The 172,254-nt window shown below is 69.6% G+C and carries 163 protein-coding genes, 1 tRNA gene, 1 other RNA gene and 1 pseudogene (1 of these 166 only partly in view); 73 read left to right on the plus strand and 93 right to left on the minus strand.

Annotated features, from left to right (window positions below; translation table 11 throughout):
* Positions 1-1,071: the 5' portion of a hypothetical protein gene (locus ELQ92_RS10700; RefSeq protein ID WP_128498941.1), read on the minus strand. 510 nt of this gene lie to the left of the window's left edge; the window shows 1,071 of its 1,581 coding nt (coding positions 1-1,071); it begins with the start codon at positions 1,069-1,071; its stop codon lies off the left edge, out of view.
* 139 nt (positions 1,072-1,210) lie between these two features.
* Between ELQ92_RS10700 and ELQ92_RS10705 the strand changes: the two genes are divergently transcribed.
* Positions 1,211-1,918: a DUF4191 domain-containing protein gene (locus tag ELQ92_RS10705; RefSeq protein ID WP_128498942.1), complete on the plus strand. Its 708-nt coding sequence runs from the start codon at positions 1,211-1,213 to the stop codon at positions 1,916-1,918.
* Positions 1,919-2,030: 112 nt separating this feature from the next.
* Here the strand turns inward: ELQ92_RS10705 and ELQ92_RS10710 are convergent, their stop codons facing one another.
* Positions 2,031-2,465, minus strand: a complete 435-nt coding sequence (locus ELQ92_RS10710) for an RDD family protein (RefSeq protein WP_128498943.1) — start codon at positions 2,463-2,465, stop codon at positions 2,031-2,033.
* A gap of 137 nt (positions 2,466-2,602) precedes the next feature.
* On the opposite strand from ELQ92_RS10710, the gene glnA reads away from it, so the two are divergent.
* Both glnA and ELQ92_RS10720 read left to right on the plus strand, forming a co-directional pair.
* A complete protein-coding gene (gene glnA, locus ELQ92_RS10715; RefSeq protein WP_128498944.1) occupies positions 2,603-4,027 on the plus strand; it encodes a type I glutamate--ammonia ligase in 1,425 nt (474 codons plus the stop codon).
* A 270-nt stretch (positions 4,028-4,297) separates the two neighbouring features.
* Positions 4,298-5,401, plus strand: a complete 1,104-nt coding sequence (locus ELQ92_RS10720; protein ID WP_166426769.1) for an acyltransferase family protein — start codon at positions 4,298-4,300, stop codon at positions 5,399-5,401.
* Here the strand turns inward: ELQ92_RS10720 and ELQ92_RS10725 are convergent.
* From ELQ92_RS10725 to ELQ92_RS10735, 3 genes are all read right to left on the minus strand, one after another.
* A complete protein-coding gene (locus tag ELQ92_RS10725; RefSeq protein ID WP_128498946.1) occupies positions 5,377-8,370 on the minus strand; it encodes a bifunctional [glutamine synthetase] adenylyltransferase/[glutamine synthetase]-adenylyl-L-tyrosine phosphorylase in 2,994 nt (997 codons plus the stop codon). The genes ELQ92_RS10720 and ELQ92_RS10725 overlap by 25 nt on opposite strands.
* Positions 8,371-8,373: 3 nt before the next feature.
* A complete protein-coding gene (locus ELQ92_RS10730) occupies positions 8,374-9,729 on the minus strand; it encodes a glutamine synthetase family protein (RefSeq protein WP_128498947.1) in 1,356 nt (451 codons plus the stop codon).
* A 98-nt stretch (positions 9,730-9,827) separates the two neighbouring features.
* Positions 9,828-10,016, minus strand: a complete 189-nt coding sequence (locus ELQ92_RS10735) for an SPOR domain-containing protein (protein WP_128498948.1) — start codon at positions 10,014-10,016, stop codon at positions 9,828-9,830.
* A gap of 75 nt (positions 10,017-10,091) precedes the next feature.
* On the opposite strand from ELQ92_RS10735, the gene ppgK reads away from it, so the two are divergent.
* Entirely contained in the window at positions 10,092-10,892 is an 801-nt protein-coding gene (gene ppgK, locus ELQ92_RS10740; protein ID WP_128498949.1) for a polyphosphate--glucose phosphotransferase, read from the plus strand.
* A gap of 51 nt (positions 10,893-10,943) precedes the next feature.
* Here the strand turns inward: ppgK and rnpB are convergent.
* From rnpB to ELQ92_RS10755, 3 genes are all read right to left on the minus strand, one after another.
* An RNA gene (rnpB, locus tag ELQ92_RS10745) (RNase P RNA component class A) lies at positions 10,944-11,320 on the minus strand.
* Positions 11,321-11,377: 57 nt separating this feature from the next.
* Positions 11,378-12,112 (minus strand): zinc ribbon domain-containing protein, encoded by a 735-nt coding sequence (locus tag ELQ92_RS10750; protein ID WP_128498950.1) that lies wholly within the window; start codon positions 12,110-12,112, stop codon positions 11,378-11,380.
* Between the two features lie 30 nt (positions 12,113-12,142).
* Positions 12,143-12,961: a Nif3-like dinuclear metal center hexameric protein gene (locus tag ELQ92_RS10755; protein ID WP_128498951.1), complete on the minus strand. Its 819-nt coding sequence runs from the start codon at positions 12,959-12,961 to the stop codon at positions 12,143-12,145.
* Positions 12,962-13,041: 80 nt separating this feature from the next.
* On the opposite strand from ELQ92_RS10755, the gene ELQ92_RS10760 reads away from it, so the two are divergent.
* From ELQ92_RS10760 to ELQ92_RS10790, 7 genes are all read left to right on the plus strand, one after another.
* Positions 13,042-13,854 carry a thymidylate synthase gene (locus ELQ92_RS10760; RefSeq protein ID WP_128498952.1) on the plus strand — a complete coding sequence of 271 codons (813 nt, stop codon included), beginning with the start codon at positions 13,042-13,044 and terminating at the stop codon, positions 13,852-13,854.
* Positions 13,854-14,357, plus strand: coding sequence for a dihydrofolate reductase (locus ELQ92_RS10765; protein ID WP_128499127.1), 504 nt, complete (start codon positions 13,854-13,856; stop codon positions 14,355-14,357). The genes ELQ92_RS10760 and ELQ92_RS10765 overlap by 1 nt, the downstream gene beginning before the upstream one ends.
* A gap of 90 nt (positions 14,358-14,447) precedes the next feature.
* Positions 14,448-15,185 (plus strand): MBL fold metallo-hydrolase, encoded by a 738-nt coding sequence (locus ELQ92_RS10770; protein WP_128498953.1) that lies wholly within the window; start codon positions 14,448-14,450, stop codon positions 15,183-15,185.
* 64 nt (positions 15,186-15,249) lie between these two features.
* Entirely contained in the window at positions 15,250-16,581 is a 1,332-nt protein-coding gene (locus tag ELQ92_RS10775; RefSeq protein WP_208004313.1) for an MFS transporter, read from the plus strand.
* Positions 16,582-16,633: 52 nt separating this feature from the next.
* Complete coding sequence (locus ELQ92_RS10780; protein ID WP_128498954.1) at positions 16,634-18,055, plus strand: lipase maturation factor family protein; 1,422 nt, start codon at positions 16,634-16,636, stop codon at positions 18,053-18,055.
* A gap of 279 nt (positions 18,056-18,334) precedes the next feature.
* A complete protein-coding gene (locus tag ELQ92_RS16605; protein ID WP_243694977.1) occupies positions 18,335-18,670 on the plus strand; it encodes a GIY-YIG nuclease family protein in 336 nt (111 codons plus the stop codon).
* An 81-nt stretch (positions 18,671-18,751) separates the two neighbouring features.
* Positions 18,752-18,952, plus strand: coding sequence for a hypothetical protein (locus tag ELQ92_RS10790; RefSeq protein ID WP_128498955.1), 201 nt, complete (start codon positions 18,752-18,754; stop codon positions 18,950-18,952).
* Positions 18,953-19,012: 60 nt separating this feature from the next.
* Here the strand turns inward: ELQ92_RS10790 and ELQ92_RS10795 are convergent.
* Positions 19,013-19,085: transfer RNA gene (locus ELQ92_RS10795), tRNA-Val, on the minus strand.
* Positions 19,086-19,168: 83 nt separating this feature from the next.
* Between ELQ92_RS10795 and ELQ92_RS10800 the strand changes: the two genes are divergently transcribed.
* A complete protein-coding gene (locus tag ELQ92_RS10800) occupies positions 19,169-20,074 on the plus strand; it encodes an EamA family transporter (protein ID WP_128498956.1) in 906 nt (301 codons plus the stop codon).
* Between the two features lies 1 nt (position 20,075).
* Here ELQ92_RS10800 and ELQ92_RS10805 read toward each other — a convergent pair whose 3' ends face one another.
* On the minus strand, positions 20,076-20,549 hold the full coding sequence (locus ELQ92_RS10805) for a peroxiredoxin (protein WP_128498957.1): 474 nt from the start codon (positions 20,547-20,549) through the stop codon (positions 20,076-20,078).
* Positions 20,550-20,766: 217 nt separating this feature from the next.
* Between ELQ92_RS10805 and aceE the strand changes: the two genes are divergently transcribed.
* From aceE to ELQ92_RS10835, 6 genes are all read left to right on the plus strand, one after another.
* Complete coding sequence (gene aceE, locus ELQ92_RS10810) at positions 20,767-23,493, plus strand: pyruvate dehydrogenase (acetyl-transferring), homodimeric type (RefSeq protein ID WP_128498958.1); 2,727 nt, start codon at positions 20,767-20,769, stop codon at positions 23,491-23,493.
* Positions 23,494-23,507: 14 nt separating this feature from the next.
* Positions 23,508-24,710: a PucR family transcriptional regulator gene (locus ELQ92_RS10815; protein WP_128498959.1), complete on the plus strand. Its 1,203-nt coding sequence runs from the start codon at positions 23,508-23,510 to the stop codon at positions 24,708-24,710.
* A 91-nt stretch (positions 24,711-24,801) separates the two neighbouring features.
* Positions 24,802-25,716, plus strand: coding sequence for an ACP S-malonyltransferase (locus ELQ92_RS10820; RefSeq protein WP_128498960.1), 915 nt, complete (start codon positions 24,802-24,804; stop codon positions 25,714-25,716).
* A gap of 14 nt (positions 25,717-25,730) precedes the next feature.
* Complete coding sequence (locus ELQ92_RS10825) at positions 25,731-26,735, plus strand: beta-ketoacyl-ACP synthase III (RefSeq protein ID WP_128498961.1); 1,005 nt, start codon at positions 25,731-25,733, stop codon at positions 26,733-26,735.
* Between the two features lie 81 nt (positions 26,736-26,816).
* The gene (locus ELQ92_RS10830; protein ID WP_108391126.1) at positions 26,817-27,065 is read left to right on the plus strand and encodes an acyl carrier protein; all 249 of its coding nucleotides are present in this window, start codon (positions 26,817-26,819) and stop codon (positions 27,063-27,065) included.
* Between the two features lie 160 nt (positions 27,066-27,225).
* Positions 27,226-28,470, plus strand: a complete 1,245-nt coding sequence (locus ELQ92_RS10835) for a beta-ketoacyl-[acyl-carrier-protein] synthase family protein (protein ID WP_128498962.1) — start codon at positions 27,226-27,228, stop codon at positions 28,468-28,470.
* A 142-nt stretch (positions 28,471-28,612) separates the two neighbouring features.
* Here the strand turns inward: ELQ92_RS10835 and ELQ92_RS10840 are convergent, their stop codons facing one another.
* A complete protein-coding gene (locus ELQ92_RS10840; RefSeq protein ID WP_128498963.1) occupies positions 28,613-29,116 on the minus strand; it encodes a DUF3145 domain-containing protein in 504 nt (167 codons plus the stop codon).
* Between the two features lie 335 nt (positions 29,117-29,451).
* Here ELQ92_RS10840 and ELQ92_RS10845 point away from each other — a divergent pair, with 335 nt between their 5' ends.
* The 6 genes from ELQ92_RS10845 (at position 29,452) to ELQ92_RS10870 (ending at position 33,853) form a co-directional block, all read left to right on the plus strand.
* Positions 29,452-30,294, plus strand: a complete 843-nt coding sequence (locus ELQ92_RS10845; protein ID WP_128498964.1) for an amino acid ABC transporter substrate-binding protein — start codon at positions 29,452-29,454, stop codon at positions 30,292-30,294.
* Between the two features lie 30 nt (positions 30,295-30,324).
* A complete protein-coding gene (locus ELQ92_RS10850) occupies positions 30,325-30,981 on the plus strand; it encodes an amino acid ABC transporter permease (protein WP_128498965.1) in 657 nt (218 codons plus the stop codon).
* Positions 30,971-31,765: an amino acid ABC transporter ATP-binding protein gene (locus ELQ92_RS10855; protein WP_128498966.1), complete on the plus strand. Its 795-nt coding sequence runs from the start codon at positions 30,971-30,973 to the stop codon at positions 31,763-31,765. Before ELQ92_RS10850 ends, ELQ92_RS10855 begins: the two co-directional genes overlap by 11 nt.
* Positions 31,766-31,935: 170 nt before the next feature.
* Positions 31,936-32,784: a hypothetical protein gene (locus tag ELQ92_RS10860; protein ID WP_128498967.1), complete on the plus strand. Its 849-nt coding sequence runs from the start codon at positions 31,936-31,938 to the stop codon at positions 32,782-32,784.
* A gap of 2 nt (positions 32,785-32,786) precedes the next feature.
* A complete protein-coding gene (locus ELQ92_RS10865; RefSeq protein ID WP_128498968.1) occupies positions 32,787-33,206 on the plus strand; it encodes a phage holin family protein in 420 nt (139 codons plus the stop codon).
* Complete coding sequence (locus tag ELQ92_RS10870; RefSeq protein ID WP_128498969.1) at positions 33,203-33,853, plus strand: DUF3618 domain-containing protein; 651 nt, start codon at positions 33,203-33,205, stop codon at positions 33,851-33,853. Before ELQ92_RS10865 ends, ELQ92_RS10870 begins: the two co-directional genes overlap by 4 nt.
* A 103-nt stretch (positions 33,854-33,956) precedes the next feature.
* On the opposite strand, the gene dnaE is transcribed toward ELQ92_RS10870, so the two are convergent.
* From dnaE to ELQ92_RS10970, 20 genes are all read right to left on the minus strand, one after another.
* Positions 33,957-37,424: a DNA polymerase III subunit alpha gene (dnaE, locus tag ELQ92_RS10875; RefSeq protein ID WP_128499130.1), complete on the minus strand. Its 3,468-nt coding sequence runs from the start codon at positions 37,422-37,424 to the stop codon at positions 33,957-33,959.
* 89 nt (positions 37,425-37,513) lie between these two features.
* Positions 37,514-38,437, minus strand: a complete 924-nt coding sequence (locus ELQ92_RS10880) for an RluA family pseudouridine synthase (protein WP_166426747.1) — start codon at positions 38,435-38,437, stop codon at positions 37,514-37,516.
* A gap of 1 nt (position 38,438) precedes the next feature.
* Entirely contained in the window at positions 38,439-39,101 is a 663-nt protein-coding gene (gene lspA, locus ELQ92_RS10885) for a signal peptidase II (protein WP_208004315.1), read from the minus strand.
* Between the two features lie 11 nt (positions 39,102-39,112).
* The gene (locus ELQ92_RS10890) at positions 39,113-39,736 is read right to left on the minus strand and encodes a DivIVA domain-containing protein (RefSeq protein ID WP_128498972.1); all 624 of its coding nucleotides are present in this window, start codon (positions 39,734-39,736) and stop codon (positions 39,113-39,115) included.
* Positions 39,737-39,858: 122 nt separating this feature from the next.
* On the minus strand, positions 39,859-40,158 hold the full coding sequence (locus ELQ92_RS10895; protein WP_243694978.1) for a YggT family protein: 300 nt from the start codon (positions 40,156-40,158) through the stop codon (positions 39,859-39,861).
* 8 nt (positions 40,159-40,166) lie between these two features.
* Entirely contained in the window at positions 40,167-40,649 is a 483-nt protein-coding gene (locus ELQ92_RS10900; RefSeq protein WP_128498973.1) for a cell division protein SepF, read from the minus strand.
* A gap of 36 nt (positions 40,650-40,685) precedes the next feature.
* On the minus strand, positions 40,686-41,360 hold the full coding sequence (locus ELQ92_RS10905; protein WP_128498974.1) for a YggS family pyridoxal phosphate-dependent enzyme: 675 nt from the start codon (positions 41,358-41,360) through the stop codon (positions 40,686-40,688).
* A 3-nt stretch (positions 41,361-41,363) separates the two neighbouring features.
* The gene (ftsZ, locus tag ELQ92_RS10910; protein WP_128498975.1) at positions 41,364-42,578 is read right to left on the minus strand and encodes a cell division protein FtsZ; all 1,215 of its coding nucleotides are present in this window, start codon (positions 42,576-42,578) and stop codon (positions 41,364-41,366) included.
* Between the two features lie 209 nt (positions 42,579-42,787).
* Positions 42,788-43,546, minus strand: a complete 759-nt coding sequence (locus ELQ92_RS10915; RefSeq protein ID WP_128498976.1) for a cell division protein FtsQ/DivIB — start codon at positions 43,544-43,546, stop codon at positions 42,788-42,790.
* Positions 43,547-43,818: 272 nt separating this feature from the next.
* On the minus strand, positions 43,819-45,228 hold the full coding sequence (gene murC / locus ELQ92_RS10920; protein WP_128498977.1) for a UDP-N-acetylmuramate--L-alanine ligase: 1,410 nt from the start codon (positions 45,226-45,228) through the stop codon (positions 43,819-43,821).
* Positions 45,229-45,262: 34 nt separating this feature from the next.
* Entirely contained in the window at positions 45,263-46,354 is a 1,092-nt protein-coding gene (locus ELQ92_RS10925; protein ID WP_128498978.1) for a UDP-N-acetylglucosamine--N-acetylmuramyl-(pentapeptide) pyrophosphoryl-undecaprenol N-acetylglucosamine transferase, read from the minus strand.
* Positions 46,351-47,613 carry a putative lipid II flippase FtsW gene (gene ftsW / locus ELQ92_RS10930; RefSeq protein ID WP_128498979.1) on the minus strand — a complete coding sequence of 421 codons (1,263 nt, stop codon included), beginning with the start codon at positions 47,611-47,613 and terminating at the stop codon, positions 46,351-46,353. The genes ELQ92_RS10925 and ftsW overlap by 4 nt, the downstream gene beginning before the upstream one ends.
* Positions 47,579-49,117 carry a UDP-N-acetylmuramoyl-L-alanine--D-glutamate ligase gene (gene murD / locus ELQ92_RS10935; RefSeq protein ID WP_128498980.1) on the minus strand — a complete coding sequence of 513 codons (1,539 nt, stop codon included), beginning with the start codon at positions 49,115-49,117 and terminating at the stop codon, positions 47,579-47,581. Before murD ends, ftsW begins: the two co-directional genes overlap by 35 nt.
* Positions 49,114-50,205, minus strand: a complete 1,092-nt coding sequence (gene mraY / locus ELQ92_RS10940) for a phospho-N-acetylmuramoyl-pentapeptide-transferase (RefSeq protein ID WP_128498981.1) — start codon at positions 50,203-50,205, stop codon at positions 49,114-49,116. Before mraY ends, murD begins: the two co-directional genes overlap by 4 nt.
* Entirely contained in the window at positions 50,199-51,611 is a 1,413-nt protein-coding gene (locus ELQ92_RS10945) for a UDP-N-acetylmuramoyl-tripeptide--D-alanyl-D-alanine ligase (protein ID WP_128498982.1), read from the minus strand. The genes mraY and ELQ92_RS10945 overlap by 7 nt, the downstream gene beginning before the upstream one ends.
* A gap of 46 nt (positions 51,612-51,657) precedes the next feature.
* The gene (locus tag ELQ92_RS10950) at positions 51,658-53,436 is read right to left on the minus strand and encodes a peptidoglycan D,D-transpeptidase FtsI family protein (protein ID WP_243694979.1); all 1,779 of its coding nucleotides are present in this window, start codon (positions 53,434-53,436) and stop codon (positions 51,658-51,660) included.
* 29 nt (positions 53,437-53,465) lie between these two features.
* A complete protein-coding gene (gene ftsL, locus ELQ92_RS10955; RefSeq protein WP_128498983.1) occupies positions 53,466-54,035 on the minus strand; it encodes a cell division protein FtsL in 570 nt (189 codons plus the stop codon).
* Positions 54,032-54,985 (minus strand): 16S rRNA (cytosine(1402)-N(4))-methyltransferase RsmH, encoded by a 954-nt coding sequence (rsmH, locus tag ELQ92_RS10960; RefSeq protein WP_128498984.1) that lies wholly within the window; start codon positions 54,983-54,985, stop codon positions 54,032-54,034. The genes ftsL and rsmH overlap by 4 nt, the downstream gene beginning before the upstream one ends.
* Positions 54,986-55,083: 98 nt before the next feature.
* Positions 55,084-55,515, minus strand: coding sequence for a division/cell wall cluster transcriptional repressor MraZ (gene mraZ / locus ELQ92_RS10965; RefSeq protein WP_128498985.1), 432 nt, complete (start codon positions 55,513-55,515; stop codon positions 55,084-55,086).
* 295 nt (positions 55,516-55,810) lie between these two features.
* A complete protein-coding gene (locus tag ELQ92_RS10970; RefSeq protein ID WP_128498986.1) occupies positions 55,811-56,209 on the minus strand; it encodes a DUF3040 domain-containing protein in 399 nt (132 codons plus the stop codon).
* 78 nt (positions 56,210-56,287) lie between these two features.
* On the opposite strand from ELQ92_RS10970, the gene ELQ92_RS10975 reads away from it, so the two are divergent.
* On the plus strand, positions 56,288-57,385 hold the full coding sequence (locus tag ELQ92_RS10975; RefSeq protein ID WP_128498987.1) for a polyprenyl synthetase family protein: 1,098 nt from the start codon (positions 56,288-56,290) through the stop codon (positions 57,383-57,385).
* A gap of 63 nt (positions 57,386-57,448) precedes the next feature.
* Here the strand turns inward: ELQ92_RS10975 and ELQ92_RS10980 are convergent, their stop codons facing one another.
* A complete protein-coding gene (locus ELQ92_RS10980) occupies positions 57,449-57,790 on the minus strand; it encodes an Rv2175c family DNA-binding protein (protein WP_128498988.1) in 342 nt (113 codons plus the stop codon).
* A gap of 176 nt (positions 57,791-57,966) precedes the next feature.
* On the opposite strand from ELQ92_RS10980, the gene ELQ92_RS10985 reads away from it, so the two are divergent.
* Positions 57,967-58,974 carry a LysM peptidoglycan-binding domain-containing protein gene (locus ELQ92_RS10985; RefSeq protein WP_128498989.1) on the plus strand — a complete coding sequence of 336 codons (1,008 nt, stop codon included), beginning with the start codon at positions 57,967-57,969 and terminating at the stop codon, positions 58,972-58,974.
* Positions 58,975-59,104: 130 nt separating this feature from the next.
* Entirely contained in the window at positions 59,105-61,033 is a 1,929-nt protein-coding gene (gene pknB / locus ELQ92_RS10990) for a Stk1 family PASTA domain-containing Ser/Thr kinase (protein ID WP_208004317.1), read from the plus strand.
* Positions 61,034-61,124: 91 nt separating this feature from the next.
* Here the strand turns inward: pknB and ELQ92_RS10995 are convergent, their stop codons facing one another.
* From ELQ92_RS10995 to ELQ92_RS11005, 3 genes are all read right to left on the minus strand, one after another.
* Positions 61,125-62,453, minus strand: coding sequence for a class II 3-deoxy-7-phosphoheptulonate synthase (locus tag ELQ92_RS10995; RefSeq protein ID WP_128499134.1), 1,329 nt, complete (start codon positions 62,451-62,453; stop codon positions 61,125-61,127).
* 111 nt (positions 62,454-62,564) lie between these two features.
* Entirely contained in the window at positions 62,565-63,254 is a 690-nt protein-coding gene (locus ELQ92_RS11000; protein ID WP_128498990.1) for a lysophospholipid acyltransferase family protein, read from the minus strand.
* A 26-nt stretch (positions 63,255-63,280) separates the two neighbouring features.
* Positions 63,281-64,243 carry an ROK family glucokinase gene (locus ELQ92_RS11005; protein ID WP_128498991.1) on the minus strand — a complete coding sequence of 321 codons (963 nt, stop codon included), beginning with the start codon at positions 64,241-64,243 and terminating at the stop codon, positions 63,281-63,283.
* A gap of 175 nt (positions 64,244-64,418) precedes the next feature.
* Between ELQ92_RS11005 and ELQ92_RS11010 the strand changes: the two genes are divergently transcribed.
* Complete coding sequence (locus ELQ92_RS11010) at positions 64,419-66,245, plus strand: AMP-dependent synthetase/ligase (RefSeq protein ID WP_128498992.1); 1,827 nt, start codon at positions 64,419-64,421, stop codon at positions 66,243-66,245.
* A 36-nt stretch (positions 66,246-66,281) separates the two neighbouring features.
* Here the strand turns inward: ELQ92_RS11010 and def are convergent, their stop codons facing one another.
* From def to ELQ92_RS11025, 3 genes are all read right to left on the minus strand, one after another.
* Positions 66,282-66,773, minus strand: a complete 492-nt coding sequence (gene def / locus ELQ92_RS11015) for a peptide deformylase (RefSeq protein WP_128498993.1) — start codon at positions 66,771-66,773, stop codon at positions 66,282-66,284.
* Positions 66,766-68,661: a MinD/ParA family ATP-binding protein gene (locus tag ELQ92_RS11020; protein WP_243694980.1), complete on the minus strand. Its 1,896-nt coding sequence runs from the start codon at positions 68,659-68,661 to the stop codon at positions 66,766-66,768. Before ELQ92_RS11020 ends, def begins: the two co-directional genes overlap by 8 nt.
* 106 nt (positions 68,662-68,767) lie before the next feature.
* Entirely contained in the window at positions 68,768-72,175 is a 3,408-nt protein-coding gene (locus ELQ92_RS11025; RefSeq protein ID WP_128498994.1) for a pyruvate carboxylase, read from the minus strand.
* Between the two features lie 78 nt (positions 72,176-72,253).
* Between ELQ92_RS11025 and ELQ92_RS11030 the strand changes: the two genes are divergently transcribed.
* Positions 72,254-73,075, plus strand: coding sequence for a ParA family protein (locus ELQ92_RS11030; protein ID WP_128494311.1), 822 nt, complete (start codon positions 72,254-72,256; stop codon positions 73,073-73,075).
* 129 nt (positions 73,076-73,204) lie between these two features.
* Here the strand turns inward: ELQ92_RS11030 and ELQ92_RS11035 are convergent, their stop codons facing one another.
* From ELQ92_RS11035 to ELQ92_RS11050, 4 genes are all read right to left on the minus strand, one after another.
* Positions 73,205-73,792 carry a MerR family transcriptional regulator gene (locus ELQ92_RS11035; protein ID WP_243694981.1) on the minus strand — a complete coding sequence of 196 codons (588 nt, stop codon included), beginning with the start codon at positions 73,790-73,792 and terminating at the stop codon, positions 73,205-73,207.
* Positions 73,793-74,029: 237 nt separating this feature from the next.
* On the minus strand, positions 74,030-74,737 hold the full coding sequence (gene ftsR / locus ELQ92_RS11040; RefSeq protein WP_128498995.1) for a transcriptional regulator FtsR: 708 nt from the start codon (positions 74,735-74,737) through the stop codon (positions 74,030-74,032).
* Between the two features lie 3 nt (positions 74,738-74,740).
* Complete coding sequence (locus ELQ92_RS11045; RefSeq protein WP_128499136.1) at positions 74,741-75,235, minus strand: FHA domain-containing protein; 495 nt, start codon at positions 75,233-75,235, stop codon at positions 74,741-74,743.
* A 16-nt stretch (positions 75,236-75,251) separates the two neighbouring features.
* On the minus strand, positions 75,252-75,869 hold the full coding sequence (locus ELQ92_RS11050; RefSeq protein ID WP_128498996.1) for a CDP-alcohol phosphatidyltransferase family protein: 618 nt from the start codon (positions 75,867-75,869) through the stop codon (positions 75,252-75,254).
* Positions 75,870-76,010: 141 nt separating this feature from the next.
* On the opposite strand from ELQ92_RS11050, the gene ELQ92_RS11055 reads away from it, so the two are divergent.
* A complete protein-coding gene (locus ELQ92_RS11055; RefSeq protein WP_128498997.1) occupies positions 76,011-77,000 on the plus strand; it encodes an SGNH/GDSL hydrolase family protein in 990 nt (329 codons plus the stop codon).
* Between the two features lie 44 nt (positions 77,001-77,044).
* Here ELQ92_RS11055 and ELQ92_RS11060 read toward each other — a convergent pair whose 3' ends face one another.
* Positions 77,045-77,617 carry a TetR/AcrR family transcriptional regulator gene (locus ELQ92_RS11060; protein ID WP_128498998.1) on the minus strand — a complete coding sequence of 191 codons (573 nt, stop codon included), beginning with the start codon at positions 77,615-77,617 and terminating at the stop codon, positions 77,045-77,047.
* Between the two features lie 123 nt (positions 77,618-77,740).
* Between ELQ92_RS11060 and ELQ92_RS11065 the strand changes: the two genes are divergently transcribed.
* The 4 genes from ELQ92_RS11065 (at position 77,741) to ELQ92_RS11080 (ending at position 81,223) form a co-directional block, all read left to right on the plus strand.
* A complete protein-coding gene (locus ELQ92_RS11065) occupies positions 77,741-78,166 on the plus strand; it encodes an organic hydroperoxide resistance protein (protein WP_128498999.1) in 426 nt (141 codons plus the stop codon).
* Positions 78,167-78,168: 2 nt separating this feature from the next.
* Positions 78,169-78,639 (plus strand): peroxiredoxin, encoded by a 471-nt coding sequence (locus ELQ92_RS11070; protein ID WP_128499000.1) that lies wholly within the window; start codon positions 78,169-78,171, stop codon positions 78,637-78,639.
* Positions 78,640-78,680: 41 nt separating this feature from the next.
* The gene (locus tag ELQ92_RS11075; protein ID WP_128499001.1) at positions 78,681-79,733 is read left to right on the plus strand and encodes a hydroxymethylglutaryl-CoA reductase; all 1,053 of its coding nucleotides are present in this window, start codon (positions 78,681-78,683) and stop codon (positions 79,731-79,733) included.
* A gap of 245 nt (positions 79,734-79,978) precedes the next feature.
* Positions 79,979-81,223: a hydroxymethylglutaryl-CoA synthase gene (locus tag ELQ92_RS11080; protein WP_128499002.1), complete on the plus strand. Its 1,245-nt coding sequence runs from the start codon at positions 79,979-79,981 to the stop codon at positions 81,221-81,223.
* Positions 81,224-81,244: 21 nt separating this feature from the next.
* Here ELQ92_RS11080 and ELQ92_RS11085 read toward each other — a convergent pair whose 3' ends face one another.
* Both ELQ92_RS11085 and ELQ92_RS11090 read right to left on the minus strand, forming a co-directional pair.
* A complete protein-coding gene (locus ELQ92_RS11085) occupies positions 81,245-82,348 on the minus strand; it encodes a DNA alkylation repair protein (protein ID WP_166426770.1) in 1,104 nt (367 codons plus the stop codon).
* 21 nt (positions 82,349-82,369) lie between these two features.
* Positions 82,370-83,263 carry a putative RNA methyltransferase gene (locus tag ELQ92_RS11090; RefSeq protein ID WP_208004319.1) on the minus strand — a complete coding sequence of 298 codons (894 nt, stop codon included), beginning with the start codon at positions 83,261-83,263 and terminating at the stop codon, positions 82,370-82,372.
* Positions 83,264-83,352: 89 nt separating this feature from the next.
* Here ELQ92_RS11090 and ELQ92_RS11095 point away from each other — a divergent pair, with 89 nt between their 5' ends.
* Positions 83,353-83,604, plus strand: a complete 252-nt coding sequence (locus tag ELQ92_RS11095; protein WP_128499004.1) for a hypothetical protein — start codon at positions 83,353-83,355, stop codon at positions 83,602-83,604.
* A 21-nt stretch (positions 83,605-83,625) separates the two neighbouring features.
* Here the strand turns inward: ELQ92_RS11095 and ELQ92_RS11100 are convergent, their stop codons facing one another.
* From ELQ92_RS11100 to ELQ92_RS11110, 3 genes are read right to left on the minus strand one after another with little or no spacing between them, the layout of a single operon-like run.
* Positions 83,626-84,297 carry a GntR family transcriptional regulator gene (locus ELQ92_RS11100; protein WP_166426771.1) on the minus strand — a complete coding sequence of 224 codons (672 nt, stop codon included), beginning with the start codon at positions 84,295-84,297 and terminating at the stop codon, positions 83,626-83,628.
* Positions 84,294-85,214 (minus strand): DMT family transporter, encoded by a 921-nt coding sequence (locus ELQ92_RS11105; protein WP_128499006.1) that lies wholly within the window; start codon positions 85,212-85,214, stop codon positions 84,294-84,296. The genes ELQ92_RS11100 and ELQ92_RS11105 overlap by 4 nt, the downstream gene beginning before the upstream one ends.
* Before the next feature lie 17 nt (positions 85,215-85,231).
* On the minus strand, positions 85,232-85,852 hold the full coding sequence (locus ELQ92_RS11110; protein WP_128499007.1) for a LysE/ArgO family amino acid transporter: 621 nt from the start codon (positions 85,850-85,852) through the stop codon (positions 85,232-85,234).
* 61 nt (positions 85,853-85,913) lie between these two features.
* On the opposite strand from ELQ92_RS11110, the gene ELQ92_RS11115 reads away from it, so the two are divergent.
* Positions 85,914-86,804, plus strand: a complete 891-nt coding sequence (locus ELQ92_RS11115) for a LysR family transcriptional regulator ArgP (RefSeq protein ID WP_128499008.1) — start codon at positions 85,914-85,916, stop codon at positions 86,802-86,804.
* A 12-nt stretch (positions 86,805-86,816) separates the two neighbouring features.
* Here the strand turns inward: ELQ92_RS11115 and ELQ92_RS11120 are convergent, their stop codons facing one another.
* Entirely contained in the window at positions 86,817-88,505 is a 1,689-nt protein-coding gene (locus ELQ92_RS11120) for a long-chain-fatty-acid--CoA ligase (protein ID WP_128499009.1), read from the minus strand.
* 51 nt (positions 88,506-88,556) lie between these two features.
* On the opposite strand from ELQ92_RS11120, the gene ELQ92_RS11125 reads away from it, so the two are divergent.
* Positions 88,557-89,345: an alpha/beta fold hydrolase gene (locus tag ELQ92_RS11125; protein WP_243694982.1), complete on the plus strand. Its 789-nt coding sequence runs from the start codon at positions 88,557-88,559 to the stop codon at positions 89,343-89,345.
* A 3-nt stretch (positions 89,346-89,348) separates the two neighbouring features.
* Here ELQ92_RS11125 and ELQ92_RS11130 read toward each other — a convergent pair whose 3' ends face one another.
* Positions 89,349-90,536 (minus strand): mechanosensitive ion channel family protein, encoded by a 1,188-nt coding sequence (locus ELQ92_RS11130; RefSeq protein WP_128499010.1) that lies wholly within the window; start codon positions 90,534-90,536, stop codon positions 89,349-89,351.
* Positions 90,537-90,788: 252 nt separating this feature from the next.
* On the opposite strand from ELQ92_RS11130, the gene ELQ92_RS11135 reads away from it, so the two are divergent.
* The 4 genes from ELQ92_RS11135 to ELQ92_RS11150 all read left to right on the plus strand — a co-directional run bounded on the left by ELQ92_RS11135 (position 90,789) and on the right by ELQ92_RS11150 (position 95,789).
* On the plus strand, positions 90,789-93,122 hold the full coding sequence (locus ELQ92_RS11135; RefSeq protein ID WP_128499011.1) for an Ig-like domain-containing protein: 2,334 nt from the start codon (positions 90,789-90,791) through the stop codon (positions 93,120-93,122).
* Between the two features lie 138 nt (positions 93,123-93,260).
* The gene (locus ELQ92_RS11140; RefSeq protein ID WP_128499012.1) at positions 93,261-93,929 is read left to right on the plus strand and encodes a DedA family protein; all 669 of its coding nucleotides are present in this window, start codon (positions 93,261-93,263) and stop codon (positions 93,927-93,929) included.
* An 8-nt stretch (positions 93,930-93,937) separates the two neighbouring features.
* Entirely contained in the window at positions 93,938-95,023 is a 1,086-nt protein-coding gene (locus ELQ92_RS11145; RefSeq protein ID WP_128499013.1) for a carboxylate-amine ligase, read from the plus strand.
* A 94-nt stretch (positions 95,024-95,117) separates the two neighbouring features.
* Positions 95,118-95,789, plus strand: coding sequence for an AIM24 family protein (locus ELQ92_RS11150; RefSeq protein WP_128499014.1), 672 nt, complete (start codon positions 95,118-95,120; stop codon positions 95,787-95,789).
* Positions 95,790-95,878: 89 nt separating this feature from the next.
* Here ELQ92_RS11150 and ELQ92_RS11155 read toward each other — a convergent pair whose 3' ends face one another.
* The 3 genes from ELQ92_RS11155 to ELQ92_RS11165 form a co-directional block, all read right to left on the minus strand.
* Complete coding sequence (locus ELQ92_RS11155; protein ID WP_128499015.1) at positions 95,879-98,110, minus strand: HelD family protein; 2,232 nt, start codon at positions 98,108-98,110, stop codon at positions 95,879-95,881.
* Positions 98,111-98,210: 100 nt separating this feature from the next.
* On the minus strand, positions 98,211-98,903 hold the full coding sequence (locus ELQ92_RS11160) for an HAD family hydrolase (protein ID WP_128499016.1): 693 nt from the start codon (positions 98,901-98,903) through the stop codon (positions 98,211-98,213).
* A 73-nt stretch (positions 98,904-98,976) separates the two neighbouring features.
* Positions 98,977-100,170: a MarP family serine protease gene (locus ELQ92_RS11165; protein WP_128499017.1), complete on the minus strand. Its 1,194-nt coding sequence runs from the start codon at positions 100,168-100,170 to the stop codon at positions 98,977-98,979.
* Positions 100,171-100,335: 165 nt separating this feature from the next.
* Here ELQ92_RS11165 and ELQ92_RS11170 point away from each other — a divergent pair, with 165 nt between their 5' ends.
* The gene (locus tag ELQ92_RS11170) at positions 100,336-101,007 is read left to right on the plus strand and encodes an endonuclease/exonuclease/phosphatase family protein (RefSeq protein ID WP_128499018.1); all 672 of its coding nucleotides are present in this window, start codon (positions 100,336-100,338) and stop codon (positions 101,005-101,007) included.
* Positions 101,008-101,032: 25 nt separating this feature from the next.
* Here ELQ92_RS11170 and ELQ92_RS11175 read toward each other — a convergent pair whose 3' ends face one another.
* Positions 101,033-101,542 carry a mycothiol transferase gene (locus ELQ92_RS11175; protein WP_128499019.1) on the minus strand — a complete coding sequence of 170 codons (510 nt, stop codon included), beginning with the start codon at positions 101,540-101,542 and terminating at the stop codon, positions 101,033-101,035.
* An 83-nt stretch (positions 101,543-101,625) separates the two neighbouring features.
* Entirely contained in the window at positions 101,626-102,822 is a 1,197-nt protein-coding gene (locus ELQ92_RS11180; RefSeq protein WP_128499020.1) for an MFS transporter, read from the minus strand.
* Between the two features lie 151 nt (positions 102,823-102,973).
* Here ELQ92_RS11180 and ELQ92_RS11185 point away from each other — a divergent pair, with 151 nt between their 5' ends.
* On the plus strand, positions 102,974-103,765 hold the full coding sequence (locus ELQ92_RS11185) for an alpha/beta hydrolase (protein ID WP_128499021.1): 792 nt from the start codon (positions 102,974-102,976) through the stop codon (positions 103,763-103,765).
* A 36-nt stretch (positions 103,766-103,801) separates the two neighbouring features.
* Here ELQ92_RS11185 and ELQ92_RS11190 read toward each other — a convergent pair whose 3' ends face one another.
* The 4 genes from ELQ92_RS11190 to ELQ92_RS11205 all read right to left on the minus strand — a co-directional run bounded on the left by ELQ92_RS11190 (position 103,802) and on the right by ELQ92_RS11205 (position 108,087).
* Complete coding sequence (locus ELQ92_RS11190; protein WP_208004323.1) at positions 103,802-104,818, minus strand: LacI family DNA-binding transcriptional regulator; 1,017 nt, start codon at positions 104,816-104,818, stop codon at positions 103,802-103,804.
* Positions 104,819-104,891: 73 nt separating this feature from the next.
* On the minus strand, positions 104,892-105,752 hold the full coding sequence (locus ELQ92_RS11195; protein WP_424980092.1) for a carbohydrate ABC transporter permease: 861 nt from the start codon (positions 105,750-105,752) through the stop codon (positions 104,892-104,894).
* Between the two features lie 26 nt (positions 105,753-105,778).
* Complete coding sequence (locus tag ELQ92_RS11200; RefSeq protein ID WP_128499023.1) at positions 105,779-106,798, minus strand: carbohydrate ABC transporter permease; 1,020 nt, start codon at positions 106,796-106,798, stop codon at positions 105,779-105,781.
* A complete protein-coding gene (locus tag ELQ92_RS11205) occupies positions 106,795-108,087 on the minus strand; it encodes an ABC transporter substrate-binding protein (protein WP_128499024.1) in 1,293 nt (430 codons plus the stop codon). The genes ELQ92_RS11200 and ELQ92_RS11205 overlap by 4 nt, the downstream gene beginning before the upstream one ends.
* 174 nt (positions 108,088-108,261) lie before the next feature.
* Here ELQ92_RS11205 and ELQ92_RS11210 point away from each other — a divergent pair, with 174 nt between their 5' ends.
* Positions 108,262-110,352, plus strand: coding sequence for a beta-galactosidase (locus ELQ92_RS11210; protein WP_128499025.1), 2,091 nt, complete (start codon positions 108,262-108,264; stop codon positions 110,350-110,352).
* Positions 110,353-110,407: 55 nt separating this feature from the next.
* On the plus strand, positions 110,408-112,855 hold the full coding sequence (locus ELQ92_RS11215; RefSeq protein ID WP_208004325.1) for a glycoside hydrolase family 53 protein: 2,448 nt from the start codon (positions 110,408-110,410) through the stop codon (positions 112,853-112,855).
* Between the two features lie 69 nt (positions 112,856-112,924).
* On the opposite strand, the gene ELQ92_RS11220 is transcribed toward ELQ92_RS11215, so the two are convergent.
* Together ELQ92_RS11220 and ELQ92_RS11225 are read right to left on the minus strand one after the other, a co-directional pair.
* Positions 112,925-113,338, minus strand: a complete 414-nt coding sequence (locus tag ELQ92_RS11220; RefSeq protein WP_128499026.1) for a VOC family protein — start codon at positions 113,336-113,338, stop codon at positions 112,925-112,927.
* Positions 113,339-113,417: 79 nt separating this feature from the next.
* Entirely contained in the window at positions 113,418-114,128 is a 711-nt protein-coding gene (locus ELQ92_RS11225; RefSeq protein WP_128499027.1) for an endonuclease/exonuclease/phosphatase family protein, read from the minus strand.
* A gap of 260 nt (positions 114,129-114,388) precedes the next feature.
* Here ELQ92_RS11225 and ELQ92_RS11230 point away from each other — a divergent pair, with 260 nt between their 5' ends.
* Positions 114,389-115,435: a glutathione S-transferase family protein gene (locus tag ELQ92_RS11230; RefSeq protein WP_128499028.1), complete on the plus strand. Its 1,047-nt coding sequence runs from the start codon at positions 114,389-114,391 to the stop codon at positions 115,433-115,435.
* Positions 115,436-115,447: 12 nt separating this feature from the next.
* Here ELQ92_RS11230 and ELQ92_RS11235 read toward each other — a convergent pair whose 3' ends face one another.
* From ELQ92_RS11235 to ELQ92_RS11245, 3 genes are all read right to left on the minus strand, one after another.
* Positions 115,448-116,383, minus strand: a complete 936-nt coding sequence (locus ELQ92_RS11235; RefSeq protein WP_128499029.1) for an NADP-dependent oxidoreductase — start codon at positions 116,381-116,383, stop codon at positions 115,448-115,450.
* Positions 116,384-116,405: 22 nt separating this feature from the next.
* Complete coding sequence (locus tag ELQ92_RS11240) at positions 116,406-117,629, minus strand: alcohol dehydrogenase catalytic domain-containing protein (RefSeq protein WP_128499030.1); 1,224 nt, start codon at positions 117,627-117,629, stop codon at positions 116,406-116,408.
* A 172-nt stretch (positions 117,630-117,801) separates the two neighbouring features.
* On the minus strand, positions 117,802-119,115 hold the full coding sequence (locus tag ELQ92_RS11245) for an alpha/beta hydrolase (RefSeq protein WP_128499031.1): 1,314 nt from the start codon (positions 119,113-119,115) through the stop codon (positions 117,802-117,804).
* 125 nt (positions 119,116-119,240) lie between these two features.
* Here ELQ92_RS11245 and ELQ92_RS11250 point away from each other — a divergent pair, with 125 nt between their 5' ends.
* Positions 119,241-120,296, plus strand: coding sequence for an ATP-dependent DNA ligase (locus ELQ92_RS11250; RefSeq protein WP_208004326.1), 1,056 nt, complete (start codon positions 119,241-119,243; stop codon positions 120,294-120,296).
* A 100-nt stretch (positions 120,297-120,396) separates the two neighbouring features.
* On the opposite strand, the gene ligD is transcribed toward ELQ92_RS11250, so the two are convergent.
* The gene (gene ligD / locus ELQ92_RS11255; RefSeq protein ID WP_128499032.1) at positions 120,397-121,419 is read right to left on the minus strand and encodes a non-homologous end-joining DNA ligase; all 1,023 of its coding nucleotides are present in this window, start codon (positions 121,417-121,419) and stop codon (positions 120,397-120,399) included.
* A gap of 97 nt (positions 121,420-121,516) precedes the next feature.
* Entirely contained in the window at positions 121,517-121,933 is a 417-nt protein-coding gene (locus ELQ92_RS11260) for a CBS domain-containing protein (RefSeq protein WP_128499033.1), read from the minus strand.
* Between the two features lie 251 nt (positions 121,934-122,184).
* Here ELQ92_RS11260 and ELQ92_RS11265 point away from each other — a divergent pair, with 251 nt between their 5' ends.
* Positions 122,185-123,861, plus strand: a complete 1,677-nt coding sequence (locus ELQ92_RS11265; RefSeq protein ID WP_166426772.1) for a RecQ family ATP-dependent DNA helicase — start codon at positions 122,185-122,187, stop codon at positions 123,859-123,861.
* Positions 123,862-123,994: 133 nt separating this feature from the next.
* Here ELQ92_RS11265 and ELQ92_RS11270 read toward each other — a convergent pair whose 3' ends face one another.
* From ELQ92_RS11270 to ELQ92_RS11315, 9 genes are all read right to left on the minus strand, one after another.
* Positions 123,995-124,387, minus strand: a complete 393-nt coding sequence (locus ELQ92_RS11270; RefSeq protein ID WP_128499035.1) for a ChaB family protein — start codon at positions 124,385-124,387, stop codon at positions 123,995-123,997.
* The gene (locus ELQ92_RS11275) at positions 124,377-124,592 is read right to left on the minus strand and encodes a DUF2188 domain-containing protein (protein WP_128499036.1); all 216 of its coding nucleotides are present in this window, start codon (positions 124,590-124,592) and stop codon (positions 124,377-124,379) included. The genes ELQ92_RS11270 and ELQ92_RS11275 overlap by 11 nt, the downstream gene beginning before the upstream one ends.
* 113 nt (positions 124,593-124,705) lie before the next feature.
* Positions 124,706-126,340: a dipeptide ABC transporter ATP-binding protein gene (locus ELQ92_RS11280; RefSeq protein WP_128499037.1), complete on the minus strand. Its 1,635-nt coding sequence runs from the start codon at positions 126,338-126,340 to the stop codon at positions 124,706-124,708.
* Complete coding sequence (locus tag ELQ92_RS11285) at positions 126,337-126,864, minus strand: GbsR/MarR family transcriptional regulator (protein ID WP_128499038.1); 528 nt, start codon at positions 126,862-126,864, stop codon at positions 126,337-126,339. Before ELQ92_RS11285 ends, ELQ92_RS11280 begins: the two co-directional genes overlap by 4 nt.
* A gap of 14 nt (positions 126,865-126,878) precedes the next feature.
* The gene (locus tag ELQ92_RS11295; protein ID WP_128499039.1) at positions 126,879-128,309 is read right to left on the minus strand and encodes a serine hydrolase domain-containing protein; all 1,431 of its coding nucleotides are present in this window, start codon (positions 128,307-128,309) and stop codon (positions 126,879-126,881) included.
* Positions 128,306-129,199: an ABC transporter permease gene (locus ELQ92_RS11300; protein WP_128499040.1), complete on the minus strand. Its 894-nt coding sequence runs from the start codon at positions 129,197-129,199 to the stop codon at positions 128,306-128,308. Before ELQ92_RS11300 ends, ELQ92_RS11295 begins: the two co-directional genes overlap by 4 nt.
* The gene (locus tag ELQ92_RS11305) at positions 129,192-130,118 is read right to left on the minus strand and encodes an ABC transporter permease (protein WP_128499041.1); all 927 of its coding nucleotides are present in this window, start codon (positions 130,116-130,118) and stop codon (positions 129,192-129,194) included. The genes ELQ92_RS11300 and ELQ92_RS11305 overlap by 8 nt, the downstream gene beginning before the upstream one ends.
* The gene (locus ELQ92_RS11310) at positions 130,115-131,542 is read right to left on the minus strand and encodes a M14 family zinc carboxypeptidase (RefSeq protein ID WP_128499042.1); all 1,428 of its coding nucleotides are present in this window, start codon (positions 131,540-131,542) and stop codon (positions 130,115-130,117) included. Before ELQ92_RS11310 ends, ELQ92_RS11305 begins: the two co-directional genes overlap by 4 nt.
* A 112-nt stretch (positions 131,543-131,654) precedes the next feature.
* Positions 131,655-133,244, minus strand: coding sequence for a peptide ABC transporter substrate-binding protein (locus ELQ92_RS11315; RefSeq protein WP_128499043.1), 1,590 nt, complete (start codon positions 133,242-133,244; stop codon positions 131,655-131,657).
* Positions 133,245-133,553: 309 nt separating this feature from the next.
* Here ELQ92_RS11315 and ELQ92_RS11320 point away from each other — a divergent pair, with 309 nt between their 5' ends.
* Positions 133,554-134,147, plus strand: a complete 594-nt coding sequence (locus ELQ92_RS11320; protein WP_128499044.1) for a dihydrofolate reductase family protein — start codon at positions 133,554-133,556, stop codon at positions 134,145-134,147.
* A 34-nt stretch (positions 134,148-134,181) separates the two neighbouring features.
* Here ELQ92_RS11320 and ELQ92_RS11325 read toward each other — a convergent pair.
* Positions 134,182-134,687 (minus strand): annotated as a pseudogene (locus ELQ92_RS11325) (DUF427 domain-containing protein).
* A 76-nt stretch (positions 134,688-134,763) separates the two neighbouring features.
* Between ELQ92_RS11325 and ELQ92_RS11330 the strand changes: the two are divergent.
* Entirely contained in the window at positions 134,764-135,159 is a 396-nt protein-coding gene (locus ELQ92_RS11330; RefSeq protein WP_128499045.1) for a PLD nuclease N-terminal domain-containing protein, read from the plus strand.
* A gap of 202 nt (positions 135,160-135,361) precedes the next feature.
* Here ELQ92_RS11330 and ELQ92_RS11335 read toward each other — a convergent pair whose 3' ends face one another.
* Positions 135,362-136,270, minus strand: coding sequence for a TolB family protein (locus ELQ92_RS11335; RefSeq protein ID WP_128499046.1), 909 nt, complete (start codon positions 136,268-136,270; stop codon positions 135,362-135,364).
* A 78-nt stretch (positions 136,271-136,348) separates the two neighbouring features.
* Here ELQ92_RS11335 and ELQ92_RS11340 point away from each other — a divergent pair, with 78 nt between their 5' ends.
* Complete coding sequence (locus ELQ92_RS11340) at positions 136,349-136,648, plus strand: putative quinol monooxygenase (RefSeq protein ID WP_128499047.1); 300 nt, start codon at positions 136,349-136,351, stop codon at positions 136,646-136,648.
* Between the two features lie 18 nt (positions 136,649-136,666).
* On the opposite strand, the gene ELQ92_RS11345 is transcribed toward ELQ92_RS11340, so the two are convergent.
* From ELQ92_RS11345 to ELQ92_RS11355, 3 genes are all read right to left on the minus strand, one after another.
* Positions 136,667-137,458, minus strand: a complete 792-nt coding sequence (locus ELQ92_RS11345) for a nitroreductase family protein (protein ID WP_128499048.1) — start codon at positions 137,456-137,458, stop codon at positions 136,667-136,669.
* Positions 137,459-137,460: 2 nt separating this feature from the next.
* Positions 137,461-137,799 (minus strand): hypothetical protein, encoded by a 339-nt coding sequence (locus ELQ92_RS11350; RefSeq protein ID WP_128499049.1) that lies wholly within the window; start codon positions 137,797-137,799, stop codon positions 137,461-137,463.
* 83 nt (positions 137,800-137,882) lie between these two features.
* Positions 137,883-139,184, minus strand: coding sequence for a cation:proton antiporter (locus tag ELQ92_RS11355; protein WP_128499050.1), 1,302 nt, complete (start codon positions 139,182-139,184; stop codon positions 137,883-137,885).
* Positions 139,185-139,401: 217 nt separating this feature from the next.
* Between ELQ92_RS11355 and ELQ92_RS16470 the strand changes: the two genes are divergently transcribed.
* The 3 genes from ELQ92_RS16470 (at position 139,402) to ELQ92_RS16475 (ending at position 142,116) form a co-directional block, all read left to right on the plus strand.
* Positions 139,402-140,436, plus strand: coding sequence for an NYN domain-containing protein (locus ELQ92_RS16470; RefSeq protein ID WP_208004328.1), 1,035 nt, complete (start codon positions 139,402-139,404; stop codon positions 140,434-140,436).
* Between the two features lie 308 nt (positions 140,437-140,744).
* Complete coding sequence (locus tag ELQ92_RS11365) at positions 140,745-141,398, plus strand: YrzE family protein (RefSeq protein WP_128499051.1); 654 nt, start codon at positions 140,745-140,747, stop codon at positions 141,396-141,398.
* A gap of 22 nt (positions 141,399-141,420) precedes the next feature.
* Positions 141,421-142,116 (plus strand): PRC-barrel domain-containing protein, encoded by a 696-nt coding sequence (locus ELQ92_RS16475; protein WP_128499052.1) that lies wholly within the window; start codon positions 141,421-141,423, stop codon positions 142,114-142,116.
* Between the two features lie 67 nt (positions 142,117-142,183).
* Here the strand turns inward: ELQ92_RS16475 and ELQ92_RS11375 are convergent, their stop codons facing one another.
* Together ELQ92_RS11375 and ELQ92_RS11380 are read right to left on the minus strand one after the other, a co-directional pair.
* A complete protein-coding gene (locus ELQ92_RS11375; RefSeq protein ID WP_128499053.1) occupies positions 142,184-142,759 on the minus strand; it encodes a hypothetical protein in 576 nt (191 codons plus the stop codon).
* 16 nt (positions 142,760-142,775) lie between these two features.
* Positions 142,776-143,924 carry a zinc-dependent alcohol dehydrogenase gene (locus tag ELQ92_RS11380; protein WP_128499054.1) on the minus strand — a complete coding sequence of 383 codons (1,149 nt, stop codon included), beginning with the start codon at positions 143,922-143,924 and terminating at the stop codon, positions 142,776-142,778.
* 188 nt (positions 143,925-144,112) lie between these two features.
* Here ELQ92_RS11380 and ELQ92_RS11385 point away from each other — a divergent pair, with 188 nt between their 5' ends.
* The 3 genes from ELQ92_RS11385 to ELQ92_RS11395 all read left to right on the plus strand — a co-directional run bounded on the left by ELQ92_RS11385 (position 144,113) and on the right by ELQ92_RS11395 (position 147,748).
* Complete coding sequence (locus tag ELQ92_RS11385; RefSeq protein WP_128499055.1) at positions 144,113-145,297, plus strand: thiolase family protein; 1,185 nt, start codon at positions 144,113-144,115, stop codon at positions 145,295-145,297.
* Positions 145,298-145,372: 75 nt separating this feature from the next.
* The gene (locus ELQ92_RS11390; RefSeq protein WP_128499056.1) at positions 145,373-146,785 is read left to right on the plus strand and encodes a glucose-6-phosphate dehydrogenase; all 1,413 of its coding nucleotides are present in this window, start codon (positions 145,373-145,375) and stop codon (positions 146,783-146,785) included.
* Positions 146,786-146,920: 135 nt separating this feature from the next.
* On the plus strand, positions 146,921-147,748 hold the full coding sequence (locus tag ELQ92_RS11395; protein WP_166426773.1) for a sigma-70 family RNA polymerase sigma factor: 828 nt from the start codon (positions 146,921-146,923) through the stop codon (positions 147,746-147,748).
* 39 nt (positions 147,749-147,787) lie between these two features.
* Here the strand turns inward: ELQ92_RS11395 and ELQ92_RS11400 are convergent, their stop codons facing one another.
* Positions 147,788-148,738 carry a glycosyltransferase family 9 protein gene (locus tag ELQ92_RS11400; RefSeq protein WP_128499058.1) on the minus strand — a complete coding sequence of 317 codons (951 nt, stop codon included), beginning with the start codon at positions 148,736-148,738 and terminating at the stop codon, positions 147,788-147,790.
* Between the two features lie 73 nt (positions 148,739-148,811).
* On the opposite strand from ELQ92_RS11400, the gene ELQ92_RS11405 reads away from it, so the two are divergent.
* From ELQ92_RS11405 to ELQ92_RS11435, 7 genes are all read left to right on the plus strand, one after another.
* The gene (locus ELQ92_RS11405; protein ID WP_208004330.1) at positions 148,812-149,402 is read left to right on the plus strand and encodes a D-glycero-alpha-D-manno-heptose-1,7-bisphosphate 7-phosphatase; all 591 of its coding nucleotides are present in this window, start codon (positions 148,812-148,814) and stop codon (positions 149,400-149,402) included.
* Positions 149,399-150,481: a glycosyltransferase family 9 protein gene (locus ELQ92_RS11410; protein ID WP_128499060.1), complete on the plus strand. Its 1,083-nt coding sequence runs from the start codon at positions 149,399-149,401 to the stop codon at positions 150,479-150,481. Before ELQ92_RS11405 ends, ELQ92_RS11410 begins: the two co-directional genes overlap by 4 nt.
* Positions 150,478-151,497 carry a glycosyltransferase gene (locus ELQ92_RS11415; protein WP_128499061.1) on the plus strand — a complete coding sequence of 340 codons (1,020 nt, stop codon included), beginning with the start codon at positions 150,478-150,480 and terminating at the stop codon, positions 151,495-151,497. Before ELQ92_RS11410 ends, ELQ92_RS11415 begins: the two co-directional genes overlap by 4 nt.
* Positions 151,494-152,783, plus strand: a complete 1,290-nt coding sequence (locus tag ELQ92_RS11420) for a glycosyltransferase (RefSeq protein WP_128499062.1) — start codon at positions 151,494-151,496, stop codon at positions 152,781-152,783. Before ELQ92_RS11415 ends, ELQ92_RS11420 begins: the two co-directional genes overlap by 4 nt.
* Positions 152,780-153,460, plus strand: a complete 681-nt coding sequence (locus tag ELQ92_RS11425) for a D-sedoheptulose-7-phosphate isomerase (protein WP_243694984.1) — start codon at positions 152,780-152,782, stop codon at positions 153,458-153,460. The genes ELQ92_RS11420 and ELQ92_RS11425 overlap by 4 nt, the downstream gene beginning before the upstream one ends.
* Positions 153,457-154,818: a PfkB family carbohydrate kinase gene (locus ELQ92_RS11430; protein ID WP_128499063.1), complete on the plus strand. Its 1,362-nt coding sequence runs from the start codon at positions 153,457-153,459 to the stop codon at positions 154,816-154,818. Before ELQ92_RS11425 ends, ELQ92_RS11430 begins: the two co-directional genes overlap by 4 nt.
* 87 nt (positions 154,819-154,905) lie before the next feature.
* Positions 154,906-155,607: an SDR family oxidoreductase gene (locus ELQ92_RS11435; protein ID WP_128499064.1), complete on the plus strand. Its 702-nt coding sequence runs from the start codon at positions 154,906-154,908 to the stop codon at positions 155,605-155,607.
* On the opposite strand, the gene ELQ92_RS11440 is transcribed toward ELQ92_RS11435, so the two are convergent.
* Positions 155,573-156,706, minus strand: coding sequence for a glycosyltransferase family 9 protein (locus ELQ92_RS11440; RefSeq protein ID WP_243694985.1), 1,134 nt, complete (start codon positions 156,704-156,706; stop codon positions 155,573-155,575). The two genes, ELQ92_RS11435 and ELQ92_RS11440, sit on opposite strands and share 35 nt — an antisense overlap.
* A gap of 137 nt (positions 156,707-156,843) precedes the next feature.
* Between ELQ92_RS11440 and ELQ92_RS11445 the strand changes: the two genes are divergently transcribed.
* From ELQ92_RS11445 to ELQ92_RS11480, 8 genes are all read left to right on the plus strand, one after another.
* Complete coding sequence (locus ELQ92_RS11445) at positions 156,844-158,268, plus strand: aldehyde dehydrogenase family protein (protein WP_128499065.1); 1,425 nt, start codon at positions 156,844-156,846, stop codon at positions 158,266-158,268.
* 104 nt (positions 158,269-158,372) lie between these two features.
* Positions 158,373-159,791, plus strand: a complete 1,419-nt coding sequence (rfaE2, locus tag ELQ92_RS11450) for a D-glycero-beta-D-manno-heptose 1-phosphate adenylyltransferase (RefSeq protein ID WP_424980094.1) — start codon at positions 158,373-158,375, stop codon at positions 159,789-159,791.
* Positions 159,788-160,753 carry a glycosyltransferase family 2 protein gene (locus tag ELQ92_RS11455; protein ID WP_128499067.1) on the plus strand — a complete coding sequence of 322 codons (966 nt, stop codon included), beginning with the start codon at positions 159,788-159,790 and terminating at the stop codon, positions 160,751-160,753. Before rfaE2 ends, ELQ92_RS11455 begins: the two co-directional genes overlap by 4 nt.
* Positions 160,754-160,821: 68 nt before the next feature.
* A complete protein-coding gene (locus ELQ92_RS11460; protein WP_128499068.1) occupies positions 160,822-161,097 on the plus strand; it encodes a hypothetical protein in 276 nt (91 codons plus the stop codon).
* Between the two features lie 29 nt (positions 161,098-161,126).
* Positions 161,127-162,953, plus strand: coding sequence for a thiamine pyrophosphate-requiring protein (locus tag ELQ92_RS11465; RefSeq protein ID WP_128499147.1), 1,827 nt, complete (start codon positions 161,127-161,129; stop codon positions 162,951-162,953).
* Between the two features lie 72 nt (positions 162,954-163,025).
* Positions 163,026-163,220, plus strand: coding sequence for a DUF2795 domain-containing protein (locus ELQ92_RS11470; RefSeq protein ID WP_128499069.1), 195 nt, complete (start codon positions 163,026-163,028; stop codon positions 163,218-163,220).
* Positions 163,221-163,372: 152 nt separating this feature from the next.
* Positions 163,373-164,290, plus strand: a complete 918-nt coding sequence (locus ELQ92_RS11475) for an oxygenase MpaB family protein (protein WP_128499070.1) — start codon at positions 163,373-163,375, stop codon at positions 164,288-164,290.
* Between the two features lie 258 nt (positions 164,291-164,548).
* Positions 164,549-165,076: a GNAT family N-acetyltransferase gene (locus tag ELQ92_RS11480; RefSeq protein WP_128499071.1), complete on the plus strand. Its 528-nt coding sequence runs from the start codon at positions 164,549-164,551 to the stop codon at positions 165,074-165,076.
* Between the two features lie 10 nt (positions 165,077-165,086).
* Here the strand turns inward: ELQ92_RS11480 and ELQ92_RS11485 are convergent, their stop codons facing one another.
* From ELQ92_RS11485 to ELQ92_RS11500, 4 genes are all read right to left on the minus strand, one after another.
* A complete protein-coding gene (locus tag ELQ92_RS11485; RefSeq protein ID WP_128499072.1) occupies positions 165,087-166,049 on the minus strand; it encodes a cation diffusion facilitator family transporter in 963 nt (320 codons plus the stop codon).
* Between the two features lie 186 nt (positions 166,050-166,235).
* Entirely contained in the window at positions 166,236-167,807 is a 1,572-nt protein-coding gene (locus tag ELQ92_RS11490) for a bifunctional phosphatase PAP2/diacylglycerol kinase family protein (RefSeq protein WP_128499073.1), read from the minus strand.
* Positions 167,808-167,837: 30 nt separating this feature from the next.
* On the minus strand, positions 167,838-168,020 hold the full coding sequence (locus tag ELQ92_RS11495; RefSeq protein ID WP_128499074.1) for a hypothetical protein: 183 nt from the start codon (positions 168,018-168,020) through the stop codon (positions 167,838-167,840).
* Positions 168,021-168,103: 83 nt separating this feature from the next.
* Entirely contained in the window at positions 168,104-168,661 is a 558-nt protein-coding gene (locus ELQ92_RS11500; RefSeq protein ID WP_243694986.1) for a hypothetical protein, read from the minus strand.
* A 138-nt stretch (positions 168,662-168,799) separates the two neighbouring features.
* Between ELQ92_RS11500 and ELQ92_RS11505 the strand changes: the two genes are divergently transcribed.
* Positions 168,800-169,555: an RNase H family protein gene (locus ELQ92_RS11505; RefSeq protein WP_128499076.1), complete on the plus strand. Its 756-nt coding sequence runs from the start codon at positions 168,800-168,802 to the stop codon at positions 169,553-169,555.
* Here the strand turns inward: ELQ92_RS11505 and ELQ92_RS11510 are convergent.
* The 5 genes from ELQ92_RS11510 to ELQ92_RS11530 all read right to left on the minus strand — a co-directional run bounded on the left by ELQ92_RS11510 (position 169,548) and on the right by ELQ92_RS11530 (position 171,899).
* On the minus strand, positions 169,548-169,850 hold the full coding sequence (locus ELQ92_RS11510) for a hypothetical protein (protein ID WP_128499077.1): 303 nt from the start codon (positions 169,848-169,850) through the stop codon (positions 169,548-169,550). The genes ELQ92_RS11505 and ELQ92_RS11510 overlap by 8 nt on opposite strands.
* On the minus strand, positions 169,847-170,599 hold the full coding sequence (locus ELQ92_RS11515) for a class I SAM-dependent methyltransferase (protein WP_128499078.1): 753 nt from the start codon (positions 170,597-170,599) through the stop codon (positions 169,847-169,849). The genes ELQ92_RS11510 and ELQ92_RS11515 overlap by 4 nt, the downstream gene beginning before the upstream one ends.
* A gap of 43 nt (positions 170,600-170,642) precedes the next feature.
* A complete protein-coding gene (locus ELQ92_RS16610) occupies positions 170,643-170,816 on the minus strand; it encodes a DUF3072 domain-containing protein (RefSeq protein WP_243695001.1) in 174 nt (57 codons plus the stop codon).
* A 333-nt stretch (positions 170,817-171,149) separates the two neighbouring features.
* Entirely contained in the window at positions 171,150-171,674 is a 525-nt protein-coding gene (locus tag ELQ92_RS11525; RefSeq protein WP_128499079.1) for a YflT domain-containing protein, read from the minus strand.
* Between the two features lie 45 nt (positions 171,675-171,719).
* Positions 171,720-171,899 (minus strand): PspC domain-containing protein, encoded by a 180-nt coding sequence (locus tag ELQ92_RS11530; protein WP_128499080.1) that lies wholly within the window; start codon positions 171,897-171,899, stop codon positions 171,720-171,722.
* Positions 171,900-172,254: the final 355 nt, after the last annotated feature.

Consider the following 172,254-nt stretch of genomic DNA (forward strand, 5'->3'; position numbering starts at 1 on the left):
GAGCGCGAGGACCGTGCCGACCACGATCACCAGGCCCACGACGAGCGGACCGCGGCGGCGTGGGGCAGCGGAACCGAGGCCGAACCAGACCCTGATCGCCCCGAGGCGGTCGCGAGCCGCCGCAGCCAGCCGCACGACGGTGACGACGACGCCCTGACCGGGCTCGTCGACGCGAGCACGCCGTCGTCGCTCCTCGCGCACCACGGGGGGCGACGGCCGTTCACCGCTGCGGACGTCGTGGTCGTGCGCCGACGAGAGCACGAGCGGACTCGGCTCGGCGATCTCGAACAATCGCACCTCGGCCGTTGCTCGAAACGCCGAGGAGAAGGGCGCTCCGGCCCCCGATCGGATCGCCTCGGCCACCTCGTCGACCCGCCGCCGGCGGCTCGGGTCGCGCACGGCGGGCGCGAGATCGGCGAGGACGTCGGCGATACGCCGGATGTCGTCAGCCGCCGAGCGTTCCCGGTCTCGGCCGGCGCCGACGAGCTCGACCGCACGCTCGACGCCGAGAAGGAGTGGTCGACCACCTGCACCGATCGCGATGCTCGCGACTGAGAGATCGCCGTGCGCGAATCCGCGGTCATGGAGCGACAGCACCGCCGACAGGATAGGGACGACGAGGGTCACCACCTCGCCCGCGGTGATCTCGGTGCCGGCGGCGAGGAGGGATGCGACCGACTCTCCGCAGAACTCCAGCACGACGACGGGCCCGTCCGACTCGTCGTCCGCAACGTCGATGATCCGCGGAATGGCCGGACCCGCCAGCATGTCCAACATCTCGATGAGCCGCATCGCGTTCTCGTCCGCGACGTGCTCATCGAATGTCACGAGGGACACGGCCGTCGGGGCGGCCTCCCGGTCGCTTCCGGGCGCACCTTCCCCGGTCGGGCCGCTCTCGCTCGGTGAGCCAGCACTCCGCCCCGTGCGGACGCGGCCGCCGTGGCGGTCGGCGGCGCGGCGGATCGTGCGGTATCCGGCGACGAGGCCGTCGCCTCGTGGCTGCGTCGCGGAGCCCGACGCCGCTCGGCGGACCGGGGCGACGTGCGGCGGCGGCGAGGTGCGCGTACTCATCCCGCCAGTGTGGTCGCGCGCCCCGTCGAGACATGTGCCCCGGACGCCGCCGGTGGATCGATCGGTCCTCCACAGGCGGCTCCTCCCGCGGACGATCATCCGCGCCGGATCGCCTCCCGCGGAGGGTATTCTTGGTGGCATGGCACGCAAGGAACGCGCAGCGAAGGCGCCGAAGGAACCCGGTCGCATCCGGCAGATGGTCCAGGTCTTCCACATGACACGCCGGTACGACCCCTCGGTCGTATGGTGGATGATCCTCGGATTCGTCGGGTCCGTGGCGGTCTTCGTGCTCGCCGCCATCTTCTTCTCCGGCGGCAGCATCGTCGGGATCGTGCTGTGGAGCGTGGCCGGTCTCCTCGCCGGAGTGCTCGTCACGATGATCATCCTCGGGCGTCGTGCCGAGCGAGCGGCGTACGGCCAGATCGCCGGTCAACCGGGTGCCGTCGGCGCCGTGTTCAAGGGATCGCTCCCCCGCGGCTGGGCCGGCAGCGAGATGCCCGTCGCCGTCAACGGCAAAACGCAGGACGCGGTCTACCGAGCGATCGGCCGTGGCGGTATCGCTCTCGTGGGCGAAGGACCGCAGTCGCGCACGCGCCGGATGGTCGAGGACGAGAAGCGCAAGGTGTCGCGCGTCCTCCCAAACGTCCCCGTCACCATGCTCTTCGTCGGACCCGACGATTCCGCAGTGCCGCTCCACCGCGTCCCGCGAGAGCTCCGCCGGGTCAAGCCACAGCTGACGAAGCCGGAGGTGCTCGCCGTCACGAACCGGCTGAGTTCCCTCGGCACGTCGCTTCCGATCCCGAAGGGCGTCGACCCCTACAAGGTCCGCCCGCAGCGCGCCCGCTGATCGGCGTTCCGTCGCGTCGACCCCGCCCCTCTCCCCCGCCGGGACGAGGGGCGGGGTCGTACCGGAGCGCTCACGGTGCCGGTCGTCGGCCGGGGTTCATGAGCGGCCGGCGTCAGTAGCGCACGAGAGCGGTCCCGGCGATCTTGTCGTGCATCCCCCGCTGGTCGGCGTCCCAGATGAGCGCGGGGATCACCAGGACGAGAAGCAGCGTCCTGACGATCGGCCGCCACACGCCGACCCATCCCCCGCCGATCGCGATCACCCGCATCCCGAGCACGCGATGCCCGATGCTGCCCCCGATCGTCGGGATGAACAGGATCTGCAGCGCCGCGAACAGGAGAGTGAGGGCGAGCCCGTCGATGAAACCGTCGGGCGAGCGGAAGAACGCGTACGCGAGGAGGTAGGCCGGCGCCTGATCGATCACGAGCGCCGCGATGCGGCGACCGGGGCGCGCGATGCTGAGCGACCCCGTCTGCGGGAGCCCGATACGCCGTCCCGGCCAGTCGGATGCGCCGTTCGAGGCGGGATTCCGGGGTTCTGACGGCACCGTCCGATCCTATCCGCCTCCCACGTAACATGCCGGAAACATGGGTGTCATGGTCGGGAAACCCTCACTGCATACGCTTGGGCGAGGTTGCGCCATGCAGCCGGATCCGACGCAACCAACGATGGAGAGATCGTCACATGTTCAGTGATTCTTCCGAAGTTCTCAAGTTCATCAAAGAGACGGATGTCAAGTTCCTCGACATCCGCTTCACCGATCTCCCCGGTGTCCAGCAGCACTTCAACATCCCGGCCTCGACCGTCGACGAGGAGTTCTTCACCGTCGGCCAGCTGTTCGACGGCTCCTCGATCCGTGGCTTCGCCAACATCCACGAGTCGGACATGCAGCTCATCCCCGACGTGACGACCGCGTACATCGATCCGTTCCGCGTCGAGCGGACCCTCATCGTCGTCTTCGACATCTACAACCCGCGCAACGGCGAGATCTACGCGAAGGACCCGCGCCAGGTCGCCAAGAAGGCCGAGAAGTACCTCGCCTCCACCGGCATCGCCGACACCGCCTTCTTCGCTCCCGAGGCGGAATTCTACATCTTCGACGACGTGCGTTACTCCGTCACGCAGAACCAGGCCTTCTACTCGGTCGACTCGGAAGAGGGCGCCTGGAACACCGGCCGCGAGGAAGAGGGCGGGAACCTCGGCAACAAGACGCCGTACAAGGGCGGCTACTTCCCCGTGAGCCCCGTCGACAAGCAGGCCGACCTCCGCGACGACATCAGCCTCAAGCTCATCGACGCCGGCCTCATCCTCGAGCGTGCGCACCACGAGGTGGGCACCGGCGGCCAGGCGGAGATCAACTACCGCTTCGACACGATGGTCCACGCCGCCGACGACATCCTCAAGTTCAAGTACATCGTGAAGAACACGGCCGAGCAGTGGGGTAAGACGGCGACGTTCATGCCGAAGCCGCTCTTCGGCGACAACGGCTCGGGAATGCACACGCACCAGTCGCTGTGGAACGACGGCACGCCGCTCTTCTACGACGAGAACGGCTACGGCGGCCTGTCCGACGTCGCTCGCTGGTACATCGGCGGTCTGCTCAAGCACGCCCCCGCCGTCCTCGCCTTCACGAACCCGACGGTGAACTCCTACCACCGCCTCGTCCCGGGCTTCGAGGCCCCCGTGAACCTCGTCTACTCGGCCGGTAACCGCTCCGCCTCGATCCGTATCCCGATCACGGGCACGAACCCGAAGGCCAAGCGCATCGAGTTCCGCGCGCCCGACGCCTCCGGCAACCCGTACCTCGCCTTCGCCGCGCAGCTCATGGCGGGCCTCGACGGCATCAAGAACCGCATCGAGCCGCACGAGCCGGTCGACAAGGACCTCTACGAGCTCCCGCCCGAGGAGGCCAAGCTCATCCCGCAGGTGCCCGCATCCCTCGGCGAGGCCCTCGACGCTCTCGAGGCCGACCACGACTTCCTGCTCGCGGGCGGCGTGTTCACGCCCGAGCTCATCGAGACGTGGATCGACTACAAGCGCGAGAAGGAGATCAAGCCCCTCGCGCAGCGTCCGCACCCGTTCGAGTTCGAGCTCTACTACGGGGTGTAGCAGACCAGCACCGTACGAAGCCCCGGTGCCGTACCGTCTCCTCGGAGACGACACGGCACCGGGGCTTCGTCGTGTACGAACCGAGGGAATTCGGCCCGCACGAGTCACCCCGGGCGAGTCGCGCAACACCCCTACCCCGATCAGGGGGATGTGAGCAGCCCTCATGTCTTCTAGACTTCTCAGGAGGGATGCACGACGAACGGACATGAGCCGACGTCGACGGGTGAGAGGCCCGCGTCCGTGCTGGATGCCATGAGGAGGGAAGAGCCGATGACGGCGAGTGTCGAGGCGTCACCACCGAAGAAGAGATTCAAGGGACTGCAAGGGCTGCGGTTCCTTGCAGCCGTCAGCGTCGTGGCCCACCACTCGATGTTCTACGCGCACGAGCGTCTCGACGACGGTTTCCCCGTCTGGGGTATCGGTGCGGTCGAGCTCTTCTTCGCCATCAGCGGATTCGTCGCCGTGGTGTCGGCGCGCTCCGTCCGCGCCCGCTCGGACGGCTGGAAGTACTACGTCGTCCGGCGCGGAATCCGCATCCTCCCCGTGTACTGGATGGCGACGACCGTCAAGCTCCTCACGCTCGTCGCGGTGCCGGCCGCCGTGCTCCACGCCGAACTCAACTGGGGGAACGTCGGGCTGTCCTACCTGCTCCTCCCGTCCGAGAACGTCGACGGGACGGTCGCGCCGCTGCTCGGGGTCGCATGGACGCTGCTCTACGAGGCCTTCTTCACGATCGTGTTCATGCTGGCCCTCCTGATCCGAGTCAATCCGTTCTGGTTCACGGGCATCGTGCTCTCGCTCTTCGCGCTCGGCTCACTTCTCCGCCCCGATGACCACGGACCGTTCGCCGTCTACTTCGACCCGATCCTGCTCTACTTCGTCGTCGGCATGGTCATCGGCGCATTCTCGAAGTCGCGGAAGGTCCTCCACCTCCTCCTCGGTCTCGCCGCCGTGATCGGCCTGCACATCATCACCGATCTGCCCGGTGGCATCAACGGGCTGCAGCTCGTCCGCATCGTCGTGATCGCCGGTCTGCTCATCGGCGTCATGTTCGCCGAACCCTGGCTGGACAAGCACGCGCCGAACGCGCTCGTCCACCTCGGCAACGCGTCGTACTCCCTCTACCTCATCCACCCACTCGTCTCGCCCATCGTGCCCGAGGTCCTCGACGTGCTCGGCCTCGAGTTGCCGATCCTGTCGACGGTTCTCTCGGTGGTGGGAGCGCTCGCCGCGGCTCTGCTCCTCTTCCGCTTCGTCGAGCAGCCCGTGACGACCTTCCTGCAGCGGAAGCTCCGTTACGGGACCATCCCGCGGGAGACGCGGTCGGTGACCGCGTCTCCGTCAGCCGATCATCCTGTGTCGGTCGCGCCGTAGAAGAGCCGCTCGAAAACAGCCCGCGCTCGCCGGGTCACGGCGAGGTACTCCTCTTCGAGCTCGCTCGCCGAGCCCGGTGGATAGGACAGGATACGAGCGATGCCATCGAGCTGACGGCGGTCGGACGGGAGGACGTCGGTCGTCTTGTTGAGCCACAGCGTCATCGCGGAACGCACGCGTGACGCGAACACCCACGCCGCGTCGAGCGTGTGCGCGTCGTCGTCCGTGATGAGACCCTCAAGCCGGGCGACGTCGAGAGCCTCGCGCGTCGACGTGGTGCGAAGTCTCGGGATCCGCGCGGCGTGCTCGAGTTGGAGCAGTTGGACGAGCCACTCGACATCGCTCAACGAACCACGTCCGAGCTTGACGTGCCGGGCGGGATCGGCGCCCTTGGGAAGGCGCTCGCTCTCGACGCGCGCCTTGATGCGCTTGACCTCGCGGACGTCCGCCTCGCTCACATCGTCGCGGTACCTCACCGAATCGGCGAGCCGTGCGAAGTCCTCGAGGAGCGCGGCGTCACCGACGACGGGCCGTGCGCGCAGCAGGGCTTGAGCCTCCCACGTGAGCGACCACCGCTCGTAGTAAGCGCGGTACGAGTCGAGGGACCGCGTGACGGGGCCGTTTTTCCCCTCGGGCCGCAGGCCGATGTCGAGATCGAGCGGCAAGCGCGGGTCGTCGGTCAGTCGGGCGAGTTCGTGGACGATGCGGGTGGCGGCCTTCGGAACCTCGTCGGCTCGCTCTCCCGTCGCCCGATAGACGTAGATGACGTCGGTGTCGGATCCGAAGCCCAATTCGCTGCCGCCGTAACGGCCCATGCCGATGACGGCGAACTCGAAGGGCGGGTCGCTCGCGGCGGCATCCCGCAGCGCCCCCACCATACCCGCGAGGGTCGCCGTCGTGACGTCGGACAGCGCGTCGGAGATGTCGCGCAGCGAGTTGACGCCGAGCACGGACGACATCGCGAGGCGGAGGATCTCCCGCCGACGGACACGACGGATCGATGCGGCGGCGCGCTCGAGGTCCTCGTGCCGCGAGAGGATCGCGTGCATCTCCTCATCGAGCGTTGCGCGCGGCTTCGCACGCAGCTCGTCGTCATCGGCGAGCCACGCGGCCGCCTCCGGGAAACGGTCCATGAGCTCGCCGATGTATCGCGATCCCGACAGCACGCGGGTGAGACGCTCGGCCGCTCCCGACGAGTCCCGTAGCATGCGCAGGAACCAGTGCGACTCCCCCAGGGATTCGCTCACGCGACGGAACGTCAGGAGCCCGTAGTCGGGATCGGCACCCTCGGCGAACCACCGGAGCATCACGGGCAGCAGCAGGCGCTGGATGGTCGCGGAGCGCGACACCCCGGCCGTCAGCGCGGCGATGTGAGTGAACGCTCCGGCGGGGTCACGGAAGCCGATGGCGGCGAGACGCGCCGCCGCCTGCTCGGGGGTCAAAGCGAACTCGTCGTCCGGCAGGGCGGCGACGGCGCTGAGCAGCGGGCGGTAGAAGAGCCGCTCATGGAGCGAGCGCACGCTGTGCTTCGTGCGCTCCCACACCTCGACGAGTTGGGGGGCCGTGGACGCGAGACGGGACCCCCGGGCGAGCGCCCGGAGAGCGTCGTCCTCGCGCGGCATCAGGTGGGTACGGCGCAACCGGGTGAGTTGCAAGCGGTGCTCGAGGACCCGCAGCAAGCGATAGTCGGCTGAGAAGTCCGCGGCCTCGGCCCGACCGATGTATCCGCGGTCCGCGAGGGCGCCGAGGGCCGCGAGGGTTCCGCGCTGGTGAACGGCGTCGTCGGTCGAGCCGTGAACAAGCTGCAGGAGCTGGACGGTGAATTCGATGTCACGCAGCCCCCCGGGGCCGAGCTTCAACTGGTGGTGCACATCGTCGGCGGGGATGTGTTCGGTCACCCGCTCCCGCATCCGCTGGACGCTCTCCACGAAGCCCTCGCGCGACGAACTCGACCACACGCGCGGCGCGACGGCGGCGACGTACCGGTCCCCGAGCTCCCGGTCCCCCGCGAAGGAGCGGGCCTTGAGGAGCGCTTGGAACTCCCAGCTCTTCGCCCACCGGTCGTAGTAGGCGAGGTGGGACTCGAGGGTGCGGACGAGCGCGCCCGCCTTGCCCTCGGGACGGAGGTTCGCGTCGACCTCCCACAGCGGGGGCTCCATGCCGTGCTCGGCGATCCCGCGCATGGTCAGCATTGCGAGTCTCGTGGAGATGTCGACGGCGCGAGCGGACGAGACGGACTCGTGCGGCTCCGTCACGAAGATGACGTCGACGTCGCTCACGTAGTTGAGCTCGGAGGCCCCGGCCTTCCCCATGCCGATGATCGCGAAGGGTGTGGCGGCGACCTCGGCTCTCGGGAACCGGCCGGGAGCGGCGATCTCCGAAGACACCATGCTGCGTGCGACCGCGAGGGACGCGTCGAGGGCCGCCGCGGCGAGGTCGGCGAGGCACTCCGAGATCCGGGCCACGACATCGATGGGCGACCTCGATGTGAGGTCGAATGCGGCGATCGCGGTGAGCCACCGCCGGTAGCAGATACGCAGCGCCGTCCACTCCGCCTCGGTCCCCTCCCGGGAGGCGCCGTCCACGGCGCCGACGGACGCGAGTAGCGACGCACGCAGTTCCTCAGCCGATGGCACGGATGTGAGCGGCGCGTCGAACACCTCGAGGCAGTCGGGGTGGCGCTCGAGGAACTCCGCCAGCCCGGTCGAGGCACCGAGCACGGCGAGCATCGTTCGGCGCGACGACGCCGGAACGCATGCTTGCCGGACTTCGTCCGGATGGCTGCGCGCGAGCGCGAGCAGCGAGCCGAGAGCGGCATCGGGATCGGCCACGTCCGTGAAGTCGCCGACGATCTCGACGTCCCCGACGACGGCGAGCCCGTCGAGCTCATCGAGCCGTGTCCTGGCCTCCGAGAGCGACGTGAATCCCATCCGGGCGAGCCCGCTCAGGGTCGCCAGCTCACGTCTCATGGATCAGAGGATCTGGAGGTTCGTCTCGAGCTCGAACGGCGTCACCTGGGCGCGATACTGCTGCCACTCCTGACGCTTGTTGAGGAGGACGTAGTTGAACACCTGCTCGCCGAGCGTCTCGGCGACGAGCTCCGAGCGCTCCATGATGCTCGTGGCACGGTCGAGACTCGCGGGAAGGCTGTCATAGCCGAGCGCTCGCCGCTCCGTGTCGGTGAGGCTCCAGACGTCGTCCTCCGCCTCTGGCGGGAGTTCGTAGCCCTCCTCGATTCCCTTGAGACCGGCCGCGAGCATGAGCGAGAACGCGAGGTACGGGTTCGCCGCCGAATCGATCGCGCGGTACTCCACGCGCGCGGACTGCCCCTTGTTCGGCTTGTAGAGCGGAACGCGCACGAGCGCCGAGCGGTTGTTGTGACCCCAGGAGACGAAGCTCGGAGCCTCCGACACCATTCCCGAGCCGACGCCGCCCCAGAGTCGCTTGTAGGAGTTCACGAACTGGTTGGTCACGGCCGTGATCTCGGGAGCGTGCATGAGGAGACCGGCGATGAACTGGCGTCCGGTCTTCGAGAGCTGGTACTGCGCGCCGGCCTCGTAGAAGGCGTTGGAGTCGCCCTCGAAGAGCGACATGTGCGTGTGCATCCCGCTTCCCGGCTGCTGCGCGAGGGGCTTCGGCATGAACGTCGCATGCACGCCCTGTTCGATCGCGACCTCTTTGATGACCGTGCGGAAGGTCATGATGTTGTCGGCCGTGGTGAGGGCGTCGGCGTAGCGGAGGTCGATCTCGTTCTGTCCGGGGCCGGCCTCGTGGTGACTGAACTCGACCGAGATCCCGAGGTCCTCGAGCATTCGCACGGATCGGCGACGGAAATCGTGCGCGGTTCCGCCGGGAACGTTGTCGAAGTACCCGGCGTTGTCGACCGGGACGGGTCCGTCCGGGCCGTACTGCGCCGACTTCAGGAGGTAGAACTCGATCTCCGGGTGCGTGTAGAACGTGAAGCCCGCCTCGGCGGCCTTGGCGAGCGTGCGCTTGAGCACGTTGCGGGGATCGGCGACCGCGGGCTGGCCGTCGGGCGTCGTGATGTCACAGAACATCCGGGCGGTGGGGTCGATCTCACCACGCCAGGGGAGGATCTGGAAGGTCGACGGGTCGGGAAGGGCCAGCAGATCCGACTCGTAGGAACGGGAGAGACCCTCGATCGCGGAACCGTCGAAGCCGAGTCCCTCGGCGAAAGCGCCCTCGACCTCTGCCGGTGCGATGGCGACCGACTTGAGCGTCCCGACGACGTCCGTGAACCACAGTCGGACGAACTTGACACCGCGCTCCTCGATCGTCCGAAGCACGAAGTCACGCTGCTTGTCCATCCACTCCTCTTTCAGTCGACCCGGTGAATCTCCGTCGGCACGGCGAACTCCAGGCTACAGTCTCAGCGCCGAGCGCGAGCGGTGAGCGGTCGGGCGCGTCACGCGTCCTCCGCCGCTTCTTCCTCGGCCCACCGCCGACTGTTCTCACGCAGCTTCTCCGGCGCCTTCGCTGCCTCCTGCTCGGTGTCGAAGGGGCCGGCCCTGTCGACGGACGGGGACAGGAAGCCGTGCTCGACCGCCCCCGTGCGCAGGTTGTACCAGTACTTCTTGTCGTCGTCGCTCGACATGGTGACTCCTCGCTCGCGTTGCCCCGATCCTATCCCCGGGCGCAGCGCCGGATCGGCTCTCGCTACGCTGGGACGATGACGAAACACACTTCCCCGGTCGCGATCGGCATCGACATCGGAGGCACCGGCATCAAGGGAGCCACCGTCGACCTCGAGAAGGGGGTCTTCCTCAGCGATCGCATCAAGATCGCGACGCCCGCGGGCGGCCTGCCGGACGACATCGTCGCGGTCGTCGCCGACATCGTCTCGCAACTGCCGTCGTCGGACGACGAATCCATCGCCCTCGGCGTCGCGTTCCCCGCCATCGTGAAGCACGGCCGCACCCTCAGCGCCGCCAACGTCTCGGACGAGTGGATCGGTCTCAAGGCCGAGAAGAAGTTCGAGAAGGCCATCGGACGCGACATCACCTTCGTCAACGACGCCGACGCGGCCGGTTTCGCCGAGGCGCGTTTCGGCGCCGCGAAGGACGTCGAGGGCGTCACGCTCGTCACGACACTCGGCACCGGCATCGGGACGGCGCTCCTGTTCGACGGCGTCCTCGTGCCGAACGCCGAACTCGGCCACCTCGAGATCGACGGCCGGGACATCGAGACGGTCGCCTCCTACGGAGCGAAGGAGCGGGACGACCTCGGCTGGGAGGAGTGGGCGGCCCTCCTCACGACGTTCTACCGGCGACTCGAGCGGCTCATCGCACCCGACCTGTTCATCGTCGGCGGCGGCGTCTCGAAGCACCACGAGCAGTTCCTGCCGCTCATCGACATCGACACCCCGATCATCGCCGCGACGCACCGCAACAAGGCGGGCATCCTCGGCGCAGCCGCGATGGCCGACCGGGGGCACGCCGCCGTGCCCGAGAGGTCGACCACGGGAGCATGACCCACGGTCGGCGCTCGAGGTGATCGGGCGCCGACGCCGCGGCGATCGAGGTGAACGGGCCAGCTGATACGCCGGGTTCTGTCGCGGCACGGATGCCGCTGACGGCCATCTCTCTCGGGGTTGCGTCACCACAACCCTCTAGCGGTCTACCCGGGGACGGGACGAGCAGCCCCATGGTCCCCTGTCTGACCTTGCTCCGGGCGAGGTTTACCGAGCCGACCGGGTCACCCCGGTCGCTGGTGGTCTCTTACACCACCGTTTCACCCTTACCCCCGGCGCGGACGCCGGTGGCGGTCTGTTCTCTGTTGCACTGTCTCGCGGGTTACCCCGGGTGGGTGTTACCCACCGCCCTGCTCTGAGGAGCCCGGACGTTCCTCGGCGGTCGACGGGCGGACCCGTGCGACCGACGCGACCGTCTTGCCGACCCGTTCACGACCTCGATCCTACCGGTCGGGCTCGCTCCGCCGTCACCGGCAGGGGTGGTGTCAGAGCCCGGACTCCTCGGTGCGGACGAGGACGGCACCGCACTCCGGGCAGAGGACGACGTCATCGGGGGCAGCGGCCCTCACAGCGGCGAAGTCGTTGCCGGTGAGGGTCATCGTGCAGGCGCCGCACGTACCGGCGCGGAAGAGCGCCGCGCCGAAGCCGCTGCGCGACCGAGACCGCTCGTAGACGGCGAGAAGAGACTCCTCGACCGTCGCGATGACGCTTGCGCGGGAAGCCCGCAGCGCCTCGAGCTCCTTCTCGAGCCCGGCACGGCTCTCGTCGCGCGCCGCCTCGAGTTCCGCGATCCGGTCACGGAGGGCGGCGTCCGAGGCCGCGGTCTCGTTATAGGCGGCCTCGGCCGCCTCGAGCCGCTCCATCACGTCGAGCTCGGCATCCTCGAGATTCTCCTTCCGACGGCGCAGGGAGACCAGTTCCGACTCCAGCGCCGTGGCGTCCTTCGCGGACGACGAGCCCGCGAGTCGCTCGGTGTCGCGCGCGATGCGGGTGTCGACGACGGCGACATCCGACTCGATGCGGGAGAGCTCCGTCCGCGCGTCCTCGACGACGCCGAGCTCGCTCGCGAGTCGACCACGGAGGGCGTCGCGCTCGGCGACGACCGCGGCGATCGCGGCGATCTCCGGGAGGTGCGAGACGCGGTGCGTGACCCGCGTGACGTTCGTATCGACGGTCTGCAGGTCGAGGAGCGAGCGCTGGGCCGCAGCTGTGGCTTTCATGGGGTTCTCACTTCAGTGGTGGGGAGGACGTCATTGCGTGACGACGAAGTCCCAGGGGTCGGTGCGGAGGTCGCTCACGCGGACATCGAGGTCGGGGAGCTCCCGTCGCAGGCTCGCGGCCGCGGCCTCGAGCCACAGCCACTCGCTCGCCCAATGCGAGGTGTCGAGCAGGACGGGTCCGGTCCCGAGAGCGGCGCGTTCACGGGCGTCGGACGCGGGGTGATGCCGGAGGTCGCTCGTGATGTAGACGTCGGCGGCGAGGACCGCCGGGTGCTCGAGGAGCGAGTCCCCGGCCCCGGCGCACAGGGCGACCTCGGCGACGGGGGTCTCGTAGGGCCCGGCGGCGCGGACTCCGCCGGCCGTCGCGGGCAGCACGTGCGCGAGCGCTCCGGCGAGAGCACCGAGGGTCGTCGGCTCGGCCAGGCGACCGATCCGCCCGATGCCGTGCCTGCCGGAGACGTCGGGCTCGAGGGGACGGACGTCCTCGAGGCCGAGAAGAGTCGCGAGTACACCCGAGGTGCCCTCGGTCACGACGTCGGCGTTCGTGTGCGCCGACACGAGGGCGCAGCCGCCGCGGACGAGCCGCGTGACGAGCGCTCCCTTGACGGTGTCGCCGGCGAGCGAGGTGACGCCGCGGAGGAGGAGCGGGTGGTGCGCGATCAGGAGGTCGCTGTCCGCGTCGAGCGCCTCGTCCACGGTGTCGCCGACGACGTCGACGGCGAGAGTGACGCGCGAGACGACGTCGTCGGGGTGGCCGCAGACGAGCCCGGTCACGTCCCACGAAGAGGCACCCGCGGCCGGCCACAGCCGTTCCGTCGCCTCGAGGACTTCCGCTAGCGCATACGACACGACCAACACCCTACGGGATGGCCCGTCGCGAGGGTGTGGCAGCGCACCGATCGGAGGCGCGGCGGCGTACGATCGGGGGGATGAACGAGACGCCGATCGCCACGCCGTACGAAGACCTCCTCCGGGACGTACTCGAGAACGGGAGCCCCAAGTCTGACCGCACCGGCACCGGGACGCGGAGCGTCTTCGGTCGTCAGATCCGGTTCGACCTCTCGGAGGGCTTCCCCCTCATCACGACGAAGCGCGTGCACTTCCGCTCGGTCGCATACGAGCTCCTGTGGTTCCTGCGAGGCGACGGCAACATCCGTTGGCTCACCGACCACGGCGTCACCATCTGGGACGAGTGGGCCGACGCCGACGGAGATCTCGGGCCCGTCTACGGCGTGCAGTGGCGCTCGTGGCCGACGCCCGATGGTCGGCACATCGACCAGCTCGCGCAGATCATCGAGACGATCCGACGAGACCCGGACTCCCGGCGGCTCGTCGTCTCGGCCTGGAACGTCGCGGACATCCCGAACATGGCGCTCGCCCCGTGTCACGCGCTGTTCCAGTTCTACGTCTCGGACGGCAAGCTCTCCTGCCAGCTCTACCAGCGCAGCGCCGACATGTTCCTCGGTGTCCCCTTCAACATCGCGAGCTACGCGCTGCTGACGCACCTCGTCGCGGCGCAGACCGGCCTCGAGGTGGGGGACTTCATCTGGACCGGCGGCGATTGCCACATCTACGACAACCACGTGGAGCAGGTCGAGGAGCAGCTCTCGCGCTCGCCCTACCCGGCTCCGCGGCTCCGCATCGCGGGCGAGCACGCCGACATCTCCGAGTACACCTTCGAGGACCTCGTCGTCGAGGACTACCAGCACCACCCCGCCATCCGCGCGGCCGTCGCCGTCTGATCGTCGTGCTCGGTCTCATCTGGGCACAGGCGCGCGGCGGCGTCATCGGGCGCGACGGGGGCATGCCGTGGCACGTGCCGGAGGACATGGCGCACTTCAAAGACGTCACGGTCGGCTCGACCGTCGTGATGGGGCGTCGGACGTGGGAGTCGTTCCCGGAACGCTTCCGGCCACTGCCTGATCGTCGCAACATCGTGCTCACCCGCGACGCCGGTTGGTCGGCCGCGGGGGCCGAGCGCGCCGCTTCCCTCGACGCCGCCCTCGCGCTCGTCGGGATGAGCGACGTCTGGATCATCGGCGGCGGCACGCTCTACGCCGAAGCGATCGACCGCGCCGACGTCATCGAACTGACGGAACTCGACATCCCCGTCGACGGCGACACCCTCGCTCCCGTGGTCGGTGGGGAGTGGGCGCCCGTCTCGATCGAGCCCGCCTCCGAGTGGTCGGTCTCGCGCACCGGCGTGCCGTACCGCTTCCTCCGCCTCGAACGAACCGGGCTCTGACACGGCCGCTGCGGCGTGGCAAGCCCTTCCCGCTCGAGCGTCCATCCGCGTTACGGTCGACCGTCACCAGCCGTTCGACGAGGGGAAGGCATGTTCCAGCGGAACGTCGCACCCGGCGTGCATCGCCTCTGCATCGCCCACACCAACATGTACATCGTGGAGCACGGCGACCGTGTGCTCCTCGTCGATGCCGGCCTGCCGTCGTTCTGGCGGCCACTGATCGACGCGCTGACGGAGATCGGTCGACGCCCGAGTGACGTCGACGGCGTCGCCCTCACCCACGCGCACTTCGACCACGTCGGGATCGCGAAGCGCATCCGCGCCGAGTGGGGCGTACCGGTGTGGGTGCACATCAACGACCTCGCGCTCGCTGCGCACCCGTACTCCTACCGCCCGGAGACGGCACGGCTGCTCTATCCGCTCCGCCATCCCGGCGGGCTGCGTCCGCTCGCCGCGATGGCTGCGGCCGGGGCCCTCGCCGTCCCCGGAGTTCGCGATGCGACCATCCTGTCGCCCGGTCTCCCGCTCCCCGGTTCCCCCGTGATCGTGCCGACACCCGGCCACACGGCCGGCCACGTCGCGCTCCACTTTCCGGACCGCGACGCCCTCCTCGTCGGCGACGCCGTCGTGACTCTCGACCCGTACACGGGTGGGACGGGTCCGCAGATCGTCGCCCGCGCCGCCACCGCGGACAGCCCGGGGGCGCTCCGTTCCCTCGACGCCCTCGTCGCCACGGGGGCCTCGATCGTGCTCCCCGGCCACGGCGAACCGTGGACCGGCGGGATCGGCCCCGCCGTCCGGGCCGCTCGTGCCCGGGGAGCCCATTGACGCCCTCCTGAGCCACTCGGCGACGGGCCGCGGCGAGCGCCCGTCCGGCACATAGACTCCTCGGGTGCCATCCGCAGTCCCTCCGACCGCCCCGTCGACACGGCGCGGGCACCTCATCGATCTCTCCCCCCTCCGCCAGAGCCCCGCATTCGCGCGACTCTGGATCGGGAGCGCGATCGCCGGAATCGGCGGCCAGATGACGATCGTCGCCGTCGGTCTCCACATCTACGCGATCACCGGATCGACGTTCGCGGTCGCGATGGTGGGGACGATCGCGCTCATCCCCATGATCATCGCGGGGCTCTACGGCGGGATGCTCGCGGACGCGTTCGACCGCCGCACCGTCGCCCTCGCGTCCGCGAGTGTCGCATGGCTCGCGACAATTGGGCTCGCCGCGGTCGCGTGGACCGACGTGGACTCACTCTGGCCCTTCTATGTCCTCACGACCCTCACGTCCGTCGCGGCGACGATCACGGGGACGGCCCGGCAGGCCATCACTCCGCGACTCGTGCCGCGCGAGCTCCTCCCCGCGGCGTCCGCCCTCGGCGGGGTGAGTATGGGCGTCATGGTGACCGTCGGCCCGGCGATCGCGGGCGTCCTCGTGGCGTCCGTGGGTTTCGGCTGGACCTACACGGCGGACGTCATCCTCTTCACGGCGGCATTCCTCGGAATCGTGACCCTTCCCCCGATCCGGCCGGAGGGCGAGACGCATCGACCGGGACTCGAGTCCGTCCGAACGGGACTGCGGTTCCTCCGCGGTGCTCCGAACGTCCGGATGTCGTTCATCGTCGACATCATCGCGATGACGTTCGGGCGTCCACACGCCCTGTTCCCGGCCGTCGGCGCCCTCGTCATCGGCGGCGGCGCCGTGACCGTGGGCGTCCTCACCGCTGCAGGTGCCGTCGGCACACTCCTGTGCAGTCTCTTCTCCGGCCGCATCGGGCTCGTGCGGCGCCACGGCGTCGCGATCGGGTGGGCCATCGGCGTCTACGGGGCGTTCGTCGCCGGGTTCGGCACCGTGCTCGCCGTGCTCGTCCTGACGGGGAGCACGCGACCGGGGACGTCGATCAAGGAGGCGGACGTCGTCGCCCTCACGATCGCGGCGATCATGCTCGCGGGCACCGGCGCCGCCGACAACGTGAGTTCGATCTTCCGCAACACGATGCTCCAGACCGCCGTGCCCGACAACATGCGCGGTCGGCTGCAGGGGATCTTCACCGTGGTCGTCACGGGTGGGCCGCGCATCGGCGACCTCTACGTCGGTACCGCAGCCCTCCTCGTGAGCGTGTGGGTGCCGCCCCTCCTCGGTGGCCTGCTCATCATCGCCCTCATCGCGCTGTGCCTCCGCCTCACACCGAGTTTCCGCACCTATGACGCGGACCATCCCACCGCGTGAGCTCTGAGGCAATCCCGTGCGCCCGCGATTCGCACCGACGTAGCGTCGAGGAATGGACTGGTTCTCGGCCGGCGACTACGAGCTCGCTCGTGAGGTGCTGCAACGCGGGATCGCGGCGATCTACCTCGTCGCATTCCTGTCGACCGCCGCCCAGTTCCGGGTGCTCCTCGGCGAGCGCGGCTTCCTGCCCGTCGCCGATTTCATCCGGCGCACGTCGTGGCGCCAGGCTCCGAGTCTCTTCCGTTTCGGCTACTCGGATCGGCTGCTCCTCGTCGTCACGGTCGTGGGCGCCGTCGTGGCCGCGATGCTCGTCCTCGGGTTGCCGCAATCGGGGCCGCCGTGGCTTCCTCTCGTCGCCTTCGTCGTCATCTGGGCGCTCTACCTCTCGATCGTCAACGTCGGGCAGACGTTCTACGGCTTCGGATGGGAGACGCTTCTCCTCGAGGCCGGCTTCCTCGCGGCCTTCCTCGGTTCGCGCGATGGCCCTCCCCCGTTGCCCGTGATGATCCTCTTCTGGTGGCTGGTGTTCCGCCTGGAGTTCGGGGCGGGGATGATCAAGATGCGCGGCGACCGCTCGTGGCGTGATCTGACGGCGCTCTTCTACCACCACGAGACGCAGCCGATGCCGAATCCGCTGAGTCGTTCTGCGCACCTGCTCCCCCGGTGGTTCCACCGTCTCGAGGTGCTCGGCAACCACGTCGCGCAACTCGTCGTCCCGTTCCTGCTGTTCGTCCCGGGTCCCGTCGGGACCGTCGCCGGGATCGTCGTCGTGCTGACTCAGGGCTGGCTCGTCCTGACGGGGAACTTCGCCTGGCTCAACGTCCTCACCATGGTGCTCGGGTTCAGTGCGATCGCCGATCCCCCGTGGCTCGATCCCGTGTCGACGGGCGAATCCTCGCCGCTGTGGTTCGTCGTCGTGGTCCTCGCCGCGAGTGCCGTCCTGATCGTCCTCGGCTGGAGGCCGCTGCGGAACCTGTTCTCGCGTCACCAGCTCATGAACGCGAGCTTCGACCCGCTGCACCTCGTCAACGCCTACGGTGCGTTCGGCAGCGTCACGACGGAGCGACTCGAGGTCATCGTGGAGGGCACGGAGGATCCGGACGCCGACACGGGCTGGCGGGAGTACGAATTCCGCGGCAAACCCGGCGATCCGACGAGGCGCCCCCGCCAGTTCGCGCCGTATCATCTGCGGCTCGACTGGCTCATGTGGTTCGTCGCGCTCGGTCGACTGGAACGGTGGTTCATGGTGCTCCTCACGCGTCTCCTCGAGGCCGACCGTGCGACACTCCGACTCCTCCGCGTCGACCCGTTCGACGGCCGGGCGCCGACCCGCGTCCGGGCCCGGCTCTTCCATTACCGGTTCGCCACACGCGCGGAGCGGCGACAGACGGGGCTCTACTGGATCCGGCAACCGCTCGGCGAGCTCATCGCCCCTGTAGGCCTCGACCGGGCAGGCGGGACACGCCGCTCCTGATGCTTGCGCCGGGACGGCCGGAGGGGCACCATCGAACATATGTTCGAATCGACGACGACCGGAGGGTGCCCCGCACGCGATGCGAGGGGCGACCTGTGTGGGCGTCCTCCCGGCGGCGCCCCCGTGGGGCTGTGCCACGCTCACGCCGCCGCCGTGCTCGAGTGGGGTGAAACGGAGTTCGGTCGAGAGGACCTGCTGCCCACACCGTGCGTCGTATGCGGTTCCCGCACCGGGGTGAAACGTCCCTCAGGGTGGGCGTGTGCGGTGTGCGAGTGGCGCGTGGGCGACATCGTCGACGGAGAGCTCCCCCGGCCGCGCGTGGACGTCGTCTACTACATCCGCTTCGACGACCGCATCAAGATCGGCACCACCGTGAACCCGAGGCAACGCCTGCAGCGGCTCTGGCACGAGGGGGTCCTCGCGTTCGAGCGCGGTGACCGCCTCGTCGAGCGCCGCCGTCACGCGCAGTTCGCTGCCGACCGGCTCGGCCGATCGGAGTGGTTCTCCCCCTCGAAGGCCCTCGAGACCCACATCGCCGCCCTCTCCGCCGGGGTCGAGGACCCGTGGCTCCGCCACGCGCGCTGGGTGAGCGAGGCGATCGCACTCCGTGGGTGAGCGAGCGCGGTCTCGCTAGATCGTCGCCACCGATTCCGCCATCCCTAGACCTGCCGACGGCGGTTTTGAGACCGTGGACGAATGTCCTACATCCGATTGATCCTGCCCGACGAGAACGACGTGAACTTCGAGGGGGTGACGCCTCCCGAGACCTACACCACGAACAACGGCCAGTACGTACTTGTCCGTGTGGGCGAGGGCGTCGACGTCACCGACGACGCCGCCGGCCACCACGAGGTGCCGGTGACGCACGCCTGGTACGAACGCGCAGCAACGGTCTGACCTCTTCTGCCGCGGCGTGACGATGCACAAGAACCTCGAGCGAAGGGGGTTCTTGATTTGTGGGCCCTACCGGGCTCGAACCGATGACATCCACGGTGTAAACGTGGCGCTCTACCAACTGAGCTAAAGGCCCTCACGCGCGCGGCGCTTCACCATGGTAGCGCGTCCAGGTCGGTCGTTTTGTCCCGCGCGCTCCGCTGCTGCCAGGGTGGACCCATGACGCTCCGCCACACGCTGCTCGCCCTCCTCGTCGTGGTGTTGTGGGGCATGAACTTCGTCGTCATCGACGAAGGGCTCGAGGGAGTCCCTCCGCTGCTGTTCCTCGCGATGCGCTTCGTGGTCGTCGCACTTCCGGCGGTCTTCTTCGTGAAGCCACCGAAGGCGCCGATCCGGATCGTCGTCACGATCGGCGCCTTCATGAGCCTCGGCCAGTTCTCGCTCCTCTACATCGCCCTGCACCTCGGTATGCCGTCGGGGCTCGCCTCGCTACTCCTCCAGGTTCAGGTGATCTTCACGGTGCTGATCGCGGCGTTCGCGTTGAAGGAGCGGCCGACACGGCGCCAGATCGTCGGTGTCGTGATCGGCACGACGGGGCTTGGCGTCATCATCGCCGGTCAGGCCGGGAGCGTGGCGTGGCTGCCTGCGTTCGTCCTCCTCGGGGCCGCTTTCTCCTGGGCCGTCGGAAACGTCGTCACGCGGCACGCCCGCGTCTCGTCGGGACTCTCGATCGTGGTGTGGTCGGCTCTCGTCGTGCCGCTGCCGAGCTTCCTGCTCGCTCTCGCGGTCGAGAGCCCGCCGGTCGTGTTCGACGCGCTCGCGAACCTGTCGCTCCTGGCGATCCTGTCGACGCTGTACACGGCCGTCGCCGCCTCACTCATCGGCTACGGCATCTGGAACTCGCTCATGGCGATCTATCCGGCGAGCCGCGTCGCTCCGTTCACCCTGCTCGTCCCGATCATCGGGCTGCTCGCGGCGTGGCTCGTCCAGGGAGAGGTGCCGACGGTGCTCGAGCTCGTGGGCGGAGCCGTCATGCTCGCCGGCATCGCAGCCGCGGTGCTCGCGCCCCGCCGCCGTACCCGGAGCGAACCGGCACCCGTGGTGCGCCCCGAGACGTCGGGCTAGATCACGCGGGGACGCGCTGCATCTCGCGGAGCGCCGTCCGGTACGCCGCGATGTCGCGCGGCTCGCCGGGGGCGGTGATGAAGCTCGCCCGGATGATGCCGTCGATGTCGATGAGGAACGTCGCGCGATTCGCCTGGCCCCGCTCCGGCAGGAAGACCCCGTACTCCTTCGCGACCTGCCCATGGGGCCAGAAGTCCGCCAACAGACTGAACGGGAACTTCTCCCGCTCGGCCCAGGCGCGCAACGCGAACGTCGAGTCGACCGAGATGGCGAGGAGCTCGATGCCCGCGTCGGCGAACATCTCGAGGTTCTCACTCAGGGCACACATCTCACTCGTGCAGGTACCCGAGAAGGCCACGGGGACGAAGACGACCGCAACGGCTCGTTTCCCCCGGAACGAGGAGAGGCGGATCGACTCCCCGTACTGATCGAGGAGTTCGAAGTCGGGAGCCCTCGTGTCGTTCTCGAGTGCCATTGTCCTCGCCTTTCGCACACACCGCGTTCCCGTCGCGGACGCTGGCGGGCTCGGTCAGCCATCCTAACCCCGTGTGAGGCCGCCGGTGCGTGACGCGCAGCGGCGTGCGACTGGGTAGGCTGGAAGCGAAGGGCGCGCCCCCATGATGCGGGCGGCGCCGTACGGCGGGTCAGCCCGCTCAACCCGGCACGATCTGCCCCACACAGAAAGGTCGACGGTGACTGTTCACGATCAGGACCCGTACTCGGTAGGCCACAGCGATTCCGATCCGGAAGAGACGGCCGAATGGCAGGAGTCGCTTTCAGCGCTCGTCGAAGCACGCGGCAGCGGCCGCGCTCGCGAGATCATGCTGAGCCTGCTGAAGCAGTCGAAGGAACTCCACCTCGGCGTGCCGATGGTCCCCACCACGGACTACATCAACACGATCGCCCCGGAGAACGAGCCGGAATTCCCGGGCGACGAGGAGCTCGAGCGCAAGTACCGCGCGTGGATCCGCTGGAACGCGGCGATCACCGTGCACCGCGCGCAGCGGCCCGGGATCGGTGTCGGCGGCCACATCTCGACCTACGCGTCCTCCGCGGCACTCTACGAGGTGGGCTTCAATCACTTCTTCCGCGGGCAGGACCACTCCGGCGGCGGCGACCAGATCTTCATCCAGGGCCACGCCTCCCCCGGAACCTATGCGCGCGCGTATCTCGAGGGTCGCCTGTCGACGGACCAGCTCGACGGCTTCCGCCAGGAGAAGTCGCACCCGGCGGGCGGGCTCTCGTCCTACCCGCACCCGCGCCTCATGCCGTCGTTCTGGCAGTTCCCCACCGTGTCGATGGGCCTCGGTCCGATCAACGCGATCTACCAGGCGCACGCCAACAAATACCTCACCAACCGCGGCATCAAGGACGCGTCTGACCAGCAGGTCTGGGCATTCCTCGGGGACGGCGAGATGGACGAGGTCGAGAGCCGTGGTCAGCTCCAGGTCGCGGCGAACGAGGGGCTCGACAACCTCAACTTCGTCATCAACTGCAACCTGCAGCGCCTCGATGGCCCGGTCCGTGGAAACGGCAAGATCATTCAGGAGCTCGAGAGCTTCTTCCGCGGCGCGGGCTGGAACGTCATCAAGGTCGTCTGGGGCCGCGAATGGGACGACCTGCTCTCCCGCGACACCGAGGGCGCCCTCCTCAACATCATGAACGAGACTCCGGACGGCGACTACCAGACGTACAAGGCGGAGAGCGGCGCGTTCATCCGCGAGAACTTCTTCGGCAAGGACCCCCGTGCCCTGAAGCTCGTCGAGGACTACTCGGACGACCAGATCTGGAACCTCAAGCGCGGTGGCCACGACTACCGCAAGGTGTACGCGGCCTTCAAGGCGGCATCGGAGCACAAGGGACAGCCGACGGTCATCCTCGCGAAGACGGTCAAGGGCTACGGCCTCGGCCCGAGCTTCGAGGGTCGCAACGCGACCCACCAGATGAAGAAGATGACGCTCGACAACCTCAAGACCTTCCGCGACGCGATGCACATCCCGATCACGGACGCGCAGCTCGAGGAGAACCCGTACCTCCCGCCGTACTTCCACCCCGGCGAGAACGACGAGGCGATCCAGTACCTGCACGAGCGTCGCCGGGATCTCGGCGGCTACCTGCCGGAGCGTCGCAGCAAGTACACGGACGTGTCCCTCCCGGACGACTCCGCGTACGCGATCAGCAAGAAGGGCTCCGGAACGCAGGAAGTCGCCACGACGATGGCCTTCGTGCGTCTCCTCAAGGACCTGCTCCGCTCGAAGGACTTCGGCCACCGCATCGTGCCGATCATCCCGGACGAGGCGCGTACCTTCGGCATCGACGCGTTCTTCCCGTCCGCGAAGATCTACAACCCGAACGGTCAGCACTACATGTCTGTCGACCGTGAGCTGCTCCTCGCCTACAAGGAGAGCCCGCAGGGCCAGATCGTGCACGTCGGCATCAACGAGGCGGGCGCTCTCGCGGCGTTCACGAACATCGGAACGACCTACTCGACGCAGGGTGAAGTCCTCATCCCCGTGTACGTCTTCTACTCGATGTTCGGCTTCCAGCGCACGGGAGACGCCATGTGGGCGGCGGGCGACCAGATGGCGCGTGGCTTCATGATCGGTGCCACCGCCGGCCGGACGACCCTCACGGGCGAAGGCCTGCAGCACGCCGATGGTCACTCGCCGCTGCTCGCCTCGACGAACCCCGCCGTGATCTCGTACGACCCGGCCTACGGCTACGAGATCGGCCACATCGTGCGCGCGGGACTCGAGCGCATGTACGGCGGATCGCACGAGGACCCGAACGTCATGTACTACCTCACGGTCTACAACGAGCCCATCGTGCAGCCCGCCGAGCCCGAGAACGTGGACGTCGACGGCATCCTCAAGGGCATCCACCTGCTCAAGCGCGCAGAGAACGACGGACCGAAGGCACAGATCTTCGCGTCCGGCGTCTCCGTGCCGTGGGCGATCGAGGCGCAGAACCTGCTGGCGTCGGACTGGGGCGTCTCTGCAGACGTCTGGTCGGTGACCTCCTGGTCGGAGCTCCGTCGCGACGGCCTCGCGGCCGACGAGCACAACTTCCTCTACCCCGAGTCGGAGCAGCGGGTCCCCTACCTGCAGTCGAAGCTCGACGGTGCGGAAGGCCCGGTGGTCGCGGTTACGGACTACATGCACGCGGTCGCCGACCAGGTCCGTCAGTTCGTCCCGAACGACTTCGCGACGCTCGGGGCCGACGGCTTCGGTTTCTCGGACACGCGCGCTGCGGCTCGTCGCTTCTTCAAGATCGACGGTCCGTCCGTCGTCGTGAAGGTGCTCGAGCGGCTCGCCGCCCAGGGGGCCGTGGACCCGTCGCTCGCGTCGCAAGCGATCGACACGTACAACCTGCACGACGTCACGGCGGGAACCACCGGCAACGCCGGCGGCGAGTCCTGACGCCGCCTGCCTCCGTGCCCAGGACCAAGGCCGAGACCCTCGCGTGGCTGCGCAGGATCTCGGGCGAACTCGCGACGGTGACCCTCGGTCGCCTCGAGGACACCTTGCCCTGGTATGCGGACATGCCCCCTGGGCGACGATCGGCCGTCGGCCTCGTCGCCCAGGCGGGTATCAGTTCCTTCATCGCGTGGTACGACGACCCACGGGCGACACCGTGGATCGCAGCCGACGTCTTCGGCGCGGCGCCGCGTGAGCTCCTGCGTTCGGTCAGCCTCACGCAGACGCTGCAACTCATCCGCGTGACCGTCGAGGTCGTCGAGGAGCGTGTCGCAGGTCGCAGCGAGGATCTCCGCGAGGCGATCCTGCTGTACTCGCGCGAGATCGCGTTCGCCGCCGCGGACGTCTACGCGCGCGCCGCTGAGGCGCGTGGCCTCTGGGACGCGCGCCTCGAGGCCCTCGTCGTCGACTCGATCCTCACGGGCGAGACCGACGACGAACTCCCGAGCCGGATCGCCGCGCTCGGCTGGCACGGCCACGGCGAGGTCGCCGTCCTCGTCGGCACGACCCCCGCCATGCTCGACGTCGATCAGCTCCGTCGCACGGCACGTCACATGGCAGCAGACGTGCTCATCGGGGTGCAGGGGAAGCGGCTCGTCCTCGTCATCGGCAGAGCCGAACCCCGCATCGAGGATCCCGAGGACGGGACGACGGCACCACCCGTCCTGTCGTTCCTCGAGATCGCCGGCGGACTCGAGCCCGGCTTCGGCCCCGGGCACCTCGTGCTCGGACACGAGGTCACGAGCCTCGTCGACGCGTCCCGGAGCGCCCGCGCCGCTCTCGCCGGATTCGCGGTCGCGCGCTCGTGGCGGCACGCGCCCCGGCCCGTCGCAGCGGACGATCTCCTGCCGGAACGAGCACTCGCGGGTGACCCGCTCGCGCGCGCGACACTCGTTGAGCGCATCTACCGCCCCCTCATGGCGCACTCCCCGGAGCTCGCGACGACGCTGTGGAGCTACCTCGACAGCGGACGCTCCCTCGAGGCCACGGCCCGCGAACTCTTCGTCCACCCGAACACGGTCCGCTATCGCTTGAAGCGCATTTCGGAAGTGATCGGCTGGGACGCCACGGGAGCACGGGAGTCGCTCATCCTGCAGTCCGCGCTCATCCTCGGCTCGATCGCCGACCAGGACGGCCGGTCGTCGCGTCGGAGCGGCTGACGGGCGGCTTGTGCGACACCACCAACGAGTGAACCGAATGTTCGTGGCATGTCGACAGCGTGAAGCCCCATCGGGTTGGCAGACTGTTCACGTGATCATCCTCGCGTGCCCTGGACAGGGTTCACAGACCCCCGGTTTCCTGAGCCCCTGGCTCGACCTCGACGGGGTCCCGGAACTCCTCGCCGGGTTCTCGGACGCCGCGGGCATCGACATCGTGCGACACGGGACCGAATCGGACGCCGACGTGATCCGCGACACGGCGATCGCCCAGCCACTCATCGTCGCCGCCGGCCTCGTGACGGCGCACGCGCTCGCCGCGCGCGGAGCGCTCGCGGGTATCGGCGGAGTGGCCGGGCACTCGGTGGGCGAGTTCACCGCCGCCGCGATCTCCGGGGTCGTCGACGATGCAACCGCGCTCCACCTCGTGCGGACCCGCGCCGTCGCCATGGCACGGGCCGCGGGAGAGGAGTCCACCGGGATGAGCGCCGTGCTCGGAGGCGAAACAGCCGACGTGGAGGCAGCGGCCGAGGCGGCCGGCCTCTCCCCCGCCAACTACAACGGCGGCGGCCAGATCGTCATGGCCGGACCTGTCGACGCCCTCTCGGCGTTCGCCGCCGAGCCCCCGGCCGGAACGAGGGTCATCCCGCTCCAGGTCGCCGGCGCTTTCCACACCCGTTTCATGGAGAGCGCCCGCGCCGATCTCGCCGCGGCGGTCGCCGACGTGTCCGCCGCGGACCCGACGGTCCCGCTCTGGACCAACAACGACGGATCCCGCGTCGAGAGCGGTAGCCGTTTCCTCGATCTGCTCGTCACGCAGGTGTCGTCGCCGGTACGGTGGGACGCTTGTATGGCGGCGTTCGCCGCGGCCGGGGCCACCGGCCTCGTCGAGGTCGCACCGGCCGGGGCGCTCACCGGGCTCGCGCGGCGCGGGCTCAAGGGACTTCCCACCGTCGCCGTCAAGACTCCGGACGACCTGCAGGCCGCCGCGGACCTCATCGCAGCCTGAGACCGAAGGACACCATGACTCGCCCAGCTCTCCGTCAGTCGACGGGCGCCCAGTTCACCCGAATCCTCGCCCTGGGCGCCGCCCGCGGCGACCGGGTCGTTCCGAACGACGACCTCGTCGGACCGATCAACTCCTCCGACGAGTGGATCCGGCAGCGCACCGGCATCATCACCCGTACGCGCGCGTCGGCGGACATCAGCGCCGTCGACCTCGCGACCGAGGCCTCGCGCGAGGCCATCGAGCGCTCCGGCATCGACCCCGCGCAGATCGACCTCGTCCTCGTCGCGACGATCAGCAACATCATGCAGTCGCCGTCCATCTCGGCCGTCGTCGCCGACCGTGTCGGAGCCAACCCCGCCGCCGCTTACGACCTCAATGCGGCGTGCGCGGGCTACGCGTACGCCGTGGCGCAAGCGGACGCGCTCATCCGCGCGGGGAGTGCGCACTATGCGCTCGTGATCGGCGCGGAGAAGCTCTCCGACATCGTCGACCCGACCGACCGCAGCATCTCCTTCCTGCTCGGTGACGGCGCCGGCGCCGCGGTGATCGGCCCGAGCGACTTCCCCGGCATCTCCGGGACCGTGTGGGGCTCCGACGGCTCGAAGGCGGACGCCGTCAGCATGAGCGGCACCCTCGTCGACTACCGCGACGGCAAGGCCGTGTGGCCGACCCTCCGCCAGGAGGGCCCCACGGTGTTCCGCTGGGCCGTGTGGGAGATGGCCAAGGTCGCGCAGGAGGCCATCGACACGGCCGGCATCACGGTCGAGGACCTCGCCGCGTTCATCCCTCACCAGGCCAACATGCGCATCATCGACGAGTTCGCCAAGCAGCTGAAGCTGCCGGAGCACGTCGAGATCGCACGGGACATCGCGACGACCGGCAACACGTCGGCCGCGTCGATCCCGCTCGCGACCCACCGTCTGCTCGAGGAGCACCCCGAGTTGAGCGGCGGCCTCGCCCTGCAGATCGGCTTCGGCGCGGGACTCGTGTTCGGCGCCCAGGTCGTCGTCCTCCCCTGAACCCCGCGCCGCCGCGCGACGACGGCGCATCACCCCCATAGACTGTTTCGCGGTCATACGACACTCAAGGAGAAACCCACCATGGCACTGTCCACCGAAGAAGTCCTCGCCGGCCTCGCCGAGCTCGTCAACGACGAAACCGGAATCGCCGCCGACACCGTCGAGCTGGACAAGTCGTTCACCGACGACCTGGACATCGACTCCATCTCGATGATGACGATCGTCGTCAACGCCGAGGAGAAGTTCGACGTGAAGATCCCGGACGAAGAGGTCAAGAACCTCAAGACGGTCGGCGACGCCGTCGACTTCATCGTCAAGGCTCAGGGCTGAGCGGGACCATCGTCCCCTCCCCCCGGTAGTACCCGGCGGAGCGTCAGGGGTGCGTCGGACGGCAGAGCCTGCCGACGCACCGCTGGCCGTCCGGCGGCCGCCCGGGCACCACCCGCCGCGAAACCGCGGACGGACCGTGACCGAAGAAAGAGTTCTCGTCATGACCACCAAGAGAATCGTCATCACCGGGATCGGCGCCACGTCGCCGATCGGAGGCACCGCCACGGAGTCGTGGGCGAACCTCCTCGCCGGCGCATCAGGTGCCCGCCGGCTCGAGCAGCCCTGGGTCGAAGAGCTCTCGATCCCCATCACCTTCGCGGCTCAGGCCGCTGTGCCCGCCGTCGATATCCTGACGCGGCAAGAGACCAAGCGTCTCGACCCCTCGAGCCAGTTCGCGCTCATCGCGGCCCGCGAGGCGTGGGCCGACGCCGGCACCCCCGACGTCGACCCCGAGCGTCTGCTCGTCGACTGGGCGACGGGCATCGGCGGCGTGTGGACGCTCATCGACGCCTGGGACACTCTTCGTGAGAAGGGACCGCGCCGTGTCCTGCCCATGACCGTGCCCATGCTCATGCCCAATGGACCCGCCGCTGCCGTGGGAATGGATCTCGGCGCCCGCGGGGGCGAGCGCACCGTCGTATCCGCGTGTGCGTCGAGCACCGAGTCGATCGCCAACGCGTACGACCACCTCCAGGCCGGTCTCGCCGATATCGTCGTGGCCGGCGGCTCCGAAGCCGCCATCCACCCGCTCCCCATCGCGTCGTTCGCCGCGATGCAGGCCCTGTCGAAGCGCAACGATGATCCCGCCGCCGCGTCCCGGCCGTACGACGTGGATCGAGACGGCTTCGTACTCGGCGAAGGTGCCGCCGCCCTCGTCGTCGAGACGCTCGAACATGCCCAGGCGCGAGGAGCTCGCATCTACGCGGAACTGGTCGGCGGAGCGGTCACGAGCGACGCCTACCACATCACGGCTCCCGACCCGGAGGGCTCGGCCGCGGCTCGGGCCATGCGCGCCGCCGTCGAGACGAGTGGTGCGAGCCTCGAGGAGGTGTCGCATATCAACGCGCACGCGACGTCGACGCCCGTCGGCGACATCGCCGAGTACAACGCGCTGCGTCGCGTCTTCGGCGATCGCCTGGACGGTATCCCCGTCACGGCGACGAAGGCCTCTACGGGTCATCTCCTCGGCGGCGCCGGGGCGATCGAGGCGCTCTTCGTCGTCAAGACGCTTCACGAGCGCATGATCCCGCCGACGATCAATCTCGACAACCCCGACCCGGAGATCCCGCTCGACGTCGTGACGTCGCCCCGGGAACTCGGCGAAGGCGACCACATCGCCATCAGCAACTCGTTCGGATTCGGCGGTCACAACGCGGTCGCCGCGTTCCGGACCTTCTCGGACTGACTCCGGCGCGGAGAACCCCCGGCGGGAAGCCTTCCGCCGGGGGTTCTCTCGTTTCTCGATCGTCGCCGTTTCGCCACTCGTGCCGCCGGGAAGCCCTCCGACGGTCACGGTCCACGCCAGGGCGACGACCGGGTCTGTGGGGTCAGCCGACCTTGTGAAGCCAGATGACGGAGGAGTCGTCGCTCGCGTGCCGGAACGCCTCGAGCTCGTCGTCCCAGGCCTGCCCGAGGGCGACCCGCAACTCCCGCTGGAGCTCGACGGGGTCCGAACCGGCGACGTCCATCGCGTAACGGATGCGGTCCTCGGGCACGACGACGTTCCCGGCGCTGTCCGTCTGCGCGTAGAAGATGCCGAGGTCGGGCGTGTGCAGCCACCGACCGCCGTCGGATCCGGGGCTCGGATCCTCGGTCACTTCGAAGCGGAGGTGTTCCCACCCGCGCAATGACGATGCGATCGCCGCGCCCATACCCTGCCGACCGTCCCAGTAGAACTCGGCGCGCTGGGAGCCGGCGAGGACGGGCTGCTCGGTCCACGAGAAGTTCACGGCACGCCCGAGGGCGCGTCCCGCTGCCCACTCGACGTGTGGGCAGAGCGCGCGTGGTGACGAGTGGACGAAGATCATCCCTCGTGCAGCAGGTGCCACCATTTCATCCTCCATCATCCTGATACGTCTTCCCCTACGACCAGGTGCGGATGAGCGGTGCTATTCGATTGACCGCCGGGGGCGATACAGCAGACCACCGACAGTGTTGATTATGCCGCACGATCCTGGCGAATACCAGCCATGTCATTCGCTGTTCACGAGAGTGCGATCCTCGAAGGACAACCCCGGTCGTTCGCGTCACGATCGGTCACACGATGCCGCCGTCGGCGCCCCGGTGACCTACGATTCATCAGTCCTGGGTCACCCCCGACAGCTCACGCCGGGATGCACCGGTGGAACCGCCGCCGCGTCCCCGCCACGATCACCGAAGGAACGACATGCCCACCACCTCGCCGTCCGCCCGCCGCCGCGCCGTCATCACCTCGGCAGCCCTGCTCACCATCGCTGCGCTCACCGGCTGCTCGTCCGAGGGTTCGGGCGCCGGCTCGTCGTCTCCCGCCGCCGAAGAGGGACTGACTCTCGCGGACGTGCAGGACGCCGGCGTGCTCGTCGTCGGGACCGAGGGCACCTACCGGCCGTTCTCCTTCCACGAGGGCGGCTCGGGCGAACTGACCGGTTACGACGTGGAGGTCGCCACCGCCGTCGCGGAGAAGCTCGACGTCGACGTCGAGTTCGAGGAGACCCAGTGGGACGGGATCTTCGGGGGGCTCGACGCCGGCCGCTTCGATGTGATCGCCAACCAGGTGTCGATCAACGAGGAGCGCCTCGAGGACTACGATTTCAGCACGCCGTACACCGTCTCCCCCGGTGTCCTCATCGTGGCAGAGGGCACGACCGACATCACGTCGCTCGAAGACCTCGCAGGACGCACGTCGGCGCAGTCCCTCACGAGCAACTGGTACGAGGTCGCGGAGAGCTTCGGCGCCTCGGTGGAGGCCGTGGAGGGCTGGGCGCAGGCCGCCGAGCTGCTCCGCCAGGGGCGAGTCGACGCGACCGTGAACGACGAGCTCACATTCCTCGACTACGAGCAGACCGAGGGCGGCGACACGGGCCTCATGATCGTCGACGAGACCGACGAGGCCTCGCAGAACGCCTTCGCGTTCCGCCAGGGCAGCGACGACCTCGTCGCCGCCGTCGACGCGGCTCTCGAGGACCTCCGCGCCGAGGGTACGCTGGCGGAGATCTCGGAGAAATACTTCGGAGAGGACGTCAGCGAGTAACGCGGCGTCCAACCGGGAGGGAGACGACTGATGGACTGGGACCTCGTCCTCTCCTCGATCTGGCCGCTCCTCGACGGGGCCGTCCGGGGGACCATCCCGCTCGCCCTGGTGTCGTTCGCCCTCGGGCTCGTGCTCGCGCTTCTCGCCGCTCTCGCACGGCTCTCACCGCGTTGGTGGCTGTCGGGGATCGCCCGGTTCTACATCTCGGTCATTCGAGGCACGCCGCTCATCGTGCAGCTCTACGTCGTCTTCTTCGGTCTCCCGTCCATCGACGTCGTCATCCCGCCGTGGCCGAGCGCGATCCTCGTCCTCTCGCTCAACGTCGGCGGCTACGCCGCCGAGATCATCCGCGCGGCGATCCTCTCGATCCCGCGGGGGCAGTGGGAAGCCGCCTACACGATCGGCATGCCGCGGTGGCTCGCGCTCCGCCGCATCATCCTGCCACAAGCCGTCCGCGTCTCCGTGCCACCGCTGTCGAACACCTTCATCAGCCTCGTCAAGGACACGGCACTGACCTCGCTCATCCTCGTGACCGAGATGTTCCGGCGCGCGCAGCAGATCGCCGCGTTCTCGAACGAGTTCCTCGTGCTCTACATCGAGGCCGCCGTGCTGTACTGGGTCATCTGCCTCGTGCTCTCGACGGGGCAGGGCACGCTCGAACGGAGGCTCGAACGCCATGTCGCCTGATTCGATCGCTCCTCCGCAGCCGACGGGCGAGAACGTCTTGGAGGTCAGCGGCCTCGCGAAATCCTTCGGGGGAACTCGCGTGCTCCGCGCGGTCGACCTGACGCTGCGTCCGGGGCGCGTCGTCTGCCTGATCGGCCCGTCGGGCTCGGGCAAGACCACGGTGCTCCGGTCCCTCAACGGGCTCGAGACGCCCGACGGCGGGATGCTCCAGGCTCCCGCCGCCGATCTCGACATCGACTTCTCGCGCCCCCTCGCCGATGCGACCAGAAACCGGCTTCGCGATCTCTCCGCGATGGTGTTCCAGCAGCACAACCTCTTCCCCCATTTGACGGTCCTCCAGAATGTCATCGAGGGGCCCGTGCGCGTGCAGCGACGACCACGCGCCGAGGTGATCGATGAAGCGCGGGCACTCCTCGCGCGGGTCGGACTCGAGGCGCGCAGCGACGCCTACCCGGCGCAATTGTCCGGCGGGCAGCAGCAGCGCGTCGGAATCGTCCGCGCTCTCGCGCTGAAGCCCACACTCCTGCTGTTCGACGAGCCCACGTCGGCGCTCGACCCGGAGCTCGTCGGAGATGTGCTCTCGGTCATGAAGGACCTCGCGGACGAGGGCTGGACGATGGTCGTCGTGACGCATGAACTGGCGTTCGCTCGCGACGTCGCCGATGAGGTGCTGTTCCTCGACGATGGAGTCGTCCTCGAACGGGGGGCGCCGGACCGGATCTTCACGGCTCCGCGCGAAGAGCGCACTCGGCGGTTCCTCGAGCGATTGATGCGCCCCTTTTAGCACGCGAGACCTGTCTTCGCGCCATCGACTAAACGCGGGTGCGCGAATATAGCCCCAAACGGGTGACTTTGCGAGTGCTTGTCGCAGCTATGGACTACGGCGAAAACTCGATACAGGTCGCTCGCCTCGTCGAGCGGACCTACTCATCGGAATATCGAGAGGGATTCGCCATGACTGACAACTATCCGTCCGAGCCGTACCCCGTGGGCGGCGCGGGAACGACGGGTGTCCCGTCGACGCCGGTTCCGCCCGTCGTGGGAGCTGCGCCCGTCGGTGCCGGGGAGACCCCGAGCACGGGACATGACTCCTCGTCCTCCGGGGGAACGGCCGACGCCGCCAAGGAACAGGCCAAGAACGTCGGAAGCACCGCAGCCGACTCGGCGAAGAACGTCGGCAGCACCGCAGCCGACTCCGCGAAGAACGTCGCCTCGACCGCGAAGGAGGAGGCCGGCCACGTCGCATCCACCGCAAAGCGCCAGGCCAAGGATCTCGTGCACGAGACTCGCAGCCAGCTCACGGAGCAGGCCGGTGCGCAGCAGCAGAAGGTCGCGACGGGCTTGCATTCGCTGAGCGACGAGCTCCGCGGAATGGCCGACTCGTCGAGCGAACCGGGCATCGCCGCCGACCTCGTGTCGCAGGCCGCTTCGCGTGCGAGCGGCGTCGCCACGTGGCTCGAGGACCGCGACCCGGGCTCGCTCCTCGAGGAGGTCAAGAACTACGCCCGGCGGAAGCCCGGGACCTTCATCGCTGTGGCTGCGGTCGCTGGCGTCCTCGCCGGCCGACTCACGCGCAGTCTCGTGAGCGAGGCGAAGGATTCGGCAGCTGAAGAGGCCGGCACCGGCTCCTCCACGTCGGGCTCCGCGACGGGCGCCGATGCGGCGACCTCGACGACGCACGCCGCTCCGACGTCCTACACGCCGCCGTCGTCGACCGGTGCGGTCGGTGGCGCTGTCTCCGGAGCCCCCGTGTACGGCAGCCCGGGCACCGCGGCGGGCAATCCGTCCACTGGAGCGTACTGATCATGAGCGATCCGTCAGCCACCCCCTCAGAGCAGAAGGCGGCGAACACCTCGCTCGGCGACCTTCTCTCGGAGGTCTCACGCGACATCTCGACTCTCTTTCGTCAGGAGGTCGAGCTCGCGAAAGCCGAGTTGAAGCAATCCGCGTCACGTGCGGGTAAGGGAGCCGGCCTCATGGGAGCCGCCGGCTACGCCGGCCTCATGGCCGTGTTCTTCCTGTCCATAGCACTCTGGTGGGGCCTCGGCCACCTCATCGACAACGGCTGGTCGGCGGTCGTCGTGGCCGTCATCTGGGCCATCATCGGCGCGATCCTGTTCGCGTCCGGCCGCAAGTCGCTCAAAGAGGTGCAGGGCATGCCCCGCACCGTCGACTCCGTCAAGAAGATTCCAGACACACTCAAGAAGAACGAGGAAAACCGATGACTGACACCTCCTCCCAGGATCCCCAGGCCATCCGTGCCGACATCGAGCGCACACGCAACTCGCTCGGAAGCGATGTCGACGCCCTCGCCGACAAGGTGACCCCGTCGAAGATCGTCGACCGAGAGAAGGCCAAGGCGCGTGACGCGATCGGCTCGGTGAAGGATCGCGTGTTCGGCGTCGCTTCCGACGTCAAGGGCTCCGTCACCGACGCCAAGGACTCGGTCGTGGGCCACGCGTCCTCGGCCGGCGGCTCCGCCTCCGAGCTCCCTCAGCGCGCGGTGTCGTCCGCCCAGGGCAACCCGCTCGCCGTCGGGCTCATCGCTTTCGGCGTCGGGTTGCTCGTCTCCTCCCTGCTCCCGGCGAGCGAGAAGGAGAAGGAGCTCGCCTCGGGGGTCAAGGACGCGGCGCAGCCGCTCGTCGACGAAGCGCAGTCTCTCGGCAAGGAGGTCGCCTCGAATCTCAAGGAGCCCGCGACGGACGCCGTCAACGCCGTGAAGGACGACGCCACGGACGCGGCTCAGACGGTGAAGGGTGAGGCGACGGACGCGGCCCAGGGCGTGCGGGACGAAGCGACGGGCGCCGCGTCGGACGTCAAGGACGAGGCGCAGAGCGCTCGGCACGCCGTGCAGGACGACGCAACGAGCTGATCGACGCACGAGACGACGTACGGGGCCGCGGCGGCATGATCGCCGCGGCCCCGTTCGTCGTGTCAGGCGCCCGCCCGCGGTTCGGCCGAGATCCGTCCGTTCGTCAGCTCAGGCAGTTGGGGCCGAGTAGTGACTTGAGTTCGCCGTAGAGGTCCGCGGTCACCGCGACGGGATACGGCACCTCGAAGACCCGCGCGGCGTCGCCCTTGATGAGCTTCAGCCGCACCTCGGTGTCGCCCCGATGGCGTTCGAGGATGACGCCGAGCTCCGTGATCGTGTCCGTCGTCGCACGGAAGTCCGGCACGCTGAGATGCAGGGGGCCGGACGAGTCGGCCTGCCCGAGATCCGGCGCCATGAGGCTGTAGGCATGCAGGTTCATGCCGTCGTCGCGCATACTCACACGGCCCCGCACGACCACGATGGAGTCGCCGACGAGCGACGGCGAGAACTCCTGGTACGCCTTGCCCATGAACATCACCGAGATCTCGCCGCTGAAGTCCTCCACGGTGATGATGCCGTACTGGTTGCCCGAGGCCTTCGCGACGCGGTGCTGGACGCTCGTGACGAGCCCCGCGATGGTGACTTGATCGCCGTCCTGCGTGTGTTCGGACGACGTGAGTTCGGTGATCGTCGTGGAGTAATGCTTGGCGAGCTGGGTCTCGAGGCCGGCGAGCGGATGATCGGAGACGTAGAGTCCGAGCATCTCGCGCTCGAAGGCGAGCTTGTCGCGTTTCGACCACTCCGGCCGTGACGGGACGTGGGATTCGGGGGCGACGCCGACCTCTTCGAACAAGGAGTCGAAGTCGAAGCCGACGTTGCCGTTCTCCTCGTCGCGCTTGATCTTGACCGCCGATTCGACGGCCGACTCGTGCACTTCGACGAGCGCTCGCCTCGTGGCCCCCAGGGTGTCGAATGCTCCGGCCTTGATGAGCGACTCGATGGTCCTCTTGTTCGCGACGGGCAGCGGCACTTTGCGGAGGAAGTCATGGAAGGACTCGAAGCGACCCTTCGCCTCGCGAGCCTGCCGGATGCCGTCGACGACGTTACCGCCGACGTTGCGCACCGCTCCGAGCCCGAACCGGATGTCCTCACCCACCGCGGTGAAGAAGCCGATCGACTCGTTGACGTCCGGCGGCAGCACGTTGATGCCCATGCGGCGGCACTCGTTGAGGTACATCGCCATCTTGTCCTTCGAGTCCCCGACGGACGTGAGCAGCGCGGCCATGTACTCGGCCCGGTAGTGGGCCTTCAGGTACGCCGTCCAATAGCTGAGGACGCCGTAGGCCGCGGAGTGCGCCTTGTTGAACGCGTAGTCGGAGAACGGCAGGAGGATGTCCCACAGCATCTTCACGGCGTCGTCGGAGTAGCCGTTGGCACGCATACCACCGGAGAAGCCCTCGAACTGCTTGTCCAGTTCGGATTTCTTCTTCTTGCCCATGGCACGGCGAAGGATGTCCGCTTGTCCGAGCGAGAACCCGGCGACCTTCTGGGCGATCGCCATCACCTGCTCCTGGTAGATGATGAGGCCATACGACGTGGACAGGATCTCTTCGAGCGGCTCGGCGAGCTGTGGATGGATCGGCGTGATCGGCTGCTGGCCGTTCTTGCGGAGGGCATAGTTGATGTGGGAGTTCGCACCCATGGGCCCCGGCCGGTACAGCGCGATGACGGCCGAGATGTCCTCGAAGTTGTCCGGCTTCATGAGCCGCAGCAGGGACCGCATGGGACCGCCGTCGAGCTGGAACACCCCGAGGGTGTCTCCGCGGGAGAGGAGGGCGTACGCCTCGGGATCGTCGAGTTCGAGGTCTTCGAGAACCGGTCGGAATCCGCGGTTGGCCTCGATGTTGTCAAGCGCGTCGTCGATGATCGTGAGGTTGCGCAGCCCGAGGAAGTCCATCTTGATGAGGCCGAGCGACTCGCACGCGGGGTAGTCGAACTGCGTGACGATCTGACCGTCTTGCTCGCGCTTCATGATGGGGATGATGTCGATGAGCGGGTCCGACGACATGATCACGCCGGCCGCGTGCACACCCCACTGGCGCTTGAGGTTCTCGAGCCCGAGAGCCGTGTCGAAGACGGTCTTCGCCTCCGGGTCGCTCTCGACCACCGCGCGGATGTCGGCGGCCTCCTTGAAACGGGGGTGGTCGCGATCGAAGATCCCCGTGAGCGGGATGTCCTTCCCCATGACGGCCGGCGGCATAGCCTTCGTGAGCTTCTCACCCATGCCGAACGGGAAGCCGAGGACACGGGACGAGTCCTTGAGTGCCTGCTTCGCCTTGATGGTTCCGTACGTCACGATCTGGGCGACACGTTCGTCGCCGTACTTGTCCGTGACGTACTTGATGACCTCGCCACGGCGACGCTCGTCGAAGTCGACGTCGAAGTCGGGCATCGACACGCGATCGGGATTGAGGAAGCGCTCGAAGATGAGGCCGTGCCGGAGGGGATCGAGGTCCGTGATACGCATCGCGTACGCGGCCATCGAGCCGGCACCGGACCCACGGCCCGGGCCCACGCGGATGCCGTTGTTCTTCGACCAGTTGATGAAGTCGGCGACGACCAGGAAGTAGCCGGGGAAACCCATCTGCGTGATGACGCCGACCTCGTACGTGGCCTGAGCTCGGACCTCGGAGGGCACGCCGTCGGGATAGCGGACGTCGAGGCCGCGGTCGACCTCCTTCACGAACCAGGACTCCTCGGTCTCGCCCTCGGGAACCGGGAAGCGGGGCATGTAGTTGGCGCTCGTGTTGAACTTCACGTCGCAACGCTCGGCGATCGCGAGTGTGTTGTCGCACGCCTCCGGGTGGTCTCGGAAGATCTGACGCATCTCGGCGGCGGACTTGAGGTAGAACTCGTCCGCGTCGAACTTGAAGCGGTTGGGGTCGTCGAGGGTCGAGCCAGACTGGACGCACAACAGCGCCGCGTGCGACGTGGCGTCGTGCGCGTGGGTGTAGTGGAGGTCGTTCGTGGCGACGAGCGGCAGCGAGAGCTCCTTGGCGAGTCGAAGGAGGTCGGTCATGATGCGTCGCTCGATGCCGAGGCCGTGGTCCATGATCTCGCAGAAGAAGTTCTCCGCCCCGAAGATGTCGCGGAAGTCCGCCGCGGCCTGACGAGCGGCCTCGTACTGGCCGAGCCGCAACCGCGTCTGCACCTCGCCGCTCGGGCAACCGGTGGTCGCGATGAGGCCGGACGAGTACGTCGACAGCAGCTCCCGGTCCATTCGGGGCTTGAAGTAGTAGCCCTCGATGGAGGCCTTCGACGACAACCGGAAGAGATTGTGCATCCCCTCGGTGTTCTCGGCGAGGAGCGTCATGTGGGTGTACGCGCCCGAGCCCGAGACATCGTCCCCTCCCCCGTCGCCCCAGCGGACACGGGTGCGGTCCGTGCGGTGCGTGCCGGGCGTGAGGTACGCCTCCGTGCCGATGATCGGCTTGATGCCCGCGTCGGTCGCAGTCTTCCAGAAGTCGAAGGCCCCGAAGACGTTGCCGTGGTCGGTGATGGCGACGGCCGGCATCCCCTCGGTCACGGCGGCCTCGATGAGCGGCTTGACGCGAGCGGCGCCGTCGAGCATCGAGTACTCGCTGTGGACGTGCAGGTGGACGAAGGAGTCAGAGGTTCGAGTCACGGGTTCTCCGAACTAAGTGCGTGAGGGATGCCAGGCTAATCGGAACCCACGACATCGAGGGCGTTCTGCAGATCCGGCGGGTAGGGCGAGGCGAACTCGACGGGTTCGCCGGACCCCGGGTGCACGAACCCGAGGCGGACGGCGTGCAGCCATTGCCGTGTGAGCCCGAGACGCTCCGACAACGAGGGATCGGCGCCGTAGAGGGGATCGCCGACGCACGGATGCCGCTGCGCCGACATGTGCACACGGATCTGGTGTGTCCTCCCGGTCTCGAGGTGGATCTCGAGGAGCGTCGCACTCCGGAACGCCTCGAGCGTCTCGTAATGCGTCACCGACGGCTTACCCGCCGCCGTGATCGCGAACTTCCAGTCGGATTTGGGGTGCCGACCGATGGGGGCGTCGATGGTGCCCGCGAACGGGTCCGGGTGGCCCTGGACGAGGGCGTGGTAGATCTTGTCGACCTCGCGGTCATGGAACGCACGCTTCAACTCGGTGTACGCCCGCTCAGACTTGGCGACGACCATGAGTCCGCTCGTCCCGACGTCGAGACGGTGGACGACGCCGGCGCGTTCCGCCGCTCCGGACGTCGAGATGCGGAAGCCCGCGGCGGCGAGGGCGCCGAGGACCGTCGGACCGTTCCATCCGACGGACGGATGCGCGGCGACGCCGGCTGGCTTGTCGACCACGACGATGTCGTCGTCGTCGTGCACGATGCCGAGGTCGTCGACGGCGATCGGCACGATCGTCGCCTCGGCACGCGGCTGCCACACCACCTCGATCCACGCGCCCCCGGAGAGACGGTCCGACTTGCCGACGACGCGGCCATCGACGGTGACTCCGCCTGCCTCGATGATCTCGGCCGCGAAGCTCCGGGAGAAACCGAGCATCTTCGCCAGAGCGGCGTCGACGCGGGAGCCCTCGAGACCGTCGGGGACGAAGAGCGAACGGGATTCGCTCACGTCAGGCCTTCGGCTCGCCGCGATCGACGGTCGACGCCGAGTCCGGTCCCGCGGAGGGCCCGCTCGCTCGCTCCGGGTCCCGGGGATCCGTCCCCTCTGCGTCGAGTCGGTCCAGCGACTCGTCTGCGGTCGGAGGAGCCACGTCATCCGAACGAGTCCGGGTTCCGTCGATGCCCACGCCGAGCAGCGTAAGCAGGATGAAGACGCCCATGCTCACGACGATCGCGATGTCCGCGACGTTGTAGATGGCCGGAAGCATCCACGGCGTCGAGATGAAGTCGACGACGTGTCCGAGTCCGAACGACGGCTCTCGGAAGATCCGGTCGGTCAGATTGCCGAGCACACCCCCGAGGAGCAGACCGAAGACGAGGGCCCAGAGCTTCGACCGGATGCGGCGCGCGAGGACGATGATCGTCACGCTGACCGCTGCTGCGAGCAGGGAGAAGATCCACGTCGCCCCTTCGGCGAACGAGAAGGCCGCGCCCGGGTTACGGACGTAGAAGAGAACGAGGAACTCCCCGAGGACGGGGACGCGCTCGCCCTCCGTCATCGAGGAGACGACGAGGTACTTCGTGAGCTGATCGAGCGCCAACGCCGACACAGCCACGACGGCGAGGACGAGGAGCGTCCGCCGCGTGGCTGTGTCGGTCGATCGAGTGGTCAAGTCCCGGAACGTCAGTGGTTGTCGCCGACGGTGGCGGCGATTCCGCCCGTCGACGCAGCAGCACCGCTGTCGAGGTCGCGGAGCTGGCCCTCGATGTAGCTCCTGAGCTGTTCGCGGTACTCACGCTCGAAGGTCCGGAGCTCTTCGATCTCACGCTCGAGGACGGAACGCTGCTCGTTGAGCTTCGCGAGCTCCTCCTGCTGCTTGGCCTCTGCCTCGGCCACCACACGAGCGGCCGTCGCGTTGCCCTCGGCGATGAGCTGGTCGCGCTTCTCGGCACCCTCGCGAACGTGCTCGTCGTGGAGACGACGGGCGAGGACGAGGAGGCTGTTGGAGCTCTCCGACTCGTCCGGGACGGGCGTGGCCTGGACCGGAGCCGGCACGGGCTCGGCCGCAGGTGCCGGTGCGGCGGCAGCGGGCTCGGGGCTCGACGCGGACTCGGCCGGAGCGGAGGACGAGGCGCCCGACTCGGCCTGCGAGAGCCGCTCCTGCAGGTCCTGATTCTCCTGGATCAGGCGGCGCAACTCGACGACGACCTCGTCGAGGAAGTCGTCGACCTCGTCCTGGTCGTAGCCCTCGCGGAACTTTGTCTGCTGGAACTGCTTGTTGACGACGTCTTCGGGCGTGAGCGCCATGGCGTACCACCTTCACTTGTTTCGATCGGAATGACCTTGCAACGGTAGCAAACCCTGACACGGCTCGACGCCGCCCAGGGCCGCGTGGCGTGCGGCCTCCCCCAGAATACAGGGGGGCGAGCTCAGCGGATGAAACCGACCAGAATCATCGCGACGAGCACGCAGAGCATGGTGAGGGTCCACCCGAAGTCCAACGCCGCTCGACCCACCCGGACCGGCGGAAGCACCCGGCGGAAGAATCGGATCGGAGGATCTGTGAGGAAATAGACGGCCTCGGCCGCGACGAGCCCGACACCGGACGGTCGCCAGGAACGGTTGAACGTCCTCACGAGGTCGAGGATGAACCTCGCCCACATGACCAGCAGGTAGATGAGCAGGGCGGCGTAGAGGATGTTCCCGATGAGGGGGATGATCGTGCCCACCCCCGTCGTCAGCGCTGAGCGAAGAAGGTGGCGTCGGTCTCCGCCGGCTGCGCGTCCTGGTCGCCCGAGATGGAGACGTGGGACGGAGACAGGAGGAACACCTTGTTGGTGACGCGCTCGATCTTGCCGTAGAGCCCTTGCGACAGCCCGCTCGCGAAATCGATGAGGCGGCGCGCGTCGGCGTCGCTCATCTGCGAGAGGTTGATGATGACGGGGACGCCGTCGCGGAAGCTCTCGGCGATGACCTGTGCGTCGCGGTACTGCTTCGGGTGCACGGTCAGGATCTCGTTGAGCTCGCTCGGAGCCGGCTGACGCACGGGTGCCGGCGCCTTACGCAGAGGAGTCACGGGAGCCTTGACCTCCGAGGCCTGGTGCTGCTGGGGGCGAGGGTTCTCGTTCGCGGGCTTCTGCTCGGCGGAGGGCTCGTCGTAGTCGAGCTCCTCGTCGGCGAGTCCGAGGTAGACCATCGTCTTCTTGAGCGGGTTGGACATCAGTACCTCCGTCGTGCGGTTGCTTCCTCTTCGAGGTTAGGGTGTCGGCGGTCGATTGCCCGTGATTGCCGTTCCGACTCGCAGGTGTGTCGCGCCTTCGAGAATCGCCTCGGCGAAGTCGCCACTCATCCCCGCGGAGATGGAGGACGCGGAAGGCTCGATCGCCTGGACGCGTTCGGAGATCGCCCGCAGTCGCGCGAAAGCCGAACGCGGCTCCTCTCCGAGCGGAGCGACGGCCATCACGCCGACAAGGGAGAGATTCCGCGAGGCCACGACGCGTTCCGCGAGTCGCTCCACGTCGCCCGGAGCCACACCGCCACGATGCTCGTCGTCGCTCAGCGCGACCTGGATGAAGCACCCGACGGGCGTCTCCGCTCCGTCGAGGGCGTCGACGACGGAGTCCCGGTCGACGGAGTGGACGACGCGCGCGTATCGGGCGACCCTGCGGGCCTTCTTCGACTGGAGCTGCCCGACGAAATGCCACGTGAGGTCGTGGAGTGTCTCGAGGGCTGCCGCCTTCGCCTCCGCCTCCTGGTGCCGGTTCTCCCCGACGTCGCGTATGCCGGCCGCATACAACTGCGCGACGAGTTCGGCAGGGTGGAACTTGGTGACGGCGATCACGGTGATCTCGTCCATCGCGCGTCCCGCGCGATCGGCCGCCCGGGACACCTGCTCCCGGACGGCCGTGACGCGCTCGTCGATCTGCGACATCGCCTACTTCAAGAAGTCGGGGATGTCGAGCTCGTCCTCGTCGGCGAAGGCCGCGTCGTGACCCGGGGTCGAGACGGGCACGCGCTCGTAGGAGCCGGTACTCGGCCGCTCCGGCTCACGCCGGGGCTCGGGAGTCGACGCCACGGGAACGGAGTGTGTCGCGGGAGCGGAGGACGGCGCGGCCGGTGCCTCCGGCTCGGCCGCCGTCATGACGCCGCCCGTCGTGAGGATCCCCGACGCGGCAGCGCCCTCGAGCGCACGGGTCGGAGGCTCTCCCCCGTCGAACCCGGCCGCGATGACGGTGACTCGGACCTCGTCACCGAGCGTGTCGTCGATGACGGCACCGAAGATGATGTTCGCCTCCGGGTGCACCGCCTCTTGAACGAGACGCGCCGCGTCGTTGATCTCGAAGATACCGAGGTTCGATCCGCCCTGGATGGACAACAGGACACCATGAGCGCCCTCGATGCTCGCCTCGAGCAACGGTGACGCGACTGCCAACTCCGCGGCCTTGATGGCGCGATCCGCCCCCCGGGAGGAACCGATCCCCATGAGGGCGGAGCCGGCGCCCTGCATCACCGACTTGACGTCCGCGAAGTCGAGGTTGATGAGGCCGGGGGTCGTGATGAGATCCGTGATGCCCTGGACACCGGCGAGGAGGACCTGATCGGCGGTGGCGAAGGCCTCGAGCATACTGATACCGCGGTCGCTGATCTCGAGGAGGCGGTCGTTCGGCACCACGATGAGGGTGTCGACCTCTTCCTTCAGGCGCGCGACACCGGCCTCGGCCTGACCCTGGCGACGGCGGCCCTCGAAGCCGAAGGGCTTCGTGACGACGCCGATCGTGAGAGCACCGATCGACTTCGCGATGCGCGCGACGACGGGCGCGCCTCCCGTTCCCGTTCCGCCGCCCTCACCCGCCGTGACGAAGACCATGTCGGCGCCCGCGAGGGCCTCCTCGATCTCCTCGGCGTGGTCCTCCGCGGCACGGCGACCCACCTCCGGGTCCGCCCCGGCGCCGAGTCCGCGCGTGAGATCACGACCGACGTCGAGCTTCACGTCGGCGTCGCTCATGAGCAGCGCCTGCGCGTCGGTATTGATCGCGATGAACTCGACTCCGCGGAGCCCGATCTCGATCATGCGGTTGACGGCGTTCACGCCGCCACCGCCGATGCCGACGACCTTGATCACTGCAAGGTAGTTCTGGTTTGTCGTCACGTCCGCCTCCGGTGAGAACTTTCAACCTCAGGTTCAGGGTTAAAGTTATGCTCAGTATGCATTTCCTGATTCAGACGTTATGCGCGGATGGGCGCGCCCGTCGGACGCGCCACAGCGTGTCGCGAGATGAGTCGTGCAATCGGCGCCGGGCGGGGTCCGACGACCCGGGCGCGTCGTGACACGGGTTCCGATGGGGACGCGACGGTCGATCAGCGCGGGTCGATGACGACGGAGTCGGGGCTCGAGACGTCGTACCGGGCGACCGACTCAGCGGGGTAGCGCGCCATGAGTGTCTGCAGGGCGATGGCCTTCGCCGCGGAGTCCTCCGCACTCCCCCAGGTCACGACGGCACCGTTGCCCGCGAGCGTCAGCGTGACATCGTCGACCGTCGTCGCCGTCACCTCGTCGACCGTCGGGAGGACGTCCGCCGGAAGCGAGCGGAGGACGGCAGCGGCCGCCGCGAAGCCCGAGGAGTCCGGATCGCCGTCGAACACGATGAGTGGGTATCCCTCGGGCCGGTCAGGGCTCGAGGACAAGACCACGCCGGCGGTGTCGACGAGGTCGAACGACTCACCATCGGTGATGAGGCCGACCGGCTGCCGCTCGACGATGCGGATCACGAGGGTGCTCGGCGGTCGCGACTCGACCGAGTAGCTCTGGATGAGCGGATAGGCGACGAGGGCCGCCTTGATCGCGCTCTGGTCGACGAGCGGAAGCGGAGTGCCCTGCTGCCCCTCGAGGTCGCGCACGATGAGATCCGAGCTCACGAGCCGCGCACCCTCGACCTGGATCTCGCGGACGGCCATGAGCGGGGTGTACGCGGCGCCCACGCACGCCGCGGCAAGCGCGAGCACGCCGCCCACGGACGCCGTCCAGACCACACGCCGCCGTCGCGATCCCGCCGTGAATCGACGGACCTCCTCGCGCTCCCGGCGCCGGCGCGCGCGCGCCGCTCGCCACACGCTCACCCTGGCGTCATTCGCTCCCCCGCCCGCGCGTTCGTCGCGACCGCGTGGGTACTCGTCGTCCTCCGCCGCTGTCAGGGGAAGGACGACCGGGCCCGTGACATCGTCACCAGGCGACGTCGCCGAGCCGAAACGGGCGAGCAGTCGGCGGGCGGGCCGATCCTCGCGGCGCTCGCGCTCCCGCGCGTCCGCCGCAGACTCCGAAGGGGACTCCGGCTCGGCCGGCGGACGCGGGGGCCGCGATGAGGATGGCCGCGGAACCCCGGAGGGCCGTTTCACCGGGACGTCCCCGTGTGCACCTTCTCGAGAGAGCCGAGCAGCTGAGGGACGATCCGGTAGACGTCACCGCACCCGAGTGTCACGACGTAGTCGCCCGGCCGTGCGATCTCGGCGACCCTGTCCGCGGCGGCCTGCCAATCGGCGATGAAGTCCACGCTCGCGGCGTCCGAGAAGCGTTCGGAGACGAGCGCACCGGTCACTCCCGGCTCGGGGTCCTCTCGCGCGCCGTAGACGTCCAAGACGATCGTGTGGTCGGCGCGCGACTCGAGGACTTCGGCGAACTCCCGCGCGAACATCCTGGTCCGGCTGTAGAGGTGGGGCTGGTGGACGGCGATGATCCGCCCCTCGCCGACGACCGTGCGCGCCGCGGAGAGCGCGGCGTCGACCTCGGTCGGGTGATGGGCGTAGTCGTCGAAGACGCTCACGCCGTCCACCGTGCCGTGCAGCTCGAAGCGCCGCTTCGTGCCGCCGAACCCCGCGATGGCGTCGAGGACGGCTTGCGGCTCGAAGCCGAGACCCGTGAGCACCGCGAATGCGCCGGCGGCGTTGATCGCGTTGTGCCGCCCGGGAACGGAGAGCGAGCCGCTGTAGCTGGACCCCCCTGCCTCGACAGTGAAGCGCACGGGGCCGTCGGTGATGATGTCGTGCACCCGCACGTCCGCGTCCTCCGCCTCGCCGAACGTCACGACGCGGGAGTGGGACAGCCTCCGCGTGACCGCGACCGCGCCGGGATCATCGGAGGACACGACCACGAGCTCGGTCGCCGCATCGGCGAAGTCCACGAAGGCCTGCTGGAACGCCTCGAGCGAACCGTAGTGGTCGAGGTGGTCGGGATCGACATTCGTGATGAGGGCGACCGCCGTGTCGTACAGGAGGAACGACCCATCCGACTCGTCGGCCTCGACGACGAACAGCTCGTCGGAGCCCCACGCGGAACTCGTGCCCAGCGTCTCGATGACCCCGCCGTTGACGTAGCTCGGGTCGGCCCCGAGACCGAGGAGAGCAGTGACGATCATGCCGGTCGAGGTCGTCTTGCCGTGCGCTCCCGCAACCGACACGAGTCGCCGGGAGCGGATGAGCCACGCGAGCGCCTGCGAGCGGTGGAGGACGGGGATCCCACGTTCCTTCGCGAGCAGGTATTCGGGGTTGTCGGACCACAACGCACCCGTCACGACGAGTGTGTCGGCGTCACCCACGTTGGCGGCGTCGTGTCCGATGGTGACGACGGCGCCGAGGGAACGCAGCGACTCCGTCGCGGCCGACTCCCGGGAGTCGGACCCGGAGACGGTCGCGCCGGACTCGATGAAGAGCTTCGCGATTCCGCTCATCCCCGAGCCGCCGATGCCGACGAAGTGGACGGACCCGAGCTCGTCGGGGATCTCGATGGAGAAGTCTGGCTTGATCACGACGTTCTTCTTTCTGGTGACGGGCTCTTGATGACTACCGGCGCCGACCGCGGACGGCGCCGGAGGCCTCGTCGATGAGGTCGAGCATGCGGGCGTTCCCGTCGAGGGTGCCGGCGTGGCGCGACTGCACGGCCATGTCGTGCACGCGGACGTCGTCCTCGAGGAGGGGAAGCAGCACAGAGCTTACCCACGTCGGCTGGAAGTCCGCGTCGGCGACGAGGACCGCACCGCCGGCGTGAACGGAGTCGCTCGCGTTGTAGCGCTGTTCGCCATTCCCGACCGGATACGGGACGTAGACGGCGGGGATGCCGAGGGCACTCAACTCGCTGACGGTCGCCGCGCCGGCGCGCGAGACGGCGAAGTCGGCGACCGCGAGTGCGAGTTCCATCCGGTCGCAGTACTCGACCACGTGGTAGTGCTCGAGGCCCGGGTCGGTGAACTCGCTCGACCGCCCGACGATGTGGACGATCTGCCATCCCCTCGCGATGAAGTCCGTCGCCGACTCCGAGATCGTCGTGTTGAGACGACGGGCCCCGAGGGAGCCTCCCGTCACGAGCAGCGTCTTCCGCGCGGGGTCGAGACCGAAGAACTCGATGCCCTCGGCGCGTGCGGCATCGCGCTCGATCGACTCGATCTCCCGTCGGAGCGGCATGCCGACGAAGCGGGAGTGCCGGAGCTTCGTGCCGTGGAAGGCGACGCCGACGTGACGGGTGTAGAGCACTCCGAGCCGGTTGGCGAGGCCGGGCTTCGCGTTGGCCTCGTGGATGATGAGCGGGAGCTTGGCGCGTCGCGCGGCGACGTAGGCCGGAGCCGCAGCGTAGCCGCCGAAGCCCACGACGACGTCGACGCCGCGTCGGCGGATGATCTCCCCGGTCGTGGCGACCGCACGACGGAAGCGACCACCGAACGAGAGGCTCGCGCCGTTGAGGCGGCGAGGGAACGGCAGCTTCGGGATCGTCTCGAGCTCGTAACCGCGCGCGGGCACCAGCCGCGCCTCGAGGCCTTCCGCGGTGCCGAGCACGATCACCGTCGCGTCGGGGTCGCGCGCCGTGAGTGCGTCCGCGACCGCGAGGAGCGGATTGACGTGACCGGCGGTGCCGCCGCCGGCGAAGAGATACGTGGTCATCGGAGAGTTCCTCTTCCTTGCTGGGCGAGCGACGCCCGCCCAGCCTCGTGGCGCGCGAACGACAAGACGATGCCGACGGCCATGAGTGATGTGATCAGTGCCGTGCCACCGGCGGAGATGAAGGGCAGGGGCACACCGAGGACGGGGAAGACCCGCAGAACGACGCCGATGTTGACGAAGGCCTGGCCGATGAGCCACATGAGGACCGCGCCCGTGGCGATGCGCACGAACGGGTCGGTGGACGCGCGGATGACGCGCAGGAGCGCGACCGCGAGAAGCACGAACATGAGCAGGAGCACGACGGCCCCGACGAGTCCGAGCTCCTCCCCCACGATCGCGAAGATGTAGTCGTTCGAGGCGGCGGGCAGCCAATCCCACTTCTCGACGGAGTTGCCGAGGCCGACTCCGAAGAGACCGCCGTTCGCGAGCGCCCACGTGCCGTGGAGCGGCTGCCAGCAGACGCCCTCGTAGTCCGCGCATTCCGTGTCGATGAAGCTCAGCAGTCGGTTCATGCGGTTGGCGCTCGTCGCGACGGACGCGGCGGCGCCGATCCCCGCGAGAATCATGACCGGAAGCAGGATGCGCCACCGGACGCCGGCGAAATAGAGAGCCGCGAAGACGATCGACGCGAGGATCAACACGGTTCCGAGATCCCGACCCAGGAGGACGAGTCCGACCGCGAGGCCGCCGATCGGCACGACCGGGATGAGCGCGTGCTTCCAGTCGGACAACAGCTCCTGCTTCCGCGCGAGGACGAAAGCGAGCCACACCACGAGCGCGAGCTTCACGAACTCCGACGGCTGCCCGCTGATCGATCCGACCGCGATCCAGTTCCTGTTGCCGTACTCGTCGATGCCGAGGGGAGTGAAGACGAGCGACTGCAGTCCGATCGCGAGGAAGATCGCCGGCCAGGCGACGCGCTTCCAGAACACGAGCGGCATGCGCGACATCACGAGCATGAGTGGGACACCGACGAGCGCGTACGTCGCCTGCTTCCAGAAGCCCCCGAAGAAGCCGTTGTTGTCCGTCCACGACTCGATCGATGAGGACGACAGGACCATCACGAGCCCGAAGACGACGAGGAAGAGCGTCGTGCCGAGCAGCAGCAGGTAGTTGGAGGAATCGGCGAGAGCGAGTCGGCCGAGCGAGATCCGGGCGGAGGCCGGGCGGTCCTGGTCCCCCGCGGGACCACCCGCCGATCGAACGGAGGCCGGTCGCTCCGCGTCAGTCCGTCGTCGGTGGTGTGGTGGGGCGCTCATCGGCCTCTCCTCCCACGAGATCGTCGACGGCGGCGGCGAAGAGTCGTCCGCGCTCCGCATAGTCGGTGAACTGGTCCATCGAAGCCGCTGCCGGGGCGAGGAGAACGGTGTCTCCGGCGGCCGCGACGCCACTCGCCGCCTCGACGGCGCGCAGCATCACGTCTCCAGTCTCGGCGGGCGAGACCTCGATGACGGGGACGTGTGACGCGTGTCGCTCGAACGCGGCGAGCACCGCCGTCCGGTCCTCCCCGATCACGACCGCTGCGCGGACGCGAGCTGCGTGCTTCTCGACGAGCCCCGCGATGTCGATCCCCTTCAGCAGACCGCCCACGATCCACACGACCGACCGGTACGCCGACAGGGAGGCGTCGGCGGCGTGCGCGTTGGTCGCCTTCGAGTCGTCGACCCAGGTGATCCCGTCGACGACGGCGACGGTCTCGATCCGGTGGTGGTCGAGCGAAAAGACCTCGAGGGTGTCGCGGATCTGCTCGGGGGTGACCCCGACCGCCCGGACGAGAGCGCTCGCGGCGAGGATGTTCGCGACGACGTGCGGCGCGGCCAGGCCACGAGCAGCCAATGCATCGATCGTCGTGAGCTCGAGGGCGCTGCTGGCGCGATCCTCGAGGAACGCGCGGTCGCACAGGATGCCGTCGACGATGCCGAGGTCGCTCGGACCGGGGACGTCGAGGCCGAAACCGATGGCGCGAGCACCCTCGACGACCTCGGCCTCCTCGACCATGCGTCGCGTCGCGAGGTCCGCACGGTTGTAGACGCACGCGACCCGGGTATTGGTGTAGACGCCGGCCTTCGCATCGCGATACGCCTCGGCGGACCCGTGCCACTCGAGGTGGTCGTCCGAGAGATTGAGGCACACGCTCGCGAGCGGCATCACGGGCTCGGGAGTCGACTGCCGCGCGAGATAGTGCAACTGATGACTCGAGAGCTCCACGACGAACACGTCGAATCCGCCGGGGTCGCGGACGGCGTCGAGGACGGGAACGCCGATGTTCCCGCACGGCGCCGCCCGCAGGCCCGCTGTGACGAGCATCGAGGCCGTGAGCTGCACCGTGGTCGTCTTGCCGTTCGTCCCCGTGACGAGCAGCCATTCGGCCGGCGTGCCCACCTTGTCACGTACGCGCCAGGCGAGTTCGATGTCACCCCATACCGGCAGGGCCGCGTCCTCCGCCCATCGGACGAGGGGGTGGTGCGGAGGGTAGCCCGGCGAGACCACGACGAGATCAGCTCCGAACTCCTCGAGCTCGGCGGGGGCGCCGTCCGCTCCTCCCACGACGAGGCGGGCACCGATGACCTCGAGCAACCGCGTCCGGTCGGGATCCGCCTGCTCGGTGACGACGAGGACCTCGGCTCCGAGTTCCACGAGCGTGTCCGCGACGGAGAATCCGGTCGAGCCGAGCCCGAGGACGGCGACCCGCAGGCCCGTCCACTCGGCGTGCCAGCTCGTGAGCGATGCGAGCCGCGCTTCGCGGCCGACGGCATCCCTCATCGCAGGATCCATTCGAGGTAGAACGTCCCGACGCCGGCTGCGACGAGCAGGCCGCCGATGATCCAGAACCGCGCGACGACCGTCACCTCCGCCCAGCCCTTGAGTTCGAAGTGGTGGTGGATCGGTGACATCAGGAAGATGCGCTTGCCGTGCGTGATCTTGAAGTACGCGCGCTGCACGATGACCGAACCCGTCTCGATGACGAAGAGACCACCGATGAAGACGAGGAGGAGTTCCGTGTGGGTGAGGATCGCGAGGGCCGCGATGGCACCGCCGAGCGCGAGCGAGCCCGTGTCGCCGAGGAAGATCTGCGCCGGGGTCGTGTTCCACCAGAGGAAGCCGATGAGCGCGCCGACGATGGCGGCCGCGACGATCGCGAGCCCGAGCGGGTCGACGACGTCGTAGCACTTGTATGCGACGTCCTCGTTGACGATGCCGAAGCACGACTGGTTGGACTGCCAGAAGCCGATGACGACGTAGGAACCGATCGCGAAGATCGACGCCCCCGTCGCGAGGCCGTCGAGGCCGTCGGTGACGTTGACGCCGTTCGACGCCGCCGTGACGATGAGGGCGGTCCAGAGGAGGTAGAGCGCGACCCCGATCACGGAACCGAACACGAGGAAGTCGAGCGGCAGATCCCGCACGAAGGAGACGGCGGTCGACGCGGGCGTGATGCCCTCGGGGTTCGGGAAGCTGATCGCGAGCACACCGAAGGCGGCGGCGACGATGAGCTGCCCGGCGACTTTCGCCCAGCCCCGGAGACCGAGCGATCGCTGCTTCCGCGTCTTGAGGAAGTCGTCGACGAATCCGACGGCGCCGAGACCGACCATCATCACGAGCACCAGGAGCGCCGCGGTGCTGATGCGGTCTCCCGTGATGAGCATCGCCGTGAAGTACCCGAACAGCACGCCCAGAATGATGATGATCCCGCCCATCGTGGCGGTGCCCTTCTTCGCGTGGTGCGATTGGGGGCCGTCGTCGCGGATGAACTGACCCCAGCCGAGCCGTTTGAAGAGCCGGATGAAGAGGGGCGTGAGGAAGAGCGAGAATGCGAGCGCGAGGGCGCCGGCGGTGAGGAGTGCTACCACGAGAACAATTCTCCCAGTCGATCGCCGAGATGACGGAGACCCGCCGAGTTGGAGGACTTCACGAGCACCGTGTCACCCGAGCGCAATTCACCTTCGAGGTAGGCGAACGCCTCGTCGGCCGTCTCCACGAAGACCGATTCACCGTCCCAGGATCCCTCGTTGATCGCCGAGATGTGCAGCCGCCGCGCATCGCGGCCCACGACGACGAGACGGTCGACGCGCAACCGCACCGCGAGGAGCCCGATGCGGTCGTGCTCGTCACCCGCCAACTCGCCGAGCTCCGCCATGGTTCCGAGCACGGCGACCCGACGGCCGTCCGGTGGAGTCACGAGGGCGAGCGTCTTGAGCGCCGCGGCCATGGAGTCGGGACTCGCGTTGTAGGCGTCGTTGATGATCGTGACGTCGTCTCGGCCCCCGAGGACCTCCATGCGCCAGCGCTCCGCCCGAGTGACGGTCTCGAGCCGCTCGACGATCTCGTCGATCGGTACGCCGAGCTCGGTCGCGACCGCGACGGCCGCGAGAGCGTTCGAGACGTGGTGCTCCCCGAGGACCTTGAAGTGGACCGGGCGGCTCTCGCCCGATGGCAGCGTCACGGTGAAGCGCGTTCCCGTCCGGTCCGCCTCGACGTCGGTCGCCCGCACGTCAGCGGTGCCGTCGAGTCCGAACCAGACCACTCGAGCCGCCGTGAGGTCGGCCATCGCCGCGACGCGCTCGTCGTCGCGGTTGAGGACGGCGACGGCCGTCGACGGGAGCGTCGTGACCATCGCCGACTTCTCGGCGAAGGTGGACTCGATGCCGCCGAAGCCGCCGGCGTGGGCGAGCCCCACCTTGAGCACGACGCCGATGTCGGGCGTCGCCATGGCCACGAGGCGGGCGATCTGCCCGCGGCCGGAAGCGCCCATCTCGGAAACGAGGAACTCCGTTCGCGCGGTGACGCGCAGCATGGTCGTCGGCGCTCCGACGGCGTTGTTGAACGAGTTCTTCGGGGCGACCGTCTCGCCCCGGGGAGCCAGGATCGCCGCGAGGAGGTTCTTCGTCGTCGTCTTCCCGTTGGAGCCCGTGATGCCGACGACACGGAGAGCGCCGCGGTCGCGCACCGCTGCGACCACGTGGGCCGCGAGTGCGCCGAGCGCCGTGACGGCATCGGCGACGACCACCTGGCTGATCTCCTCGTCGACCTCGTGCTCGACGATCGCGAGCCGGGCGCCGCGCTCGGCCGCGACACCGACGAAGTTGTGGCCGTCGGTCGTCTCACCGGGCTTCGCGACGAAGATCCCGCCGGCTTCGATCTCACGGGAATCGGTCTCCACGTAGCCGTCGACGACGTCGGTCGCCGCGGCGTCTCCTCGGAGCGCGAGCCGCCCCGACAGGACGCTCGCGATCTCCTCGAGAGTCATGCTGATCACCGGTCGGTCCTCCTCGATCGGCTCGGCGCGGACCTCGCGCGGAGCATCAGTAGGTCGTCGGCAGGTCGGGCGACGGTTCGGTCGACGGTTCGATCCGGTACGTCTTGAGCACCTGGGTCATGATCTGTTGGAACGTCGGAGCCGCGGCTGCCGAAGATCTGATCTTAGTCGGGTTCGAGATGTGCACCGAGACGACGTACTCGGGGTCCTCCGCCGGGGCCATGCCCGTCATCGACACCACGTACGTGTCTTTGAGGCCTCCCGAGCCGTCGCCCTGCTCGGCCGTTCCCGACTTCGCGGCGACGCGGTAGCCCGGAATCTGCAGGGTGTCGCCGAAGTGTCCATCCGTCACGACGCTCTCGAGCATCTGCACGACCTCGTCGGCGGCCTGCTCCGAGACGACGCGCTTCTCACTCGCGCTCGGCACGTCGGTGATGCTGCCGTCGTCGTGCTCGCATCCCTCGATGAGGGACGGTGCCACCTGGACGCCTCCGTTCGCGAGCGCCTGGTACGCGCTCGCGATCTGGATGGGCGTGGCCGAGAGGCCCTGACCGAACATCGTCGCGTAGTAGGTCTGGTTGTCCCAGACATCCGGCTGGGACAGGATGCCGCCGGACTCGGCGTCGAACCCCACCGCCGTGACGTCTCCGATCCCGAACTTCTTCAAGTAGTCGTACCGCTGCTGCGGGGTGAGGGCCTCGCCCATCTGGGAGATCCCGGTGTTGGAAGACTCCGCGAGGACTCCCGTGAGGGTGAGCTTCATCGGTCCGTGCGGGATCGAGTCCTTGATGCGCGCCCCGTTGTCGGGGTAGAACCAGCCATCGGCCACGACCTTCGACTCCGGCGTCGCGAGCCCCGCGTCGATGAGCATCGCCGCCGTCAGCGCCTTGAACGTCGAGCCCGGCTCGAACGGTGCCGTGAACGAGAGCGCCTGCCGGTAGTACTCGTCGATGCCACCGACGTTGCCGGGGTCGACCGACGGGTACTGAGCCACCGCACGGATCTTTCCGGTCTTCGCGTCCATGATCGTGACGGTGCCCGAGTCGCCACCCGTCGCAATGACCTGCTCAGCGATCCGCTGCTGCGCGAACCACTGGAGGTCCCGGTCGATCGTGAGCTTCAGGGTGCCGCCGTTCTTCGCGTCGACGATCGTCTGGGTCGTGCCCGGGAGGATGACACCGTCCTTGCCCTTCTTGAAGGTCTGCGTCCCGTTGATCGAGGCGAGGCAGTCGTTCTGCGCTTGTTCGAGCCCCTGGAGCGGAGTGCCGTCGGAGCCGACGAAGCCGATCACGTTGCCGCCGACCGCGCCGTTGGGGTAGATGCGGCCGGGGTGCTTCTGCGAGCCCACCCACGGGATCTTGAGCGCCCTCACGGCTTGGAAGTCGTCGACGTCGAGGGTCTTCGCGGCGACGGCGTAACGGGACTCGGGGTTCACCGCGAGGGCGTCGGCGATGAGGGCCTGGATCTCCGCTCCCGTGCTCCCCGTGATGGCTCCGATCTCCGCGGCGGCTTGCTCGACGCTCACCGTCACGGAGGCCCCGCCGTCATCCGTGCGGGTGAATGGCTTCGCGTTGAGCGGGTCGAGCACGATGTCGTAGCGTGTCACGCTCCCGGCGAGGACATTGCCGTTGGTGTCGACGATCTCGCCGCGCGCGCCATAGACGGTGGACTGGTCGGCCGTCTTCGAGGCCGCGACCGCGCGGAGTTGATCGGCCTGGACGACCTGGATGTCGACGAGTCTCACGATGAACGCTCCGACGACGGCGAGCACGCACACGATGGCGAGGGCCATGCGCCGCCGACTCGACCGGTTGTGGTGGGGCACTGGAGATCCTTCCCGTTCCGTCTCGCGGCTCAGTGGGTCTTGGGCGAGGGCAGTCCGTCGTCGAAGGTTACGGGCGTCGGTGCGACATCCTCGGCAGGCGCGCCCTCCTCCTCGAGTGCCGGTGCATTCGAGGCCGCGAGGGCGTCGGCTGCGGAGTTCCCGACGACGTCCGAGGGTCCGAGCGGGATGGACGATGCCGCTCCTGCTTCACCGGGCTGTCCGAGGACGGCCCCGTCGGAGAGGCGCAGGTATGCGGGCGACGAATTGATGACCATCCCGAGGTCGTGGGCGGCCGACGCGACGTACTGGGGTGAGGAGAGCGTCTCGAGCTGCTCACCGAGGGACTCCTTCTGCCAGCCCAACTCGGTGATCTGCGTCCGGAGGCTCGACACCTCGTACGCTCCGTGACTCAACGCCACGCTCATGAGCAATTGCGCGATGAGGATGGCTCCGACTCCGCCGACTGTCCACAGGGCGTACGACAGTTTCGGGCGGCTCTTGCGTGCTTCGCGTGCGGGGACGGCGGTGAGCGGAGGCCGCGTGGGCGTACGGCGCCGATCAGGAGCGGTCGTCGGTCGTGCAATCGCCGGTGAGCTCATGATCTCCCCCTCGTTCGTTCGGCGGCCCGCAGACGGACCGGTGTGGCGCGCGGATTGCGCGCGCGTTCCTCATCACTCGCGATCTCGGCGCCCCGGGTGAGGAGCCGGAACTCCGGTCGATGCTCGGGAAGCTCGACGGGCAGCCCGGGAGGCGCTGTCGACGTCGTGACCGCCTGGAGTGCGCGCTTGACGATCCGGTCCTCGAGCGACTGGTACGACATCACGACGATGCGACCGCCCACCGCGACGGCGTCGAGGGCGTCGGGGATCGCGTTCTCGAGCACGCTCAACTCGCTGTTCACCTCGATGCGGAGGGCTTGGAAGACGCGCTTCGCGGGATGTCCCGCCCGTGACAGAGCGGCGGGTGTCGCGTCCTGGAGGATCGCGACGAGCCGTTCCGACGTCTCGATGGGAGCCAGCGCGCGCTCGCGGACGATGCGCTGCGCGTAGCGCGCGGCGAGCCGTTCCTCGCCGTACACGTGGAAGATCCGACGCAACTGAGCCTCGTCGTAGGTCGCGATGACGTCGGCCGCTGTGCGCCCGACGGTCTGGTCCATCCGCATGTCGAGCGGAGCGTTCCGCGAATACGCGAAGCCGCGCTCCGACCGGTCGAGCTGCACCGAGGAGACGCCGAGGTCGAACAGGATCCCGTCGACGGAGTCGAGGCCGAGGGAGTCGACGGCCTCGCCGATGCCGTCGTACACGGTGTGGACGAGGTCGAGCCGATCCGAGAACCGCGCCAAGCGGTCGCGGGCGATCGTGAGCGCGTCGGTGTCGCGATCGAGACCGATGAGGTGCAGTTCCGGGAAGCGCTCGAGCATCGCCTCGGCGTGCCCGCCCATCCCGAGAGTCGCATCGACGACGACGCGACGCCCTGTCCCGATGGCGGGGGCGAGGAGCTCGATGCAGCGCTCGAGGAGCACGGGGGTGTGGAGGTCGCGGGGTTCCATGATGTCGGGCCGGGCTCCTGTGGTCTGATCCCCATCCGTTTGACCTGGCTCCGGGGAAGTGGAGTCAGGGCCGACGGCTGGGAGTCGGACCACAGGTGCTAGAAGAGTCCCGGGATCACCTCCTCCGCCGTTTCGGAGAACGCCGCTTCCTGCTCGGCGAGATAGGTCTCCCATGCCGCGGCGTCCCAGATCTCGGCCCGGGTACCGGCGCCGATGACGACGAGATCGCGGTCGAGCGACGCGTAGGAGCGAAGAGAGCCGGGGATGGTGACGCGGTGCTGCTTGTCCGGCGTCTCCGCGGATGCCCCCGAGAGGAAGACACGCAGGTAGTCGCGCGCTTGCTTGCTCGTCACGGGAGCCTGGCGGATCTTCTCGTGGAGCGCCTCGAACTCGCGTGTGCTGAACACGTAGATGCAGTTCTCCTGCCCTCGCGTCATGACCACACCCCCTGCGAGCTCGTCCCGGAACTTGGCCGGCAGGATGATGCGCCCTTTGTCGTCGAGCTTGGGGGCGTAGGTGCCGAGGAACATGGCGCACCCCCTGTCAGATCCGGCCGATCTCTGAATGCCTCCACTTTACTCCACATCCATCCACAAACCTACGAAATACTCGTCGGTTGCCCCGATATGGGGGTGAGGTCCCGCGTGATTACAGGCCACGACGCGGTGGAGGACTGTGGAGGGATCTGGCTCAGCATCGACCGGCCCGGGCGCGCCTCGACCGGGATGGAGCGCTTCACCGTCGCGAGATGGGCACAAAAAAAGGGGCCGATCCGAAGATCGACCCCGACGGGGAGGAAAGTGGAGGCAGCCGGGCCTCCCGGGACTATCCGTTACCGTCGTCCTGACGGCGCTCCCACCGCGAGTTCAGCTTGTCCATGAAACCGGCCGATGAGGGCTTGCCCGTCGAGCGGCTCGGAGCGGAATAGATGTCGCGAGCGTCTCGCGGTGCGCTCTTCGAGCCGCCCTTCGACGGCGAGATCGCGATCATGACGCCCGCGAGCATGACGGCGAAGCCGATGATACCGACGAGGGGGACGCGCAGGATGACCCCCAGGACGAGGCCGGCGACGCCGAGGAGAGCGACGAGGACCCCGATCGCGATGCCCCGGTAGCTCGGCTTGCCTGATCGACCACCGACCGTCGACACGAAGTCCGCGTCGTTCCGGTAGAGGTTTCGCTCCATCTCGTCGAGGAGTCGTTGCTCCTGTTCAGACAGCGGCATGATGTTCCCCTTTTGAGCTACGGCGTCGCCGAGGTGTTCCTCAGATTCTATCCGTCGAGCGGTGGCTAGGCTAGGTGGGTGATCGAGAGTGGACGACTGCCCGAACGTGTGCAAGAGCGGATCGACCGTTTCCTCGATTCCCGTATGTCGATTCTCGCTCCGCTCGGGTCGGACGCTCGCGATTTTGCCGCGATTTCCCGGGACTTTCTCAGGGGTGGCAAGCGATTCCGTGCTCTGTTCTGCTGGTGGGGATGGCGGGCGTTCCGGCCTGACGGATCCACCTCCACGAGCGACCTCGAGGCCATCGTCTCCGCTGCCGCGGCGCTCGAGATCTTCCATGCGGCAGCCCTCGTGCACGACGACATCATCGACAACTCGGACACCCGCCGTGGCGCTCCTGCCGCGCACATCCGGTTCCACTCTCGCCACGAGGCGTCGTCCTGGCGCGGTGACCCCGACGCATTCGGTCGTTCGGCCGCTGTGCTCCTCGGCGACCTCCTGCTCGGGTGGAGCGACGAGTTGCTCGACGAGGCGCTCATGTCGCTCGACGACCCGCGAGCGGCTCGTGCGGCGCGCCTCGAGTTCAACCGCATGCGCAGTGAGGTCACCGCGGGTCAGTTCCTCGACATCCTCGAGGAACAGGCATGGGCGAACCGGACGGACGCGGAGCAGCTCGAGGCCGCGTGGCGCGTGATCCGCTTCAAGTCCGCCGGGTACAGCATCGAGTCGCCCCTCGTCCTCGGCGCCTCGTTCGCGGGTGCGGGCGAACGCGAGGTGCGGTCGATGCGCGATTTCGGGTTGCCGCTCGGCATCGCGTTCCAGTTGCGCGACGACGTCCTGGGGGTCTTCGGCGACACCGCGGTCACGGGCAAACCCTCGGGCGACGATCTCCGCGAGGGCAAGCGGACGGTGCTCATCGCGCTCACTCGGGCCGCCCTCCCCGCGCCCCACGTCCGCCTCCTCGACGAACTGCTCGGCGACCCCGAACTCGATGCGGCCTCGGTCGCCTCGCTCCAGGCCACGATCCGCGACTGCGGCGCGCTCGACCGGGTGGAGGCGTTGATCGGCTCTCACACCACTGAAGCGCTTTCGGCACTCGAGGCGTTGCCCATCGACGACGACGCACGGCGGTCACTGCGCACACTCGCGAGCGCCGTGACGGTGCGGACTTCCTGAGGGCGTCCTCCCGCGACGGGCACCCCGACCGGGGCGCTCGTCAGGCGATAGCCGGAACGCTCGTCAGGCCAGCGACTGCGCCACCCGACGGACCTCCGCCTTCCGGCCGGCCAGGAGAGCATCGATGGGTGCCATCCCGATCGCGTCCTCGGTCTCGAGCAGCCATTGCATGGCCTCGTCGTCGGTGAAGCCGTTGTCGCTCAAGACCGTCAGTGTGCCACGCAGCTCGCCGAGGGGCTCACCATCGGCGAGGAACACGCTCGGGATCTGAAGGACGCCGTCCCGACGAACGGCAACGAGATGACGGTCCTCGAGAAGTCGGCGGACGCGACTCGGAGTGAGCCCGAGACGCTCGGCGACGTCGGGAACGGTCAGCCATTCGCGAGCGGAGTAGACATCGTTCACGGCACGAGTCTGCCACGACGCCGAGCGCGGTCCAACTCCGTTCGAGCGCCTCCTCGACGTTGCCGTCGTCGTGGTACCTCCAGCCAGTCACAGGGATCACAGCAGTCACATCTGTTGACTCCCCCCTCTTTGTGTGACAGCGTGGCGACGTTCTTGACCTACTTTTGGGGGACACGATGGCCGTCATCCGCAAGACCAGCATGGGGATCCCCCTCGCTCTCGTCGCCGCACTCGCCACGGCCTTCCAACCGGGCTCGGCGGCGACGGCCGACGTGCGCACCTCCCCCGAGCCCCTCGACGGTCACCGGTCCCTACCGGCGCAACCCCCTGCCGCGCCGCAGCCGGCGTCGGTTCCCGCGGCCGCGACCGTTCCGACGACGTACACCGTCGCATCGGGCGACACCGTCTCGGGCATCGCAGCCCGTTTCGGCCTCGACGTGAAAGCCGTCCTCGCCGCCAACGGACTCGGCTGGTCTTCGGTCATCTATCCGGGTCAGTCGCTCGTGCTGTCGACGGGGAGCGATGCCGCGCCGTCACTCGCCCCTGCTCCGGCCCCGGCGCCGAATGCGGCGGAGCGCTCCTACACCGTCGTCGCCGGTGACACCCTCATCGGCATCGCGAAGGCGCACGGTACGACCGTCAGCTCGATCCTCGCGGCAAACGGGCTCACGCGATCGAGCATCATCTACCCCGGGCAGATCATCGCCATCCCGGGTGGTGAGGCGGCAGCGCCGGCACCGACACCGGCACCGGCACGCGCTCCGGCTCCAGCCGGGAGCGACGCGACGACCCCGCTCACCGCCGAGATGCATGCGAACGCCGCCCTCATCGTCGCGATCGGGCGATCCCTCGGGGTGAGCGATCAGGGCCTCGTCATCGCCCTCGCCGCCGCGATGCAGGAATCGGGCCTCCGGAATCTCGACCACGGCCACGCGGACTCCGTCGGGATCTTCCAGCAGCGACCGAGCCAGGGCTGGGGATCACCGGAGCAGATCCAGGATGCAACCTACTCGTCGACGGCGTTCTTCGTCGGTGTGACGGGGAAGACGCGAGGCCTTCTCGACATCTCCGGCTGGCAGGACATGTCGGTAACGGATGCGGCCCAGGCCGTCCAGATCTCCGCATACCCCGACGCCTACGCCCGGTGGGAGCAGTCGGCGCGCGTCTGGCTCTCCGAGCTCTGAGCTCGCCGACCGGCGCGGAGGTCCTCCCCGGCGGAGCGGGCACCTCACGATCGGATGACGTTCGTCACGGATGCGCCGTTTCGCCGTGTTCATTCCGCGAGGCGGCGGCGCCCTTCTCTAGAATCTCACTGTGACGACTGGCCAGCAGACCGACCCGATGATCGGCCGTCTCATCGACGGCCGATACCTCGTACGGTCGCGCATCGCCCGAGGCGGTATGGCCACCGTTTACCTCGCGACGGACCAGCGGCTCGAGCGTCGCGTGGCCATCAAGATCATGCACGGCCACCTCTCGGACGACTCGACCTTCAAGAACCGGTTCGTCCAAGAGGCCCGCTCAGCCGCGCGGCTCGCCAATCCCCACGTCGTGAGCGTGTTCGACCAGGGCCAGGACAGCGATATGGCCTATCTGGTCATGGAGTACCTCCCCGGGATCACGCTGCGTGAACTTCTCGCGGAGCGCGGGACCCTCTCGGCGCAGCAGGTCGTCGACATCATGGACGCGGTCCTCACCGGACTCGCCGCGGCGCACCGAGCGGGCATCGTGCACCGCGACGTCAAGCCGGAGAACGTCCTCCTCGCGGACGACGGGCGCATCAAGATCAGCGACTTCGGCCTGGCTCGCGCGGCCAGCGCGAACACCGCGACGGGACAAGCGCTCCTCGGCACGATCGCCTACCTCTCCCCCGAACTCGTCACGCGCGGCATAGCGGACACACGAAGCGACATCTACGCGCTCGGCATCATGATGTACGAGATGCTCACCGGCGAGCAGCCCTACAAGGGCGAACAACCGATGCAGATCGCCTATCAGCACGCCAACGACTCCGTTCCGCGCCCGAGCGCGCGCAATCCGGAGGTTCCCGACGAACTCGACGACCTCGTGCTCTGGGCGACCGAACGCGATCCCGAGCAGCGTCCGACGAACGCCGGCGAACTCCTCGATCGGCTCCACGAGATCGAGGGCCAGCTGGGGTTCAGTGTCTCGACGAGCACGCAATCGACCATGTTCCTCCCCCCTCTTCCCCTCCCGGGCGGATCCGACCTCACGAGCGTGCTCGCGAGCCCCGGCCCCGCAGGGACGGCGGTGACGACGGCGCCCGACGACGACGCGAGTCGGCTCACGGTCCGGACGGCTCGCCGCCGCCGGAAGGGTTTCGCGCTCTTCCTGGTCGTCCTCCTGCTCGCCGGCCTCGCGGGGGGCACAGGCTGGTACTTCGGCTCCGGACCCGGCTCCCGGGTTCAGGTCCCGAACCTCGCGGGAGCGGAACCCGAAGCCGCCTCGGCTCGCCTCGCCGAGCTCGGCTTCGAGGTCGCTGACGTGCAGGAGTACAGCTTCGAGGTACCCGAGGGGCTCGTCACGCGCACAGACCCCGAGCCCGGCACCTTCATCGACAAGAACGGCACCGTCACCCTCTATGTCTCGCAGGGCCGGCAGCCCGTCTCGATCGGCATGCTGGAGGGCAAGACGCTCGCCGAGGTGCGGGAGTTCGCCGAGGCGAACCGCCTCACGGTGAACGAACCGACAGAGCAGTACTCGGGAGACGTCCCCCGCGACGTCGTGCTGAGCGTCACGGACGCGGAGGGCAAGGACTTCGTGAAGGAAGCGGGGAGCGTCCTCCAGGGCGCCTCCCTCGACGTGATCGTCTCCGTCGGCGGCATTCCCGACGTCGTGGGACAGGGCCAGAGCACGGCCCGGAACGACCTCGAGTCCGTCGGTCTCGACGTCGCCGACGACAACCAGCAGGAGTTCAGCGACGACTTCGAGAAGGGCCAGGTCATCCGGGTCGTCTTCCCGGAAGGCCCTCTGCGGCCGGGTGCCGCCGTCACGCTCGTCGTGTCGAAGGGGCAGGACCTCGTCGAGGTCCCCGATGTCGTCGACATGACGATCGCGGACGCGAAGGCCGCTCTCGAGGAGCGCGGCTTCGTCGTGGATCTCCAGACCGTCGTCCCGGAGAACCTCTGGGGCGAGGACGTCTTCTCGATCGTGTCGCAGGACATCGAGGGCGGGACGTCGGTCAAGCGGGGTTCGACCGTCACGATCGCGGCGAACCTCTAGAGTCCATCATCGGCCCACCGACTGCTCGCATACCGCTCGACCACGACGCCCCCGCGAGGTGGTCGCGGGGGCGTCATGGAGCGGTCGTCGGTCAGACCCGGGCGAGTTCCTCGGCGACGAGGAAGGCGAGCTCGAGCGACTGCATGTGGTTGAGGCGCGGGTCGCACAGGGACTCGTAGCGTGTCGAGAGAGTCGCCTCGTCGATGTGCTCGGACCCGCCGAGGCACTCCGTCACGTCGTCTCCGGTCAACTCGACGTGGATGCCGCCGGGGTGCGTCCCCGCCGCGCGATGCGCCTCGAAGAAGCCCTTGACCTCGTCGACGACGTCGTCGAAACGCCGCGTCTTGTAGCCGGTCGGCGTCGTGAGTCCGTTGCCGTGCATCGGGTCGGTGACCCAGAGCGGAGTCGCGTCCGAGGCCTTGATCGCCTCGAGCAACGGTGGGAGCGCATCGCGGATCTTACCGGCGCCCATGCGCGTGATGAACGTCAGACGCCCGGGCTCGCGGTCCGGATCGAGCTTGTCGACGAGAGCGAGCATGTCGTCGGGGGTCGTCGACGGCCCGAGCTTGACGCCGATGGGGTTCCGCACGCGCGAGAGGAAGTCGACGTGGGCTCCGTCGAGGTCACGCGTACGCTCCCCGATCCACACGAAGTGAGCCGACGTGTTGTACGGCGTGCCCGTCCGCGAATCGATGCGCGTCATCGGTCGCTCGTAGTCCATGAGCAGGCCCTCATGCGCGGTGTAGAACTCGACGCGTTTGAGTTCGTCGAAGTCCGCCCCGGCCGCCTCCATGAAGCGGATGGCCTTGTCGATGTCCTTCGCGAGCTGCTCGTAGCGCTGGTTCGCCGGGTTGGCGGCGAAGCCCTTGTTCCACGAGTGGACCTCTCGGAGGTCGGCGAAGCCACCCTGGGTGAACGCACGGATGAGGTTCAAGGTGGACGCGGCCGTGTGGTAGCCCTTCACGAGCCGGGACGGATCAGCGCGGCGCGATTCCGGCGTGAAGTCGTACCCGTTCACGATGTCGCCGCGGTACGCCGGAAGGGTCACTCCCCCGCGGGTCTCGGTGTCGCTCGAGCGCGGCTTCGCGAACTGCCCGGCCATCCGGCCCATCTTGACGATCGGCATGGACGCACCGTACGTCAGGACGACGGCCATCTGGAGGATCGTCTTGACCCTGTTGCGGATCTGCTCGGCCGTCGCCCCCGCGAATGTCTCGGCACAGTCTCCGCCCTGCAGGAGGAAGGCCTCGCCGCGGGCGGCCCGCGCGAGGCGCTCCCGCAGGATGTCGACCTCGCCGGCGAACACGAGAGGAGGAAGCGTCGCGATCTCGGCCGAGACCGCTGCGGCCTCGGTCGTCGAGTCCCACTGCGGCTGCTGCTTGATCGGGAGCTGACGCCAATAGTCGAGACCGGCGATCACAGAATCGTCAGGCGTCACGACTGGTTCCGTCAGCTGGGTCACGAGGATGGTTTCCTGATCGTCGAGCGGGCACGGCAGTGCCCACGAGTGGATGGGTTTAGGCCCCCAACACTATCTCGAAACCGAGGGGGCCTTGCTCTTCATGGTCGTCGCGTAGACGTCGACGTACTCCTGGCCGCTCAGACGGTTGAGTTCGTACATGAGCTCGTCGGTCACGGAGCGCAACACGAAGCGGTCGCCCTCGAGCCCGTCGAAGCGCGAGAAGTCGAGAGGCTCACCGATGATGATGCCGGGACGCCGGATCTTCGGCAGCCGCGTGCCGATGGGCATGACCTTCTCGGTGTCGATCATGGCGACGGGCACGATCGGCACTCCCGCTTCGAGGACCATGCGTGCGACGCCCGTCCTCCCCCGATACATGCGCGCGTCCGGGCTCCGTGTGCCTTCCGGATAGATCCCCAGCAGTTCGCCGCGGCCGAGTACACCGAGCCCCGTGTTGAGGGAGGCCTCCGACGCCTTGCCTCCCGAGCGGTCGATGGGGAGCTGCCCCGTGGCGCGCATGAACATGCGCGTGGCCCAGCCCTTCAGGCCGGTGCCGGTGAAGTACTCGCTCTTCGCGAGGAAGGAGATCGGGCGGTCGAGGTACAGCGGGAGGAAGATCGAGTCGATGACCGAGAGATGGTTGCTCGCGAGGATCACGCCCCCTGTCTTCGGGACGTTCTCGGCGCCGATGACCCATGGCCGGAAGAGCGCCTTGAGCACCGGTCCCGCGACGATGTGCTTCATGAACCAGTAGAACACTCTCGTCCTCTCTACTTCCCGCCGGGTCAGCCGCGAACGCCGCGGAGGCGGCGTTCCGCGCTGATGCGCGCGAGGTCGGCCGCGCCGACGACGCCAGCATCGTTGACGAGCTCGGCGATCGTGAACTCCGGCACCGGGTGGTATCCACGAGCGGGGATGTGCTCGATGTAGGCCTGTCGGATCGGATCGAGCAGGAGCTCTCCCGATTGCGCGACGCCCCCGCCGATCACGAAGATCTGCGGATCGAGGATCGCACCGAGGCTCGCGCTCGCCTGCCCGATCCAGCCGCCGAGCTGCCGGAGCGCCGCCAGAGCGCCGCCGTCCTCCGCCATGATGAGTTCGGAGAGCACCGCGCCATCGAGCGGCGCCGCGGCACGCCTCTCGGCGAGCGTCTGCCCGATCCCGCCGGCGTCGGCCAGCTCGTTCGCGTACCGCAGGAGCGCCCGACCCGACGCGTACTGCTCGATGCAGCCGCGCTGACCGCATCCGCACGGAAGACCCCCGGGCACGACGCGCATGTGGCCGATCTCGGCACCGACTCCGAAGCCGCCGCGGAAGAGCGCGTCTCCCGTCACGATGGCTCCCCCGACGCCCGTTCCGATGGTCAGGACCACCATGTCGCTCACGAGTCTCCCCGCGCCGAATCGGAACTCGGCCCACCCGGCCGCGTTGGCGTCGTTCTCGATTACGACCGGGAGCCCGAGACGAGCGGTGAGCTTCGCCTCGAACGGCTCGTTCCGCCAGCTCAGGTTCGGAGCGTAGTAGACCGTCGACTGCGCGGCGTCGATGAACCCCGCTGCGGCGACACCCACCCCGGCGACCTCGTGACCCGCCGCGAGTTGCTGCACCATCGCGACGACGGAGTCCTCGATGAGGGTCGCGGACGAGGCCGGCGACGGAACGCGCGTCTCGGCGAGGATCGCGCCGTCCTCGTCGACGAGGGCTCCGGCGATCTTCGTTCCACCGATGTCGATTCCGATCGCGAGCACGCGCGTGTACCTCCTGGAGTGCCGAGGTCTGCACGCCTCTCTCGGGCGAACGACCTCAACGAGTGTATGCCGGGCGAGGCACGGACGCGAGAAGCGCGGCTCGGTGCGACGCGGGGTGTCTCCGCACGGCTTAGAGTGGAGACACATTCTTTCTCGCGCCATCAAAGGAGTTGACGTGGAACAGTTCGTGGTACCGGCCGTCGTGCCGGCCGATCCCGACGCGAACGCGACGGACCTGCTCATCGACCGCGTGCGCGCCACGCCGGACGCACCCCTCTTCGCCCTCCCGCGTGACGGCGGCTGGGTCGACGTGTCCGCGCGCGAGTTCCATCGCCAGGTCGTCGCCCTCGCGAAGGGGCTCGTCGCCGCCGGCATCGAGCCCGGCGACAAGATCGGCTTCATGTGCAAAACGCGGTACGAGTGGACGCTCGTCGACTTCGCCACGTGGTTCGCCGGTGCCGTGCTCGTGCCCGTCTACGAGACGAGCGCCCCCAGTCAGATCCACTGGAACCTGTCCGACTCCGAGGCGATCGCGATGATCGTCGAGACGCCCGAGCACTTCGCACGCTTCGACGAGGTGCACGGCGACCTCCCCCTCGTCCGCTCCGTGTGGCAGGTCGACCTCGGCGACCTCGACAAACTCGCGGCATCGGGCACGAGCATCCCGGACGAGGAGATCGAGCGACGGCGGTCGATCGCCGGCGGCTCGGATCTCGCCACGCTCATCTACACCTCCGGTTCGACGGGCCGGCCCAAGGGCTGCGTCCTGACGCACTCGAACTTCGTCGAACTGTCACGCAACGCAGCGGTCGCGATGAAGGAGGTCGTGCACACGGGCGCCTCGACGCTCCTGTTCATCACGACGGCGCACGTCTTCGCCCGCTTCATCTCGATCCTCGCGGTCCACGGCGGCGTCAAGACCGGTCACCAGCCCGACACGAGGCAGCTGCTGCCATCACTCGGTTCGTTCCAGCCGACCTTCCTGCTCGCCGTGCCGCGAGTGTTCGAGAAGGTCTACAACTCCGCGGAGCAGAAGGCCGAGGCCGGCGGCCGCGGCAAGATCTTCCGGGCGGCCGCCGAGGTCGCCGTCGAGCACAGCAAGGCCGCGGAGACCGGCTCGGTGCCGCTCGCGCTGCGACTCAAGTTCGCGCTCTTCGACCGCCTCGTCTACGGGAAGCTGCGAGCCGCCATGGGCGGACGCGTCGAATACGCCGTCTCGGGCTCCGCTCCCCTCGGTTCGCGGCTCGGCCACTTCTTCCACAGCCTCGGCATCGTCATCCTCGAGGGATACGGGCTCACGGAGACGACGGCGCCCGCGAGCGTCAACCTCGCGAACCGGTCGAAGATCGGCTCCGTCGGGCCCGCACTTCCCGGCGTCGGCATCCGGGTCATGGATGACGGTGAGGTCGAAGTCTCCGGCATCAACGTGTTCCGCGGGTACTGGAAGAACTCCGAGGCGACGAGCGCCGCGTTCGACGGCGAGTGGTTCAAGACCGGCGACCTCGGCTCCTTCGACTCCGAGGGATTCCTCACGATCACTGGACGCAAGAAGGAGATCATCGTGACGGCCGGCGGGAAGAACGTCGCCCCCGCGGCCCTCGAGGACCCGATCCGCTCGAACCCCGTCGTCGGCCAGGTCGTCGTGGTCGGGGATCAGAAGCCCTTCATCTCCGCGCTCGTGACGCTCGACTCGGAGATGCTGCCGACCTGGCTCGAGAACAACGGCCAGGACCGCGATCTGTCCCTCGCCGACGCCGCGCGGAACCCCGCCGTCCTCGCCGAGATCCAGCGCGCGATCGATGCCGCCAACGCGAAGGTGTCCCGAGCAGAGTCCGTGCGGAAGTTCGTCATCCTGCCCATCGAGTTCACAGAAGCCTCCGGGCATCTGACGCCGAAGCTCAGCATCAAGCGGAACATCATCCTGTCGGACTTCGCCGACGAGATCGAGGGCATCTACGCGGTCAACCCGCCACCGACGCAGGGTCTCACGACGGTCGGCTGAGACGACGGGGCGGCGCGGAAGGCGCCACCCGTCGTCTCAGAACCAGGACGACTCGCGGACCTCTTTCATCGCCGCGCGCCGGTTCTCCTTGTCGAGCCGGTCCAGGTAGAGGGTCCCGTCGAGGTGGTCGGTCTCGTGCTGGAGCGCCTGCGCGAGGACACCCGTACCCGACACCTCGATCTCATGACCGTCGAGGTCGATGCCGGTCACGCGAGCGAACGGATAACGCAGGGTCGGGTACCAGAGCCCCGGCACCGAGAGGCACCCCTCGTCCACGGGCTCCGGTTCACCGCTCGTCTCGACGAGCACGGGATTGATCACGTAACCGATCTCACCGTCGACGTTATAGCTGAACGCGCGGAGGCCCACTCCGATCTGATTCGCCGCGACTCCCGCTCGTCCCGGGAGTGCGACCGAATCGAGCAGGTCCTCCACGAGGCCCCGGACCTTGTCCGTAATCTCGCCGATCGGCTCGCACGCCGTCTTGAGGACGGGGTCCCCGAAGATCCTGATCTCCCGCTCAGCCATCGGCGGACTCTCGGACGCGTCGGCGGGCCGGAAGCCCCTCGACGACGAGAGCGGAGAGCTCCCGCGCGGCTTGTCGTGTCTCGGATCGCAAGTCGGCGAACGAGATCGCCGCTCCCGTCGCCAGTTGTGGGTCGAAAGGGATGCGCACGATGCTCCTCACGCGGGATTCGAAGTGCTTCTCGATCTCGTCGAGACGCACGGCCGGGGTACCCGGGGCCGTCGAGTTGATGATGACGACGGCGCTCGCAGCGAGATCCGGGTAGCCGTTGGCCTCGAGCCAGGAGATCGTCTCGGCGGCCGAGCGCGCCTCGTCGACACTCGTCCCCGAGACGACGACGATCGCGTCAGCGTGGCGGAGCGTCGCACCCATCACGGAGTGCACGATCCCCGTGCCGCAGTCCGTCAGCACGATCGAGTAGTACTGCGAAGCCAACCGGGCCACGACGTCGTAGTCGCCCTCGTCGAAGGCCTGGGAGAGGTGGGGGTCGGTGTCGGACGCGAGGACGTCGAGACGCGTCTCGTCACGCGAGACGAGTCGCGAGAACTCCGTGTACCCCGTGACGGCGTCCGCCCCGCGCACGAGATCCCTGACCGTGTGGTCGCTGCGCCGAGCGATGCGTTCGGCGAGGGTTCCGCGATCGGGGTTCGCGTCGATCGCGATCACGCGGTCGTCACGGGCATCCGCGAGAGCCATTCCGAGGAGCGTGGTGACCGTGGTCTTGCCCACCCCGCCCTTGCGTGTGAGGACGGGGACGAAGCGCGCGCTCCCGACGAGGGGCTTCGCGATTCGGGCGGTCAGCGCTCGGCGATCGCGAGCGGCACGCGAGTCCGAGACGCGGATGCGGCGCCCGGACAGGTCGTAGAGGAGCTTCTGCCAGAAGCCCTCCGGCACGCGGCGGGTGTCACGACGGTCCTCGAGGAGTCGCTCGGCCGTGAGCATCGCCGACGACTCGGGCGCCCCCGCGAGGGCACGAGCGGCGCTCATCCCGGTGAAGGCCGCGGCACTCGGCGGTTCCTCGAGAGCCTCGTCGCGATCCGCTGCACGCTCGGGCTCCGCGACCACCGCGACGGAGTTCGTCCGAGGCTCCAGCCCCTCCGGTGTGACGGGGGCGTCCTCGATCGCCACGGCGAGCTCCTCCGCCGGGACGTCCTGCTGCTCGGCGGGGGGAAGAGCCACGGCGATGGTCGCGCTCGCGATGGTGAGCCGCGGCTCCGGCGCCTCCTTCGGCGTGGTCGGCACGAGGACGGAAGGATCGGTCGCTCGTGCCGGTGTCTTCCGCGCAGGTGTCTTCCGCGCAGGTGCCTTCCGCGCAGGTGTCTTTCGCGCAGGTGTCTTCCGCGCAGGGGAGTTCGCAGCAGGAGCATCCGGAGCAGGAGCAGCCGAAGCAGGGGGCTTCCGAGCCGGTGCCTTCGAAGCGGGGGTCCTCGGCGTCCGCTCCTTCGGAGCAGGGGCCTTCCGAGCCGGAGCCTTCTCCCGCGACGGTCTCTGTTCCGCCCCCGTGGGTTTGGCATCCTCGGCGGGCGAAGCCGCCGCCCCGAGGGGTCCCGAGGACGGGTCCACGGTCGCGACCACGATCGGCGCCTCCTGACCGGGATCGGTGACCGGCGCGCGCACCTCGTCGAGAGCGGCCGACGGAGTGTCCTCGGGTCTCACCTCCGCTGCGACGACCTCGTCGTCCTCGACGAGGTCCTCGTCGATCCGGGCCGAGGTCGTCTGCGGCACGATCGAGAAGGTCGACATCGGGAGGGAGGCGGTATCGACCGAGGACTCCTCCAGGAGGCCCGGGAACTCGCGGGTGTCGTGATCGGCGATGTGGTCGAGGGCACTTCGTCGTGCCTTCACGGATGACGGACGGCCGGGCGGGCGGGCCGGAGGTGTGTCGGACACGGTCGTGCCCCCTTTCGATGCTCTTTCGGGCGCGATCCAGTGTAGTGACCCCCCGAACCGGTGGGTCACGGAGCGGCTCCTGGCTGCGCGGATCGCTCCGCCCGACTCAGGCGTCCGACCTCACGACGACGATCAGGTCGCCGGCCTCGACCTGTTGAGTCGCGGCGATCGCGATGCGGTCGACGACACCGGAGACGGACGCGGTGATCGCCGCCTCCATCTTCATCGCCTCGATGGAGGCGACGGCCTGCCCGGCGGTCACCGGCTGGCCCTCCTCCACCTTGACGGTCACGACCCCGGAGAACGGCGCCGCGACGTGTCCGGGCCGGGCCGAGTCCGCCTTCTCGGCCGCCTTCGTCTCGACCTTCACCGATCGGTCGCGGACCGACAGCGGCCGCAACTGCCCGTTGAGGGTCGTCATGACCGTGCGCATGCCCTTGTCGTCCGCTTCGCCGATCGCCTCGAGCCCGAGGTACAGACGAACACCCTTGCTGATCTCGACGACGTGCTCCCGCCCGCTCTCAAGTCCGTAGAGGTAGTCGGCCGTGTCGAGGACCGAGAGGTCGCCGTATTGCTCGCGCGTCTCGAGGAACTGCGCCGTGGGAGCCGGGAACAGGAGGCGGTTGAGCGTGGCACGACGAGCAGCACCCTGCTGACGAAGCGTGTCCAGGTCGTCATCCCCCACGGGAGTGACCGAGATGTCGACGTTGCGCCCCTCGAGCACCTTCGAGCGGAACGGCTCCGGCCAGCCGCCCGGTAGATCTCCGAGTTCTCCCGCCATGAACCCGACGACCGAGTCCGGGATGTCGTACTTCTGCGGGTTCTCGGCGAAGTCGGCGGGGTCCGCCTTGACCGCCGCGAGGTGCAGGGCGAGGTCGCCCACGACCTTGGAGGACGGTGTCACCTTCGGGACCCGTCCGAGGATGGCGTTCGCGGCCGCGTACATGTCCTCGATGAGCTCGAAGTCGTTCGCGAGCCCCAACGCGATCGCCTGCTGACGCAGGTTGGAGAGCTGTCCTCCGGGGATCTCGTGCGTGTAGACGCGGCCGGTCGGTCCCGGGAGACCCGACTCGAACGGGCGGTAGAGGGCGCGGACGGCCTCCCAGTAAGGCTCCAGGTCACTGACGGCCGCGAGTGACAGCCCCGTGTCGCGCTCCGTGTGCGCGAGCGCCGCGACGAGGGCGGACTCGGACGGTTGGCTCGTCGTGCCCGACATGGCGGCGGACGCCACGTCGACCGCGTCGGCCCCCGCTTGGCTCGCGGCGAGGAGGGTCGCGAGCTGGCCGCCGGCGGTGTCGTGCGTGTGCACGTGCACGGGCAGGTCGAACCGGCTGCGGAGGGCGGAGACGAGCGTGGCGGCCGCAGCCGGGCGCAAAAGCCCGGCCATGTCCTTGATCGCGAGGACGTGCGCCCCCGCTGAGACGATCTGGTCGGCGAGCCGGAGGTAGTAGTCGAGCGTGTAGAGGTCTTCGGCCGGGTCGAGGAGATCACCGGTGTAGCAGACCGCGACCTCGGCGACGGCCGAGCCCGTCTCGAGAACGGCATCGATCGCTGGCCGCATCTGCTCGACGTCGTTGAGCGCGTCGAAGATCCGGAAGATGTCGATGCCCGATCGCGCCGCCTCGTCGACGAACGCCGACGTCACCTCCGTCGGGTAGGGCGTGTAACCGACGGTGTTCCGTCCCCGCAGGAGCATCTGGATCGCGACGTTGGGGAGGGCCGCCCGGAGGGAATCGAGCCGCTCCCACGGGTCCTCGCCGAGGAAGCGGAGCGCGACGTCGTAGGTCGCGCCGCCCCACGCCTCGACCGACAGGAGCTGCGGGGTCATGCGCGCGATGTAGGGCGCGGCGGCGAGGAGTTCCGTCGTCCGCACCCGGGTCGCGAGGAGCGACTGGTGGGCGTCGCGGAACGTCGTGTCGGTGACCGCGAGCGCCGTCTGCGCGCGCAGCGCCGCGGCGAACCCGACGGGGCCGAGCTCTTGCAGGCGCTGGCGCGAGCCGGCGGGGGCCTCGGTCGTGAGGTCGAACTTCGGGAGCTTCGTCCGCGGGTCGGAGACCGACGGACGCTCGCCGTTCGGCTTGTTGACGGTGACGTCGGCGAGCCACGACATGATCTTCGTACCGCGGTCCTTCGAGACCCGGCCCTTCAGGAGTTGCGGCCGCTCCTCGATGAACGAGGTCGACAGGTCGCCCACGACGAACGACGGATCGTCGAGCACGGCCTGCAGGAAGGGGATGTTCGTGGAGACGCCGCGGATCCGGAACTCCGCGAGAGCGCGGCGGGCACGGTTCACAGCCGACGGGAAGTCCCGTCCGCGGCATGTGAGCTTCGCGAGCATCGAATCGAAGTGTGGACTGATCTGCGCGCCCGACGCGACCGTTCCGCCGTCGAGACGGATCCCCCCGCCACCCGGCGAACGATAGGTCGAGATCTTGCCGGTGTCGGGGCGGAACCCCTGCGTCGGGTCCTCGGTCGTGATCCGGCACTGCAGCGCGGCGCCCCGCAAGTGGATGTCCTCCTGGTGGAGCCCGAGGTCGGCGAGCGTCTCTCCTGCGGCGATCCGCATCTGGGACTGTACGAGGTCGACGTCCGTCACCTCCTCCGTGACGGTGTGCTCGACCTGGATACGCGGATTCATCTCGATGAAGACGTGCTCCCCCGCGCGCTCCCCCACCGTGTCGACGAGGAACTCCACCGTTCCCGCGTTCACGTACCCGATGGAGCGGGCGAAGGCCACGGCGTCGCGGTGGAGCGCCGCGCGGAGCTCGTCCGAGATGTTGGGCGCCGGGGCGATCTCCACGACCTTCTGGTTCCGGCGCTGCACCGAGCAATCGCGCTCGAAGAGGTGCACGGTCTCGCCCGACGCGTCCGCGAGGATCTGAACCTCGATGTGCCGGGGGCGCAGCACCGCCTGCTCGAGGAACATGCGGGGGTCACCGAACGCGCTGTCGGCCTCGCGCATCGCCTCGGCGAGAGCGTCGGCGAGGTCCTCGAGTCGCTCGACCCGCCGCATGCCACGCCCGCCGCCACCGGCGACGGCTTTCGCGAAGAGGGGGAACCCGACGGATTCCGCACCGGCGATGAGCTCGTCGACGTCGGCGGACGCCGGGGTCGACCGGAGGACGGGGACGCCGGCCGCGATGGCGTGTTCCTTCGCCGTGACCTTGTTACCGGCCATCTCGAGCACGCGCGACGGCGGTCCGATGAAGGTGATGCCGGCCGCCGCAGCCTGCTCGGCCAGTTCCGGGTTCTCGGACAGGAAGCCGTAGCCCGGGTAAATGGCGTCGGCGCCGCTCTCCTTGGCCACACGGATGATCTCGTCGACGGAGAGGTACGCCCTGACCGGGTGCCCCTCCTCGCCGATCTGGTACGCCTCATCGGCCTTCAGGCGGTGGAACGAGTTGCGGTCCTCGTACGGGAACACGGCCACGGTCTGGGCCCCGAGCTCGTAAGCGGCACGGAACGCCCTGATGGCGATCTCCCCGCGGTTGGCGACCAGGATCTTCGTGAACATGCAGGGCCTTTCGGGAGGAGAGGAGCGCACAGGCAACGGTTAGGTTCCTCAACCGTTGTAAAGGTAACGTATCTGATTGTGCATGTACTCAGCGTGAGCAGCCTCAAGGGAGGCGTGGGCAAGACGACCGTCAGCCTCGGTCTCGCCTCCGCCGCGTTCGCGAAGGGCATCCGCACGCTCGTCGTCGACCTCGACCCCCAGTCGGACGTCTCCACGGGGATGGACATCTCGTTGTCGGGTCGGCTGAGCGTGGCCGACGTCCTCGCGTCTCCGAAGGAGAAGACGGTCCGTCAGGCGATCACCCCCTCGGGCTGGACCAAGACCCACGCGGGCACCGTCGACGTCATGATCGGCAGCCCCTCGGCCATCAACTTCGACGGCCCGCACCCGTCGATCCGTGACATCTGGAAGCTCGAGGAGGCCCTCGCCCACGTCGAGTCGGAGTACGACCTCGTCCTGATCGACTGCGCTCCCTCGCTCAACGCCCTCACCCGGACGGCATGGGCAGCGAGCGATCGCGTGAGCGTCGTCACGGAACCGGGACTCTTCTCCGTCGCCGCCGCCGACCGGGCGCTGCGAGCGATCGAGGAGATCCGACGCGGGCTGTCGCCGCGACTCCAGCCCCTCGGCATCATCGTGAACCGCGTTCGGGCGCAATCGCTCGAGCACCAGTTCCGCATCAAGGAGCTGCGCGACATGTTCGGCCCCCTCGTCCTGTCCCCGCAACTGCCGGAACGCACCGCGCTCCAGCAGGCGCAAGGCGCCGCGAAGCCCGTGCACATCTGGCCGGGTGAGAGCGCTCAGGAGATGGCGAAGAACTTCGATCTCCTTCTCGACCGTGTGCTGCGCACAGGACGCGTCGGCGAGTACGCCGAGCTCACGGCGCCGAAGAACGCCTGACCCGGATCCCGCGCGGATCGTCGGTCCACCACGATCGGCGCAGAGAGCTGATCGATCCGATAACACCGACAAGACGGTGAACGACCAGTCAGGTCGCGTCCAGGTCAGGCCCGATCGAAACGGCTCGGATCAGGCGGAGCGAGCGGCACGGCGAGCGGCGAGCTCGTCGACCGCCTCGAGCGCTTGAGGCTCAAAATCGACGAGAGTCGTCTCGACCTCGCGCAGCACCTTGCCGACGGCGATCCCGAACACGCCCTGTCCCCGGCTCACGAGGTCGATGACCTCATCGTTCGAGGTACAGAGGTAGACGCTCGCTCCGTCCGACATGAGCGTCGTCTGGGCGAGGTCGTTCACTCCTGACTCGCGGAGCTGGTTCACCGCCGTACGGATCTGCTGAAGCGAGATGCCGGTGTCGAGCAATCGCTTGACGAGCTTGAGGACGAGGATGTCCCGGAATCCGTAGAGCCGCTGCGAACCTGAACCGGCCGCGCCGCGGACGGTGGGCTCGACGAGCCCGGTGCGGGCCCAATAATCGAGTTGCCGGTAGCTGATCCCGGCCGCACGAGCAGCGATCGCTCCGCGGTACCCCGCTTCGTCGTCGAGGTCGGGAAGGCCGTCCGTGAAGAGGAGTTCGTACCGGGGGTCGTGCGACCGACCCGGGGTCGCAGCCGTCGCGCCCGACTCTCCCGTGAGACCGGTGTCACCGGGTCCGCTCATCTCATTGCCCTTCTCCGTCAGGTCGCGCATCGCGCCGTCCCGATCACCGATCGATCCGAACGCGACGTGTTCCTCGCGTGTTCCTCTACGCTATCGAGCGCGGAGAGCTTCCCGTCCGACATTCGCCCGATGGCGTCGGCGTGTCGGACAGCCGAGCCCGGGGAGACTCCATCGCCCAGTCTACGACCGCGCCGCCCGACGCGCACTCCCGTGTTCGGTGCGACGCCGCGACCCCGGTCAGTTGGAGAAGCGCCCGAGCGCCTGTCGGATGAGGCTTCCTCGCACCGTCTCGAAGTGACCGGCGATCTCGCCGGAGAGCTCCTGCGCCTTCGCGCGGCTGGCCGCGTCCCCGCGCTTCGAGATGGGCATGAGCGCACTCTCGATGAGAGCGAGTTCACGTTCCGCCGCCGCACGGAAGCCCCGCAAGTGACGGGGCTCGATGCCGGACCGCTGCAGTTCGACGAGCGCGCGGAGAACATGCACGGTGTCGTCGGTGTACGACTCCGCGGGCACGATGAGCGAGGCCGACACGGCATCGCTGAAGAGATGCCCCGTCGCCCCCGCCTCGGCGATGACGTCGTCGCGCCCCAATCGACGACCCACCGGGATGATGCTCTGCACGGACTCCCCCGCGCCAGAGCCGGGGACGGCCGGATCCTTCCCAGCGTCGAGGTCGGCGAGATACGTGCGGATGACCTTGAGGGGAAGGTAGTGATCGCGCTGCATCGAGAGAACGACGCGCACTCGCTCGACGTCCGCGGAGGAGAACTTGCGGTAGCCCGAGCGCGTGCGCGACGGACGGACGAGACCTTGCTCCTCGAGGAAACGGAGCTTCGAGTTCGTCAGTTCCGGGAACTCGTTCGCGAGGCGGGCGAGCACCTGTCCGATGCTGAGAAGCGGTTCCGACGACGATGCCGACGGACTCCGCGCGGCACGTGCCGACACCCTCTAGCGCCCCGCGCCCGTGGCCAGGTCGGCGCGGGAGGCGAAGAACGTCAACCGGAATTTTCCGATCTGGACCTCTGCTCCGTCGCGCAACTGGGCGGAGTCGATGCGCGTGCCGTCGAAATAGGTGCCGTTGAGCGAGTTGAGATCGCGGATCTCGAACGTCGAACCCGTCCGCACGAATTCCGCGTGTCGCCGCGAGACCGTGACGTCGTCGAGGAAGATGTCGGCGTCCGGGTGTCGGCCGGCCGTCGTCACACCCGTGTCGAGAAGGAAGCGCGCGCCGGAGTTGGGACCACGGCGGACGATGAGAAGGGCTGAGCCGGAGGGCAGTGCCGCGACCGCATCCTGCTCCTCGGCCGAGACGTGCGAATCGAGGGCTCCGAGGGCCTGGCTGAACTCCTCGCCGTAGCCCACCGTGGTCTCGGCCCTGTCGGGCCGGCCCGGCGCGGGGGCTCGCGTGAAAGCACCCGTCGGCGGGTTGTTGTCGTCGGGAATCGTCACCGTGTACCTCCTAATGGTCCAGCGTATCGGAAGTCGGGCCGCCGCCCGAGCGGCTCTCGCGACGGATGCGGACGGTGTCTCGGAGATACACGAGCCCGGCGACCCAGTACAGCACGGCACCGAGGACGGCGATCCCGTTTCCGACGGGCTGCACGACGGCGGAGATGTCGGGAATGGCGGCCGCCAGCATCAGGATCGGGAGCCCGACGAACAGGCATGCTGTCGCCATCTTTCCCACCTTGTTCACCGGCAGTGCGCCATGACCGGCTTGGGCGAGCACGAGGGCGACGACGAGGAGGAGGACGTCCCGAGCGAGGATCGCGACGACGAACCACAGCGGGATGAGCTCGCGCGCGACGAGTCCGAGCACCGCCGCGATGATGTAGAGCCGATCGGCCGCGGGGTCGAGCAGCTGCCCGAGGCGCGTCACCTGGCCGAGCCGTCGGGCGAGGAACCCGTCGAGGAAGTCGGTGAAGCCCGAGACGGCCAACGTGACGAGCGCGGCGATGTCTTGACCGTCGAGGAGGAAGAGGAGGAACACCGGAACGAGCGCAAGACGCAGGAAGCTCAGGATGTTCGGAATCGTCAGGATTCGGTCGCTCGGGAGTTGCGACTCGGGAGGCGCCATCACGACATCCTAGCCACATCGCGCCGTCCCGTCAGTGCGCCAGACCCGGCCGGCGTCGCAGAATGGCGAGCCGCGCTCGTCCCCCGAAATGGTGCGAGACGAGCCGGTCGCAACCGGCCGCATCCGACATACTGTTGACGCATGAACCCGGTCTCTCCCGAGCCCGGTGACGTCTCGTCGCCGGAGCCGCGACGATCAGCGTGCCGCGCACGCCCGCGCATGGTGCTCAGTTTCGCCTCTCTGGCCGCGGTCATCGGCGTCACGCTCGGCGCCGTCGCCGTGCGCGGACACACCCCCGCGGACGAGGCGACGATCGCGAGCGGCGGCGACGTGCTCGTCGACGGCGAGAGCATCGACACAGACCTCCTCCCCTTCGCGGACGCCTGGACGCGCATCAGCGACCCCGCCCGCGAATTCGTGGTCGTCGTGCTCGGCGACTCGACGGGCAACGAGCGCGGCGAATGGGTGGATCGCGCCTTCCGGACGCTCGCCGAGGAACTCGACCGGCCGCTCATCGAGCACCCGTGGAACGTTCAGAGCGCGCGGTACGCCGATCCATTGACCGTCAATCGTGACGCTGACGGCGCCCCGATCGTGGTCTGGAACGGATCGGCGAGCGGCAAGACCGCCGCGTACTCGCTCGACAACTACGACAGCCTCGTTCCGCAGCAGCCCGACGTGCTGTTCCTCAATCACGGTCTCAACAACGTCCGGCGCCCCGAAACGGTCGGCGCCGAGTTCAGCGATGTCCTGACGCGGACGGAACGCACGTGGCCGCGATCCGTCGGCTACTCAGCGCTCCTCGAGAACCCCCGCTTCGACGACTGGGCGACGGCGCACGACGCCGTCCTCGGCGGCGTCCGCTCCTGGCTCGAGGAGCGCCCGTTCGTCCTCGGCATCGACGTGCACGGCGCCTACCTCGCTCACGACGACGTCGCGACCCTCTTGACCGTCGATCTGCTGCATCCCAGCCCGGCTGGGTCCCGGGTCACGGCCGAGACGGTTCTCCTCGCCATCGCGAACGCCGTCGTCCCCTCTTCCCGACCGACCGGCGATCGGGAGGACCTGTCGATCGTGGATACGACGGACGACATCGAGACCGGCTCCTCCTCACGAGCCGACACGCACTGAGGTGTGGATGACGCGAGACGGGGCCGGTCGGGCGAGATGAACCGTCAGGCTCGGAGGAGCCGTCGACCCGCGTCGTCGAGAACCGAGCCGATCCGGTCCGTTCGTCCGTCGAGCGCGGCGAGGACGAGCGCGCCGTCGCGGAGCATCTGGATCTCCTCGGCCACACGACGGGGTTCGCTCGAGCCGTGCCTCTCGGCGAGTTCCGTGAGCCGGTCCTGCACCCATCCTCGGTGACGGGCGACCGCGACCCGGACGTCGTGGGCGGCGTCGGAGTACTCGGCCGCCGCGTTGATGAACGGGCAGCCCCGGAACCCCGGCACGCAGCCGACCTCGATGATGCTCTCCACGTACCACCGCCAGAGCGCGTCGTCGTCGAGCCGCTCTCGGGCCTCGATGAAGGCGAGACGCTCGCGCGAGGCCACCTCCTCGAGGTAGGCGACGACGAGGTCGTCCTTGCTCGGGAAGTGGCGGTAGAAGGTCACCTTGGAGACGCCGGAGTCCGCGATGACCCGGTCGGCGCTCACCGCTCGGACGCCGAGGGTGTAGAACAGTGACGAGGCGGAGTCGAGGATGCGACGGCGCGCCGAGGACTCCGGCTTGTCGAGCATCGGCGGCATGGGGGTCCCCTCGGTGGAGCGGTCGACGCGGCGGCGGCGGGCGTCCCGACACCGTTTGCATCCCCGCACGATGAGTGATCTACTGATGTAGACGTACTAGTAACCCTACATGAGGAGAAGCGCATGGCGCAGGCCGTCTACACCGCATCCGCGACCAGCACGGGGGATGGCCGGAACGGGCACGTCCGCTCGAGTGACGGCATCCTCGAGGCCGATCTGGCGACACCCGCCGAGATGGGCGGCCGCGGCGGCGCGACGAACCCCGAACAGCTCTTCGCCGCCGGTTTCTCCGCGTGCTTCCACTCGGCTCTCAAGACCGCCGCGGGACAGCACGGCGTCTCGACGAAGGACTCCGCGGTGACGGCGGACGTCGGCATCGGGCCGCGCGAGGACGGCGGATTCGGCCTGTCCGTCACGCTCCACGTCGAGCTCACGGGCGTGACGGAGGAACAGGCGAAGGCGGTCGTCGACGCGGCCGACGCCGTCTGCCCCTACACGCATGCCACACGCGGCAATATCCCCGTGACCATCGAGATCGACATCGTCTGACCATGGGCCTCCACGAAGGCGTCGTCGCGCCCGACTTCACGCTCCCCGGCGTCCAGGTGAAGGACGGGTATGCGCGGAGGAAGACCTACACGCTGTCCGAGCAGCGCGGCCACCCCGTCGTCCTCGCCTTCTACCCGGCGGACGAATCGGCGACCTGCACGGCCCAGCTCTGCTCGTACAGTGAGAAGCTCGCCGACTTCGCACAGCTCGGCGCCGAGGTCTGGGGCATCGGCCTCCAGGACCTCGCGAGCCACGAGACCTTCGCCATCAAGGAGGACGTCACGCTGCCGCTCCTCTCGGACGCCGACGGACGCGTCGTCGACGCCTACGGGATCAGACTGCCGGGACTCGGTCTCCGGCGCTCGGTCTTCCTCATCGGCGCAGACGGCCTCATCAAGTGGAAGCACGTCGCGCTCGTCGGTGCGACGTTCCGCAGCGCCACCTCCATCCGCGAGCAGCTCGCGAAGCTCTGACGCGGCGGGCCCGGCCCACCCGTTCCTAGACTGGACCCACCATGAGCACACGCGAAACGTCCACAGCCCCCGTCCCGATGCAGTGGGTCGGGCCCCTGAAGGTCTCCGGCAACGTCATGACCGGAAGCCAGGAGATCCCCCTCGCCACGTACGAGTCGCCGCTCTGGCCGTCCGTCGGCCGCGGTGCGAAGATCTCCACCCTCGTGGAATCGGGCATCGTCGCGACCCTCGTCGACGAGCGCATGGCGCGATCGATCCTGCTCGAGGCCGACGACGCCCTCGCCGCCGTGAATGCGATGGCCTACCTGCGCAGTCACGAGCACGAGCTTCGCGACGTCGTCGCGGAGACCAGCCGTTTCGCCCGACTCATCGACATGCACCACCAGATCGCCGGGAACCTGCTCTTCGTCCGTTTCGAGTTCTCGACGGGTGACGCCTCCGGCCACAATATGGTGACGCACGCGTCCGACCGGCTGATGGACTACGTCCTCGCCCATGTCTCCGGCGTGCGCTACGGATCGATCTCGGGCAACTACTGCTCCGACAAGAAGGCGACGGCCGTCAACGGCATCCTCGGTCGGGGTAAGAACGTCGTGACGGAGATCCTGATCCCCCGCGCCATCGTCAGCCGATGGCTCCGCACGACGCCCGAAGCCGTCGTCGACCTCAACGTCCGCAAGAACCTCATCGGCACGATGCTCGCCGGCGGACTGCGAAGCGGCAACGCGCATTACGCGAACATGCTGCTCGGCTTCTATCTCGCGACGGGACAGGACGCGGCGAACATCGTCGAGGGGTCCCAAGGGATTACCCACGCGGAGGTGCGCGACGGCGACCTCTACTTCTCCTGCACCTTGCCGAACCTGATCGTCGGGTCGGTCGGCAACGGCAAGGGCCTCGACTTCGTCGAGGAGAACCTGACGCGCCTGGGCTGCCGTGAGGAGCGGGAGCCCGGCGAGAACGCGCGGCGGCTCGCCGTGCTCTGCGCGGCGACCGTCCTGTGCGGCGAGTTGTCGCTCATGGCGGCCCAGACCAACCCCGGGGAGCTCATGCAGTCGCACCTGCAGATGGAGCGGTCGAAGCAATCCGCTTGACCCGTCCCGACGAACCATCATCGGGGCGAGCGAGTTGGAGGGATCCACCCTGCGCTCAGCCTCCGCGGATAAACTGGCAGGCGGGCGGCGACGACTGGCAGGCGGGCGGCGACGATGAGAGCACCACGATCACTCCGCGACAGCCCCACGCGATTCCGCACAAGCGATCGGCAGCGACGCCGGCATCCACGTCGTTCGACGGCCCGATCGGTCGTCGACATCCTGAGAGAAACCGGACGCCTCACATGCAGCTCGGCATCGAGAACATCTCCTTCGCCACCTCCGAATACGTTCTGCCGCTCGCGACGCTCGCGGCCGCGACGGGCGTCGAGGTCGGCAAGTTCCACGTCGGAATCGGCCAAGAGCACATGAGCGTCCCCGCCGCCGACGAGGACATCGTCACGATGGCGGCCACGGCGGCCCAACCCGTCCTCGAGGGCCAGGACCTCTCCGCCATCCGCACGGTCCTGTTCGCGACCGAGAGCGGGATCGACCAGTCGAAGGCGGCCGGCGTCTACGTCCACCACCTCCTCGGACTCGACGCGCGCTGCCGCGTGATCGAACTGAAGCAGGCCTGCTACAGCGCGACCGCGGCGCTGCAGATGGCCGTCGCCCTCGTCGCTCGACGCCCCGAGCAGAAGGTGCTCGTGATCGCCTCCGATGTCGCTCGTTACGATCGCGACTCGTCGGGGGAAGCGACACAGGGTGCCGGCGCCGTCGCCATGCTCGTGAGCGCGACCCCCGCCGTCCTCGCGATCGAACCCGTCTCGGGACTGCACACCGCCGACGTCATGGACTTCTGGCGCCCCAATTACCGCAGCACGGCCCTCGTCGACGGCAAGTACTCCGTGTCCGTCTACATGGAGGCGCTCCGAGCCGCGTGGGACGACTACCGCGAGCAGGGCGGCCACGAGCTCACCGCGTTCGATCGGTTCTGCTACCACCAGCCCTTCACCCGGCTCGCCGTCAAGGCGCACCGGACTCTCGCGAAGCACTCCGGCGAGCTGTCCAACGACGAGGCCGACGCGCAGATCGCGAACACCCTCGACTACAACCGGCAGATCGGCAACACCTATACCGCGTCCGTCTACATCGGCCTGCTCTCGCTCCTCGAGAACGCCGCGGAGGACCTGAGCGGCTCCCGCGTCGGCTTCTTCAGCTACGGTTCCGGTTCGGTCGCGGAGCTGTTCGCGGGTGTCGTCCAGCCCGGGTACCGCGAGATGCTGCGGACGTCGCGGCACCGCGAGCAGATCCAGCGCCGCCGCGAGATCGACCACGACACGTACGTCCGGCTACACGACCACCCGGAGGGCCTCGTCGACGGTGACCACGAGATCCCGTCGGAGACCACGGGTCCGTTCCGTCTAGCCGGGATCCGCGAGCACAAGCGCATCTACGAGACGGTCGCGCAAGTGACCGCGCCCGTCGACGCCTCAGAGGTCGGAGCGTCTCCGAGCGTCACGACCGACTCCGCGACCTCGTCGCTCTGATCCCGACGGTCGGCGGGGACCTCAGAGCTCGAGCTCGAAGGCCGTGGCCTCGGAACGGACGCCGTTCACCTGCGCCTCGACCCAGTGCGTCCCGGCGTGATGGACACGGGTGGAGAGCGGCCGGAAGTCGTGCACGGCCCTGACCGAACGCGTCTCCCCCGGGGCGAGGCTCACCGTCGTGAGCTTGAAGACCTTCGGTGAGATCGAGCCGTTGGACTTGCGGTAGCCGACGACGTAGTCGACGACGAGCCGGGCGTCGGCATCACCGTCGTTGCGCACGTCGATCGTGATCGACAACCGGTCCGGGACGGTGAGGGTCTCCGCCGACAGGACGGGAGGAGACACGGTGACCGATTGCGCTCGGAAGCCGAGGATCGCGAGCGCACCCTGATCCCCCTTCTTGACGAGCGAGCGGAGTGCATGCCTCACGACCCACGAACGCGTCGGTGGCGCGTCGGCATCGTTCGCCCAGTCGTCGAGCGTCTCGACGACGAGCGCCGGGTCGTGACGAGCGATGTCGTTGAGGTGGTTCGCGACGGATCGGCGTACGTAGTCGCTCCCGTCGTCACGGAGGCTCTCGAGGACCGGCACGAGGTCGCGTGAGCGGGTGAGGAGCCCGGGCACGCGGACAGCCCACGGGAGATAGGGGCGCGTGCCTTCGCTCGCGAGGCGGCGGACATGCTCGTCGGGGCTCGAGGTCCACGCGCGGACGGCGACGAGCGCACGGTCGAGGTCTGCGGCGAGCAGGCGCCGGATCGCGAACTCGGAGGTGAGCCGGTGCGTCAGCTCGGAGAGGAGCTCGAGCGCGTCGTCGAACGCGGTCGTCGACCCCTCGGCGAGGGCGAGCGTGACGGCGCTCTCCGTGACGGGCCAGAGGGGCCAGCCGCGGAAGTCGGGATCGGAAAGGGCTCGTCGGAAGACGTCGGCCGCGCTTCGATAGTCTCCGTCGAGATCGGTGGCGAGGGCCGCCGCGACGAGATCACTGCGCGCCTTCAGGGCATTCCCCGGCAGCGACTCATGGACCGTGTCGAGCGTGGCCCAGTCGCGTTCGGGTCGCGCGCGCACCAGGACAGCACGGAGTCCCGCGACCGACTCCCGGCCGATGAACTCGTCGAATGCTCCCACGCCGTCCTCCCACTCCCCAATCTACGCCGGGCCACCGACATCGGCGGCGGGAGCATCAGGGCCGCCCGTCGGCGTCGGCCGGAAGACCGACACCGTGACGGAGACGGTCGTCGACAGGGGATCGGGCAACGACTCCAGTGCCGCCGCGATCGCGGCGGCGTCGGCGTGATGCCCGGAGGGGCCCATGAGGACGTCGTCGACGGCGGCCCGGCGATCGAGGGTGATCGGGTACTCGAGGTCGATCGACCCCTCGAGGTCGAAGCGGGCGAGCTGGCGGGCCAGACGCTCCTCCTTGCGATCGTCGACCGAGACGAGACCCACCGCGCTGACGAGTTCGGCCAGATGCCGTGGGGTCGGCGTCACGACGACGAGCACGCCGTCCTCGCGGAGCACCCGCAGGGTCTCAGCGGGATTCCGCGGAGCGAAGACGCTGAGGACGACGGCTGCGACGCCGGTCCGGAGCGGCAGGCCGGCCCACGCATCCGCGACGACGGCCCCGAGGCGCGGATGCGCCCGCGCGGCGCGGCGGACCGCGGGCTTCGACGTGTCGAGGACGATCCCGTCGAGACCACCCCGTGCAGTGAGGACTCGCGCGAGGTGATACCCGGTGCCGCCACCGACGTCCACGGCGAGCCCGGCCGCGGACGACGGAACGGCGTCGACGACGGCGTCGACGATGGGGTCGTAGTGGCCGGCGCCGAGGAAGCGGTCACGGGCCTCGATCATCTCCGCGGTGTCGCCCGCCGTCGCCCGCCCGGTCGTGAGCGACACGTAGCCCTGGCGAGCGATGTCGAACGCGTGGCCGTTCTCGCAGACCACGGCCGACGTGGTCGTCACGACGACGGAGCGGCAGAGGGGACACGCGAGGGCGTCGACGACGAGGTCGAGTCCTCTCCTCCGGTGTTCCATGGTCATCCGATCGTACGGCGGAACGGGGATCGACACCGCGACGCTCCCGTGGCAAGGGGGTGCTGCGGTCGTCCGCGCGCTCGTAGTCTCGCGTCATGACGACAGAATCGAACATCCCGAGCGGACTGGACGACGAGAGCCAGACGGCGAAGGACATGAGCTACAGCCCGGCGAGCGACACGGAGACGCACGAGAAGCAGGTCGACCCGGTACCCGACACGCTCGACGACGACATCTCCCGCGAGGACATCACCGTCGTCCCCGGTACGGGAGGACCCGACGACGTCGGGGACGTCGACGTCGACCCCGAGGAGCTGAACCTCCCCCACGACACCGGCACGCACTGAGCGACCGCGCGGCCCGGCGCGTCAGCTCTGTGAGCGCGACCCGTGGGATGCACTGAGCAGTGCCGTCGAGCGCGCGAGGTGACTCCTCACTGCGGCGGCCCCGGTCGCGCGCAGATCGTCGACGAAGTCGCGGTGATCGGCCGCGAGGCTCGAGGCGTCGAGTTCCGGTCGCAGATGCAGCAGGAACACCTGCATCTCGACGTCGAGCGATCGGTACGCCTCCGAGATGCGGTCGCTTCCGGCCGCGTCGACGATGGAGCGGTGCACGCGAGAGTGCGCCCGCTCGACGGCGAGCCAGTCCTCGGGGAGGCGGCATGCCTCGTCGAGGGCGTCGAGCGCCGAGCCGATCACCGTGAGGGTGCCGCTCGGCCATCGTGACCCGTGGCGCTCCCGCAGCAGTCGCACCGCTTCGCTCTCGAGGGCGCAACGGAGCTCTTGCAGGGCGACGACGCCCTCGAGGTCGAGCTCCACCACGGTGACGCCACTGTACGAGCGGGACGTCGCGAGCCTCTCCGCGACGAGGGCGGAGAGCGCACGACGGATCGTGTGCCGCGACACTCCGTAGTGCTCCTCGAGCTCGACCTCGCGCAAAGGCGCCCCGGGAGCAAGCGCTCCCGCGAGGATGCGATCACGCAGATCCGACGCGACGCGATCGGCACGCGTCGGTCGCGCCGACCGGCCACCCGTCGTCACGGCGCCCCCCTCTCGGCACGACGCGACGGGAGGCCGCCCCACGGCACGACGAGGACGAGGATCGCCACGGCGACCACCGAGACGCCTACCGCCGCCGCCGCCCCGAGGGTCTCCCCCAGCAGGAACACCCCGAGGAGCGCTGCCGTGAGCGGTTCCGCGAGAGTGAGCGTCGAGGCCGTCGATGCCCGCAGGCCGACGAGCCCGCGACCGAAGAGGACGTAGGCCACGGCCGTCGTGACGACGCCGAGCCAGGCGGCCGCGATGAGGCCTTCGGGCGCTCCCAGCCAGGAGAGGTCCGTCGCGAGCGCCAGCGGGACGCTCAGCACTGCCGCGGAGCCGAAGAGCACGCCCATCGTCCAGGTGGAGTCGGCACCGCGGGTGATGAGGAGTTTCGCCACGAGGGCGTAGACGGCGTACGAGGCTCCGGCAGTGAGGGCTCCGGCGATCCCGAGACCCGCGACTGCCCCCGACCCTCCGTCGAATGCTCCGCCGAGGAGCGCGACACCGAGACTCGCGAGGAGGGTCGCGACGGTCCAGATACGCCCGGGGAAACGACGTGTGACGATCCACTCGAGGGCCCCGGTGAAGACCGGGGCGCTCCCGAGCGCCACGATCGTGCCGACGGCGACGCCCGCATTGGTCGTCCCGAGGAAGAAGGTGGGCTGGTAGGCGACGATCGCCACCGCCCCCACGAGCACCAGGACGGCGGTGGGCGCCCCCCGTCCCCGGGCCGACGCCCTCGGCGCGCCGCCGCGCGACGACCGACGCGCGAAGACGATGGCCGCGAGGAGGAGACCTCCGACGAGGATGCGGACAGCTCCGGCTGAGGCGGGAGACGCCGTCTCCGGCGCGATCGAGAGCGCCGTTCCCGTCGTCCCGAAGCACACGGCGGCGAGGATGACGAGCACGGCGGGCATGCCCGATTGTTACACAATCACGAGAAGAGTTCCCACAAGAGACGACCGGCGATCACGACCATCACGACGGCCACTCCCCCGTCCACCCACCGCCATGCGCCCGGACGGGCGAAGACGGGCGCGAGCGCGCGAGCCCCGAAGCCGAGCGCACTGAACCAGACGACGCTCGCGACGACGGCACCCGCACCGAACCACCAGCGGTCGATCCCGTTCGTCGCGGCGATCGATCCGAGCAGGACGACGGTGTCGAGGTAGACGTGCGGGTTGAGCCACGTGATCGCGACGGCTCCCGCCAACACCGACGTCCAGGGGACCCGCTGTCCCCGGACGTCGGATCGGAGGACACCGGGGCGCAGTGCCCGCCGCGCGGCGAGGGCGGCGTACCCGATGAGGAACGCCGCGCCGCCGATCGTCGCGACGGGCACGAGCCACGGCACTCGCTGGATGAGTCCACCGACACCGGCGACCCCCACCGCGATGAGCAGCGCATCGGACAGCATGCACGTGAGAACCACCAGGGTGACGTGCTCACGCCGGATCCCCTGACGCAGCACGAAGACGTTCTGAGCGCCGATCGCGACGATGAGCGACAGGCCGAAGGCGAAGCCCGAGACGGCCGCGAGGAGAGAGGGGGACACACGTCGACGCTAGGAGTACCACGTGGTGAAGTCCAACTGTTCTTTCTACAGGCGCATTAGCATGGCTCATGTGGACCTCGATCTCGCCCAACTGTCGGCGCTTGCGGCCGTCGTGGACACGGGATCGTTCGACGGAGCCGCGCGCGATCTCCACGTCACGCCCTCGGCCGTGAGCCAACGCATCAAGTCGCTCGAACGCTCCGCCGGCGCCGTGCTCGTCCGGCGCTCCCGCCCGGTCACCGCGACCGAAGCCGGCCACGCCTACGTCCGGCTCGCCCGGCAGATCGTGGCCCTCGCGCGGGAGACCGACGCCGCCGTCGCTCCCGAACGATCGTCCACTCCGACCGTTTCGCTGGCCGTCAACGGCGACTCGCTCGCGACGTGGGTCCTCCCGGCGCTCGCAGCCCTCGGCCGCCGGGTCGCCTTCGACCTCCACCGCGAGGACCAGGACCACTCCGCCGCACTCCTGCGCGACGGACGCGTCATGGCGGCGATCACGACCGACGCGACCGCCGTCCAGGGCTGCTCGGTCTCGCGGCTCGGCCTCATGCGCTACCGCGCGATGGCGTCACCCGGGTTCGCCGCGACGTACTTCCCCCGCGGAGCCACGCCGACGGCTCTCGACACCGCCCCGATGATCGTCTTCGATCGTCGAGACGACCTCCAGGACCGCTATCTGCGTCGCGTCGCACCCGGCGCCGCTCCCCCGCGGCACTCCGTCCCATCGTCCGCCGATCTCGCGACGGCTGTGCTCCTCGGCATGGGATGGGCGATGCTGCCCGACGGTCAGAGCGCGACGAGCGAGTCGTCGGGGTCGCTCGTCGACCTCGATCCCGCGCGGTCGATCGACGTCGTCCTCCACTGGCAGCAGTGGGAGATCTTCACGGCGGCGCTCGACGACACGGCACGAGCGATCACCGCCGCCGCGCGCACAGAACTCAGGCAGGACTGAGCGGCCGCGTCCTCACTCGCCGGCGACGAGGCTGTCGCGCACGAGGCGCCGCTGCACCTTGCCGATGAGCGACTTCGGAAGCTCGTCGACGACGACGATGCGACGCGGCACCTTGTACGGCGTGAGGGAGCCACGCAGCACGGTCCTCGCGGACTCGGGCGAGAAGTCGGCACCGGGCTCGAGCACCACGGCGGCGACGACGTCCTCACCCGAATGGGCGCTCGGCAGCCCCACCACCGCTGCGTCCGCGACGCCGGCGAGTCCCCGCAGCGCCTCTTCGACTTCACTCGGAGCCACGTTGAAGCCCCCCGTGATGATGAGCTCCTTGATCCGGTCGACGATCCGGACGAAACCGTCGGAGTCGAGCGTCGCGATGTCGCCGGTCCGGAACCAACCGTCGACGAAGACGGCGGCGCTCTCGTCCGGCTTCCGCCAGTAGCCGGAGAACACCTGTGGTCCGCGGACGAGCAGTTCACCCTCCTCGCCGATGGCGCGCTCCGTCGCAGGGTCCTCAGCATCGACGATACGCACATCGGTTCCCGGGAGCGGGAGTCCGACCGTCCCGGCCTTGCGGTTGTCCGCCACCGGATTCGCCATGAGCACGGGAGAGCACTCGCTCAATCCGTAGCCCTCGACGAGGAACCCTCCGCTGCGCTCCTCCCATGGCCGCACGATCGCCTCGTCGAGCGGCATCGCACCGGAGATGGCGACCTCGACGCCCGCGAGGGAGATCCCCTCATCATCCGCCGCCCGCATGAGGCGATCGGCGATGGGCGGGACGGCCGGGAGGAACGTCGGCGGCCTCTTCTTCATGACGGCGAGGACGAGATCCGGCTCGAACTTGGGGAACAGCACGAGCCGGGCACCCATGCTCATCGCGAACGTCAGGCACAGCGTGAGCCCGTACGCATGGAACATCGGGAGGACCGCGTAGACGACGCAGCCGTCGCCACGCCGGATCGTCGGTACCCACGCGCGGGATTGCGCCGCGTTCGCCCCGAGGTTCCGGTGCGTCAGGACGGCACCCTTCGGCGTCCCGGTGGTCCCGCTCGTGTACTGGATGACCGCGATGTCGTCTGCGCCGGGGTGGGCGACGTCGTCGCCGATCCGCGCGCGACCGAGCAACCGCGACCAGGGCACGGTTCCCCGCACGGGGGTCGTCAGGGTCGCGCGCGTGCGTCGCAGGGCCGGTACCGGAAGGCGCAGTGCCGTCCGCTTCACGAAGGGCATGCCGTGCGTGATGTCCACCGAGACGACGTGCTCGACCGCAACGTCACGCGGGAACTCCTGGATCGAGGCGACGACCTTGTCCCACGCGATCGCGACGCGGGCGCCGTGGTCCTCGAACTGGTGTCTGAGCTCTCGAGGCGTGTAGAGCGGGTTGTGCTCGACGACGATCGCACCGACGCGAAGGATCGCGTAAAAGGCGACGATGTGCTCCGGGCAGTTGGGGAGGACGATCGCAACCGGCTCGCCCCGCTTCACCCCGAGACCGACGAGCCCGGCGGCGGCGCGGTCGATGCGGTCGGCGAGCTCCCGGTACGTCACGGTCGCTCCGAAGAACTCGAGCGCCACCGCCTCCGGGAACTCGCGCGCCGACTCCTCGATGATGTCGACGAGCGACCCGTCGGGGACGTCGAGGATGGTGGGGACCCCGGGTGCGTAGCTCGCGAGCCACGGCCGGTCGTTGTCGATCGTCACGAGACACCACTCTAGAGACTCCGGGTGACGGGAGCGCCATAGGGTGGGAGGGTGGTCACCATCGTTCCGCCCGCCCCTGAGCCGGTCGTCGTGATGAGCGACGACGGTGTGCGCCTCGCCGTCTACGACGTCGGGGACCCGGATGCGCCCGTCGTCATGGCCGTGCACGGCTTCGCGTCGAGCGGCGTGCTCAACTGGTTCCATTCCGGATGGACGCGGGACCTGACGCGCGCCGGATACCGAGTGCTCGCTCTCGACCAGCGCGGTCACGGTCGCAGCGGAAAGCCGCACGACCCGCTTCAGTTCACGACGGAACGACTCGCGGCCGACGTCCTCGGCGTGCTCGATGCGCACCTCGTCGACGAGGCGGTCCTGCTCGGTTACTCGCTGGGGGCACGCGTCGGATGGCACCTCGCCCGCACGGACGCCCATCGCTTCCCGCGCGTGGTCCTCGGCGGCCTCCCGTCGGGTGACCCGCTCCAGGGTTTCGACCTCCGAGCCGCCCGGGCTTTCGCGCGCTCCCGCACCCCCGTCGAGGACCGTCTGACCCGCACCTACATCGAGATGGCCGCGGGCATCCGCGACAACGACCTCCTGTCGCTCATCGCACTCGTGGAGGGCATGCGCGGCGGCGTGCAGCCGGACGCGGCTGATCCGCCCCGCCAGCCGGTCCTGATCGCCGCGGGAGACCGTGACCCGGTGAGACACGACTCCGACGCCCTCGCCGCGGCGACGCCGCTCGGCGTCTTCCTCGAGATCCCCGACCGGGACCACTTCTCCGCCCCCACCTCTCGGGTGTTCCGGGAGAAGGCGATCGGCTTCCTCGGCGCGTCGGCCTGACCGTCAGCGCGGGAGATCCCGGTCGTCGGGGTCGACGACGGGGATCGACTGCGTGTACTCCATCCCGCGCTGCTGCCCATCAGCACTGCCGCTGAAGAGCCCGCGGTGGGGACCGGTCGTGGGCTCCGGCTCCGACCGGCGGCGGGGCGGCGCCTTGTCCTCGCCGACCGCGACGCGGGTCCGCGGAAGCGCTTCGGAGCCGTGGCGGTGCACCCAGTCGACGAGTTCCTCGCGCACCGCGCACCGGAGATCGAAGAGCGTCCCCGCATCGCCCGCCGACACGAGCACACGCACGCGCACGAAGCCCCCGACGGCATCCGTCACTTGCAGGACCTTGGTGCGATGGTCCCACAACTCGCTCTGCTCGAGCACGGCGTCGAGGTGCTCGCGCATCGCACGCGGATCGACGCGCCAATCGAGGTCGAGTTCGACCGAGCCGAGAAGGGCGCTCGTCCGTCGCGTCCAGTTCTGGAACGGCGTGGTCGTGAAGTAGGTGGAAGGGACGACGAGTCGCCGGTCGTCCCACACCTTCACGACCACGTAGGTCAGGGTGATCTCCTCGATGACGCCCCACTCGCCCTCGACGATCACGACGTCGTCGACACGGATCGCGTCGCTGAAGGCGATCTGCACGCCGGCGAACACGTTTCCGAGCGTCGATTGGGCGGCGAGTCCGGCGATGATCGAGACCACACCCGCTGACGCGAGCAGGCTCGCTCCCACCGTGCGGACCTCGGGGAAGGTCATGAGAACGGCGGAGGCACCCACGATCGTGATGGCCACGAGGACCAGACGCCGCACGATCTGCAGTTGCGTGCGCACCCGGCGAGCGACCCTGTTGTCGGGCACGTCGATCCGGTAGCGGCTGACCGCTTGCGTGAGCCCGAACGACGCGACCGATCCGATGAGCCAGGACGCCAGCACGATGACCACGATGAGGAAGCCGTGGGACACCATCGCCCACCATCCGAGGGTCGCCGCGATCGAGGCCGCGGCCGCGATCCAGACGAACACCGTGAGGACGAGCAAGCGGAACGGGAGCCGCGCGCTCGTGAGCAGACCGAGCGCCGCGGGCCTGCGTCGCGAGACGACCCGCACGGCGAGTGCGGTGAGCGCGATCACGGCGATGGCGGCGACGACCGCGACGATCGCGGCGACGGCGAACTGCAGCCAGGGGTTCCACTCGGACATGAGCCTCCTCGGGGTCGGACCGTACCCAGTCTAGGAAGGCGCTACCTGCGCCACTGAGTGGAGCCTGGGCGTCGGCGCGCCTCGCAGCGACACCCCTCCTCCCCTGTTCCGGGGGGAGTACCTCCGGGACGAAATATCGCGACCGCCGGGACCGTCCTGCCTACGGTTGCACCGCACTCCCCCGGCCACGGCCGTCCTTCGCTGCTCGCGAGCGATCACCGCGCCGGACCGCCCACCAGAAACGAGGAATCCGTGCATCACTCCCCTCCCGACCGAATCACGCGACGCGCGAGGGCCGTCGCGCTCACGGCCGTCACCGCCGCAGCGCTTCTCCTCGCCGGCGTCGCCGCACCGGCCGCGAACGCGGCGGAGCTCTCCGACGTCATTCAGGACGTGACGGTGACCCCGACCAATCCGCGCCTCGGCACGCAGGTCGAGACCAACATCGACTGGTGCGTCCCCGACGGGACGCAGGCCGGGGACACGTTCACGCTCACGCTCAGCGAGTACCTGCGTGCCTTGCCCCCGGGATTCTCGTTGACGGACGGCGACGACGGTCCCGTCGTGGCCACGGCGGCCATCTCGACGACGGATCCGGCGGTCGTGACCTTCACGATGACCGACTATGCGCAGACGCACTCCAACGTCTGCGGGTCCGCCTTCATCCGGTCGGGCTTCGACAACGGTCTGACCCCGGGCGAGACGGTGCCCTTCACCTCGGAGGACAACGACGGCAACACGTGGTCGACCGACATCACGCCGGAAGGCGGAGACGGACCTCCCGAGGGCGACACCGACGAGGCGTTCAAGTTCGGTCGGCTCTCGCCGGACCAAGGTCACACCGACCCGAACGACGCGGTGCAGTGGTACGTGGTCTCCCCTGTCGGCCCGCTCGACCGCGTCACTCTCTCGGACACCCCGGGCGGCGGTATGAACGTCGACTGCGCGAGCGTCGACCTCCTGCAGGGCGATCGCACGGAGACCAACATCGCGGAGCCGTACACCCGCCCGACCCGGATCGGAGCACTGACGTGCTCCGCCGACAGTGTCTCGGTCACGCTCGGCCCCATCCCGGCGGGGAAGGCCGTCCGCTTGGGCTTCAAGGTGGACCTCGACGAGGCGACCGGCCCCGACGCGCACACCTTCACGAACACCGCGAACGTGGTCTCGACGAGTCCCGACGGTTCCGTGCGCACCGACAACCCCACGCGCAGCATCACGAGCTCGACGGGTGGCGGCGGGGGCGAGGGTGACAACGACCCCTCCGTCGACATCGAGAAGTACGCGACGGAGGACGGCCTGACCGCCGGAGACTTCGACGAGGACCCGGGCAAGCGCGTCGAGGTGGGCACTCCCATCCCTGTCACCATGACGATCACCAACGACGGCGAGGAGCCGCTCGTCGACGTGGTCGTGTCGGATACGACGGACGAGGGCCCGGCCATGACCGGTCTCACGTGCGACTTCTCCGCGCTCGGCGGACCGGCCTCCGGGACGACCTGGGACGGACCCTTCGCCGTCGGTGACGCGTTCGAGTGCACCGGCACGGTCCCGGCGATGGAGGCGGCGACCCTGCACGCCAACACCGCCGATGTCGCCGGCACCGGCCAGGGCAGCGGGACCGGCGTGACCGATGAGGACCCGTTCTTCTCCGTCACGCCCCCCATCCCCTCGATCGACATCGAGAAGTGGTCGACGGCCGACGGCTACCCCGGCGGCGATTTCGACGATCTCCCCGGCAAGGCCGTCGCGGCGGGCGCCCCGGTGCCCGTGACGATGACGATCACGAACGACGGCGAGGAGGACCTCATCGACGTGTCCGTCCGGGACACGACCGATGCGGGACCCGACCTCACCGATCTGTCGTGCGACTTCTCGCCCCTCGGCGGGCCGGAGTCGGGAACCGACTGGGAGGGGCCGTTCCTCGTCGGCGACAGCTTCGACTGCACCGGTACGGTGCCCGGGATGCCCGTCGGCGGTGTGCACTCCGACACGGCCGACGTCATCGGAACGGGCGTCGAGACCGGCCGCGACGTCGACGACGAGGACCCGTTCCACGTCACGACGCCCAGCCCCGAGCCCGAGATCGGCATCGTGAAGGGTGACACGGAGGGCAACACCGCCGACACGCTCGGCGACGCCGTCACGCTCCCCGGCGGCGCGACGGACCTGGCCTTCACCGTCACGAACCCCGGCAACGAGGCCCTCGCCGACGTGGTCGTGTCCGACAGGGTCGTCGAGGGCGGGACGGTCAGGGATCTGACCTGCACCTTCCCCGACGGCTCGACCGGCACGACGTGGGACGGCCCCTTCGAACCGGCCGACTCCTTCGACTGCACCGCGACCCTCTCGGGCGTCGCGGCGGGAAGCGCACACCACGACGTCGCGAGCGTCACGGGTACCGGCGTCGTCAGCGGCATCACCGTGACGGACGACGACCCCTACTTCGCACAGCGCCCCGCAGCGAGCGCACTGGCGATCACGGGAACGGACGGCGCCGCGGCTCTCGGTGGTCTCGCGGGGGGTCTGCTCCTCGTCGGCGCCGCGGTCTACCTCGTCGGTCGCCGCCGGTCGATCCGCGGCTGATCGACACCTCACGGCTCCGCCGTCGCCCCGTCGAGGGTGACGGCGGAGCCGTTCGGCGTCCGGTCCGATCGGATCCCCAGTCGACGCCCGTAGGCTTCTCGTAGCCGCCGACCACCAGCGACCATCGGAGCCGACCGCATGCCCCTTCTCTCCTCCACCGGATCGGACGGATCGGGGTCGCTGCTCTCGGGCTTCTCCGATTGGGTCGTCGGCCTCATGGAGACGATCGGTGCCCCGGGTGCGGGGATCGCCGTCGCCCTCGAGAACCTCTTCCCTCCGCTGCCGAGCGAACTCATCCTGCCCCTCGCCGGTTTCACGGCGAGCCGCGGGAGCTTCACGATCGTCGAGGCCATCTTCTGGACGACACTCGGCTCGGTCGTCGGCGCCCTGGCGCTCTACGGCATCGGAGCGGCTCTCGGCCGCGAACGCATGCGTCGCATCGCCGCGAAGCTGCCGCTCGTTCAGGTCGAGGACGTCGACCGCACCGAGGCGTGGTTCGAGCGACACGGAAGCAAGGCGGTGTTCTTCGGCCGCATGGTCCCGATCTTCCGGAGTCTCATCTCGATCCCGGCGGGAATCGAACGCATGCACCTCGGGCTCTTCATGCTCCTGACGCTCGCGGGCAGCCTCCTCTGGAACTCCCTCTTCATCGGGGCCGGCTTCCTCCTCGGCGAGAACTGGCACGTCGTCGAGGAGTACGCGGGCATCTTCCAGTGGATCGTCATCGTCGTGGTCGTCCTCGCGATCGCATGGTGGGTCACGAAGCGCGTGCGCACCCTTCGCCACCGCGACTCCGACGGGGCATAATCGCACTCGTGCGGAAGATCGGCGTCGAGGAGGAGATGCTCTTCGTGGACCCGTCCGACGGGCGTCCACTCGCCCTCTCGGCGACGGCTCTCGCGACGCGTCACGAACACCTCCAGGCGGAGCTGCAGCAGGAGATGATCGAGATCGCGAGCGATCCGTTCACGAGCCTCGACGACGTCCGCGCCTCGTTGACCGCGTGTCGTCGAGAGGCCGACGAGCTCGCCCGCGCGGTGGGAGCACGCACCGCAGCCATTGCCTCCTCCGCCGTCCCCGCCCTCCCTCACCTGACCGCCGATCGGCGCTACGACTGGATGGCCGATCACTTCGGCGTCACCGCGCGACGGACGATGGTGTGCGGCTGTCACGTCCACGTCGACATCTCCTCGCGGCAGGAGGGTGTCGGGGTACTCGACCGGATCAGGGCCTGGCTCCCCCTGCTGACCGCGCTGAGCGCCAATTCGCCCTTCCACGGCGGACTCGACACGGGTTACGCGAGCTACCGCTCGCAAGTGTGGAGCCGTTGGCCGTCGGCCGGTCCCCTGCCCATCTTCGGCGACGTCGACGCGCTGACGGCGTTCGAGGACGAGCTCCTCGCGACCGGCGTGCTGCTCGACCGCGGCATGCTCTACTTCGACGCGCGCCTGTCGAGCCGGTATCCCACGGTGGAGGTGCGGGTGGCCGACGTGTGCATGGAACTCGAGCACGCCGTGACGATCGCAGGCCTCGCTCGGGCGCTCGTGACGACGGCAGCGCACGAGTGGGCAGACGGCCTCGAGCCGATCGCCGTCACTCCCGCCGCGTTGCGGCTCGCCGCATGGCGGGCGTCGGCGGAGGGCGTCGGTGGCGAGCTCGTGCACCCGGCGACGGGTCGCCCTGTTCCGGCCCGGGACGCCATGGACGCGCTGCTCGATCACATCGACGCGGCCCTCGACGGGGCCCGTGACCGTGAACGCATCGGAGACGGTGTCGCGGCCATCCTCCGCGACGGTACCGGCGCGGATCGCCAGCGCGCCGTCTTCGCCCGCTCCGGTTCCCTCGCCGCGGTGATGCTCGACGCCGTCGAGACGACGGCCGGCAACCGATCCGCTTCCTGACGGATCCGTTCGATCGCTCAAAGCCACTGGTACAGTCGCTCTCGACATCGCGGTCGGTCATTCGCGCCGCCCCGCCATCGGCGATCGGGAGCCCATGAAATCGAGTCTGTTCGAGCCCAGCAACAACGAGATCACCACCAACGAGTGGTTGTCGCTGCAGAACGAGTACATGCTGAAGGCGCGCATCTACCCGCAGTACGATCTCATCGCCCAGAAGGGCGCCATGGTCGCGTACCAGGGGGACGTCACGTTCGCGCACGAGGGGTCGCGCGACGTCGGCCAGTTCCTCAAGAAGATGATGTCGTCGGACGATCAACCGCTCATGCGGCTCTCGGGCGACGGCGAGGTCTTCCTCGCGAGCTACAAGGCGAACGTGCACCTCATCCAGCTCGAGAACGACGCGATCACGATCAACGGGCGGAACCTGCTCGCCTTCCAGTCGAGCCTGCAGTACGACCTCAATCGCGTCCAGGGCGCGGGGATGCTCACCGGCGGCATGTGGAATACGACCATCCACGGGGTCGGAACGGCCGCCGTCGTCACCCAGGGTCCTCCCGTCATCCTCGACTGTTCGCAGCAGCCCACGTTCACGGACATGCAGGCGACGATCGCGTGGTCGGCGAACCTCCGTCCAGCCGTGAAGTCGTCCATGAGCGCCGGTGCCCTCATCGGCCGTGGCAGTGGCGAGGCGTTCCAGTACGCGTTCCACGGTCCGGGCTGGGTCATCGTCCAGCCGTCCGAGCTGTCCTTCCCGGTCACCGCGTGACCCCTGCTTCGCACCCACCCACCCGCTCCACCCCCTGAACACTTCCGATGTACATGAAAATTCGTGTACATCGGAAGTGTTCAGGGGGGTCAGGGGGTGAGTTCGGGCGGGAGCGGTGTCGAGTGCAGGATCGAGAGGCGCTGCGTCGCGCGGGTGAGGGCGACGTAGAGCTCGCGCGACTCGGCCACCCCGCGCTCTGAGCGCCACCCGGGCTCGACGAGCACGACGACATCGAACTCGAGTCCCTTCGCCGCGCGCGGCGAACCGAACCACATCCGCTCACTCTGCCCGGGCGGGAGCCCGTCGACGGCCGACCGCAGTCGCGGGAGCAGCTCGGCGTCGGCGATCACCGCGACGGTCCCCTCCGACCGGGAGAGGTACGCCTCGGCGCGCTCCGCGATCGCCGCCGCCATGGCGTCGTACGGGACGCGAACGATCTCCGGTGCCTCTCCCGTCGAGCGGATCGAGGTCGGCGCCGTCTGAGTCGGGTCAATGTGCGCGAGCACTCGCGCCGCGAGGTCCATGACCTCCGACGGGGTGCGGTAATTGACCGTCAGCTCCTCCCGTGTGTAGCCGCGGAGCTGGGGGCGCAGCAGCGTGTCCCAGTCGGAACCGTGGGCCGCCGAGCTCTGATTGATGTCCCCCACGAGCGTGAGGGACCGTGACGGGCACCGTCGCAGCACCGCTCGCAACGCGAGGGGGGTGAGTTCTTGCGCCTCGTCGACGATGACGTGCCCGTAGGTCCAGCCGACTTCACCCTCGGCGCGCTCGGCGACCGTGCCCCGGTCGTCCTGACGCTGCCGCGCCGCGAGTTGCTCCGCCGTGACCGACGATGCGCGGGTGCCGTCGTCGTCCGTCGTCGTGTCCGAATAGAGGTCGAGGACACCCTGCGCGTACTCGAGCTCGCGTTCCTGCTCGGCGCGCTCTCGTGCCCGGGCGCGCATGCCCGGGCGCGGATCCTCCCCGAGGAGCGCGGCGGCTTCGTCGAGGAGGGGGATGTCCGACGCCGTCCACGCGGCGGCGGCGGGACGGAGAATGAGCGCCCGATCGTCGTCCGACAGCATGGGAGCACACGCGGCGAGCACCTTCTCATCCGAGAGGAGCCCGCGCACGAGCTCCTCGGGGCTGACGATCGGCCAGAGCTCGTCGATCGCCGCCGCGATCCGGTCGTCGAGCTGGAGTTCCTCGGCGAAGTCCTCGACGTCCTCCTGGTCGACCTCGACCTCGACGGAACGCCCCGCGGTCGACAGCAGCATCCGGGCGACGAGCTCACGGAAGAGCCGCTCGAAGACGGGCCGTGCTTCGTTGTGGGAGCGACGACTGCGGCGCATTCGTGTGCGGAGCGCCGCGAGGTCGCGGCTCTCGATGCGCACCGTCTGCTCCGATTCGAGCGTCACGACGTACGGCGCCCGGACGGCGATCTCGTGCCGGCGCACGGCGTTCTCGATCGCCTTCGCGAGGTCGAGCCGCCCCTTCACCTCGGCGACGTCACGATCGTCCTCCCCCTCGGCGATCACCCCGGGAAGCAGGGTGTGGAGGGAGGTGAGCACGACGCTGTCCTCGCCGAGAGACGGCAGCACCTCGCTGATGTAGCTCAGGAAGTCCGGATTCGGTCCGACGATGAGGACGCCCTCGCGAGCGAGTCGGTCGCGGTGCTCGTACAGCACGTACGCGGCGCGGTGCAGCGCGACGGCCGTCTTGCCGGTTCCGGGTCCGCCCTGGACCACGAGCGCCCCGCGCAGGCCGGCCCGGATGATGCGGTCCTGCTCGCCCTGGATGGTCGCGACGATGTCGGACATCCTGTCGGTGCGGTGATGCGACACCGCGGCCATGAGCGCGGACGGCCCCGTCGTCGACCCCTCGCCGCCGGCTGCGAGGTCCTCCGTCACGACGCTCGACACCCGCCAGCCGCGGGTTCCGATCGTCGAGCGCACGGACACGTTCTCGGGGTGCAACGGCGTCGCCGTGTAGAAGGCCCGCGAGAGCGGAGCGCGCCAGTCGACGAGCAGCGGATCCCGCGTCTCGGGGTCGAAGAGGCCCATGCGGCCGATGTACCACTCCGCATCGTCGCGCATCCCGAGGTGCCCGAACAGGAGGCCGCCTCCGGCGTTCTCGAACCGGCTCAACTGCTTGCGGTGGTGGTCCGCGCGGGCGTCACGATCCCACAGCTCGACCGCGTCGCCGCTCTCTCGGAGTACCGTCGCGAGGCGGGCGCTCTCGGAAGCGACGAGATCGGCGACGGTCGAGCGGATGGTGTCGAGCCGCGACTGGGCGGCGTGTCTATCGAGAATCGTGGCGGTCCTTCGTCCGGGCGGGTGCACGGCCCACGCGATGCGGATCGGGCCGAAGAATCAGGATAATTCCTCTCCGCGTCCCCCGGTGCACACGAGGAGGCTGTTCGGGCTCTCGTGCGTCGCTCCTTCAGTCGCCGGAGCCGAGGAGAGCCGCGAGCGGGCTCTCCTCGAGGTTCGCGAGCAACTCGTCCACGCTCGCGTAGACGGCGACGGCGCCGGCGTCCCGCAGTTCCGCCTCCGAGATGCCCCCCGTGAGGACGCCCACGAACCGGATGCCCGCGCGTTCGGCCGCGACGCCGTCCCAGCGGGCGTCGCCGACCATCACGGCACGGTCGGGCGCCACCCCGGCCTCGTCGAGCGCGACCCGGATCACGTCCGGTTCGGGCTTCGCCGTCTCGACGTCGGCCGACGAGGTGACGGCGTGGAGGCTCGACTCGGCGTCGAGGACACGTCTCAACTCGACGAGTTCCTCCTCGGGAGCCGAGGTGGCGAGCACGACCCGGGTCCCCCTCCGTGCGAGAGTGGCGAGGAGTTCGGTGCTGCGGTGGAAGGGCCGCAACCTGTCTCCCATGGCCGAGTAGCGCTCGGTGTGCAACTCCTTCGCACGGTCGCCGAGTTCCTCGAGACGGTCGCCGAGGAGCTCCTCGAGGAGCTTCGCGGAGTCGAGTCCGATCCCGCGGTGGATCCGCCACGTGTCGATCTCGACCCCGAGGTCGGCGAAGGCATTCGCCCAGCTCTCCACATGGAGGTAGTTGGAGTCGACGAGGGTTCCGTCGATATCGAAGAGGACGGCGGTCGCGGTGCTCGAGGTCTCGGTCATCCTCCGATTCTGGCCCGATCCGGCGCTGCACCCCAGGGGCTGGCGGCGGGTGGGACGACCCCGTACAAGGCGGTCAGGAGACGCAATCCCCCGAGGGGACCTCCTCGGTCGCGGCGACCCGATCGAGGACGGGGGCCAGCTCGTCGAGTGTCAGCGCGTAGCCCGTGTCCGCATCGGTGGTGGAGCGAGCGAAGACCACCCCGACGACGTCGCCCGCCGGGTCGAGGAGCGGCCCGCCCGAGTTCCCCGGGCGCACCAGGCCCCGCAGCGAATAGATCTCCCGCGTCACGGTGTCGCGCTCGTAGATGTCGAGACCAGTCGCCTGCAGGATCTGCCGGACGCGCGCCGGTTCGACGTCGTACGGGCCGTTCTCGGGATAGCCCGCGACGTACGCCGACGCGGTGGCCGCGAGTTCGTCGCCGAGCGGCAGCGGGGTGACGTCGAGGTCGGGGACGGCGAGCACGGCCAGGTCCCGCTCGGGATCGAAGACGACGAGTGTCGCCGGGAGCGGCCGCCCCTCGCCGCCGAGCTGGACGAACAGGTCCTCGGACCCGCCGACGACGTGGGCGTTCGTCACGACCCGCTCCGGGCCGACGACCCAGCCGCTCCCCGTCGCATCGGACCCGCACGAGGGGGCGGAGGACAGCACGCGGAGGACGCCCGCTGCCGCTCCGTCCACGTCCGCCGAGACGGTCGGGTCGGGTTCGGTGACACCGATGATGCTCTCTACCCCGCCCGCGAACACCCGCGGGAAACCCGAGTTGCCGATCGCCCGGTCGAGGGCTCCGAGCGCCGTGCTCGACGGTACGGGCGCGAGTGCGTCGAGCGTCGCGACGACGCGCGAGGACGCGGCGATCTGAGTGAGGGGCGGCAGTCCTGTCGATGCGAGGAAGCCCGCGACCAGCCACACCGACGCCGCCCAGGTCAGGAGCCCGAGACCCGCTCCACCCAGTGTGTCGAGGCCGCGCCCGAGAGAGATCTTCGACACGACGCGCCGGAGCAGCCGGGCGAGGACCGAGAGCACCGTCACGACGAGGGCGATCGAGCCGACGAGGACGACGACGGCGACGATGGTGCGCTGGAGCGAGGTCGCCCAGCCGAAGGTCGCCGCCCACTCGACGACGAGCGGCGACACCGCCGTGGAGAGGAGGAGCCCACCGACGAGGCCGACGAGCGACGCGGCCGTCACGAGGGCCCCCCGACGCCAGCCCCCGATGAGGGCGGCGATCGCGAGCAGGAGAAGGACGGTGTCCACGACGGCGTTCATCTCGCCACATGTTACGGGGGACGCCGCCCTCGAAACCCTCCGTCAGCCGTGAAGAGCCCGAACGCGCCCGTGCAACCGGTCGAGCGTCGGACAGGAGCGGGGTAACGTTGCCGTCGTCGTGGTCGCCATCACCGCTTCGTCTGGCCGTTCGAGAAGGGCACGCTCCTGAAGGTCGTCAGCTATAACCTCCGCAAGCACGCCGCCGTCGGTGAACTCACCGATCTCGTCGAGACCCACGGGATCGACGTCCTCTGCATCCAGGAAGGCGACACGGCGGCGCTCGCGCCCACCGTCGGCGGCCTCCGGCTCATCGGCGCCACCGAGAACAACCGGCTCGGGCTCGCGATGTACGCAAGCGATGAGCGGTTCGAGATCCTCGACACACGGGTCTTCGCGGTGCGGAAGTCTCTTCACGACCGTGTGCTGCGGCCGGCCCACGAGCGGCTCCTCGCGGCGCGCCTCTTCGACAGGGTCCGCGGCCGCGAGGTCCTCGTTGGTGACTTCCACGCTGCTCCCCTCACCGCGTCGAACGCCTTGCGGCGCAAGCAGATCGCGGGAGCGCACGCGGGCATGCGAGCCCTCGCTCCCGGTGCACCGGCGCTCATGGTCGGCGACTTCAACTACCCGTGGTTCGTCAACAAGCTCGAGCGTCACCTCACGGACGCCGGCTTCCAGCTGACGCGCAGCACGGAGCCGACGTACGTCCGGTACAAGTACTTCTCCGGCTACTTCGACTTCGTGACCTCGAACGGCTACATGATCGAACGCGTCGACGTCCTGCCGTTCGGCGCGTCCGACCACCGCCCGATCAGCCTGACGGCGCACCTCGCCGACTGACGATGACCGTCGTCCGCGATGACGCTCAGCGCGGCAGCAGGCCGCGCACGAATCCGGCCTGGCCGACGTGCTGCAGGTCGTCCGACACGACGCTCACGAGCCGGACGCCCAGCGTGACGGGCGGATCCCACGCCTCGTCGACGATGTGATCGAGGTCGGCATCGTGGAGTCCCGAGAGGTACTCGGCCGTCCGATCGTGCACCGCATCGTGATAGGCGGAGAGGCGTTCGGCGGGCACCCTGCGCACGGCGCCGACCAAGTCCGACGACATGCCGTAGCCCGTTGCCTCCCGTCCGAACGGCAGGCCGAAGTCCTCGAACCATCCGCCGGTCGTCCACACCTGTTCCGTGCCGGCTACGTCGGCCACGTGGTCGTCCTGGACGCGCGTGAGATGCCAGACGAGCCACGCGATCGAGTTCGCGTCGGCGGTCGCGCGGAAGGTGAGCTCCTCCTCCGTGAGGCCCTCGAGGACCCTCGCCGTGCTGTCGCGGATGCGATCGACGGCGTCGATGAGCAGGTCTGCCGTGGTGGCCATGGTCGTTCCCCTTTCGGTCGGTCGTCCCAGTCCACAGCGCGACGACGGGCGGGACAACCCGACGCGCTTCGCCGGTCCTGGTGCTACTCGCGTCGAAGAGTGACGGCGAACACGGACGCCGCGAGCATGAGCACAGCGGCGGAAGCGAAGGCCGCCGGGTAGGAGAACGCGTCGAGCAGTGCGCCGGCCGCGAGCGGACCGACGATCGATCCGACATCGGCCGAGGCCTGGAACACGGCGACGGGCGTTCCGCGTCGCCCACCCGCTGCGTCGCTCATCAGGGCGGAGGGCGCGGTGCCGATGAAGGCGGCCGCGACGGCGTAGACGACGAGGAGCGCGATGAGCATCCACAGCTCCGTCACGAAGGGGATGGACATCATCGTGACCGCGCCGACCGCGAAGGCTCCCACGATGGCCGGTCGGCGGCCGACCGAATCGACGAACCGGCCGGCGGGACCGAGCGCGATCGTCTGGACGACGGCGGCGATCGCGAAGGCGATCCCCGTCCACGCCGGTTCCCGATGCAGGACCTCGACGACGAGCACCGGGACGAGCGCACCGCGCACCCCCATCACGGCCCAGCCCGACGCGAGGTTGGCGACGCTCGCGACCTGGAAGCGGCGATCCCGCAGCACCGCGCGCATCCCGCCGTCGTCCGGAGTCTCCGCCGTCTCCGCCCGACCGCCACCGCGGAGCAGGACGAGGCCGACTCCACCCGCGACGGCGAGAGTCGCCGCATAGAAGAAGAAGGGCGCGGTGAGCGAGATCGTCGTGAGCAGGCCGCCGACGGCCGGACCGGCCATGCCACCGATGAGGAAGCCGCCCTGCCAGAACCCGACTGCCCGGCCGCGCTGCGTCGAGGACGTTACGCCGATGATGAGCGTCATCGCGGCGACGGAGAACATCGCCGAGCCGATGCCGCCCAGCCCGCGCAGCACGAGGACCTGCGGATAATCCGTCGCGATGCCGACGGCTCCGCTCGACACGGCGACGATGCCGATGCCCACGGCCAGCACGATGCGCTCCCCCCAGCGGTCGACGAGCCGTCCGACGACGGGAGCGACAACGAGACGCATGACGGCGAACGCCGAGATCACGGCGCCGACCTCGATGTAGCCGACGCCGAAGCCGCGGACGAAGACCGGGAGGACGGGGATGACGACGCCGAACCCGAGCATGACGAAGAAGGCGACGACACCGAGGACCCGGACGTCGCGCGGGAGGGGTTCCCGCCGGATCCGGCCGCGGCCGCGGAGATGATCGAGGGGGCCGCGGGTCATGGACGGGAGGCGTGCGGGTGGAGCGGTGGCATGTCCTCACGCTAGCGCGCTGCCGGAGCGGCATGGCCCGGCCCCACGTCGGGAACGGCGGAGCGCCGCCGCGATGACAGGATGGCTCCGGAGCACGGGATCCGCAGGACGGGAGCAGGACATGTCGCAGTCATCGCCGGTCGCCGCGACGAGCGGCCCCTCGACGGGCTCCGGCCGCTTCCGCCGCCGGCTCCTCCGGGGGCTCGCCGCGGCCGTCGTCGTGATCGTCCTCGTCTTCGTGGTGTTCCTCACGTGGGCGAACACCGTGATGGCCGGCGATCGCACGGCCGCCCTCGAGGTGTGGCGGGACGACGCCGTGACGATCACCGAGACCGACGTCTCGTTCATGCTCGAGCCGACGTCGGCTGGACGAGCGGAGGGCCTCGTGTTCGTCCCGGGCGCGCGCGTCGATCCGTTCGCCTACGCGCGCGTCCTCTCGGGGGTCGTGGAGCGGTCGGGCGTCACCGTCGTCATCACGAAGCCGACCCTCCATCTCGCCTTCTTCGACTCGCGCCCGCTGTCCGACTTCACGGCGGCGGCGCCGAGCGTCGACGAGTGGAGCGTCGGAGGGCACTCGCTCGGCGGGGTGAAGGCGTGCGCGATGGCCGCGAGCGACGACAGCGTCCCGGTGTCCGGTCTCGTGCTGTTCGGCAGCTACTGCGCCGAGGACGTGTCGGAGACGGCGATCGAGGTGCTGAGCGTCTCCGGCACCGAGGACGGTTTGAGCACGCCCGCCGACATCGAGGGCAACGCCGACCTCCTCCCGGCGGAGACGACGTTCGTCGTGCTCGACGGCGCGAACCACGCCGACTTCGGCGACTACGGCGCGCAACCCGGTGACGGGGTCTCGACGATGCCGCGCGACGTCGTCCGCTCGGAGATCACGGACGCGCTCGACGCGTTCTTCCCGTGATGACGCCGCCGACGGCGGATCGGTGCCGCTCGCCCTCTAGGCGGAGTCGCGCACCACGAGGTCGGTGGGGAGCGTCATCCGAGCGGGCTTCTCCCCCGCGATGACCTCGAGCAGCAGGCGCACCATCTCCTGACTGATCCGGTCGAACGGCTGACGCATCGTCGTGAGCGCTGGCGTCGTCTCCACCGCCACGGCCGCATCGTCGAAGCCTCCGACGGCGATCCGACCAGGGACGGTGATGCCGCGCTCGGCGAGCTCCGCGAGGGCCCCGGCCGCCATGAGATCGTTGGCGGCGAAGACGGCGTCGATGTCCGGCGCGCGCTCGAGCAGAGCCGCCATCGCGGCACGACCGCTGCGACGGCTGTAGTCACCGTGCTCCACGAGGTCCGCGTCGAAGGCTTCGCCGAGCTCCTCCCGGAAGCCCGTGAGCCGCTGGATCCCGCCGGAAGTGTCGCGGGGACCGGCGATCGTCGCGATGCGGGTGCGGCCGAGCGATCGCAGGTGCGCGGTCATCTCGCGCGCCCCCGTCGTATCGTCCGCGGCGACCCACCCGAGCTTCCGCTCGAAGCCGAGCGGGATGCCGCACGCGATGACCGGCACTCCGGCGCGGTGGATCTCCTCGATGAGTCCAGGCTCCCCCGCGTGGCTCGACACGAGCAGGACGCCGTCGACGTGCCCTTGCGTGATGAAGTCGCGCGCCCGGCGCCGCTCGGCGTCCGAGCCCGCGAGGATGAAGACGAGCGACACGTCCCGCTCCGCGAGGGCCGCTGAGGTACCCCGCATGAGACGAGCGAAGTTCGGGTCCTCGAAGAGGCGCTCGAACGACTCGGTCAGGAGGAACGCGACCGAGTTCGTTCGCTGCGTCGCGAGGCTGCGGGCGTGCGGATTGATGCGATACCCGGTCTTCCGGATCGCCGCCGCCACCGCGGCCTCCGCCTCTGGGCTCACCCAGTGCCCGCCGTTGAGGTAGCGCGACACGGTGCCCCGGGAGACACCCGCCTCGGCGGCGACGTCGCTGACCGTCGGCCGCCGTGGCCGGTCCCCTGAGTTCATGGTCAGAGCCTATTGGACGGGAGGCGCCCGGATCGGCGACGGCGCGGCCTCCCGGGATCGCCGGCGGCGGCCGTCACGCCTTCACGGCACCGGCCGCGAGGTCCACCCGCCAGAAGCGCTGCAGCAGCAGGAACAGGAGGACGAGCGGCAGCACCGACACGAGCGCCCCCGCGATCACGAGCGTGTACATCGACGGGGCCGAGGCGCCCTGGTTGAGCAGTCCGCTCAGGCCGACCGTCACCGGGAAGAGCGTGTCGTCGCCCAGCATGATGTACGGCAGCATGAAGTTGTTCCAGACCGCAACGAACTGGAACAGCAGGATCGTCACGAGGCCCGGGAGCATCATCGGGAGGGCGATGCGGTTGAAGATCGCGAACTCCTTCGCCCCCTCTGTCCGCGCCGCCTCGACCACGTCGGTCGGAACCGCGGCGGCCGCGTAGATGCGGGCAAGGTAGATGGCGTACGGCGAGATGATCTGCGGGAGCAGCACGGCCCAGTAGCTGTTGGTGAGCCCGAGCTGCGCGAGCAGCAGGTACTGCGGGATCGCGAGGATGACCCCGGGCACGAGCACGCCGGTGAGAAGGATCGAGAACACCGCGGCCTTGCCGGGGAAGGCGAACTTGGCGAGCACGTATCCGGCGAGGGCCGAGACCCAGGTCGACGCGATCGCTCCGACGCCCGCGTAGATCGCCGAGTTGAGCATCCACCGCCAGAAGAGGCCGTCGCGGTAGGCGCTCAACTGCGCGAGGTTGTCGAACACGTGCGTGCTCGGAAGCAGTGTGAACGAGGAGAACAGCTCCCCGGCGCTCTTCGTGGACGCGGCGACGACCCAGACCACGGGGATGAGGCAGTACAGGGCGCCGATGATGAGGATGCCCGTGGCGATCGGCGAGGGCCGGAGTGTCGTCGCCGACGAGGTGGCGGACGCGCGGATGTGCGTGGATGCGGTGGTGGTCACGATCAGTCCTCCTGACCGAACGCGCGCTTCTGGACGATGCGCAGGAAGATGAAGGACATGGCGAGCGTCACGATGGCGATGATGACGCTCGTCGCGGCGGCCGCGCCGAGGTCGTCGCGGGTGAAGGCGTCGCGGTACACCTTCATGAGCGGGCTCCACGTCGTGGAGAGGGCGTTCGTGAGCGGGCGGAGCGTCGTCGGCTCCGCGAACACCTGCAGCGTCGCGATGAGGGAGAAGAGACCCGTCATGACGAGCGCCGGGAACACGATCGGCACCTTGATGCGGAGCGCGATCTGGATCTCGGAACAGCCGTCGAGCCGCGCGGCCTCGTAGATGTCGCTCGGCACCGCCTTCAGCGAGGTGTAGATGACGACCATGTTGAAGCCGACACCGCCCCACAGGCCGATGTTGGCGAGACCGAACACGATGAGGTCCGACGAGAGGATCGTCGGGGCGTCCAGTCCGAGGGCGTCCGTCACGAAGTAGAAGGGACTCACCGCGGGGAGGTAGAGGAATCCCCACAGGAGAGAGGCGATGACGCCCGGAACGGCGTACGGCAGGAAGATGACGAGGCGCGAGAACCGCGTGGCCCGCGACCGCTTCGAGTCGAGCAGCAGCGCGAACAGGAGGGCCAGGCCGAGCATCGTGGGCACGAGGATGAGCCCGTAGAGCAGAACGCGCCCGACGCTCGCGAGGAACTCGGCGTCGAGGGCGGCGACGTAGTTCGAGAAGCCCGCGAAGACGGTCTTCCGGGCGCCCGAACCGAGACCGAGCCCCTGCACCTGGACGCGCTGGAAGCTCAGCGCGACCGTGTAGACGATCGGCGCCGCCATGAAGGCGAGGAAGAGCAGGATCGCGGGAGCGATCATCGCGTACGGCGTGAGGACGCGCGTGCGGAACCGGTGCCCGGCGGGACGCCGCGGAGCCGCGCCGAGCTCCCTCGGCTCGAGGGAGTCGTCCGGCGCCCGGGGGACGCCCGTCCGGGGGCTCGTGCTCCCGGACGGGCGGGTGGTGGCGGTCATTCGACCGTGAATCCGGTGTTCTCGAGGTCGTCGACGGTGATCTGCTGCATCTCCGCGACGGCGTCGAGGAAGGCACTCGAGGTCTTCGCCTCGGCCGCCTTCGCGAACTCGTCGTTGTAGGCGCTGAAGGTGACGTTGACGTTCGGGCCGTACGTGAACGGCGCGATCGTGTCGGCGGCCTCCGCGGCCACGTCGTAGAAGTCCTCCTGGTTGGAGAAGAACTCGGGAGACGTCGTGAGGGCCTCGGCCGCAGCATCGGTTGCCGCCGGGTAGATTCCCATCACGTCCGCCATCGCGGCGACCGCCTCCGGATCGGTGTTGAGCCAGGTGGCGAACTCGGCAGCGGCGGCCTGGTTCTCGGTCTGCGTCGTCACCGCGGTGGACGATCCGCCCCATGCCCCGGTCGCGGGTGCATCGGCGTCCCACTGCGGCATCGGTGCGGCACGCCAGAGACCGGCGGTGTCGGCCGCGTTGCCGGACAGGACGCCCGGCGCCCAGACCGCGCTCAACCAGCCCACCTGCGAGCCGTCGTTGAGGCCGGCGTTCCACTCGGGCGTGTACATCGGCTTGTTGTCGATGACGCCCTCCTCGACGAGTCCGCCCCAGTACTCGGCGACCTGCTGAGTCGGCGATTCGTCGATGTCGACGCCCCAGGCGTCACCGTCGATCGACCACCAGGACGCCCCGGCCTGCTGCGCGAGGCCCGTGAACCAACCGGCGTCGTTCGCCGAGAAGGTCCCGAGATAGCGCGACGGGTCCGACGCGTGGACGGCGGCGGCGACCTCCGCGTACTCGTCCCACGTGGTCGGCGCCTCGAGGCCGAGCTCCTCGAAGATGTCCTCGCGATAGTAGAACATCATCGGGCCGGAGTCCTGCGGCACGGCGTAGACGGCGTCGCTCCCGAGGGTGACGCTCGACCACAGTCCATCGGCGAACTCGTCCGCGACATCCGCGTCGAGGTCACCGGAGATGTCGGCGAGCGCGTCCGACGAGACGAGGGTCGGGATCTTCTGGTACTCGGCCTGAATGAGGTCGGGGGCGCCACTCCCGGCCTTGAGTGCCGTCAGGAGCTTCGTGATGACCGGGTCGCCGCCGTCCTGCTTCTGGACCGTGACCTGGATGTCCGGGTTCTGCTCGTTCCAGATCTCGACGACCTTGTCGACGTTGGGCGCCCAGGCCCAGAAGTCGAGTCCGACGGGCCCGTCGTCCCCGCCGCCGGCCGAGCAACCCGTGAGTGCCAGGGCCGCGACCGCGACGGTCGCCGCGATTCCGCGCTTGATGCTGTGCATTCGTCCTCCTTGTCGAAAGCAGTGCGTGACGCCAATGTCCCGTCGTGACGCGCTGGTGCTGTGAGCGGTTCAAGTAATCCACATCCCTTCGAGCCTGTCAATATGCGGATTATGACGCTTGGCCTGACCGCACACCTGTGTTAGAACTGTGACCGAGCACAGCCGAGGAGAACGATGACGACTCATGCCCCCACCCGACCGACCGACGCAACGGCCGAGGTGTCGACCGACGACGGCATCGCGGCGACGATCGCCCCGGAGCGCTCGGGCTGGATTCCCGGCACGAACCGCATCGCATTCGGCGGGGACTACAACCCGGAGCAGTGGGACCGGTCGGTCTGGCTCGAGGACATCGCCCTCATGAAGGACGCCGGTGTGTCGCTCGTGAGCGTCGGGATCTTCTCGTGGGCACTGCTCGAACCGCGCGAGGGCGAATACGACTTCTCGTTCCTCGACGAGGTCATGGATCTGCTCCATGACGCCGGCGTCTCCGTCGACCTCGGCACCCCCACCGCCGCTCCCCCCGCCTGGTTCTGGAAGGCCCACCCGGAGGCCCGGCCCGTGACCCGCGACGGACTCACGCTCTGGCACGGCTCACGCGGTATGGCGAGTCCGAGTTCGAGCGCCTACCGGACCGCGGCGACCCGGATCGCCGACGCCCTCGCGGCCCACTACGCCGGGCATCCCGCGCTCGTGCTGTGGCACGTCCACAACGAGTACGGCGCTCCCGTGAGCGAGTGCTACTCCGACGCGTCCTCCGGGGCATTCCGTCGCTGGCTGCAGTCCCGCTACAGCACCCTCGACGCGCTCAACGCCGCGTGGGGCACCGCCTTCTGGGGGCAGCGCTACGGAGAGTGGGACGAGATCGACGCCCCCCGCACGTCGGCGAGCGTCGTGAACCCGGCGCACCGCCTCGATTTCGCCCGGTACACCTCGAACGCCCTCCTCGAGTGCTTCATCGCCGAGCGCGACGCGATCAAGCGCCATACGCCGCACCTGCCGGTCACGACGAACTTCATGTCGAGCAACTGCCCATCGATCGACTATTGGCGGTGGAGCCGCGAGGTGGACATCGTGGCGAACGACTACTACCTCGTGGCCGAGCGCGCCGACAACCACGTCCTGCTCGCCCTCGACGCCGACCTCACCCGCTCCTTCGCCGGGGGACGCCCGTGGATCCTCATGGAGCACTCGACGGGTGCCGTCAACTGGCAGCCCCGCAACATCGCCAAGCGACCGGGCGAGCTCGCGCGCAACTCGCTCGTGAGCGTTGCCCGCGGAGCCGACGCCGTGCTGTTCTTCCAGTTCCGGGCGTCGCGATCGGGCGCTGAGAAGTTCCACTCGGCGATGCTGCCGCACGGCGGGACCGCGACGCGCATCTGGCGCGAGGTGGAGGCGCTCGGCGTGACGCTCGGCGGTATCACCGACGTCATGGGCGGGACCGTGCCCGCTCGCGTCGCGATCCTCTGGGACATCGAGTCCTTCTGGGCACAAGACCTCGAATGGCGCCCGTCGGTCGACCTCGGCCACCGCGAGCGCGTCGTCGCCTTCTACACCGAGCTGTGGCGTCGTGACGTCGCCGTCGACTTCGCTCACCCGCACGATGACCTCTCCGCCTACGACGTCGTGCTCGCGCCGGCGTCCTATCTCCTCGACGTGGCGTCCGCGGCGAACCTCCGCGGCTTCGTCGAGGGGGGCGGCCGACTCGTCGCGTCGTACTTCTCAGGAATCGTCGACGAGCACGACTCTGTTCCCGACGGGCCGTACCCCGGTGGGTTGAGGGAGGTCCTCGGACTGCGCATCGACGAGTTCCTGCCGCTTCACGCGGGCGAGCGACCGACCCTCGACGACGGGTCGACCGGTTCCGTGTGGTCGGACGACGTCGTGCTCGACGGCGCCCAAGCCGTCGCGACTTTCCGGGACGGACCCGCGGCCGGTCGCGCCGGCGTCACGCGCAACGCTTACGGGAAGGGCTCCGCGTGGTACGTGTCGACGGCCCTCGACGCCGACGCGCTCGGCGGGCTACTCGAGCGGGTGCTCGAGGAGGCCGGCGTCCCGTCCCGGCCCGCGCACGCCGTCGCGGGTCTCGAACGCGTCGAACGCCGCACCGCCGACACGGTGTTCGTGTTCCTCGCCAACCACGGCGACGCCGACGTCACGGTCGACGACGTCTCGGGCGTCGACGCGATGACCGGCGAGGCCGTCTCGGGCCTCGTCGTCCCGGGTGCCGGCGTCCGCGTCGTGCGTACCCCGATCGCCTCGTAACGCCCCGCACCCGCACCACCCGGCGCCACCGCTCATCGTCAAGGAGGACGAGAACATGACCGCACCCATCCATCACACCCCGGCGGCGCCCAGGACGCGGCGGGTGAGGCGCACGACGCTCGCCCTCGCAGCGGCCTCGCTCGTCGCGATCGCGCCGATCGCCCCGATCGCCGCCTCCCCCGCCTCGGCCGCCTCGGCCGCCTCGGCCGCCGAAGGCTCCCTCGCGAACGCCGGCTTCGAGGACGGCCTCGACGGGTGGTCCGCCGCCGGCGCCGGCGCCGCGAAGATCGAGAGCGGCGGGACGTCCGGAGCACGCCTCACCCACTGGCTCGCGGCCGACGGGACGGCGGCGACGACGACGCAGACCGTCACCGGTCTCGCCGACGGCTGGTGGACGTTCTCCGTCGACGCCGTCTCGGGCGGAGGCCTCGCCTCGAGCGCCCTCACCACGACCGGCTGCGGACTCGACGGCGAGACGACGGTCCCGTCGACGGAGGCGGACGGCGCGTGGCTGCGACTCGACGTCTCCGCCTACGTCTCCGGCGGATCGTGCACGGTCGGCCTGCGGACGACAGGACCGGCGGGATCGTGGGCGAGCATCGACGGCGCAGCGCTCACGGCCGGACGCAGCGAGCGGGTCGTGCGCGGCGCCGATCTCTCCGGTGTGGCGAAGAACGAGGATCTCGGCGCGACGTACGCGGACGCCACCGGCGCGCCCGTGGATCCGATCGACGCACTCGCGGACGCGGGGACGAACGTCGGACGGTTGAAGGTGTGGGTGGATCCCGCCGACGGGTACAACGACGTGGACGATGTCGTGGGCTCGGCGCGGCGCATCGTGGACGCCGGGATGGAGTTGCTCGTCGACTTCCACTACTCGGACCGGTGGACGGATCCGGGAGCGCAAGGCATGCCCGCCGCTTGGGTGGGGCTCGACGCCGCCGCCGTCACCGAGCGTGTCACCGCTCACACGACCGAGGTGCTGGACGCCCTGAAGGCGGAGGGCATCACGGCGGACTACGTCCAGGTCGGCAACGAGATCAACCCGGGCATGCTGTGGCCGCTCGGCCAGACGTGGGACGTCGATCCGACGGACGAGGTGTCGGGCGCGCAGTGGGATGCGCTGGCCGACTTCCTGACCGCCGGGGCGGACGCCGTCAAGGCCGTCGACCCCGACACGCGCGTGATCCTCCACCTCACGAACATCAACAACGGCATCGGCGGCCTCACATGGTGGTTCGACGAGGTCGTGGCACGCGATGTGCCGTTCGACCTCATCGGCCTGTCCTACTACGGCTACTGGCACGGGTCGCTCGCCGACCTGCAGAACGCCGTCTCGACGCTCTCGGACCGCTACGACCGCGACGTGCTCGTCGTCGAGACCGCCTACCCCTGGACGCTCGACGACCACCCCGAACTCGCCTGGGAGGACGTCATCGACCTCCCCTCCGAGCTCGTGGCGGGGTACCCGGCGACGCCCGAAGGGCAGGCGGCCGCGTTCCGGGCCGTCCAGGACGTCGTCGCCTCGGCCCCGGGCGGCCGCGGACTCGGCGCCGTCTACTGGGAGCCGGCGTGGACCGCAGTCGAGGGCGCCGGCTGGGATCCCGAGGACCCTGCATCCGGCAACGCATGGGAGAACCAGGCGGTGTTCGACCACGACGGGCGGCTGCTGCCCGCCGCCGCGCAGTTCGGCGAGACCGCCTACGTCGTGTCCGCCTCGCCGTCCGTGACGCTTGCGGGCGACGCGGGCGTGGAGGGATGGTTCCGCGGCGACGTCTCCGTCTCGACGACCGTCGTTCTGCGGGGGCTGACGGTCGACGCCCCGCTCGAGCTGCGGGTCGACGACGCTGCGTGGACTCGCACGACTGACGCGATCGCCGTGGAGACGGAGGGCGAGCACAGCGTCGAGTCGCGCGTCGCTCCCCCGGCCCTCGTGGCGGTCAGGGGCACGATGGCGTCGACGAAAGCGCCGATCGCGCCGGCACCGTCGCTCCTCGAGGCCTCGCCGGGCACGGACGGGCGACTCGGGATCGCCGCGGTCGACGTGGCTACGACTTTCGGGATCGACCGTTCCGCTCCCGAGATCGTCGCGACCCTCGACGCGGGGACCGTCACGATCGACGCCGGCGACGCGCTCTCCGGTCTGCTCTCACTCGAGGTGGCGGTGGGCGACACGTCCGCGGCGGCCTACGCGGGTCCGATCGACGTACGTGAGCTGCAGGCAGCGGGCGGCGGAGAGGTCACCGCCACCGCGACCGACCGCGCGGGCAACACGATGCGCGCCGTCGCAGTCGTGCCTCCCGCGGATTCCGTGTCCGGCCCCACCGCGGGACATACCGACCCCGATGCGGGGGTCGAGGCCCCGGACCCCGGCGGCCTCGCCGGCACCGGGGCCGGCGGAACGTCGACACTCGCCGCCGTCGCGGGGGCACTCGTGGCCCTCGGCCTCGCCCTTGCGATCCTGGCCGGCCTCTCGCGTCGGCGCGGGCGCAGGCACCCCTGACCGATGTCGATCACCGCGCGGCGGCCGTGATCCGTGCCTCCCGGCTCGGATCACGGCTCATCGTCGATGTCAGGCGGCGCCTGCGATGTTGACGAGCCACATCACTCCGAAGCGGTCGGTGCACTCCCCGAAGCTGTCACCCCATGGCGCCTCCATGAGGGGCTGTCGGACGGTCCCGCCCTCCGAGAGCTTCTCCCAGTACCCGCGCAACTCGTCGGTGTCGTCGCCACTCAGGGAGATCGAGATCGAGCTGCCTTCGGGGAGCGGCATCGCGTTCGGCACGTCCGCGCACATGAGCACGAAACCGGCGGGGGTCTCGAGTTGCGCGTGCATGACCTTGTGGAGTTCGTCGGGCGACTCGGTCATCCCGAAGTCGCCGTAGCTGTTGACGGTGAGTTCGCCTCCGAACACCTCCTGGTAGAAGGTCATCGCCTCGCGCGTGGAATCGCGGAAGTTGAGGTACGGGTTCAAGCGACTGGTCATGGGATGCTCCTTCGCGTCGGGGACCGTTGCGTCGAGCCCAGTGTGCCCGAAGACGGTGGCGGTGCGCAGCAGGGTTCCACTACCGCGCGGACTCCGCCGCGACTCGAGGACCGTCCGCGACGGCGGACAGGTGGGCGTCCACGAGGATCGGATTGTGGTCGGACGCTCCCGGTGCGAGCGTTCGCACCGCGTCGATGCGCATTCCGCGCGAGGTCAGCAGGTCGAAGTGCGTCGAGAGCGACGCCGTGTGCCGGTAGGTCGGCGCGTCGCTGAAGGAGGCGGTGAAGCCGTCGAGGGCTGCGACCCGTTCGAGACCCGAGCGGAACAGGGGGTAGTTGAAGTCGCCGATCATCACGACCGCGTCACGATCGCTCACCTCGTCGAGCAGCATGTGCGCCGCGGTCACCTGATGCCTCCTCAGCCGGTTGGTCGCCGTGAGCGGCGCGGCGTGGAAGGAGGCTACGGTCGTGCGGCCTCCCGTGCGTCGGTCGACCAGGCGAACAGCGAGCAGCCGCTCGGTCCCGGGCAGCAGGAAGAGATCATGCAGACCGCGCTTCAGCTGGAATGCCCGATGGAAGGTCACGGCGAAACGATCGGCACGCACGTACACGCCGAGCCCCAGTGATCCGGTCGTCGTGGTCGCGGCGAGCTCGAGCTCCCCGAGACGTCCGGGAAGGTCGGAGACGTGCGCCTCCTGCACGCAGACGACGTCCGCGTCGTGGCCGCTCGCGAGCCCCTCCAACTCTCCGCTCGCCCGGTGGTGCCAGAGGTTGTAGCTCAGGATCCGCATGCGACGCCTCTCGTGTGGGTGGTGCCGTCGCCGCAATCGTATGAGCGGTCCGGTGGCACACGGTCGCCGTGCGCGGCCGTTCGCGGGGAATTGCCGGGCGATTCACCGTCGGTTCATCGGGCAAGTCCGTGCGGACCGCGGACGGCGTCGGATCCGGCGCCGTCCCCGAACGAACGAGCACGGGGCACGGGGCACGGGACAGCGGTCGGCGGGCATGCAACCGGTTCCATGCGTGTGAATGCACACGTAGGCTCGACGGCATGACGGATACGGAGCAGCAGCGGGAGACGACCGCGGGCGCACCTGGACAGGGCCGCTACGTCGAGCCCGGTCAGGAGTTCACGCGCGACACCAACTACATCGAGGACCGGATCACGCGCGACGCGCGCGACGGCTGGCCCGTCGAGGCGGGGCGTTATCGACTCGTCGCCGCACGTGCCTGTCCGTGGGCCAACCGCACGGTCATCGTGCGTCGGCTCCTCGGACTCGAGTCGGCCATCTCGCTCGGACTCCCCGGCCCGACGCACGACGAACGCAGCTGGACGTTCGACCTCGACCCGGGCGGCGTCGACCCCGTCCTCGGGATCGAGCGACTGCAGGAGGCCTTCTTCGCACGCTTCCCCGACTATCCGCGCGGCATCACCGTTCCGGCGATCGTCGACGTCCCGACGGGACGGGTCGTCACGAACGACTACCCGCAGATCACGCTCGACTTCTCGACCGAATGGACGGACCTCCACCGCGACGGAGCACCGGACCTCTACCCGGAGCGCTTCCGCGACGAGATCGACGACGTGGCGGAGAAGATCTTCCACGACGTCAACAACGGCGTCTACAAGGCCGGATTCGCCGGTTCCCAGAAGGCGTACGAGCGCGCGTACGACGCACTCTTCGCGCGACTCGACTGGCTCGAAGAGCGACTCGCGACGCAGCGCTTCCTCGTCGGCGACACGATCACCGAGGCGGACATCCGGCTCTTCACGACGCTCGCACGCTTCGACGCCGTGTATCACGGTCACTTCAAGTGCAACCGGTCGAAGCTCAGCGAGATGCCGGTGCTCTGGGCCTACGCCCGCGATCTCTTCCAGACGCCCGGCTTCGGCGACACCATCGACTTCGCGCAGATCAAGGCCCACTACTACGTCGTGCACAGCGACATCAACCCGACGGGGATCATCCCGAAGGGTCCCGACCCCCGCGGATGGCTCACGCCGCACGCACGCGAGGAGCTCGGCGGCCGTCCCTTCGGCGACGGCACTCCCCCGCCGCCTCCGCCCGAGGGTGAGCGCGTCCCGCGGCTCGCGTGAATCGGCCGACGGCTACGGAAGCAGTGCCAGCTTCCCACCCGGGTGCTGCTCCGCGAGGAAGGCCATCGCCTCTCGCGCCTCGGCGAGCGGGAAGGTCCGTGCGACGGGAACGACGAGCTCGCCGCGACCGGCGAGGTCGATCAGCCGGGCCCGCACCCGGTCCCGGAACACCGCGCTCGCGGGGAAACGCCCCATGATGACGCGGTAGCCGTCCCTCTCGGCGCGGGTGAAGTTGGCGATGCTCACGATCCGACCACGATCGAGCACGAGGGCGAGAGACACGTCGATCGCCTCGTCGGTTCCGACGCAATCGAGTGACGCGGCGATCGGCCCGCCGGCGAGCGCGCGGACGCGCTCCTCGAGGCCCTCGCCGTACTCGATGTGCTCACCCCCGAAGCGCGCGACGGTCGCGGCGGAGCGCGCGCTCGCGGTCCCGATCGCGCGAGCGCCGATCAGTCGGGCCTGCTGCAGGACACTCACGCCGACGGCACCCGACGCTCCGTGCACGAGGATCGTGTCCCCCGCGCGCACTCCCGTGACGTCGAGCATCTCGGCCGCCGTCGTCCCCGCGAGGAGGAGGTTCGCCGCCTCGGGATGGCCGAGCGACGCCGGCTTCGCGAAGACGTCCTTCGCGGGGACCGTCACCGAGGAGGCGTAGCCGCCGCGGATCCGGAACGCGAGCACCTCGTCACCGAGGGAACCGCCACCGGAGGCGAGTTCGGTGTCGGGACCGATCGCGGAGATCGACCCCGACACCTCGTAGCCGACACGGATGGGAAGATCCGCGCGATCTCGCCCGGCGGCGACGTGTTTGTAGTCAGCCGGGTTCATGCCCGACGCGCGCACGTCGATCGTCACCTCGCCGCATCCGGGAGCGGGGACCTCGAGGTCCACCATCTCGAAGACGTCGAGTCCGCCGAAGTCACGTGCGATCCAGGAGAGTGCCATGCCGACCACTCAACCCCCTCGATCAGGCGGACGCGTCAGCCACGCTGAGGACGGTCTTGATCCACCCCGGTTCGCGGCGGTCGAACGCCTCGTAGGCGTCGATCGCGGAGGCCAGTTCCGCGTGCTGCGTGATGAAGGGCCGCACGTCGAAGGCGCCCGTCGCCACGAGGTCGAGGAGCGGCGGCGTCACGCGGTGGTGGTCGCAGTTCCCGGCGCGGATCGTGAGGTTCTTGTTCATCGCCTCGCCGATCGGGTAGGACGTGAGCGTCGGAGGGTAGACGCCGATGATGCTGATGCGCCCGTATTTCGCGACGGCCTGCACGGCCCATTGAGCGGCTTGCGTCGGCGCATCGCCCGGAACCCAGGTGTCGCCGTCCGGCTCCGCCTCGGGCGCGACCTGGTCGACCTCCCGCGCGAACTGCTCGGCGTTCTCCTGCGCCTGCTCGGCCGCCGGACCCGTCTTCGGCGCCTGGGCATCGACGCCGACCGCGTCGATCACGACGTCGGCCCCGATCTCGTTCGTGAGAGACATGATCGCCGCGACGGGGTCCTCGGCGTTGAAGTCGACGACCTCCGCGTTCTGGGCGAGCGACTCCGTGAGCCGGGTGTCGATGCCGTCGACGGAGATCACTCGAGCAGCGCCCATCTTCCACGCCGACGCGATCGCGAGCTGTCCCACGATCCCCGCGCCGAAGACGGCGACGACGTCGCCGGGCGTGATGGCGCCGAGTTCCGCGCCGAACCAGGACGTCGGGAGGATGTCGGACAAGAGGATCGCGTCCTCGTCGCTCACGGTGTCCGGAATGGGGACGAGAGTGTTGCGTGCCCACGGCACACGTGCGAACTCCGCTTGGAGCCCGTTCACCGGTCCCGTCGACTCCGGGCCACCGAAGAAGCACGTTCCCGCCGACGGACCGTTCGGGTTGGCGACGTCGCACTGCGCTGTGTGGCCCTCACGGCAGTATCGGCACGCGCCGCACGAGACCGTCGAGTCGATGATCACGCGGTCGCCCGGGCTGAAGCCCCGAACGTTCTCGCCGACCTCCTCGACAACGCCGACGGCCTCGTGACCGAGGATCGTCCCTTCCCTCATCGGGCCCATCGTGCCGCGGATGAAGTGCAGGTCGGTACCGCAGATCGCGCTGCGCGTGATGCGCACGATCGCATCCTCCGGATGCTGGATGGCGGGCTTGTCGACCTCGTCGAGCCGGATGTCTCCGACCCCGTGCCACACGATCGCCTTCATCGGTTCCTCCTTCCCGCACCGGCCGTCCCGGCGCCCGGGACAGCCACGTTAGGCGCGAGAGGCGACACTGTCCGGGGCTGGCCCTCGGCGGACGGGCGTGCTACCTGCGGCGGGCGACCGTCGATGTCGACCGTCGTGTGGACCGTCGAGTGGGGACCGTCAGTGTGGACCGTCAGTCGTGCAGCGTCCGGAGAGCGGACACGACGTCACGGTGCCACCGTCGCGCGGCAGGAACAGAGCCGAGGAAGATGGGGGTGTCGTGCGTCATCCCCAAGTAGCGGACGACACTCGCCTCGACACCCGCGGCGCGGAGCGCCGCACCGTACGCCGCGCCCTCTCCGCGGAGCGCGTCGTACTCGGCCGTCAGGATGTGTGCCGGTGGAAGACCGGCGTGCGACGGAGCGAGCAGCGGCGACGCGAGCGGGTTGCGCGCATCGGCGGGTGCGGGCAGGTACGTCCGCGCGACCGAACGCATCTCCCGGGCGGCGAGGAACGCCGGGACGCCCAAGGCGCGGACCGGTCCGAAGTCGACGTGCTTCCCTGTCAGGTCCACCACGGGGACCTCGAGCAGCTGGAAGCGGAGGGGAATGGTCGCCGCGTCCCGGTTGAGGAGAGTGACGGCGGCAGCGATGTTCCCGCCCGCCGAGATGCCGGAGATCGCGAGCCGGTCGGCGTCGATGCCGAGGCCCGCGGCCTCCCGCACGAGCCAGCCGAGCGCCGCGTGTCCTTGCTCGACGGCCGTCGGGAACTTGTGCTCCGGGGCGAGGGCGTAATCGACGGCGACGACGGCGACGCCCGCGTCGAACGCTCGGAGGCGGAAACCCGCGTCCGTCGTCGGATAGTCGATGCCGCCGATGCGGAAGCCGCCGCCGTAGAACGCGAGCGTGGCGGGCACGAGGGAGCGCTCCGTCGTGGCGTCGGGCTCCGGCTGGCGAATGGAGGCCGCCGAGTCCGTGGCCGCGTCGGCGTCCGCGTCGGCGTCCGCGTCCGCGAGGTCCGGATAGTAGATGCGGACGCGGACGTCGGGGCGGCCCGGGACGGGCACGAGGTATTCGACGATGCGGACGTCGGGACCCGGCCGCCCCACGGCAGCGAGCTCCTTCCGATCCCACGCGATCGCGGCCTTGCGGTGTGCCGAGCGCGTCGGCTTCTTCTTCGGGGCCGCACGCTTACGGGCGGGTGCCGTCGGAACACTCGTCGGAGTCGATCGACCAGCACTGCTCGGCGTGCTCCCGAGTGTGACGGCCGTCCCCAGTCCCGATTTCTCGGCAGCCGGTCCGGAGCCGGACCGGGCACCGGCCGTCGACGCCACCGCGCGGGCACCACTCGCTGCACCGTGCGCCGGCGCGGGTGGCGGCGCCAGGCGCACCGCGAGTCGTGCCAGCCACGGCTGGTCCCACTTCTCCGCGAAGCCCTGCAGCGTCGTGCGGATGAGGTAGGCGCGATGGGTGCGGAGCCGATCGGCGAAGAAAGGATCGAGGGGCACGGGACCTCCGGTGTCGAGCGGGCCGCCAGTCTACGATGACGGCTCGAGGGAACCGGCGGGCTTGCGGATCGTGCCCGCTCGCGCCACCCGTGGCGCACGCCGGGCGGTCCGGACAGGATGGTCGCATGACGCTCTCGATCGGTGATCCCGTCTCGCCCATGCTCGCGAAGGCCGTCGACGCCGTTCCCGAGCCCGACGCCGTGGCCGGCGGTCTCTCCTATGAACCGAAATGGGACGGCTTCCGCAGCATCGTCTACGTCGGGGATGACGGTGCCGTCGAACTCGGCAGCCGCGGGACGAAACCCCTGACGCGGTACTTCCCGGAACTCGTGGACGCGCTCGCCGAACGCCTGCCTCACGGAAGCGTCGTCGACGGCGAGATCGTCGTCCGCGTCGGGGAGCCGGGACGTGAGAAGCTCGATTGGGAGGCGCTCTCTCAGCGGATCCACCCGGCCGCGAGCCGCGTACGCGCTCTCGCCCACGAGACGCCGGCGTCGTTCATCGCGTTCGACGTGCTCCAGGTGGACGGCGAGAGCCTGCTCGGCTCGCCCTTCTCCGAGCGGCGGGACGTCCTCGAGTCGATGCTCGCCGACGTGACGGCTCCCGTGCACCTCACCCAGACCACTCGCGACGTCGAGATCGCGCGCCGATGGCTCGCGGAGTTCGAAGGGGCAGGTCTCGACGGCGTGGTGGCGAAGCCCCTCGCCGTCGCCTACTCCCCCGGCAAGCGCGTCATGCTCAAGGCGAAGCATCACCGGACGGCGGACGTCGTCGTGCTCGGATACCGCATCCACACGAGTGGATCGGGCGTCGGTTCGCTCCTCCTCGGTCTCTACGACGAGGACGGCACGCTGCGGAACGTCGGAGGAGCGTCGGCCTTCACGACCGTACGGCGGCGGGAGCTCATCGACGAGCTCGAGGCCGACGTGATGCGGGACGAGAGCGGGGACCCGGTCCGCGGCGAGACCGAACGCTCGCGGTTCTCGGGGAGCAAGGACGTCTCGTTCGTGCGGCTCGAACCGCGACGCGTCGTCGAGGTCCGGTACGACCAGATGGAGGGCGATCGCTTCCGCCACACGGTGCAGTTCGCACGGTGGCGTCCGGATCGCGATGCCCGCTCGTGCACCTTCGCACAGCTCGAGGTTCCCGCCCGCTACGACCTGGGCGACGTCCTCTCCTGACCGCGCGCCGAGCCCCCCCTATCCCCCCTGAACACTTCCTTTGTGCTCGAAAATTCGAGCACAAAGGAAGTGTTCAGGGGGGTGAGTGTGTCTGGGGGGGTCAGTCGGGGTGACGGGCTCGCGAGGGCTGGACGCGCGGCGGCTCGCCGGGCATCTTCGGGAAATCGGGTGGAAAGGGCAGTTCGCCGAGACCGCTCTCGAGATCGCGCTGCCACCACTGCATGAGCACGTCGAGCCGTCCGGGCTTCTCGTGCATCCGCGCCCACGGGTCCCCGACGGCGCGCAACCGCTCGGGGACCGTCAGCACCGTCAGGTCGTGCGGTTCGACGTCGTCGAGCTCGTCCCACTCGAGCGGACATGAGACCGACGCCATCGGGAGGGCTCGGGGGCTGTAGGCGCCCGCCATCGTGCGGTCACGGTTCGCTTGGTTGAAGTCGACGAAGATCTTCTCGCCCCGCTCCTCCTTCCACCACGAGGTCGTCACGGCGTCGGGCATCCGCCGTTCGAGTTCACGCGCCGCCGCGATGACGGCGTGCCGGACGTCGAGGAACTCGAGGACGGGCTCGATCGGCGCGAAGACGTGCAGCCCCCGGTTGCCGGACGTCTTCACGAACGCCGTGAGCCCCACCTCGGCGAGCAGCTCGCGAAGCGCGTGCGCGGCCGGAACCGCGTCGCCGAAGTCGGTGCCCGGCTGCGGGTCGAGGTCGATCCGGAACTGGTCGGGGTGGTCGGTGTCACCGGCGCGAGACGCCCACGGATGGAACACGACCGTGTTCATCTGGACCGCCCACACCGTCGCGGCGGCCTCGTGGAGCACCACCTGGGGGTGCGCGCGGGCGCTCGGATACTGAACCGTCACGGAATCGACGTAGTCGGGCGCGCCCTTCGGCGGGTTCTTCGAGAAGAACCACTCGCCGTCGGTGCCCTCGGGGAAGCGCTGCAGAGACACCGGCCGGTCGCCGTTCGCGGCCAGGAAGGCGTCGGAGACCTCGACCATGTACGTGGCCAGGTCGAGTTTCGTGATCCCGGCCTCCGGCCACAGCACACGATCGGGACTCGAGATCCGGACCTGACGATCGCCGGCTGGACCGGGGACGGGGAGGGTGACCGCGCTGCTTGCCATGCGAGCACCATACGGGGAAGACCGTGGGCACCGCGAGGGGTCGGCGCGACGGCGGTCGGCGGCGCGTCCCCTTCGGGAGCACCGCCGACCGAGCGGGTCAGTCCTCCGAGATCTCGGCGACCGTCTCTCCGACCTCGACGGGCTCCAGAGCACGGGCCACGTCCGCCTGGCTGACGATGCCCACGAGATCGTGCCCGTCGATCACCGGCAGGCGACGGACCTGGTGACGCTCCATCACGTCGAGCGCCTCCCGCACGTCGTCGTCCGCCCCGATCGTCACGGGCTTGCCCTCGGCGAGGCTGCCGACGAGGGTCTGCGACGGATCGCCGCCCTCGGCGATGCACTTCACGACGATGTCGCGGTCGCTCACCATGCCGGCGAGTCGGTTGTCCTCGCCGCAGATCGGGAGGGCTCCCACGTCGAGATCGCGCATCTTCCGTGCCGCATCCACGAGGGTGTCGTTCACTCCGGCGCACTCGGCGCCGGGCGTCATGATGTCGCGTGCAACAACCATGTCATCGTTCCTTTCGTCGGTTCCTGCGGATTGCTGCGACGCTACGCCGACGACGTCGAGGGCTTCATCACCTTGACATCGCCGGACCGGTGCGCGAGATGCGACGGCGGGAGACGTGAGGCGGGAAGCGCCGCCGGCGCCGGCCGCGTGATCGCCCTTGCGGCATCGGACCTCCCCTGGCAAGCCCTGATCACCGCATCGGCGCATCGGCTGGGATGGAGAGGACCCAGGCCACGACCCGAAGGACAGCAGTGAGCATCACCTCGACCATCGCCGACGCCCGACGTGCAGCCCGTGAGGCGTTCGGATGGGACACGCTCCTCCCAGGCCAGGCCGAGGCCATCGCCTCCGTCGTCGGCGGCCGTGACACCCTCGTCGTCTTCGCCACCGGGGCCGGCAAGTCGGCCGTCTACCAGATCGCGGGACTCGAACTCGGCGGCGTCACGGTCGTGATCTCGCCGCTGCTCGCACTCCAGCGCGACCAGATCGCGTCGATCGACTCCGCTCCCGATGCGCCGGCGGCCGTCGCGATCAACTCGCGCTCCTCCGCCCGGGCCGTCGCGAGTGCGTGGGACGCCGTCGAGAGCGGAGAGCCCGTCTACCTGTTCCTCGCCCCGGAGCAGCTCGCTCGCGACGAGGTGATCGAGAGACTCGTCGCGGCCGACGTCCGGCTCATCGTGGTGGACGAGGCGCACTGCGTGTCCGCGTGGGGGCACGACTTCCGCCCCGACTACGTGCGGGTCGGCGAGGCCGTCGAGGCTCTCGGGCATCCGCCCGTCCTCGCGCTCACGGCGACGGCCTCGACGCCTGTCCGTGCGGAGATCGTCGAGCGGCTCGGGATGCGCGACCCCCTCGTCGACGTGCGAGGGATCGACCGGCCGGAGATCCACCTCGCGGTGCGGCGGTACGAGGACGACGGGGAGAAGCGCCGAGCGGTGCTGGAGGAGGTGGGCGCAGAGCCGGGCACCACGCTGCTGTACGTCGCGACGCGGAAGGAGACCGAGCGCTACGCCGAAGAACTCGTCGAGCGTGGCCGCCGGGCGGCCGCCTACCACGGGGGCATGTCGGCCCGGCGACGCGACGAGGTCCACGCGGCGTGGTCGGCCGGGGAGATCGACGTCGTCGTCGCGACGTCGGCTTTCGGAATGGGGATCGACAAGCCGGACGTCCGGCTCGTCACTCACGCCGACGTGACGGAGTCGCTCGACGCGTACGTCCAGGAGATCGGGCGGGCGGCGCGCGACGGCCAGCCCGCCCGCGCGGTGCTCCACTATCGGCGGGAGGACTTCTCCGTCCGATCGTTCTTCGCGGGCGGGCGGACGAAGACGGGGGACGTCTCGGCCGTGTGGACGGCGCTCGCGAGCGCCGAGGGATCGCTGCGTGCAAACGCGATCTCCGACGCGTCCGGCGTCTCGAGCCGCGTGGCCTCGCGGATCCTCAACGGCATCGTGTCGGCGGGAGCCGCGACGGCCGACTCGCAGGGGTACCGCGCGGTGCGCGGCCGGACCGAGGAGGCGGTCGTCGACGCCGTGCGGGAGGGTGAAGAGGCGCAGCGCCGCATCCGGGAGTCGCGCATCGCGATCATGCGAGGGTACGCCGAGACGACGGGCTGCCGCCGACACGCAGTCCTCGAGTACTTCGGGGTCGAGGCGCCGGAGCGGTGCGGGCGCTGCGACCGTTGCGACGCCCTCCACGACCCCGGCGCGGACTCGACGGTTCCCTCCGCCGCCTCCGGCTCGGGGACGGACGGGGACGACGCCGTGCGCGTGGACGACGACGTCGACCACCGCGCGTGGGGCCACGGCACGGTCGTGGGCGTCGAGGACGACCGCATGACGGTCTTCTTCGATGAGCAGGGCTACAAGGTCGTGGCCCGTGAGGCCCTCGACCGAGGAATCGTCGACGTCGAGGAGTCCGCGCGCGCCTGAGCGACGGGCTCCGCCGCGGGCTCGAGGCGCTCGCCGCCCTTGGACGGGTTATCCGGCACCGAAGCCCGCGAAACGGGCCCACACGGTCCCTGAGCCTGTCGAAGGGGTCCCTCCTCGAACGGGACTCAGGCCGTCAGCGCGCTTGGCGCGTGCGCCGGTCGTTCTCCTTCTGGATCGCCTCGACCAGTTCGTCCTTCTTCATCGACGAACGGCCGGAGATGTCGAGCTTCCGCGCGACGTCGAGGAGATGCTCCTTCGTGGCGTTCGCATCGACGCCGCCGGCGGTCTTCCCCGGCGACCCGACGGACCCTTCGGCCTTCTCGTCGGACGGCCCGTTCTCCGCTTTGCGCTCCCAGTGATCGCCGACCTTCTCGTATTCGTGCTTGAGCGCGGCGAACGCCGTGCGGTGGGCTCGCTCGCCCTCGCCGTAGCTCTCGACGGCCGAGTCGTGCGTCTTCGACCAGAGCGCTTGGGCGTGCTTGTCGGAGCGTTCGATCGTCGACGGCAGTTCGTCCTCAGCGGGCATCGTCGTCCTCCTGCTCGTCGGTGATGACCCCGGAGGGCTCGGCCTCCTCGACCACATGGCTCGACCCGAGTTCCGTGGCGAGCGCCGCCCCGGCCTCCACGGCCTCGTCCCTGCTCGAATAGCTCGCGGAGCGCTCGGGCATCCCCTCGACGCTGTTCTCCCACTGCCCGCGATTGTCACGGCTCGTCACATCTCCGTGCGCCATCGTCTTCCCCTTCCGTGCCGGTCGGTCGTGTCTCGATGACCAGTCTGCTCGTGCCGGTGTGCTGGGACCAGGCGCTTGTCCGGCACCGACGGCGATGACAGAATCCTCCCGCGTCAGCCGGCGAGCGCCTCCGCCCGGCGGCGCGCCTGCTCGTCCGGGTCCGGCACGGGGGCGGCGGCGAGGAGCCGGCGGGTGTACTCGTGCTCGGGGTCCGTGAGCACGCGGCGACGCTCTCCCTCCTCGACGATGGAACCGCGGTGGAGGACCACCACCCGGTCGCACAGCGCGTCGACGACCGCGAGATCGTGGCTGATGAACAGGCACGCGAAGCGGAAACGCTCCTGGAGGCGCCGCAGGAGGTCGAGGACCGTCGCCTGCACCGAGACGTCGAGGGCGGACGTCGGCTCGTCCGCGATGAGCAGCAGCGGATCGAGGGCGACGGCACGGGCGATCGCGACCCGCTGGCGCTGCCCGCCCGACAGCTCGTGCGGATAGCGACCGGACCACGACGCCGGGAGCTCGACCGCCTCGAGGAGTTCGGTCACCCGCGCGGCGAGCGCCCGGCCTTTCACTCCGTCGTGAACGCGCACGGGCTCGCCGATCGACTGGCCGATGGTCCGCCGCGGGTCGAGAGCGGCCGTCGGGTTCTGGAAGACGACACCGATGCGCTTCTTCACGGTGCGGATCGCCTCGCGAGAGGCGTTGCCGAGCTCGACGCCGTCCACGACGATGCGGCCCTCCTCGACGGGCGCGAGCCCCAGGACGCTCTTGCCGATCGTCGACTTCCCCGATCCCGACTCGCCGACGAGGGCCACCATCTCCCCCGCCCGGATCGCAAGGGACACACCCTCGACAGCGCGGATGTGCCGCCGGCGGCGGTTCCGGTACTCCACCACGAGGTCCTCGATCTCGAGGACGGGACGCTCCGCACCGTCGGCCGTCGAGACGCGGGCCTCGGCCCCGATGCGTGGGACCGCGGCGAGGAGGGCGCGCGTGTACTCGGCGCGCGGGGCGGAGAAGAGGGAGCGCACGTCGGCCGTCTCCTCGACGCGGCCGCGCCGCATCACGACGACACGGTCCGCGATGTCCGCGACGACGCCCATGTCGTGGGTGATGAGCAGGATCGCGGCCGAGGTCCGCTCCCGCATCCGCCGCAGCACATCGAGGATCTCTCGTTGCACGGTGACGTCGAGCGCCGTCGTGGGCTCGTCGGCGATGAGCACCTCGGGGTCGCATGCGAGCGCCATCGCGATCATCACGCGCTGGGCCTGACCGCCGGACAACTGGTGCGGGAAGGAGTCGAGCCGCTCCTCCGGCTCGGGGAGCTCGACCATCGCGAGCAGCTCGATCGCTCGCGCGCGGCGATCCTCGCGGGACTGCTTCGGGTCGTGGCGGCGCAGCATCTCCTGGATCTGGTACCCGATCGTGAACACGGGATCGAGGGCGTTCGACGGGTCCTGGAAGATCATCGCGATCCTGTCGCCGCGGATCGACGCGAAAGTCCGCTCGGAGGCGCCGACGAGCTCCGTCCCGTCCGCGACGATGCTGCCCGTCACGGTCGCGTTCCGCGGCAGGAGCCCGAGCACCGCGAGGGAGGTGACGCTCTTCCCCGAACCCGACTCGCCGACGATCGCCAGGACCTCACCGGCGTGGAGGTCGAAATCGACTCTGTGGACGGCCGCGATCTCCTCCCCGCCGACCGAGAAGGCCACGGCGAGGTCGCGCGCGGACAGGACAGGTGTCGTCATGGCGTCTCGTCCTTCGTGGAGTCGTCGTCGGGCGCGTCGCGGAAGGCCTCCCAATCCGCGAGCATCTTGCGGTGGTAGCCCTCGAGCCACGTCATGTAGCGCTCGGCGTTCCGGAGCCGGGTCCGCGGTCCGGACGCCTCGACGAGCGACAGTCCGCCGAGCACCGTCGCCTTCATCCGACGCAGGTACTCGCGCTCGCCGCTCAGGAAGTTGCCCCACACGTCGTCCTCGACACGGAAGTAGTGGCTGCGGTCGCCGGGAACGGTGTGCCGCTTGAGGAAGCCGACGGACACGAGCGACCGTGTCGCGGTCGAGACGGCGCCGGTGCTCGCGCGGAGCAGTTCCGCGATCCGCGCCGAAGAGAGGTAGGGCTCGTCGACGATGATGAGCAGTGCGAGGACACGTCCGTCCATCCGCGAGTTGTTCGTCGAGACCCAGGAGGTCGCGAAGTCCTCGACGAACGACCATGTCGCGTCGTCGAGTTCGGTGAGTCGGGCGTCGTCGCCGGTCTGCTCTGTGGTCATAGGGACATCCTGCGTCATAGGGACATCCTGGCAAGGGTGTCGACGGGGCGTCCCGTGGCGAGGGCGCGGCGATACGTGTCGATCGGCCACATCGTCATCCCGCCCATGGTCACCGCGGAGATCGCTCCGTCGCCCGAGCGCTCCACGACGACACGTTCGCCCGTCGCACCGAAGCCGGGGACGCTCTCCGTCCGCAACTCGTCCTCGGCCACGACCTCGAGGAACTGGTACGCGCCGATCGGCTCGGCGGCGCGTGGGCCGATGCTCGCGAGTCGGCCGCCGAGGTCGACGATGTCGACGACGCCCCACATGTTCGCGAAGCGACCGGTGAAGCGCGCGAGATCCGTCGTGGTTCCGCCGTCCCGGTCGACGGCCCGTGCGGCGTCGAGGGCGAGGTCGATGAGCTGCACGAGACCGGTCACGAGCGCGTCTGCGGGACCGTCGACGGCGTTCGTGAGCACGGAGACGACGAGCCGATCGGTCGGGTCGATCCACGTCCGTGTGATGTGGCCGGGATACCCGCCACTGTGTCCGACGAGGTCCCGATCACCGATCGTCCGCAGTTCGAAACCGAGTCCGTAGCGCCCGAGCTCCCGCCCGTGCGCCTCGACGCGGGACTCCTCGCGTTGGAGGAGACGCTTGCTCGCGTCGCTCACGAGCGTGACATCACCGAACCAGTGGGCGGCCCCGTAGCTTGTCAGATCGTGCGCGGTCGAGAACCAACCGGTCGCGGCGGCCATCGCACGCGTATCGACGTGCTCGATGCGCTGTCGGGAGTCGTCGCCCGCGGTGAGGCCCGTGTGACCGGCGGCGTACTCGTCGGCACGCTCCGGGTCGTACTCGGGCCCGGAGTCGGCGAGCCCGAGCCGGCTCGCGATGGTCTCGGCGACGTGCTCGTTGTAGGAACGCCCCGTCGCCGCCTCGATCACGAGGCCCAAGAGCGAGAAGCCGATGTTCGAGTACTTGAAGTGCTCGTTGGGTGCGAAGACGACACCGTCGGATCGGGCGCCGTCGATGAGCGAGGCACGATCGAGGAAGTCGCCGCCGCGCTGCCAGAAGTTGTTCTCGACACCGTCGCGGATCACGCCGCCCTGGTGCCCGAGGAGTTCGCGCACCGTGACGCCCGTGAGCTCCGTGTCCACGAGTTCGGGAACCCACCGCTCGATCGGGTCGTCGAGTCGGACCGTACCCGCCTCGACGAGCTGCAGGATCGCTGTCGCGGTCATCGTCTTCGAGTGCGACGCGATCCGGAAGAGGTGCCGGGTCGTCAGCTCCTCACCGGTCTCGAGGTCCGCGCTCCCCCACGCCGTGTCGAGGACGACCTCGTCGTCGACACGCACGGCCGCCTGGATGCCGGGCGTGCGGCGGTAGGCGCCCTGGAACGCGAGCCACTGCTCGAGATACGGCGCGAGAGAGCGGAGGATGCTGATGCGGTCGATCGTCATGATCGTCCCTTCGGATCGAGTGCGTCGCGGAGGATATCCCCCAGCGTGATGAGGCTCAACACCGTGACGGTGAGGAAGATGCTCGGGAAGACGAGCAAGTGCGGCTCGCTCTGGAAGTACGATTGCGCCGTCGAGAGCTGGAGCCCCCAGGATATGGACGGCGAACGCAAGCCGACACCGAGGAAGGTCAGGGTCGACTCGGCGACAATGACGGAGCCGACCATCGTCGTCGCGATCGCGAGGACCGGCCCGAGGGAGTTCGGGACGACGTGGTCGAGCAGGATGCGGCGGTCGCGCAGACCCATCGCCGACGCCGCCTGCACGTACTCCGCCGAGCGCACCGTGCGGACGGAGCTGCGCACGAGTCGCGCGAGCGTCGGCCACGAGAAGAAGGCGATCACGAGGGAGACGGTCACGGGCGAGCGGGCGCCGATGCTGTTGAGCACGACGATCGCACCCAGGAGGAACGGGAAACCGAGGAAGACGTCCGTGAGCCGTGCGACGATACGGTCGGCGACACCGCCGTAGTATCCCGCGAGCGTTCCGAGCACCATCGCGATCACGAGGCACAGGACGGTCGTCAGCAGTCCGATGAAGAGCGACGTCTGCGTTCCGTAGACGACGTTCGCGAAGATGTCGCAGCCCTGCAGGTCGGTCCCGAAGACGTGCGCGCCGCCCGGTTCGAGCGCGCTGTCCGCGAGGGTGCAAGCGCGCGGGTCGGGTTGACCGAAGAGGCCGGCGATCGGCCCGGGGAGGAGGGCGATGAGCCCCAGCAGGGAGAGGACGACCGAGCACACCCAGAAGAGCGGACGCGAGCGGAGCGTCGCCCAGACGCTGCGATCGGCGGGGGCGACGAGGGGCGCCTGCTGCGGCGCGAGCTGTTCACTCATGGCGGATCCTCGGGTCGAGCAGCGAGTTGACGAGGTCGACGAGCACGCTCGTCGCCAGGAAGATGAGGATGAGCGCCGTCGCCACACCGACGACGGTCGGGCCCTCGTGGGTCTTGATCGCGTCGAACAGGAGCTGCCCGATACCGGGCAGGTTGAAGATCGCCTCGATCACGACCGTGCCGCCGAGCAGATAACCGAGATCGATCGCGAGGAAGGTGAGCACGGGGGCGACCGAGTTGCGCATGACGTGCACGCCGACGATGTTCCGGCGGGGCATGCCCTTCGCGGTGAGCGTCCGGACGAAGTCCGAGCGCATCGTATCGACGACGCTCCCGCGCATGAGGCGGGTCACGCTCGCGAGCCCGAAGAGGGCGATCACGATCGCGGGGAGGAGGTACGCAGACGGCCACCCGGCACTCGTCCCCGCGATGGGGAACCAACCGAGCTGCAGTCCGAACACGAGCTGGGCGGTGACGCCGAGGACGAAAACGGGGATCGAGGTCGCGAGGATCGTTCCGACGAGGACCGTCCGGTCGACGAACCCCCCGCTCCGGAGCCCCGTGACGAGTCCGAGGACGACACCCACCACGACTTCGATGGCCCATGCGGTGAGCGCGAGGGTGATCGTGACCGGCCAGCGGGCCGCCATCCGATCACCGACGGCACGGCCGTCGAAGCCCGTGCCGAGGTCGCCGACGAAGAGGCCGCCGACGTACCGCAGGTACTGCAGCCATACGGGCTCGTCGAGGTGGTACTGCGCACGCAATTGCTCCTGCACGGCCTCGGGCAGTGGCCGGTCTCCGCCGAGTGCCGCGATCGGGTCACCGGGAAGCGTGAACACCATGACGTAGATGATGAAGGTGACGCCCACGAATACGACGACGAGTTCGAAGGCGCGGCGGCCGAGGAACCGGATCACGCGGCGCCCTCCCCGCCCGATGCGAGCAGCGCGGCCATCGCGAGCGTCGAGGCGTATTGGACCGCGACGAGCCGCTCCACCGGCAGCACGGCGATGCCCTCGACGGCGTCCGACTCTGCGATCCACTGCTCGTAGGTCGCGCGCAGAGCGGCGTGAGCGCGACGGACCTCCACGTGCGCGACGCCGGCGACGACCTCGGCCTCGAGGGCGCGGACGAGCATCCCGCCGAACCGCAACCGGAAGCAGCGCACGACGTCGGCGTTCGTGAACGCCTCGGCGACCGTCGCGGGTCGGAGACTCTCGGGCGCCTCCGCGCGTGCGGCCTCGGCGTCGCCGGCGACGGTCATCATCGGCACAAAAGCGCGCGAGGCGCGGAGGAACGGCGATTCGATCGTGAGATGCGGCGAGGCGTCCGCGAGCGCCGATCCGAGGACGGCGCCGAGTTCGCGCAGGCTCGCGGCCTTCGCGCGTAAGACATCGTCGTACCTGCTGCCCGAGGGCGCCGTGTCGAGAGCGTCCGGGTGCGTCCAGTAGGGCAGCTCCGCGATGAGAGTGAGCGTGCCGAACTGTGCGGCGTAGTCGGCGGATCCTCCCCCGCCGACTTCCACCGTGGGGTCCACGCCGAGGGCCTCGAGATGGTCGTAGTGCTCCGTCGCGAGCGGGGCTCGGAACACCGCGGGCGCGAGAGCCGTCAGGTCCGGTGACTCCGGCTCCCCCGCGTCGAGCGGAAGCCCGAACACCGCCGGGATGGTGTGGAGCGCCTCGACGGCCCCCGGCAGCTCGCGGCTCACGTAGTAGTAGACCCCGCCGAGCTCCGCATTGTGGAGGCCGACGAGGAGCGCAGGGGAGGTCTCGACCATGAGCCTCATGACGGCGTCGGTCTCGGGCATCGGCCGGTCGAAGTAGGCGTTCTTGTAGTTGAGCGGGAACGACCACTCGACCTGCTCCTGCGGAGCGGGGCGATAGAAGTTGCGGGCGTAGTGCGAGCGGTCCCCGGGGTTCGCGAACCAGCCCTCGTTGAGCCGCGCACCGTCGGGGTCGATGCACGGGACGATGTGCCACGTCATGTCGAAGCGGTCGAAGAACTCCGGCTCCGCGAGGACATGTTCCGCAAGCACACGAGCCGTGTGGAATCCGATGGGTTCGTTCGGGTGCACCCCGCCGACGATGAGCGCGTGACGCGATCCCGACCCGAGGACGTATTCGTGGAGCGGCTCGCCGAGCCGGGAGGTCCCGATCCGCCGCTTCTCGATCCGACCGTCCGACGCGGCGGCGAGGGTGTCGACCGCGGCGAGCAGCTCGTCGACCGTCGGGAAGGCCGACAGGGGCTCGATACGGGCGGCGTGCTCGAGGATCTCGTCGAGCGAGGGCACGACGGTCCCACCCGATGACGTGGTGGGCGGGGCCGATGGGAGGGAGGTCATGGCGTCCTCTGCGGATCGGTAAAGCGGTGGGGCAGGTGGTGCGGTGACGCTCTTGCGGGATGGGTCACGGGCCCACCGGACGGCCGCGGCCGTCCCGGTGGGCCCGTCGTGATCAGTCCGCGAGTTCCACGTGGGTGAGACGCGGATTGCCGACCGGCGACGTCACGAGCTCGCTGATCGCGTCGGACGTGACGTAGGAGTACGTCTCGAAGAACAGCGGCGGGGCCGGGAACTCCTCGAGGATGAGCTCCTGCACGTCGGCGTAGGCCGAGCCGTCCCCCGGGTCCGTCGCGTCGGCGGTGTCGATCGCGGCCTTGACGGATTCGTCGTACCACGGGATGCAGTTGGCGCAGCCGCCGTTCTCCACGAAGAACGGGCGCAGCGTCGCCTGCTGGCTCGGGTAGAGCGCACCCCAGCGGGAGAAGAAGGGACCGTCGATGTCGCTCGCGGTGCGCTTGTCCGAGAACTCGGCCCAGTCGGCGCTCGGCACGGCGGTCGCGTCGACCCCGAGGTTCTGGCGCAGGTTGTTCGCGATCGCGTTGTAAAACTCGTCGAGTCCGCCGCCGCCCGGGAAGTAGATCTCCATGCTGCCCTCGAAGCCGCCGGCCTCATCGAGCAGGGCCTTCGCCGCCTCGGGGTCGTACTCGCAGAGCTCGCCGCAGATCCCCTCGGGTGTTCCGGGTTCGATCGCGGGTGTGAAAGCCGTGGCGGGCGTGTACGCGCCGCCGTAGATGACGTCGTTGATCGTCTCGCGGTCGATGGCCATCGAGATGGCCTGGCGCACGCGAACGTCCTGGTAGCGCTCGTCCCACAGCGGGAGGCCGAGGTACGAGATCCCCGGCGCCTCGAAGGAGTAGAAGGAGTCTCCGAACTCCTCGTCCGCTTGCGGCAACCGGCTCGCGGGCACGGATGAGATGTCGAGGTTGCCGGCCTGCACGTCCGTGTACGCGGTCGTGTCGTCCGTGTACGGCACGAAGGTGATCTGATCCGTCGTGGGCTCGTCGCCGGCGTAGTCCTCGTACGCCGTGACGACCATCGGCTCGTTCTCGACGTAGTCGTCCTGCAACTCGAACGGTCCGTTGCCGATGGGGTGCGTGTTGTAGGCGTCGAGGTCGTCGAAGGCCGACTCGGGCATCGGGTACATCGCCGTCTGGGCCTGGCTCACCTGCAGCGGGAACTGGCTGTCGGGTCCGATGAGCTCGACGGTGAACGTCGAGTCGTCGACGACCGTGAGGCCGGACATCTCGGTCCCCGTCGGCTCACCCTCGGCGGGGTTGAGGTCCGTGTAGCCGACGATGTTCGCGACCTGACCGGAGTTCTCGAAAGCGTTCGGCCCGTAGGCGACCGTGTTCCACGAGTCGACGTAACTCTGCGCGGTCACGGGGGTGCCGTCGTGGAAGGTCCAGCCGTCCTTGAGCGTGATGGTCCAGGTGGTGTTGTCGTCCGACTCGATCGACTCCGCCTGGACGTAGGTGAGCGTGCCGTCCGACTCGAGGAACGTGAGCGGGGCCCACACGGCCATGTTGAAGTCGTAGGCCACGAGCTGCCGCCCGGGCGTGAGGGTCCCCGGATCGGTGACGCCCATCGTGATCGCGCGGGTGCCGTCGTCGGCGGCGTCGGAACCGCCCGTCGCGCAGGCCGTGAGGGCCATGGCCGCGACCAGCAGGACGCCTGCTGTGGCGGTGCGCTGTTTCCTTCTCATCGTTTCTCCTCGTCGGGATGCAGAACGGGCCCGGTGGCCCGGATGGTGCGTGGGTGCGAGTGGAGCGGGTACGTCGAACTGTCGCCGTCGGTGCTGCGGGTGTGCTGCGGAGAAATGACGGCCGTGCGGATCGCGGCGGTGCGCCCAGCAAACCGCTCCGGCGGGCCGCACGTCAATACATGCACGTCAGAAGTTTCACAAAGTAATGAAACCTAAACACGATTGAAACAATCGGGAGGGTGATCGACCACGCCTCTTGCGGCCGGAGCCGAGCGGTGGTTCGCTGGCGTCACCGATCGAGGGAGCACCATGAGCGAGGTCATCGTCGACGTCGGCATGAGCGTGGACGGTTTCGTCGCCGGACCGGACCAGTCGCGGGACGAGCCGATGGGACGGGGGACCGAGCACCTCCACCGCTGGATGTTCGAAACGCCCGACGAGAACAGCGAGGAGATCGCCGCGATCGTCGACGCCGGTGCGTTCATCATGGGCCGCAACATGTTCGGACCGATCCGCGGCGAGTGGGACGAGCCTTGGGAGGGGTGGTGGGGTCCGGAACCGCCGTACCACGGCCCCGTGTTCGTGCTCACGCACCACGCGCGCCCTCCGCTCGAGATGGCCGGCGGGACGACCTTCCACTTCGTCACCTCCGGTCTCCAGGCGGCGCTGTCCCGTGCCCGTGACGCGGCCGGCGACCGCCGCGTGTCCGTCGCCGGTGGCGCCGCGACGATCAACCAGTTCCTCGCCCTCGGTGCGATCGATCTGCTGCGATTGCACATCGCGCCCATCGTCGTCGGCGCGGGCGAGCGGCTCTTCACCGACGTCGGCGCACTGTCGCTCACGCCCGTGAGCAGCAGGACCGCCACACTCGTGACGCACGTCACCTACCGCTTGGACCGCTGACGTCAGGGGGGTCGTGAGGGGAGTCGGGGTCGCGTCACCAGCCCCAGGTGCCGGGAGCGCCCTTGAAGGGACCGACGATCTCCGAGGTGGTCCAACCGCCGTCGAAGTCGCCGTCCTGCGCCTCGACGACCTCGCCGCCCACCTCGCAGCGCTTCATCCGACCCGGGTAGAGCGCGACCCTGTTGCGGAACTCCTCGAAGCCGCGGCTGGGTGTGGCGTAGCACCAGCCGGCCGAGGGGGTGACGGCGGTGCCGCCGATGACGTCGAGGTAGGAGGCTTCGCCCTTGAACTCGCAGAACGTGGTGCCGGTGGCGGGCCGGAGGGCGTCGACGAAGGAGGCGACGGGGAGGTAGTACACGGGCGGGTGGCTCGTCTCGAGCACGCGGAGGCGTCGGTCGTGTCCGCGATCACCATTCCGCCCAGCCTCACGACGACGCGCTTCGCAACCGGCTCCACGCGCGGCGGCCGCGGGTAGTCCCACACCGCCTCCTGGCCGGGGCCGACGGGGAGCGGTCCGGGACGCTGGGTCCGCGGGGACATGCTCCCAGTCTCACAGTGCCCACCCCCGGAGGGGGGGTCCTTCCACGGCTTCCGTACCTGTGAATACACTGTGCCCATGTACTTGCTGCTCTCGGCCGTGGGGTTCCTCGTCCTCCTCGGAGCCCTCATCGACATCATCACCCGGCCGGACGATCAGGTCCGCTACCTTCCGAAGCTCGTGTGGGTCTTCCTCGTCATCCTCCTGCCGCTTGTCGGTAGCATCATCTGGTTCACCGTCGGCCGGGAGTGGGGCGCCGCGACGGAGAACGTGAGTTTCGGTGATCGTCGCCGCTGGGACAGAACGGCACCGGCCCCCGCTCCGCCGGCTGCCCCGGCACGCCCGCAACGTGTGCTCTCCACCGAGGAGCAGCTCGCCGCGCTCGAGCGTGAGGCCGAGTTCTACGAGAAGCAAGCGCGCATCAAGCGCCTCGAGTCCCAGCTCGACGACAAGCGCGCCACCGACGACGCCTAACCAAAGCGCTACACCCGCACGAGGGCTACACGTACGCCGAGCGCCCTCGGAACCGAACTGGCGCCCTCGTGCGCCGAGACCCCCACGTTCAGCGTCCGAACGTCGCCGGCCTCCCGCTCCACAGGTCCGACGGCGAGGGCGCCACGCTGGTCGCGAGGGCGCCTGGTCTACGTGGCGCCCTCGCGCGGGTGTAGCTCTCTGGTTATTCGCGGGTGGGGTACTCGACGAAGGCGAGGGCGTCCGAGTCGGGCGACCAGCTGTTGACGTTGAGGGTGCCCTGGCCGCCGAAGACCGAGTAGCTCTGGATCGGGGTCGACCAGTCGTCCGTCGAGACCACGTTCACGACGACCGGGACGTCCGCGGGGTGGCCGAGGGTGCCGGCGGGGAACGAGACGTACGAGGCGAATCGGCCGTCCGGCGAGACGTGCGGGAACCAGTCGACGGTGTCGCTCTCGACGAGCCGCTCGAGCCCCGAGCCGTCGACGCGGATGCGGCCGAGCTGCGCATGTCCTGGCTCGTCCGTGAACGCATCGGAGTTGAAGACGATCCATTCGCCATCCGGCGTGAACTCCGGGCCGTCGAGGTGCCCGTCCCCCGTGTCGAGATGCCGCACCTCTCCCCCGGACGTCGACACGAGTCCCAACCGGCCCTGCGGGTCGCGACCGTCGTGCTCGCACGGGATCTCGACGAAGGCGAGCGTCCCACCGTCCGTGCTGACGCCGTGGAGGTAGTGGCGGACGTTCCGCGGCACCGTGACGCGGCGAGCCGACCCGCCGGACAACGGCGCGACGTAGAGGTGGCCGTCGTCGGACGTCACGAAGACGTCGTCCCCGTTCGGAGCGAGCACGTGATCGTTGTTGAGGCGCGAGACCCCGTCGATGACGATCGGCGAGAGCCCGGCGCCGTGAGTCGGCGGGAGCGACCACAGCCGCCCTCCGCCGTTCACGACGAGACGACCGTCGTCCGACCAATTCGGCGCCTCGACGAGGAGGTCGGTGCTCTCGAGGACGACGAACGGCTCACCCTGGAGGGGCGCCACCCACACCGTGCTCCACTGTCCGGGCGCATGACGACGCCCTCCGATCAGCTCCGACTGCTGCGTTGCGTCCATACCCCGATGCTAGGCGGCCCCGCGCCCAGCCGACCAGAGGCTTGTGACGATGTCGGAGGGATGCGCCACGCTGTCGGCATGACATTCGCAAACGTGGGAACACTCGGAGTCCAGCCCGGTCGACGCGACGAGGTCGTCGAGATCCTCACCCGACCGTCCTCGACCCTCGCCGGGTCGGGCTGCTTGAGCTACGAGGTGGGAGTGAGCCCCGAGCACCCCGACACGGTCTTCGTCACGGAGCTCTGGGTCTCGGCGGAGGCGCACGCCGCATCGCTGCAGCTCGAGAGCGTCAAGGCGAGTATCGCCGAGGCGATGCCGCTGCTGACGGGAGAATTCGGCGGCTTCCGCTTCGACGTCGTGGGATCGCCGCTGCGCTGAACCGGTCGCGGCTGGGCGTCAGTCGTCCCAGCCGGACTGTGGCGCCTCGCACGTCTCGCGGTAGACGTACTGCGATGGGAGCTTCCGCTGATGACTCGACCAGTCGATCGCGGGTCGGCGCTGCTCAGGTGGCAGGTAGCCGAGCCGATAGACGGCCATGAGTTCGAGTTCGTCCGGCACCTTCAGCAGGTCGACGATGAGGTCCCACTTGCCGGGCACCTCCATCGGGAACGAGACGAACTGGATTCCCATGCCGAGCTCGGTCGTCGTGAGCCAGACGTTCTCCATCGCCGCCCCCATGCTGAAGAGCGAGTAGAACGAGGACAGCTCCCCCGGCCGATACTCCGACCGGTCGAGCATGACTCCAAGGAGCAGCGGCGAACCCGCGACGAGTTTCCGGTTCTCGGAGCCGAGCGTCTTCGGGACGCCGAGAGCGTTCATGAGCGCCTGCCCGCGCTTCGTGAAGGCCTGGCTCGTGAACGGACGGAGGGGCGCCGGCAGCTTGTCGAAGAGCATGCCGTCGCGCCGCCGCTCCATCTCGGCGGCGCTGAAGCGGAAGTAGGGCTTGTAGCGCTCGAAGAACGTTCCGTTCGACATCGCCTCGGTCATGCTCGACCCGCTGATGTCTGCGACGCGCTCGATCGTCGAACGGTCCTCGACGATCACGAAGCGCCACGGCTGGCTGTTGAGTTGCGACGGGGCGCGCCCGGCGACCTCCATGAGGATGCGCTGGTGCTCCTCGGACACGGGATCGGGCAGGAACGCCCCGTTGGTCGTTTTGCGACGTCTGATGGCCTCGAGGAGGTCCACGGTCACCTCCAGGCTCGGATCAGGCCCGCGGCGAAGAACGGCGCGGCCGTGAGCGCCACGACGATGTGCCGGTTCGAGTGCGAGCCGAGGAACGGGATGAGGGAGAGCGGCACGCCGGCGGGCAGGAGCGCGAGCACCGCCTTGCGCTGCGAGCGGTCGGCGCCCGGTCGCAATCCGGACGTCGCCGCGAGCGCCGAGAGCGCCGACGTCGAGATGTAGAGGGCATGGTGCACCCACCGCGCGTTCGAGGTGTCGATGGTGCGCGTCGCGACCCCGGTCCCGACGGCGCAATTGGCGAGGTAACTCACCGTCGCCGCGGTGAACAGGTGTGCTGATCTCACTCGAGAAGTGTCGGTCAGCCCGGCGGGCGACACAAGTCGGCGCGCCTCGCAGCGCCGGAACGCGCGCGAGCCGCTCGCACCTGCTATACGGACACGCTCGCCGCGTCGTCGTCGTCGACCCCGGCACGACGGGCGGCGCGCGAGCGGCGCCGGTCGAGCATCGCCATGATCGGCGTCGCGGTCGCGCCGTGGAGCACGATCGAGCCGATGACGACGAGCGAGGTGAGCGCCCAGAGGCGTTCCCCGCCCGGGAAATCGCCCTCCTGCAGAGCGAAGGCGATGTAGAAGAGGGACCCGACGCCACGGACGCCGAAGAACGAGATGACCGCACGCTCCTTCGGGCCCGTCTTCCCGGGGCTCAGCCCGATGTATCCCGCGACGGGACGGACGACGATGAGGATGACCGCGACGACGAGGACGTCGAGCCACCCGATCGAATCGAGGGCACCACGGGCGACGGACCCTCCGAGGAGGACGACGACGGCGACCGTGAGGAGCCGCTCGATCTGCTCGACGAACGTGTGCAGCACCGAGTGGTACCCGTGGGCGCGCTCGGACGCGCGCAGCGCCGTGGCGCACACGAACACGGCGATGAACCCGTAACCCTCCGCCGACTCCGTCGCGCCGTACGCGAGGAAGGTCGCCGCGAGGGCGACGAAGCCCTCGGCCTTGTCCGTGAGCCCGAGTCGTTCCGAGAGCGACGAGAAGAACAGCTTCCCGAGCAGTCGTCCCGTGAGGTAGCCGATACCGACACCGAGCGTGAGACGCCACAGCACGTCCGCCAGGAACCACTCGCCGAACCACGACGCCGTACCCGCTCCCGCGAGACTGATCGCGATGGCGGCGTAGGTGAAGGGGAAGGCGAGCCCGTCGTTGAGCCCGGCCTCGGAGGTGAGCGCGAAACGCGCCTCGTCGTCCTCAGCTTCTGCATCGGTCACGGGCTCGCTCACCTGCACCTCGGTCGCGAGCACGGGGTCCGTCGGGGCGAGTGCCGCCGCGAGCAGTACCGCACTCGCGATGCCGAGGCTGAGCACGGACCAGCCGAGCACCCCCACTGCGAGCATGGAGAGCGGCATGGTGATGCCGAGCAGCCGCCATGTCGACGACCAGCCTCGAAGCGACGGCGCACGGTTGATGGCGAGCCCCGCGCCCATGAGCGACACGATCACGCAGATCTCGGTGAGGTGCAGCGCCACCTCGGGGTGCTCCATGGGCGACGGATCGGGGAGGTTCGGCATGAGCGCGAATCCGAGGATCCCGGCCCCGAGGAACACCATCGGCATCGACACGGGAAGCCGACCGAGGATGCGTGGCAGCAGCGCTGCGGCGAGCGTCGCCAGGCCGATCGCCGCGAAGACCACTCCGGATCCATCGAACTCGAGCACTCGTGCCACCTCTCCGTCCCGCCCGGCCGACGCCGGGTCGAGAGACCGCGCGTCCCCGGCGGGGGAAACGCTCCGTCAGCATCACAGCCGCCGAAGGCCGCCACAACGGGTCGGGTCACCCCCTCCCGGTGCCGTACAGTGCCCGTTCGTCCGCGCGGTTCCCGTCGCTCGCCGTTTCGCGAGAGACTGGGAGTCCACCTCACGGAAAAGAGCACTCATGACCGAGCCGATCGACGCGCGAGTCGCCGTCTACATCGACTTCGACAACATCGTCATCTCGCGCTACGACCAGGTGCACGGACGCAGCCAGTTCATGCGCGACAAGGCGCGCGCCTACAGCTCCTCGAGCAAGGCGTCCGACGTGGACATGGCGGAGAAGCTCACGCAGGCCACGGTCGACGTCGGAGCGATCATCGACTTCGCCTCGTCGTTCGGGACCCTCGTCCTCACCCGCGCCTACGCCGACTGGTCGGCGCCGGTGAACGCCGACTACCGTGGGCAGCTCGTGAGCCGCGCCGTCGACCTCGTGCAGCTGTTCCCGGCGGCGGCCTACGCGAAGAACGGAGCGGACATCCGCCTCGCCGTCGACGCCGTCGAGGACATGTTCCGGCTTCCCGACCTGACCCACGTCATCATCGTCGCGGGCGACTCCGATTACATCGCACTCGCCCAGCGCTGCAAGCGGCTCGGGCGCTACGTCGTGGGCATCGGCGTCGCGGGCTCCACGAGCCGCTCGCTTGCCGCGGCCTGCGACGAGTTCGCGACGTACGACGCCCTCCCCGGTGTGAAGCCCGTGCCGACGGCCGTCGCCGCGCCGCGGATCACGCCGGCTCCCACGGAGGACGCCACCGCCCTCGCGAGCGAGGGCACCGCGATCGCCGCCGGCGTCCCGACGGTCACCTTCCAGGAGCCCCCCATCGAGGTCGCCCCGCCCAAGCGGCGCCGCGCGAAGACCGCTCGCGCCGCCGAGGAGGAGCCCGAGCCGGAGCCGGAGAACCCCCAAGAGGTCGCGACGGGCCTGCTCGAGCGCGCGCTGCGCCTCGGCCACGAGAAGGACGACGACGCCGAGTGGCTGCACTCGTCGACCGTGAAAACGCAGATGAAGCGCATGGACCCGTCGTTCAGCGAGAAGGCGCTCGGCTTCCGCACCTTCACCGATTTCCTCGAGTCGCGCAGCGACATCGCCGAGCAGGAGCAGAGCGACAGCGCCCGCCTCGTCCGGCTCGCCCCGGCGCGCGCCGCCGCCCGCTGAGCGGCCGGCGCGCGCCGATCGAGGAGACGACTTCCCGTCCGGCGTCGCTCCCCTCGGTCGCGGTGACGAGAAGCCCGTCCGTGTCCTCGATCGAGGGCGTCGGGGCTGATGATCCGGCGACGATATCGTCGCCGGTCCCACCGCTCCTACCCAGCGTCGTCGGTGCCGTCCGATCGTCCGCTCAGAGAATGCCCCTCCGCTTCTGAACCGATTCCGGGTCGTTTGGCTACCCCCTTGCCGCGGTGGTCGCGTATCGCTTCACTGGCACTCCAGGGATCTCACCTGAAGTATCGGAAAGGACTCCCAGCATGAGCACTCCATCGAACAACGATCGTCACCACGACGAGACGACGCCGACCGAGCGGCCCGCGGCTGTTCCGGCCGGATCCGGCCGCACGGTCCGCGAAGAGGTCGTCGCACGCGAGAAGGACGAGTTCGGCGGCATGAAGTTCGGCTCGGCCTTCTTCGGCTGGCTCGCCGCCACGGGAACGGCCGTCCTCCTGACGGCCCTCGTCGCGGGAGCGGGTGCCGCGATCGGCCTCGGTTCCAACGCGGACCCCGACCAGGTCGCGGACGAGGCCGCGCAGAACGCCGAAACGATCGGGATCGTCGGTGCGATCGCGGTCCTCGTCATCCTCTTCATCGCCTACTACGCCGGTGGATACGTCGCCGGCCGGATGGCACGCTTCAGCGGAGCGAAGCAGGGTCTCGCGGTGTGGCTGTGGGCCCTCATCATCGCGATCGTCCTCGCGATCGTGAGCGTCATCGCCGGTAGCCAGTGGAACATCCTCGCGAACCTCAACAGCTTCCCGAGACTGCCCGTCAACGAGGGCCAGCTCACGACGGCCGGCATCATCACGGCCATCGCCGCGCTCCTCGTGAGCCTCGGCGGTGCGCTCCTCGGAGGGATCGCCGGCATGCGGTTCCACCGCAAGGTGGACCGCGTCGGACTGGGCCGCTGAGGCGGGGACGGAGGGAAGAGTCATGATCGACCCACGCAACACCGCCTCCCTCATCGGCGCGGACGTCCTCGACCCCGACGGCGAGACGATCGGGACCGTCGGACAGGTCTACCTCGATCCCGACACCGACCGTCCGCTCTGGGCGACCGTCAGGACCGGCCTCTTCGGCAACAAGGAGTCCTTCGTGCCGCTCGAGGGCGCCTCGTACAGCGAGGACCGCCTGCACGTCGAGCACTCGAAGGACGCGGTCAAGCACGCGCCCAAGATCGACGCGGACGGCGCCCTCACGCACGAGGAGGAGGACAACCTCTACGCGCACTACCGCCCGCAGAACGACGACCACGACGGCGACGGTCAGGACGACGGTCACCACCGGGGACTCGCCGACCGCCTCGGCTTCGGCAAGAAGGACCACGACGACGACCACGACGCTCACGATCACGACGGGCGCGACCACGCGCGCGACGACGATCGCGAGCACGAGCTCGGGTCCGACCGTCCGCACAACGACGACGACCGTCCGGGGCGTCACGCCGCCGGCGAGACCCCCGCAGCGGGCACGGACGGCGTCGAGACGGGCCGCATGCGGTTGCGGAAGTACACCGTGACGGAGGAGCGCACCGTGACCGTCCCGGTCACGCGCGAAGAGGTGCGCCTCGAGCCCGAGACCGGCGCGGCGTCGGACGCGACCGACAGCGACCACGACCGGCGGCGGTGACGCCCGTCCCGCACCACGACGAGAAGGGGCCCGGCGCATCGCGCCGGACCCCTTCTCGCGGCTGAGGTCAGCCGCGGACGCGCTTCACGACCCTCGACGCGACGACCGCGACGGCGATCCCGCTCGCGATCCAGGGGCCCGCCACGAGGAACGGGTCCATCCACATGTGCTTGAGGTCGGCGCGCTTCTTCCCGAACCGGGAGCTGATCGGGCGGTGGCCCGGCTCGGAGAGGACTCCCGTCTCGGTGATGGGGTTGTCCGGCCGCAGTGTCGCGAAGGAGGCGAGGTGGTTCTCGATGGCGTCGACGCGGTCGCCGAGGACGAGCAGGAGCCAATGCGCGAGTCTCCCCTCGCTGTAGCGGGCGTAGGCGCGGCGCCGGATCACGCCCGAGAGGCCCGTCAGCGGCTGCGCCGTCCCGAAGACGGGAGTGAGCATCGCGTGCTCGATCGAGCGCTCTCGCGGCCGCAGCTCCTCTTGGCGGTCGGGGAACTCCCAGTGCGCGCCGGTGGCGCCGGGGTCGAAGCGCTCCTTGGGCACCGACGGTCGATCGGCCGGGTCGGAATCGACGCCCCAACCCGGGATGCGCGCCCGGAGCTCGTCGGGAGACTCCGGCGGCTCGGGCTTCTGTGCGGTGTACGGCATGGTGTGTCCTTCCTTCCTAGCTCGCGCTCGGGATGATGACGGGCTTGATGCAGTCGTCGAGCTTCGAGGAGAAGATGTGGTACCCCTCCGCGATGTGTTCGAGGGGGATCCGGTGCGTGATGATGTCGCGCGGCGTGAGGTAGCCGTTCCGGATGTGCTCGAAGAGTCGCGGCCACTGCCGCTTCACCGGCGCCTGGTTCATGCGGAGCGTGAGTCCCTTGTTCATCGCGTCACCGAACTTCACCGCGCTGAACAGTGGCCCGTAGGCTCCCATGACCGAGATCGTTCCGCCTTTGCGCGCCCCGTCGATCGCCCAATTGAGGGCGACGGGTGACCCGCCCTGGAGCTTGAGCTTCGCCGATGTGATGTGCTGGACGAGGTTCCCGTCGGCCTCGGCGCCCACCGCGTCGATCACGACGTCGGCCCCGAGGTGATCGGTCGTACGCTTCATCTCCACGACGATGTCGTCGTACTCGAGGAAGTTCCGGGTCTCCGCGTGAGCGAAGGTCCGTGCTTTCTCGAGCCGGTATTCGAGGTGATCGATCACGATGACCCGGCCGGCACCCATGAGCCAGGACGACTTCGCGGCGTAGAGGCCGACGGGTCCCGCCCCGAGCACGACGACCGTGTCGCCCGTGGTGATGTCACCGAGCTGGGCGCCGAAGTACCCGGTAGACAGCGCGTCCGTACACATGAGGGCGTCGTCCTCGTCCATCCAGTCGGGGATGACCTGGGGTCCGACGTCCGCGAACGGTACACGCACGAACTCCGCCTGTCCCCCGTCGTAGCCGCCCGTCGTGTGCGAGTAGCCGTAGATGCCGCCGATCGCCGTGGCGTTCGGATTGACGTTGTGGCAGTTCGAGTACAACCCGCGAGCGCAGAAGTAGCACGAGCCGCAGTAGACGTTGAACGGCACCATCACCCGATCGCCCACCTGCAGGTTCTGCACCGAGGAGCCGACCTCGTGCACGACCCCGATGAACTCGTGGCCGAACGTGTGCCCGATGCGGGTGTCCGGCATCAGGCCGTGGTAGAGGTGCAGGTCGGATCCGCAGATCGCCGCGCGCGTGACCCGCACGATCGCATCGTTCGGATGCTCGATCTTCGGAATGTCCTTCTCCTCGGTGCGGACCTTGTACGGTCCTCGGTACACCATCGCTCTCATGACCCGTCCTCTCGCGTCGTCGTCGACGACCTGTCGCCGTCGGTCGTGACTCCGAGCTACGCAAACACCCCCGCTCGGGGCCGGTCAACCTGTTGCGGTGGGCTTCCGTCACCGTCCTCCATGCGCTAACCGCGCGCGGCGTACGCTGATCGTGACGTCTGCCACGGGCGTCAGAAGGAGGACGAACAATGCGCGAGGCCGTCATCGTCGATGCCGTCAGGACCCCGAGCGGGCGGGGGAAGCCGGGCGGCGCATTGAGCGGGGTCCACCCCGTCGACCTCCACGCCCTCGTGCTCCGCGCGATCGTCGATCGCACCGGCGTCGATCCTGCGGCCCTCGACGATGTCGTCGCCGGCGCCGTCGGTCAGATCGGCGAGCAGAGCGGCAACACCGCGCGATGGGCTGTGCTCGCCGCGGGGTTCCCGGAGTCCGTGCCCGCCGTGACGATCGACCGCCAGTGCGGGAGCAGCCAACAGGCGATCCATTTCGCCGCGCAGGGCATCCAGAGCGGAGCCTACGACCTCGTCATCGCCTCCGGAGTGGAATCGATGAGCCGCGTGACGATCGGGAGCCAGACGGCGGGGCAGGACCCCTACGGCCCGGGAATCGCGTCGCGCTATCCGGGCGGGCTCGTGCCGCAAGGCATCAGCGCCGAACTCATCGCGGCGCGCTGGGACCTCTCGCGGGAGGCTCTCGACGCCTTCGCCGCCGAGAGCCACCTGCGCGCCGCATCTTCCTGGGACGACGGCCGATTCGAGGCCGAGGTCGTGACCGTGACGACCGGGGACGGCCGCGTCGTCGATCGCGACGAGACGGTGCGAGCGGGAACGTCGCCCGATCGGCTCGCCCAACTACCGGCGGCCTTCGAAGACACGATGTGGACGGAGCGGTTCCCCGAGATCGACTGGCGGATCACCGCCGGCAACGCCTCACCCCTCAGCGACGGCGCCTCAGCCGTGATGCTCGCGAGCGCCGAGGCGGCCGAGCGCCTCGGTCTCCGCCCGCGCGCTCGCGTCCATAGCGTCGCCGTCGCGGGCGACGACCCCGTCACGATGCTCATGGGCATCCTTCCCGCGACGCGGAAGGTGCTCGAGCGGGCGGGGCTCGGGATCGACGACATCGACGCCTTCGAGGTCAACGAGGCTTTCGCGCCCGTCGTGCTCGCCTGGCTCGCCGAGACGGGCGCCGACGCCGCCCGCGTGAACGTCAACGGCGGCGCGACGGCGATCGGGCATCCTCTCGGGGCGAGCGGCGCACGACTCATGACGACCCTCATCGGCGTCCTCGAGCAGACGGGCGGCCGCTTCGGACTGCAGACGATGTGCGAGGCGGGCGGACTCGCCAACGCCACGATCATCGAACGGCTCGACTGACACGGGAGAGTATCACCGCGCCGGGAGCAGCGGACACGGGCTGACGGGGGCGCCGTGTCTGCCTAGGCTCGCTGTATGAGTTCCCCCGTGACCCTCCTCATCCTCGGCGCCGGCGGCGACCTGACGAAGCGACTCCTCCTGCCGGGGCTCGGCAGTCTGCTCGCCCACCACGATCACGACGTGACGGTGCTCGGGGCCGGTCTCGACGACGGCGTCGCGGAGCACTGGCAGGACCTCGTCCGCGACTCCCTCGAGCGCGCCGCCGACGAGCGCCGGGTCGACGACCGGCGCGGGGACGCCGAGGCCGCGGACGCCGAGACGACGGACGCGGATCGCACGCGGCAGCTCGTGGAGTCGACGCGCTACATCGCCGCTGACGCGACGGACCCCGCCGCGCTCCGCGACCTCCTCGCGGCCTGCACGGGCGTGCCCGTGATCTACTTCGCTCTGCCGCCCGCCGTCACGGCGAAGGTGTGCCGCGCGCTTCAGGACATCGACCTTCCCCGAGGTACTCGGCTGGCGCTCGAGAAGCCCTTCGGCAGCGACGAGGAGAGCGCCGCGGAGCTCAATGCGGTCATCGCCACGCTCGTCCCCGAGCGGCAGGTCTTCCGGATCGACCACTTCCTCGGCAAGTCGACGGTGCTCAACATCCTGGGCCTGCGGCTCGCCAATCGCATCCTCGAGCCCGTCTGGAACGCCGGCTCGGTCGAACGTGTCGACATCGTCTTCGACGAGACGCTCGGGCTCGAGGGGCGTGCAGGCTACTACGACTCGAGCGGAGCCCTCGTCGACATGATCCAGAGTCATCTCCTCGAGATCCTCGCGATCATCGCGATGGAGCTGCCGCCGCGTGTCGACGAGGTCGAGTTGCGCGACAACATCGCGCAGGTCCTCCGCAACACGACGCTGTGGGACGACGACGTCACCGCGACGGCGCGGCGGGCTCGCTACACCGCCGGTGAGATCGGTGACCGGACACTGCCGTCGTATGTCGACGAACCCGGCGTCGACCCGAGCCGCGGCACCGAGACGCTCGCCGAGCTCACGGTGGCGGTCAGAACGCGGCGATGGGACGGTGTGCCGTTCCTCCTCCGGTCCGGGAAGGCCCTCGGCGCCAAGAGGTCACAGGCACGGCTGTTCCTCCGGCCCGTTCCCGCGGTACCGGGTCTCGACGGTGAACCCCAGCAGCAGGTCATCGTGCTCGATCTCATGACCGGCGACGTCGAGCTCCAACTCACGATGAACGGCGCCGGTGACCCGTTCCACCTCGAACAGTCCATCCTGGTCGCCCACCAGGGTGCCGGCGATCTCCTGCCATACGGTCAGATGCTGCGCGGCATCCTCGACGGCGACCCCCTCCTGTCGATCCGCGGCGACGTGGCCGAGCAGTGCTGGCGCATCGTCGACCCCGTGATCGCGGCATGGAGGCGCGGCGAGGGCGATCTCGCCGACTATCCGGCCGGCTCCACCGGGCCATCCGACTGGTGAGCTGACCCGCTTTCCCCCCGATCGGGGGGAAAGGTACGCGGCCGCGCACGTCTGCGTCAAGCACTTCGAACTTCTTCTCCTTCCCGTTTGGCTGGCGAGAGCACTTCTCTCCTCCGATGGAAAGGATGGTTCTCCGTGTCGAACGACGTCGACGGCGTGCACCATGGCCGAGAGCATCTTCACGCGCGCTGGGCGGAGAAGGAGAGGTGGACGGGGCAGCGGTTCGCCGAGGCCGCTCGTGCCCGCGGGGAGCACCGCCGCCGCATCGAGGACGAGATCGCGGTCGCCCACCTCGATCTCGTGGACACCCTCGCCTCACGGATCGTCGGGGCGAGCCGCGAGATCCGCGACGTCCGGCAGGTGGGCTGCGTCGGCCTCGTCAAGGCCGTTCGGCGCTTCGAACCCGACAGGGGCGTGCCGTTCGTCCCGTACGCCGTCCCGACGATCGGCGGAGAGATCAAGAGGCACTTGCGCGACAACGGATGGTTCGTCCGGCCGCCGCGGAGCGTCCAGGAGCTGCGCGCCGAGGCCCTGCGGGCGACGACGGAACTGGGCCAGTGCATCGGACGGGAACCGACCATGGCCGAACTCGCGACCCACCTCGGTCGAACGGTGGCGGATGTCGTCCAAGCGCTCGCGGCGCATTCGAGCCTGCGGCCCGCTTCCCTCGACGCCCCCGTCGCGGCCGACGACGCCACTCCCTTCGGCCAGACCATCCCGATCGACGACGATTCCTTCGACCGGGTCGATCTCGCGCTCACGCTCCGAGCCGCGGTGAGCACCCTCGATGGCCGCGATCAGCGCGTCCTCGAGCTGCGCTTCGTGCACCACCGGACGCAGAGCGAGATCGCCGACGAGATCGGCGTCACCCAGATGCAGGTCTCCCGGATCCTCTCGAGGGTCCTCGCCACACTCCGCGGGAGGCTCGACGGTCTGGATCCCGCAATCGCCGGGGCCGCCTGACGGTCCCGGCGGGCTGAGGCGACCCTGCGCTCAGAACGGTCAGCGCGTCGGGAGCGCCTCGACGGCGGCGAGGACGTCCTCGACCGTGACCGCGAGCAGCGCCGGGTCGGGCTCGTCGGAGAACACGTCCCCCCTTCTCACGGAGGCGTCGGTGAGCACGATGTGCGGGCCACCGGCCGGCGGGCCCCACTCCTCGGGCGGGGCGGGGCCGAAGATCACGACCGACGGGATCCCGTAGGCCGACGCGAGGTGCGCCGCGCCTGTGTCGACGGTGACGACGATCCGGGCGGCTGCCACGACGGCCGCGAATCCGACGAGGTCGACGCGGCCGGCGAGGACGTCCGCGGGGTCGAGACCGGCACGGCTGGCGACATCGAGGGCGCGCTCCCGCTCGACGTCGCCCCCCGTGAGCACAACGCGGTGACCGGCACGGCGGAGCTCGGACGCGACCGCCGCGAACCGCTCGGCGGGCCAGTGCCGGGCACCGTAGAAGGCCCCGATGTGCACGACGGCAGCGTCCGCCACGAGAGGCGGTGCAGCGGGAACGTCGATCGCGACCTCGTCGGGGTCGGCTGTGATGCCGTGCTCGGTGAGCAGCCGCGTCCAGCGGTGGCGCTCGAGGACGCCGTCGACCCACTCCGGACCGTCCGGGTCGTCGGGGAGGTGCGCGATGAGGCGGCGCGGCTCGATGGCCGCGAGCAAGTCGCCGCTCTCCGGCCCCCGACCGTGGAGATTCACGGCGACGTCGACGACACCGGGCGCGATCTCGAGGGGCTGGGACAACCCGGGCGTCGGGAGCAGTTCGTCCACCGCACCCACGAGATCCACTACGGGCTCGAGCCACCCCGTGGTCGCGAGCACGATCCGGTGCCCGAGGAACGCGCGGCGGAGGGCGTGCAAAGCGGGGACGGCCACGAGCAGGTCTCCGAGCTTGAGCGCCCGCAGTACGAGCAGGGTCGGCCGGTCGGGATCGGATCCGAGGAGGGTCATGGTCCCATCGTGGCAAATCGAGCGTCCGATCGCTTCGGCGTTTACTCCTCGATCAAGTGGGTACCACCGTCGTATGGGATTCGACGCGACCGCACCGACCGGCACGAGCGCTCCGAGCGCCGTCCTGTTCGATCGCGACGGGACACTCGTCCGGGATGTGCCGTACAACGGCGACCCCGCTCTCGTCGAGATCCTGCCGACGGTCCGGGAAGCGGTCGACCTTCTTCGCGAGCGGGACATCCCGATCGGCGTCGTCTCGAACCAGTCGGGTGTCGCGCGGGGGCTCATCTCGCTCGATGATGTCCGCGCCGTCAATCGGCGGATCGACGACCTGATCGGTCCGTTCGACGTGTGGTGCGTCTGTCCGCACGGCCCCGGCGACGGTTGCGCGTGCCGCAAGCCCCGACCGGGACTCGTGCTCGACGCGTGCGAACGGCTGGACGTCGACCCGCACGACGCCGTCGTCATCGGCGACATCGCCGCCGACCTCGGAGCCGCTGAGTCAGCGGGAGCGACGGGGATCCTCGTGCCGACCCCGGTGACTCTGGTTCCCGAGGTCGTCGCGGCCGAGCTCGTGGCGTCGACGGTGCTCGAGGCCGTCGAACTGGCCCTCGCCGACGGCGCGATGGGCGCCTCGACCAGACGGCGGCGGGTGACACGATGACGCGGATACTCGTCGCACGCCTCGACAGCGTCGGAGACGTCCTCGTCTCGGGTCCCGCCGTGCGTGCCGTGGCGGCGAGCGGTGCCGAGGTCGTCCTCCTGGCGGGCCCGCAGGGCGCGTCGGCCGCCGGGCTCCTGCCCGGTGTCGACGAGGTCCTCATCTGGGAGTGCCCGTGGATCACCGACCCCGCCCGTGCAGTCGACCAGTCCGTCGTCGACGAACTCCTCACGCTCGTACGCGCAGCGGGCGTCGACGAGGCCGTCGTGCTCACGTCGTTCCATCAGAGCCCGCTCCCCCTCGCCCTGCTCCTCCGCTTGGCCGGGGTCGGCCGCATCTCCGGCGCGTCGGTCGACTACGCGGGACGTCTCCTCGACGTGCGGTTGCGGCCGGGCGAGGATTTCCCGGAGGACCAGCCGGAGCCCGTGCGGGCGCTCCGCATCGCCGAGGCCGCGGGGTTCGCGCTGCCTCCGGAGGACGACGGCCGACTCCGCGTCCGGGAGCACGGTGCACCGCCGGCCGATGTCGGCGAGCCCGGATACGTCGTCGTGCACCCGGGCGCCGCGGTCCCCGCCCGGACCTGGCCGGCGGGCCATCACGCCGCGACGGTCGACCTGCTCACCGGCCGCGGCGTCCGCGTCGTCGTCACGGGCGGACCCGGCGAACTCGCTCTCACCGCCGCGGTGGCGGGCGCGACGGGCACGGACCTCGGAGGGCGGACCGACCTCGGTTCACTCGCCGCGGTCCTGCGGGGCGCGGCCGCGGTCGTGGTGGGGAACACGGGTGCAGCGCATCTCGCCGCGGCCGTCGGAACCCCCGTCGTGAGTCTCTTCTCGGCCGTCGTGCCGCACGAGCGGTGGGCGCCCTACGGCGTGCCGACCGTCCTGCTCGGCGACCAGCATGCGCCGTGTGCGGGCAGCCGCGCCCGGGTCTGTCCCGTCCCCCGGCACCCCTGCCTCACCTCCGTCCATCCGGAGCAGGTCGTCGACGCGGTCTTCGCCCTGACGGGTCCCATCGGCGGCGCCCGCACCTTCGGCAGTGCGACGATCGCCGCTCCACGACGAAAGGAGCACACACCGTGAGGATCCTGCTCTGGCACGTCCACGGCGGCTGGTCGGACGCCTTCGTCCGCGGCCACCACGACTACCTGCTCCCCCGCACGCCGGACGGCGGAGCGTGGGGACTCGGTCGAGGCGGGCGGCCCTGGCCCGACAGGGCCGTCGAGGTGGCGCCGGAGGACGTGGCGGAAGCGGGCGTCGACGTGGTCGTCCTACAGCGCCCGGAGGAGCTCGACGTCGCGGAGCGGCTGCTCGGTCGCCGCCTTGGCCGTGACGTCCCCGCCGTCTTCCTCGAGCACAACACGCCGAAGCCCGCTGCGGTCACGACACGGCATCCCCTCGCCGAACGCTCGGACATCCCGATCGTGCACGTCACGCACTTCAACGACCTGGTGTGGGACAGCGGCGACGCCCCGACCGTCGTCATCGAGCACGGGATCCCCGATCCCGGTGCCCTCTACACGGGCGAGATGGAACGACTCACCGTCGTCACGAACGAACCCGTCCGGCGGTGGCGCATTACGGGGACAGACCTGTTGCCCCGGTTCCTCACCGCCGGTCCGATCGACGTCTTCGGCATGGGGACCGACGACCTTCCCCGAGCGGTCGGCGCGACACGCGACGACCTCCGCCCGTGCGGCGATCTGCCGACGGCTCGAATGCACGCGGAGCTCGCGCGGCGCCGCGTGTACGTGCACACCGCGCGATGGACGTCGCTCGGGCTCTCGCTGCTCGAGGCGATGCACCTCGGCATGCCCGTCGTGGTGCTCGGCGTCACGGAGGCCGGTCGCGCCGTGCCACCGGGCGCCGGGGCGATCTCGACCGACATCGACGACCTCGTCGCGGCCGCCCGGCAGCTGCTCGCCGACCCCGACGAGGCGCGGGTCCGGGGCGCCGCCGCCCGACGGGCCGCCCTCGACCGCTACGGCCTCGACCGGTTCCTCCGGGACTGGGACGAGGTCCTCGCCGACGTCGTCGGCACCGCCGTCGGCTCCCCCGCGACGACCGGCTCCGCTCTCACCGGAAGGACTGCCTCATGAGGATCTCCATGGTCTCGGAACACGCGAGCCCGCTCGCGACGCTCGGGGGTGTCGACGCCGGCGGCCAGAACGTTCACGTCGCCGAGCTCTCCGCCGCACTGGCTCGACGCGGCCACGAGGTGACCGTCTACACACGCCGCGACGACGCCGACCTGCCCGAGCGGGTCTCCTTCGCCCCGGGCGTCGAGGTCGTGCACGTCGACGCCGGCCCGGCGCGCCCCATCCCCAAGGACGACCTGCTGCCCTTCATGGGAGACCTCGCCGCGGGAGTCGCGGAGGACTGGGCCCGCACCCGGCCGGACGTCGCCCACGGACACTTCTGGATGTCGGGCGTCGCGGTTCTCGAGGCCGCCGAACGCGCCGAGCGCTCGGGCCTGCGCCCCGCCGTCCTCCACACCTACCATGCGCTCGGCGTCGTCAAGCGACGGAATCAGGGCGCGGGTGACACGAGCCCGCCCGAGCGCGAACCACTCGAGGCCGACATCGGGCGACGAGCCGATGCGATCGTCGCGACGTGCTCCGACGAGGCGTTCGAACTGCGGATGCTCGGGGTTCCGGCCGCGCACATCTCGGTCGTGCCGTGCGGAGTCGACCTCGCCCACTTCACCCCCACCGGGCCGCGGGAGGAACGCGGACGCGACCACCGCATCACGACCGTCGGCCGCCTCGTGCAGCGGAAGGGCGTGGGCACCGTCATCGAGGCCCTCGCCGCGGTCGTCGCGAGCGGCTTCGACGCCGAACTCGTCGTCGTCGGTGGTGGCGGCAGCAGTGACGACCCCGAGATCCGCCGACTCCGCGGCATCGCCGAGCGCGCCGGTGTGGCCGACCGCGTGGTCCTCCGAGGCCAATTGGCGCAGAAGGACCTGCCCGCCGTGATGCGTTCGTCCGATCTCGTCGTCTGCGCGCCCTGGTACGAGCCGTTCGGCATCGTGCCGCTCGAAGCGATGGCGTGCGGCGTTCCCGTCGTCGCGAGTTCCGTCGGGGGTCTCATCGACTCCGTCGTGAGCGGGACGACGGGGACGCACGTGCCCCCGCGCGACCCCGCCGCGATCGCCGAAGCCGTCTCCGATTTGCTCGCGCGGCCCGATCAGCGCGCCGCGTACGGACGAGCCGGACGGCGGCGCATGGCGTCCCGTTACTCGTGGGATCGGGTCGCCGCCGACACCGAACGCGTCTACCTCGCCACCGCCGCGGCGCGTCGCTCGGCGGGCGCGATGGAGGGCATCGGGCGCATCGACGGACTCCGCTCCCGACGACGCACCCGCCGAGAGGGAGGAACACGATGACCATGCACGCACGACGATCGAGCGAGACGACGACGCTCACACGGCGGCGCTCGGACGAGGGCGCCGGAACCGGCCCTGCCCTCGCGGGCCGCGTCATCCGCGACCACGTCGACGCGCTGCACGCCGTCCTCGTGGCGCTCCAGTCCGAGGCCGAGCACCTCGCGTCGTGGGGGCGCACCCTCGCGGACCATCTCGAAGCGGGCGGGCGGGCGCTCGTCGCCGGCAACGGCGGGTCGGCCGCGGAAGCTCAACACCTCACGGCGGAGCTCGTCGGGCGCTTCGACGGCGATCGGAAGGCGTACTCGGCGATCGCGCTCAACGCCGACTCGTCGAGCGTGACGGCGATCGGCAACGATTACGGCTTCGACGAGGTGTTCGCGCGCCAGGTGCGCGCGCACGCGCGGCCGGGAGACATCGTCATCCTCCTCTCGACGAGTGGCGCGAGTGCGAACCTGCTGTGCGCGGCGGCCGCGAGTCGGGAGGTCGGCGCCCGGAGCTGGGCCGTCACCGGCCCCGGACCGAATCCGCTCAGCACGGCGTGCGACGACGCCATCTGCCTGCCCGGGTCCTCCCCGAACGTGCAGGAGGCGGAACTCGTCGCCGTTCACGCCGTCTGCCTCGCCTTCGACGCACGCGTACGCGAGTTCGCGGCCACCTCGACGGAGGCGGACTCGTGAGGATCGTGGTCGTCGGCGATGCACTCCTCGACGTCGACGTCGACGGCACCGCGCACCGACTGAGTCCGGACGCCCCGGTACCGGTGGTCGACCTCGCCTCGCGCACGGTGCGCGCGGGCGGCGCGGGACTCGTCGCGGCGATGCTGAGACGGGACGGCGCGGACGTGTCACTCGTCTCCGCGATCGCTGCGGACGAGCACGGGGCTGAACTCGTCGGCGCGCTCGAGGGCGTCAGGGTCGTGACCGCGGGCGCGGAGGACGCGACTCCCGTGAAGACCCGGGTGCGCGCGTCCGGTCATGCGATCGCTCGGCTCGACGAGGCGTGCGGCGCACCCGGGGAACCGATCATCGACGGTGCCATGCTCGCCGAGATCGAGTCGGCCGACGGGATCGTCGTCGCCGACTACGGACGCGGAATGGCGGCTCACCCCGCAGTCCGTTCCCTGCTCGCACGACGGGCGACCGAGGTCCCCGTCGTGTGGGACCCGCACCCTCGCGGCGCCGAGCCCGTGGCCGGCGCGACCATCGTGACCCCGAACAGGGCGGAGGCCGCGGCGTTCGCCGGGATGACCGTCGACGGCGTCTCGGACGCTGCAACGGCGGCCGAGCGGCTCGTCGAGGCGTGGGGGGTCCAGCGGGTCGCCGTGACTCTCGGGCAAGCCGGAGCCGTGCTGGGCTCGCCGGGACGACTGCCCCTCGTCTCGACCGCGCGCGCCGTCGACTCCGCCGACCCGTGCGGCGCCGGCGATCGTCTCGCGGCGACCCTCGTCCTCGAGCTCACGAACGGGTCGACCGTCGACGACGCGCTCCACGCGGCCGTCGCGCGCGCCTCGGCCTTCCTCGCCGCAGGCGGGGTGTCGGGGCTCGACGTTCCCGACAACGCCGCGGCGATCGGGGGTGAGGCGTCCACGGCGCTCAGCGTCGCTCGATCCACTCGCGACCGCGGAGGAACCGTCGTCGCCACGGGTGGCTGCTTCGACCTCTTGCACGCCGGTCACGCCCGCACACTGGCGGCAGCCCGTGCGCTCGGGGACTGCCTCATCGTCTGCCTCAATTCGGACGCCTCGGTGCGGCGCCTCAAGGGCCGTGAACGTCCTCTCATACGACAGGAGGACCGCGTCGACCTGCTTCTCGCCCTCGAGTGCGTCGACGCCGTGCTCGTCTTCGACGAGGACACCCCGGAGGAGGCCATCGGCCGGATCGAGCCCGACCTGTGGGTGAAGGGCGGCGACTACGTCGCGGCCGATCTCCCCGAGTCGCGCGTGCTCGCCGAGCGGGGTGGCCGCGTCGTCACCGTGCCGTACATCCCGGCACGGTCGACGTCGGCGCTCGCCGACGCTCTCGCGCGCGTCGGCTGAACCGGGACGCCGTCCGCACTTCTCTTCTTGTCTCTGTCCCCTCTCTCGTTCTGTCTCTGTCCCTTCACGCTCTCGAAAGGAGCACGCATGACCATCCCCACTACCGACATCGGTCGAGTCCTCGTCACGGGCGGATCCTCCGGCCTCGGCGCCGCCGTCGTCCGAGCCGTACACGCGCACGGCGGCACGGCCATCGTGCTCGACCGCGCCGCGCCCTCCGACCCCGACATCGAGTCGCACGAGGTCGACGTGTCCGACACACGGGAGGTCGAGCGTCTCGTGGGCGAGATCGCCGCGGCACACGGCGGCCTCGATGCCGTCGTCACGGCCGCCGGCATCGATCGGCCCGGTCGCCTCGAGGACATCGACGCCGTCGCATGGGAGAAGATCGTGCAGGTCAATCTGTTCGGCACCGTCGCGACCGTACGGGCGGCCCTCCCCCACCTCGAAGCGAGTCACGGACGGGTCGTCACCGTCGCCTCGTCTCTCGCCCTGAAGGCCGTCTCCGACGCGACGGCCTACTGCGCATCGAAGTTCGCAGTGCTCGGCTTCTCACGGTCGCTCGCGGCCGAGACGAAGGGCCGCGTCGGCGTGACGACCCTCATTCCGTCGGGAATGCGAACGCGATTCTTCGACGACCGTGACGCACAGTACAAGCCCGGCGACGACGCGAAGCTTAACGACCCGGAGTACGTCGCCAACGCCGTGATCTTCGCGCTCTCACAACCCGCCGGTTGCGAGGTCCGCGAACTCGTCATCTGTCACGAGGAAGAAGACTCCTGGCCCTGAGGTCGGCGACGTCGGCGAGCACGGCGGCCGTGTCGACCTCGTCGACGAACGAGTCGTCGTGCTCGCAGCGTTCGGCCGTCCACCCGACCTGCGTGACATCCACTCCGCACACGAGGCAGCGCGTCGTCCAGGAGAGATGGATGCGGTGCCGCTCCCGGCCGAAAGGTGCAGCGTTGAGGGCGTTCCCCATCCAGAAGATCCCCACGGTGGGAGCGCCGACAGCGACAGCGAGGTGACGCGGCCCGCTGTCGTTGGCGACCACGACGTCCGCGATCGCGAGGAGACCCGCGGTCACGCCGAGCGGAAGCGCGCCCGCGAGATTCGACACGAGTGACGCGTCGGCGCCGCGCTCGCGCACTCCCGCGACGATGGCATCGGCCGTCTCGACATCCGTCGCGTCGCCGATGACGGCGACGCGCGCACCCGTCTCGACGAGAGCCGCCGCGACCTCGGCGAAGCGATGCGCGGGCCAGCGTCGTCGCGGGTCGGTGGCGCCGGGGTGGATGACGACGCGCCCGGTCGGCCCCGCCGGGACTCGGGCCGCCGCCGCCGCACGCTCACTCTGCGTGGTGAGGACCCGCGGCTCCAGGACGACCGGCGCAGCCCCCGCGAGCCCGACGACCTCGAGCGCGCGCAGGACCTCGTGCTGGTAATAGAGGTAGGGCATGCTGCGCTCGAGCTCGACGGCATCGGGAGTGCGCGTCCCGACGGTGTGGCGGGAGCCGAGACCGAGCAGGAACGGGTTCGAGTTCCGGCCGCCGCCGTGCACCTGCACGGCGAGGTCGAAGCGGCGCCCGCGCATCCGCTCGAGGAACGCCTCCGCGCTCTCCGCGTCGGCATCGGCTCCCCCGGACGGCGCGTCACGGATCCCGGGGGCGATGGGCAGGACCTCGACGTGGTCGATCGGAGACGCCCTCCCGTCGAGGAGAGCATGATGGAGCGGGGTCCCGAGCAGTGTCAGCTCGGCCGCCGGGTATGCCGCGGCGAGCGCTTGGATCGCGGGCATGGCGAACAGGAGATCACCGAGTCCTCCGCCGCGGAGCACGGCGATCCTCCGCACCCCGTCGAAGCGCTCCCGTGTCCGTCCGACCTCGATCACGCGTCACCATCCCTTCCCGTTCCCCTGTTCCCCGACGACTCCGGCGCCAAACCCTCCCCCGCATACCGGTTCCGGCTCGGGTGCATGATCCGGGACACGAGTGGGTATCGGACCGTTGTGACCGGACGGAGGAGGACATGACCGTGGAGACGACGATCGCAGCCCCGGTGGACGAGGGGCGACCGACCGATGCCGAGGTACTGACCGTGCGCGATCCGCGCACGGGGAGCCTCGTCGGGACCCTCGAGGTGCAGGACGACGCCGCCGTGCGCGACGCCGTGGCCCGGTCGCGACGCGCGTTCGGCGCCTGGCGTCGCACGCCGGCGGCCGAGCGGGGTGCGATGCTGCATGCCGCCGCGAGTGCCCTCGAGGAGCGGTCCGACGAGATCGCGCGGACGCAATCGAGTGAGACGGGCAAGTCGATCGACGACGCGCTCGGCGGGATCACCGCCGCCGTCGGGACGCTGCACCAGTACGCGGAACTCGGTCCCGTCCACCGTGGCCGCAGTCTGCAGGGCGGCATCGAAGCGGTCGACCTCGCGATCAACCGGCCGCGTGGCGTCGTCGCCGTCCTGACGCCGTGGAACGATCCCGTCGCGATCACCGCCGGTCTCGTCGGCGCCGCGCTCGTGACCGGCAACACGGTCGTGCACAAGCCGAGCGAACGCTGCCCGCACACGGGCGCCCTCGTGAACGAGATCCTCGCCGGAAGCGTCCCCCTCGACGTCTTGATCCCGCTCGTGGGCGACGGATCGACCGGCGCAGCTCTCGTCGCCCGTCCGGAGGTCGATGCCGTCGCCCATGTGGGGTCGTCGACGACGGGACGCGCGATCCATCTCGCGGCCGCCGCGCACGACGCCCACGTGATCCGGGAGAACGGCGGCAACGACGCACTCATCGTGGACGCCGGTGTCGACCCCGAGTGGGCGGCCCGGCAGGCGGCCGTCGGCGCCTTCGCCAATGCCGGCCAGATCTGCACGTCTGTCGAGCGCGTGTTCGTGCACCGTGATGTCGCGGGCGCATTCATCCCGGCCCTCGTCCGGGAAGCGGAGCATCTCGTCGCCTCCGGCGCCCTCGGTCCGCTCGTCGACGAGAGACTCCGTCAGGACGTGCACGACCAGGTCGAGGAGGCACTCGCCGAGGGGGCCCGGGCACTCACGGGTGGACGGATCCCGGACGGACCCGGGACCTTCTACCCCGCGACCGTTCTCGTCGACTGCTCCCCCGCGATGGCGGTCATGTCCGAGGAGACCTTCGGTCCCGTTGCGCCCATCATGGTCGTCGATGACATCGACGAGGCTCTGCTCCGTGCGGCCGACGACCGCTACGGACTCGCGGCGACGGTCCTGACCCCATCGATGGCGACGGCGCACCGCGCGATCGCGGAGCTCGACGTCGGCACCGTCAAGGTCAACGCGGTGTTCGGCGGCGCACCGGGCGGGAGCGCTCAACCGCGGCGCGCGAGCGGGGCCGGCTTCGGTTACGGACCGGAACTGCTCGACGAGATGACCACCACGACCGTCGTGCACCTGGGCCTCCCCGAGACGGCGGAGGCATCGTGACGGGGGCCGGGACCCCGAGCGCCGCCGACGCGGGTCGTGCGATCGAGGGTCTCCCCGCGCGGATCCGCGAGGCCGCACCCGTCGTCGTCGTCATCGGCGACCTGATGCTCGACCGTTGGTGGCGGGGCGGAAGCGGCCGTCTCAGCCGGGAGGCGCCGGCGCCCGTCGTCGACCTCGTCGACCGGAGCGATGCCCCCGGAGGAGCCGCCAACACCGCGATGAACCTCGCGGCGCTCGGGGCTCGAGTGCGACTCGTCGGCGCGACGGGGGACGACGACGCGGGCGAGCGGCTGCGGGACGTCCTCGCGACGGCGGGCGTCGATGTGAGTGGGGTGGTCCTTCGCCCGGGGCGCTCGACCGTCATGAAGACGCGCATCATGGCCGATGACCAGGTGCTCGTCCGCGTCGACGAGGGCGACGTCGGGGTCCCGACATCGGAGGACGAGGAGCGACTCGCTCGGGCGGCGGTCCGCGCGCTCGAGGGCGCGGACGCACTCGTCGTCTGCGACTACGGTGCCGCAACGCTCCACGGTGCCGTGCGGAGTCGGCTCGCGGCCGCGACGGCGGATGGTCCTCGCATTCTCACGGTCGTCGACGCCCACGACCTCGCCCCGTGGGCCGCGCTCTCCCCCGATGTCGTCACGCCGAACGAGGCCGAGGCGGCCCTGCTGCTCCGCCGCTCGCGCTCCTGGCCCGGAGTCGGTCCCGACCGCGTCGGCTCGTTCGCCGCGGCGGCCGACGATCTGCTCTCCCTCTCGGGCGCTCGTGCCGTCGTCGTCACGCTCGATCGGGACGGCACGATCGCGTTGACGCGCGACGGTGAGCCGTTCGCGACGCTCGCGCACCCGGCCGCCGAGAAGTTCGCCTCGGGGGCCGGGGACACGTTCACCGCGGCCCTCACGGCCGCTCTCGCGAGCGGCGCAACCCTGCCCGTCGCGACCGTCGTCGCCCAGCATGCCGCCGACGTCGTCGTCGGGCGCTTCGGCACAGCGGTCTGCTCGACCACGGACCTGCAGGCGCGCGTGTCCCTGGACGGTCCCGTCGCGATCGGCGCCGACGAGCTCGCCCAGCGGCTCGCCGAGGAGCGCGGAGACGGCCGGCGCATCGTCTTCACGAACGGGTGCTTCGACGTCCTCCACCGCGGGCACACGAGCTACCTGCGGCAGGCGAAGGCCCTCGGGGACGTGCTCGTCGTCGCCATCAACAGCGACGAGTCGGTGCGGCGCCTCAAGGGGCCCGAGCGGCCGATCAACACCGCCGCAGATCGTGCCTCCGTCCTCGCCTCGCTCGAGTGCGTCGACCTCGTCACGGTCTTCGAGACCGACACGCCGATCCCGCTGCTCGAGAGCCTCACTCCGGACGTCTACGTCAAGGGCGGGGACTACAGTCCCGAGATGCTCACCGAGACGCCCGTCGTCCGGGGGTACGGCGGAGAGGTGCGTATCGTCGATTACGTTCCGTCGCACTCCACCACCTCGATGGTCGAGCGCATCCGGTCACGCCGGGAGGACCCGGTGTCGTGACGGAGAGCAACGACGAGCCGGTCCCGGCGCGGCGGTGGTCCGGAGACTGGACGACCGAGGCTCCGCCGCCGCCACCGCGACTCGAGGTGCTCATCCCCACGATCGGGCGGACGAGTGAACTCGCCGTGACGCTCGCCGGTCTCGCCGCTCAGGACGAGCCGGCCTTCGACGTGATCGTGAGCGATCAGTCCGAACTGTTCACGAGCGCGAGCGAGCCGAGTGTCCAGGCGATGGTGCGCGTGCTCCGCGCCCAGGGGCACGGCGTCGAGCTCGTGCACCGGCCGGAGCGGCGCGGGCTCGCCGAGCAGCGGCAGTTCCTCCTCGAGCGATCGTCCGCCCCGGCCGTGCTCTTCCTCGATGACGACGTCTGGACGGAGCCGGGTCTCCTCGAGCGCCTGCTCGACGCCCTCGAGACCCTCGGCTGCGGTTTCGTCGGATCCGCCGTCCAGGGACTCTCCTACCTCGAGGACCGCCGCCCGCACGAGGCGACGACCTTCGAGCCGTGGCCGGGACCCGTCATCCCGGAGAGCGTTCGCCCGGGCCGACCGGAGCACGACCGGTGGCCGTTGCACAACGCCGCCAATCTGGCCCACATCGCGGGGACGCTCGGCGTGGAGCGTGACGGCTGGCTCGCGTACAAGGTCGCCTGGGTCGGCGCGTGTGTGCTGTACGACCGGGAGGCGCTTATCGAGGTCGGCGGCTTCGATTTCTGGACGGGGCTGCCGCCGAGCCACTCCGGAGAGGACGTCGCGGCCCAGTGGCGGGTGATGGAGCGCTTCGGAGGGGCCGGGATCGTCCCGAGCGGCGCGGTACACCTCGAGGCGCCGACGACGATCGTCGATCGGACGGTCGACGCGGCCCGCGCGCTCTTCGCCGCCGCGGGCTCGGCGGGGAGCTCGGCCGCGAGCTCGGTGGGGAGCTCGGCGGGGCCGAAAGGTCAGACGGACTCGTCAAGCCCCTGACCTCGAGCCGCGCCGCGCCTAGCGTGGCCGACACGAGAACGAAGTGCACGACCGGAACGGAGACCCGCATGTCCCACACCAACACTCCGCTGCCCTTCGAGGGCGACCCCGTCGTCGAGTCCCTCGGAATGGGCGGTGGCGCCGGAGAGCCCCTTGGTCCCGGCGGCGACGCCATCGACATCGGCGAGGACACGGAGATCGGCGCGGCGGGCGACGGAGCCGACGCGGCCGACGGTCACACCGCCGATGAGGGCCGCATCCCCACGTCCGGGAACGACGAGCCCACCGACGCGGCCGCCGCCCGCCAGGACAGCGCGGCCGCCGAGACGAACGGACAGCCGTGAGTCGGGACGGAACCGCGATCGCTGGGGAGATCGACGACGGCCGTCCCGACGCCTCGGCGGATTCGCCCGATGCCACGGTCTCCGACGTGATCGTCGAGCGACTCGCGGCGTGGGGCGTCGACCGCGTCTTCGGATACAGCGGCGACGGCATCAACGGCGTTCTCGGCGCGCTCCGCCGCGCCGGCACGATCGATTTCGTGCAGGCGCGCCACGAGGAGAACGCGGCGTTCATGGCCACGGGCCACGCCAAGTACGGCGGCGGCGTCGGCGTCATGCTCTCGACGCAAGGACCCGGCGCGATCCACCTCCTGAACGGGCTCTACGACGCGAAGCTCGACCGCATCCCCGTCGTCGCCGTGATCGGGCAACAGCACACGAGCGTCCTCGGATCCGGCTACATGCAGGAGGTCGACCTGCAGGTCCTCTTCTCCGACGTCGCCGCGAACTTCCTCTCGCTCGTCTCGTCCCCCGACCAGGTGCCGATGGTCATCGACCGGGCGTTCCGATCCGCGCTCGCGACACGATCGCCGGCCGTCGTGATCGTGCCGCACGACGTGCAGTCCGCCCCGGCACCCGAGCTGCCGCACGAGCACGGCGTCGTCGTCACCGCGCCGCGGTTCGCTGCGGCCAGGCCGCGCCCGACGAGCGACGACCTCGACGCCGCGGCCGCGGTGCTCGACGCCGGCGAGCGCATCGCGTTCCTCGTTGGGCGAGGTGCCGCGGGCGCACGCGACGAGGTGCAGCGCCTCGCCGACCGGCTCGGCGCCGGCATCACGACGAGTCTGCTCGGCAAGCCGTACGTCGACGAGACGCATGACCTCTCGGCCGGGACGATGGGGCACCTCGGGACGACGGCGAGCGGGAAGGTGCTCTCCGAGTGCGACACCCTCCTCATCGTCGGATCGAACGATCCCTGGACCGAGTTCTACCCCGCGCCCGGGCAAGCGCGCGCGGTGCAGATCGACCTCGATCCGCGCGTCGTCGGCGACAGGTATCCGGTCGATGTCGGACTCGTCGGCGACGCGGCGGAAACCCTCTCGGCGTTGCTCGAGCGGGTCGACGCCGAGAGAGTGCGACCGTGGACGGAGACGGTCCGCGCGCACGTCTTGGACGGGCGCCGGGTGGCGGCCGAGCGCGCGGCCGTCGCAGCGGAGCCGATCAACCCCGAAGCGGCGGTCCGCTCGCTCGACGCGCACCTGCCCGCCGACGCACGCATCGCGCTCGACGTCGGAAGCGCCGTCTACTGGTACGCACGCCAGGTGCGACTGCCGGCGGGCGTCGACGCTCACGTCTCCGGCACGCTCGCGAGCATGGGCTGCGGAGTGCCGTACGGCATCGCCGCGAAGCTGCTCACACCTGAGCGTCCCGTCGTCGTGCTGGCCGGCGACGGCGGCATGCAGATGTCGGGATTCACGGAACTCGCGACGATCGCCTCGCGGTGGCCGACGTGGTCGGACCCCCGTTTCGTGATCGCCGTGCTCGACAACCACGACCTCGCCGAGGTGAGCTGGGAGCAGCGCGAGATGGAGGGGGAGCCGCGCTTCGCTCAGAGCCAAGCGCTCCCGACCGTCCCGTTCTCCGATGTCGCGAATCTTCTCGGTCTCGGCGGCGAGTGCGTCTCGTCGCCGGAGTCCCTCGACGGAGCATGGGAGCGCGCCTTCTCGGCCGACCGCCCCTACGTCCTCGACATCCGCACGGATCCGGCGATCCCCCTCGTCCCCCCGCTGTCCCAGGCCGGGGAGAAGCTCGACCAGATGCGGCAATCGCTCGAAGCGGAGCGGACGGCGGGCGGCGAGCACGCGGAGCGGGCCCTCCGCCTCCTCGACACCTATGCCGAGATCGAACTCGGTCACTGAGCCCCGTCGCGTGGCTCCCCCGCCCGGCGAGCCACGCGTCGGACCACGGGAAGAACGAGAGAAAGGACGACAATGACCGCTCCCAACCCCATCCAGGTGCAGAAGTACCTCGGCGGCATCGATTACCCCGCTTCGAAGGACGACATCGTCTCGGCTGCCGAGAGTTCCGGTGCCGATGAGAACGTGCTCGAGGCGCTCCGGTCCATCCCGGACCAGGAGTACGACGCCCCGACCGCCGTGAGCAGCGCCGTCTCCGACGCCGGCTGACCTCGTGCGATTCGGAACGCCGTGGTCCTCCCCACCGGGAGGGTCACGGCGTTCCGGCGTCCGGGCCGGACACCGTCGGACTCGCTCGGCGTCGGCGCGTGAGGCGCCGCGAACCGCGTGGTTTCCCAGGCGCGGAACGTAGCGTGACGCGTATGACTCGAGCCCGTCTCGCGCGCATCGCCGCCTCCTGGAGATCCCACCTCCTCACGACGTTCTCGGGCGACGGCGACGGCAAGCCGCAGTGGGTCGAGGCGATCGCCGACGGCGACGACGACGGGTACTTCGGGCCGGGCTCCGCGAGCTGGGCGGTGCACGGCGGTATCCCGACGCTCGTCGCCGGCATCCGCGCCCTCCTCGTCCAGACGCTCCACCCGGGGGCGATGGCGGGTGTGCACGACTGGTCGCGATACCGGGAGGATCCCCTCGGGCGGCTCTCGGGAACGATCCAGTGGCTCGTGACCGTGACCTTCGCCGACACCGCTGTAGCCCGGCGCGAGTCCGCTCGCGTCGGCCGCTTCCACTCCCGGGTCGCAGGGACGTACGTCGACGCCGAGGGACACGAGCGGCCGTACTCCGCCGGCGACCCCGAACTGCTGTCGTGGGTCCACATCGTCTTCACCGACGCGTTCCTGTCGTGCCACGAGGTGTGGGGCGGGCCCATCCCCGGCGGCGCGGACGCGTACGTGCGCGAGTGGGCGACGGCCGGCGAGCTCGTCGGCGTCGTCGATCCGCCGCGGTCCGAGCGGGAGCTCCGCGACGGACTCGCCGCGTTCCGACCCGTCATCAAGACCGACGAGCGCGTCGCCGAGGCCGTGCGCTTCATCCGCCGACCGCCGCTGCGGCCCGCCATGATGCCCGCGTACCGGATCCTCTTCGCGGGCGCCGTCGCCTCGCTCCCGCGCGACTACCGGCGCCTTCTGGGACTCCGCCGCTCGCCACTGCCCGTCGTCACCGCGACGCGCATGGTCCTCTGGCTCGTCGCCCGGGTACTCGGCAGCTCGTCGACCTCGGAGGACGCGGCCCGCGCCCGCATCGCCCGCCTCCGCGCGGCCGGTGCGCGGCCCGCCTGACCCACGAGTCCCCCTCCCCTCCGCCCGTCCCCGCCCCCCGCTACCGAGAGCGTTCGTGCGCACATACGCCGGTGTACTGGCGCATGTGTGCACAAACGCCGGACCCGGCGAGCGCTTCAGGCGCGATTCAGCGCCCGTCCGGAATGATGGCACATCGCCGAGATGTCGGGAGGCACGGTCGCGGCCGAGGACTCCCCGCTCGGAGGCGCTCGCCTCACGCTGCGTCTTCCGACGGCGGACCTCCCCTACCCTGGTCGGATGCATTCCGATCCCGTCATCGTCGCCCGCGAGCGACCGGACCGCGCGGACGTCCTCGCCCTTCTCGACGAGCACCTGACGGACATGTTCGCGACCTCTCCGGCGGAGAGCGTGCACGCACTCGACCACACCGCCCTGCTCGATCCACGCATCACGTTCTTCACCGCGCGCGATGACGGCGGTGCCCTCCTCGGCTGCGGCGCCCTCTCGGTGCTCGGGCCGGATGACGGCGAGATCAAGTCGATGCGGACGTCGGCGGCGGCGCGCGGTCGCGGTGTGGCCGGGTCGGTGCTGCTCGCGATCCTCGCGGAGGCACGCGAGAACGGCCTGACGCGGATCTGGCTCGAGACCGGTGCGGAGGACTACTTCGCCGCCGCGCGGCGTCTCTACGTCCGCAACGGCTTCACCGAGTGCGGTCCGTTCGGCTCCTACGTCGAAGACCCCCACAGCGTGTTCATGACGCTCGAGCTGTCGACCGACTCGACCGACTCGACCGACTCGACCGCGCCGAACGCGCCGAACGCCTGACGGATCCGGCTCAGAGGTCGATCGAGGCCTCGTCGCGCACCGAGAGGGTCAGCACGGCCGAGCCGATCGCGGGGATCTCCTCGATGCGGCGCTCGAGCGTCCGGAGCCGGAGCGCCACGCCGCTCTCGGGGTCGTCGCCCGCGAGATCGACGGCCGCGACGAGCGACAGCCGTTCCGGTCCGATGAACTCGAGGTGGAGGTAGGTGAGCCGCTCGATCTCCGGTAGCTCGAGGAGGGCACGAGCGACCCGCTCGCGCACCCCCGTCGGCGGCACGACGCCGACGAGGAACCGGCGGTTCCGACCGATGAGGACGACCGCGACGACACCGAGCAGCAGGCCGATCGCGATCGAACCGATCGCGTCGAAGACCGCGCTCCCCGTGATCTCGTGGAGCGCGATACCCGTGGCGGCGAGGACGAGTCCGACGAGGGCCGCCGCGTCTTCCGCGATGACGGCGCGGAGGGTGGAGTTCGAGCCGTTGAGCGTGAGGTCGACCGCGGAGCGCCCGAGCCTCCGGGCATCGCGCCGGACCTGCACGATCGACTGCACGAAGGAGACACCCTCGAGGACGAACGCGACGGCAAGCACGATGTACGCGATCAGGAAATCGTCGGCCGGCTCGGGTTCGAGGAGTTCCTGGACGCCGTGCGTGACCGAGACGACGGCACCGGCCGTGAAGAGCCCCACGGCGGCGAACAGCGACCACACGTAGGATTCCCGCCCGTAGCCCAAGGGATGTCCGGGGTCGCTCGGCTTCGCCGCTTTCCGGTCGGCGACGATGAGGAGGATCTCGTTCCCGGCGTCGGCCCACGAGTGCGCCGCCTCGGCGAGCATCGACGCCGAACCGGTGAGAAACGCCGCCACCGACTTCGCGAGGGCGACGAGTACGTTCGCCACGAACGCGACAACGACGGCGATGGACTTCTGCGGTCGCTCCGTCGCGGGATCGGGGACGGCCGATGACACGGTCATGCTTCGACGCTATACCTTCCTGAAGGACCTTTCAGGGGGCTTCAGGTCGGCGGCGCCGTCGCCGGTGTCCTCGCCCGCGGCGGCGTGACGCGCCATCGTCACCAGCACGTCCTCGGACTGACCCGAGCCCACAGCGATCGCCGCGCTGCAGAGGGGCGGGAGCGTTTCCCGAGGCGGCGACCGGGCTCACTCCGGACGCGCGTAGACCGTGAGTCCCCCGGGGACGATACGCAGCTGAGCGGTGTAGTCGCGTCGAGCGATCTCGTCCTCGACCTCGCCGTCGCGTCCGAAGGTCGCGAGGGCCTTCTCCGCGGAGCGGACGTTCAGCTCGACGGAATCCGCCGTGAACATCGTCGTCGCGCTGCTCAGCGGGAGAACCCGCATCGCGCGGAGCACGGCGCTCGTCTTCCGGCCGAAGGCGAGCGACGCGATCGCATGAACCCGCGACCGGGCGTGCAGGATGCGTACGTCGAGGGCGCCGCCCTCCAGCCGCAGCCGACGCATGGGAGCGATCGTGTGCGAGAAGTTCGGGTCGACCCCGACGAAGACGCTCCAGACGCGCATCGCTCTGCCGTCGACCGTGACATCGAGCGGGTCTGCCCGCCGCAGCACGCGCCGGAGCGCGAACACACCGGCTGCCCACTTGCCGAGCCGCTTCTCGAGCTTCTCGCGCTCGACGACGAGCGCCGGGTAGACGCCGACCGATCCGGCGTTGAGGACCGTGACGGGATCACCACCGTTGAAGCTCACCTCCGCGACGTCGGCGGTCACGCCCGAACCCGCTTGAAGAGCGTCGATCGCATCGTCGATCGAGTCGATCCCGGTCGAGCGGACGAAGTGATTGAACGTGCCTCCCGGGAGGGCGAGGAACGGGACGCCGTGGCGGCGGACGCGATCGGCGGCCGTCGCGACGGTGCCGTCGCCTCCGCACACTCCGATGACGAGCGGCCGCGGCTGAGTGCCCACGGCCTCGTCGATGAGAGCCGTCAGGTCCTCGTCGCCGCTCAACACGTGGACGCGGGCGCGCGGAAGCCGCCGCCTGATGGTCTCCTCGGGGTCGGCACGGACGACGCTCTTCCCGGACCCGGGGTTGAGGAAGACCATGAGGCCCTCCCCGTCGGTGAGCGCGGGCAGCGTCACTCGGATCGCGGAAACGGGACCGCCCCGTTCGGTCTTCGGCCGTACCGGAAGGACGAGTCGACCGACGATCGCCACCGCCGCCCCGAGCGCGACCCCGCCCACGACGTCCGACAGCCAGTGCGCCCCGACGTGCGCGCGGGAGTATGCGACTCCCGCCGCAAAAGGCGCGACCATGCCGGCGGACCGCGGCGACTCGAGCGCGACGGCCGTCGCGAAGGCCGCGGCACTCGCCGAGTGCCCGGAGGGGAACGATGGAGACGTCGGCGGTGTACGCAGCCGGCGTCCGATGGGGATGTCGTCGAGCAGCGGACGGTCCCCGCCGAACACGCGTTTCCCGACGAGGTTCGCGACCATACTCGCGACGGTCAGTGAGGCGACCCCGCGAAGCGCGGCGCGGCGACTGCCGATGACGGCGAGGACTCCGGCGATCACGAACCAGAGCACGCCGCGGTCGGCGGCACGGGTGAGGGCGACGAGTGCCCTATCGGCCGCAGGGGGCGTGCGACGCCGGTTGATGCCGCGTCCCACTGCGGCGTCGACCCGCCGCACCCAGCGAGGGATGTGGCGCACACGCTGGATCGCCACGATCGGCTGACGCCAGCGGCTCGGCGTCGTCACCTGCTCACCTGTCCGCGCATGCCTCGGGCGTCACCCGTCGACGCGGGAGTCGTCCTCACCCTCGGCCTGTGAGGGGCGCCCGATCCCCTCGTTCCCGGCGTTCTGGGGCTCGGGCGACTCATCGCCCGTGTCCTCGCCTTCGGCTTGCGACGGCTTGTCGAGAGCGGGGTCGTATTCCTCGTCGGAACCGTTCGTGGGGGTCGAGTCGACCATGCGTCACTCCTCGGGGTCGGTGCATCTGGCTGTCCTGACCTACGTTACGCGCCGGGCTCCCCCCGGCCTCAAGGGGTTGCGCGTCAGGCGCCCGACGGCGGCTCGACGAGGAGGCCGACCCGGTCGGCGAGGTAGGCGCCGAGCGGAGTGCTGTTGGCGGTACCCTGCCCCCAACGGACGACCGGTGCCCCATCCGCAATGACCAACGGACCCGACGAGGAGTGGAGCGCTCCCTCATCGAGCTCGAGGCGTCTCCATCCGAAGTTGACCGTCTCGCCCTCGTGGAACCGCCCCCGGAGGGCGGCGGCACGGTACTCCGCACGTTCGCGCGCCGAGTCCGACGTGTAGCCGCGGCGGCCCGGGTCGACAGCGCGAGTCGTCGACCCAGTCTCGTACGCTTGCCCGTCGCGGTCGACGAGGAGGACCCCGAGCCGCCAGACGCGGCCGACGGGTCGCAGGACCGGCTCTCGTGGGACGAGCAGCACCCGACGACGACCGACGTACGTGGCGAGAGCCTCGTCGCGGGCTCCCGCCTCGGCGAGTCTCGAGGCGGCGCTCCGGAGCATGGCGCGGACGCGCACCTCGATGCCGTCGGGGGCGTCGGGCGACTCGTCATCCACCACTCCATCATGCAGAACCACCGACGCATCCGCTGCTACTTGCGGCGACGCGCCGGGGGCGAGACGAACGTGACGGACCCCTCCACTCGTCGCGTTCGCGCGACGAGCGGACTGCGCGGCGCGGCTACGATGAGACGGCACCATGAGGGAAGGGTTCGAATGACCATCACTGCCGCGGCGGACGGATCGGCCCTCGGGAACCCGGGCCCGGCGGGCTGGGCCTGGTACATCGACGACGCAAACTGGGCGGCAGGCGGGTGGAAGCACGCGACGAACAACCAGGGTGAGCTCATGGCTGTGCTCGATCTGTTCCGCTCCACCGCCCACCTTCCGGACGACCTTCACATCCTGTGCGACAGCCAGTACGTCATCAACTGCGTGACGAAATGGATGCCGGGATGGAAGAAGAAGGGCTGGCGGAAGGGCGACGGCAAGCCGGTCATGAACGTCGACCTGCTGCGTGAGATCGACGAGGCGATCGTCGGGCGCAGCTACCGATTCGAATGGGTGCGCGGCCACGTCGGACACGTCCTCAACGAAGCCGCCGACTCGCGCGCCCGTGCCGTGGCGGAAGCGTTCCAGCGCGGCACGCCCGTGCCGACGGGACCCGGTCTCACACTCGTGGGTTCCACCGCGCCAGCGGAGCCGGCAGCGGTTCCGACGACGGAACCGGCAGCAGCCGCCACACGACCGGTTCGGCCTCCCGCCGAGCCCGCCGCGCGGACCGTCGATGATTCGAGCCGCTCCTCGCGTCCTGAGCCGCCGAGCCTCTTCAGCTTCGACGATCTTCCCCATGACGCAGGGACCGACAGGCACGTGACGCTCACCCTCAGCGATACCGACTACGCGCGACTCGTCGAACGTGCACGACGGGCCGGGCGTACGCCGGAACAACTGCTCCGCGACCTCATCTGACGGGGCGGGTCTCCGTCGTTATCCGCCCGCGACCGAACGGGAGCCGGGGCGCCGTATAGACGACGCGCGTGGCTTCCGATGGGAGAACCGTCTCGGCCACGCCGTAGCGCCACGCCCGGTTGAACAGATAGATCCGGACGGCGCCGTCGATCGGGGATCGCCAGGTGCCGACGCCCCACTGCGCGGGCTGGCCGCGACCGTCGACGACGACGGTCGGCCGGACGCCGGGATGCAGGGAGAGTCGGGGCCGGACGAGTTCCAGCACGATGCGGGGAGCCGCAGGAGCGTCGGTCATCGCTCCGCCCCGGACGTGCGACCGACGGCGTACCGGAAGACGTTCTCCAGCACATAGCCGCCGTCCGCACGCCGGAACGGCGCAGCGGCCTCGAGGACGACGCGCTTGTCCTCGGGGTGCGGGTCGTCGTCGAGGAGTACTCCCCTGAGGAGCGCGACGTCGTCGGCAGGCGCCCACGTCACGTCGACGGTGCCGGCCTCGACGAGATCGAAGCCCGCCTCGACGAGGACTGCCTCGAGGCCGCCGGGGAGGCGTAGATCGCCGTCGGGTGGCGTCTCGTCTCCGGCCGCAGTCGCGAGCGCGCTCTCGATCGCATCGAGCTGGTTGAGCTCGCGGTCGGCCCAGTTCGCCACCGCGATGAGCCCTCCGGCGCGGAGGACCCGCCGCGCTTCGGTGAGCGCTGCCGAGGTGTCATCGGCGTATTGGAGGGCGTTGACCGTCGCGACGACGTCGAAGCTCGCATCCGGCCACGGGAGTTCTCGCCAGGAGCCCTCGCGGATGTCGGCGTCGCCGGCACGCCGTCGAGCTTCTGCCACCATGCCGGCGGCCGGGTCCACACCCGCCGCGTGAGCACCGCGTTCCAGCAGCGAAGCGAGGAACTCGCCGCTTCCGCATCCCACGTCGAGCACGGCGGAATCCGCTTCGATCCGGCAGACGTCGAGGAGCCGGACATGGACAGGCTGCATGACGCTGCCCCATGACCGTGCCCACTCCTCCGCGATCTCCGACCAGCTCTCAGCGTCGCTCATCGGCGCACTCCCGCGTTTCCACCTCGAAGAGCCCCGTCGAAGATTACTGCCCTCGGCCGGTCTTCGCCTGGAGGCGCTCGATGTGCTCGGAGGCCTCTGCCTTCGTGAGATCGGCCGACAGCTCCTCGCCCGCCTCTCGGGCGAGCGTGTCGAGATAGCTACGCTGTGCTCCCGTCATCGGCTCGTCACCCGTGACCCAGTCGTCCGGGTCCTTCACGGCCGTGTCGCCGCCACTCGCTCCACCGAGCGTCTCGGAGCCGAGCGCATCACCGTGCGTGGTGGAGTCGGGTCCGCCGACGGAACCGCTGTTGTTGCCCGGGTTGGTGTTGCCCGCATCGGGCTCGTCGCCCGGCAGGGCGTCGTTGCCCGGGTTGGTGTTGCCCGGGTCGGGCGTCGCTGTGGCCTCGGTGTCGTTTGCGGGATTGGTGTTGCCCGGATCCGCTGCATCGGGGGTCGCGTCGACGGGATTGTTGTTCTCGGGGACGATGTTCTCGTTGCTCATGGGAGCGAGGCTACTCCGCACCACCGACGGCGAGGAGGGGTTGCGTGCTCAACTCGTCCGTCGCGCGAGGACCTGCTCGGCGCGCGTGGCGAATTCGGCCTCGACCTGCACCTCGTATCGACCGGCCTGGAGCGTCTGCACCGAGGTGAAGTCCCGGCGGCCGCCGGTCGCGAGGTGACCGAGGAATCCGAAGAGTGCTCCCCAGAGCGCACCAAGCGCGAGAGCGGTGAGGATGATCCCGATCCAGACGACATCCGGGACGAAGAGGCTGAAGAGCAGACCGGCGAGAAGACCGAACCAGGCTCCGCCCGCGAGGCCGCGGAGCGCCGCGGTGCCCTTCGTGAGACGCCCCGAGACGTCTTCGACCGTGCGCACGTCGAAGCCGACGATCGATACCCGCTCGACGGGGAACTCCTGGTCGGAGAGGTAGTCGACGGCCGCCTGGGCGTCGAGGTACGCGGAGAAACTGGCGACCGTGCGCTTCCAGGAGGGGTCGAGGGGCTCGCCGGCGGGGCCGCCGAACCCGGGGGAGGCGGGGCCGGTGGGGCTGCCGGACGGTTCTGTGTTGGACATGATGCGACTCCTTCGGTGAGGGCGGGTGTCTCCTGTCGAGGTCGGTCAGACCTCTTTCGGGATGGCGATCCAGAGGATGACGTAGATGATCACCTGCGGGCCGGGCAGGATGATGCTCGCCGCAGTCAGGACGCGGACCGTCGTCGGATTCCACTGGTATCGGTTGGCGATGGCCGCGCAGACGCCCGCGATGACGCGGCCGCGGCGGGGACGTACGAGGTTCATGTCCATAGCCTGACAGAGCGCGGCTCCGTCATCCAGGGGTGGACCACAGACCTTCGTCTCCGCCGCGGGTGACGAAGGAGCGTGCCTGAGTCTGCCGACAGTGCCGCCATCGAGTCGCGGCTCGTCGTCCACAGTAGGGCCACCCATCGGTCTTCCCACCGCGTCTAACGGGGCGGAGTGAGTGTCGGTGGTGTGGTGTTCACTGTTCCTATGGGGGAACACGGCACCGCACTCAGCGCCGCGATCGCACACGCGGTCGACGAGCTCACCGCACCTCTCGACGCCCTCGTTCCCGCTCGCCTCTCGAGTGACGACTACCTCACTCTTCTGCGCGAGGTCGAGGACCTCGGCCGCG

The organism is Labedella populi, assembly GCF_004078655.1.
Lineage (GTDB): Bacteria > Actinomycetota > Actinomycetes > Actinomycetales > Microbacteriaceae > Labedella > Labedella populi.

Coding starts and splice junctions, on each gene's coding strand:
- ELQ92_RS11445 (WP_128499065.1), top strand. CDS start 156,844: ATGACCGTGGAGACGACGATCGCAGCCCCGGTGGACGAGGGGCGACCG.
- ELQ92_RS10705 (WP_128498942.1), top strand. CDS start 1,211: ATGGCACGCAAGGAACGCGCAGCGAAGGCGCCGAAGGAACCCGGTCGC.
- mraZ (WP_128498985.1), bottom strand. CDS start 55,515: ATGTTCCTCGGCACCTACGCCCCCAAGCTCGACGACAAAGGGCGCATC.
- ELQ92_RS11225 (WP_128499027.1), bottom strand. CDS start 114,128: ATGCGGATCCTGAGCTACAACCTCTGGCACCACCGGGCGAGCGGAGAG.
- ELQ92_RS11095 (WP_128499004.1), top strand. CDS start 83,353: ATGACGACAGAATCGAACATCCCGAGCGGACTGGACGACGAGAGCCAG.
- ELQ92_RS10805 (WP_128498957.1), bottom strand. CDS start 20,549: ATGGCACTCGAGAACGACACGAGGGCTCCCGACTTCGAACTCCTCGAT.
- ELQ92_RS10720 (WP_166426769.1), top strand. CDS start 4,298: ATGACGGCGAGTGTCGAGGCGTCACCACCGAAGAAGAGATTCAAGGGA.
- ELQ92_RS11425 (WP_243694984.1), top strand. CDS start 152,780: ATGACCATGCACGCACGACGATCGAGCGAGACGACGACGCTCACACGG.
- ELQ92_RS11460 (WP_128499068.1), top strand. CDS start 160,822: ATGTCCCACACCAACACTCCGCTGCCCTTCGAGGGCGACCCCGTCGTC.
- ELQ92_RS10985 (WP_128498989.1), top strand. CDS start 57,967: ATGGCCGTCATCCGCAAGACCAGCATGGGGATCCCCCTCGCTCTCGTC.
- ELQ92_RS11385 (WP_128499055.1), top strand. CDS start 144,113: ATGCGCGAGGCCGTCATCGTCGATGCCGTCAGGACCCCGAGCGGGCGG.
- ELQ92_RS11365 (WP_128499051.1), top strand. CDS start 140,745: ATGAGCACTCCATCGAACAACGATCGTCACCACGACGAGACGACGCCG.
- ELQ92_RS11310 (WP_128499042.1), bottom strand. CDS start 131,542: ATGACCTCCCTCCCATCGGCCCCGCCCACCACGTCATCGGGTGGGACC.
- ELQ92_RS11215 (WP_208004325.1), top strand. CDS start 110,408: ATGACCGCACCCATCCATCACACCCCGGCGGCGCCCAGGACGCGGCGG.
- ELQ92_RS11410 (WP_128499060.1), top strand. CDS start 149,399: ATGACGCGGATACTCGTCGCACGCCTCGACAGCGTCGGAGACGTCCTC.
- ELQ92_RS11080 (WP_128499002.1), top strand. CDS start 79,979: ATGCAGCTCGGCATCGAGAACATCTCCTTCGCCACCTCCGAATACGTT.
- ELQ92_RS11060 (WP_128498998.1), bottom strand. CDS start 77,617: ATGCCGCCGATGCTCGACAAGCCGGAGTCCTCGGCGCGCCGTCGCATC.
- glnA (WP_128498944.1), top strand. CDS start 2,603: ATGTTCAGTGATTCTTCCGAAGTTCTCAAGTTCATCAAAGAGACGGAT.
- murD (WP_128498980.1), bottom strand. CDS start 49,117: ATGAGGGATGCCGTCGGCCGCGAAGCGCGGCTCGCATCGCTCACGAGC.
- ELQ92_RS11275 (WP_128499036.1), bottom strand. CDS start 124,592: ATGGCGCACGGAGATGTGACGAGCCGTGACAATCGCGGGCAGTGGGAG.
- ligD (WP_128499032.1), bottom strand. CDS start 121,419: ATGGCAAGCAGCGCGGTCACCCTCCCCGTCCCCGGTCCAGCCGGCGAT.
- ELQ92_RS10800 (WP_128498956.1), top strand. CDS start 19,169: ATGACGCTCCGCCACACGCTGCTCGCCCTCCTCGTCGTGGTGTTGTGG.
- ELQ92_RS11090 (WP_208004319.1), bottom strand. CDS start 83,263: ATGACCATGGAACACCGGAGGAGAGGACTCGACCTCGTCGTCGACGCC.
- ELQ92_RS10925 (WP_128498978.1), bottom strand. CDS start 46,354: ATGACCACGTATCTCTTCGCCGGCGGCGGCACCGCCGGTCACGTCAAT.
- ELQ92_RS11280 (WP_128499037.1), bottom strand. CDS start 126,340: ATGACGACACCTGTCCTGTCCGCGCGCGACCTCGCCGTGGCCTTCTCG.
- ELQ92_RS11205 (WP_128499024.1), bottom strand. CDS start 108,087: ATGCACAGCATCAAGCGCGGAATCGCGGCGACCGTCGCGGTCGCGGCC.
- ELQ92_RS11180 (WP_128499020.1), bottom strand. CDS start 102,822: ATGACCCGCGGCCCCCTCGATCATCTCCGCGGCCGCGGCCGGATCCGG.
- ELQ92_RS11115 (WP_128499008.1), top strand. CDS start 85,914: ATGGCTCATGTGGACCTCGATCTCGCCCAACTGTCGGCGCTTGCGGCC.
- ELQ92_RS11185 (WP_128499021.1), top strand. CDS start 102,974: ATGTCGCAGTCATCGCCGGTCGCCGCGACGAGCGGCCCCTCGACGGGC.
- ELQ92_RS10830 (WP_108391126.1), top strand. CDS start 26,817: ATGGCACTGTCCACCGAAGAAGTCCTCGCCGGCCTCGCCGAGCTCGTC.
- ftsL (WP_128498983.1), bottom strand. CDS start 54,035: ATGAGCTCACCGGCGATTGCACGACCGACGACCGCTCCTGATCGGCGC.
- ELQ92_RS10865 (WP_128498968.1), top strand. CDS start 32,787: ATGAGCGATCCGTCAGCCACCCCCTCAGAGCAGAAGGCGGCGAACACC.
- ELQ92_RS11065 (WP_128498999.1), top strand. CDS start 77,741: ATGGCGCAGGCCGTCTACACCGCATCCGCGACCAGCACGGGGGATGGC.
- ELQ92_RS11505 (WP_128499076.1), top strand. CDS start 168,800: ATGACCATCACTGCCGCGGCGGACGGATCGGCCCTCGGGAACCCGGGC.
- ELQ92_RS11235 (WP_128499029.1), bottom strand. CDS start 116,383: ATGGCACTCTCCTGGATCGCACGTGACTTCGGCGGACTCGACGTCTTC.
- ELQ92_RS11025 (WP_128498994.1), bottom strand. CDS start 72,175: ATGTTCACGAAGATCCTGGTCGCCAACCGCGGGGAGATCGCCATCAGG.
- ELQ92_RS11420 (WP_128499062.1), top strand. CDS start 151,494: ATGAGGATCTCCATGGTCTCGGAACACGCGAGCCCGCTCGCGACGCTC.
- ELQ92_RS11160 (WP_128499016.1), bottom strand. CDS start 98,903: ATGACCGAGACCTCGAGCACCGCGACCGCCGTCCTCTTCGATATCGAC.
- ELQ92_RS11525 (WP_128499079.1), bottom strand. CDS start 171,674: ATGTCCAACACAGAACCGTCCGGCAGCCCCACCGGCCCCGCCTCCCCC.
- ELQ92_RS11220 (WP_128499026.1), bottom strand. CDS start 113,338: ATGACCAGTCGCTTGAACCCGTACCTCAACTTCCGCGATTCCACGCGC.
- ELQ92_RS11175 (WP_128499019.1), bottom strand. CDS start 101,542: ATGGCCACCACGGCAGACCTGCTCATCGACGCCGTCGATCGCATCCGC.
- ELQ92_RS11380 (WP_128499054.1), bottom strand. CDS start 143,924: ATGAGAGCGATGGTGTACCGAGGACCGTACAAGGTCCGCACCGAGGAG.
- ppgK (WP_128498949.1), top strand. CDS start 10,092: ATGACGAAACACACTTCCCCGGTCGCGATCGGCATCGACATCGGAGGC.
- ELQ92_RS11190 (WP_208004323.1), bottom strand. CDS start 104,818: ATGAACTCAGGGGACCGGCCACGGCGGCCGACGGTCAGCGACGTCGCC.
- ELQ92_RS11150 (WP_128499014.1), top strand. CDS start 95,118: ATGAAATCGAGTCTGTTCGAGCCCAGCAACAACGAGATCACCACCAAC.
- ELQ92_RS11105 (WP_128499006.1), bottom strand. CDS start 85,214: ATGCCCGCCGTGCTCGTCATCCTCGCCGCCGTGTGCTTCGGGACGACG.
- ELQ92_RS11250 (WP_208004326.1), top strand. CDS start 119,241: ATGACGCTCTCGATCGGTGATCCCGTCTCGCCCATGCTCGCGAAGGCC.
- ELQ92_RS16470 (WP_208004328.1), top strand. CDS start 139,402: ATGACCGAGCCGATCGACGCGCGAGTCGCCGTCTACATCGACTTCGAC.
- ELQ92_RS10905 (WP_128498974.1), bottom strand. CDS start 41,360: ATGTCGCAGATCGACGAGCGCGTCACGGCCGTCCGGGAGCAGGTGTCC.
- ELQ92_RS10840 (WP_128498963.1), bottom strand. CDS start 29,116: ATGGTGGCACCTGCTGCACGAGGGATGATCTTCGTCCACTCGTCACCA.
- ELQ92_RS11495 (WP_128499074.1), bottom strand. CDS start 168,020: ATGGTCGACTCGACCCCCACGAACGGTTCCGACGAGGAATACGACCCC.
- ELQ92_RS11130 (WP_128499010.1), bottom strand. CDS start 90,536: ATGTCCGAGTGGAACCCCTGGCTGCAGTTCGCCGTCGCCGCGATCGTC.
- ELQ92_RS11530 (WP_128499080.1), bottom strand. CDS start 171,899: ATGAACCTCGTACGTCCCCGCCGCGGCCGCGTCATCGCGGGCGTCTGC.
- ELQ92_RS11320 (WP_128499044.1), top strand. CDS start 133,554: ATGAGCGAGGTCATCGTCGACGTCGGCATGAGCGTGGACGGTTTCGTC.
- ELQ92_RS11230 (WP_128499028.1), top strand. CDS start 114,389: ATGACGGATACGGAGCAGCAGCGGGAGACGACCGCGGGCGCACCTGGA.
- ELQ92_RS10780 (WP_128498954.1), top strand. CDS start 16,634: ATGGACTGGTTCTCGGCCGGCGACTACGAGCTCGCTCGTGAGGTGCTG.
- ELQ92_RS10870 (WP_128498969.1), top strand. CDS start 33,203: ATGACTGACACCTCCTCCCAGGATCCCCAGGCCATCCGTGCCGACATC.
- ELQ92_RS11480 (WP_128499071.1), top strand. CDS start 164,549: ATGCATTCCGATCCCGTCATCGTCGCCCGCGAGCGACCGGACCGCGCG.
- ELQ92_RS11405 (WP_208004330.1), top strand. CDS start 148,812: ATGGGATTCGACGCGACCGCACCGACCGGCACGAGCGCTCCGAGCGCC.
- ELQ92_RS10725 (WP_128498946.1), bottom strand. CDS start 8,370: ATGAGACGTGAGCTGGCGACCCTGAGCGGGCTCGCCCGGATGGGATTC.
- ELQ92_RS11300 (WP_128499040.1), bottom strand. CDS start 129,199: ATGAGTGAACAGCTCGCGCCGCAGCAGGCGCCCCTCGTCGCCCCCGCC.
- ELQ92_RS10735 (WP_128498948.1), bottom strand. CDS start 10,016: ATGTCGAGCGACGACGACAAGAAGTACTGGTACAACCTGCGCACGGGG.
- ELQ92_RS11210 (WP_128499025.1), top strand. CDS start 108,262: ATGACGACTCATGCCCCCACCCGACCGACCGACGCAACGGCCGAGGTG.
- ELQ92_RS10750 (WP_128498950.1), bottom strand. CDS start 12,112: ATGAAAGCCACAGCTGCGGCCCAGCGCTCGCTCCTCGACCTGCAGACC.
- ELQ92_RS10900 (WP_128498973.1), bottom strand. CDS start 40,649: ATGTCCAACCCGCTCAAGAAGACGATGGTCTACCTCGGACTCGCCGAC.
- ELQ92_RS10855 (WP_128498966.1), top strand. CDS start 30,971: ATGTCGCCTGATTCGATCGCTCCTCCGCAGCCGACGGGCGAGAACGTC.
- ELQ92_RS11470 (WP_128499069.1), top strand. CDS start 163,026: ATGACCGCTCCCAACCCCATCCAGGTGCAGAAGTACCTCGGCGGCATC.
- rfaE2 (WP_424980094.1), top strand. CDS start 158,373: ATGCTCGACCGTTGGTGGCGGGGCGGAAGCGGCCGTCTCAGCCGGGAG.
- ELQ92_RS11270 (WP_128499035.1), bottom strand. CDS start 124,387: ATGCCCGCTGAGGACGAACTGCCGTCGACGATCGAACGCTCCGACAAG.
- ELQ92_RS11515 (WP_128499078.1), bottom strand. CDS start 170,599: ATGAGCGACGCTGAGAGCTGGTCGGAGATCGCGGAGGAGTGGGCACGG.
- ELQ92_RS10770 (WP_128498953.1), top strand. CDS start 14,448: ATGTTCCAGCGGAACGTCGCACCCGGCGTGCATCGCCTCTGCATCGCC.
- ELQ92_RS11400 (WP_128499058.1), bottom strand. CDS start 148,738: ATGACCCTCCTCGGATCCGATCCCGACCGGCCGACCCTGCTCGTACTG.
- ELQ92_RS11335 (WP_128499046.1), bottom strand. CDS start 136,270: ATGGACGCAACGCAGCAGTCGGAGCTGATCGGAGGGCGTCGTCATGCG.
- ELQ92_RS10760 (WP_128498952.1), top strand. CDS start 13,042: ATGAACGAGACGCCGATCGCCACGCCGTACGAAGACCTCCTCCGGGAC.
- ELQ92_RS11200 (WP_128499023.1), bottom strand. CDS start 106,798: ATGACCGCCACCACCCGCCCGTCCGGGAGCACGAGCCCCCGGACGGGC.
- ELQ92_RS11240 (WP_128499030.1), bottom strand. CDS start 117,629: ATGAAGGCGATCGTGTGGCACGGGGTCGGAGACATCCGGCTCGACGAG.
- ELQ92_RS11075 (WP_128499001.1), top strand. CDS start 78,681: ATGAGCACACGCGAAACGTCCACAGCCCCCGTCCCGATGCAGTGGGTC.
- ELQ92_RS11435 (WP_128499064.1), top strand. CDS start 154,906: ATGACCATCCCCACTACCGACATCGGTCGAGTCCTCGTCACGGGCGGA.
- ELQ92_RS11340 (WP_128499047.1), top strand. CDS start 136,349: ATGACATTCGCAAACGTGGGAACACTCGGAGTCCAGCCCGGTCGACGC.
- ELQ92_RS10970 (WP_128498986.1), bottom strand. CDS start 56,209: ATGCCGCTGTCTGAACAGGAGCAACGACTCCTCGACGAGATGGAGCGA.
- dnaE (WP_128499130.1), bottom strand. CDS start 37,424: ATGCTCGACGGCGCCGCTCGCGTCAAGCCGCTCATCGAGGCCGCCGTG.
- ELQ92_RS11070 (WP_128499000.1), top strand. CDS start 78,169: ATGGGCCTCCACGAAGGCGTCGTCGCGCCCGACTTCACGCTCCCCGGC.
- ELQ92_RS10790 (WP_128498955.1), top strand. CDS start 18,752: ATGTCCTACATCCGATTGATCCTGCCCGACGAGAACGACGTGAACTTC.
- ELQ92_RS10835 (WP_128498962.1), top strand. CDS start 27,226: ATGACCACCAAGAGAATCGTCATCACCGGGATCGGCGCCACGTCGCCG.
- ELQ92_RS11390 (WP_128499056.1), top strand. CDS start 145,373: ATGAGTTCCCCCGTGACCCTCCTCATCCTCGGCGCCGGCGGCGACCTG.
- ELQ92_RS11055 (WP_128498997.1), top strand. CDS start 76,011: ATGAACCCGGTCTCTCCCGAGCCCGGTGACGTCTCGTCGCCGGAGCCG.
- ELQ92_RS11475 (WP_128499070.1), top strand. CDS start 163,373: ATGACTCGAGCCCGTCTCGCGCGCATCGCCGCCTCCTGGAGATCCCAC.
- ELQ92_RS10850 (WP_128498965.1), top strand. CDS start 30,325: ATGGACTGGGACCTCGTCCTCTCCTCGATCTGGCCGCTCCTCGACGGG.
- ELQ92_RS11260 (WP_128499033.1), bottom strand. CDS start 121,933: ATGGTTGTTGCACGCGACATCATGACGCCCGGCGCCGAGTGCGCCGGA.
- ELQ92_RS11050 (WP_128498996.1), bottom strand. CDS start 75,869: ATGGCGCCTCCCGAGTCGCAACTCCCGAGCGACCGAATCCTGACGATT.
- ELQ92_RS11140 (WP_128499012.1), top strand. CDS start 93,261: ATGCCCCTTCTCTCCTCCACCGGATCGGACGGATCGGGGTCGCTGCTC.
- ELQ92_RS11295 (WP_128499039.1), bottom strand. CDS start 128,309: ATGACGATCGACCGCATCAGCATCCTCCGCTCTCTCGCGCCGTATCTC.
- ELQ92_RS11485 (WP_128499072.1), bottom strand. CDS start 166,049: ATGACCGTGTCATCGGCCGTCCCCGATCCCGCGACGGAGCGACCGCAG.
- ELQ92_RS11375 (WP_128499053.1), bottom strand. CDS start 142,759: ATGCCGTACACCGCACAGAAGCCCGAGCCGCCGGAGTCTCCCGACGAG.
- ELQ92_RS10860 (WP_128498967.1), top strand. CDS start 31,936: ATGACTGACAACTATCCGTCCGAGCCGTACCCCGTGGGCGGCGCGGGA.
- ELQ92_RS10730 (WP_128498947.1), bottom strand. CDS start 9,729: ATGGACAAGCAGCGTGACTTCGTGCTTCGGACGATCGAGGAGCGCGGT.
- ELQ92_RS10825 (WP_128498961.1), top strand. CDS start 25,731: ATGACTCGCCCAGCTCTCCGTCAGTCGACGGGCGCCCAGTTCACCCGA.
- ELQ92_RS11330 (WP_128499045.1), top strand. CDS start 134,764: ATGTACTTGCTGCTCTCGGCCGTGGGGTTCCTCGTCCTCCTCGGAGCC.
- ELQ92_RS16475 (WP_128499052.1), top strand. CDS start 141,421: ATGATCGACCCACGCAACACCGCCTCCCTCATCGGCGCGGACGTCCTC.
- ELQ92_RS10890 (WP_128498972.1), bottom strand. CDS start 39,736: ATGGCGCTCACGCCCGAAGACGTCGTCAACAAGCAGTTCCAGCAGACA.
- ELQ92_RS11035 (WP_243694981.1), bottom strand. CDS start 73,792: ATGAGCGGACCCGGTGACACCGGTCTCACGGGAGAGTCGGGCGCGACG.
- ELQ92_RS11165 (WP_128499017.1), bottom strand. CDS start 100,170: ATGAACGCCGTCGTGGACACCGTCCTTCTCCTGCTCGCGATCGCCGCC.
- ELQ92_RS10845 (WP_128498964.1), top strand. CDS start 29,452: ATGCCCACCACCTCGCCGTCCGCCCGCCGCCGCGCCGTCATCACCTCG.
- rsmH (WP_128498984.1), bottom strand. CDS start 54,985: ATGGAACCCCGCGACCTCCACACCCCCGTGCTCCTCGAGCGCTGCATC.
- ELQ92_RS11510 (WP_128499077.1), bottom strand. CDS start 169,850: ATGACCGACGCTCCTGCGGCTCCCCGCATCGTGCTGGAACTCGTCCGG.
- def (WP_128498993.1), bottom strand. CDS start 66,773: ATGGCTGAGCGGGAGATCAGGATCTTCGGGGACCCCGTCCTCAAGACG.
- ftsW (WP_128498979.1), bottom strand. CDS start 47,613: ATGAGCGCCCCACCACACCACCGACGACGGACTGACGCGGAGCGACCG.
- ELQ92_RS11315 (WP_128499043.1), bottom strand. CDS start 133,244: ATGAGAAGGAAACAGCGCACCGCCACAGCAGGCGTCCTGCTGGTCGCG.
- ELQ92_RS11285 (WP_128499038.1), bottom strand. CDS start 126,864: ATGACCACAGAGCAGACCGGCGACGACGCCCGACTCACCGAACTCGAC.